The organism is Rhizobium sp. BK289, assembly GCF_014193575.1.
GTDB classification, from domain to species: domain Bacteria; phylum Pseudomonadota; class Alphaproteobacteria; order Rhizobiales; family Rhizobiaceae; genus Rhizobium; species Rhizobium tropici_C.
In genome coordinates this window covers 1-177,572 of sequence record NZ_JACHZO010000014.1, presented here as the reverse complement: position 1 = coordinate 177,572, position 177,572 = coordinate 1, and the positions used below count along the sequence as shown (strand labels likewise).

Annotated in this window: 161 protein-coding genes and 8 pseudogenes; 75 read left to right on the top strand and 94 right to left on the bottom strand. The window is 59.8% G+C overall.

Annotated elements, in window-relative coordinates; genetic code table 11:
- Window positions 1-165: 165 nt before the first annotated feature.
- Window positions 166-258, top strand: a pseudogene (locus tag FHT84_RS31540) (3'-5' exonuclease); the annotation flags it as partial.
- A gap of 41 nt (window positions 259-299) precedes the next feature.
- On the opposite strand, the gene FHT84_RS24380 reads toward FHT84_RS31540, so the two are convergent.
- Both FHT84_RS24380 and FHT84_RS24375 read right to left on the bottom strand, forming a co-directional pair.
- Complete coding sequence (locus FHT84_RS24380) at window positions 300-941, bottom strand: phospholipase (protein WP_246713302.1); 642 nt, start codon at window positions 939-941, stop codon at window positions 300-302.
- 15 nt (window positions 942-956) lie between these two features.
- Window positions 957-1,913: a VOC family protein gene (locus FHT84_RS24375; protein ID WP_145645257.1), complete on the bottom strand. Its 957-nt coding sequence runs from the start codon at window positions 1,911-1,913 to the stop codon at window positions 957-959.
- 173 nt (window positions 1,914-2,086) lie between these two features.
- On the opposite strand from FHT84_RS24375, the gene FHT84_RS24370 reads away from it, so the two are divergent.
- Window positions 2,087-3,061 carry a LysR family transcriptional regulator gene (locus FHT84_RS24370; protein WP_113248730.1) on the top strand — a complete coding sequence of 325 codons (975 nt, stop codon included), beginning with the start codon at window positions 2,087-2,089 and terminating at the stop codon, window positions 3,059-3,061.
- Between the two features lie 94 nt (window positions 3,062-3,155).
- Here FHT84_RS24370 and FHT84_RS24365 read toward each other — a convergent pair whose 3' ends face one another.
- From FHT84_RS24365 to FHT84_RS24325, 9 genes are all read right to left on the bottom strand, one after another.
- On the bottom strand, window positions 3,156-4,043 hold the full coding sequence (locus FHT84_RS24365) for an intradiol ring-cleavage dioxygenase (RefSeq protein ID WP_183764401.1): 888 nt from the start codon (window positions 4,041-4,043) through the stop codon (window positions 3,156-3,158).
- A gap of 10 nt (window positions 4,044-4,053) precedes the next feature.
- Window positions 4,054-5,808: an FAD-dependent monooxygenase gene (locus FHT84_RS24360; protein ID WP_183764404.1), complete on the bottom strand. Its 1,755-nt coding sequence runs from the start codon at window positions 5,806-5,808 to the stop codon at window positions 4,054-4,056.
- On the bottom strand, window positions 5,801-6,919 hold the full coding sequence (locus FHT84_RS24355; RefSeq protein ID WP_183764407.1) for a branched-chain amino acid ABC transporter permease: 1,119 nt from the start codon (window positions 6,917-6,919) through the stop codon (window positions 5,801-5,803). The genes FHT84_RS24360 and FHT84_RS24355 overlap by 8 nt, the downstream gene beginning before the upstream one ends.
- Before the next feature lies 1 nt (window position 6,920).
- Window positions 6,921-7,784 (bottom strand): branched-chain amino acid ABC transporter permease, encoded by an 864-nt coding sequence (locus FHT84_RS24350; protein WP_183764410.1) that lies wholly within the window; start codon window positions 7,782-7,784, stop codon window positions 6,921-6,923.
- Window positions 7,781-8,491, bottom strand: coding sequence for an ABC transporter ATP-binding protein (locus FHT84_RS24345; protein WP_113248725.1), 711 nt, complete (start codon window positions 8,489-8,491; stop codon window positions 7,781-7,783). Before FHT84_RS24345 ends, FHT84_RS24350 begins: the two co-directional genes overlap by 4 nt.
- Window positions 8,491-9,210, bottom strand: a complete 720-nt coding sequence (locus FHT84_RS24340) for an ABC transporter ATP-binding protein (RefSeq protein WP_183764412.1) — start codon at window positions 9,208-9,210, stop codon at window positions 8,491-8,493. The genes FHT84_RS24345 and FHT84_RS24340 overlap by 1 nt, the downstream gene beginning before the upstream one ends.
- A 79-nt stretch (window positions 9,211-9,289) precedes the next feature.
- The gene (locus FHT84_RS24335; RefSeq protein WP_183764415.1) at window positions 9,290-10,573 is read right to left on the bottom strand and encodes an ABC transporter substrate-binding protein; all 1,284 of its coding nucleotides are present in this window, start codon (window positions 10,571-10,573) and stop codon (window positions 9,290-9,292) included.
- 35 nt (window positions 10,574-10,608) lie between these two features.
- Complete coding sequence (locus FHT84_RS24330; protein WP_183764418.1) at window positions 10,609-11,670, bottom strand: maleylacetate reductase; 1,062 nt, start codon at window positions 11,668-11,670, stop codon at window positions 10,609-10,611.
- Complete coding sequence (locus tag FHT84_RS24325; protein ID WP_183764420.1) at window positions 11,667-12,548, bottom strand: dioxygenase; 882 nt, start codon at window positions 12,546-12,548, stop codon at window positions 11,667-11,669. Before FHT84_RS24325 ends, FHT84_RS24330 begins: the two co-directional genes overlap by 4 nt.
- 79 nt (window positions 12,549-12,627) lie before the next feature.
- On the opposite strand from FHT84_RS24325, the gene FHT84_RS24320 reads away from it, so the two are divergent.
- A complete protein-coding gene (locus FHT84_RS24320; protein ID WP_113248720.1) occupies window positions 12,628-13,578 on the top strand; it encodes a LysR family transcriptional regulator in 951 nt (316 codons plus the stop codon).
- 16 nt (window positions 13,579-13,594) lie between these two features.
- On the opposite strand, the gene FHT84_RS24315 is transcribed toward FHT84_RS24320, so the two are convergent.
- From FHT84_RS24315 to FHT84_RS24270, 10 genes are all read right to left on the bottom strand, one after another.
- On the bottom strand, window positions 13,595-14,188 hold the full coding sequence (locus FHT84_RS24315; protein WP_113248719.1) for a flavin reductase family protein: 594 nt from the start codon (window positions 14,186-14,188) through the stop codon (window positions 13,595-13,597).
- Window positions 14,188-15,414 (bottom strand): acyl-CoA dehydrogenase, encoded by a 1,227-nt coding sequence (locus FHT84_RS24310; RefSeq protein ID WP_113248718.1) that lies wholly within the window; start codon window positions 15,412-15,414, stop codon window positions 14,188-14,190. The genes FHT84_RS24315 and FHT84_RS24310 overlap by 1 nt, the downstream gene beginning before the upstream one ends.
- Window positions 15,415-15,457: 43 nt before the next feature.
- Complete coding sequence (locus FHT84_RS24305; protein WP_183764423.1) at window positions 15,458-16,237, bottom strand: alpha/beta hydrolase; 780 nt, start codon at window positions 16,235-16,237, stop codon at window positions 15,458-15,460.
- 23 nt (window positions 16,238-16,260) lie between these two features.
- A complete protein-coding gene (locus FHT84_RS24300) occupies window positions 16,261-17,274 on the bottom strand; it encodes an alcohol dehydrogenase catalytic domain-containing protein (protein ID WP_113248716.1) in 1,014 nt (337 codons plus the stop codon).
- Window positions 17,271-18,308: a branched-chain amino acid ABC transporter permease gene (locus tag FHT84_RS24295; protein WP_348647374.1), complete on the bottom strand. Its 1,038-nt coding sequence runs from the start codon at window positions 18,306-18,308 to the stop codon at window positions 17,271-17,273. Before FHT84_RS24295 ends, FHT84_RS24300 begins: the two co-directional genes overlap by 4 nt.
- A 4-nt stretch (window positions 18,309-18,312) precedes the next feature.
- Complete coding sequence (locus FHT84_RS24290) at window positions 18,313-19,170, bottom strand: branched-chain amino acid ABC transporter permease (RefSeq protein WP_113248715.1); 858 nt, start codon at window positions 19,168-19,170, stop codon at window positions 18,313-18,315.
- Window positions 19,157-19,885: an ABC transporter ATP-binding protein gene (locus tag FHT84_RS24285; protein WP_113248714.1), complete on the bottom strand. Its 729-nt coding sequence runs from the start codon at window positions 19,883-19,885 to the stop codon at window positions 19,157-19,159. Before FHT84_RS24285 ends, FHT84_RS24290 begins: the two co-directional genes overlap by 14 nt.
- Complete coding sequence (locus FHT84_RS24280) at window positions 19,882-20,610, bottom strand: ABC transporter ATP-binding protein (protein WP_113248713.1); 729 nt, start codon at window positions 20,608-20,610, stop codon at window positions 19,882-19,884. Before FHT84_RS24280 ends, FHT84_RS24285 begins: the two co-directional genes overlap by 4 nt.
- Window positions 20,611-20,742: 132 nt before the next feature.
- Window positions 20,743-22,044, bottom strand: coding sequence for an ABC transporter substrate-binding protein (locus FHT84_RS24275; RefSeq protein WP_246698613.1), 1,302 nt, complete (start codon window positions 22,042-22,044; stop codon window positions 20,743-20,745).
- Window positions 22,045-22,112: 68 nt separating this feature from the next.
- Entirely contained in the window at window positions 22,113-22,931 is an 819-nt protein-coding gene (locus tag FHT84_RS24270) for an SDR family NAD(P)-dependent oxidoreductase (protein WP_145645289.1), read from the bottom strand.
- A 250-nt stretch (window positions 22,932-23,181) separates the two neighbouring features.
- Between FHT84_RS24270 and FHT84_RS24265 the strand changes: the two genes are divergently transcribed.
- On the top strand, window positions 23,182-24,885 hold the full coding sequence (locus FHT84_RS24265; protein WP_348649338.1) for a XylR N-terminal domain-containing protein: 1,704 nt from the start codon (window positions 23,182-23,184) through the stop codon (window positions 24,883-24,885).
- Between the two features lie 247 nt (window positions 24,886-25,132).
- On the opposite strand, the gene FHT84_RS24260 is transcribed toward FHT84_RS24265, so the two are convergent.
- From FHT84_RS24260 to FHT84_RS24210, 11 genes are all read right to left on the bottom strand, one after another.
- Window positions 25,133-25,324, bottom strand: coding sequence for a hypothetical protein (locus tag FHT84_RS24260; RefSeq protein ID WP_183764431.1), 192 nt, complete (start codon window positions 25,322-25,324; stop codon window positions 25,133-25,135).
- 88 nt (window positions 25,325-25,412) lie between these two features.
- On the bottom strand, window positions 25,413-26,447 hold the full coding sequence (locus FHT84_RS24255; RefSeq protein WP_183764434.1) for a Gfo/Idh/MocA family oxidoreductase: 1,035 nt from the start codon (window positions 26,445-26,447) through the stop codon (window positions 25,413-25,415).
- 5 nt (window positions 26,448-26,452) lie between these two features.
- Window positions 26,453-26,902, bottom strand: coding sequence for a type II 3-dehydroquinate dehydratase (gene aroQ, locus FHT84_RS24250; protein ID WP_183764437.1), 450 nt, complete (start codon window positions 26,900-26,902; stop codon window positions 26,453-26,455).
- A gap of 30 nt (window positions 26,903-26,932) precedes the next feature.
- Complete coding sequence (locus tag FHT84_RS24245) at window positions 26,933-27,301, bottom strand: 5-carboxymethyl-2-hydroxymuconate Delta-isomerase (protein ID WP_069610592.1); 369 nt, start codon at window positions 27,299-27,301, stop codon at window positions 26,933-26,935.
- 16 nt (window positions 27,302-27,317) lie between these two features.
- Window positions 27,318-28,178 (bottom strand): shikimate dehydrogenase, encoded by an 861-nt coding sequence (locus FHT84_RS24240; protein WP_113248708.1) that lies wholly within the window; start codon window positions 28,176-28,178, stop codon window positions 27,318-27,320.
- Window positions 28,179-28,190: 12 nt separating this feature from the next.
- Window positions 28,191-28,964, bottom strand: coding sequence for an amino acid ABC transporter ATP-binding protein (locus tag FHT84_RS24235; RefSeq protein WP_162736913.1), 774 nt, complete (start codon window positions 28,962-28,964; stop codon window positions 28,191-28,193).
- A gap of 7 nt (window positions 28,965-28,971) precedes the next feature.
- Entirely contained in the window at window positions 28,972-29,796 is an 825-nt protein-coding gene (locus FHT84_RS24230; RefSeq protein WP_113248706.1) for a transporter substrate-binding domain-containing protein, read from the bottom strand.
- A gap of 44 nt (window positions 29,797-29,840) precedes the next feature.
- A complete protein-coding gene (locus FHT84_RS24225) occupies window positions 29,841-30,491 on the bottom strand; it encodes an amino acid ABC transporter permease (RefSeq protein ID WP_069610596.1) in 651 nt (216 codons plus the stop codon).
- A 9-nt stretch (window positions 30,492-30,500) separates the two neighbouring features.
- Window positions 30,501-31,169 carry an amino acid ABC transporter permease gene (locus FHT84_RS24220; protein ID WP_113248705.1) on the bottom strand — a complete coding sequence of 223 codons (669 nt, stop codon included), beginning with the start codon at window positions 31,167-31,169 and terminating at the stop codon, window positions 30,501-30,503.
- A 49-nt stretch (window positions 31,170-31,218) separates the two neighbouring features.
- On the bottom strand, window positions 31,219-32,040 hold the full coding sequence (locus FHT84_RS24215) for a sugar phosphate isomerase/epimerase (protein WP_113248704.1): 822 nt from the start codon (window positions 32,038-32,040) through the stop codon (window positions 31,219-31,221).
- A complete protein-coding gene (locus tag FHT84_RS24210; RefSeq protein ID WP_113248703.1) occupies window positions 32,040-32,777 on the bottom strand; it encodes a GntR family transcriptional regulator in 738 nt (245 codons plus the stop codon). Before FHT84_RS24210 ends, FHT84_RS24215 begins: the two co-directional genes overlap by 1 nt.
- A gap of 252 nt (window positions 32,778-33,029) precedes the next feature.
- Here FHT84_RS24210 and FHT84_RS24205 point away from each other — a divergent pair, with 252 nt between their 5' ends.
- The 5 genes from FHT84_RS24205 to FHT84_RS24185 all read left to right on the top strand — a co-directional run bounded on the left by FHT84_RS24205 (window position 33,030) and on the right by FHT84_RS24185 (window position 37,989).
- Window positions 33,030-33,923, top strand: coding sequence for a dioxygenase (locus FHT84_RS24205; protein WP_113248702.1), 894 nt, complete (start codon window positions 33,030-33,032; stop codon window positions 33,921-33,923).
- A gap of 20 nt (window positions 33,924-33,943) precedes the next feature.
- Window positions 33,944-34,726: a 2-oxo-hept-4-ene-1,7-dioate hydratase gene (gene hpaH, locus FHT84_RS24200; protein WP_113248701.1), complete on the top strand. Its 783-nt coding sequence runs from the start codon at window positions 33,944-33,946 to the stop codon at window positions 34,724-34,726.
- Between the two features lie 7 nt (window positions 34,727-34,733).
- Window positions 34,734-35,498 (top strand): 4-hydroxy-2-oxoheptanedioate aldolase, encoded by a 765-nt coding sequence (gene hpaI / locus FHT84_RS24195; RefSeq protein ID WP_113248700.1) that lies wholly within the window; start codon window positions 34,734-34,736, stop codon window positions 35,496-35,498.
- Window positions 35,499-35,558: 60 nt separating this feature from the next.
- Window positions 35,559-36,269, top strand: coding sequence for a transporter substrate-binding domain-containing protein (locus FHT84_RS24190; protein ID WP_113248699.1), 711 nt, complete (start codon window positions 35,559-35,561; stop codon window positions 36,267-36,269).
- A 766-nt stretch (window positions 36,270-37,035) separates the two neighbouring features.
- Window positions 37,036-37,989: a sulfonate ABC transporter substrate-binding protein gene (locus tag FHT84_RS24185; RefSeq protein ID WP_113248698.1), complete on the top strand. Its 954-nt coding sequence runs from the start codon at window positions 37,036-37,038 to the stop codon at window positions 37,987-37,989.
- 278 nt (window positions 37,990-38,267) lie between these two features.
- Here the strand turns inward: FHT84_RS24185 and FHT84_RS24180 are convergent, their stop codons facing one another.
- From FHT84_RS24180 to FHT84_RS24165, 4 genes are all read right to left on the bottom strand, one after another.
- Window positions 38,268-38,561 (bottom strand): type II toxin-antitoxin system RelE/ParE family toxin, encoded by a 294-nt coding sequence (locus tag FHT84_RS24180; protein ID WP_113248697.1) that lies wholly within the window; start codon window positions 38,559-38,561, stop codon window positions 38,268-38,270.
- Complete coding sequence (locus FHT84_RS24175; protein WP_113248696.1) at window positions 38,558-38,866, bottom strand: type II toxin-antitoxin system RelB/DinJ family antitoxin; 309 nt, start codon at window positions 38,864-38,866, stop codon at window positions 38,558-38,560. The genes FHT84_RS24180 and FHT84_RS24175 overlap by 4 nt, the downstream gene beginning before the upstream one ends.
- 170 nt (window positions 38,867-39,036) lie before the next feature.
- Entirely contained in the window at window positions 39,037-39,951 is a 915-nt protein-coding gene (locus FHT84_RS24170; protein WP_183764440.1) for a proline iminopeptidase-family hydrolase, read from the bottom strand.
- A 54-nt stretch (window positions 39,952-40,005) separates the two neighbouring features.
- Window positions 40,006-40,788, bottom strand: coding sequence for a LuxR family transcriptional regulator (locus tag FHT84_RS24165; RefSeq protein WP_169645283.1), 783 nt, complete (start codon window positions 40,786-40,788; stop codon window positions 40,006-40,008).
- Between the two features lie 128 nt (window positions 40,789-40,916).
- Here FHT84_RS24165 and FHT84_RS24160 point away from each other — a divergent pair, with 128 nt between their 5' ends.
- From FHT84_RS24160 to FHT84_RS24125, 8 genes are all read left to right on the top strand, one after another.
- Window positions 40,917-41,807 carry a proline iminopeptidase-family hydrolase gene (locus FHT84_RS24160; protein WP_113248693.1) on the top strand — a complete coding sequence of 297 codons (891 nt, stop codon included), beginning with the start codon at window positions 40,917-40,919 and terminating at the stop codon, window positions 41,805-41,807.
- A gap of 51 nt (window positions 41,808-41,858) precedes the next feature.
- Window positions 41,859-42,797 (top strand): ABC transporter permease, encoded by a 939-nt coding sequence (locus FHT84_RS24155; RefSeq protein ID WP_183764443.1) that lies wholly within the window; start codon window positions 41,859-41,861, stop codon window positions 42,795-42,797.
- The gene (locus FHT84_RS24150; RefSeq protein ID WP_113248691.1) at window positions 42,794-43,645 is read left to right on the top strand and encodes an ABC transporter permease; all 852 of its coding nucleotides are present in this window, start codon (window positions 42,794-42,796) and stop codon (window positions 43,643-43,645) included. Before FHT84_RS24155 ends, FHT84_RS24150 begins: the two co-directional genes overlap by 4 nt.
- Window positions 43,642-45,342 carry an ABC transporter ATP-binding protein gene (locus tag FHT84_RS24145; RefSeq protein WP_113248690.1) on the top strand — a complete coding sequence of 567 codons (1,701 nt, stop codon included), beginning with the start codon at window positions 43,642-43,644 and terminating at the stop codon, window positions 45,340-45,342. Before FHT84_RS24150 ends, FHT84_RS24145 begins: the two co-directional genes overlap by 4 nt.
- 19 nt (window positions 45,343-45,361) lie before the next feature.
- Window positions 45,362-46,876, top strand: coding sequence for an ABC transporter substrate-binding protein (locus FHT84_RS24140; protein ID WP_113249059.1), 1,515 nt, complete (start codon window positions 45,362-45,364; stop codon window positions 46,874-46,876).
- 338 nt (window positions 46,877-47,214) lie between these two features.
- Window positions 47,215-49,059 carry an EAL domain-containing protein gene (locus FHT84_RS24135; RefSeq protein ID WP_183764446.1) on the top strand — a complete coding sequence of 615 codons (1,845 nt, stop codon included), beginning with the start codon at window positions 47,215-47,217 and terminating at the stop codon, window positions 49,057-49,059.
- Window positions 49,060-49,364: 305 nt separating this feature from the next.
- Entirely contained in the window at window positions 49,365-51,299 is a 1,935-nt protein-coding gene (locus tag FHT84_RS24130) for a hypothetical protein (RefSeq protein ID WP_183764449.1), read from the top strand.
- 29 nt (window positions 51,300-51,328) lie between these two features.
- Entirely contained in the window at window positions 51,329-51,547 is a 219-nt protein-coding gene (locus tag FHT84_RS24125) for a hypothetical protein (protein WP_113248687.1), read from the top strand.
- 76 nt (window positions 51,548-51,623) lie between these two features.
- Here the strand turns inward: FHT84_RS24125 and FHT84_RS24120 are convergent, their stop codons facing one another.
- The 4 genes and pseudogenes from FHT84_RS24120 to FHT84_RS31535 all read right to left on the bottom strand — a co-directional run.
- Window positions 51,624-52,880: a hypothetical protein gene (locus FHT84_RS24120; RefSeq protein ID WP_183764451.1), complete on the bottom strand. Its 1,257-nt coding sequence runs from the start codon at window positions 52,878-52,880 to the stop codon at window positions 51,624-51,626.
- A gap of 37 nt (window positions 52,881-52,917) precedes the next feature.
- Window positions 52,918-54,882, bottom strand: coding sequence for a glycosyltransferase family 2 protein (locus FHT84_RS24115; RefSeq protein WP_113249058.1), 1,965 nt, complete (start codon window positions 54,880-54,882; stop codon window positions 52,918-52,920).
- 70 nt (window positions 54,883-54,952) lie between these two features.
- Window positions 54,953-56,266, bottom strand: a complete 1,314-nt coding sequence (locus FHT84_RS24110; protein ID WP_183764454.1) for an HlyD family efflux transporter periplasmic adaptor subunit — start codon at window positions 56,264-56,266, stop codon at window positions 54,953-54,955.
- A 661-nt stretch (window positions 56,267-56,927) separates the two neighbouring features.
- Window positions 56,928-57,162: pseudogene (locus FHT84_RS31535) on the bottom strand (DDE-type integrase/transposase/recombinase); the annotation flags it as partial.
- A gap of 163 nt (window positions 57,163-57,325) precedes the next feature.
- On the opposite strand from FHT84_RS31535, the gene FHT84_RS24105 reads away from it, so the two are divergent.
- Complete coding sequence (locus tag FHT84_RS24105; RefSeq protein ID WP_183764457.1) at window positions 57,326-57,691, top strand: ethanolamine utilization protein; 366 nt, start codon at window positions 57,326-57,328, stop codon at window positions 57,689-57,691.
- 151 nt (window positions 57,692-57,842) lie between these two features.
- Here the strand turns inward: FHT84_RS24105 and FHT84_RS24100 are convergent.
- The 7 genes and pseudogenes from FHT84_RS24100 to FHT84_RS24070 all read right to left on the bottom strand — a co-directional run.
- A pseudogene (locus FHT84_RS24100) lies at window positions 57,843-57,967 on the bottom strand (IS630 family transposase); the annotation flags it as partial.
- Between the two features lie 74 nt (window positions 57,968-58,041).
- Complete coding sequence (locus FHT84_RS24095) at window positions 58,042-59,397, bottom strand: LLM class flavin-dependent oxidoreductase (protein ID WP_281411499.1); 1,356 nt, start codon at window positions 59,395-59,397, stop codon at window positions 58,042-58,044.
- Between the two features lie 25 nt (window positions 59,398-59,422).
- Window positions 59,423-60,652 (bottom strand): SfnB family sulfur acquisition oxidoreductase, encoded by a 1,230-nt coding sequence (locus tag FHT84_RS24090; protein ID WP_183764463.1) that lies wholly within the window; start codon window positions 60,650-60,652, stop codon window positions 59,423-59,425.
- Window positions 60,653-60,659: 7 nt separating this feature from the next.
- Window positions 60,660-61,904, bottom strand: a complete 1,245-nt coding sequence (locus tag FHT84_RS24085) for an SfnB family sulfur acquisition oxidoreductase (protein ID WP_183764465.1) — start codon at window positions 61,902-61,904, stop codon at window positions 60,660-60,662.
- Window positions 61,905-61,923: 19 nt separating this feature from the next.
- Entirely contained in the window at window positions 61,924-62,577 is a 654-nt protein-coding gene (locus FHT84_RS24080; protein WP_183764468.1) for a methionine ABC transporter permease, read from the bottom strand.
- On the bottom strand, window positions 62,558-63,709 hold the full coding sequence (locus FHT84_RS24075; RefSeq protein WP_183764471.1) for an ATP-binding cassette domain-containing protein: 1,152 nt from the start codon (window positions 63,707-63,709) through the stop codon (window positions 62,558-62,560). Before FHT84_RS24075 ends, FHT84_RS24080 begins: the two co-directional genes overlap by 20 nt.
- Window positions 63,697-64,500 carry a MetQ/NlpA family ABC transporter substrate-binding protein gene (locus tag FHT84_RS24070; protein ID WP_113248679.1) on the bottom strand — a complete coding sequence of 268 codons (804 nt, stop codon included), beginning with the start codon at window positions 64,498-64,500 and terminating at the stop codon, window positions 63,697-63,699. The genes FHT84_RS24075 and FHT84_RS24070 overlap by 13 nt, the downstream gene beginning before the upstream one ends.
- A 698-nt stretch (window positions 64,501-65,198) precedes the next feature.
- On the opposite strand from FHT84_RS24070, the gene FHT84_RS24065 reads away from it, so the two are divergent.
- Together FHT84_RS24065 and FHT84_RS24060 are read left to right on the top strand one after the other, a co-directional pair.
- Entirely contained in the window at window positions 65,199-66,401 is a 1,203-nt protein-coding gene (locus FHT84_RS24065; protein WP_183764474.1) for an efflux RND transporter periplasmic adaptor subunit, read from the top strand.
- A gap of 3 nt (window positions 66,402-66,404) precedes the next feature.
- Window positions 66,405-69,509 carry an efflux RND transporter permease subunit gene (locus FHT84_RS24060; protein ID WP_183764477.1) on the top strand — a complete coding sequence of 1,035 codons (3,105 nt, stop codon included), beginning with the start codon at window positions 66,405-66,407 and terminating at the stop codon, window positions 69,507-69,509.
- A 171-nt stretch (window positions 69,510-69,680) separates the two neighbouring features.
- On the opposite strand, the gene FHT84_RS24055 is transcribed toward FHT84_RS24060, so the two are convergent.
- The gene (locus FHT84_RS24055; RefSeq protein WP_183764480.1) at window positions 69,681-70,352 is read right to left on the bottom strand and encodes a GntR family transcriptional regulator; all 672 of its coding nucleotides are present in this window, start codon (window positions 70,350-70,352) and stop codon (window positions 69,681-69,683) included.
- Window positions 70,353-70,689: 337 nt separating this feature from the next.
- Here FHT84_RS24055 and FHT84_RS24050 point away from each other — a divergent pair, with 337 nt between their 5' ends.
- The 13 genes from FHT84_RS24050 to FHT84_RS23990 all read left to right on the top strand — a co-directional run bounded on the left by FHT84_RS24050 (window position 70,690) and on the right by FHT84_RS23990 (window position 83,275).
- On the top strand, window positions 70,690-71,817 hold the full coding sequence (locus tag FHT84_RS24050; protein ID WP_183764499.1) for a BMP family ABC transporter substrate-binding protein: 1,128 nt from the start codon (window positions 70,690-70,692) through the stop codon (window positions 71,815-71,817).
- 19 nt (window positions 71,818-71,836) lie between these two features.
- Complete coding sequence (locus FHT84_RS24045; protein WP_113248674.1) at window positions 71,837-72,967, top strand: ABC transporter permease; 1,131 nt, start codon at window positions 71,837-71,839, stop codon at window positions 72,965-72,967.
- Complete coding sequence (locus FHT84_RS24040; protein ID WP_183764660.1) at window positions 72,967-73,893, top strand: ABC transporter permease; 927 nt, start codon at window positions 72,967-72,969, stop codon at window positions 73,891-73,893. Before FHT84_RS24045 ends, FHT84_RS24040 begins: the two co-directional genes overlap by 1 nt.
- 11 nt (window positions 73,894-73,904) lie before the next feature.
- Window positions 73,905-74,618, top strand: coding sequence for an isochorismatase family cysteine hydrolase (locus FHT84_RS24035; protein WP_113248673.1), 714 nt, complete (start codon window positions 73,905-73,907; stop codon window positions 74,616-74,618).
- Window positions 74,618-75,673 carry a ring-opening amidohydrolase gene (locus FHT84_RS24030; RefSeq protein ID WP_113248672.1) on the top strand — a complete coding sequence of 352 codons (1,056 nt, stop codon included), beginning with the start codon at window positions 74,618-74,620 and terminating at the stop codon, window positions 75,671-75,673. The genes FHT84_RS24035 and FHT84_RS24030 overlap by 1 nt, the downstream gene beginning before the upstream one ends.
- A 1-nt stretch (window position 75,674) precedes the next feature.
- Window positions 75,675-77,228, top strand: coding sequence for an ABC transporter ATP-binding protein (locus FHT84_RS24025; RefSeq protein WP_183764502.1), 1,554 nt, complete (start codon window positions 75,675-75,677; stop codon window positions 77,226-77,228).
- Window positions 77,225-77,893 (top strand): isochorismatase family cysteine hydrolase, encoded by a 669-nt coding sequence (locus FHT84_RS24020; protein ID WP_183764505.1) that lies wholly within the window; start codon window positions 77,225-77,227, stop codon window positions 77,891-77,893. The genes FHT84_RS24025 and FHT84_RS24020 overlap by 4 nt, the downstream gene beginning before the upstream one ends.
- Complete coding sequence (locus tag FHT84_RS24015; protein ID WP_113248669.1) at window positions 77,886-78,239, top strand: cupin domain-containing protein; 354 nt, start codon at window positions 77,886-77,888, stop codon at window positions 78,237-78,239. Before FHT84_RS24020 ends, FHT84_RS24015 begins: the two co-directional genes overlap by 8 nt.
- A complete protein-coding gene (atzF, locus tag FHT84_RS24010) occupies window positions 78,236-80,035 on the top strand; it encodes an allophanate hydrolase (protein WP_285165443.1) in 1,800 nt (599 codons plus the stop codon). Before FHT84_RS24015 ends, atzF begins: the two co-directional genes overlap by 4 nt.
- 600 nt (window positions 80,036-80,635) lie before the next feature.
- Entirely contained in the window at window positions 80,636-81,517 is an 882-nt protein-coding gene (locus tag FHT84_RS24005; RefSeq protein WP_183764507.1) for an NmrA family NAD(P)-binding protein, read from the top strand.
- Between the two features lie 27 nt (window positions 81,518-81,544).
- A complete protein-coding gene (locus FHT84_RS24000; RefSeq protein ID WP_183764510.1) occupies window positions 81,545-81,919 on the top strand; it encodes a hypothetical protein in 375 nt (124 codons plus the stop codon).
- A gap of 68 nt (window positions 81,920-81,987) precedes the next feature.
- Window positions 81,988-82,704, top strand: a complete 717-nt coding sequence (locus FHT84_RS23995) for an SDR family oxidoreductase (RefSeq protein ID WP_183764513.1) — start codon at window positions 81,988-81,990, stop codon at window positions 82,702-82,704.
- 109 nt (window positions 82,705-82,813) lie between these two features.
- Complete coding sequence (locus tag FHT84_RS23990) at window positions 82,814-83,275, top strand: MarR family transcriptional regulator (RefSeq protein WP_183764539.1); 462 nt, start codon at window positions 82,814-82,816, stop codon at window positions 83,273-83,275.
- A 38-nt stretch (window positions 83,276-83,313) separates the two neighbouring features.
- Here FHT84_RS23990 and FHT84_RS23985 read toward each other — a convergent pair whose 3' ends face one another.
- The 5 genes from FHT84_RS23985 to FHT84_RS23965 all read right to left on the bottom strand — a co-directional run bounded on the left by FHT84_RS23985 (window position 83,314) and on the right by FHT84_RS23965 (window position 87,790).
- A complete protein-coding gene (locus FHT84_RS23985) occupies window positions 83,314-84,063 on the bottom strand; it encodes a haloacid dehalogenase type II (RefSeq protein WP_183764542.1) in 750 nt (249 codons plus the stop codon).
- 108 nt (window positions 84,064-84,171) lie between these two features.
- Window positions 84,172-84,927 (bottom strand): AraC family transcriptional regulator, encoded by a 756-nt coding sequence (locus tag FHT84_RS23980; protein ID WP_183764545.1) that lies wholly within the window; start codon window positions 84,925-84,927, stop codon window positions 84,172-84,174.
- Between the two features lie 151 nt (window positions 84,928-85,078).
- Window positions 85,079-85,453 carry a VOC family protein gene (locus tag FHT84_RS23975; RefSeq protein ID WP_113248662.1) on the bottom strand — a complete coding sequence of 125 codons (375 nt, stop codon included), beginning with the start codon at window positions 85,451-85,453 and terminating at the stop codon, window positions 85,079-85,081.
- A gap of 45 nt (window positions 85,454-85,498) precedes the next feature.
- Window positions 85,499-86,305 carry a helix-turn-helix transcriptional regulator gene (locus tag FHT84_RS23970; protein ID WP_113248661.1) on the bottom strand — a complete coding sequence of 269 codons (807 nt, stop codon included), beginning with the start codon at window positions 86,303-86,305 and terminating at the stop codon, window positions 85,499-85,501.
- A 585-nt stretch (window positions 86,306-86,890) separates the two neighbouring features.
- Window positions 86,891-87,790, bottom strand: a complete 900-nt coding sequence (locus FHT84_RS23965) for an AraC family transcriptional regulator (protein ID WP_113248659.1) — start codon at window positions 87,788-87,790, stop codon at window positions 86,891-86,893.
- Window positions 87,791-87,960: 170 nt separating this feature from the next.
- Between FHT84_RS23965 and FHT84_RS23960 the strand changes: the two genes are divergently transcribed.
- Window positions 87,961-88,914: an aldo/keto reductase gene (locus FHT84_RS23960; protein WP_113248658.1), complete on the top strand. Its 954-nt coding sequence runs from the start codon at window positions 87,961-87,963 to the stop codon at window positions 88,912-88,914.
- 119 nt (window positions 88,915-89,033) lie between these two features.
- On the opposite strand, the gene FHT84_RS23955 is transcribed toward FHT84_RS23960, so the two are convergent.
- Window positions 89,034-90,257 (bottom strand): multidrug effflux MFS transporter, encoded by a 1,224-nt coding sequence (locus FHT84_RS23955; RefSeq protein WP_112342032.1) that lies wholly within the window; start codon window positions 90,255-90,257, stop codon window positions 89,034-89,036.
- Window positions 90,258-90,450: 193 nt separating this feature from the next.
- Between FHT84_RS23955 and FHT84_RS23950 the strand changes: the two genes are divergently transcribed.
- The 17 genes and pseudogenes from FHT84_RS23950 to FHT84_RS23870 all read left to right on the top strand — a co-directional run bounded on the left by FHT84_RS23950 (window position 90,451) and on the right by FHT84_RS23870 (window position 105,165).
- Window positions 90,451-91,101 (top strand): TetR/AcrR family transcriptional regulator C-terminal domain-containing protein, encoded by a 651-nt coding sequence (locus FHT84_RS23950; protein ID WP_112342033.1) that lies wholly within the window; start codon window positions 90,451-90,453, stop codon window positions 91,099-91,101.
- Between the two features lie 18 nt (window positions 91,102-91,119).
- Window positions 91,120-91,374, top strand: a pseudogene (locus FHT84_RS23945) (type II toxin-antitoxin system VapC family toxin); the annotation flags it as partial.
- A 265-nt stretch (window positions 91,375-91,639) separates the two neighbouring features.
- Window positions 91,640-92,224 (top strand): TetR/AcrR family transcriptional regulator, encoded by a 585-nt coding sequence (locus FHT84_RS23940; protein ID WP_183764548.1) that lies wholly within the window; start codon window positions 91,640-91,642, stop codon window positions 92,222-92,224.
- Window positions 92,221-93,051: a DMT family transporter gene (locus tag FHT84_RS23935; RefSeq protein ID WP_113248656.1), complete on the top strand. Its 831-nt coding sequence runs from the start codon at window positions 92,221-92,223 to the stop codon at window positions 93,049-93,051. The genes FHT84_RS23940 and FHT84_RS23935 overlap by 4 nt, the downstream gene beginning before the upstream one ends.
- Window positions 93,052-93,416: 365 nt before the next feature.
- The gene (locus FHT84_RS23930) at window positions 93,417-94,742 is read left to right on the top strand and encodes an ABC transporter substrate-binding protein (protein WP_112342035.1); all 1,326 of its coding nucleotides are present in this window, start codon (window positions 93,417-93,419) and stop codon (window positions 94,740-94,742) included.
- A 101-nt stretch (window positions 94,743-94,843) separates the two neighbouring features.
- Window positions 94,844-95,812 (top strand): sugar ABC transporter permease, encoded by a 969-nt coding sequence (locus tag FHT84_RS23925; RefSeq protein WP_183764551.1) that lies wholly within the window; start codon window positions 94,844-94,846, stop codon window positions 95,810-95,812.
- The gene (locus tag FHT84_RS23920; protein WP_112342037.1) at window positions 95,809-96,762 is read left to right on the top strand and encodes a carbohydrate ABC transporter permease; all 954 of its coding nucleotides are present in this window, start codon (window positions 95,809-95,811) and stop codon (window positions 96,760-96,762) included. The genes FHT84_RS23925 and FHT84_RS23920 overlap by 4 nt, the downstream gene beginning before the upstream one ends.
- On the top strand, window positions 96,759-96,971 hold the full coding sequence (locus FHT84_RS23915) for a hypothetical protein (RefSeq protein ID WP_112342038.1): 213 nt from the start codon (window positions 96,759-96,761) through the stop codon (window positions 96,969-96,971). The genes FHT84_RS23920 and FHT84_RS23915 overlap by 4 nt, the downstream gene beginning before the upstream one ends.
- 3 nt (window positions 96,972-96,974) lie before the next feature.
- Entirely contained in the window at window positions 96,975-98,072 is a 1,098-nt protein-coding gene (locus tag FHT84_RS23910) for an ABC transporter ATP-binding protein (protein ID WP_113248654.1), read from the top strand.
- Window positions 98,065-99,090: an ABC transporter ATP-binding protein gene (locus FHT84_RS23905; protein ID WP_112342040.1), complete on the top strand. Its 1,026-nt coding sequence runs from the start codon at window positions 98,065-98,067 to the stop codon at window positions 99,088-99,090. Before FHT84_RS23910 ends, FHT84_RS23905 begins: the two co-directional genes overlap by 8 nt.
- 30 nt (window positions 99,091-99,120) lie before the next feature.
- Window positions 99,121-100,761 (top strand): dihydroxyacetone kinase subunit DhaK, encoded by a 1,641-nt coding sequence (locus FHT84_RS23900; RefSeq protein WP_113248653.1) that lies wholly within the window; start codon window positions 99,121-99,123, stop codon window positions 100,759-100,761.
- Between the two features lie 22 nt (window positions 100,762-100,783).
- Complete coding sequence (dhaL, locus tag FHT84_RS23895) at window positions 100,784-101,398, top strand: dihydroxyacetone kinase subunit DhaL (protein WP_183764554.1); 615 nt, start codon at window positions 100,784-100,786, stop codon at window positions 101,396-101,398.
- Window positions 101,395-101,793, top strand: a complete 399-nt coding sequence (gene dhaM, locus FHT84_RS23890) for a dihydroxyacetone kinase phosphoryl donor subunit DhaM (RefSeq protein ID WP_183764557.1) — start codon at window positions 101,395-101,397, stop codon at window positions 101,791-101,793. Before dhaL ends, dhaM begins: the two co-directional genes overlap by 4 nt.
- Window positions 101,793-102,137, top strand: coding sequence for an HPr family phosphocarrier protein (locus FHT84_RS23885; RefSeq protein ID WP_112342044.1), 345 nt, complete (start codon window positions 101,793-101,795; stop codon window positions 102,135-102,137). Before dhaM ends, FHT84_RS23885 begins: the two co-directional genes overlap by 1 nt.
- Window positions 102,121-103,701 carry a putative PEP-binding protein gene (locus FHT84_RS23880; RefSeq protein ID WP_183764560.1) on the top strand — a complete coding sequence of 527 codons (1,581 nt, stop codon included), beginning with the start codon at window positions 102,121-102,123 and terminating at the stop codon, window positions 103,699-103,701. The genes FHT84_RS23885 and FHT84_RS23880 overlap by 17 nt, the downstream gene beginning before the upstream one ends.
- Window position 103,702: 1 nt before the next feature.
- On the top strand, window positions 103,703-104,113 hold the full coding sequence (locus tag FHT84_RS23875; RefSeq protein WP_112342046.1) for a hypothetical protein: 411 nt from the start codon (window positions 103,703-103,705) through the stop codon (window positions 104,111-104,113).
- Window positions 104,114-104,172: 59 nt separating this feature from the next.
- Window positions 104,173-105,165, top strand: coding sequence for a dihydroxyacetone kinase subunit DhaK (locus tag FHT84_RS23870; protein WP_183764563.1), 993 nt, complete (start codon window positions 104,173-104,175; stop codon window positions 105,163-105,165).
- Window positions 105,166-105,376: 211 nt separating this feature from the next.
- On the opposite strand, the pseudogene FHT84_RS23865 reads toward FHT84_RS23870, so the two are convergent.
- The 4 genes and pseudogenes from FHT84_RS23865 to FHT84_RS23850 all read right to left on the bottom strand — a co-directional run.
- Window positions 105,377-106,555 (bottom strand): annotated as a pseudogene (locus tag FHT84_RS23865) (tyramine oxidase); the annotation flags it as partial.
- Window positions 106,556-106,596: 41 nt separating this feature from the next.
- Complete coding sequence (locus tag FHT84_RS23860; protein ID WP_183764565.1) at window positions 106,597-107,502, bottom strand: SDR family NAD(P)-dependent oxidoreductase; 906 nt, start codon at window positions 107,500-107,502, stop codon at window positions 106,597-106,599.
- 12 nt (window positions 107,503-107,514) lie between these two features.
- Window positions 107,515-108,240: an SDR family oxidoreductase gene (locus FHT84_RS23855; protein ID WP_183764568.1), complete on the bottom strand. Its 726-nt coding sequence runs from the start codon at window positions 108,238-108,240 to the stop codon at window positions 107,515-107,517.
- Between the two features lie 69 nt (window positions 108,241-108,309).
- Window positions 108,310-109,245 (bottom strand): LysR family transcriptional regulator, encoded by a 936-nt coding sequence (locus FHT84_RS23850; RefSeq protein ID WP_183764570.1) that lies wholly within the window; start codon window positions 109,243-109,245, stop codon window positions 108,310-108,312.
- An 89-nt stretch (window positions 109,246-109,334) separates the two neighbouring features.
- On the opposite strand from FHT84_RS23850, the gene FHT84_RS23845 reads away from it, so the two are divergent.
- The 3 genes from FHT84_RS23845 to FHT84_RS31290 are packed head-to-tail and all read left to right on the top strand — an operon-like array spanning window position 109,335 to window position 110,996.
- Window positions 109,335-109,781 carry an ester cyclase gene (locus FHT84_RS23845; RefSeq protein ID WP_183764573.1) on the top strand — a complete coding sequence of 149 codons (447 nt, stop codon included), beginning with the start codon at window positions 109,335-109,337 and terminating at the stop codon, window positions 109,779-109,781.
- Between the two features lie 5 nt (window positions 109,782-109,786).
- Window positions 109,787-110,704 carry an NADP-dependent oxidoreductase gene (locus FHT84_RS23840; RefSeq protein ID WP_183764576.1) on the top strand — a complete coding sequence of 306 codons (918 nt, stop codon included), beginning with the start codon at window positions 109,787-109,789 and terminating at the stop codon, window positions 110,702-110,704.
- Window positions 110,691-110,996: a hypothetical protein gene (locus FHT84_RS31290; protein ID WP_183786354.1), complete on the top strand. Its 306-nt coding sequence runs from the start codon at window positions 110,691-110,693 to the stop codon at window positions 110,994-110,996. The genes FHT84_RS23840 and FHT84_RS31290 overlap by 14 nt, the downstream gene beginning before the upstream one ends.
- 66 nt (window positions 110,997-111,062) lie before the next feature.
- On the opposite strand, the gene FHT84_RS23835 is transcribed toward FHT84_RS31290, so the two are convergent.
- Window positions 111,063-111,359: a helix-turn-helix domain-containing protein gene (locus FHT84_RS23835; protein ID WP_183764579.1), complete on the bottom strand. Its 297-nt coding sequence runs from the start codon at window positions 111,357-111,359 to the stop codon at window positions 111,063-111,065.
- Window positions 111,360-111,507: 148 nt separating this feature from the next.
- Here FHT84_RS23835 and FHT84_RS23830 point away from each other — a divergent pair, with 148 nt between their 5' ends.
- The gene (locus FHT84_RS23830) at window positions 111,508-112,899 is read left to right on the top strand and encodes a gluconate:H+ symporter (RefSeq protein ID WP_183764582.1); all 1,392 of its coding nucleotides are present in this window, start codon (window positions 111,508-111,510) and stop codon (window positions 112,897-112,899) included.
- A 41-nt stretch (window positions 112,900-112,940) separates the two neighbouring features.
- Here the strand turns inward: FHT84_RS23830 and FHT84_RS23825 are convergent, their stop codons facing one another.
- The 5 genes from FHT84_RS23825 to FHT84_RS23805 are packed head-to-tail and all read right to left on the bottom strand — an operon-like array spanning window position 112,941 to window position 116,776.
- Window positions 112,941-113,414 (bottom strand): MarR family transcriptional regulator, encoded by a 474-nt coding sequence (locus tag FHT84_RS23825; protein WP_183764584.1) that lies wholly within the window; start codon window positions 113,412-113,414, stop codon window positions 112,941-112,943.
- Between the two features lie 4 nt (window positions 113,415-113,418).
- A complete protein-coding gene (locus FHT84_RS23820; RefSeq protein WP_183764587.1) occupies window positions 113,419-114,045 on the bottom strand; it encodes a cysteine hydrolase in 627 nt (208 codons plus the stop codon).
- A gap of 1 nt (window position 114,046) precedes the next feature.
- Window positions 114,047-115,090 carry an ABC transporter ATP-binding protein gene (locus tag FHT84_RS23815; RefSeq protein ID WP_183764590.1) on the bottom strand — a complete coding sequence of 348 codons (1,044 nt, stop codon included), beginning with the start codon at window positions 115,088-115,090 and terminating at the stop codon, window positions 114,047-114,049.
- Window positions 115,077-115,856, bottom strand: a complete 780-nt coding sequence (locus FHT84_RS23810; protein WP_112342071.1) for an ABC transporter permease — start codon at window positions 115,854-115,856, stop codon at window positions 115,077-115,079. The genes FHT84_RS23815 and FHT84_RS23810 overlap by 14 nt, the downstream gene beginning before the upstream one ends.
- 8 nt (window positions 115,857-115,864) lie before the next feature.
- Window positions 115,865-116,776 carry an ABC transporter permease gene (locus tag FHT84_RS23805; RefSeq protein ID WP_112342072.1) on the bottom strand — a complete coding sequence of 304 codons (912 nt, stop codon included), beginning with the start codon at window positions 116,774-116,776 and terminating at the stop codon, window positions 115,865-115,867.
- 625 nt (window positions 116,777-117,401) lie between these two features.
- Here FHT84_RS23805 and FHT84_RS23800 point away from each other — a divergent pair.
- On the top strand, window positions 117,402-118,445 hold the full coding sequence (locus FHT84_RS23800) for an extracellular solute-binding protein (RefSeq protein WP_348647376.1): 1,044 nt from the start codon (window positions 117,402-117,404) through the stop codon (window positions 118,443-118,445).
- Between the two features lie 102 nt (window positions 118,446-118,547).
- Here the strand turns inward: FHT84_RS23800 and FHT84_RS23795 are convergent, their stop codons facing one another.
- The 7 genes from FHT84_RS23795 to FHT84_RS23765 form a co-directional block, all read right to left on the bottom strand.
- Window positions 118,548-119,039, bottom strand: coding sequence for a MarR family transcriptional regulator (locus FHT84_RS23795; RefSeq protein ID WP_183764596.1), 492 nt, complete (start codon window positions 119,037-119,039; stop codon window positions 118,548-118,550).
- Window positions 119,040-119,192: 153 nt separating this feature from the next.
- Window positions 119,193-120,506, bottom strand: a complete 1,314-nt coding sequence (locus FHT84_RS23790) for an MFS transporter (protein ID WP_183764599.1) — start codon at window positions 120,504-120,506, stop codon at window positions 119,193-119,195.
- Window positions 120,507-120,669: 163 nt separating this feature from the next.
- Window positions 120,670-121,701, bottom strand: coding sequence for a leucyl aminopeptidase (locus tag FHT84_RS23785; protein ID WP_145646436.1), 1,032 nt, complete (start codon window positions 121,699-121,701; stop codon window positions 120,670-120,672).
- Window positions 121,702-121,754: 53 nt separating this feature from the next.
- Window positions 121,755-122,387, bottom strand: coding sequence for an N-carbamoylsarcosine amidohydrolase (locus tag FHT84_RS23780; protein WP_183764605.1), 633 nt, complete (start codon window positions 122,385-122,387; stop codon window positions 121,755-121,757).
- Between the two features lie 11 nt (window positions 122,388-122,398).
- Window positions 122,399-123,151: an Asp/Glu racemase gene (locus tag FHT84_RS23775; RefSeq protein ID WP_112342077.1), complete on the bottom strand. Its 753-nt coding sequence runs from the start codon at window positions 123,149-123,151 to the stop codon at window positions 122,399-122,401.
- Between the two features lie 62 nt (window positions 123,152-123,213).
- Complete coding sequence (locus tag FHT84_RS23770) at window positions 123,214-124,014, bottom strand: alpha/beta hydrolase (RefSeq protein ID WP_183764608.1); 801 nt, start codon at window positions 124,012-124,014, stop codon at window positions 123,214-123,216.
- Window positions 124,011-125,147 (bottom strand): FAD-dependent monooxygenase, encoded by a 1,137-nt coding sequence (locus FHT84_RS23765; protein ID WP_281411501.1) that lies wholly within the window; start codon window positions 125,145-125,147, stop codon window positions 124,011-124,013. The genes FHT84_RS23770 and FHT84_RS23765 overlap by 4 nt, the downstream gene beginning before the upstream one ends.
- A gap of 255 nt (window positions 125,148-125,402) precedes the next feature.
- Here FHT84_RS23765 and FHT84_RS23760 point away from each other — a divergent pair, with 255 nt between their 5' ends.
- The 7 genes and pseudogenes from FHT84_RS23760 (at window position 125,403) to FHT84_RS23735 (ending at window position 137,515) form a co-directional block, all read left to right on the top strand.
- Entirely contained in the window at window positions 125,403-126,059 is a 657-nt protein-coding gene (locus FHT84_RS23760) for a (2Fe-2S)-binding protein (protein ID WP_112342123.1), read from the top strand.
- Window positions 126,052-129,528: a molybdopterin cofactor-binding domain-containing protein gene (locus FHT84_RS23755; protein WP_183764613.1), complete on the top strand. Its 3,477-nt coding sequence runs from the start codon at window positions 126,052-126,054 to the stop codon at window positions 129,526-129,528. Before FHT84_RS23760 ends, FHT84_RS23755 begins: the two co-directional genes overlap by 8 nt.
- Window positions 129,529-129,536: 8 nt before the next feature.
- Window positions 129,537-132,209 (top strand): carbohydrate-binding protein, encoded by a 2,673-nt coding sequence (locus FHT84_RS23750; RefSeq protein WP_183764616.1) that lies wholly within the window; start codon window positions 129,537-129,539, stop codon window positions 132,207-132,209.
- A 3-nt stretch (window positions 132,210-132,212) separates the two neighbouring features.
- On the top strand, window positions 132,213-134,435 hold the full coding sequence (locus FHT84_RS23745) for a trehalase family glycosidase (protein WP_183764619.1): 2,223 nt from the start codon (window positions 132,213-132,215) through the stop codon (window positions 134,433-134,435).
- Window positions 134,436-134,563: 128 nt separating this feature from the next.
- Window positions 134,564-134,758: pseudogene (locus FHT84_RS31530) on the top strand (IS6 family transposase); the annotation flags it as partial.
- Window positions 134,759-134,995: 237 nt separating this feature from the next.
- The gene (locus FHT84_RS23740; protein WP_183764622.1) at window positions 134,996-136,828 is read left to right on the top strand and encodes a methyl-accepting chemotaxis protein; all 1,833 of its coding nucleotides are present in this window, start codon (window positions 134,996-134,998) and stop codon (window positions 136,826-136,828) included.
- Window positions 136,829-137,218: 390 nt separating this feature from the next.
- Window positions 137,219-137,515, top strand: coding sequence for a PRC-barrel domain-containing protein (locus FHT84_RS23735; RefSeq protein ID WP_112342083.1), 297 nt, complete (start codon window positions 137,219-137,221; stop codon window positions 137,513-137,515).
- Between the two features lie 217 nt (window positions 137,516-137,732).
- On the opposite strand, the gene FHT84_RS23730 is transcribed toward FHT84_RS23735, so the two are convergent.
- The gene (locus tag FHT84_RS23730) at window positions 137,733-137,936 is read right to left on the bottom strand and encodes a hypothetical protein (RefSeq protein WP_112342084.1); all 204 of its coding nucleotides are present in this window, start codon (window positions 137,934-137,936) and stop codon (window positions 137,733-137,735) included.
- Window positions 137,937-138,618: 682 nt separating this feature from the next.
- Between FHT84_RS23730 and FHT84_RS23725 the strand changes: the two genes are divergently transcribed.
- The 3 genes from FHT84_RS23725 to FHT84_RS23715 all read left to right on the top strand — a co-directional run bounded on the left by FHT84_RS23725 (window position 138,619) and on the right by FHT84_RS23715 (window position 141,148).
- Window positions 138,619-139,590, top strand: a complete 972-nt coding sequence (locus tag FHT84_RS23725) for an alpha/beta hydrolase (protein WP_183764625.1) — start codon at window positions 138,619-138,621, stop codon at window positions 139,588-139,590.
- Window positions 139,591-139,786: 196 nt separating this feature from the next.
- Complete coding sequence (locus FHT84_RS23720) at window positions 139,787-140,464, top strand: isochorismatase family protein (RefSeq protein WP_112342086.1); 678 nt, start codon at window positions 139,787-139,789, stop codon at window positions 140,462-140,464.
- A 54-nt stretch (window positions 140,465-140,518) separates the two neighbouring features.
- Window positions 140,519-141,148 carry a pyridoxamine 5'-phosphate oxidase family protein gene (locus tag FHT84_RS23715; RefSeq protein WP_183764628.1) on the top strand — a complete coding sequence of 210 codons (630 nt, stop codon included), beginning with the start codon at window positions 140,519-140,521 and terminating at the stop codon, window positions 141,146-141,148.
- A gap of 10 nt (window positions 141,149-141,158) precedes the next feature.
- Here the strand turns inward: FHT84_RS23715 and FHT84_RS23710 are convergent, their stop codons facing one another.
- Window positions 141,159-143,891: a winged helix-turn-helix domain-containing protein gene (locus FHT84_RS23710; RefSeq protein ID WP_183764631.1), complete on the bottom strand. Its 2,733-nt coding sequence runs from the start codon at window positions 143,889-143,891 to the stop codon at window positions 141,159-141,161.
- Between the two features lie 289 nt (window positions 143,892-144,180).
- Here FHT84_RS23710 and FHT84_RS23705 point away from each other — a divergent pair, with 289 nt between their 5' ends.
- Window positions 144,181-144,987, top strand: a complete 807-nt coding sequence (locus FHT84_RS23705) for a GNAT family N-acetyltransferase (protein WP_183764666.1) — start codon at window positions 144,181-144,183, stop codon at window positions 144,985-144,987.
- Here the strand turns inward: FHT84_RS23705 and FHT84_RS23700 are convergent.
- Both FHT84_RS23700 and FHT84_RS23695 read right to left on the bottom strand, forming a co-directional pair.
- A complete protein-coding gene (locus FHT84_RS23700) occupies window positions 144,977-145,144 on the bottom strand; it encodes a hypothetical protein (RefSeq protein ID WP_181592334.1) in 168 nt (55 codons plus the stop codon). The genes FHT84_RS23705 and FHT84_RS23700 overlap by 11 nt on opposite strands.
- On the bottom strand, window positions 145,141-147,987 hold the full coding sequence (locus FHT84_RS23695) for a winged helix-turn-helix domain-containing protein (RefSeq protein ID WP_183764634.1): 2,847 nt from the start codon (window positions 147,985-147,987) through the stop codon (window positions 145,141-145,143). Before FHT84_RS23695 ends, FHT84_RS23700 begins: the two co-directional genes overlap by 4 nt.
- Before the next feature lie 304 nt (window positions 147,988-148,291).
- Here FHT84_RS23695 and FHT84_RS23690 point away from each other — a divergent pair, with 304 nt between their 5' ends.
- The 4 genes and pseudogenes from FHT84_RS23690 (at window position 148,292) to FHT84_RS23675 (ending at window position 152,635) form a co-directional block, all read left to right on the top strand.
- Complete coding sequence (locus tag FHT84_RS23690; protein ID WP_112342091.1) at window positions 148,292-148,723, top strand: heme-binding protein; 432 nt, start codon at window positions 148,292-148,294, stop codon at window positions 148,721-148,723.
- Window positions 148,724-148,733: 10 nt separating this feature from the next.
- A complete protein-coding gene (locus tag FHT84_RS23685; protein WP_112342092.1) occupies window positions 148,734-149,789 on the top strand; it encodes an NAD(P)-dependent alcohol dehydrogenase in 1,056 nt (351 codons plus the stop codon).
- A 49-nt stretch (window positions 149,790-149,838) separates the two neighbouring features.
- A pseudogene (locus tag FHT84_RS23680) lies at window positions 149,839-150,284 on the top strand (DJ-1/PfpI family protein); the annotation flags it as partial.
- A gap of 206 nt (window positions 150,285-150,490) precedes the next feature.
- Complete coding sequence (locus FHT84_RS23675) at window positions 150,491-152,635, top strand: TonB-dependent receptor (RefSeq protein WP_183764636.1); 2,145 nt, start codon at window positions 150,491-150,493, stop codon at window positions 152,633-152,635.
- A gap of 27 nt (window positions 152,636-152,662) precedes the next feature.
- On the opposite strand, the gene FHT84_RS23670 is transcribed toward FHT84_RS23675, so the two are convergent.
- The 14 genes from FHT84_RS23670 to FHT84_RS23605 all read right to left on the bottom strand — a co-directional run bounded on the left by FHT84_RS23670 (window position 152,663) and on the right by FHT84_RS23605 (window position 167,543).
- Window positions 152,663-153,415, bottom strand: coding sequence for an ABC transporter ATP-binding protein (locus FHT84_RS23670; RefSeq protein ID WP_183764639.1), 753 nt, complete (start codon window positions 153,413-153,415; stop codon window positions 152,663-152,665).
- Window positions 153,409-154,464 (bottom strand): iron ABC transporter permease, encoded by a 1,056-nt coding sequence (locus tag FHT84_RS23665; RefSeq protein ID WP_113249049.1) that lies wholly within the window; start codon window positions 154,462-154,464, stop codon window positions 153,409-153,411. Before FHT84_RS23665 ends, FHT84_RS23670 begins: the two co-directional genes overlap by 7 nt.
- Window positions 154,465-154,472: 8 nt before the next feature.
- On the bottom strand, window positions 154,473-155,633 hold the full coding sequence (locus FHT84_RS23660) for an ABC transporter substrate-binding protein (RefSeq protein ID WP_183764642.1): 1,161 nt from the start codon (window positions 155,631-155,633) through the stop codon (window positions 154,473-154,475).
- Window positions 155,630-156,862 (bottom strand): MFS transporter, encoded by a 1,233-nt coding sequence (locus tag FHT84_RS23655; RefSeq protein WP_112342096.1) that lies wholly within the window; start codon window positions 156,860-156,862, stop codon window positions 155,630-155,632. Before FHT84_RS23655 ends, FHT84_RS23660 begins: the two co-directional genes overlap by 4 nt.
- Complete coding sequence (locus FHT84_RS23650; RefSeq protein WP_183764645.1) at window positions 156,859-158,733, bottom strand: IucA/IucC family protein; 1,875 nt, start codon at window positions 158,731-158,733, stop codon at window positions 156,859-156,861. Before FHT84_RS23650 ends, FHT84_RS23655 begins: the two co-directional genes overlap by 4 nt.
- Window positions 158,730-159,872, bottom strand: a complete 1,143-nt coding sequence (locus FHT84_RS23645; RefSeq protein WP_183764649.1) for an NAD/NADP octopine/nopaline dehydrogenase family protein — start codon at window positions 159,870-159,872, stop codon at window positions 158,730-158,732. The genes FHT84_RS23650 and FHT84_RS23645 overlap by 4 nt, the downstream gene beginning before the upstream one ends.
- Window positions 159,869-160,879: a cysteine synthase family protein gene (locus tag FHT84_RS23640; protein WP_112342098.1), complete on the bottom strand. Its 1,011-nt coding sequence runs from the start codon at window positions 160,877-160,879 to the stop codon at window positions 159,869-159,871. Before FHT84_RS23640 ends, FHT84_RS23645 begins: the two co-directional genes overlap by 4 nt.
- An 11-nt stretch (window positions 160,880-160,890) precedes the next feature.
- Entirely contained in the window at window positions 160,891-162,252 is a 1,362-nt protein-coding gene (locus tag FHT84_RS23635; RefSeq protein ID WP_183764652.1) for a Y4yA family PLP-dependent enzyme, read from the bottom strand.
- A complete protein-coding gene (locus tag FHT84_RS23630; protein ID WP_112342100.1) occupies window positions 162,249-162,671 on the bottom strand; it encodes a ParB N-terminal domain-containing protein in 423 nt (140 codons plus the stop codon). The genes FHT84_RS23635 and FHT84_RS23630 overlap by 4 nt, the downstream gene beginning before the upstream one ends.
- A 694-nt stretch (window positions 162,672-163,365) precedes the next feature.
- Window positions 163,366-163,896, bottom strand: coding sequence for a VOC family protein (locus tag FHT84_RS23625; RefSeq protein ID WP_112342102.1), 531 nt, complete (start codon window positions 163,894-163,896; stop codon window positions 163,366-163,368).
- A gap of 96 nt (window positions 163,897-163,992) precedes the next feature.
- Window positions 163,993-164,841 carry an alpha/beta hydrolase gene (locus FHT84_RS23620; protein ID WP_112342103.1) on the bottom strand — a complete coding sequence of 283 codons (849 nt, stop codon included), beginning with the start codon at window positions 164,839-164,841 and terminating at the stop codon, window positions 163,993-163,995.
- Window positions 164,842-164,891: 50 nt separating this feature from the next.
- Window positions 164,892-165,716 carry an oxidoreductase gene (locus tag FHT84_RS23615; RefSeq protein ID WP_112342104.1) on the bottom strand — a complete coding sequence of 275 codons (825 nt, stop codon included), beginning with the start codon at window positions 165,714-165,716 and terminating at the stop codon, window positions 164,892-164,894.
- Window positions 165,713-166,609 (bottom strand): NAD(P)-dependent oxidoreductase, encoded by an 897-nt coding sequence (locus FHT84_RS23610; protein WP_112342105.1) that lies wholly within the window; start codon window positions 166,607-166,609, stop codon window positions 165,713-165,715. Before FHT84_RS23610 ends, FHT84_RS23615 begins: the two co-directional genes overlap by 4 nt.
- A gap of 181 nt (window positions 166,610-166,790) precedes the next feature.
- A complete protein-coding gene (locus tag FHT84_RS23605; protein ID WP_112342106.1) occupies window positions 166,791-167,543 on the bottom strand; it encodes an alpha/beta hydrolase in 753 nt (250 codons plus the stop codon).
- 138 nt (window positions 167,544-167,681) lie between these two features.
- Between FHT84_RS23605 and FHT84_RS23600 the strand changes: the two genes are divergently transcribed.
- Window positions 167,682-168,542 carry a LysR family transcriptional regulator gene (locus FHT84_RS23600; protein ID WP_112342107.1) on the top strand — a complete coding sequence of 287 codons (861 nt, stop codon included), beginning with the start codon at window positions 167,682-167,684 and terminating at the stop codon, window positions 168,540-168,542.
- A 1,214-nt stretch (window positions 168,543-169,756) separates the two neighbouring features.
- Here FHT84_RS23600 and FHT84_RS23595 read toward each other — a convergent pair.
- A complete protein-coding gene (locus FHT84_RS23595; RefSeq protein ID WP_112342108.1) occupies window positions 169,757-170,083 on the bottom strand; it encodes a hypothetical protein in 327 nt (108 codons plus the stop codon).
- Complete coding sequence (locus FHT84_RS23590) at window positions 170,080-171,186, bottom strand: IS5 family transposase (RefSeq protein WP_113248612.1); 1,107 nt, start codon at window positions 171,184-171,186, stop codon at window positions 170,080-170,082. The genes FHT84_RS23595 and FHT84_RS23590 overlap by 4 nt, the downstream gene beginning before the upstream one ends.
- A gap of 587 nt (window positions 171,187-171,773) precedes the next feature.
- On the opposite strand from FHT84_RS23590, the gene FHT84_RS23585 reads away from it, so the two are divergent.
- The 3 genes and pseudogenes from FHT84_RS23585 to FHT84_RS23575 all read left to right on the top strand — a co-directional run bounded on the left by FHT84_RS23585 (window position 171,774) and on the right by FHT84_RS23575 (window position 173,511).
- The gene (locus FHT84_RS23585; protein ID WP_112343865.1) at window positions 171,774-172,382 is read left to right on the top strand and encodes a DUF2026 family protein; all 609 of its coding nucleotides are present in this window, start codon (window positions 171,774-171,776) and stop codon (window positions 172,380-172,382) included.
- Between the two features lie 140 nt (window positions 172,383-172,522).
- Window positions 172,523-172,894: pseudogene (locus tag FHT84_RS23580) on the top strand (VOC family protein).
- 131 nt (window positions 172,895-173,025) lie between these two features.
- The gene (locus FHT84_RS23575; protein WP_112343864.1) at window positions 173,026-173,511 is read left to right on the top strand and encodes a hypothetical protein; all 486 of its coding nucleotides are present in this window, start codon (window positions 173,026-173,028) and stop codon (window positions 173,509-173,511) included.
- A gap of 484 nt (window positions 173,512-173,995) precedes the next feature.
- On the opposite strand, the gene FHT84_RS23570 is transcribed toward FHT84_RS23575, so the two are convergent.
- From FHT84_RS23570 to FHT84_RS23560, 3 genes are all read right to left on the bottom strand, one after another.
- Complete coding sequence (locus FHT84_RS23570; protein ID WP_183764655.1) at window positions 173,996-174,469, bottom strand: chemotaxis protein CheW; 474 nt, start codon at window positions 174,467-174,469, stop codon at window positions 173,996-173,998.
- A complete protein-coding gene (locus FHT84_RS23565) occupies window positions 174,469-176,253 on the bottom strand; it encodes a PAS domain-containing methyl-accepting chemotaxis protein (protein WP_183764668.1) in 1,785 nt (594 codons plus the stop codon). Before FHT84_RS23565 ends, FHT84_RS23570 begins: the two co-directional genes overlap by 1 nt.
- A gap of 309 nt (window positions 176,254-176,562) precedes the next feature.
- Entirely contained in the window at window positions 176,563-177,294 is a 732-nt protein-coding gene (locus FHT84_RS23560; protein ID WP_183764658.1) for a LuxR C-terminal-related transcriptional regulator, read from the bottom strand.
- Window positions 177,295-177,572: the final 278 nt, after the last annotated feature.

The following is a 177,572-nucleotide window of genomic DNA, read 5'->3' as shown; positions in this document are numbered from 1 at the left end:
CCGAAACACCGGAAGTGTGACTGTCCCTCGATCATCACCTGCATCTCAGTCATCCGTTCTATCGGCGGAGGTGGCCTCTTTCATGTCACCTCCTTCCGATGAGGGTCACAGCATCAAAACGCTTTTTCGCCCTTGGAGTTTCCCTAAACTTGTAGTTTCCCTAAGGCCCGCAAGGCATGGGCTTGTTCCAATTCCAAGATCAATTGGAGCGCCAAGGAATATAAAGGGACCAAGCGCGGCTATCTCATCAACCAGAGTACTGAGCGAGGGGTGCTTGACGAAGATCGAAAGATCGCATTCTAAAGTATTACGCGATCACCGCCGGCAATCTGCGAGAGCATGTTTTCAAACTCACCAATTTCCTGGGCCGACACCTCGTGCGCGCGGTCGGGCACGACGTCGCAACGCAAACTCGCTCGTGCCCGCGCGAGACTTTCGGCAGCATCGGCGAAAGCGTCGACAGGGATCCAAGGATCCTTGTCGGACCCGGTCAGATAAACCGGCATGCGATCAAGGTCAGCAAAGGGTCTGTCGCACTCCGTGGTGCCGACTCGGCAGCCGGTAAGATTGACCATGGCACCCCGCCATGGCCCGTATTTCATCGCATATTCCAGAGCCAGGCACGCGCCCTGGCTGAAGCCGCCGATCAACAAAGGCGTCGCGTGGCGACGACGGGTCAATTCGTCGGCAATGCCGCGAATATAAGCCAGCGAGCCTTCCAGTTCCTCTCGCGTCGCCGGCGTCAGCCGCTCCGTCGCCCGCGCTCCGTACCAGCTTCTGCCGGCAGCACGCGGCAGCACAAAAGCCACGCCCCACGCCTTAAGCCGACCAATCACCTGCTCGTGCATGTCTTCAGGCGACTGGGTACGCCCATGAATGAAGACGCAGTGGACTTGAGCCTCCTCGGGCGTAGCGCCGAGCAGGAGAGGTTCATGATGCATCGCCATCGCTCCGGCTCAGAAGTTGGCCGGTTCCAGGCCGGCGATCAGCTCTTCGCGACGGTTCTCGAACCACGGCGGGAAGACCAGCGTGGTACCGATCCGGTCGGCCGGTTCGTCAAGCGCCCAGCCGCCCTCGACCGACCAGGCGATCTCGAACAGCGCGCCGCCCGGTGAGCGGACGTAGCAGGACTTGAAATAGTTACGATCCTTCTGGTCGGAAACGTCCGTGAACCCCAAACCCTCCAGATGCGCCTTCAGCTGCAGCTGGTTCTGTTCGTCGCCAGTGTTCAGCGCCAGATGATGAATGGTACCGCCGGCAAGCGTCCAGGTGCCCTGCGGGCTATTTGCTTCATGCAGGATTTCGACCATGCTGTTGGGACCGTTTGCGTTCGGGACGGAGAACATCAGTCCCTCATTGCTGTCAGCCTCCTTTTTCATCGACAGGCCAACTGTCAGGAAGTCATCCATGGCGGTGCGATCGAACACGGCAATCGCCGCGCCGTAAATGCCCTTGATACCGTGCTCCGCCGTGACCCCTTGCGCCTCGTTGACGATGGGCGGCCGGTTGTCTGCAGGGCTTTCGACAAGTTCATGCGGAATGCCGCAAGGGTGTTTGAAGGCCACGCGCGCGATACCGAAGCGCGATATTTTCTCAGCCTCGATACCACGGGCATTGAGCCGCTCGACCCAATAGCCGGACGCGCCGGCAGGGATCGCCTGCTGGATGATCTTCGACTGGTTCGTTCCACGGCGGCCAAAAACGGCGGGCTTGCGGAACGGAAAGGTCGTGATGATCGTCGAAGCCTCGCCGCTGCGGGATCCGTAATAGAGGTGATAGACGGGGATGGTGCCGTCGAACAGCACGGTGCGTTTGACCGAATAAAGGCCAAGCGCTTTGGTATAAAAATCGTAATCCTCTTGCACGCCATCGGTGCAAAGGGTCAAGTGATGATAGCCGCTGACAAGTGCCATCGTTCTCCTCCCGTGAAACAATCGATCGTCCCGGGGCGCGGCCCTCCTCCGCTTTCTCCCCGTCGATTGGCAATCAGGCTCTCAGCCGCTTGCCAACCACTCAACACCTGCAAATATAGCCGATCTAAAACGACTGTTGATGAGATTGTTCATAAATACTATAGCATTTTGCTATGAAGATTGTGGAACATCACCTTGTTCAGCTTGCCGCCGTCATCGAAACCGGAGGCGTGACGGAAGCCGCCGCCATGCTTGGCATGACACAGTCAGCCGTGTCGCGGACCATCTCCATCCTCGAAAAGCGTGTAGGTGAGCCGCTGTTCGTTTCCGGCCGCCGGCCGATGCAGCCGACACCACTCGGCGAACAGCTTGGCCTGCAAGGCAAGGCGATTCTCGCGTCCTCGCGCAAGGCGATGGAAATCATCCGCAGCTTCAAGTCGGGTTCGTTCGGCCGCGTGCGGATCGGCGGCGTTCCTTTCTTCATGGATGCGGTTGTCTCGCCCATGATCGCCTCGTTCCAGCACGATGAGCCGGGGATCATGGTGCACCAGTCCTACGGCAACTATTCCGACCTTGTAAGCGAGCTCGAATCCGGCCAGATCGATGTCGCGGTTACACCGACGGGCTCCACCGACCTTCGCGCTGACCAGCAGTTCGAACCACTGCTGCCTGCGCGAAACGTGCTGGCCTGCGGTGCGGGCCATCCGCTGATGCGCAAACGCAATCTGGCAACGGAGGACATCCTCAATTATCCATGGGTCGCTCCTCTGCCCGGCTCGCCGCTGGTACTGGACCTGCACAATATTCTGCTCACGCTGGGAATTGAGGAAGTTTCGATCCGTTATGCCGGAGGCTCCCTGATGAGCGTCTTGAACTATCTGGTCGGAACGGACGCCCTGGCAATCCTGCCGCTTTCCGTCGCTCACTCGTTCCGGCGTGAAAACAGGATTAGCGTCATTCCGCTTGACATCCCGCAGCCGCAGCGCGCGCTCGGGATCATGACGAGAACGAAGCCTTATTCAAATCCGGCCGCCCGCAAGCTTATTGGACATCTGCGGCGCGAATTCTCCGAGCTGCGCCGGTCGGTCGAAAAGCACGAGCAGGAAATCCGCTGGGCCCACGGCCCTTTCATGGCCGAGCGTGAATGAAAGGGTCCGGGCCGAGCGGCCGTCGCCGCAATCGGCTGCGTGAGGCCGAAGCACAGGTTGTCGCGCTCCGGCCTTTTCGCGTCGCCGGCAAAGCCTAGCCCGGTTTCGAGGGTGCCAGCACGAAATCGTATTCGACCTCCCAGAACCAGCCCGGAAACTCCAGCTCGTGAGCCCGCGCCGCATCGTCGACGCGTTTGAATTCGGCCAGCAGGCTTTCCTTGACGCCGAAGACGGCGTCGGAGTTGATATAGGGATCGTGGGGGTCGAATATATGTGTCGTCAGCGTCTCGAACCCGTCGGCCTTGAGGATGAAATGCAGGTGAGCCGGGCGATAGGGATGGCGGCCGAGTCCCGCCAGGAGCTTGCCGACCGTACCGTCATCGGGGATCGGATAGAACTTCGGCTTGACCGCCCGGAACCAGTAGCGGCCGTCCGCGCCGGTACGGAACACGCCGCGCAGATTGAAGTCGGGCTGAATGCCCTTCTGCTGGACGTCGTAGAAACCTTCGTCGTTGGCCTGCCAGACGTCGAGAACGGCATTGGCAACGGGTCGGCCGTCGATATCGAGAATGCGGCCATGAATGACCATATCCTCGCCCTTCTGATCGAGGCAGATATTGGCCCCCATCGGCAATTCGGGCGCGTCCGCAACATGGAATGGTCCAAGCACGGTCGATTCCGACGCACCCGACGGTTTGCGGTTGTTGATCGCATCGACAAGCATCGACACGCCGAGCACGTCCGAAAGCAGGATGAATTCCTGCCGCCACTCGTTGCAGAGATGACCGGTCTGGGTCAGGTACATGATCGCCTTGAACCATTCATCCTGCGTCGGCTCGATTTCCTTGACCGCCTCGTGCAGCTTGCGCGTGATGACCTCGATCACCTGCTTCAGCCGCGGGTCACGCGCGTTGGCATTGCGCCCGGTGACGACCTCGACGGAGTTCTCCTCCGTGAAAAATCCCTTTTCATGCGTTTCCATAGCGAAAATCTCACAAAGCTAGAACAAAGGACAGCGCGCGACGAAGCTCCGCCACGGGATCCTGCGCGATGGTTTCGCGACGCCAGCAGACATGTTGGTCGGGTCGCACCAGAACGATGCCGCTGTCGCGGACCTCGCGCAGATTGGCCCAGTCGCCGGTCAGATCCTGCCAATGCTGGCGCGGCCCGATGATATGGGCCTCGATGTCGAGGCGAAGCTCACGGCCGAGCAGCTTCGCTGCCTCGACCCAACCGCGGCCGCCAATGCCGGTAAGCACCGTAAAACGGCCCTTGCCGCAAAGATCGAGCGTCGAAGCCTTGGCGCCGTCATCGGCAAAGATCCAGGCATGCGGCAGCCGCGCACCCGGCCAGGTGGTCGGCTGGTAGTGCAACTCCGCATCTCTCTCGAAGGCCGGCTCGGGCTCACCGTCGGCGAGAACGGCATCCGAGCGATAGCGCTGGTTCATTTCGACGCCGTGGGCATCGAATTCATAGACCTTGGCTGCGATCGCCTGACGGATGGCAGCACGCTGCGTTTCGGCTGCCGGCGTATCGTCGCAGCGCGCATCCATGTTCTGCTGCATTTTCACGGGGTCGATGGAATCGAGCAGGCCAAGCGCCTTGAAGATCGGCCCGAACTCCTCGATCGACTTGTTGGCTCTGGTCACGATCTGCTTGGCGATCGGGGCGCGCTCATGCTGGTAGCTGTCGAGCAAAGCGGGACCAGCCTTGCCTTTCAACACATAACTGAGTTTCCACGCGAGATTGAAAGCATCCTGGATCGACGTATTGGAGCCCAGTCCGTTCGATGGCGGATGCCGATGGGTGGCATCACCCATGCAGAAGACCCGGCCGTTCTGCATCGTCGTTGCATAGAGATTATTGACGGTCCAGGTCGAAACCGACTGGATTTCCACCGCCAGCTCGTGGTCCCCGACGAGGTCGCGCACCACCTTGGTGGCGAAGGCCGTGTCTACATCCGGCGCCGGCTGGTTGATGTCGTATCCCCAGACGATCAGCCATTCATTCCATGGCCGAACCATGCGCACCAAGCCCATGCCGATGCCGCCGACGTCGGCGCCCGGCTGGACGACCCAGTAGAGCACCGAGGGGCGATGGGCGACGTATTTCGAAAGATCGGCTTTAAAGAGAATGTTCATCGATCCGCCGACGCCCATACGGCCCTCGAAGCTGAGCCCTGCATCTTCCGCCACCTTGGAGTTGCCGCCATCGGCGCCAATCAGGTATTTGGACCGGACCGTGAGCTCCGCGCCTGTGAGCCTGTCGCGGCAGGTCGTCGTTACGCCGTCGGCGTCCTGTTCGTGGCGAATATATTCGGTCGACATCCGCGCCTGCGCGCCGCGCGAACATGCCGTCTTGAAGAGCAACGGCTCCATGAAGGTCTGGGGCAGATCGTTCATGTGCGAGGGGGACGACAGCTGATGCTCGGCCCGGCTCACCGGATGCGTTCCCCAACTGCGCATACGCCCGATCTCTTCGCCAGCAAGCGAGGTGCAAAAGACGTTCTGACCCATCAAATCCTGCCCGGTGGCAAAGAGATAGGCCTCGTCCTCGACATCCCTTCCAAGATCGCGCAAAACCTCCATCGTGCGCTGGTTGGTGATATGCGCGCGCGGCGTGTTGGCCAGCCAGCGGTAGCGGTTGATGACCATAGTCTCGACGCCGTAGCTGGCAAGCAGTGCCGCTGAGGCCGAGCCGGCAGGGCCTGTCCCTATGATCAAAACGTCGGTATTGATGTCAGCCATGCGGCCCTCCCTTGATAGTCCTGGTCAATGGTCCACCGGCAAGGATGCGGCGAACGGGAAAAAGTTGAAGTCCGGTGCGCTCGGCAAATAGGCCCCACAGTCCCCGCGGGGCAAACAGCATGACGGCAATGCCGAGAAGGCCGAGAACGAGCAGATACCAAGAGCCGTACTCGGCAAAAAGCTTCTGCAGAATGAAGAAAACGATGACGCCGACGATCGGTCCCTCGATCGTGCCGATGCCGCCAATGACGACGATGAAGATCACATAGGCGGTCCAATCGGTGACCGAGAAGGCGGCATCTGGCGAGATGCGCGCTTTTTGCAGGTAGATGAGCGCGCCGGTCAGGCCCGTGACGAAGGCGGCGGCGAGATAGACGGCAAATTTAATGCGGTTTGGATCGATACCGACCGATCTTGCCGCCTCGCGGTTGTCACGCACGGCGGCAAGCCCCAATCCCTGCTTGGAACGCAATAGCCGATAGGCAAAGCCGATGGCGGCAAACGCCAGCAAAAGCGCCAGCCAATAGCACACCATATCCGCGGCCTGGGCAGGCCGCACACCGAACCATTCGGCAGCAAAGCGGGTACCCGGCAGATCGCGCGTGATACCGGAAGGCAGCGATGTTCCCGTGCCGCCGCCGAGCGCCTTCCACTGCGCCAGGGACAGCCGCGTTACCTCGGCGATCACCCAGGTACCGATCGCGAAATAGGCACCGTGTAACCGGAAGACGAAAAAGGCCGTCGGCACGGAAAGCATCATGGCGGCAAGCCCGCCGAGCACGATCGCGACAACAGGATTGAGCCCGCTGAGGATGACGGCAGCGGACATGACGTAGGCCCCGAAGCCGACGAAGGCCTGCTGGCCGACCGAAACGAGCCCGGCATAGCCGGCAAGCAGGTTCCAGCATTGCGCGAGCGTCAACATCGTCAGGATGAAGAACAGGTTCTGAAGCACCGCGCGGGGAACCAGAAAGGGAGCGGCAACGCCTGCTGCGACCATTGCAACGATGAGAATCACCGCAAACGACGAGGCGCGATTGCGCGTCGATACGGTCCAGCCGGGCAGCGGCGCGGGCGAAGCGGAATCGGAGGAAAGCCTCTCATGCACCATGTCAGTCCACCGCCCTTGGAAAAAGCCCGCGCGGGCGGACCAACAGCACAAGAAGAAATGCCACATGGCCCGCAAGGATCTGCCACTCGGGATTGACGGCTGCGCCCATCGTTTGCGCGACGCCGATGATCACGCCGCCGGCGAGCGTACCCCAAAAGGAGCCGAGCCCGCCGATGATGACCGCCTCGAAGGCGTAGATCAGCCGCGCCGGGCCCATCGTTGGGTCGAAATTGGCGCGTATGCCGAGAAAGAGGGCCGCAATCGTTACCACAACCATCGCAAGGCCCGTCGCGGTCGCGAAGATGCGGTCGGAGCGGATGCCCATCAGGCCCGCCGTGGCGCGATCGTCGGAGGTGGCGCGGAAGGCGCGGCCGAGGCTCGTCTTGTAGAAGACGAGGTTGAGCCCAACGATGACAGCAACCGCCGCCAGGAAAGTCAGGAGCGGCATAGTGCCGACACTGACCGGCCCGAATTTGAGAGACGCGGTTTCCAGCGCGCCCACCGAAACGCGGCGGCTATCGGCGGAAAAGCCTTCCAACAGCGCGTTCTGGATAACGACCGAAAGGCCGAAGGTGACAAGCAGCGGCGGCAGTATGTCGTCTCCAATGGTGCGATTGAGCACGAGGAACTGCAGGGCCCAGCCGACCGCATACATCACCGGAACGGCGACGAGCGCCGCAACGAAAGGATTGAGCCCGAGCGCGCTGACCAGCACCAGAAGCAGGAAGGCGGCCAGGACGATAAGATCGCCATGCGCGAGATTGACCAGCCGCATGATGCCGAAAACGAGGCTCAGGCCGGCCGCGAACAGCGCGTACAGACCGCCAAGCAGAATGCCTTGTATGATCGTGTCGAGCCAGTTCATCCCGTATGCACTCCGAAATAGGCAGAATGGATGTCGGCGCGGCTAATTGCGTCCGGTGTTCCGGTCAGCGTCACGCGTCCCTCCATCATGCAATAGAGACGGTCTGCCACCTTGAGTGCCTGGCCGATATCCTGCTCGACGATCACGATGGCTGCGCCCTCGGCGCGGATTTTGGGAAAGGCTGCGTAGATATCGCGGATCACCACCGGTGCCAGGCCCAGGCTGATTTCATCACAGAGCAACACCCTCGGATTGGACATCAGCGCCCGGCCGATCGCAACCATCTGCTGCTGGCCGCCCGATAGCGCGGTGCCGGAATTGCCGCGCCTCTCCTTCAAGACCGGAAAGAGCTCGTATATTGTCTCAAGCGTCCACGCCCCTTTGACGCTGCGCCCATATTTGCCGATCAGCAGATTTTCCTCCACCGTCAGCGACGGGAAGAGCCTGCGACCTTCCGGCACCATGGCGACACCGAGCGCCATGACCTCGGGGGCCGGCAGTGCGCCGATCGGCCTGCCATCGAAACTGATCTGGTCGGGCTCGTTGGCGAGCATGCCCGAAATCGAGCGCATCAGCGTGGATTTGCCAGCGCCGTTTGCGCCGATGATCGCCAAAGTCTCACCGGCATCAAGCGTGATGTCGACCCCGAAGAGCGCCTGGAAGTCGCCGTAGAAAGCCGTGAGGCCCCGTGTTTCAAGAAGAGCCATCAGACGTCAATCCCGAGATAGATCTGGCGGACCGCCTGCGATTCCATGATTTCGGCCGGCCTGCCGAGGCCGACCACCTTGCCGAAATTCAGGACGAGAAGACGGCTCACCACGGAATTGAGGGCATGCAGCACGTGCTCGACCCAGATGATGGAGACACCGGCTCCGTGGATCGTCCGGATCGTCTCCACCAGCTCGCCACATTCGCCCTCCGTGAGGCCCCCGGCGATCTCATCGAGCAGCAGCACCTTGGGCTCCGTCGCCAACGCCCGCGCAAGTTCGAGGCGTTTGCGCTGGAGGAGGCCGAGACTGCCGGCGGCCTGATTGGCGCGCGCAATCAGGCCGGTGTTCACCAAAATATCCGCGCAGCGCTCCGACACCTCGCGTTCCGTCTTTCGCGATCCGTAGGCGGCAGCGACCAGAAGGTTTTCGAAGACGGTCAGCTGCTGGAAGGGCTGCGGGATCTGGAATGTGCGGCCGATCCCTGCCAGGCATCGCGCCATCGGCGGCTGGCGCGTCACGTCTTCGTCGCGATAGATAATCCGCCCCTCATCGACGCGCAGATTGCCGCTGATGAGATTGAACAGGGAGGATTTTCCCGCACCGTTCGGCCCGATGATGCCGAGCGCCTCTCGGCTCTCCAGCGCAAACGACACTCCATCCGCGACCTTCAGGGCGCCGAAGCTCTTCGAAACGTTTTCGAGGGCAAGTATGACCATCGTCTTCCTGATTGGTGTCCGTTTCGTCCTTCGCCGAATCCGGCGCATGACCGCCTCCGGGCCGAACCCGGTCAAGGCATCACGCCGAGGCGATCGGCTCCATCTTGCCGCCTGTGGGAATATTGGGAGCAGTCCTGTTGTCGGTGATGACGAGATCGTAGCCGCCGCCGTCCTTCAATCTCCACTGGCCGCCAACGAGCGGTGTCTTGGCCACGTTCTTCGCGGCAAAAGGCGGGACATTGGCACCGTCCCAGGCGACCGGGCCAACGATCGTGTCCAGCTTGGTCGCTGCGATCGCTTTGACTACAGCCGCGCTGTCCGGCGGGTCCGCCCGCTTCATGACATCGACCGCCAATTCGAAAAGCGCGTGAACGAAGCCGATCGGCTGCGTCCAGGGCCGGCCTGTGGCTTTGGTGAAGCCTGCGGCAAGTTCCGCGGCGCTCTCTCCCGTCAGCGAAGATTTGAACGGGTGGCTGGCAGACCACCAGACCTCGCAGGACAGGTTGTGACCACTCTTGCCCAAAGCCTCAAGAGCTTGCGGGAATAGGATGGCCTTGCCGATGGAGGCGATCTTTGGATGGAAACCCTGCTGCTTGGCCTGGTTCCAGAAGGTGGTGAAATCAGGCGGGATCATGACGCCTGTGATGACCTCGCAGTTGCCGGACTTGAAGGCATTGATCTGCGCGGAAAAATCATCGGTCAGGTTCTGGTAGCGGCCGGGATCGGCAAGGGTGTAGCCGCCTTTTTCGAGAACCGGCGGGAAACCGACCACTTTATCGCCCCAGGCATTGCCGTCCCCGTCGTTCGGGAAGAGGCCGCCCACCTTCTTGTTGGTTTCCAGCTGCTGCCACATGTTGGTGTAGACAGCGATCACATCCTCCAGGCCCCAGAAGAAATGAAAAGTGCTGTTGAAGGGCTTCCATGATGAGGGGTCGCCTGGATTGGCCTGCTGACCGATGAACCAGGGCTGCCAGGGAGCGGCCGTCGAGATGCAGGGCATCTCTTCCGCCTCGCAGGTAGTGGCGACCGGATTGGTGGTTTCCGGCGTCGATGCGACGAGCACGAGATTGACCTCGTCCTTGACGATCAGTTCCTTGGCGACTTCGGCGGCGCGGTTCGGGTTGGACTGGCTGTCCTTGACTACAATTTCGTAATTGAGCCCGGCGGCCTTCGTCTTGGCCAGGAAGCCGTCAAGGATGAACTTGTCGGCCTCGGCGAAAGCGGCAAGCGGCCCGGTCTGCGGGCTGACATAACCGAGCTTGATCGCCGCTCCCTTGGCGATCGCGGGCATGGCAAGGCTGGATGTCGCCGCAAGCGCGCCGGTCGCCGCCGCGGTTTTCAGCAGGTCACGTCTCGTAAACATTTTGGTTTCCTCCTCCCAAAGTAAACACAAGCGTTTTAGAGTGGTGGGCGTTCTCCCGCCCAGGCGTCCTGAAGCAGCGTGCGGATCGAGGCTCGGTCGATCGGCCGCGGATTGGCATAAGGGTTGCGCGTGGCGATTTCGGCGGCGCGGTCGAGATCGCTCTCGGTGAGGCCGAAATCCTTCAGCGCCAGCGGCGAGCCGACGGATCTGGCGAAATCGTAGAGCCCCTGGCCCGGCGTGCCGCCGAAAATGCTCCCTATCGGCGCAAGCAGCTCCGGCACTGCGACGGCATTGAAGCCGATCGTGTGCGGCAGCATGATCGCATGCGTCTCCGCATGCGGCGTGTCGAAACTGCCGCCCAGCGTGTGGCAGATCTTGTGATGCAGCGACATGGAAATCTGCCCAAGCACGGTGCCGCAGAGCCAAGCGCCGTAGAGTGCCTTTTCCCGCGCCTCGGCATCGCGCGGCGTCTTGACGATCACCGGTAGCGCTTCGGCAAATGCGCGCATGCCCTCGATCGCCATCATGGTGGTAATGGGGTTGCGATCATCGGCATAAAGACCTTCGGCGGCATGCGCGATGGCGTTGAGGCCGCTGGTGACGCTCATGGTAACAGGCAGGCCAAGCGTCAGGTCGGGGTCATAGATGACCACCTCCGGCACGATCTTCGGGCTGCGAACCGTCGTCTTGATGCCGCCTTCCGTCTGACCGAGGATCGGCGTTACTTCCGAACCAGCATAGGTGGTCGGGATGACGATCTGATGAATGTCGGTACGGTAGGCCATCGCCTTGCCAAGACCGGTAGTCGAGCCGCCGCCAAGCGACAGGACGCAATCGGCCTGAAGTGCGGCCGCGCGCGCCAAGGCCTTCTCGGTGACATCGACCGGGGTGTGCATCGTGGCGCCTGCAAACGTGCCGACTGCAAGCGCGCCAATTCGCGCGGCCAGCGCCTCGCCGTCGGCTGCCTGCTGCGGTGTCGTCAGCACCAGCGCGCGGCGGCAGCCTAGCGTCTCGATCCATTGGGCGACGCCGGCGCTCGCTCCGGAAGCAAAGACGACGCGTGTCGAATGCGGCTGATAGGAAAAATCGAGTGTCATGCTGACCTGCGCTCCTCTCGCGCCCGCACCATTACGAAGGTGAAATCGAGCGACCAGCAATTGCCTTTGATCGGCGTCGGGCCTTCAATGCCGCCAACCGGCAGGAATGTGCCGACCAGTTCCTGTTTGACGCCGAACAATGCGTCCTGTGACAGATGCGGATCGCGCCCATCATAGACGTGGGTACTGATCGTCTCGAAGCCGGGTGCCGTGATCGTAAAATGGAGGTGCGCCGGGCGGCGCAGCGGATAGCCGATCGCATGCAGCGTCCGTCCGACCGGTCCGTCGCAAGGGACGGCATAACCGCCCGGTCGAACCGTCCTATAGGAAAAGCCGCCATCTATATCAGTGCTGAAAACACCACGCAGATTGAACTCCGGCTGGAGATCCGGCTGCTGGTTCTCGTAAAACCCTTCCGCATTGGCCTGCCATGTCTCGACCTTCGCGCCGACGACGGGATTTCCGTCGAGATCGGTCACGCGGGCATTGACCTGCAACGGCTCGCCAATGCCGTCGAGCGATATATCCGCGCCCGACACAAGCCGCGGGGCATCGGCTCGATAGAACGGGCCGCGCACGGTGTTGGGCGTAGCGCCCTTCGGGCGGCGGGTGTTGATCTCCTCCACCAGCGCCGTCACACCCAGAAGATCGGAGAGCAGCACCCATTCCTGCCGTTTGTGGTCACTTACGTGACCGACTTCGGTCAGAAATTCGATGGCGTGTCGCCAATCCGCATGGGTCGGCCGTGTTTCCTTGATGGCCTGATGGATATGTCCGACTAGCGCGGTGAGGAAGGCCGGCAGCGGGCCGGCGCACTGCGCCAGTCGCTCTGCCACAAGCGCAGCCGAATCCGCTTCTGTAAAAGACATGATCACCATGGCACCTCCTCAACCGTACGTTATCAGCTCCAAACGTAGCAGTTGATGATTTTTCTGCAGTTTAATATACCTTATTGCTATGAAGATGGATGAACGACACCTGATACAGCTTGCCGCCGTCGTGCAGGCCGGTGGAGTGACGGAGGGAGCGGCCCTGCTGGGGCTCACCCAGCCGGCGGTGTCGCGTACCCTTGGCATGCTGGAAAAGCGGCTCGGCGAACCGTTGTTCGTCAAGGGCCGCCGGCCGTTGCAGCCGACCCCACTCGGCAGGGCGCTCGCCGACCACGGTCAAGCCATGCTGGTGGCTGCGCGCAAGGCCTCGTCGCTTGTCGACGGCTTCCGACACGGACGGACGGGCGTGGTGCGCGTCGGCGGCACGCCCTTCTTCATGGATGCGCTGATCTCTGGCATGATCGCCGAGTTCCAGAATGCCACACCGGACGTGCGCATCGAACAGAGCTACGGCTACCTGCCGGATCTGCGGGCGGCGATCGACGCCGATCGCATCGACCTCGCCATTTGCCCGATCGACGTGCTGGACGAGGGCTCCGGCATGCGCTTCCAGGAACTGCTTCCTGGCCGCAACGTCGTCGCCTGCCGTGTAACGCACCCCCTTCTCCTGAGACGCAAGCTCGCGCCTGCGGAACTCCTCGACTATCCCTGGATTGCACCGCCCACCGGCAGCCCGCTGTTTGCCGATCTGCACAGTCTCGTCCTCTCGCTCGGCGCCACCGAGGCGAAGATCCGTTATTCCGGCGGCTCGCTGGTGAGCGCAATCAACTATCTGAAGGCGAGCGATGCGCTCACCATCCTGCCGCACAGCGTCGTTTTCGCCTATCGCAATGACAAGTCGATCACGGCACTGCCGGTCAATATTCCTCATCCCGAGCGCGCGCTCGGTCTCCTACGGCGCACCGAGGAAATCCGTGTCCCGGCAGTCGAGGCCTTCTGCGCCCATATTCGCAAGAGCTTCGAAGACCTCAGGCACCTGATCAAGCGCCATGAGCAGGCGGTGATCTGGAGCCTGTGACGGCTCATGACGTTCTTCAAAATGTTGCAGAATCGTCCGGCCATAGGAACAACGGCGCCAAGCCGGCATCGGCCATCGGGCGCAGTCCGTGCCAGGCGCGGTTAGCATAGACCAAGGCGTCGTCCCGGCGCTCCTCATGCGCCCCGGGAGAGGCCTCAAGGAGTTCGGCTGAGACCAGACAGGCGCCGGGGAGCGGAAACAGTCCGCGAACCGCTGCCCGGAACCAGAGGCCGACATCCGGATAATAAGGTTCGCCGCTTTCGAACCGCGCCCAGCGCACGTCAGGCCCGAAACGATCCCTGCCGCTGGTGGCGCAGAGCCGGGCAAGCTCCTTGTCGCTGCGGCGCACGAAATGCACGACCACCGTCTGCGCCCGACGCACGGCGTGCGCACTGGAGGAATTATCCGACAGGGAGAAAGCCACCATCGGCGGCGAGGCGCTGATCGAGATCAACGAGCTTACCGTCAGGGCCACCGGCCCGTCACCCGGATCGGCGGTGATGATGGCAACGCCCGCCGGATGGTGGCGGAAGGCCATCGTGAAAGCCTCCGTCACGCCGGCAGCGACCGTCGCCGGAGCTTCACGCTCCTGCTTTCCGGACTGCGCCATCATTTCTTCTCCACCAGGTCGTAGAACTGCCAGACGCGATCGCTCCACAGCCCGCCGATCTCGCGGCCGGCGGCACCGATAATGTTGGTGTTGATCGTGAAATGGTTGGCCGCCACCAGCATCTCGCGGTAGGTGCGCTGCATCACGCCGTCGCGCAGCGACGCACCACCGGCAGCGCGGTAGACGAAGTGGCAGGCATCGACGCCCGCCTCGTGCACTTCCGACTTGGCGAGATGCACGAGGGTGATCTGCCGCGTAGATACCCGGTTCCCCGCCTCGATCGAGGCCTCCACGTCGCGCCAGACCTCAAACAAAAAGGCGCGGGCGGCGCGCGCGCGAGCTTCCGCACGGCCATAATCGAACCAGAATTTATCGCTCTCGCCGAGCATGCCGGCGCGACCGGTTTTGGTCACGGCGAACTTGGCCATTTCATCGAGCATGCGGCGGGATGCGCCGATCGCCCAGCCCGAATGGCCGATGGCAGCCAGCCCGACGACGCCGAGGCTGAAGAATTCCTTCTGGCGCTGCGGCTCGGCGGTCATGATCGGGAAAACCATGTCGTCGGCGATGAAGACATCCTTGGCGTCGTAGTCGATGCTGCCGGTTCCCTGCAGGCCGAGCACGTTCCAATTGCCGAGCAGTCCATGCTCGCCGACCGGCGCATGGGCGCAGAGCACCACGACGTTACCATTCTCATCCTTAGCCGGATGACCGTTGCCGTCGTCGAGCAGGGCGGCGGTATGGGTGAATGTGGCGTGGTGAATACCGCTTGCATAGGACCATTTGCCGTTCAACAGATAGCCGCCATCGACCTTCTTCAGCATGCCGGTCGGCGTGCCCTGGCCCGAAAAGCGGTTGTCGGTGCCACCGCCGAAAAGGCGCGAGATCGCGGTATCGGGCAGGAAGGCGGCTGACATCGCCCCGATGCAGGCATGCACCATCGACACCCAGCCGGCAGCGCCGCTGTGGTAGGTGATGGCCTCGATCAACTGCAGGCCCTGCGTCGGCGACAGCTGTGCGCCGCCGAGTTCTTCAGTCGCGAAGATATGCGACATACGCAGCGGCTTCAGCGCCTCGAAAGTAGGTTCGTTCAGCTTGCCGAGCTTTTCGGTGGCGACAGCATTTTCTTCAAGCACGGGCCCGATCTTGCTGATATGCTCGAGAAGGTGGGCGAAGTTCGTTTTGGTGCCCCAATATGCGGCGCCATGTTTCAAAGGTGCGTTCATCTGTTCCTCCTGACAATCTGGTGTGTTCTCGCGGCAAGCTGTCTCAGCCAGCGAGGAAATCGCCGATGGCGGTCACCACGCGCGGGTCCTCCTGCATGGCGAAATGGCCGACCTCCGGCACTATTAGGGTGCGGGCGTTCGGAATGCGTTTTTCCCAGAGCGGCGCCTGCGACGCGGGCAGCATTCGGTCCTTCTCGCCCCAGACGATCAGTGTCTCGTTCGGGATGCGGGAAAGCCAGCGGCCGAGATTGGGATGGCCCATGCCGTGGGCCTTGACGATGTTGCCAAGCGCCCGCGCCTCCTTTTCGCGAGCGGCAAGGAAGGCGTCGAGCGGCGGGCATTCGGCTCCGCCCGGAAAATAGCGCAAGGCAACGTCGATATTATGCGCGAGATAGCCGGGTAGCGCCTCGGGCGCGATGGCCGACAGGTCGGCGCCAGGATGATCTGGATCGTTGAGGCCAGCCGGCGCATTCAGCACCAGCTTGCCGAAACGCTCGCCTGCGACGACGGCCATTTCGGCAGCCATCCAGCCGCCCATGGAATGGCCGACGAGATGCGGCCGATCGAGGCCAAGGGCGGCGACGAGGCGCAGGTTGTGAACGACGATGTCCTGCATGCCGGCGATATGCGGCGCCTCGCCGCTGTCGCCAAAGCCGGGATGGTGGGGCAAGTAGACGCGGAAGCGATCGGCGAGGCCCCGCGCCCATTCCGTGCCTTCGATGGTGGCGGCGCCGTGCAGCGCGAGCGCGGCGGGGCCTTTGCCGATGACGCGTACAGCGGTCGCAACACCTTCGATGTCGTAATGCACTGTTTCGAAATTCATTCCAATCCTCCTCCTATGCCGTTTCAGCCGACCGCGGGCGTAATCAGCACCTTGCATTGCGTGGTGCGTCGCCTGAGCGTCTCAAATGCCGCTGGCACGGCGGCAAGACCGATCCGACCAGTCACCAGCGCCTGCGGCCGATGGCGGCCAGGGCCGAGCGCCTGCAGCGCCATGTCGAACTCCGCCATGGTGAAGAACACGGCGAAGATCACCTGTATTTCCTTGGAAATCGCCGCGAACGGGTCCCATGTGTCGCCGCCGACGCAGAGGCCGACTGCGACCACCGTGCCATGCACGCGTACCAGCCGGCAGGCAGCATCGATCAATCCGCGTTTGCCGACGCATTCAAAGACGATGTCCGGTGCGCCACCGGTCAATGCGCGAAACTCCTCCGCCAGACCCTCCCCGGAGAGTGCGAAGCCCGTGGCGCCGATTTCGGCGGCACGCTCTGCCTGGTGGCGGTTCAGATCGGCGATGACGACATGGGCAGCTCCCAGCCGCCTGGCCCAGAAGGCGACGAGAAGACCGATGGGGCCTGCACCGAGAATCAGCACGCGGTTGCCCGGCTTCAGCCCCGAACGCATGACCGCATGCAGGCCGACTGCGACTGGTTCGGCCAGAGCCCCCTCCTCGGTCGGCAAATCGTCCGGCAAGCGGCGGCACTGACGGGCAGCGACGGTGACAAATTCGGCATAGCCGCCGCCGATCAGCCGCATCTCGGCGCACCACGCGGGTTCGCCGCGCGAGCAGCTGTCGCAGTGGCCGCAGCCGCGCATCGGTGCGACGGCAACCCGGTCGCCGGTTTTGAAATTCGCGACCTCAGCGCCACCGGTCACCACTTCGCCGGAAATTTCATGGCCGAGGACGCCGCCTCTTTCGAGCGCGAAGGTTTCGGGATCTTCCGTCATGTGCAGGTCGGAGCCGCAAATGCCGCAGGCGGCAACGCGGAGCAATATCTCATCGACGCCGGGCTGCGGCGTTTCGATCGTTTTGACATCGAGCGGTCGTCCGACGGCCTCGAACAGTGCCGCCCTCATCGCGGGCCCTCCAAAAGCGTGCGCCTTGTCGGGAACCAGGAGGCGTTTGTGGCCTTCTGGATCAATCCCCAGAGGCCGCCGCGGGCAAAAAGCGCCATGATGAGGGTGAGTAGCCCGAGGACGACGAGATAGGTGGCGCCGTACTGTCCGAACAGGCGGTCGGCGACAAAATAGACAAGCGCGCCGATCAGCACCCCTTCGAGCGAGCCGAGGCCGCCGACCATAACGATGAAGATCGCCACATTCGCCCAGGTCGGGCTATAGGCGGCCGGTGGCGTTATGCGCAGCTGCGCCATGAAGTAGATGGCACCGGCAAGGCCAGTGCCGACGGCGGCGGCAACCCAGATCAGGAATTTCAGGAGGCCGACATTGACGCCCTGGCTTGCCGCGGCAATCGGATTGTCTCGGACGGCGACCAGCGCCAAGCCATAGCGCGAACGCAACAGCAGATAGCTGCCGCCGACGGCGACAAGCAGCATCAGCGCCGCCAGTACCGAAATGCCGATTGCGCGTTCGGTAGGCGTATAGCCGGACATGACACGCAGGCTCATGCCGGCGCCGGCATTGACATAGCTGAAGACCGACGTGGCAAGGCGCATGACTTCCGCCACCACCCAGGTGCCGATGGCGAAATATGGGCCATCGAGCCGATGCAGCAGGCCATAGGTGAGTGCCGCCAGTATCGCCGGTGCGATGACCGACAAAGGCACGGCGAGGAAGGGGCTTAAGCCCCAAAGCTGCGCCATGATGAACATTGCATAGGCGGCCGTACCGACGAAGGCCTGCTGGCCGACGGAGACGAGGCCACCATAACCAGCGAGCAGGTTCCACATCTGCGCGACGGTGATGTAGCAGCACAGTTCAACGACATCGCGGATGAGACCTTGGCTTGCCCAGAGCGGCATCGAAGCGACAGCCGCGAGCAGCGCGACGCTGATAACGAGTGCAATCAGGCTCGAGCGCGTCTGGCGCTGTACGCGCACGGCGGGCCGAGGGACGGCATCGGTCAAACGGGCGGCGAAGGCATTGGTCACGGCTTCAACCCCTTCCTAGGAAGCCCTGGGGACGTAGGGCGAGGATGATCAGAAAAACGAGGTGGCCGGCGAGGATGCCGAAGCCGGGGTCGATGCGGAATCCCACCGACTGGCTGACCCCGAGCGCCATCGCTCCGAGGAAGGCGCCCCAGATCGAGCCCATGCCGCCGATGATGACAGCCTCGAAGGCGTAGATCAGCTGGAAGGCCCCGTCGGCAGGCGCCACGGTCGAACGCAACGACTGGAAGACCGCGGCAAATCCGAGGATCGCGACAGCGATTGCCGTTGCCCCGGTATAGACCGTCTTCGGGTTGACACCTGTCAGCGCCGCGGCTTCCACATCGGCCGAAGCTGCGCGCAGGGCACGGCCAAAGCGTGTCGAGCGCAACGCGACATCGAGGCCGCCGGTCAGCACGGTCGCCGTCAGAAGCACGATCACTGGCAAGACGCCGACGAAGAGCGGCCCGAGTTGGAAGGAGGCATGCACGATGTCGCCGCCGCCTAGCGAGCGGGTGTCGGCCGACCATATCTGCAGCATGGCGTTCTGCAGGGCGATTGAGAGCCCGAAGGTGGCGATCAGCGAGGGAAGCGGATCGGCGCCGACGACGCGGTTGAGGATGAGTCGCTGCAGGATGACGCCGATGATGGCCCCAAGCACCACGAGGATCACCAGCACCGACCACGGGCCGAGCGAGAATGTGGTAGCCAGGCTGATGCCGATCAGCGCCAGGAGGATCACCAGGTCGCCATGGGTGATGTTGACGACGCGCATGACGCCGAACATCAGCGCCATGCCGAGCGCGTATTGGGCATAAAGACCGCCGAGAAGAATGCCCTGGACAAAGCCGTCAAGCCACAGCATGGGCCCCTCCGAAATACGCTTCGCCAATCGCTTCGCGCGAGATATCAGTTGATCGGCCGGTAAGGCTGACGCGGCCTTCGAGCATGCAGTAGAGCCGGTTCGACGAGGAGCGGGCGAGCCCGACGTCCTGCTCCACCAACACGATCGCCGTACCTGTTTCACAGATCGACGGCAGCGCCTGGTAGATTTCCTTCACCACCTTCGGCGCGAGGCCCAGGCTGATTTCGTCGCAAAGAAGTACGCGCGGCTGGCTGAGCAGCGCCCTGCCGATCGCCACCATCTGCTGCTGCCCACCGGACAGGGACTGCACAGGCACGGCCTGCTTTTCCTTCAGGACCGGAAAGAGCGCGAACAGGCGCTCCAGCGTCCAGCCATTGGCGGCGGATTTGCCGGCATGGTCGATAGCGACGCGCAGATTGTCGATGACAGACATGCCGACAAAGAGGCGACGGCCCTCGGGCACGATCGCCACGCCATCGGCCACCATCCGGTGCGGCTTGGCGCCGCCGACCGGCCGTCCCTCGAGCTGCACCATGCCCGGCGCAACGCTCAGAAGGCCCATGATCGATTTCAGAAGCGTCGACTTGCCGGCACCGTTTGCCCCGATCAGGGCGACGACCTCGCCCGCGGCAATCTCGAAGTCGATACCGTAAAGAGCCTGAAAATCGCCGTAGCGGGCGACCAGTCCGTGTGTGGAAAGCAGTGCTGCGCTCATGCCTCGACCCCCATATAGACCCTTCGCACCTCCGGACTTTGGATGACTTCGGCCGGCACACCTTCTGCGATCTTTTCCCCGAAATTGAGCACCAGCATGCGGTCGGCGACGGCGAGCAGCGCGTGCAGCACATGTTCGATCCAGACGATGGTGATCCCACTGTCGCGGATGCGGCGAATAAGCGAGACGAGCGCCCTGCCCTCGTCGTCGGTGAGCCCGCCGGCAATCTCATCGAGCAACAGGAGCTTTGGCGATGAGGCAAGAGCACGCGCCAGTTCCAGCCGCTTACGGTCGAGCAGCGTCAGCGAGCCGGCCGAACGGTTCGCCTTGTCGGACAACTCGCAGGCCTTGAGGATCTCTGCGCAGCGCTGATAGCTCTCGGCATCCTTGGTGCCGCTGCCGAAAAAGGCGGCGACGAGGAGGTTTTCGAAGGTCGTCATACCGACATAGGGACGCGGGATCTGGTAGGTCCGGCCGATGCCGATTTTGCAGCGGCGATAGGGCGGCTGCCCAACGAGTTTCTGGCCGTCAAAGACCAACTCACCGCGATCGACACGCATGTCGCCGCTGATCAGGTTGAATAGGGTTGTCTTGCCGGCACCATTCGGGCCGACAATGCCCAGAACCTCGCCAGCGCCGACCGTAAAACTCACCTCGTGCAGGACCTTGAGAGCCCCGAACGATTTGCTGAGGTCGCGTGCCTCGAGTAGTACGTCGTTTTCCATGCTCCTCCACCCCGGCCTTTTAATGCCGGCGGCGCGTTTTGAGCGCGCCCTTCGATCCTCCGTCCGATCCGCCCCGGCCCGATCGCATCAAGCAGGGGCGGTATCTCGCTTTGCCTTGGCTTCACGCCTTGTTCAGGCAGTCCGCCAGGGCAGCGGCACGATCTTGCGCTCCGGCTGGAAGAGCTTGTTGACGGTATTGTCGACGATCTTCAGATCATACGGCCATTTGTCGCCCTTGACCCATTGCCCGCCGAAAATCGGCGAGGTCGCCACGTTCTGATGCGGTCCCTTGGCGAAATTGACTGGGCCGATCAACGTTTGCATGTTGGTGGCGACAACCGCCTCGAGATTGGCGATGCGGTCGAGCGGGTTCTTGGAGCGCTTGAGAACGTCGATCGCCACTTCGAGGATGGCATGGCTGTAGCCGAGCGGCTGCGTCCACTGCTTCTTCTTTTCCGCTTCCCACTGGTCGGCAAGATCGCGGCTCACCTGACCGGTCAGCGTCGACTTGAAGGGAAAGGCGGGGGTCCACCAGACTTCCGAAGACATGCCCTCGCCGAGCGAGCCCATGGCTTCCACGCCCGAGGCGAAGAGCAATGCAGCCGCGACCGTGATCGCCTTTGGCTTATAGCCCTGCTGGGCGCACTGGTTGACGAAGGTCTTCAGATCGGCCGGATAGGCAATACCGCCGATGATATCGCAGTCGGCTTGCTTGAAAGCCGTGATCTGCGCCGAAAAATCGTTGGTGCGCGGCTGGAAGAAGCCGGGAACGACGATCTCGAAGCCGGCGTTCTTGGTGGGGGCAGGCAGGCCATAATCCATGTTGCCCCATGTTTCACCATCGGCGTTCTGCGGAAATAGCATGCCGACCTTGCGGTTGCTGTCCAGCGTGTTCCAGAGGCCGACATAGGTGTTCAGCGCTTCGTCCAGGCCCCAGAAGAAGTGATAGGTCCATTTGAACGGCTTGTCCTTGCCTCCACGCGGGAAGATGACCGCCTGCCAAGGCGCGCCCGTCGAAATGCAGGGGCATTCGTTGAGTTCGGCCTGGTCGGCAGCAGGGCTTACCGTATCGGTCGTCGACGCCGGCAGCAGCAGGTGAACGCCCTCATTGAGAATGAGATCGCCGGCGACTTCCGCCGACTTGTTGGGGTCCGACTGGCTGTCGCGGATCAGGAATTCGACATCGTAGTGGCCGGCCGCCGTCTCCAGACCATTCTTGAGCTGCGCCTTGACCTTTTCCAGAGCCCAGCCGTCGGTCTCACCGAAAAGGGCAAGAGGCCCGGTCGCCGGCGTGATGAAGCCGACCTTGATCGTTCCAGCCGATTGCGCGCGGGCAATCGTCGGCGCACCGAGTGCCGAGGCGGCAAGGCCGGCGCCTATTCCCTTCAGCACCGTGCGGCGAGAAGGCATCGACAAACTGCTTTTCGATTCCATTATTTTATCCTCCCTCTGAAGCTCATTCGCCGGCTGCGATTCCTCCTCCCGCATCCGGCGAAGTTCATTTATTTGATGCGGTGCATCGAACCTCCGTCGATGACAATCTGGCTGCCCGTGACGTAGGACGAGCAAGGCGACGCGAGATAGAGAGCAAGCCCCTTGATGTCCTCGGGATCGCCAATCCGCCCGATCAGCGATTGCTGTTCGAAGGCCTTGCGATCCGCCGGTATCCGCAGCCTGCCGCCGGCGATGTTGGTCATGAAGGGACCAGGCGAGATGCAATTGATGAGAATGCCGAATTGGCCCAATTCCATCGCCATCTGGCGTACGAAATGGTCTACGCCGGCCTTGGCTGGCATGTAGGGCGTGCCGACGATCGCCTCATTGATCTGGGCAGCGATCGACGAGGTGACGATGATACGGCCGCCTCCCGTCGCTTTCATGTGCCGGGCCGCATGCTTGACGGTTGTGTAGACCGAAGAGAGATTGACCTCGATCACCCGATCCCAGTGGTGATCGTCGAGAACATCGATGGCGCCGCCTTGGAGCCGCTCACCTGTCGTCGACAGGAAGCCGGGCCCAGCATCGATGCCCGCATTTGCAAAGACGATGTCGATCCGTCCCTGACGCTCTGCTACCGCGTCGAAAGCCGCCGCCATGGCCGGCCGATCCGAGACATCGATCTCCAGACCGCAAACGTCAGCTCCATGTCGGGCGATTTCCGCCACGACACGGTCGAGATTTTCGCCATCCATATCGAAAATGCAGACACGAGCACCGTTATCCGCCATCACTTCCGCATAGGCCCGCCCTATGCCGCTCGCACCGCCGGTCACGATGACCGATTTGCGGCGAACGTCGAACATATCCTGCAAGCTCGTCATTTTTCCTCCCGTGCCGTCGAGGATGGCATGCCCGAGCCTCGGCCCGAACTTCCTCCATTCTGCCTTGCCCTCCCCGACGCAGCAGAATTGGTTCATTAGGACGAGAAATCCCGACTGCCTGTCAAACACCGCCGACGGGCAATCAGAAGAAGTTCTGCAGGCAAACTCCAACAGATTGAAACAGAACCATATTTTTTAAGGGGCCTGCCCCCGGCTTGCGGACCCACCAGGGCGATTGTTTGCTGAAATAATGAAATTGCTTTATGAAATCATCAAACGGCCATCCGTGAAGGATTGCCGAACCGCGTGCTGCGCGGAAGAGGTCTTGATGCAGGGATTGATCGAATCTTCTAAGATGCTGGATCGAGGCGGCAATCCGACCGTCCGGCAGCTTCTCTCCAGCCTGGTCTTCAATCCGAATGACGGAACGATCCAGCTGAATGGCGCGCGCATCGTCATGCAGCGCGCGTCCGCCCTTTCCGATCTGAGGCGGGAGCTGGTGGGCTTGCTCGGCGAGAAGGAGGCACGCATCTTCCTTTTGCGCCTGGGCTTCATGTCCGGCCGCTCGGACGCACGCTTCGTACGCGCCGGCTGGCCAAATCTTGACATAGGTGACGCCTTCACGGCCGGAACGCGGCTGCACACCTTCAGCGGCGTGGTGCGTGTCGAAACCGTCTTCAACTCCTACGACTTCCGCAAGAAGCGATTTTCTGCCGAGTTCCTTTGGCGCGACAGCGTCGAAGCCGCGGAGTTCAGTAAGACGCGACTGGCATCCGAACCCGTCTGCTGGACGCAGCTTGGTTACGCCTCGGGTTATGCCAGCGAGTTCTTTGATACGCTGATCGTGTACAAGGAGATCGAATGCGCGGCGCAGGGCCACAGCCATTGCCGGGTGGTCGGAAAGCCAGCCGATGGCTGGGGCCGCAACGATCCAGAGGTGATGCTTTTCCGCGAGCGTATCGATGTTGCCGACGACATCAGCCGCGCTCCCGCCTCGCGCGGCAACGCCGCGCGCGCCACCGACACGTCCTTCTCCAGCCTCGACAACCTCATCCTGTTGCCGGTCCGCGACAGGCTCGATCGCCTGGCGGCCACGACCCTGCCCGTGCTGATAACTGGTGCGCCGGGAACGGGGCGCGGTAGTGCCGCGCGCTATCTGCACCGAAGGTCTGGAGCCCCCACGGCAGATCTACGGCGCCTAGTTGGGATGCAAGTTGACCTTGCGCTTTGCGCCGAGGTCGCACGGCCGATTAAGGCAAGCCGCCAGACATCCCATCGCGAGATGATCGTCATCGACGCTGTCGAAACTATACCTCACGACGTCCAGCGCCACTTCGCCCGCGCAATCGAGGAAGGCATCGCGACAGGCGGGCCTCGCATCATCGCGGTCGCTGACCAGCGCTTTGCGACGGAGGAGCAAGGCTCTCTAAAAGAACTCTTTTCGGTTCTCTCGCCGATAACCGTTCGCATGCCGACATTGAGTGAAAGAGAAGGCGAGCGAGTGGCGCTGGCGCGATCGATGTTGCCGGTGCTTACGGCTCGAATGAACATCGAGCCTCTCCGTTTCGAAGCGGCAGCCGAGGAATTGATCGAGGCAGAACGCTGGCCAGGAAACTTGCGCCAAATGCGTAACGTACTTATCGCCGCGCTTGACACAAAGACCACCAACACAACGATTTCCGCTGCGCAGATCGAAGCTCAGCTGACACGCTTTCCTGTCAGTTCGGAGAGCGACAGCCGCGAACACGGGGGAACGCCGGCCGATCCCCATCAATTGTTAGAATCCGAAGGATTTTCTCTCAGTACTCTTGAACAGGCGCTATACACGGCGGCTATGGAACGGGCGCAGGGAAATCTTTCTGCCGCCGCTCGCATGCTTGGACTGACCCGAGCCCAGCTTGCATACCGCATAGAAAGTGGGCTGGAACGAAAACCACAGGGGAGGAAGAGCTGATAGGAATACCGGCCCGATCGCCTGAAACACAAGGTATCGAACATCTCGGACCGAGGCCCTTATACAAGATCTGGACTCGCATTTCTGTTCTTCAACCTAGAACCCGATCGGAATTACGAATCGGCAACCGGATCGATCCGGAGAATGGATTCGTCCTTCCATACAGGGCGCTTAAACAAGCGTATCATCGGCGGCCGGCGGCCGTCAACTTCCTTCCTTCTACGCCTTCCTTCCAGCCTCGACCGGCTTACACCCTGTGGCCCACCTCCCTCATGGTGCGGCGGATCGGCAGCAGGTCGATCCTGATCACGGATTTCAGCAAGCCCCGGCTTCCACCCGGCGCCAATAGCATGACCCCGATGGCGGGCAGGCTGAGGACAATGGAATAGAGCGAGCCGATATTGCCCATGGTCTCGCGAAGCAGGAAATAGATCGCCACGCCAATGATCGGGCCTTCGAGCGTGCCGATGCCTCCGAGAATGACGGCGAAGAGGATGATCGCTCTTGCCGCTTGCCTTGAGCCTTGGTTAGAGGACGACGCGCTCTCCCATCGCGGCCGACCGCTTGACGGCCTCAATGACTTTCAATGTCTCCAAGCCTTCGCGGCCGCTGACTAAAGGAGCTTCCTCGCCCCGAATGACGCTGCAGAACTGACGGATCTGCAGGACAAGCGGGTCCTCGTTTTCGAATGCGGCTCTATCGCGCTCAAATGCCTCCGTCCAGCTTCGCTTTTCGGCATTGCTCCATATTTCGAGCGACGGCACGGCCAGAGATCCGTGTGTTCCGCCGATCATGTAGCAAATCTCCTGAGTTTTCGGGTAAGCGGGATTTTCTCCCGTCGTCATCTCCCAGCTCCACGGCGCCACAACGGAATCGGACACGGAAGCAGTACCGAGAACACCACTTTTGAATTCTATGAGGATAACAGCGGTTTCCTCGACGGCATTGCTTCGCACTGCGTTGGATTCACGGGCCTGCACGGCGTGTATATCGCCGCAAAGGAAACGGAGATTGTCGATGTCGTGAATTAGGTTGAGGAAGACCGGCCCTGCCCCGCGCTCTCGCCGCCAGGGAATGTCAAAGTACTCGTCCGGCTTGAACAGCCAGAACATCGCATTCACGATCAGGATCCGACCGAGCGTCCCGCTGTCGATGATCTCTTTTGCTTTCTGCATCATCGGATTATGCCGGCGGTGATGTCCCGTCAGGAGCGCCACACCTTTTGCTTCAGCCATTCGCACAAGCTTCTCGCCTGCCGCGATATCGTCCGCGATGGGCTTTTCGATCAGCGCCGGGACGCCCGCCTCCACGGCTTCCAACCCATTTTGAACATGCACCTGGTTCGGCGTCGCGACGATGACTCCGTCGGGACGCTCGGAATTCATCATGTCGGCAAAACTGGGGAACCATCTGACACCAGCCTCGCCGGCGATCGCTTGGCCGACTGGCGTGGGATCCACAACTGCCGTCAGCTCTGCAGCCGGCTCTTCCAGCACGTGCCTGATGTGACGCTTGCCGATCAGCCCCGCCCCAAGGACTGCCAGCTTGACCCGGTTCGCCATCGCTATCAGTCCATTTTCTCAGCCTTGAGCATGGTCGCAACTCTGCGGATGCCGAGTTGATAGCCTTCGGTGCCGAGACCAGCGATGACGCCGTCGGCGCGGTGGGACACGAAGGAGTGATGGCGAAAACTCTCACGCTTGTGGACGTTGGAGATATGGATCTCGATGACGGGACCTTCAAAGGTATTCAGTGCGTCGAGGATAGCGAGCGAAGTGTGAGTGAACGCGGCCGGGTTGATGACAATGCCAGCGCCGTCCTCGCGCGCCTGGTGAATCCAGTCGATGATCTCGTATTCGCGGTTGCTTTGATGGAAACGGATCTCGTGTCCCAGCTCCGACGCCAACTTTCGGCAGTCCGCCTCGACGTCAGCCAATGTCTCGTGCCCGTAGATATGTGGCTGGCGCTTGCCGAGGAGGTTGAGGTTTGGTCCGTTGAGAACGTAGATGAGGCTCATTGCATTTGTCCTTGTTGAGCGTTGCCGGGATCAGGCGAACGCTATGTCCTGAAACGCGAAGTTTGGATCGGATTCGTAGAGATCTGCGCGAAGGCCAAGCCGGCCGGCTTCCAGTGCGGAAGCCGCGACGTCGCGCGCAGCTTCGAGCACCGATTTCAGCAGTTCTCGCTTGACCTCCGGAGGGCGGCCTGGGGCCATGCGTACGATTATCTGCACAAAGTGGTTATCGGGATGCTCGTCGCCGACGCAGGAGATGGTGGCTTCTCTGGCGAAGGTGCGGACCACGGTTGGCTTGACCAGCCCTCCGTCGCGGACCCGGCGATGAACCGCGCGGGTCAGTTCGTCGATGGCGACGCGTTCCGCTGCGCCTCGGCTGTAGTCGATGATGATATGCGGCATGGAGTAATCCCCCCGATCACGCTGTCACTCGGCACAGCTCATCGAAATGGCGCGACATTCGTTCCGTGTCGGGTGACAGGCCTGTGAAAAGCTCGAAAGCTGCGGCCGCTTGAAACACGGTCATTCCGCCGCCTGGAAGCGTCCGGCACCCCTTCTGCTTTGCCAACGCAAGGAGCTCGGTCACCAACGGCATATAGACGATATCGGCCACCCAGTGACGATGCCCTATCCAATCTGGATCTATCGGAAGCCCAGGATGGCTTGGCATACCAGTCGGCGTGGCGTGGATCAGGCCATCTGCGGTGGCGAGGGCGGCGCGCACGTCTCTGATCGGCCTTGCGACCTCTCCTGAAAACCTCTTGTTGAGCTGATCGGCGAGAGTAGAGGCCCGGCGCTCGTCTTGATCAAAAATCGAGAGGCTTTCTATGCCGAGTTTCACGGCAGCGTGCGCGACGGCCACCCCAGCGCCACCGGCGCCAAGCAGAACAGCATGAGCCTTCGCGACGTCGGGCAAGCCGCGCTCGAAATTCTTGTAAAAGCCATACCAGTCGGTGTTGTGTCCGATCCGCTCGCCATTCTGAAGCACGACCGTGTTCACGGCTCCAAGCATCTCGGCATCTTCGGACAGGCGCGTCAGGTGAGGCAGCACGGTCTGTTTGCACGGATGGGTGATGTTGGTTCCCGCAAAGCCGCGGCTTTCCAGCTCGTTCAGGAGATCCGGCAGCGCGGAAGGAGGCAATCCGCGCACTGCCAAGTCCACGAGTTCGTACTCATAATCAAGCCCCAGGTGGCGGCCTTCCGTTTCATGGAGCGCCGGCGACTTTGACATCTGGATGTCGGCGCCGATGAGGCCGACCAGGAATTTGCTGTTGTCCATGTCTTTGCCCGATCAGTGATGCGCAAGGATTTCGCCGAGAAATGCCCTTGTCCGGTCATGCTTGGGGTTCTTGAAGAAGGTTTCGGGCTCCGCCTCCTCGATGATCTCTCCGGAAGCCATGAAGATGACCCTGTCAGCGACTTGCCGGGCGAAGCCCATTTCATGGGTCACGCAGATCATCGTCATGCCGTCTCTTGCGAGGCCGATCATGGTGTCGAGAACCTCCTTGACCATTTCGGGATCCAAGGCGGAGGTGGGCTCGTCGAAAAGCATCGCCTTCGGCTCCATGCATAGGGCACGCGCGATGGCGACGCGCTGCTGCTGTCCGCCGCTGAGTTGCGCCGGATATTTTTCCGCCTGATCGAGGATGCGGACGCGCTCGAGATACTTTCGCGCCAACTTCTCTGCGTCGGCCCGGCTTGCGCCCCGCACTCTCATGGGCGCAAGCGCGCAGTTTTGCAGCACGGTCATGTGCGGGAAGAGATTGAAGTTCTGGAAAACCATTCCGACTTCGCGTCGAATGGCGTCGACCGCCTTGGTGGTGCCGTCCAGCAGTTGACCTTCCACCACGATCTTGCCGCCCTGAATCAATTCAAGCGCGTTGATGCAACGGATCAAGGTGGACTTGCCGGAACCGGACGGTCCGCAAAGGACGATCTTCTCTCCCTTGCAAACCGACAGATTGATGTTCTTCAGGGCGTGGAAGGCGCCGTACCATTTCTCCACTTTATCAAGGGATATCAAGGTCGACTGGTCGTTGGGGGAATTGAGCACGGCGCCCTCCATTTATGCTTTACTTGACCGTAAACGGGATGTTGGGGATGGATTCAGGGAACTTGGGAAGATCGATTGCCATCCACTTCTTGGTGATGGCCGCGAGTTCGCCGTTGCCTTTGATCTTGTCGAGGAAGGCATTGACGGTCTCGTTCCAGTCCTTCTCGCCGAGTCGCGTTCCCACGCCGTTGTAAGTCGTCAGGAAGTCGATCTTTCGTTCATACGTGCCGGCACTGGCCGCATCGAGCCTCTGCCCATAGAACTGATTGCCGCCCACTGCCTTTACCTGTCCGGAGATCAGGGCCTGGATGGTGGCCGCGTCATCGTCGAAGCGGCGAATGGTGGCCGTCGATCCGACCGCGTCGGTTACGGCCTTGTCCTGCGAGCTGGACTTCGGTACGCCTATTTCCCAACCAGCCAGGTCGGCCGGCGATTTCACGGTGTCGGCTTTGGCGGCATAAAGCGAAATCGTGTTGGCCGCATAAGGTTTGCTGTACTGGATCGACTTGGCGCGCTCTTCCGTCATCGCCATCGTGGCGAAGAGAATATCGACCTTGCCGGTCGTCAGCGCGGGAATACGGTTCGCTACCGCGAGCGGTTGGAACTGGACTTTCACGCCGAGTTCCTTGGCAAACAGCGTTGCCACGTCGGCGTCAAAGCCGTCCTGTTTGCCGCTCGAGTTCACAAAGCCCCAAGGCGCGTTGTCGCCCTGGATGCCGACGACCAGCGTTCCCTTCGACTTGATCTCCTCGACAGATGCCGCGGTCGCTGTCGCAGCGCCGACGACGGCGAAGGTAGCGGTCGCCAGCGCTAGACCGAGAAATTTCCTACGATTGGTATTCATTGCACTTTCCTCCTCTTGTGCTGTTTACTTCTCCCGAAGCAGGCTTAGCGGGCGGCTTTTGCCATCCGTTTCTCAAGGCCGCTTCCGACATGGGAAAGAGGCCAGCAAATTACGAAGTAGATTATTCCGACGATCCCGAAGACGAGCAGCGGGCGGTAGGTCTGGTTCGATATGATCTGGCCAGCCCGGGTCAGCTCGATGAAGCCCACGATCGCTGCGAGCGACGTCCCCTTGATGAGCTGCACAAGAAAGCCGATGGTCGCAGGCATCGAGATCTTCAAGGCCTGAGGCAGAACCACGTCCTTCATTCGGGAGACGTAATGCAGGCCAAGAGCGTTAGCGGCTTCGGTCTGCCCTTTGGGAACGGCTTCAATCGAGCCACGCCATATCTCGCCGAGGAAGGCGCTCGCGTGAAGAGTGAACGCGATCGCGACAGCGACCCAGGCGTTGACGTCGATGCCGAGAAGGGCGACGCCGTAATAGACGACAAAGAGCTGCATCAGGAGCGGCGTGCCTTGGAAGAGCGCGATGTAGCCAGATGATGCAAGCCGGGCGAACCGATGCTTCGACGTGCGCACAAGCGCAATCAAAATGCCGAACACGCCGCCGCCAATGAAACCGATAATTGCCAGCAATACGGTCCACTTCAGACCCTGCAGCATGAAGAACAGCTCGTTTTCGCCGATGGGACCCATAAGCGCCTCCTATCGAGTCGGATAATTGAAATAGGAACGGGAGATCAGGGCGAAGATTCCCATCATCAGGCTCGAGATCACCAGGTACATTCCGGTCACGGTGAAGTAGACTTCGAAGCTTCGGAACGTATCTGACTCGATGCGTTGCGCCGCGGATGTCAGCTCATATGCGGCGATCGAGGTGCACACCGACGTGGTCAAGGTCAGCATCACGAATTGGCTCGTCAAAGACGGGTAGATTGCTCGCAGTGCCGGCTTGAGAACGATGAGCCGGAAGACGTCGGCCTTGTGCAGCCCGAGCGCAAAACCAGCTTCGATCTGTCCCTTGTTGATGCTCTCAACGCCGCCGCGGATGATCTCGATGGCGTAGGCGCCTCCGTTGATCCCCAGCGCGATGATCGCGGTGACCGTCGGGTTCAGGCGGATGCCCATCAGCGGAAGGGCGAAGTAGATAAAGAAGATCTGCACAAGGAACGGCGTGTTGCGGACGACTTCGACGAACGCGATCACGGGAGCACGAACCCACGCGTCCTTCGAGGTTCTTGCTGCAACGCCCAAGATTCCGATCACGAGAGCGAGCAGCATCCCCGCGAAGGCGAGACCCAGCGTTCCAAGCGAACCCCAAAACAATTCCGGGGCGCGGTCGAAGACCGCGCCAAAATCAAACTTGTAACCCATATATTGGCCTCCTCCACTCGGCGCGGCTTTCGCCTCGCCGGCGCCGGGATCACTGATCCGGCTTAAATACTCGTAAGGCTCCTTCGAACAGGCGTTTCAAATGCTCCTCCGCGTCTGCCGAGCCTGAAAGAGGTACTTCGACCGAGATCGATGCGGCCCCGTCGGCTATTTCAACCAGTTCACCCAACGGCAATTCGCCCTCGCCGGGAGCAAGGCGCTTGCCTCGGGCCTCCGCGATCATGGCCTCGGGGGTGCTCGGAGCGGGTCCGGCGACGTCGCACAACTGGACGTGCTTGACCCTGTCGATCTCGGCGCGCAGCGACGTCAACGTTCCGCCGTTCCTGAAGAAATGCACTCCATCAACGAGTGCGCCGGCATTGGGCGCGCCGCTCGATTTCAGGAGATTGACGCTGTCAGCGAAGCTTCGGACCGTCCGCCAACCCATGTTCTCGATATCAACAGCCAATCCATAGCCGCTTGCAAGGCCGCAGAATTCGGTGAAGTTCGACTGCAGCCTGCTCTGTTCCGGATCGTCGCCACACACGCTCAGACGCTTGGCTCCGATGTTGGCAGCCACAGCCACTATGGGTTCCAGAGACGAGGCGTTGAACGAGGGATCGATGACAAAGAACTCGATATCGAAGACCTCGAGCGCTTCACCGCGCAATACGGCTTTCAACTCTTCCGCAGCGCGACCGCCGACCGGCAGCTCGTAGTAGGGCGCTCCAGGAAACGCGGGATTCAGCCTCAGTCCAATCCTGGAGAAGCCCGCCGCCGCCGCGGCCTTCGCAAAATCGCTCGGCATCAGGGAGATGGCGGAGAAGTGCGCAACGCCAATCTTCTGTTCCGATCTTGATCCAGACGCCACCATCACACGATCCCTTTCGTCGCGAGGTGGTTTCGAAGGTTCGTCCCCGTGCGGTGGATGTGCTGTCGCAGTTTCTCGCAGGCGTATTCCATATCCCGCGCGACCGCTCCTTGCGCGATCTCGCTGTGCTCCTGTCCGACGTTCCGGTCGCCGGAAGTCCTGATGAGGAAGACCCGGCGATATCGGTCGTTCAGGTTGAGCAAGAGGCCGCAGAAATGCAACAGAAGCGGCTTGCCGCAACCGGAAATGAGCGTGAGATGGAATTCCCGGTGAAGCGTTTCCCATTGCTCTAGCGTCTCCGGCCGTGAGGCATCTCGTTCCGTGCGGTTCAGGCGATGGAGCGAGCGCATTATATTGCCCTCCCACTCGACATCGCCGATGCGCATGGATTCCCGCAGCGCGAAGACTTCGAGCTCTTCGCGCAGCGTCGTGATTTCTTCCAGATTCGCCAGCGAGATCGGCGCTACGCGATAGCCACGGTTGTCCTGAAACTCCACCAGGCCGTCGGAAATCAGGCGTGCAAGCCCCTCCCTCAGAGGGCTTAAACTGACATTGAACGTACGGCGCGCCTTGTCGAGATTGATCTTGCTGCCGGCCTCCAGCTCGCCAGAGATGATCGCCTCGCGCAGCCGCGACGCCAATTGGCTTCCGATGGTGTTCTTGCCATCATCGGCAAAACCCGCGGACCCCGTCTCCTCGTCTGTCAGTGGCACAGAGGCGCTGTCGTCGCTCGAGCTCATCCCTGCTCCCTGGCAATTTCGATCAACTGTCGATGATCGATATGATAAACGATTATTTGTGTCAACGAAAAACGTAATCAGGGCCGTTATGGCAGCTGCGATCCGTATATTTAGTGAATTTAAGTAAGTATTTTCAGATATTTAATATCATGTCCAGCCAATTCCTCCTCATTCGAAGGGAAAAGCCGTCGTAACATTCATTGACAGATAATCGATTATTCTAAATAGTCAGAGCCATTGGGAGGTAGCCCTATGGCCATAAAAACCGAAAGCGAGTTGACGCCTGCCGTCCTCGCGGCGATGAACAAAACCGAGGATCCACGTCTGCGAGAAATCCTCGTCGCAATGGTAAAGCATCTCCATGCATTCGTGCGGGAGGTAAGATTGTCCGAAGTCGAGTTCCGCGAAGCTACGGCGATACTCAACGAGATCGGACAACTGCAGACGGACAGCCACAACGAGTTTGTTCTCATGGCCGGATCTCTCGGCGTATCCTCGCTGGTTTGCCTTTTGAACAACGGCGACGGTGGCCAGACGGAGACGTCGCAGTCTCTTCTCGGCCCGTTCTGGCGCCTGAACTCTCCCCGTGTCGAAAACGGCGGTACGATCATCCGCTCCGACACGCCGGGCACGCCACTCTATGTCCGCGCCAGGGTAATAGACCGGGACGGCAGGCCGATCGCGGGTGCGGAGGTCGACGTCTGGCATGCTTCTCCCGTTGGGCTCTATGAAAATCAGGATCCCGATCAGGCTGAGATGAATCTTCGGGGCAAGTTCACCACGGATGCCGACGGCCGCTTCTGGTTCAGCACCGTGAAGATGGTCGGATACCCGATCCCGGTCGACGGCGTCGTCGGCCGATTGCTAAAGGCGCAGGGACGTCACCCGTACCGACCAGCGCATCTTCACGCCCTGATCTTCAAGCAGGGATACAAGACGCTGATTTCCCAGGTCTTCGATCCAAGCGATCCGCACATCGATTCCGACGTTCAGTTTGGAGTGACGGCAGCCCTGACTGGCGACTTCGTCCGCCATGACGAACCGCATCCGTCCGAGCCGGGCGTCTACGGCCCCTGGTTCTCACTCGACTACACTTACGTCATGGAGCCCGGCGAAGCCGTGCTGCCGCGTCCACCCATCAAATGACCAACGACAGAGCCGAACCGATGATCACAGAACAGGAACGCCGAGAGGCGGCCAACGCCCTTCTGAAGGCGGAAACCGAGCGCAAGCCAATCGTTCAACCGAGCAAGACCTACCCCGGTCTGGAGCTTGAAGATGCCTATAAAATTCAAGCGCTCTGGGCGGAGGCTCGGACTGCTAGGGGTGCTCGGGTCGTCGGTCACAAGATCGGCCTTACGTCGCGCGCGATGCAGATGGCATCCAAGATGACCGAGCCCGACTATGGCGTCATCCTCGACGACGCCCTCTACAACGACGGAGCGCAGATCAAGGCGGACCTCTTTATCAAGCCCCGCCTCGAAGTCGAGCTCGCTTTTGTGATGGGCGAGGATCTCGAAGGCCCCGGTACGCGGATCTACGACGTGATGAGGGCGACTGAATTCGTCGTCCCGGCTCTCGAGATCATCGACTATCGCACCGAGGTTCCGAGGGCGATCACCGACACGATCGCCGACAATGCCGCTTTTGGGGCGATCATTGTAGGAGGTCGCATCATTCGACCGATGGACATCGACATCCGCTGGGTGGGAGCCACCCTCTCGAAGAACGGCATCATCGAGGAATCCGGTGTTTCTGCAGCGATCATGGGCCATCCGGCAGCCGGGATCGCGTGGTTGGTAAACAAGCTCCATGCGGTGGGCGCCGGTTTGAAAAAGGGGCAGATCGTGCTGGCCGGCTCCTTCACCCGCCCGGTGGATATAGCCCGAGGCGACGTGATCCAGGCCGACTACGGCCCCGTCGGCTCAATCGGCGTCTCGTTCGTGTGAGGATCTAATGGAACTCCCCGTCAACAGGTTCAAGCGAAAACTCCTGGCCGGTCAAAGTCAGATCGGATTGTGGTGTGGCCTCCCGGGCAGCTATGCAGCGGAAATCGTCGCACCATCCGGTTTCGACTGGTTGCTTTTCGATACCGAGCATTCTCCCAGCGATGTCCTCACTGTGCTTCCACAGCTGCAGGCGGTCGCGCCATACGACGTCGCCCCGGTGGTGCGCCCGGCCTTCAACGACCCCGTATTGATCAAGCGCTTTCTGGATATCGGTGCCCAGACGCTTCTCATTCCCTATGTGCAGAATGAACAGGAGGCGAAGGCGGCCGTGGCCGCCGCGCGCTACGCACCGCGAGGCATTCGCGGCGTCTCCGCCCTCACCCGCGCCACCCGTTTCGGGCGCGTGCCGAACTACGCGCAGACCGCCGAACAGGAGATCTGCCTCTTGCTGCAGATCGAGACACGAGAGGCGCTCGATCAGCTTGAAGCCATTGCAGGGGTCGACGGAGTAGACGGGATCTTCATCGGTCCGGCGGACCTCGCCGCCAGCCTCGGCTATCCCGGCCAACCGGGACATCCCGAGGTAGTTTCGGCAATCGAGAATGCGATCGAGCGCTTGAAAGCCGTCGGTAAGCCGTCGGGCATCCTGACGCCTGACGAGAAGTTTGCGGCTCGCTGCATTTCGCAGGGAACGCTGTTCACGGCAGTCGGCGTCGATGTTGCCCTCCTTGCCAGAGGATCGGAAGCACTTGCGTCCAGGTTTTCGCGCTAGAGCCGGATGTCGTGCGAAAACCGCCTACACTTTCGGCATCACGCTCTAGGGAGACATAGCATGTTCGCTTTGGAACAGGTTCGGTCGGAGATAGCGCCGACTGGAACCATTAGAGCTGCGGTTAATATGTCGAACGCAGCTTTGATTCGCTGGGATGAAAACGCAGGCGCCTTAGTAGGCCCTAGTGCGGAAATTGCGGGTAGGATCGCCCACGAACTTGATCGCGAGCTTTCGCTGATACCATACGGATCGGCCGCAGATATTCTTTCCGCCGCGGACGGCGACGAGTGGGACATCGCCTTCATCGCGTCTGACCCATCGAGAACCGATCGCTTCAGCTTCTCGCCTCCCTACATCTCGGTCGAGGCCACCTATCTGGTTCCAGTGGCGTCACCCTGCCGAACGGCGGACGAGCTCGATTCCAAGGGAATTCGCATCGCTTCCGCGCGTAGCGCAGCCTATACAAAGCAGCTTGAGCGAATACTCAAGCGAGCCACGGTACTGCATGTCGACAGCCCCGCGGCCGCCCTCGATTTTCTCGCCAACCGAGAATGCGACGCGGCGGCCGGACTGACCGAATTCCTCTTCAATGCCTCGGAGCGGACGAAAGGCTTCCGGGTGGTAGATGGGGTATTTTCGCGAATTCCCCAGACAATCGCGGTGCGCAAACGGGCCACTAGTGCCTCGCACTTCTTCGCTGACTTCGTGCGGCGGCTCGGCGGCGCGGATATCGGGGGAGAAAAAGGCAGCATCAGTGAAGGACTTCCCTGAGGCCTGCCGTAGATGCGTAACGCCAATTTCGCTCGTCCTAAGGAAAGAAGGCACCTATCCGAGCCGGCTTAAGCCGAATCCCTTCCATAAGGCCTGAGGCAGAGCAGTTCGCCAGTCTATCACTTACCAGGTAAGGAGAGGACGGGAAGAGCCATAGGAACCCGTTGCCGACCCGCTTGGTGCTAACTGGTTGTCCCGCTGGACTCTCTCTGCCCATCGCCGACGGTCGGCCGCCTTGTCTTTGGCGGGATCTGCCGACTTGCTCAAGGCCGCACGACCGGATTGCCCGCCGGTTCCGCCGATCGTCGAGCAGGAAGCACAGAAAACGGCGGGAACAATAATCATAACACCTAAGGCAACCGCCCTCGTGAACCCATAATAGATCGGCGGCATGGACATCCCTAATGCTCCCTTTGACCATCTGTAACGAAGAGAGATGTTATGCGATTTCACATCGGGCGAAAACTAGGGGCTGTTCGGACCGCCTGACGGAAGGCTCCCGTCGCCTGGCCACGCAAGTTCTCCGGCATTTGGATGACCGCGTCCGTTGGTAAGAGATAGCGCCGTCCCGATACTCCCTAGGCATTGCGCGACAGAGAGTGGCCCCACCGGCGGTCATCAAGCACGGCATGAGACGCATTTCTTTTGCCTACCATCGCGACGGAATAGAAAAGTGAATCCCAGAGAAGCGCACGCCGGAGCACACACTTTCTAGAAAAAAGATAAGGATACTCTAGTTTGGCGTAACCTTGTTTCGGAGAGCATGATGAAGATCACAAGACGAGCTTTCACTGCGGTCGTGGCCGGTGCAATCGCGGCACCGCTGGTGGATATTCGAATGGCGAACGCGGCTGACAAGGTCCTGCGTATCGGCTATCAAAAATATGGAACACTGGTGCTTCTCAAGGGCAAAGGAACGCTGGAAAAGAAACTCGGAGCGATCAACTACAAGGTTGAATGGGCAGAGTTTCCTGGCGGTCCCCAGCTCCTTGAAGCGCTGAATGCGGGTGCTGTCGATTTCGGATCGACCGGCGAAACTCCGCCGATTTTCGCCCAGGCCGCGAACGCTCCGCTCGTCTACATTGCGCATGAGCCGCCTGCCCCGCGAGGCGAAGCCATTCTTGTCCAGAAAGATAGCCCCATAAAGTCCGTTGCAGACTTGAAGGGTAAGAAAGTCGCCCTCAACAAAGGATCGAACGTGCACTATCTGCTCGTGAAAGCCCTTGAAGAAGCTGGCTTGACCTATAAGGACGTGGAGCCATCCTTTCTCGCACCAGCAGACGGCCGCGCGGCCTTCGAAAGGGGCGCAGTCGATGCATGGGTCATATGGGATCCCTTTCAAGCAGCGGCGGAAGTGGCGCTTGAGGCGCGAGAGCTTAGAAACGGTGAGGGCATCGTTCCCAATCACCAGTTCTATCTCGGCACCAACGCGCTGGTCGACAATCACGCCGGGGCCGTTGACGTCCTGATCGAGGCTATTTCCGAGATTGACGCATGGACCAAGTCCGACACCGCGGCGGCTGCCGCGGAACTATCCCCGTCGGTCGGCATCCCGCAACCTGTCCTCGTGAAAGCGCTGGAGCGTCAATCCTATGGCATCAGCAGCCTCGACGAGTCCGTCGTGGCACAACAGCAAGCCATCGCTGACGCCTTTTTCGAACTCAAGCTCATCCCCAAGAAGGTGACGGTCGCAGACGCTGTACGCAGGAACAAGGCATAGCGCCGTCTTCAAGGCCCCGATAGTCGTTCAAGCGAGAAGGTTGGTCGCCGTCTCGCTTGACGTTCAAGCAAGCCATCTCTCGCTCTGCGGCATTACGCTGTGTTGATTTCCATCTGAAAAGGACCGATTGCGCGTTTCGCACCAATTCATACGGATCCTTTTAATTTCGTGGAATCCTTTTACCCGCCGCAATCTCATTGATGGCGCCAACTGTTGTAGTTTGGGATGAAGCCGGCAATCCGCTGAGGACGTAGAGGTCAGCAAGCCTCGGTCTAAACTCAGCCACTGGGCAAAGTCTCCGGCCATTCCTGCGAGCCATGAAGGACGCGAAGGACACGAACTGCAGTCTCCGTAATGACATATGCCGCGATATAGGGCGTTCCGTTGATCACCAGTTCGCGCGTCTCTGCAATTCTTCCAATCCGGCCGCTTGCGGGAAAGTCGATCAAGCGGCGAGTGGCAGCCATCATCCTTTCGTCGATCATGACAGCGGCTGAAGGATTATCTGCCTCTATATATGTGAATATGGCGTCGCGATCCAATAGAGCGAACGCAGACCGCGTCAGCTTCACGATTTGCGGGCGTCCACTTTGAGACGCGCGGTCGATCGGCGCTCAGCGAAATGTGCCTCGACCTCATCATCCGAAATGTCACGACGAGTGTCGTTCAGCGCTTCCAGCACCTTTGTGCGAAACCAACTGTCGTGAGCTTCGCTGCCCGAAAAGAGTTCAAGTGGCAACGCACCTTCATTAGCCGTCCGGGTGAGTAGGATGCGCACCGCGTCCGATACCGTTAGCCCCATGCTCTCAAGGACGGCGGAGGCTCGATCCCGAACGTCAGCATCGATGCGTGTTTGGACAAGTGCGTTTGCAGCCATGGTTATCTCCACATTCAACAAAAATGTAATGCATTTGAATGACAAAATCCATAGCGAGGTTTGGACCCTCACGGGGCGTTGTTACGTTGTCTGCGGCCTAAACGCTTGGCGCGATAGTTGCAGGGGATGGGCAGCTCTTATTCGTCCGAGCCGCCGTGAAGATTGGATCGTCAATCATGCCGCTCCAGGAAACTTGAAACCGTCTTCAGGCAAAGATCCTTCTCTTCGACATGCGGCATATGGCTTGAATTTTCAAAGAGCACCCACTCGCAACCCCTTACGCCATCGACATAGGGCTTGACCACCAGCGGCGTCGCCTCGTCATATTTGCCCGAGATCAGCAAGGTCGGCGCCTCGATGAGGGCAAGCCTGTCTTCGATCGTCCAATCCTTCATCGTGCCGATGACGTGAAACTCCGTCGGGCCGTTCATGTTGCGGTAAACGGTATTGTCTTCGTCCATGGTGGCGAATGTGCGGGCAACCTCCTCCGGCCAGGGCACGACGCGACAGACATGGCGATCGTAGAAGACGCGGGAGGCGGCGATATATTCCGGATCGGTGATCGTGCCGGCCCGTTCGTGCCTTAGCAGCGTGTCCTGCACCTCCTGCGGCAGCTCCTCGCGAAGACGGTTCGCTTCCGCGACCCAGGTGTGCATGTTGGCCGGCGAATTGGCGATCACCAGCGCCTTCAGCCCCTTCGGTCGACGCACCGCATGTTCGGCACCCAGCATGCCGCCCCAGGACTGACCGAGAAAGGCGTAGCGATCCTGAATGCCGAGATGCTTCAGCAGTGTATCCAGCTCATCCAGGAAAAGCGCCGGCGTCCAGAAGTCGGGACCCTTGTCGAGCAGGCGCGTGGACTTGCCGTTGCCGAGTTGATCATAGTGGACGACGGCGCGGCCATCGATTTCGGCAATGCCTTTGAAGCTGTCGACATAGTCATGAGTGCAGCCCGGCCCGCCATGGGCGACGACGAGCGGCAGCCTGCCGGAATCGAGCGATCCGGTGATGCGGTACCATGTCCGGTATTCGCGAAAGGGCAGAAAGGCTTCCTGCGTCGGGGTTGCGGCCACGTGTCTCTCCATCTCCAGGCTTCGACGGAGCAGACCATAACGCGACCGAAACGGGTGCGGCAGCTATCAGAAGTTATAGGATGGTTGCGCTTCCAGCAGCCGATAATGCGTGGCGCGGACGACCGCCTGCGTGCGGTTCTTGGCGCCCAGCTTCTTTGCCGCGGCGTTCAAATGCATGACGACCGTCGGCACCGAGCGATCGATGATGCGGGAAATCTCCTTGGCGGAATAGCCCTCGGCGGAATAGCGCAAGCACTCCCTCTCGCGCTCCGTCAGCCGGATCTTGCCGACGCTCAGCGCTGCGGTATCGAAGAGCGAATAGGCCGTCTCGTGAAAGACATGCGCCAGCAGGTTGAAATCGGCAATGTAGCGCAGGGCATCGCGCTCGAACTCCTTGTTGGCACCGAAGCGAATTCCGGTGACCGTCGCATAGTCGCCGCGCGGCATGTGCACCGGCACGGTGACGCCTGTCGACATGTCGCGCTCGCTCAGGTAGCGCGCAACGGGAACCGTATCCTCGCTCATGAAACGCTTGATCAGCGTATCGGCATCGGGATCATAATTCCAGAAGAACGGCGCCGAAGTGCGTAGCGCCACCTGCTGCACGGGATCAATGCGGAAATAGCCGCGATCGAACCAGTATTCATACATGTCGTCGGAGATGTTCCTGAGCTTCAGAAGCGAAGGGATCATGATCTTGCCGTCGAGGTCATAGGGCACCGGCGAATAGTCGTAGATCAAGGCCTCGAACCCGATTGCCTTCATGCCCTCGAAGATATGGTCGATGCGGCCGTCCAGCGTCTGATGCGCCGTGAATTGGCGCCTGATGGTTCCGATTTGATCGAACATGCAGCGGTTCCCGTCTGTGCCTGCGCCCCAACCTATCACTTCTTATAGCTGGTGCCGAGCGCGGTTTAAGGTAAAAATTTAGCCATGCTCAAATATTGAGCAAGCAGAATCTTTCGCCGGAGTTGTCAATGTGGCGTGAAATTGAGCCCGAGGCGCGGCATGTCGTCGAGGTCGATGGCTACAAGGTGGTCGCCTACAGCTTTGGCAGCGGACCGGAAACGGTCTTCTGCCTGAACGGCGGCCCTGGCCTGCCCTGCGACTATCTGCGCGAGGCACACTCCTGCCTGATCGATAGGGGATACAGGGTCGTTGCCTTCGACCAGCTCGGCACCGGCGCCTCAGACCGCCCGGCCGACAAGGGTTTATGGACCATCGGCCGTTACGTGGAGGAGACTGAAACCGTCCGCAAGGCACTCGGTCTCGGTAAAGTCCACATGCTCGGTCACTCCTGGGGCGGCTGGCTGGCAATCGACTACGCGCTGACCTATCCCGAGAACCTCAAGACGCTGATCCTCGAAGATACCGTCGCCGACATGCCGCATCTGATTTCCGAACTGGAGCGGCTGCGCGCGGCACTCGGGCCGGAAACGGTCGCCATGATGCAAAAGCACGAGGCACAGGGCACCTATAATCACCCCGAATATCTCGCCGCCGTCACCATCCTCAACTACCGCCATGTCTGCCGCCTGCCGGAATGGCCGGCACCTGTCCGCCGTTCGCTCGACGATTGGAACATGGGTCCCTATGAGACCATGCAAGGGCCGAACGAATTTCTCTATATCGGCAATCTCAAGGATTGGAACCGCATTCCGGACCTTCCGCAGCTTACGATGCCGGTGCTGATCACCGCGGGCGAACATGACGAGTTGACGCCGGCCTGTGCGCTCAGGATGAAACTTGCCTTGAAGGATGCCGAACTCAAGGTCTTCGCCAACGCCAGCCACATGCCTTTCTATGAGAACCCGCAGGACTACTATCCGGCACTTCTCGACTTCCTGTCGCGGCATAGGGCAAGCTGATGCAAGCTAAGGTGATCCAATCCCATCGACGACAAGGGGGCGATCGCCGCTATGCATCGCTATAAATTCGTATTGACGCGACCGCTGCAGTTCCTGCCTGTCCTTTTCGGCATCAGCGTCATCACCTTCGTTCTGGTCCGCCTCATTCCCGGCGATCCCGCGCGCAATATCCTCGGCACGCGCGCCACCCCGGTCGCACTTGCCAGCATTCGCGCGCAATACGGCCTCGATCAGCCGATGTGGCTGCAATATTTCTATTTCATCAAGAATCTCGGCAATGGCGAGATGGGCAAATCGATCCTCTACAAGATCGACGTGCTGCCGCTGATTTCGACCCGGATCGAGCCGACCGTCGCGCTGGTCGTCTCGAGCGTCATCCTGTCGATCCTGATTGCCGTGCCGATGTCGGCGATTGCCGCGCGCAATGTCGGCCGCGCACCGGATCACATCGTGCGCGTCGTCTCGACTTTCGGCATCGGCTTTCCGCCCTTCTGGCTGGGGCTGATGCTAATCATCCTGTTCAGCGTCCAACTCGGGATGCTGCCGGTCTCGGGCTATGGCTCCACCATCGGCGAGAAGATCGCCCATCTCATCCTGCCGGCCCTGACGGTTGCGCTGTCGCTTTCGACCGTGCTCACCCGCAGCCTGCGGGCAGCAATGATCGAAGCGCTGAAATCGGATGTGGCGACGGCGGCCCGTGCCCGCGGCATGCCGGAAGGCATCGTCTTCTGGCGGCATGTCGTGCCGAACTCGCTGGTGCCGACGATCAACCTGCTCGCCGTCAATATCGGCTGGCTGATCGGCGGCACGGTCGTCGTCGAGAGCGTCTTTGCCTTGCCCGGCATGGGCCAATTGCTGGTGCGCGCCATCTTCTCGCGCGATTACATGGTCGTCGAGGGTGTTGCGATGGTATTTGCCTGCGCCACGGTGCTGGTCAACTTCCTCGCCGATATCGTCACGGTCGCCGTCGATCCGCGGGTGAAGCTATGAGCATCGACACGACAGCGACGGCCTCCCCTGGCTGGAACAGGTTTTTGGGGAAGCACCTGACGCTGACGCTCGGCGGCGGCATCCTTCTGTTTTTCCTTCTTCTGGCAATCTTGGCGCCACTTGTCGCGCCCTATGACCCGATCTTCCAGAATGCCGACATGCGCCTGCAGGCGCCGTCGTTCCTGCATCTGTTCGGCACGGATAATTTCGGACGAGACATTCTTTCGCGCGTCATCTGGGGTACGCGCATCGATCTGCAGATCGCCGTCATCGGCGTGCTCTTCCCGTTTCTGATCGGCACTACGGTCGGCACCATCGCCGGCTTCTTCGGCGGCATTGTCGACGCGCTCTTCATGCGCATCGTCGATATCATCCTCGCCTTCCCGTTCCTGGTGCTGATGCTGTCGATCATCGCCATTCTGGGGCCGGGGCTGAGCAGCTTCTATATAGCCATGGCCTTGGTCGGCTGGGTCTCCTACGCGCGCCTGATCCGCGCGCAGATGCTGGTGCTGAAAGGCAGCGATTATGCCGTCGCCGCCGTTAGCCTCGGCTTCAGCCGGCCCAGGATCATGTTCCGCCACCTGCTGCCGAACGCCATTGCAGGCTCGATCGTCTTTTCCATGTCGGATGCCGTGCTGGTGCTGCTGAGCGGTGCAGCCGTCAGCTATCTCGGCCTCGGCGTTCAGCCACCGCTTGCCGAATGGGGCGTCATGGTGGCGGAAGGCCAAAGCTTCATCACCACGGCCTGGTGGATCACGCTGTTTCCCGGCCTTTCCATCGTGTGCCTCGCCTTCGGCTTCAGTATGCTGGGCGATGCGCTCGGCGAACTGCTCGGAGTGCATGAATGAGCGAGCCCGTCCTCTCCGTCCGCGACCTCGTGGTCAAGGCCCGTCTCGACAACGGCGCCCGCACGCTGATCGACGGCGTCTCGCTCGATCTTGGCAGGGGCGAGATACTTGGCCTTGTCGGCGAGAGCGGCTCGGGCAAGAGCCTCCTGTGCCGTTCGCTGGTGCGGCTGCTGCCCTCATCGCTTCTGAAAATCGACAGCGGTTCCATCCGTCTCGAAGGACGGGAACTCACGGAAATCAGCGATGCCGAGATGCTTGGGGTGCGTGGCGGCGAGATCGGCATGATCTTCCAGAATCCGACAAGCCATCTCGATCCCGTCATGCGCATCGGCGACCAGATCGCCGAAGGCATCCGCTACCATCAAGGTCTCAAGGCACGCGAGGTGCGCACAGCCGCGACCGAGATCCTTGAGCAGGTCGGCTTTCCTGATCCCAAAAGACAGTATGACAGCTATCCGCACGAGTTTTCCGGCGGGATGCGCCAGCGTGCCATGATCGGTGTCGCACTCTCCTGCAGCCCTAATATCCTGATCGCCGACGAGCCGACGACGGCGCTCGATGTCACCATCCAGGCGCAGATCCTGCGGCTCCTGATCGACATTCGCGACAAGCGCGGGCTTTCGATCATCCTCATTACCCATGATCTCGGCATCGTCGCCCAGACGTGCGACAGGATCGCCGTCATGCGCAGCGGCCGGTTGCTCGAACAGGGTCCCAAAAGGACGATCCTCAGCCGGCCTGAAAATCCCTATACGATCGATCTGATCAACAGCCATCCTTCCCTGCCCGACGAAGCTGCAACGCAATCGGAGCCAGCCAGGCCGAAAACGTCAGCCAAGCCGCTGCTCGAAATCGATGACCTGTGTGTCGACTTCAGGGTCGGCGGCGGTTTCTATAGGGGCAGCGGCGCAAAGACGGTCAGCGCTGTTTCCGGCGTCAGCCTGCAGGTTAAGCCTGGCGAAACCATCGGCATTGTCGGCGAATCCGGCAGCGGCAAGAGCACGCTTGCCCGCGCCGTTCTCGGCCTCACCCCGATCTCCTCCGGCCATGTCACCTTCGACGGTGTCGACCTCACTCAGCAGAAGAGCGCTGGCCTCGCAAAGCTCCGGCGCGAAACCGCCATGGTCTTCCAGGACCCGTTCAACGCGCTGAACCCTCGGCTGACGATCGGCCAGACGCTTGCCGAAGTGCTGAAAGTCCATGGCAAGGTCGCGAAGGCAGACATTCCCGCACGCATCGGCGAGTTGCTCGATCTCGTCGGGCTTGAACGCGAATTCGCCGATCGAAAGCCGCGCAGCATGAGCGGTGGCCAATGCCAGCGCGCCGGCATTGCAAGGGCGCTTGCAGTCAATCCGAAGCTCATCATCGCTGACGAATGCGTCGCAGCGCTCGATGTCACCATCCAGGCGCAGATCATCGATCTCTTCCGTGAACTGACGCGCCGGATGAACCTGACCTTGATCTTCATCGCTCATGACCTCGCGATCGTCCGCGATCTCTGTGAGCGGACCGTGGTTATGTATCGCGGCGAGATCGTCGAGGAAGGCCGCTCGCAGGAGATCTTCTCTCGCCCGAAGCATGCCTATACCGCAGCGCTCATTGCAGCCATTCCCGATATCGATCCGGACAAGCCCTTGCACGGCGAACGCGATGCGGCAGCCGCAGGGCAGACCCAATCAGCCAAACGCATGCGATAACAACGAAGGGAACGAATTCATGATCAACAAATGGAAGACAATCGGGCTTGCCGCCATCCTGGCCGGCCTGACGCTGAGTGCGAGCTATGCCGAAGCCGCCGGCGTGCTGACCATCGGCCGCCGTGAGGATTCGACGACGTTCGATCCGATCAAGACGGCGCAGAATATCGACAACTGGGTGTTCTCCAACGTTTACGACGTGCTGGTGCGCGTCGACAAGACGGGCACGAAGCTGGAGCCGGGTCTTGCGGAGAGCTGGACGACCTCGGATGACGGCTTGACCTATGTCTTCAAGATTCGCGACGCGAAATTTTCCGATGGCTCGCCGCTGACGGCTGATGATGCAGCTTTCAGCCTGCTGCGTATCCGCGACGACAAGGCATCGCTCTGGAGCGACTCATACAAGGTGATCGATACCGCCGTCGCGACTGATCCGCACACGCTGACGATCAAGCTCAAGCATGCATCGGCGCCTTTCCTGTCGACGCTGGCGTTGCCGAACGCATCGGTCATCTCGAAGGCCGGGATGGAATCGATGGGGCCGGATGCCTATGCGGAAAAGCCGATCGGCTCGGGCGCCTTCTCCGTCGAGGAGTGGCGCCGCGGCGATCGCATCATCCTGAAGAAGAACCCGAATTTCTGGCAGGCCGACCGCGTCAAGCTCGACGGCGTCGAATGGATCTCGGTACCGGACGACAATACCCGCATGCTGAACGTGCAGGCCGGCCAGCTGGACGCCGCCATTTTCGTACCGTTCTCGCGCGTCGAAGAGCTGAAAAAGGATCCAAACCTCAGCGTGCTGATCGATCCTTCCACGCGTGAGGATCATCTGCTGATCAACCATGCCCATGGCGACCTCGGCAAGAAGGAAGTCCGCCAAGCCCTCGACATGGCAATCGACAAGAAGGCGATCGTCGATGCCGTTACCTTCCATCAGGGTACGGTCGCCAATTCCTACATTCCAAAGGGCGCCTTGTATTACTATGCGGATAATCCGCAACGCCCCTACGATCCGGAAAAGGCCAAGCAGATGCTTTCGGCAGCCGGCGTTTCCGACCTGACGCTGAATTACCTCATCCGCGCTGGCGATGAAGTGGATGAGCAGACGGCGGTCCTGGTGCAGCAGCAGCTCGCCAAGGCCGGCATTACAGCCAAGTTGCAGAAGGTGGATCCCAGCCAGGAATGGGACATGACCGTTGCTGGCGACTATGACATCTCGGTCAACTACTGGACCAACGATATCCTCGACCCAGACCAGAAGACGACCTTCGTCCTCGGTCACGATTCCAACAACAACTATATGACCAACTATAAGAATGATGCGGTAAAGGATCTCGTCGCCAAAGCGCGGCAGGAGCTGGACCCGAAGAAGCGCGAGCAGATGTATATCGACTTGCAGAAGATGGCGAAGGACGACGTCAACTGGATCGATCTCTACTACAGCCCTTATATCAACGTCGCGCGCAAGAACATCGATAACTTCCATCAGAATCCGCTCGGCCGCTTCTTCCTGGAGGACACCGTCAAGAATTGACATCTCAACGTCGAATCCCAAGCTCCGCTGTCGAAAGGCAGCGGAGCACTTTTTGTGCGCGATTGGTGTTGCTTCGGGGTGCCAAATACATGTTTCACCTGGTGATCCTCGACTTTTAATTCCAACAAAGTCGCGCAGAAAAGCATCTTGGCTACAGGCGCAGCAGCGTTGCCGTGTCACACCACAATGGCAATAGCACACACTCGGCCTGCATCGCTCTGCTTTGGGAAGCATTGGTAAACCGTAGTTCTCGAAAGAGATCCCATAGGCATCGATCTATTTGAATTTCATTCACAAAGCTGATTTTTGGAGAGGATGATAAATCGACGGGAACCACGATGCCGGGAAAGCTTCAGAGGGAGATTTTGGATATGTTGGCGCGTGGAGCCTCGGTCGTGGAGGCCGGAAACTACATCTGCGCTCATGCCGAACGACTCGTTCCCGGTGTGCTTTGTTCGATTGTCACCGTTGACCACCACGGCTTTTTGCATCCGCTTGCCGGGAACAGCATATCCAAGAACTACTGCGACGCTCTCGATGGAATAAAAATCGGACCAGGCGTCGGCTCGTGCGGCACGGCTGCTTTTGTGCGTCGCCCGATTGCAGTCAAGGATATTTTTTCCGATCCGCTTTGGGTTCCCTATCGAGCGCTTGCCGATATTCTTGCAAGCGAGCACGACGTCAGAGCTTGTTGGTCGAGCCCCATCCTCCAGAGCGATGGCCGCGTGCTCGGAGCCTTTGGATTTTACTATAAGCAGAATCGAGGACCCAGCCAGGAGGAACAAATGATTGTCGCTGAATGCGTCGATCTTTGTTCGCTGGTATTGGAGCGCGAGCATATAAAGGCCGAAAATCAACGTCTGGCCTATTTCGATCCGCTCACCGGACTTGGCAATCGCGCCAACTTCCTGAGAACGCTTGAGACTGTGGCGGATCGTTCCGCCGGACCCATAGCAATCCTGTTGGTGGATATCGATCATCTCGGTCGGCTGAACGACGCCTTTGGCCATGCGGCTGGAGACAAGTTGATCATTAAGGTCGCCCGTATGATCGCAGCGATCTGTGGGCCCGAGGCCGTCTTCAGAGTGGATGCGGATGAGTTCGCGATCGTCATTAAAGAAAACCCGGATGCAGAGCTCTCGAGGATTTCCGGGGAAATTTTGCGCTCGATGGAGCAGCGATCAGACTGGGCCGGAGAGCACGACACTCCGATCTCCGTGAGCTGTGGTGGTGCGGTATCGGACGCGTCCCGCCCCCCCGACGTGCCAACTTTTCTGCAACAGGCAAATCTGGCGCTGCAACATGCCAAGCAGACGGCGCGCGGAAGCTTCAGTCTGTACACAGAGGACCTCGCCGCAGCCCTTATGCAGCGGTTTCGGACCCTGCAATCCGTGAGAAGCGCATTGGCTGAAGATCGGATTGAGGCGCACTATCAGCCGATCGTCAGACTGGATACGCGAGAAATCGTAGGCCTGGAAGCTCTTTGCTGTGTTCGCACAAGAGAGGGAGACATTATCTCGGGTGGTATGTTCATGGACGCGCTGCAGGATATTTCCATGGGATATCTGTTGACGGAGCGGATGCTGGAGCAGGTTGTCGGTGACGTGAGATATTGGCTCGATGAGGCAATTCTGCCTCAACTTGTCAGCGTGAATGTCTCCATGGCGGATTTCGACCAAAGAAATCTATGCGCGCGCGTCAAAGGCATATTTTCTCCTCACAACGTCCCCCTTAAATCTATCGTGATCGAGGTTACTGAATCGGTCTACATGGATGAAAGGAACCGCTACGTCGCTCAGGCAATCGAGGAACTGCGCACTGCAGGATTACTTGTAGCTTTGGATGACTTCGGAACGGGCTACGCGTCTCTGACCCACCTCCTCGAGTTCCCCGTGGACGTGATCAAGATCGATAAAAGTTTTGTAGACCGAATATTGGATGACCGTGGCGAAACCATAATCAAGGCTCTGCTTGATATGGCGACCGGGCTCGGCGTACGGATAGTCGCGGAAGGTGTAGAGACTACAAAACAAGCACGCAATCTCGCGCGTTTGGGATGTTCATTTGCACAAGGGTATTTGTTCGGTCGCGCCGCCGACCGTCATAAAACCACGGAGCGATTACGGGCTGGGATGGCGAAGCGAGCAAGGTACATCACCGACCAACGCGCGCTCGGCAGCTGAAAGACCGCCAGCAAGTCTTCGACTTCCGCAGGCTCAAAGAGAACGGAAATAGAGCCGCACGATGCGGGCGATGATCTCGGCTGGCTATCTGCAAGCCGTGTTTCCTGCCCGCTGATCGTTTCGAGCAAATCATCCCCTGGCCGCTCATCATCCCGGTGAATGGATGAATTTTCTGCGACAGCAGCGAACGATTTGCTCTTGATGAGATTCATCCATGATATCAATCTGTGCAAACTTGGGATCGCGCAGGTTGCAATGTGGGACCCTGGGTCATTTTTCATCATGCACAGGCGGAACGGGAATCCTTGTTCAATCTTCACACATTTGGTCGCCTTCACCTCACGAACGATCTTGGCGATCTGTCGTTTCCAGACAAAGGCTTGTTGGCGATATGCTATCTGCTCGATACCAAACAGTTCGAGGCCAGCCGAACCGATATTGCGACCTTGCTATGGAGCGGTGAAGACCGCGCCGGACTGCTGGCCAATATGCGTCAAACCATCGCCCGCATCAAAAGCCGTCAGCGCGAACTTGGCGTCGACTTTCTGACCTTTACACCAACAACCGTCCGCGTTGAGGTCGAAACCCTGACCTCAGATCTGTCATTGTTCGACATCGCGGAGAACAATGAGCCCGTGCAGACACTGTATCGCTTGGCCGAGACCGTGAAGGGCGACTTTTTAGAAGGTTTCGAGCCGGTCAATACGCTGCTCGATGTCTGGGTGGAACAGAAGCGCGAAGCCATTTCCCATCAGTTTCTGCGCGTCTTCAAGCGGGCATTGGCGCCGATATCCGCGGCGGATGCGGACATGACGATCCGCAAGCTGGCCCTGCAGGTCTTCCGGCTACATCCGCACGACGAGGAGGTGCAGGCGTTTCTTCTCGAGTCGGGTGTCCACGATGGCCCACAGGATGGATCGGCTCTGCCCTTTGCCGCCAACGCACGTGCTGTCCGTTCGGATACCGAGACGGAATCGCTCTCCCTGCAACTCGCCAGTCGCATGTTCAACAAGCAGTTTGCGCAAGCCCGCGATTCGCTTCTGGCACGTCCTCCGCCCGTCGTCCCGCCCTATGGCGAGCGAAAACTGGATGCGCCGCGGTTGGCATTGCTGCCGCCGCAGAACGACAGCGAGAGTATCGTCGCAACGCTTGTCGCTGCTTCATTGATCGAGGATATCACCATCGGCTTTTGCAGCCTGAAGAGCGTTCGGGTGATTGCCCCGCACACCGCCGGACAGTTTTCCCGCGATCCAAACAAGGCGGCGGTCTTCGAGCGGCATGGTATCTCCTACATACTGGATACCCGCATCAGCTACGGCCAGGAGGTATCGCTCTTCGCGCAGCTGATCTTCTTTGCCAATGACGAAATCATCTGGGCCGAACGCTTCAGCCTTGATTCGTCGAATCTTACGCTACATAGGCGCGAACTCTCGAAGCGAATTGCGTTGATCGTTGCCTCTCACATCGAGCGCGATAGTCTGTCGCGCGCCTATTACGAAGCAAGCCCCGATGCCTATCACAGCTATCTTGTGGGACAGCGCCATCTGAAGGAACTGACCCTGCCCAATTTGCGCAGGGCGCGGCGGGAGTTCCGCGCCGCGTTACAGAAGAACCCACACTTCGCGCCGGCGCTCAGCGGCTTAGCGCGCACCTATACCAAGGAATGGCTGCTGACGATGCGAGGTGACGAGCAGCTGTTGGCCTCGGCTGCGGAGTTTTCCACCAAGGCGATTTCCGCCGGTGAGGACCTTGCGGGCGGCTACCGTGAACTGGGGATCGTAAAGTTGGCGCAAGGCGATATCGATGAGAGTGTCAACGCGCTGAATCTTGCCGAAACTCTGAGCCCTCATTACGCTGACATCATCGCGGATTATGCCGATACGCTGGTGCATGCCTCACGGCCGGCCGATGCGCTGAAAAAGATCGCCAATGCAATTGATCTCAATCCATTGGCTCCCGATACCTATCTCTGGACGGCCGCCGGCGCCAACTATTGTCTCTACCAATTCGAGACGGCATTATCCTATATCGCCATGATGCGTGATAGCGGCCTGGCCGATCGGCTGTCGGCCGCCTGCTGGGCAATGCTCGGCGATATGAAAAAAGCACGATCCTTTGTTCGCAATGTAAGAGCGACCATTCCCGATTTCGATGTGGACAAATGGCTATCCATGATCGTGCTGAAGGAACAGTGGCAGAAAGACCTGTACCGCGAAGGGCTGCGCAAGGCAGGATTTTGAAACACCAAAGCAAAAAGGAAGACAGACTTATGGCACGAATTGTTATTATCGGACTTCCAGACGAAAAGGGTTTATGGGTGGCTGACATCGATGCGGGAACGATTACCCCGTTGCAGACACCTGTCTCCGGCGCGCTCAAGGAAGCAGACGACCTCCGCGCTGGCGGCGCAGTGATCGTGAAGAATGTCAGTCTCGCAGTCGGCGTGAGCAGCACCAAAGCTGTTGCCGGCGGTTTCCTCGAGGGCTAGCCGCTACCAACATGTCGATGGCGGCGTGGTTCGCGCCATCGACAATCAATTTGCTGGCTGTGTTTTCCGGGAAACTCTAAGGGCTTGCCGACTGACCGGCCGCACTTATGAAAGGATTGCGCTTCAGCGCGGCAAGCACGGCCCATGCCGTCGCTCCGACATGGGGAAGGCGGAAATACTTGAAATCAACGGATGCGGAGTCCGGTCCAACCTTCAGGCCGGTCGACAGCTCAGCGTTGACCGTGGCATAGAGCAGCCCGTCGGGGGCAATTTGCCTGGAAATCGTTTCGAACAAAGGTTCGGCCTCTTCCGCCCTGCCGCTCAGACGAAACACGAGGGCGGCCTGGGCAGTGCCCTCAAGCCAGATGCCATCGCGGTCATTGTTGAAGTCGAAACCACCATCAACGCCATGATTGCGTTTCGTCCATTCCAGGACCCGCGCGCGCCTGAATGCGTAGGCCGGCACGGCGATGAGCGGCCACAGTTCTGCGTCGAGACCCGACATTGACGTATTCGGCGCGTCGCTGTAGGGCAGACTACCGACGAAAAAGCGGCCGTCGTCGAAATCCCACATGGCCTCCAGAAACGCGTGCGCTTTCTCGGCGTGACGCGTCCAGCCGCCCATGGGATCGAGCGCGGCAAGCCAGCGATCCGCCGCATAGACATCGAGATTATGTTCCGTGGATTTCCAGCCTATGCGTTCTGAGGGCTCCTGGCCGAAGAAGCCCCCGAAATAGCCAGGCGCCTGCGGATCTGCGGTGCTGCGATGGATCCAGTTCATGATCGTTCGGGCGGCATTCAGGTAGGGCGCTCGGCCGGTCTGCTCGTAGGCGGTCAGCAGTGCCAGCGCGCCCCAGGCCGTGCTGCCCGTCGCGCTGCCGACCTGGTAGTCGTCTTCAATCCAGGACTTGCTGACGGAGCTCCAATAGCCCGGAAGCAGCATGCTGCCGTTATCCTGAACCGGGCCGGCGCGATAGGCGTTTCGCAGCCGTCCATCGTGATAAAATCGATCCGCCTTCAGAGCGAGCACCAGGGCATCGGCGACGCGGCCCGCTTCCGGTTTTCGGCCGCAGGCATATAGCGCCATCACCGCCAGTGCGTTGTCATAGGTGAAGCCGGCATTTTCAAGCGCAGGATGGAGCGGCGAAGCATTGTCCGGCGGTTCGTAGCTGCGGAAGACGAAAGGTTGCGCCGGCTCGCCGCTCATATGCGCAACGAGACCGGCGCAAAGCCTGGCGGCGAGTTGAACATGCCGTTCCTCGCCGGCCCAGGCCGCGTGTATCCAGTATGCGAGGACGGCGGCGGTCAGAAAGGCCCTGATAGAGATTCGCATATATCACCCCGGGTCTCTCGAATTGCCCTGCGCACCCTCAAGAGAAGGCGCGCGACAAGAGCATCTGCATCGATTTGCGCAAGTCGCCCCGTTCCGCGACGTTGTCAGGCGCGCTCCTGAAAAGCAGTCGCAGGATGGCATTGTGCTGCTCCGGCGTCGGCATAAGGCAGAAGGCCGTCGACGATGGCGTCGCTCTGGCTGCGGAGGGAATCCAGCCGATTTCCGGGATGAATACCGCCTCGTCCTTTGCACCGGCCGGGCCATGCTCAGCCAACGTCGCGCCTTCTGTGGACAGGGCCATTATCGTCACGTCACCGATCTGTCCGTTGGCCCGGTGCCTCCCGCCAATCCTGACTTCGATCGGCTCTTCCTGGCCGAAACGCGGCAGCTCGATGCAGCAAAGCAGGCTCGTGAACGCAATGATCATCGCCACTGACGACCAGACGAGATTGAGGCACTCGCGTGCGGAAAATTCGACGGGCGCATCCCAACCATAGACGACCCTAACGACAGACAGCGCCGACATGGCCGCTACGAAGCCGAAAAACAGCGCCGTTGGGCGGTGAACGCGGATCGCGGACCTGTCCCCTCCCTTCTCCGTCACTTTGAAAGGGCGGCCAAACGGTTTGCGGATCGCCTGGAACAGGGTGATCGTGATCGGCACGGCCGTCAGGGCATGGGTGACCTCGGTGAAGAGCGGCAGCGTGCGCCTTTCGGAAATCCACGTCGAATAGGTCCAGAACAGGAAGAGCGAGCTGAGGCCGTATTTCATGAAAAGCAGTTCATCGGCCTGCAGCGCAGAAACGCCGGTCAGCCAATAGACGGACGGCGCCAGCAAAAGGCAGAGGATGAAAGGCTTCGACAGCCAGCAGAACAGCCCGTGCAGATAATGCAGACGCTGCACAAGCGTGAAATTGCCGCGCCAGAGCGGCCCGTTGCGCAGCAGGCCGATCTGGATTGTGCCGAGGCACCAGCGGGTCCTTTGCGTAATGTATTCGGGAATGCCTTCGGCCGACAGGCCGACGCTCAACTTCTCGTTCAGCCAGCGCGTCACATAGCCCCGCTCCAGCAGCCGGTAGGTGAGCAGCATGTCCTCGGACAACGCATCATGCGGAAAGCCGCCGATCTCGTTGACGGCGGCACGGCGCACGACGAAGCTGGTACCGACGCAGAACGCGCATCCCACGGCATCCTTGGCCGGCTGGAAGGTGTCGAAGAAGACGCGCTGGTCATCGACGAAGGAGCGCCGGATGCCGAGATTGTGCTGGATCGGATCGCTGTTGAAATAAAATTGCGGCGTCTGCACGACGGCGACCTTCCCGTCCCTGAAAAGACCGATGACGCGATTCAGGAAATTTGCCTGAGGGGCGAAATCCGCATCGAGAACCATGATGAAATCGGAAATCTCGGCGAGTGCGTTCGTATGGTTCAAGGCATTGTTCAGATTGCCGGCCTTGGCATGCTTGTTATCCGGGCGCGTCAGGTAATTCACACCGACGCGTGCGCAATAGTCGCGCACTTCCGGGCGACGGGTGTCGTCGCAGACGAAAACCCGAAGCCTGCGGTAGCTCATCGCCTGGGCGGATATGACCGATTTTTCCAGGACATTCAGCGGCTCGTTATAGGTGCAGATGAACACGTCGACGGAAGGGATGTCCGCCGTGGCCGCCAGTTCCTTTTCACCGCGATCGGCCTCCTTCGTCCAGTCGGTCGTTCTCAGAAGGATCAGGATCGAACCGATGGCGTAAAGCACCGACACCGCCTCGAAGAGGAAGTAAACATAGTTCCAGAGCACTTCGGCAGAAAGCTCGAAGGGCGGAAGCGTGTCCAGGGCGCGCCAAGAGAGGTAAAGCCCGAGCGACAAGAGCATGAGCAGACTGAATGCCGCCCGCTCGAACGGTCTCTTCGGGTTCGCGAGCATTGCGAACAGCATCGCGCAAGCGGCGATGACGAGATCGAAGATCAGAACGCTGAATAAATCGTCGTCGGAACTAAAGAACACGATCCGTTTCTCCCTGACCTCAGCCTGGATGCGATCCGTCACGGGCTACCGGGCGCCGCGGCGGCTTGCGTCAGCTTTTCACAGGCGCAGCTCTCATTCGCTCGTTGAGGAGCTCGACGGCATGCGCATCGGCGCGCCGAGGCTGGGGATAGAGGATTCCCCAGCTGACGCGCACGTCCCGAGGGCCCTTTGTAACGCGCCCCTCCGGATTGAGCGCACCGAAGCGTTCGGCCGACCGCCGGACGAGCCCGGTTAGATCCGTTTCGGCGGCGGAGGGCCATTGCGCGGCGGATGCCCGGGCTATGCCGATGAGCGAGGTCGATGCCTCGCGTATATAATGCTGCGTTTTCTGAAGCCATTCCTGGGGCATCGTCACGTCGACCCACGTGCCCACGGAGCAGAACCGGCCGTCTCGCAAGTCTGCGGTGCCAGGCTCTGTCAGCCGGATGTATGCATAGAGTTCGCGACGCTCCGTCGGCGGGAAAGGAACGGCATAATCGAGATCCACCCTGTCGGTCGTACGAGGAACCAGCCGCTCTACGACGCCGCTTGCCGCTTGCGCCCAGCCTTCAGCATTGACATCAACCCTCGATCCCACGGCGAGGGCTTGCGCCTGCCGCTCGGAAAAGATTGCGACGACAAAAGCGTCACGGCAATCGAGCGTTTCCGCGAGCGTGTCGCCGGCCGTGACCTCGCGTCCGGAAGCAGCCACCGGCTTGTAAAGCTGGCTCGTCGATGGAACGTGCAAATCGGCCCGCGCCAGTCTGTCGACCCGCAACGCCTCCGTCGCCACGAGCGAGCCGAGCTCGGTCTCCTTCGTGCGCATCGTCGCAATCTGCAACTTGAGCTGCAGGAGGTCGGCCTTGCGCGTGCGGATTTCCTGCTGCAGATTTTGCAGCGACTGCAGGTCGGCGCCGACATAGACACCCTGGCGGGCAAAATCGAGTTCCGAGGCAAGCTTGGCAACGGCGAGCTTGGCGGCTTCGAGCTTGGTGTCCTCCAGACGAACCATATCGGCGACCTCGGCTTCGCTGCCGGCGGCAATCCCCCGAGCCATGAGCCTGAGCTTGCGCGCCGCCTCGGCTTTCGCGATGCGGGACGAGTAGGTCACCATCTCCAGAGCCGCCTCGGCGGCCTTGAGATCCGCAGTGATCCTGACGAGGAGTGCCGCCTGCTGGCCTGAAAGGTCGCTTTCAAGATCGCCGATACGCTGGGCATAGTCGCTGACGATCGAATTCTTCTGTTCCATCTCGTTGCGCAGTGCGGCCAGCTGAACCTTCAGGCCGATCAAGGTCGAATTGTCGACGCGATCGTTCTCGACCGTTATTTCGCCGGCCGCGCCGAGCGAGGTCACCTTTCCACTGATCGGCGTTGTCAGCGGCACGAGCGGCGCGTTGATCACAGCGCGAGTAGAAGTCGACGTGAAGAGTGGAGGGAATGCGGATGAGGCAAATACTGTCCCCATGACACCAAGTACAGCGTAAGAAGCCAATCTTACCGATGCATCATTATTTCCGCTATCTTTGCTTTTTCGAAAGGAAAACATAGCCACAGATCCTTTGATGAATGCGCTATATTCTTCCTCCCGAAAGAATGCATGGATCGTTGCACGGTTTTTTGTGCGCCGCAATATCGCTAAGATTGTGCTACGGGGGTGGTCCGCAGGTGCCCAATAATTGACCAGCGATCCGAAGGGGTCATCTCCGAATTGGGATCAGCCTCTGCCTCCATCCCACTATAATAGCAGCCGTTATACCTACTGCGGCAAGAATCGAAGCCCGTCGCATACACGTGAAATATGTGGTATTATTTGTGCATCTTTGGCTCTCGGACCTCGGCGAAACCGGCCATTCGCAAGTTATGCGATCATTTATTTCGCTAAATGCTACCATCGTATGATCTGCAGCTTCGAAACTCATCATAAAGAGGTAGATGAAACGCAGCGCCGGCGCGGATTCCTCCCGAATCTACGCCTTCCGCTTCCGGCATTACTCCAAAAGGATGATCGGATCGGTAAGCTCCGGACCAAGAGATTCGGATAGCTGAAAAACAGAGATGCAACGTTGCAGGCTGCCAACCGATCGGAATCCCTGCATCACCCGCTGTCGTTTTCTCAGCGGCAGATGGGAATTTCCGCACGATTATTCGGGCCCTTGTGTGATCAGCGTTCGACGGTAGGCATCAAGTCCCGCCTTGCCGCTCCGGATGAGCGCAGTTTGTCGATGACGAGGCCGTCGGCGACGAGTCTTGCTTCTTCAGCAGTCTGACACGCTGTGTCGCGGCAAGTGGAACACGCTGTTCACGGCATCACCCCCCCGCGCCCTTCGCGACCGCGCGATAGCGAACAAATGACGGCTGAGTTCGTTTTGACGCCCATGTGCAAAGCTCGAAGAATCTCTATCAACCCATCTCGCGCCCGGTTCCAATCTTCAGGAGACAATCCATGACGATTTACAAATTCGCCATTGCCGATGCGGTGTTTGAACGCTCGCCGGGACAGGAAGGTGACATTTTCACCGGCAACCTGCTCGACCAACGCCACGGCGGGCCAGTCACCATCGGGTTCGGGCGCTACCGGCCAAATCAAGTTCTCGAAGAAACCATGGCCGTACACGACACGATGATTGTCCTGGAAGGAAGTATAACTGTGTCAGACACGCATCGATCGCTGACAGCTGGGCCAGGCGAGATCATTGCAATGCAGAAAGGCGACAAGGTGACCATTCGCTCGCATGAGAGCGGTGCCGTAACCGCCTATGTGACATATCCTCATTGGCAGCAGCCGGAACCCACATCGAGCCCAACATGACTTGGCCGACCGGCCGGGCGATGCCGCATGGAGGGTTTTCGGGGTCCCCGGAAGATATGGAGCCGGCGGCAGAGGTCGTCCGTTTTGTCACTGAGCGTCTGACGACATCCGTTCGCTGACGGCAAACGCCTTGGTTAGCCGGTGGAACAGCTATACCGGAAAGCCTGAGCGAGCCGGTGAAGGTTGCGGTCTTCCAATGCCGGTGCGCAATCGCTGATGGCAACGTTCTCCGCACAGAGACCGGCCGCGCAGCCGAGATATTTTCGTGCTCAGTCCGTCCGGCGGGCCATCGATTCGCTGGATCGATGGCCTCTTCGTCTCACCATCAGGAAGCCGATCGGCCGCTACGGTTATGCGCGATAGATGTTAGCGGGATGGCGGCTTGGTAGCCTGTCGCCTTCGCCGAAGATTTTTTGTCGTAAAGAGCCGTCAGCATAATGGGTCTTATAGAGGCCTCGATCCTGCAAGGCAGGCACCACATGTTCGACAAAGTCTTCATAACTCTCAGGAACGACTGTCCGGGTCAGATTGAACCCATCGATCTCCCCTTCCTCGATCCAAGCTCCCAGCTCGTCGGCGATTTTCGAACCGTCGCCGACGATCGCCGGATAGCGGCCACCGATGGCGAGTTCGGCGAGAAGCTGACGTTTCGTCCAGCCGCGCTGCTTGGCAAGCTGGGTCGCCGACTGAATGGCGTTGGACGTCCCGTAGACGATCTGCTCGTCGAGATCGTATTTAGAAAAGTCGATCCCCGTGCTCGCCGAGAAATGGGCAAGGCCAGCCTCCGGATTCGCATACCGAAGATATTCGGCGTGCCTGTCTTCGGCTTCCCTCTGCGTCGCACCCGTAACGACAGTCGCCCCGACGAAGATCTTGATATCGTCGGGGCGTCGCCCGACGTCGACGGCTTCTTGACGAAGTGCCCTGGCGGCGGTTCGGGCGGCAGCCTTGTCCGTTGCCGTGATGAAGACGCACTCGGCGTGTCGGGCTGCGAACTGGCGTCCCCTGCCCGATGTGCCTGCCTGGTAGAGAACCGGCGTCCTCTGCCGAGACGGCTCGCTCAGGTGGTAGCCATGCGATCGATAAAATGCGCCGTCATGCGCTATCGGCCGGATCTTGCCGGGATCCGCGAATATGCGGTTGTCTTTGTCGAGTAACACCGCATTGTCGTCCCAACTGCCCTCCCAAAGCTTGTAGAGCACCTCCAGATACTCGTCGGCCCTGTCGTAGCGACTGTCGTGCTCGGCCTGTGCGTCTTGGCCGAGCGCTCTTGCCGCACTGTCGAGATAGCCGGTCACGATGTTCCATCCAACCCTGCCGTCCGTCAGATGGTCGAGCGTCGACATGCGTCTGGCGAAGAGATAGGGCGCGTCGGAGTTGACGTTTACGGTGACGCCAAAGCCCAGATTCTTCGTCGCGGCGGCCATGGCCGAGACCAGCAAGAGAGGATCGTTCACCGGTAGCTGGATCGACTCCCTTACCGTCAGATCGGTCGAACCCTGGTATATGTCGTAGACGCCGATGATATCGGCGAGAAAAACGCCGTCGAACAGCCCGCGTTCCAGTGTCTGGGCAAGCGACGTCCAGTAGTCGAGCGTCTTGTAGCGGTGCGACTGATCGCGTGGATGAGCCCACAGGCCGTGATTGATGTGGCCGACAGAGTTCATGTTGAATGCATTCAGCAGGATTTGCTTTTTCCCAGGCAAGGTGTCTCTCCGCCTCAGTCTGTTTTCAGATTGCGCCGTGGCGCGGCGGTAGCTTTCCGCCCAGATAGTAGCTTCCGATCGCCTGATACTTCCAGCGAACCGGATCATGCAGGGTGTGGGTTCGCACGTTGCGCCAGTAGCGATCGAGGTTGTCTTCCGAGAGGGTAGATGACGTGCCCGAGAGTTCGAACAGCTTGGTCCCGGCCAGCAGTCCCGCCTTCGTCGACAGGATCTTCGCCTCCGCGACCGCAATCGATGCTGCTGCGACAGTCTCCTCCGTCATATCGCGTTGTGCGGCGTCGACGAGTGCTGCAGCCCGCCCAAGCAGGGCCTCAGCAGCACGAAGCCGCAACTTGACTTCGCCGGCGCCGTAGAGCGTCAGGGGGTCGTCGACGGCACGCTCGACCTTGGCGTCGATCCACGGCCGCGACCGCTCCTTGATGAACCGGAGCATCTCGCGATAGGCGCCTTGCCCGATCCCAAGATCGATCGCGGCATGCATGAGCTGTGCCTGCGGACCGATCGTCGTCGGTCGGTCGAACGACGCCTGGAACGGGACGATCCACTCAGGTTCGACCTGCACATGCTCGAATTCCACCGAACCACTGCCAGTGACGCGCTGGCCGAAGCCGTCCCAATCGTCGGTGATGGTGACGCCGGGGGCGTTCCGAGGAATGAAGACCAGATAACTCGTCCGCTTTCCGTCTTCATCCGCAACGGCCAGAGTCGGAATCCAGTGCGCATAGAGCGCACCTGTGCAGTAGAACTTGTGTCCCTCGACGACGGCGCCTCTGCCGTCACCTACCAGCCTTGTACGGCGCGTGAAGTCACGCTGTCCGACTTCCGCAAGAGCGTTGCCGAACCGGTCTCCTGCAAGAACACGGTCATAGAAGAAGCGCTTCTGCTCCTCGCTGCCGCCGACCCGAAGCACCTCGAGCGCGTAGTAATGGTTCTGCGGGATCTGCGAGAGCGAGCCGTCGGCCGCGCCGATGATGGCGATGACCTGTGCGAGGGTTCGGTTGCTGACACCCGGCCCGCCATAAGCCCGGGGCACGGTGATGCCCCAGAGACCGCTGGCGGTGAACGCCTCCAGCTCGTTCCATGGCAGCAACCGGTCGCGGTCGCGATCCGACGCGCCGACCGCGAACTCGTCAGCAAGCAGGGTTGCCACTTCGATTGCCTCTTCATCGCCGGCAATGGACGCAGGGCGTCGTGGGCTGGGCGCTACGGAAGATACAGATGCTGCGTTCGTCATCGGCGCCTCAATTCCACTGGTGTCTGGCGGGGTAAGCGCCGGTCAGCTCGTACTTGCCGATAAGGTGGTATTTCCATCGGACGGGATCGTGGAGCGTATGGACACGGGCGTTTCGCCAGTGACGACCAAGATTATGCGCCTCCCGCGTCGCGGACGAACCCGCGAGGTCGAAAAGCTGCTCGGTCGCGGCGAGCGCGATCTCTGTGGTGAGGATCTTGGCCTCGGCGACCGCGACGGACGCCATAGCGCTCGAGGCGTCCGTGACTTTGTCTCTTGCAATACGGTCGATCGTCTCAGCAGCATCGTAAAGCACCGCCTGCGCCGCGTGGAGGTCCGTGTAGAGACTGCCGACCGCGTGAATGATGGTCGGATCGTCGATCGCCGAGGAGACGCCGGAGTCGACCCATGGTCTTGCGCGATCACGCACGAAGGCAACGGCATCGCCGACGGCCGCCGCTGCGATTCCCGAATCGATGGAAGCCTGTACGAGCTGTGAGATCGGTCCGGCAAGCCCAGGACGATCGGCATAGGACCAGACGGGGAAGACGAGTTCCGGGTCGATCGGCACATCGGCGAATTCGACGGAGCCACTGGCCGTCGTGCGCTGCCCGAACGACGACCAGTCATCGATGACGGCCACTCCGGGCGCATCGTAGGAGGCCCAGACCTGGACGGCTCGTCCTTCTTCGTCGACCGCCCTCGTTGGTATCCAGTGAGCGAAGATCGCCCCTGTCGAATAAAAGCGACGGCCGGTCAGTCGAAGGCCGTCTGGCGTCGACCGCAACAATGTCGTGCTGACGGCGACCGACTTCGTCTTCTTCTCCGGCCCCGCGTTTCCGATGCGGAATCCCTTGTTGAGGACGTCGCCAAAGATTCGAGCCTTCTGGGCGTCGGAGCCCACGTCCTTCAGCAGTGCGAGCACGCCGAACTGGTTCTGCGGGATCTGGCCGAGGGCAGGATCAGCGCGACAGAGGATCTCGAACACCTTCGCCAGTGTGACGTTCGACACGTCGGCCCCGCCGAACGCCTTCGGGATGGTGATCCCACCCAAGCCGCTCGCCGTGTACTCGTCGATCTCGGCCCAAGGCAGAAGCCTCTTGGCATCACGCTCGGAGGCGCCGACCACGAAGCGCTCCGCCAAACGCGCGGCGACGTCCAAGGCCTCCTGATCGTCCCTGATGAGATGCGGCCGCGCGGGCGGCGATGGACGACGTCCGACTATGTCGGGAGCATGCGAACGCTGGTCAGTCATATCGTATCGAACTTCCACATCATCGGGCGCGCAGATAGCGGACAGCGCTGTCACCGGCAAATTGCACCAGGCAGACCAACGCGATCAGGACGACGATCACGGCCGCCATGACGGTCGTATCGAAGCGTTGGTAGCCATAACGGATGGCCATGTCCCCCAAACCACCCGCACCGACCGCGCCCGCCATGGCAGAAGCGCCAATGACGCTGACGAGCGTGATCGTAAAACCGCCGATGATGCTGGGCAGCGCTTCAGGAATCAGCACATGCCGGACGATGTGCCACCGCCGGCACCCGATCGCCTGCGCCGCTTCGATGAGGCCGGGATCGACTTCGCGAAGACTGACCTCGGCAATTCTGGCGAAGAATGGGGTGGCACTGATGGACAAGGGCACCGCAGCCGCCCAGACCCCGATGGTCGTCCCCGTGATCAGCCGGGTGAGCGGCAGCAGCGCGACGAGCAGTACGATGAACGGCGTGGCGCGAAAGCCGTTGATGATCGCTGCCAGCACGCGCTGCGTTTTCGGAGCCTCGATCAGCCCGCCGGGCTGGGCAAGCACCAGAAACACGGCAAGTGGAATGCCTGCCGCAAAGGCGATCAGCGAGGAGACACCGACCATCACAATCGTGTCGAGCAACGCCCGCCACAGGCGTTCATACATCATCGCCGACATAACCTAATATCCTGACTTGATGAGCGAGATTTTCCAGACCCTTCGGCACCGTCGTTGTCGCCCCCTTGACGGAAATGAGCAGGCGACCATTCACATGTCCCTGAATGCGGTCGAGCGCACTCTGCAGGACCCGCGTCGATGCACCGAGAGCATCGGCGATCGCTGCGACATCTGGCTCCAAGCCGCCCTGTCCGGTATAAGACAGTTCCATGATCGTCCGCCGCGTCTCCCGATCCGGCTGAGCGCGGAGTCGACTTTGGACATCTTCGGGGATGTCGCGGTTCAATGGTTGAAGCAATGCCCGCGTTGCCGGATGGGTCGGATTTCCGAAGACTTGCCAGACAGGGCCGGCTTCGGCAACGCTTCCCTCGTCGAGAACCAGAACCTGGTCACAGATCTCACGGATGACGCTCATCTCATGCGTGATGAGAATGATCGTCAGATTGAGCCGGCGGTTGATGTCCTTGAGAAGCGCAAGTATCGAAAGAGTCGTTTCCGGATCGAGTGCGGACGTGGCCTCGTCGCAGAGCAGGATCTCCGGCCGGTGAACCAGTGCCCTCGCGATGCCAACGCGCTGCTTCTGTCCGCCCGACAGCCGTGACGGGTAGGTCTTTTCCTTGCCCTCAAGCCCGACGAGCGACAGAACCTCCGCGACCCTCTCCTCGATTTGGCGCTTCGGAACGCCCGCAACGACCAGCGGGAACGCGACATTGCCCCAGACGGACTTCGACGACAGGAGATTGAAGTGCTGGAAGATCATTCCGATCCTGCGGCGAAGCCCAACAAGCCCGTTTTCGTCGAGCGACGAGACATCGACGCCATCCACCGTCACGCGTCCGCCGGTCGGCCGTTCCAGACGGTTGATCGTGCGAAGAAGGCTCGATTTGCCTGCGCCGCTCCGACCGATGATGCCGTAGATCGATCCGGCAGGCACGTCGATGGAAATGCCGCGAAGCGCGTGCACCTCGCCTGCCGACGACTTGTAGCGCTTCTCGACATCAGCAAACGAGACGGTGCCGACATTTTGTCCCGGAAGAGCTCGCTCCGCCGGGACTGTTGCGATTGCCGGAGCCTCCGGCTTGTCGCCTTCCGCTTCTGAAAAGCGTCGTGCCGTTGCGTTCAATGTACCCATGGCAGTGTATAGAGCTTGGGGTCCGAGGCGAACGCCTTGTCGATGGCACCCTTCACGGCGTCCGATTTCTGATAGAGATCAACCAGTTCCTTGATGCCGGCATCATCGACCTTCGCCGACTGCACTGCGAAGACGATTGCGAACTGCTTGTCGTCAACGCCGGAATAGAGCAATCCCGAGCTCGGATTGAACGCCTTCGACGCGACGATGAAGTGCGGGTAGCCCTGCGCGAGATCGACGTCTGCGGTCACGCGGGAGAGCTGCGGCCCTTCGACCTCTTTGAACGTGAGGTGCTTCGGATTGTCGGTGATGTCGTCAAGCGTCCCCTTGAATCCGACGCCATCCTTGAGCTTAAGGAGGCCCGCCTTCTGCAGGAGAAGAAGTCCACGTCCCTGGTTCACGGGATCGTTGGCGATCGCGACGGTACCTTTGTCCGGGATCTCGTCGAAGCTCTTATGCTTGAGGGAATAGAGGCCGATATTTGCAAGCACACCGATGCCGGCGCTCTTGAAATCATATCCTCGTTCCTTGATGGCATTGTTCAGGAATGGCTGATGCTGGAAATAGTTCACGTCGATGTCGCCTGACTGCAGGGCGATGTTCGGCGTGGTCCAGTCGGTGAATTCGACGACCTGGATGTCGAGCCCCTTCGCCTTCGCTTCGGGGACCAGTGCCTCGATGGAGTCGGCATAAACCCCTGGGACGACGCCCACCTTGATCGTTTCGGCGCTAACGCTGCCCGCCAAAGTCAATGCCGCGAGCGCGACGATTCCTGCAATATACTTTCTCATGGATGTCCTCAGTTGATTTGGCCCGAAGCTATTGTCCATGAAAGCAGTAGACAAAGCAGATTTTACCGACAGGGAACGCAGTCTGGGAATAATTTTTCAGCACAGCAACAGAACCAGACGACAAAGCGGCCAGGTTCGCTTATGCGAGCGTTCCCGCGATTGTCAGCCAAAACCTTAATCCAAGCTGTTCCGTGATGAACCGCGCGCTTGGGGCAATCTGCTGGAGCTGCGCGTTTACGCTGAAATACCTGTCGGCGCCTCGTTATTGATAGCGGTCGAAAGAACTTTCGGCTGAGCTTGGCGTCACCTATCTTGATCCCGGTTCGCATTTTGCATCATGCGCGGGGCGGCGACGTAACCTTCCACTGCCTAAGCCGGCCCATTTGCGGATTCAACTCAGGGTAAGTGTGATTCTTGTCGCGAGCCTGTCCTTGCGCGCCCATGTGTTCCCAGCGGCAATCAACACCAACCTACCAAACTGTATAGATGCGTGACGACATCTTTCACATTACCGTTTGCCTACCAAGTCGCATCGCTCCCGTTTCAGTGGACCGGAGCAAATATGGAACCAGCTGACGCATCGATCCAGGCCGAATGAACTAGCTGAGCCTTCGATTGTCGACCAACGCCGATCGGCCTTCCGGCACCAATGTCGGGAGACCCACGGCTGCGTCTCATCAAGCCGGAGAACGAGGAATATGGAAAACGAAAGACATGACAAGCGCGGCGCATTCACAGGGTTGGTCCGGCAAGCAAGAGCCGGGGCGGCGTTGGCAGCATTCATCGTCGCCGGGGCATTTCTCGCGGACACGCTTTTCACCAGTATCTCAGACGCCGCGGACCAACCGTCGTCTTCCACCTCAGCGGTCCCGGTCGAACTTGCGAAGGTCACGATCGAAGACTTTCCCGTTTATCTCAGCGGACTGGGAACGGTCCAGCCCTTCAACACCGTCGCGGTGAAGACCCGCATCGACGGCCAATTGCAGAAGGTCTTTTTCACGGAGGGCCAGACTGTCAAAGAGGGCGATCTCCTCGCTCTGATCGATCCCAGACCCTTCCAAGCGGCTGTGGACCAAGCCGCCGCGAAAATCCAACAGGATGAAGCTGATATCGAGAACGCTCAGTATCTGCTCGCCAAAGACCAAAAGCTCATCAAGCAAGGCGTATCAACCGACGAAACGGTCGAGACCCAACAAAGCCAAGTAAACCAGCTTCTTGCGCAGCTCGCCCAGGACAAGGCGGCAAAGGAGGCTGCTGACGTCTCCCTTTCCTACACGGAAATTCGCTCGCCCATCACGGGGAGAACGGGGATCCGGCTCATCGATGCCGGCAATCAGGTTCACGCCTCGGACGCGACTGGGATTGTCACGGTAACCCAGACCCAGCCCATTTCCGTTGTCTCGACGCTCCGAGAGCAGGACTTGCCTGGAGTTCTGACGGCAATGAGCCAGGGCGCCGTTCAGGTATCCGCACTCCCGAGCGACAGCTCGATGGTGCTCGATAACGGAGTGCTAGCCCTCATCGACAATCAGATTGATGCTGACAACGGCACGGTGAAGCTCAAGTCGACGTTCCCCAACGTCAACGGAACGCTGTGGCCCGGCCAGTTTGTCATCCTGCGCGTTCTCCAGAATACCCTTAAGAACGCAACCACCATCCCATCGTCTGCGCTGCAACGCGGCCCTGATGGCTTTTACGTTTACGTTGTCGGCGCGGATAACAAGGCTGAGGAACGCAAGGTGCAACCGGGGCCCATCAACGGTGGGCGCGCGGTCGTCGTCTCCGGCCTCGCAGGCACCGAGCGGGTCATCAGCGACGGCCAGTACAGGGTGAAGAACGGCTCTCTTGTCTCGGCAGCCGTGACAACGCAGCTATCAAACAACGTCGGCAAGGGGAACTGATCGATGTCGATTTCTTCCTGGTTCATAAAGAAACCGATTGCAACCTCATTGCTGATGGTTGGCCTGTTTACCCTGGGGGTCGTGGCATATCCATTGCTGCCGATCGCCCCGCTTCCGCAAGTCGACTTCCCGACGATCCAGGTATCGACCCAGCTTCCGGGAGCCGACCCCAAAACCATCGCGTCGTCCGTGACACAGCCGCTCGAACGCCAGTTCGGGCAGATACCTGGTGTCGCCCAGATGACGTCCAGCAGCACGCTGGGCAGCAGCGCGATAACGCTTCAGTTCGACCTATCGAGAAACATCGATAGCGCCGCCCAGGATGTTCAGACAGCGATCAATGCCGCATCGGGACAACTCCCATCCGGGCTCCCCTCCCCGCCGACCTACCGCAAGGTAAACCCGGCTGATCCGCCGATTATGATTCTGGCCCTTACCTCAGACACGCTTCCGCTCACCAAGGTCGACGATTTCGCCGAGAACGTGCTTGCCCAGCACATCAGCCAACTAAATGGGGTCTCGCAGGTCCTTGTCTTCGGTCAGCAAAAGCCGGCGGTGCGAATACAGGTCGATCCTGGAAAGATCGCTTCCTTGGGGATCTCCATGGAAGATGTCCGAAGCGCGGTGAGCACTATCACAACCGACGCTCCGAAAGGTAGCATCCAAGGTGCGGACCGGACTTACACCATCTACGACAACGACCAGCTATTGGACGCAGCGCCCTGGAATGACGCGATCATCGCCTACAAGAATGGCGGGCCGATACGAGTTCGCGACATCGGCGAAGCGGTCGATGGCGCTGAGAACAATCAGCTTGCGGCATGGGCCAACGGAAAACCGGCGATCATCCTGCCGATTTTCAAACTGCCCGGCGCGAACGTTATCGACACTGTCGATCATATCAAGGAAATCCTACCCCAGTTGCAGGCGATCGCTCCGGCGGCGCTGAATGTGTCGATCCTCAGCGACCGGACTGTTACCATTCGCGCGTCTGTCTTGGATGTCGAAAAAACACTTCTGATTACGATTGTGCTGGTTGTTGTCGTCATCTTTGTTTTTCTTCGCAACTTCTGGGGAACTGTCATACCCAGTGTTACCGTTCCCCTCGCGCTGATGGCAACGCTCGCGCTGATGTACGTCGCCGGGTTCAGTCTCGACAATCTGTCGCTTATGGGACTGAGTATTGCTGTCGGTTTTGTCGTCGACGACGCAATCGTCATGGTCGAGAATATTCACCGGCACATGGAGATGGGAAAAAGCCCTTTTCAGGCGGCACTAGACGGCTCGGCCGAGATTGGTTTCACAATCATTTCCATCAGCCTTTCTCTCGTCGCCGTGTTCATCCCGCTTCTATTGATGGGCGGTATCGTCGGCGAACTGTTCCGTGAATTCGCAATCACTGTAACAATGACCATTGCCGTCTCGGCAGTCGTTTCATTGACAATTACCCCAATGATGAGTTCCCGGTTCCTGAAAGCAGACAAGGCTGACGGCCATGGGCGGCTCTATCTGCTTTTCGAGGACGCATTCGACCGTATGCTGTCCGGCTACGAATACACGCTCGATAAGGCATTGCGTCATCATCGTGTGACGTTTGCTTTTTTCCTCCTGTCCCTTGCCGCGACAGGCTATGTCTTCGTAGAGATACCAAAGGGGTTCTTTCCAATCCAGGACACGGGTCTGATCACCGGGGTGCTTGAAGCCTCACAGGACATTTCGTTCGCGAAAATGTCCGCGCTCCAAGTAGAGGCTGGAAAGATCGTCCAAAGCGATCCTGCCGTCGCGAGCACCAGCATGCAGGTCGGTGGAGGTTCTGGCTCCACGGTCAACATGAGCCGGATGTTCATCACCCTGAAGCCTCTCGATCAGCGAGATGCTTCCGCGTCGCAGGTGATCGACAGGCTTCGGCCCCGGTTGCAAGAACTTGAGGGCGCTCAGCTCTTCCTGCAGTCCGCGCAGGACATCAATATTGGCGGCAGAAGTTCTGCGACACAGTTTCAATACACGCTGCAGGACGGTGATCCCGCCGAACTCAATGAGTGGGCCGGCAAGCTTCTCGCAAAGTTCCGGTCGCTACCCGAAATCACAGACGTCGCCACAGACCAGCAGAACGCCGGCACGACGGTTACCCTCGCGATCGATCGCGATAAGGCCTCCCGCTATGGGATCGCTCCGCAGCTTATCGACAACATCCTCTATGACGCTTTCGGACAGCGACAAGTCACCCAGTACTTCACCGATTTGAACAGCTATCATGTCATCTTGGAGATTGCTCCCGCTCTTGGTGGCTCGCCATCATCGATTGATGACCTATATGTCAAATCGCCATTGACTGGTGAGCAGGTCCCCCTGAATGCCCTTGTAAAGCAAACGACCGAGCCGACCGCAGTCCTGGCAGTCAACCATCAAAGTCAGTTTCCATCCGTGACCTTGTCGTTCAATCTGTCGAGTGGGATCGCTCTCAGCCAGGCCGTCTCTGCCATCCAAGCTGCAGAGAAGCAAATGGGAACGCCTGCCACATTGATTGGCTCGTTTCAAGGCAACGCCCAGGCGTTCCAGTCGTCCCTGGCGTCCGAGCCGTTGCTCGTGCTTGCAGCGATCGCCGTAATCTATCTTATCCTTGGCGTCCTGTACGAGAGCTACTTCCACCCTCTTACCATCCTGTCGACGTTGCCGTCTGCCGGCTTGGGTGCATTGTTGATGCTGTGGATTTTCGGTTTCGGATTCACCGTAATTGCCCTTATCGGGGTTATCCTTCTGATCGGTATCGTGAAGAAGAACGGCATCATGATCGTCGATTTCGCGGTGGAAGACCAAAGAAACAACGACTCATCACCCGAAGAAGCGATCCGGAAAGCTTGTCTTCTGCGCTTCCGTCCCATCATTATGACGACGAGCGCCGCCTTGCTTGCCGGTATTCCCTTGATGCTCGGCCATGGAACCGGCTCCGAGCTTCGTCAACCGCTGGGATACTCGATTGTAGGCGGTCTCGTGATCAGCCAGATCATGACGCTATACACGACACCGGTCGTTTACCTCTACCTCGAACGACTAAGCAGGATGGTCAGTGCGAAAGATCGAGCTGCAGAAGCCGCTCAATCCCACTGAGTCGAGGGACGGCATCTTGCGGTAATCGCCGGCGGGCGCGTTGTATTGCGCCCGTCGATATCTGCGTTGAGCATGGTGTCGTCGAGACACGAAGCCGGGCGACATCACTTTCGGCTTCGCCGTCATGTCCTGTGACCCCTATGGGCTGGCGGTCACCTGGACCCCAAATCGCTAACGATGTTCGACAAAAGCAACGCTGGCATCGCTGACGATGGCGACATGCGAATAGGCTGCCTGCCTGGCCGCCTGAGCGTTTGCGCGCATGATTGCTGTGACGATGATGTCGTGCTCATCGAAGGACTTGGCGAGACGTCCGGGAAGGCGGAATTGTGCGCGACGGAAGGGGGCAAGCCGGGCGCGCGTTTGCGTCACCAGCTCGAGAATATGGTCGTTATGCGCGCCGCGATAGAGCTGGTTGTGAAATTCGACATTGTATGTGGCATAATCTTCCTCGGCGCCGGCACGCACCAGCCGGGCGGAAGCGTGATGTTGGCGCTCGAGGGTGCGACGTTCATCGACGGTCATTCGTTCCGCCGATAAGCGCGCGCAAATGGCTTCGAGCTCCGCCATTGCCTCAAACATCGAATGCAGATAGGCACCACTAACGTTCGTCACAACAGCGCTACGGTTCGGTTCACGGCCAACGAGACCCATCGCGCCAAGTTCGCGTAACGCTTCGCGAACCGGGGTTCGTGATACCTCGAAGCGGGCCGCGAGTGTAATTTCGTCAAGCTTCTCGCCAGGCAAGAGCGCTCCCGTTACGATCATATCGGCCATCGCCCGCACCATCTGTTCGACGGTCGTTCCTGGCCTCACAACTTCCTTACGCTTGATCTGCTTCACAGAAATAGGCGAATCCTCAGTTCGTGCATACAGATGTATGCGCGAACGACCCAAAGTCAATCGTCAATTTAATCTGTTGTTTTTCAATGATATTTTTCAACAGAAAACCTCAATCATATCACTCGTCGCGGCGTGCCTTTCAATTTAAAGACTAAAAAAAGTGCATTGCTCATTTTAGGGCATTATTTCAAGAAAATCTGCATACACTTTTTGCTCTCGAGATCTCCATTGGATTTTAGCGCAATAATATCATTAGCTTAACATCTGGCATGGTGATTGCATACACTTTCATGTGATCCTTTCTACGAACCGGGCTCCAGCCCCAAGGAGCATTCCCATGACCAGACTCCTTCACATGAATCGCCGCAACTTTCTCCGGGCTTCGGCTGCAGGCGCACTCACCAGTGTCGCGCCGGGCCTTCTGTCATCTCGCGCCTACGCCCAGACCGCCCTCACCGTCGGCTTCATCTATGTCGGCCCAAAAGATGATTATGGCTACAACCAGGCCCATGCCGAAGGCGCTGCCGTCGTCAAGGCGCTCCCTGGCGTCACGGTAGTCGAAGAAGAAAACGTCCCCGAGACCGTCGACGTTCAAAAAACGATGGAATCGATGATCAATCTTGACGGCGCCACGCTGATCTTCCCGACGTCATTCGGCTATTTCGATCCGCATATGCTGGCCATGGCCGCGAAATATCCCAACATCCAGTTCCGCCATTGCGGCGGCCTCTGGCAGGCCGGTAAGAACCCGGACAATACCGGTTCCTATTTCGGTTACATTTTCCAGGGCCAGTATCTGAACGGCGTGACTGCCGGTTATACCACGAAGAGCAAGAAGATCGGCTTTGTTGCAGCCAAGCCGATCCCGCAGGTTCTGCAAAACATCAACGCCTTTCTGCTCGGTGCGCGCTCCGTCGATCCGGCCATCACCTGCCAGGTGATCTTCACGGGCGAATGGTCACTGGCCGTCAAGGAGGCCGAGGCCACCAACGCGCTGATCGACCAGGGGGCGGATGTCATCACCTGCCATGTTGACAGCCCGAAGGTCGTCGTCGAAACCGCCGCCGGCCGCGGTGCCTTCGTCTGCGGCTATCACGCCAACCAGAGCCCCCTTGCTCCGGCGAAGTATCTGACTGGCGCGGAGTGGGCCTGGGGGAATGTGTACTCCGACTTCGTCAAGAAGGCACAGGCCGGCGGAAAGCTCGGCAATTTCGTTCGCGGCGGCCTGAAGGATGGCTTCGTCAAGATGAGCCCGCTCGGCCCTGGTGTGTCCGATGAACCCCGCAAGAAATTCGAGGCGACGCTTGCCGAGATGATGGCGGGAAAATTCTCGGTCTTCAAAGGCCCGATCAAGGACAATAAGGGCAATGTCGTCATCACCGCGGACAAGAGCTTCGCCGAGGACGCAATCGAACTCGAAAGCATGAACTATCTCGTCGAAGGCGTTGTCGGTTCCACGGCCTGATTATCGAGGGAGAACCGTCATGACGGTTGAAGTCAACGAGCCCGCATTGTCCATCGCTCAGCTGAGGCGGGCGCAGCTACGCCCGGCCCTCGAATGGCTGGCGCGACGAGCCGAGCCTGTGGTGATCACGCTTGGCGCAATCCTGGTCGGCCTCGCACTGTTCTCCCTCTTCATCCTGGCGGTCGGCAAATCGCCGGCCGACCTCTTTCGCTTCATGTATGCCGGCGGCTTCGGCAGCTGGTTTTCCATCCAGAACAGCTTGAGCCGCGCCTCCCCCTTGCTACTCACGGCGCTTTGCGTTGCGCTGCCGGCAAGGCTTGGCCTCGTCATCATCGGTGGTGAAGGCGCCGTCGTCCTCGGCGGCGTGGCGGCCGCGGCAATCGCACTGCCGGTCGTCGGCCTGTTGTCGCCGATCATCGTTCTTGTCCTCATGGCGTTTGCTGCCATGACAATCGGCGGCATCTGGATCGGTCTTGCCGGCTTCCTTCGCCACTATCGCGGCGTCAACGAAACCATCTCCTCACTGCTGCTCGCCTATATAGCCATCGCCTTGATGAACCAGTTCGTCGAAGGGCCGCTGCGCGATCCGGCAAGCCTCAACAAGCCCTCCACCAAGCCACTGCCACACGACTACATGCTCGGCAATATTCCAGGCATGGACGTGCATTGGGGCCTCGTCATCGGCATTATCGCCTGTGTTGTCTCGTGGATATTGCTCGAGATGACCAGCTACGGTTTCGCCGCTCGCATCGCTGGCGGCAATGTTCGCGCCGCGCAGATCCAGGGCTTGCCCGTGGGGCGGCTGATTGCCGGTTTCACGGCAATTGCCGGCAGCTTCGCCGGCCTTGCCGGCATGATCGAGGTCGCCGCGGTCCAGGGCAGCGCCAATGCTTCGCTTGCCGCCGGGTATGGTTACACCGGCATCCTTGTCGCTTTTCTGGCGCGTCACAATCCGCTTGCGATCATCCCGGTCGCCATCCTTCTCGGCGGCATCGATGCGTCCGGCGGCCTGATCCAGCGCCGCATGGACCTGCCCGACGCAACCGTCCTCGTTCTGCAGGGTACGCTCTTCATCGTCATCCTCTTTGGCGAAACCTTCTATGGCCGCTTCAAGATCTTCAATCCCGACCTCTGGAAAAGGAGCGCATGATGGACGATACCGCAATCGGTCTCTGGGGCGTGCCGCTCGCCATCCTCGCCGGCGCGATCCGCGTCTCGACACCCTTCATCTTCGTCAGCCTCGGCGAGACGATCACCGAACGTTCCGGCCGCATCAATCTCGGCCTTGAAGGTACGCTCGTTTTCGGAGCCATGACCGCCTATGCCTTCGCCGTCATGAGCGGCTCCCCCTGGCTCGGCGTGCTCGCCGCGATGGCAACCGGGGCGATCTTCGGCGCTGTGCACGGCTGGATCTGCAAATGGCCGAAGGTCAACGACATTGCCATCGGCATCGCCATGATGCAGTTCGGCCTCGGTCTCGCCTTCTTTCTCGGCAAGTCTTTCATCCAGCCTGTCGCGCCACACCTGCCGGCGATCCCCTTCGGTTTCTGGTCAAACCTGCAGCCGGTACAGGCAGCCTTGAACATCAATATCCTTTTTATTCTCGGTGCAGCTCTCGCCCTCGTCCTCTGGTGGGCATTCAGGAACACCAGGATCGGCCTCATGCTGCGCGTCGTGGGCGACAGCACGGACGCGGCACGCGCCATGGGCATTGACCCTGATCGTGTCCGGCTGCTGGCAACCGCGCTCGGCGGTTCGCTGGCTGCGATCGGCGGCGCCTATCTATCGCTCTACTATCCAGGTTCCTGGAACGAGCGCATCTCCTCCGGACAGGGCCTGATGGCCGTGGCATTGGTGATCTTTGCGCGCTGGAACCCGATCGGCTGCTTTGTCGCCGCACTTCTCTTCGGCGGCGCCGGCGCGCTTGGCCCAGCTTTGCAATCCGTCGGCGTGACGCAGGGATATTATCTTTTCTACGCCGCTCCGTACGTGTTGACGCTCGTCATCATGATCATCACCTCCTCGCCCACCCGTGCGCTTAGCGGCGCTCCCGGCGCGCTTTCGCTTACCAAATAGGAAGATCAGCCATGAACAGTCTCGCAGCCGCAGCCATCGGGCAGAAACTGACTTATATCGACGCCGATCCCTATCCCTGGCCCTATAACGGCGCCCTCAGACCGGACAACACAGCGCTCATCATCATCGACATGCAGACGGATTTCTGCGGGCCCGGCGGCTATGTCGATCACATGGGCTACGACCTTTCGCTGGTCCAGGCGCCGATCGAGCCGATCAAGGCCGTCCTGTCTGCCATGCGTACAAAGGGCTATCACATCATCCACACGCGAGAGGGTCATCGACCTGACCTCGCCGACTTGCCGGCCAACAAGCGATGGCGCTCGCAACGCATCGGCGCCGGCATCGGCGACAGCGGCCCCTGCGGCCGTATCCTCGTGCGTGGAGAACCCGGCTGGGACATCATTCCCGAGCTTTATCCGATCGAAGGCGAGGCAATCATCGACAAGCCGGGCAAAGGCTCTTTCTGCGCGACCGACCTTGAGCTGATTCTCAACCAAAAGCGCATCGAAAACATCATCCTGACCGGGATTACGACCGACGTCTGCGTCTCCACCACCATGCGCGAGGCGAATGACCGGGGCTTCGAATGCCTGCTGCTGGAGGATTGCTGCGGCGCGACCGATTACGGCAATCACCTTGCCGCCATCAAGATGGTGAAGATGCAGGGCGGCGTTTTCGGCTCGGTCTCCAATTCCAAGGCCTTGATCGAGGCATTGCCCTGATGCCTTCACTACGCGCCCACGTCTATCGCGTCGCCGCGCAAGGACCGGACGATACCTCCGGCGTCGAAGCGCTTCTTGCCGACGGTCTGGCGGCCAAGAATGTCGTGGCTATACTCGGCAAGACCGAGGGCAATGGCTGCGTTAACGATTTCAGCCGCGGCTATGCTACCCGCAGCTTCGAAACACTCTTTCGACAGCACGGTGCCGATGACGTCTCGTTCGTCATGTCCGGGGGGACGGAGGGGGCGCTCTCGCCGCACTGGACGGTGTTCGCGCGACAAGTGGTCGATGCGCCGGCCGAACGCGCACTGGCGATCGGGGTTGCGCGCACGCCTTCGCTGCCATCCCAACATCTCGGGCGGCGCGAACAGGTTCTGCTTGTGGCCGAAGCTGTGCGCGTAGCGATGCGCGATGCAGGCATCGACGACCCAAGCGACGTCCATTTCGTCCAGATAAAATGCCCGCTCCTCACGCTCAGCCGCATCAGCGCGGCTGAAGCCGAGGGAAAGACACTCGCCACCCGCGATACATTGAAATCGATGAGCCTGTCGCGCGGCGCATCGGCGCTCGGCGTGGCGGTCGCGCTGGGCGAGGTTGACGAAGGAGTGCTCCGCGACACCGACATCTGTCACAGCCATGAACTCTTCTCGCGCCGCGCCTCCGCCTCGGCCGGCGTTGAATTGACGGATCACGAAATCATCGTGCTCGGCATGAGCGATCGATGGTCGGGGCCGCTGGCGATCGACCACGCGGTGATGCGTGATGCCGTCGATGTAGCGGCCGTGCGCGAGGCATATGAGCGCCTGCCTGCCAACAGCCGCCTCGCTGCCGTTCTCGCCAAGGCCGAACCGGATCCCACCGGAAAGATTCGTGGCAAGCGCCACACGATGCTGGACGACTCCGATATCTCAGGCACGCGCCATGCGCGCGCCTTCGTTGGCGGCGTGCTCGCCGGCCTCTTCGGCATCACGGATCTCTACGTCTCCGGCGGCGCCGAACATCAAGGGCCTCCCGGCGGTGGTCCCGTCGCCATCATTGTCGAAAAGGAGCATTGAGGTGAGCATAATTCGCGATACCCCTCTTCCCAAAGCCGGCAAGGCGGTCGGCATCGAGACGCACGACATGACCATGCGTTTCGGTAGCTTCACAGCACTGGACCAGGTATCCGTGAGTATTCCTGCAGGTAGCTTCCACGCGCTGCTCGGCGAAAACGGCGCGGGGAAATCGACGCTCGTCAAATGCATCATGGGTTTCTATCACCAGACCTCAGGTTCCCTGTCTGTGGACGGCCACGAGGTGGCGGTCGCCTCCCCGAAGGATGCAGCTACTTATGGTCTCGGCATGGTTTACCAGCATTTCACGTTGGTGCCGTCGCTGACAGGTGCGGAAAATCTCGTCATCAGCCGTGCCGAAGTACCCGCTATTATCAACTGGGCAAGAGAGCGTAAGGCGCTCGCCGCCTTCATGGAGCGGATGCCCTTCAAGATCCCGCTCGACCGGCGGGTCAGCGAGCTTGCCGCCGGCGAAAAGCAGAAGCTCGAAATCGTCAAGCAGCTTTATCTTGGCCGCAGCTTCCTCGTGCTTGACGAACCAACCTCCGTGCTGACGCCGGCGGAGGCAGATGAGATGCTCGGCCTGGTGAGGGGCATGACCGAACGCGGCGAGCTAACCGTTTTGATGATCAGCCACAAATTCCATGAGGTGACGAAATTCGCCGATGCGGTCTCGATCCTGCGACGTGGCAAGCTTGTCGGTGGCGGCAAGGTCGGCGAACTCTCAACGGCGGATATGGCGGCGATGATGATCGGCGACATCAAGCTTGCCGAACTCGACACGCGCGTTCCTGTCACTGATACGGCCAAGCCGGTATTGCAGGTGGACCAGGTCAGGGCGCCCGACCGCTCCGGCCTGAAGACGATCGAGATCGACAAGCTGACGGTGCGTTCCGGCGAGATTGTCGGCATCGCGGGCATTTCCGGCAATGGCCAGAAAGAACTCACGGAAATTCTCGCCGGGCAGCGGCCTACCGAGGCTGGAGCAATCAGCGTCAACGGCGAGATCTACGGTGCGACGCGGCCCGAGACACGAAAGAACAACGTCCGCTTCATTCCGGAAGAGCCGCTGCAGAATGCCTGTGCGCCACGCATGACCGTCAGTGAGAATCTCGCCTTCCGCACCTTCGACCTGACGGAGACCGGCACTGAGGCGATCTGGCTAAACAAAGGCCGGATGAAGAAGCGCGCGACATCGCTGATTTCCGACTTCAAGGTGAAGACGGCATCATCGTCCTCGCCGATCGCGGCCCTTTCCGGCGGCAATGTTCAGCGTGCCGTGCTGGCGCGGGAGCTGACGGGTTACGTTGATCTGTTGATCGTCTCCAATCCCTGCTTCGGCCTCGATTTTTCCGCCGTCGCCGAAATCCGTGCCCGTATCATGCGTGCCCGTAACGCCGGGGCGGCTGTGCTGCTTTTTTCGGAGGATCTCGACGAACTTCTGGAAATGTCGGATCGCATCATGGTGATCTCCGAAGGCAGGCTCGTCTACGAAACACCGGCGCAGACCGCCGATATCTCGGTGATTGGCGCACATATGGCAGGACATCACGGATGACGGATATCAAGGCTCAACCGTTCCCCTTTCCGCTGCAACGCGAGGTCGTGGCATTGATCGTCATCGACATGCAGCGCGATTTTGCCGAGCCCGGTGGCTTCGGCGCCAGCCTCGGCAATGATGTCAGCCGCATCACGAAGATCATCCCCGACGTCAAGCGGCTGATTGCCGGTTTCCGTTCAGCAGGCCTGCCAGTGATCCATACGATGGAATGCCACAGACCTGACCTTTCCGACCTGCCGCCTGCCAAGCGCGATCGCGGCAATCCCTCGCTCAGGATCGGCGATCTCGGACCGATGGGCCGCATCCTGATTGCCGGCGAGCCTGGTACCGCGATCCTTCCCGAGCTTACACCCATCGATGGCGAGATCGTCATCGAAAAGCCTGGCAAGGGCGCCTTTTATGCCACCGAACTCGGCGATATCCTGAAGAGCAAAGGCATCAAACAGCTCGTCTTCGCCGGCGTCACCACGGAGGTTTGCGTCCAGACCACCATGCGCGAGGCCAACGACCGCGGCTATGAATGCCTGCTCGCCGAAGAAGCAACCGAAAGCTATTTCCCCGAATTCAAGTCTGCCGCGATCGCGATGATCCGAGCACAGGGCGCTATCGTCGGCTGGACAACGCATATCGATGACATTCTGGAGGCCATCAACCATGCCTGAAACGACGCGCGAACTGTTGACGGCCGGTGGCTGGAAAGAACTGGAATTCGGCCCCTTCCGACCTGACGTGACGATCCACTGGATCCGTCCCTTCGAAGGCGACCAGCCGGGCGTGGCACTGCTGAAATACGAGCCCGGAGCTTCGGTGCCGCGCCATCGCCACGAAGGGCTCGAAACCATCCTGGTGCTCGAGGGCACCCAATCCGACGAGGCCGGCGACTACGGCAGGGGCAGCTATGTGGTGAATGCTGCCGGCACCGAACATTCAGTCTGGAGTGACACCGGTTGCGTCGTGCTCATCCAATGGGACCGGCCGGTCAGAATATTGGAAGAGGAAACTGCGTGATCAGTCCCGCCTTCGACATTTCGTCCCTACATGCCTTCTACGCAGGCGGCGGCACCGTTGCTGCGATCGTAGAGGCCGTTTTTGCTCGCATTGTCGACGTCGACGATCCCGGCATCTTCCTGCACCTTGCCGACAGAAAGAGCCTGTTTGAACAAGCGGCGGCTCTCGGAACTTTTGACCCCACGACAAAACCGCTCTGGGGCATTCCCTTTGCCGTAAAGGACAATATCGACGTGGCCGGCATGCCGACGACCGCTTCGTGCCCCGACTACGCCTATATGCCTGATACCGATGCCACCGTTGTTCGCCTATTAAAAGAGGCCGGCGCTCTGGTAATCGGCAAGACTAATCTCGATCAATTCGCAACTGGCCTCGTCGGTGTCCGCACTCCGTATCCGGTTCCGCGCAATGCCATGGATGCCGATTTGGTGCCAGGCGGATCGAGCTCCGGTTCAGCCGTGGCAACGGCGCAGGGCATCGTCAGCTTCGCGCTCGGCACGGATACTGCCGGATCCGGTCGTATTCCAGCCGGCCTCAACAATATCGTCGGCATGAAACCCAGCCTCGGCGCATTGTCGACAAGCGGTGTCATTCCCGCCTGCCGCACGCTGGATTGCGTTTCAATCTTCGCGCTGACGGTCGACGACGCCTGGCGGGTGTTCGAGGTTGCCGCATGTCACGATGCCGAGGATGCCTATTCGAAAACCATTCCGGCCAATGGTTTTGGGCAAGCGCCGCCGGTCCTGACCATCGGCGTGCCCGCCAAAGCCGACCGGCTGTTCTTCGGTGACGCCGTCATGGAAGCGGCCTATGACGATGCCTTGCGCATGTTGACGAAACTGGGGCATCGCCTGGTGGAAGTACCGTTTGGCGATTTCTACAAGGTGGCAAACCTGCTTTATGAAGGCGCCTGGGTGGCGGAGCGCTATGCGGCGGTCAAGGATTTCTTCGACGCCAGGGAGGTAAGTTTCCATCCCGTCACGCGCGGGATTTATGGCGGCGCCAAACAGCTTTCGGCCGCGGATGCCTTCAAGGGCCTCTATGCGCTGCAGGCCCTGAAACAGAAGGTTGCTCCACTGATCGCATCGGTTGATCTCTTCTGCGTACCGACCGCGCCGACACATTACACACGTGCCGACCTCGAGGCCGAACCGATCCGCGAAAATTCGCGTCTCGGCACTTACACCAACTTCGTCAATCTGCTCGACATGTGCGGCATCGCCGTGCCGGCGGGCATACGCAGCGATGGTCGTCCAGCCAGCGTGACCCTGCTGACAACTTCAGGACGCGACGGCCTCACGGCTTCGCTTGCCCGTGACATTCACGCAAGCAGCGGCTTGACGCTCGGCGCAACCGGATGGCTGCAGCCGAAGCCGAACGATACGATCAGCGTTGACGAAGCCGGGCTGATCGACATCGCGGTCGTCGGTGCCCATCTCTCCGGCATGCCGCTGAACGCACAACTCCTTGCTCTCGACAGCCGCTTTCTGCGGAAAGCACGAACATCGGATTGCTATCGGCTTTATGTCTTGCCGGGGCAGATGCCGGCAAAGCCGGGGCTTATCCGTGTTCCACAGGCGACAGGCGGTCAAATCGATGTCGAAATCTGGCAAATGACGCCGGCCGCGTTCGGCCAATTCGTTGAGGCCATCCCCTCACCCCTCAGCATCGGTACGCTTTTTTTATCGGATGGTACGTCGACCAAGGGATTTCTGGTCGAAGCCGCCGCCGTCGCCGACGCGGCGGATATCACGCATTATGGCGGATGGCGCGCTTATGTCGCTGCGACGGTGTAAGGCTTCGAAGAAGCGCTGATAGTGCGCCGCTGCGCATCTAAAGAAATCTTTACCGTGAGCGGATCACAACCAAAATCGATCAAGCGGGTTCAGCGCATGCACGATCTTTTTCTGCAGATCCATTTTTCAGATAAAGACCAAGATAGACCAGTGGCTTACGCAGAACCCCATTTATGCAAAGATACGGTGTGACAACGAGCCGCCCGATACGCTCGTTGCCATCCCTACTGGGTTTCGTCATCGTGCCGCCAGCCCTGTCTTCTAAATTTTCTTCACCTTCGCTTATGTACCGCTCGTCGGCGTTGCACTGGGATGGACATTGCTGGGAGAGCTTCCGGAGACGGCGGCTTGCCTAGGCATGGCGGAAGGCCATGCCAATTCACGGTACCTGTTCCTGGGCCGAATTCTCCTGTAAGCGGTGGCCTTGACCGGAATGGAACCCGCGACCACCGGGTCATTCGACGCCTTCAATGACGGTTCGCGGTCGCTCCAAAAACGAACCCCTCAAAAATGCAAACGCTTCCTATTGACGATAGGAGTATATGCTCCTATTTTCATGCATATAAGAGCATATGCTCTCATTAGCGAAGGAGCGAGATTATGAGTGAGGCTGAGGTACTTGTAAGCGGAGCAACCGGACGGACCGGCGGTGCCGCGATCAATGAATTACTTAAGATGGGCAAGTCGGTGCGCGCCTATGTGCGTTCGGACGATGAGCGGGCGACGGCCCTTAGGCAGCGGGGGGTTGATATCGCCATCGGCGACTTCACTCATATAGACAACATCCGTGCCGCCATGGAAGGTGTCCGATCAGCCTATTTCCTTCATCCCATCTCACCGGGCATCCTTGGCGCTGCCGCCTACTTTGCACAAGCAGCAAAAGAGGCCGGCGTGACTGGAATCGTCAACATGTCGCAGATTTCGGCGCGTCGTGAATCGACGAGCCATGCGGCGCAGGACCATTGGATTTCCGAGCGGGTCTTCGACTGGTCCGGTGTTCCGACGACGCATCTCCGCCCGACCTTCTTTGCCGACTGGCTCGTCTATCCGCATTTTGCAAAGGAGATATGGGCCAGGAAAAAGATCGAGTTTCCGTTTGCCGATGGGCGCCATGCACCGATCGCGACCGATGACCAAGGGCGGGTGATCGCGCATCTTTTGGCAAATCCGCAGGGGCATGAAGGCAAGATTTATCCCCTCCATGGACCGATCGAGATGAACCATACCGAGATCGCCGCCGCCATGAGCGAAGTGCTTGGCGCAAAGATCGACTATGCGCCGACGTCGATCGATGTGTTCAAGGACAAGATGGAAAATCTCTACAAGTTTCCGCCTTTCCTCGTGCAGCACCTGGTCGAAGTCGCCCAGAACTATCGCGATGGCATCTTTGCGGGCACGAACGATGCCGTTGAGAAAATCACCGGAACGCCAGCACTCTCGGTCCAGCAATTCATCGCCAACAATCGTGCCGCCTTTGCGTGAGCAACGTCGAGGTAAGGAGTTTGAACAATGTCGAATATTCAGGGCGAGCGTCATCCGTTTCTGGACGACCTGACTGCGGACGCGGAGCTGACCAGTTCCGTGCTGCGAGGTCCCGTCGTCGGACGCGACGAGATCAAGCTGGCCGTCAACGCGGTCGGGACCTTCTACGCTTCGCAGGACCCCACGTTCCTCGAGACCGTCGGCGCGCGCCTTTTTCTTGAATACGAGGCGGTTCTGACAAGCGGGGAGAGGCTGAACGCCACCGTCGTCGTCGATCGCAACTCGGATGGTTCGGTGCCACGCGTCAGTGTGCGGATGAGCCCGCTTGGTGCTGTGTTGTCTCTTGCCGCCAATCTTCGCGAGGCACTGTCCGGCCAGTTGCCGGAAGACCTTTTTCTTTAAACCAGACGCCCGCAGGCGGGTATCGATACCGGATGCCCTGACCCGTGGCTTTAGAGAGGTAATTTGTCATGGATGTCACCAACGCCACCGTCTTCATCACCGGAGCTAATCGCGGCCTGGGCCTCGCCTTCGCACGCGAAGCCCGTCGTCGCGGAGCAAAGAAGGTCTATGCCGGCATGCGCAATACGAACGGCTTCGGCGAACCAAGCATCATCCCCGTCCGGATCGATGTCACGGATAAGGCATCGGTCGCCGCAGCAGCGGAACTGGCGACGGATACCGATCTGCTGATCAATAACGCGGGCATCGCTACCCTTATCGACGGGCCTCTGGCAAACGATATCGAAGAGCAGTCGCAGCGTCTATTTGATACCAACTATTATGGCGTCGTCCGCGTCACGCAGGCTTTCGAGCCGATCCTGTCGGCCAAGCCGCGTGCTGCCATCATCAACGTGCTATCCGACATCGTGTGGCTCCCGCGGCCCGTTTTGACACCCTATGCTGCATCAAAGGCGGCGGCATGGAGCTTCACGAACCAGCTTCGCTTTCACCTTCAAGATCGTAACATCCAGGTTCTCGGTCTGCATGTGGGTTTCGTGGATACCGACCTGACCAATGGCATCGATGTGCCAAAAGCGAGCCCGGGGGATGTGGTGCACCAAACCTATGAAGCGCTCGCCGCCGGCAAGAGCGAGGTCATGGCTGACCAGGGAACAGTACTGCTGAAGAGCACACTCGCTGCCGAGGTACCCGGCTATATCATGCCGCCGCCAGGATTGTTCTAAGCGCTGAGATGGTGGAGAAACGCCAAGCCGCGAGCTATGTGATGCGAAGACCTTGGACTTTACGCCATACGGCCCGCGGACGACAGTTAGGATTCGAAAGGAAAGCGACATGTTGTCGGCGAACCAACCGCTTGGAATCGATCAATGCAATTGCTCCGCAATGAGAAAGGCGAGCCGACAGATCACGCGGTTCTATGATGCCCATCTTGAGCCGGTCGGGCTGCGTATCACGCAGTTCCTGACCCTGGCTGCTCTCGACGAAGCTGGCGGTGCCGCTGTCAACGCGCTCGCGGAACGGCTCGATATCGAGCGGACGGCGATGGGAAAGATGGTTGGCTTCCTGGAGCGCGACGGTTTCGTCATGATCAAGCCATCACCCGCAGACGGTCGAGTTCGTATCATTGAACTCACGGACGAAGGCCGACGCTTGCATGAGAGAGCGGCTCCTCTTTGGCAGGATGCGCAGCGAGAATTCGAGCGACTAAATGGTACCACCAAGGTTGCAACGCTCCGGCACAGCCTGAAAGAGATCGTCGTCGGTGACTTGCCGGCTGTCTCATCCGGAGACTGAGCCTTCGGAAGAGACCCGCCACCTTTCATCAGGCGCCATTATGTCGGAGGGGCAGGAGCCTCTGCGCTATCCATCGCGGCTCGATGCGCTGCAGCGAACTCCGACAGCGAACGGAAGTGACCGGCAACTTTCGGAGGATTATCAGCCTGTTTAGTCGCTCCTTGGCCTTCCATCCCAAATCGCCGATCAATCCACACGCTGTTCAGGCCCATTTGCGTGGCCGGTACATGGTCGTGGTATAAACTTTGCGCTACATGCAGGAGCTCGGCTTTTTCAACACCTAGATCTTGCTGCAGCCGCGAGAAAAGAAACCGGAAGTTCTTCGGATCCGGCTTGTAACTGCCAATATCTTCGGCCGTGTAGACGGCGTCAAAGGAAACACCGAGCTTACGTCTCGAGGCGCTGAAGCCTTGGAGATCCACATTGGAAAGCACAATCAGATAGTAGTGTTGTTTTAGATAGGCGAGCGCTTTCGCTGAATCTGGGAACGCCGGCCAATCTGGCACCGAGGCGCCGAATCGTTCGTGCAAATCGGAGTGTACAGTTAAACCCCAATGCCGAGCGAGCCTTGCATGAACCACCGCCAAGAGCGTGGCGTAGTTTAGGGATGGTGTCTCGGCTTCCTGTGCCGTCTCAATCTCCCCATAAGTTTCCAGTGCCTCCTTGCGCCCGATTTCACGGCCTCCGGTGCTCAACAATGGCTGCAGGGCGTTCCAGATGCCTGTCTCCCAGTCAATCAGCGTTCCATAGACATCGAAGGACAGGGCCTTAAAACGGGTCAAATCCATATTGTTCATCCTCTCGCGCGGGTCTTCGTAGCGCTACGATAGCGATGGATGCCGGAGAAGAGATGTGCCGGGACTCTGAAAGATCACGCCAAAACTCTGATTTTCACATCAGGAACGCTCCGCACTGCTGGCGACGCGGAATGCGCCTGGCGACATACCAAAACGTCCCTTGAATAGACGGCTGAACGCTGAGACATTCTCATAACCGGCGGCATAGGCAATTTCAGAGATGCTATCGCGCGTGAAGATCAGCCGCTCCACCGCTGCATCAAGCCGTTGGTCTATTTCATACTGTCTGGGAGAACGACCGGTCGCCGCCTTGAACAACGCATGAAAATGGCTCTGGCTAAGGCCTGCCTCGCGCGCCATGGCACCGACGACTGCCTTGCCGTTGCGAGTACCGAGATTGGCCGCAATGCACTCGATCCTGCTCGACGCCTTCGATTGCGGTTTCGGAACCGGCGTCGGACGGATAAGATGCAAGCCGCTTAATGCCAACATTGCGGCATCATACGCACAACGCCCATCCGCATCGATTTCAGCACCGATCTGACGGAAGATGCGCCAAAGCCAGGGCTGCACGTGTGAGACGAAGGGGCCATCTCCTCTCAGCAGAGCCGGCGCGTCTTGCCCTTCGTCTTCCCGAAGTTCGACATCAGCGACTAACAGGTTGCAATCACCGCTTGGTACGAAATCGTGGGAATATCCCTTAGGGATGACGGCGACTGTCCGCCCTGTGACGATGCCCGATGCCCCCTCCATTGCGACCTTCATCACCCCCTGCAGAGGGACGAGGACTTGCACGTGGTCGTGATAATGGCAGCCGCGACCATGATAACGCCTGACCTCGAGATTAATGTTCAAGACTCTCTCCATGACTCTGCCGTTACCGCGGAGGAAATAGTCAAACTAGCGGTAAGGCAAACGAATAGGCCCAATGTTCTTTCTCCACCTCCGGAGACGCATTATCCGTCGCTATCATGGCACGAGGCCCATGGCAGTACGCACGCCTATCTCATTTCGTCGGGGGAGTTCGTGCCGTCAGCTTGTTTCCGTCAGGGTCGCGAAGATACGCAACGAATGCTCCGTTCGGACGCTCCGTAGGCGGGCTCTCGATCGCCGTGCCGCCATGCTCAGTACCGGCGGCATGCCACGCGCGAACATGGTCGGGGGTCGCGGCGGCTATCCCGATCGTCCCGCCGTTGGCAGCGGTCGCCGGCTTACCGTCGATCGGTGTCGTGATCATCAGCCGGCCCCCCTCGTGCTCGTAGATCAGCCGGCCTCTCGCGTCCATTTCACCGGGCTTGCCCCCCAATGCAACGAAGGTGGCGTCGTAGAAACGTCTGGCGCGCTCCAAGTCGTTGCTGCCGATCATGACGTGCGTGAACATGCTTCATCTCCTGTGGGGGTTTTTTGTAAGGACATTCCCTGACGTTTAACGCTCGAAGTTCTTCAAATATTGGGCCGGCGATGCGCCGAGCGCTTTCTTGAACATAGTAATGAACGCAGACACGGATTCATACCCGAGGTCACCCGAAACCCGCTGCACCGTCGCCCCGGCTGCAAGGCTTCGGATTGCGATGATCAATTGCAACTGCTGTCGCCACCGGCCGAAGGTCAAGCCAGTCTCCCGCTGAACAAGACGAGCGAGGGAATTCTCGCTCATTGCCACTCGCTTTGCCCATTGTGCCATCGTACTTCGGTCAGACGGGCTATCGACCAACGCCGATGCGATGCGGTCGAGGCGAGGTTCATCTGTCAGTGGTAAGTGCAGATGTTCCACCGGCATCTGTGACAAAGCCGATAGAAGCAGCGTCGTGATTGTATCGGCATTAGCCGTCGCGATTGGGGATCCGTCAGCCATCTCGATGATGAGCTCTCTGACAAGCGGAGAAAGCGAAAGCGTGCAGCATCGGTCCGGCAGATCGGCGGCGCCTGGCTCGATGAACAGAAAGAACAGACGCGCATTGGCGGTCGCCACGTTGCTGTGCAGCATCCCTGCCGGAACCCAGACGCCGCAATGCGGCGGCACCATCCACATCCCGCTCGGAACACGACATGTCACTCCTCCCCGCGACGCCATGACGAGCTGCCCCTTTCGATGGTGATGCTCGGGTGCCTCGCGTTCGTTCTGCGACACGTCGATCCTCACGGCGTGCGCTCGCGCGGTCGACTTCTCGAGATCCTGGTCGGCGAGGGCTTCAGAAAGGGATAACCGCGCCTGGTGGGATTTAGCGATCATGTGAGAGTATATCTAAATTCATCGAACGGCTTTGTCGATAGAGTCATCCGAAAGAGTTCGGAGAATGACGATGGCAGTTCAAGAGCGCGACCCTCACTGGTGGCTTGATGTTTTACCGAGTGGAATTCGACGCCTTTGGAAGCGCTATGGCAGGCCTTCCATCTTGCCTCGACAATGTGCGCGTGTCGGATCCGGCCGCATAGTCAATGCGCGAAAGGCCATGAAAGCCTTCCTTGTGAAGGTCCGCGGGTTACTTTGCCGCTCGTCACCGGCCGCTGCCGCAGTTTCGTGTGCAGATCCGCTTGAAGCCTATATGCATGCCTGCATTGTGGCTCCGTTCTTTTGCTACGTCCCGCCTTCCATCTACGGACTGACTGCCTCCGATGATGAACGGGGCATCGCCCAGGTCGATTCTCACCCGGGAGATGATGTGAGAGCGCTCGATCGGCTGTCACCGCCGAAAACCTGATCTTTTCATTGAAGACATTTCTGGCGGCCATGCTTGCCTGAAAGCAGCGGGTTTCGTTGACGCCGGTGACAAAGGGAGAAGTGCCTTGCACCTCGACGCTCGCCGATAAGCTGAACTCAAGCGACCACTGCCAAGCCCGGGGAAGCGCGCAAGCGGGCTATGTCGCGCGCCGGCGGCTCTCCAAAGTGGCGGCGATATTCGCGAGTGAACTGCGACGGACTTTCGTAACCTACGCGGAAGGCGGCGGTCGTGGCGTCGATGTCCTGGACCAGCATCAGGCTGCGCGCGTCCTGCAGCCTGAGCTGCTTCTGGAATTGCAGCGGCGTCATCGCCGTCACGGCGCGAAAATGCTCGTGCAGGCTCGACGGGCTCATGCCTACTTCCGTGGCAAGCCGCTCGATGCTGAACCGTTCCCGGAAGTTCTGCCCGATCCAGGCAATAGCGCGGCCGACCTGGGCCACCCGACCCTGGCTGGAGGTGATGTTGCGCATCCTGGCGCCGTCCGGGCCGGCGAGCAGACGATAGAGAATTTCCTGCTCGGCAAGCGGCGCGAGCACAGGCAGCGCGGCCGGATCATCGAGCAGGCGCAGCAGGCGTAGGACCGCGTCGAGCAGATCGGTGCCAGCTTCGGACACCGTCTTGCCCATAGGCGGGGATGGCACTCCCGGCGGCGGCGGTACGCGCGACGCCAACTCGCCCAGCATGACCGGATCGAAATCGAGATACAGGCAGAGATAGGGGTTGTCGGGCGTCGCCTCGACCACATGCCCTATCACCGGCAGGTCGTAGGTCACGATTCCATAGCGTCCCGGTGCATATTGGAACACGTGGTCGCCCAGCGTGACCTCCTTGTATCCCTGCGCGACGAGGCACAGTTGCGGCCGGTAAACATTCGGCATCGGCATCGTCACCGTGGAGGATCGAACAAGTGTCACGCGTTCGATGGGGGTAGCGCGAAAGCCATCCCTCGAGATGTGTCGGGCAATTATAGTCGAGATTTCGGTCAGTATTTCCATGGATGGGACCATCGCACGCGCGCAGCGGGACGGCAATGCGAACCGCGGCTTCTGGAGGATTGGGCAGTAATTCCGGGGCATCAGGCTAACGTTTCCGCGCCACCGCGCATCACAATGTCAGGGCGTCTGGGTCACAGCATACCTGGCCGCGGAACAAGTATGGAGCAAACATGACAATCGATAATCTGAAGACCCCAACCGTCGCACTCGGCACCTGGGCCTGGGGCGACAGCGGCGAGACCGGCAACGGCTACTTCGGCAGCAGCCTCACCCAGGCTGGCCTGGAAGAGGTCGCGGACAGGGCACATGCGGCCGGGTTCACCCTATGGGACACCGCCATCGTGTACGGCATGGGCCGTTCAGAAACCGTGCTCGGGGAGGTACTGAAGCGCTACGCCCGCAGCGGCTACCAGCTCTCCACGAAATTCAACCCGCGGATCGCGGCAACCGGCGACGATCCCGTAGCGGACATGCTGGAGCGAAGCCTGGCCAACCTCGGCACCGACTACATCGACCTCTACTGGATTCACAATCCAGCCGATGTGCCGCGGTGGACTCCGCATCTGATTCCATTGCTGAAAAGCGGGAAAGTCAAACATGTCGGCGTCTCGAATCACAATCTGCGCGAAATCAAGCTCGCCGACCAGATCCTGGGCGAAGCCGGATTCCGGGTCGAAGCCATCCAGAACCACTATAGCCTCCTCTACCGCAGCTGTGAGCATACTGGCATCCTGGACTACTGCCGCGACCAGGGCATCCCGTTCTTCGCCTATATGGTGCTCGAACAGGGCGCCCTGACCGGCAAGTACAGCCTGGAGACCCCGCTGCCGGAAGGCAGTAGCCGCGCGAAGATCTACAACGGCATGCTGGCTCAGCTGAAGCCCCTGACGGACAAGCTCGCCTCGATCGGAGAGAAGCAGCGTGCGGCAGCGCCCGATATCGCGACGGCATGGGCCATCGCCAAGGGCACGACGCCGATCATCGGCGTCACCAAACCCCATCATGTCGATGGCCTGGTCCGAGCCAGCGGCATCACCCTCACCGGCGACGACATTGCAGAACTGGAAACCCTTGCTGACGCCGCTAACGTGAATACGCGCGGCTTCTGGGAACAGGAGATGTAGGTCCGCGGCTCCGCTGTCCGAAGATTTCGGAGCCGCTCCGAAAGGCGCACGTCGCTCGCGCTGAAGAGGCCTCAGTGCGAGCGGCCTGCACAAGGTGCTGCGATCGGTGGCAGCATGATCTATTCAGCCGCCACCACGTGCCTGCTCTTCAGCACTGCCACCGAAAGGAGGAACACGATGGCCGCGCAGATAGCGATGACGACCACCATCGGTCTCGCCGTACCGTCCATGAACATGCCACTGACGCCGACCACCAGCGCCGATGTCATGAACTGGACGGTCCCCATCATCGCCGAGGCCGTGCCAGCGATGCGACCATGATGTTCAAGCGCCAGTACCGCCGCATTCGGCACGATCATTCCAAGGAAAGCGTAGCCCGCAAACAGGAAGGCCGCCATGATGTCGAGGTGATCGACTCCACCGGCCATCAGGACAGCCAGCGCCACCATCGTCAGCGCATAACCAGAAACCGCGCCGCGGATTACCTTGCGCAAACCAATCCGGCGGGCAAGCCAGCCGTTCATCTGCGACATGCCGATGAAGCCAATGGCGTTCACCGAAAAGACCACGCTGTAAAAGCTCGGAGAGAGCCCGTAATGGCCGATGAGCACGAAGGAGGAGTTGGCGACATAGATCATGTAGCTCGACATGCCGAAGGAGGCCATCAGCACCAGACCGAGATAATACGGGTCCCTAAGGAGTGTTCCATAGGCTTTCAATGCCCCGCCGAGGCTGCTTTCACTGCGCGCCGCAACCGGACGGGTCTCCTCAAGGAAAAAGCGACCCGCGACGAAGCCGACAGCGCCGGCGAAGACCATGACCCAAAAGATCAGCCGCCAGTTCCCGAACACTGTCACGATGCTGCCCGCGAGCGGCGCCAGGATGGGTGAGATACTGAAGACCAGCATAAGCCGCGACATCAGTTGCGCGGCGGCGGCCCCCGTATGCAGGTCGCGCACGATGGCGCGGGCAATCACGACGCCGGCACAGGCGCCGGTGCCTTGGATGAAACGGAAGGCGACCAGCCAGCTGATATCGCTGGAGAGCGCGCAGCCGATCGCGCCGAGGATGTAGAGCGCCAGGCCGACATACAGAGGCCGCTTGCGGCCAAACATGTCCGACAGCGGCCCATAGACAATCTGCGACACGGCCATGGCGGCGAAGAAGGAAATCAGGCTCGCTTGAACTGCATGGCTGTCAGCGTGAAGATCCAGACTGATCGTCGGCAACGCAGGTAGATACATGTCGAGGGCAAAGAGACCCACGGCTGAAAGAAGGCCAAGGACGATGGCGTGGTGGGAGCCGCCGGCTCCAGGGGATGAAACGGAATCCTTGCTTTGCACGGAAAAAACCTTTCCCGCACACCATTCCCCGGACGAAGCAAAGTCTCATACAAAAAGCATGTGACGGGGATTGAGTGGGCGATTATAGATGGGACGGCGGAAAGACGGAGATGGTTCCAACGCATAGCTCGTCATTCCTGTAAAATATTTTGGACAGTATTGTCCAATTGGTCAAGTCCTATATGGTGGTGTCATGAAAACTTCGCCCGCAGTGGCTTCTTCCGAGACAGAGAGTCCGCCCGCCACCAGCAAACGTCAGGCAATCCTCAACGCGGCCGCCGACGTTTTTGCCGAGGACGGGTTTGCGGCCGCGAGCATCGATGCCATCGCGGCAAGAGCCGGCGTGTCGCGTCAGACGGTGTACAATCAACTCGGCGACAAGGATAATCTGTTCAAGGTTGTGGTTGCGGAGATCACCGAGAAATCGAGCGCAGGTTTCTTTCGGGTGTTGGACACATTTCCTGTCGCACCTGTCGATCTCGAAAAGGAACTGACTGAATTTTCAGCGCTTCTCCTGCGCAAAGCGGTTTGCGATCCGAATGGCCGCTGGCTGCGCAAGCTCGTCGAAACCGAGGGCAGCAGATTTCCCGAACTGTTTGAGACCTGGAAGGAATACGGACCCGGCAAGAAATATCCCGCCATCGCGGCTCGCCTGGCGCAGCTCGCACTGGCAGGTCATCTGGACATAGAGGATCCGGCACTTGCCGCGCGTCAGTATATGGCGCTGCTCGCAACAGATCTGCGGATCAACCAGCAGATCGGCCGCCCGACGCCAGAGGAAGAAGTCGACCGTATGGCAAGGGAGGCAACGAAGACCTTCCTGCGCGCATTCGGCAAGCGCTGACGGCATCGCGGCCGCAGTATCGTGGCATCGCAGCGCAATGTCGGAGAAGAAGTCGGCGCGCTGATTTCAGGTCTCGGCTTCGAGATCGTGTCTGTGACAGCAGCCTCCGCTCGCCGGGTCGCCGACGCTTATCGTCGATGCGGCAAAGGCTTTCATCCAGCTGCGCTGAACCATGGCGATTGCTTTTCCTATGAAGTCGCAAAAGAGCATGATTGTCCGCTGCTTTATGTTGGCGAGGATTTCGTGCGGACTGACGTGCGCCCAGCTCTTTAGCAGCTCTATCAATGGGGATGGGATTAGACTTCGTGCTGGCAAGCATCGCGATGTTGCAGATCAGCCGGCAGCGAGTCAGCCAAGGGGCGCCGCTAGGTCCGAGCGTTAATTTCGATGCAGATCCCCGAATCTGGCAAAACTCATTCCGTCAACGTGATGTAGTGGGTGTCAGAACTTCCGCGATATTTGCGCTTGCAATCTCCGTTGACCAAACCCGGCAAGCCGTATATGAGTGAGACAGGTCTGTATCATATAGAGCTTCGCCATGCCGCTCCGCGCCGACGCTGCCGAAAAGCGCCAACACATCGTTGAAACCGCCCACCGCCTTTTCAAACGCGACGGCTTCCATGCCACCGGCATAGACAAGATCATCGCCGAGGCCGAGGTCGCCAAGATGACCATGTATCGGCACTTTCCGAGCAAGGACGGGCTGATCGTCGAGGTTCTGGACTGGCGCGCGGAACGGTTCAAGCGGCAGCTCGACCGGCTGTCGGAAGCGGCGATGACGCCGCACGAAAAGATCACGGCGATTTTTGACTGGCACGAACGCTGGTTCGATAGTTCCGATTTTCACGGTTGTCTGTTCCAGCACGCCCTTGCCGAGTTCGGGGAGCCAGCCCATGTCGTGTTCGAAGCGGTCACGCGACAAAAGCACGATCTGCGACAGCGGCTCCGAGACATTCTGGCGCAATCTCTACCGCCTGATCGCGCCGAGCACGTTGCAACAACGCTGTTCATGCTGATCGAAGGTGCAACGGTGCTCGCCCATATGGGGCAAGGCAACGCCGCGATCGTCAGCGCCCGAAGGGCTGCGGCCGATGTTCTAACGTCAGCGGGACTGGCTCAATGAGCGCGGTTGTCATCGGCCTTGCCCTGTTCGCCGCGATCCTGCACGCGGCATGGAACGCCTTCTTGCGCAACGGCGGCGATCGGCTGTGGACCGTGACGGTCATGAGCTTCGCAAGCACGATTTTCGCGCTCCCGTTCCTATTCATCTACCCTATACCGGCGCCGGGCGCCTGGCTTTACATCGTTCTTTCGGCGGTTCTTCAGGTTGGATACAGCGTTTTCCTCGTTGCGGCCTATCGTAACGGCGAGTTGGGACAGGTCTATCCGATCGTGCGAGGAACCGTGCCATTGCTGGTGACATCAGGCGGCTTCATCATCACTGGCGACGAGCTCAATCTCTACCAGATTGCCGGCGTCGTCCTTGTGGCCGCGGGAATTATGAGCTTGGCGCTAGGGAAAGGGCGAGCCTCTACCTCGTCCATTTTATTCGCGCTGGCGACGGGTGCGATCATCGCCGCCTATGCGACCGTCGATTCCATCGGAGTGCGGCAAACCGGACGAAGCGGGGCCTACACGGCTTGGGTGCTTGTCCTCTATGGAGCATTTCTGCCGATGGCGTTTATCTTCCTGCGTCGGCGGCTCGTGGTCGATTTTCGTGCAGCCGACACATGGAAGGCGCTTGGGGGCGGGCTGGTCGCGATGGTCGCCTATGGCGTCGTGGTTGCGGCCTTTGGCCTCGGGCCGGCCGGCCCAATCACGGCGCTGCGGGAAACGAGTGTTGTATTTGCTGTTCTGATTGGCTGGATGTTTCTCGGTGAAGCCCTGACCGCTCGGCGTACTCTCGCCTGCATCATTGTTGCTGCCGGCGCAATCCTGCTTGGGCGTTGAATCCCGTCGCGAGATTCCCCCACACCGTCCAAAAATACCGATTGGATTTGGGAGTGGCGAACCGGCTCTTCGAGTTATCCTGTTTGGGCGCTACGCTGTCGGACAGGTCCTCCTCAGCACTTGCCGTTGCTGCCCTGCAGAAATGCCCCTCCCCGGCCACCGAAATCGTTAGTTGCCGTAACTTCGCGAACTGTCCTTTCCATATGTGCGAGACAGCAACGATTGCCACTTGCAATGTTTATAAAAATGTATTTCACTAAACATATTGCTAAACATGAGGATTGAGGAATTCATGTAGGCATTCTCTGACATTGGTGGACTTGCGTGGTCGGCGGGGAGCCGGCCTTTGGTTCTGGGAGGAACTCATGCAGAAGACATTGAAAGCCCTTCTCGGGCTGGGCTCGGCGTTTGCCATGTCGCTGGCGCTGCCCAATATTGCAAAAGCCGATCAATTGACGCTGTGCTGGGCCGCCTGGGATCCTGCAAACGCACTCGTCGAGCTGTCGAAAGACTTCACCGCCAAGACCGGAACGGAAATGAAATTCGAGTTTGTCCCATGGACGAGCTATGCGGATCGTTTCCTCAACGAATTGAATTCGCATGGAAAGCTCTGCGATCTGATCATCGGCGACAGCCAGTGGATCGGCGGATCGGCGGAAAACGGCCACTACGTCAAACTCAACGACTTCTTCGACAAGGAAGGCATCAAGATGGATGACTTCGTGCCGGCGACGGTCGTCGGTTACTCGGAATGGCCGAAGAACACCCCGAACTACTGGGCGTTGCCTGCCATGGGGGACGTGGTTGGCTGGACTTACCGCAAAGACTGGTTCGAGCGGCCGGAACTGCAGAAGGAATTCAAGGAGAAGTATGGTCGGGATCTCGCAGCCCCGAAGACTTACGATGAGCTGAAGCAGATCGCCGAATTCTTCCAAAAGCGTCAGATCGACGGCAAGACCGTCTACGGCGCTTCGATCTACACCGAGCGCGGCTCTGAAGGCATCACGATGGGCGTGACCAACGTGCTCTATGACTGGGGCTTCCAATACGACAACCCGGACAAACCCTATGAAATGAATGGCTTCGTGAATTCTCCGGATGCGGTAAAAGGCCTGGAATTTTACAAGTCGCTCTATGATTGCTGCACGCCGCCCGGCAGCTCCAACGTTTATATGGTGGAGTCCGCCGATGCCTTCAAATCCGGCCAAGTCGCGATGCAGATGAACTTCGCCTTCACCTGGCCGGGTCTCTACAAGGACGAAAAGGTCGGCGGCGACAGGATCGGTTTCTTCCCCAATCCAGCTGAAAAGAAGCATTTCGCACAGCTTGGCGGACAGGGCATCTCGGTTGTCTCCTATTCCAACAAGAGGGACGCCGCTCTGCAATACATCAAGTGGTTCGCCCAGCCTGACGTCCAGGCCAAATGGTGGAAACTCGGCGGCTACTCCTGTCTGAAATCGGTCGTGAACGCCCCGGACTTCGCGTCCAGCCAGCCCTATGCCCAGGCGTTCCTCGACTCGATGGCAATCGTGAAGGATTTCTGGGCCGAGCCGAGCTACGCAACCCTTCTCCAGGACATGCAGAAGCGTGTCCATAACTATGTCGTGGCCGGCAACGGCACCGCTAAAGAGGCGCTCGATGGCCTCGTGAAGGATTGGAGCGAGGTCTTCAAGGACGACGGCAAGATCTAGTGTCCGCCTGGACGCACAGCATCCTTACCCGAATGGCGGCCCGGATCGCCAAGACTGCCGGGCCGTCACGTGTCTCACTTACGCAAGGACCAGGTGATACCTTGAATATTTCCTCTTCCTCCATGGTCGAAAAGGCAGCGGACGCAACGGCAAGGGCGACGCCCACATCGGTCGCTCGCCGTGTCCGCGGCCTATCCGATCGAGCGATTGCCTGGGTGTTTATCGCCCCAACCATCATCCTTCTTCTTGCCATCAACATCTTCCCGCTCATCTGGGCAATCTATCTCTCATTCACGAATTATCGCGCCAACCGTCCCAATGCGCCGGTCCAGAATGTCGGATTGAGCAATTACGAGCGCGTCCTGACCGATCCTGATATCTGGCAGGCTATGCAGACGACAGCGCACTTCGTGTTCTGGACGATCCTACTGCAGACGGTGATCGGCTTTACGCTCGCTTATCTCATCGACCGCAAGTTTCGTGGTCACGCGTTCTGGACGACGCTGATCCTGATCCCGATGATGCTGTCTCCGGCCGTCGTCGGCAATTTCTGGCGCTTCCTCTATGAACCGCAGATCGGTCTCTTCGCCTACGCCGTTTCCCTCGTCACCGGCATCCCGACGGCCAATATCCAGATGCTCGGTAGCGTCTCGCTTGCTCCCTGGGCAATCATCATCGTCGATACCTGGATGTGGACGCCTTACGTCATGCTGATCTGCTTGGCAGGCCTGCGTTCCATCCCCGACTACATCTACGAGGCTGCCGAGGTCGACCGCGCCTCCGCGTGGCGGCAATTCTGGTCGATCACCGTGCCGATGGCGCTGCCCTTCATCATGCTTGCCGTGCTTTTCCGCGGCATCGAAAATTTCAAGATGTTCGACATGGTCACGCTGTTGACGGGAGGCGGTCCGGGTTCGACGACGGAGGTTGCCTCCATCACATTGAAACGCGCCGCCTTCGAGAGCTGGGCGACGGGAAGGGCATCGGCTTTCGCCATCGTCCTCTTCGTCGCCGTTTTCGGCCTCGCCAACATTTACGTCAAGGCACTGAACAAGGTGAAGCAGCGATGAGTTCTGTCACCTCAGCCCATTCGGTCGTCGAGCCGAGCCCGACCAGTAAGCGCATCGCCGGCGCCATCGTGATCCTCTATGCCCTGATCACCATGATACCCCTGGTCTGGATCTTTCTGACCAGCATCAAATCACCGCCTGATTCCATCAGCTATCCGCCAAAGATCGTCTTCTCTCCGACGCTGGAGGGTTATTGCAACCTCCTGACGACGAGAACGCGCCAAACGCCGGAATATATCTCCGCGCTGCCCGCACCAACCGGCACCTGCGACGAGGTCACCCGCAAGCGGAACATGGTGATTGCAGGGCCCTCGAATTTTCTGCCGCGCTTTGGCAATTCGCTGGTGATTGCCTTCGGCTCGACGTTCCTCGCCGTTTCGCTGGGAACGTTGGCCGCCTACGGCTTCTCGCGCTTCAGGGTTCCGCTTGCCGACGACCTTCTGTTCTTCATCCTGTCAACGCGCATGATGCCGCCTATCGCGGTCGCAATTCCAATTTATCTGATGTACCGCGAGCTCGGTCTTTCCGACACGGCAGTCGGCATGATCCTGCTTTATACCGCGGTCAACGTCTCGCTCGCGGTCTGGCTGCTCAAGGGTTTCATCGACGAGATCCCACGGGAATATGAGGAAGCCGCAATGATCGACGGCTACACTCGCCTGCAGGCCTTCTGGAAAGTCGTCTTGCCGCAGGCAACCACAGGCATTGCCGCCACGGCGATCTTCTGCCTGATCTTTGCCTGGAATGAATATGCCTTCGCGGCATTGTTGACCTCGGGCGAGGCCCAGACGGCACCGCCATTCATTCCGACCATCATCGGCGAAGGTGGCCAGGACTGGCCTGCTGTCGCGGCAGGAACGACGATCTTCCTGATCCCGATCCTCCTCTTCACGATTCTCCTGCGCAAGCAGCTCTTGCGTGGCATCACCTTTGGAGCGGTCCGCAAATGACGCATCTCATCGAAACACCGCCGCCATCCAGGCGGAAGCGTCCCCTCTTTCTGCGCCGCGGCCCGATGGAGAACATCGCGACCACGCTGATCGCGATCGGCTTCCTCATGCTATTCCAGCCATTCCTGCTGGTACTTTACAGTTACTCGCTGGTGACCCTGCTTGCCGGCACGGCCATGTTCATCATCGTCTCGAAGTTTCCGGAGTGAGCCATGGCAGAGATCAGAATAGAAAATCTGCGTAAGCAATTCGGCGGCTTCGTCGCGGTCCAGGATTCAAGCTTCACCATCCACGACGGAGAATTCCTGGCACTGCTCGGCCCGTCCGGCTGTGGCAAGACGACGACGCTTCGCATGATCGCCGGACTTGAACTGCCGACCAGCGGCAAGATCTACCTTGATGGCGAGGACGTCACTTTCAATCGTGCCAGCGCCCGCGATATTGCCTTCGTCTTCCAGCTTTTTGCGCTCTATCCGCATATGAACGTGCGCAAGAATATCGGCTTTCCGCTGCTTTCGCAGGGCATGCCGAAGGCCGAGATCCGAAAGCGCGTCGAGGAAACCGCGCGGCTGCTGCAGATCGATCATATCCTGAACCGCTCCGTCTCCGGACTTGCCGGCGGCGATCGGCAGCGCGTGGCTCTCGGTCGTGCGATCGTACGCCGTCCGAAGTGCTTCCTGATGGATGAACCGCTTGGCACGCTCGACGCGGAATTCCGCGAAGTGATGGTCCATGAGCTGCGTGAACTCCATAACCGCATCCATGCAACGACGGTCTACGTAACGCATGATCAGCACGAAGCCATGGCAATGGCCGACAAGATCGCGGTCATGAACCATGGTGTCATCGAGCAATTCGGCACGCCCCAGGAAATCTACAGCAAGCCAGCCACGATGTATGTCGCTGACTTCATCGGATCGCCGCCGATGAATTTTATGCGCTTCACCTCCGGCCTTCATAGCGGGGCGAGATCGGTCTCGGTTAACGGCGTCGATGTCAGCATTCCCGAAGTGTACCAGGACTTGGCCGAAGCCGAATTGGCGCTGGGCGTCAGGCCGGAACATATTCGCTTCAGCGATGCCTCTCCTTTGCGCGGAGCGGTCTACGGCAGCGAATATCTCGGAACCAATCAGGTCGTGGCAATCGAGACATCGAGCGGCGTCATCAAAGCGCGCGTTCCTGCGAACCGCAACTTTCGCATCGGCGAGACGGTTGGTCTTGAGTTCAACCCGGCCAAGCTCGCGCTGTTCGACTGCAAATCGGGCCGCGCAGTTGCTTCGGCACTCTACTCGGAGGTTGAACATGGCTGACGTTGTTCTCAAGGATCTTAACAAGCGTTTCGGCGATACACAGGCTCTGGTTGATTTGGACCTCTCGATCCGTGACGGTGAATTCGTCGTTCTGCTTGGGCCAACGGGCGCCGGGAAGACGACCACCCTGCGCCTTATTGCCGGCCTGGAGCGCCCTGACAGCGGACGCATCGAAATCGGCGGCCGCAACGTCGCGGGCGAAGCTCCCGCCGACAGGGACGTCGCGTTCGTCTTCCAGCAATATTCGCTCTATCCGCACATGACGGTCTACGACAATCTCGCCTTTCCGCTGCGAGCGCCGGCGCGCAAGCTTTCAAGCGAAGAGGTCGACCGCCGGGTCCGGGAAATTGCGCGCATGGTCAGGATCGACCACAAGCTCGAGAATCGTGCGACCCGTCTGTCGGGTGGCGAAATGCAGCGTGTTGCGATCGGAAGGGCGCTGGTGCGTCGTCCCGCGATCTATCTCATGGACGAGCCGCTTTCTTCGCTCGACGCAAAGCTGCGTGCGGAGCTTCGTCTGGAACTGAAGCGCATCCAGAAAGAGCTTGGCTCGACCCTCCTCTATGTAACCCATGACCAGGTCGAAGCCATGACGATGGCGGATCGGATCGGCATCGTTGCACAAGGACGGCTGCTGCAGGTCGGAACGCCGCGTGAAATTTATGGCAATCCGGCCAGTCTTCATGTCGCGGCACGTCTCGGCCAACCGCACATCAACCTCTTGCCACCTGGTCTTCTCGGTGGCGCCAATCCTCCGCCTGGAACCAAGACGATCGGCGCGCGAACCGAGCATCTCGATATCATCCCCGATCAGAACGCCAATGCCGAAATAGACTGGATCGAGCATCTGGGCGATCAGAACCACCTGCATATCAGGGTGGGCGACCACAAGCTCGTCACGCTTGCCGATCCATATCTTGCGATCCGGCCGGGTGATCGAATTAGCCTGTCGCTGCGCGATCCGCTCTATTTCGATGCCAGCGGCCAGCGGCTTGGATGGACAGCAGAACGAAACTGACATAGTGGCATAAACGACGGATCTCACTCCATGAAACATTTCTTCAATCGCCGGGAAACCATCGTCACCGAAGCCCTGGATGGCTTGCTCTTGACGAGCGACCCTGCCCGTCTGGCCCGTCTGGACACCTTTCCCGAGATCAAGGTGATTCTCCGCGCGGACTGGGATAGATCCAGGGTTGCTATCATCTCCGGCGGCGGCGCCGGGCACGAGCCCTCGCATGCAGGCTTCGTCGGCAGGGGCATGCTCACAGCAGCGGTATCGGGCGAAATCTTTGCCTCGCCGAGTGTCGATGCGGTGCTGACTGCAATCCGTGCCGTAACGGGTCCAAAGGGTGCGCTGCTCATCGTCAAAAACTACACAGGTGACCGCCTGAACTTCGGCCTTGCCGCCGAGAAGGCGCGTGCCGAAGGCTTCGACGTCGAGATGGTGATTGTCGCCGACGATATTGCAATCCCTGGCATCAACCAGCCGCGTGGCGTTGCCGGTACGCTGTTCGTGCACAAGATCGCAGGCTACCACGCCGAGGCGGGCGCTGATCTCAAAACGGTGGCGGAGCAGGCAACCGCCGCAGCGGGCGACATCGTCTCGCTTGGCATGTCCCTGTCGACCTGCAGTGCACCGGGTCAGACGCATGAGGACCGGCTTGGCGCTAACGAGGGAGAACTCGGCCTCGGAATCCACGGCGAGCCAGGGGTCGAGCGCATCGCCCTGCAGCCGGTTGCCGACCTTGTCGCCACGATGGCCGAGCGGCTGGCCGCCGAGCTGGACAGTTCGCAGAATCATGCATTGCTGGTCAACAACCTCGGCGCCGTGCCGCCGCTTGAGATGGGCGTGATAGCCAATGCCGTATTGTCGTCTCCCCTAAGGCGCTGCGTGCGGCTTATCATCGGGCCCGCGCCAATGATGACCGCGCTCAACATGAATGGCTTTTCGCTGTCGCTGATCCGGCTGGACGCTACCCGTGAAGCCGCCCTGAAGGCCGCCGTCGCTCCGCACGCCTGGCCGCCCGCGACCGAACGGCATGAGATCGCTATCATTCCTGCCCCTCAAAGGGCGCTTGCGCAGAACGAAGCGAGGGTGGCCAGCGATGACAGGCAGAGCCGTCTTCTCCTGACGACGCTTTGCGAACATCTGATTTCCCTCGAGGAAGAGCTCAATCGCCTGGATGGCCGCGTCGGTGACGGTGATACCGGCTCTACGGTCGCGCAGGGTGCCCGCAGCATTCTTTCCCGCATGGACAAGCTGCCGCTGAAGGATCCCGCCGCCACGATGGCCTCGATCGGCGAGATCCTGAGCACGAGCATGGGCGGCTCCAGCGGCGTGCTGCTATCGATCTTCTTCACCGCCGCATCCAAGGCTATGGCCGAAAAAAAAGATATCGCTGCTGCCCTGCTTGCGGGACTAAATCGGATGACGTTCTATGGAGGAGCTGGCGTCGGCGATCGCACAATGGTCGACGCGCTGGCTCCGGCTTTGGCCGCTCTGACATCGGGAGATCTCGCGGCCGCGGCAAGGGCAGCCGCAGCAGGTGCGGAGGCGACAAAGGCGATGCGGAAGGCAAAAGCCGGACGGGCTTCCTATGTCGGCGAGAAGGATCTGGAGGGAGTGCCTGATCCAGGTGCTGTAGCGGTGGCAGGTGTATTCGAAATGGTGGCATCGCTGGCATGAGCGCGCGCAGGGAGGATATTGGGTGCAGGCAGAACCGGCTGTTCTCATGGGATTGATCGAAGCTTGCCGCGCGACGATCGCGGCAAACAGCGACCATCTCTGCGGGCTCGATCGTGCGATCGGTGATGGCGATCACGGGACGAACATGCGGCGCGGCTGCGAGGCGGTGAGCGCGGAAGAAGCCTCCGTATCGCGTCTTCCCTTGCCGGACGCGCTTGAAAAAATTGGCCTGACGCTCGTAATGAACATAGGAGGAGCGGCAGGTCCTCTTTACGGAACGCTGCTGATGGAGATAGGCCGCGAGCTCCGCGCACTCGACGACAAACAGGATTTCCCCTCGGCACTGAAGCAGGCGATTGACGCAGTCGCGCGTCGCGGGCGCTCGCATGCTGGGGACAAGACCCTTCTCGATGTCCTCTATCCGGTCCAGGATGCACTCGCACGCCGCGTGCCTTTGACGGATATTGCGCGGCAGGCCGCACTTTCCGCCGAACTGACTGCTGCAATGAAGGCCATGCGCGGGCGCGCCTCCTATCTTGGAGACAGGTCAATCGGCCATGTCGATCCGGGTGCTTCGAGTTGTGCGCTTCTGACCGTGGCGATCTGCCGTTACCTTGAGGAGTACCGTCCGGCATGAATGGGAAGACACCTAACGTTGGGATTGTGATCGTTTCCCACTCGCCGCTTGTCGCGCGCGGGACCGCCGACATGGTGCGGCAGATGGTCGGCGATAGCGTGCCGCTTGCCTGGTCCGGCGGCAACCGTGATGGCGAGCTCGGTACGGATGCCGCCGGCATTCTCAAGGCCATCGAGGAAGCCTGGTCGGAAGCGGGCGTCGCCGTCTTCGTCGACCTGGGTGGGGCCGAGACGAACAGCGAGATGGCTATCGAGATGCTCGGTCTGCCACGATCGGAAAAGGTATCGATCTGCAATGCCCCCGTTGTGGAGGGGGCTGTCATCGCAGCGGCCGAGGCCTCCGGTGGCGCGCCGCTCAGCAGGGTGGTTGCAACGGCAGAGGAGCTTTCGGCTTGATGAGTGGCGGATTGCGCATAGGAAGCCGGGAGGCCGGGCAGGTGCAGACCAGTTGTCAGACTGAGGTCGAGGTGAAGCATGGTGTGGGATTGCACGCTCGGCCTTCAGTCACATTCACGCGCCTGGCAAAATCGTTCCCTTGCTCGATCGAAGTCGCGGTCAATGGCAGCGACATCTGGCTGAACGGCAAGAGCATCATCAAGATCATGGGTGCAAGGATCCGCAAGGGTTCGCTCCTCAAGATCCGCGCCGATGGAATCCTCGCTGAAGAAGCGATCCGTGCATTGAAGGAGCTCGTCGAACGCAACTTCGATGAGGAAAAGAGGCATGGCCGCACCGTTTAGATTGAAAGCCACCAGCGCTTCGCCAGGCGTTGCCACCGGGCCAGCCTATATCGCTGAGCCGCTGGCCGCCGCAGCGTCGCCGCCGTCAAGCCTTTCCGGACATGCTGAACTCGGCGATGCGATCAAGACGGCTATCCGCGAGCTGCAGAACCTTGCTGCCGGAACAGATCCCCAGAGCAGCGATATCATCGAGTTTCAGGTCGAGGTCCTTCAGGACCCGACGTTGACGGAGATGGCCGGTGCGCGGATCGATGCGGGCGAGAACGTCGCATTCGCATGGGTCGGGACACTCGACGGATACATCCGTGAACTGGAATGCTCGGAAGAGGAACAAATGCGGGCGCGCGCCGTCGACATCGTCGACATCAAGAACCGCGTCCTGTCGGTCCTAACGGGAACGCAGCTCGACGACTTTCCAGCCGGATCCATTTATGTCGGAAGGGACATGGAACCCAGCCGCTTTCTCGCCCACGACTGGTCGGCAGGTGGCGGCATCGCTCTTTATGCCGGCAGCGCCGTCGGCCATGTCGCCCTGCTTGCCAGATCCCGGTCTATCCCGATGGTAATCGGCGCCGGCCAATTCACGACAGAAGGGGGACAGCATATCGGGGTTGATGGTGATTCAGGTGTCGTCGTGCTTCAGGCAGCTCAGGAAAACGCAACGCCGGCTCAAGTCAACCATCCCGTGACGAGCACGCCATCGCCAACCGACAATGGCAGTCTGCGCACGGCAGACGGTTCGCAGGTACTATTGTCCGTCAACGTCAACGCTCCCGATGAAGTCGACTCGATCCTTGCCGCTACAACTGCCGGCATCGGGTTGATGCGCTCGGAATTCACAGTGACGTCACTTGGTGACGCTGCAAACGAAGAAAAACAATTCGCGATCTACCGCCGGCTCCTCGATTGGGCGGATGGCCGAGCGGTAACGATCCGCATGTTGGATATCGGCGGCGACAAGCCGCTCGCCGGCCTCACCGAAGCGTCTTCGTTGCGAGGCGTCCGCCTTCTCCTTGCCCGGCCGGAAATTGCGAGCGTTCAAGCCCGCGCGCTCCTGCGCGCAGCCGTCTTCGGCAATTTACGCGTCATGCTGCCGATGGTGACTTTTCCGTCTGACGTTGACGATATCAGACAAATCTTTCGCGAAGAATCCACTGAGCTCGCGCGCAGGGGCGTGCCGCACAGGATCCCGCCGATCGGGATGATGGTGGAGGTTCCGGCTGCGGCGCTCATGCTCGACCGGTTCGAAAGCGCAGACTTCTTTTCGTTCGGTACGAACGACCTTGCGCAATACCTCGTCGCTTCGGCACGCGAGGATGCCGACTTCGCTGTCTATCAAGACCGCGCCGTGCCGGCGGTGCTGCGCCTGCTGTCGCAGGCCGTGAAGCTTGCCAGGGCCAAACCAGTCAGCATCTGCGGCGACATGGCCGGCGATCCATCCCGCACTGCAGATCTTCTTGCCGCAGGCATATATCATTTTTCCGTGGCGCCCACTCGACTTCCCGCGATAAGATCGGCAATCGTCGGTCTGAATGCCGATGGGACAAAGGCAGCCGGAGAATAAGATGGCGCGCGAAGATACCGAAGACGCCATTATCGCCTACAAGTCCATTCTGGCGCAAATCATCGACAACCGACCATCCGGAACACGCCAGCGGCTGGCCACGGAACTGGGAAAACATCGAAGCTTCGTCACGCAGATCACAAGTCCGGCCTACGCGACACCACTTCCTGCCCGGCATCTCGCGACGATTTTCCGGGTATGCCATTTCAGCGGCGCCGAACAGGAGCGTTTTCTGCACGCTTACCAGGCCGCCCATCCTGGCAAACTGCCGGAGCTTAGCGCCTCGGAAAAGCTGCGGCATCTTTCGCTGATGGTCCCTGATTTCGGCGACGAGCGACGCAATCGGCTGCTGGAGGAGGCAATCGCAGATCTGGTGCTGAAGATCGCCGCGCTTTCCGGACCGCCCGAGTGAACAGGGGATTGCGCATGGGGCAAAGAGACTGAGATGATCATCGCCTTGGGAGGGGCTCGATGAAGAAATTCATGAACACGGCGGAGTCCATGGTCGCTGAAAGCATCGAAGGCTTCGTGCGTGCCCATGAAGAATTCGTTGCGTTTGGCGCCGACCGCAAATTCATACGCCGTCGCCGCTTGGTTCCCGGCAAGGTCGCAATCATCTCCGGCGGCGGGGCGGGCCACGAGCCAATGCACATCGGCTTTGTCGGTCGCGGAATGCTCGATGCCGCCTGTGTCGGGCATGTTTTCACATCTCCGACGCCGAGCCAGATCATCAGCGCGATCGAGGAAACGGACACTGGCGCCGGTTGCCTGCTGGTCGTGAAAAACTATGACGGCGACGTGATGAACTTTGAGATGGCGGCAGAGATGGCGGCCGGCCGGCACAGCATCGAAATGGTTCTTGCCTGCGACGACATCGAAACGGTGAGAGCCGGCGACGGCCGTGGACGGCGCGGCGTTGCCGGCACGGTTATCACAGAAAGGCTTCTTGGTGCCGCGGCTGAGCAGGGTGCATCGCTCGCACAGCTGAAAGCCATCGGCGACAGCCTCTCGCCGCGCATTCGGTCGATGGGCGTTGCCCTGACCGGTGTGACCGTGCCGCACACGCAGCGCAAGACGTTCACGCTCGGATCGAACGAGATAGAAATGGGCGTCGGGATTCACGGGGAGCCGGGCCATTCAAGGCAGCCCTTTGCCAAGGCCGACGCCATCGTCAGACGTCTATGCGAGGCAATCGTCGACGACATCAGGCAAGCCACGGACAAAGGACTGTTGCTCGTCAACGGACTTGGCGGCACTCCACCAGCCGAACTCTATCTCGCCTACAATATTGCTCACAACTTCATGGTCGAGCACGGCCTGCGGATCGAGCGCTCGCTTGTCGGCACTTATGCCACGTCGCTCGACATGCAGGGCCTTTCCGTCACGCTCGCTTTCCTGAGCGACGACGAGTTTTCTCTGTGGGATTCGCCCGTTTCAACCGCTGCGTTGCGCTGGGGCTGCTAAGTGCCTACACGACTGCAGAGGTATCCTGTGTGTGCAAGGCCCGCATGTTTCTGGAAAAATCGGATCGGCCAATGCCGATGCTCGAAATTGAAATCGTGATGGATCGACTCCTCTTCCTTCAGTGAAGGATCATGATATTCGATGACCTCGGAAGGGCGGGCCATCCCACAGTCAACGGCCCGCATGTCTTCCGACGGTCTGCTGCTACACTTCACGTATGGCAGCAGGAACTGTCTTTGATTTTGTCGGGCGACAGCCGATTGTCGACACTGTGCCCGTTTGCCTCCGGCGGCAGGTCCATGGCTATGTTGGAGGCGAAGAAACCGTTCGGTTTCAGCGTGAAGCCGGCATATTCCACCGGCATGATCGGAAAATCTTCGGGCTTGCAGACGTGGGTATGACCGAAGGAATGCCAGAGCACGACATCCGCATTGTCGATTTCGCGGTTCTGCTTGACATAGCTCGGCAGACCGTCGCCGCCGGCATGCACGTTCGGATAATCGCCGCTCGCATATTTCTCCCTGGCATCGAAGGCGGTGACCCAGATGTGTTTCTTGGCAAAGCCGCCGCGCTGGGCAACGGTGGACTCCGGCTGGGCAAGCATGACCGGCGACGGCATGACGACAATCTTGTAGCCCGGTGCCTTGCCGACGCTGTTTTGAATATTGGGGTTGGAAACTTTCCAATAGCGACCGGTCTCACCATTGGCGAGCGCGGGTGAATCCAGTTCACGCTTCAGCACACGCGTCCTGGTGTCGAACACATTGCCATAGGGATTGTCTTCGCCCCAGGGACGGGGCACGAAATCATGCTCCGTCACAGTATTGCCGCCGCCATCGATATCCATGTGCAGGCGCGCATTGAAGAAATGCTGGTGGGTCGGGCCGCCGAGATTATCATCGACCATGCCACCCCAGGGATAGGTCTCGCCGGTCGCCACCGCCGCCGTCTGGATGATACCCGTGAGCTTGGCCTCGAGCTGGATCGTGCCGTCCTGGTAAAGATACCAGTAGAAGCCGTAGTCGTAATTGCCGACGGTCGCGAAGAACGAAATGACCAGACGGCGCGACCGGCGCACTTCAAAAATGCCGTTGCGGAACTCATAGTGCTTCCAGAGAATGCCATAATCTTCCTCATGCATGCAGATGGCGTTCTTCATGGTGAAGGGCTGGCCGAGATCGTCTGCCGCCGGTACGTCGAAATAGTGAATATGGCCAAGGCAGTCGCAGCCGAGCTCAAGGCTATTGGCCAACCGGCCCAGGCCATATTCCCCGGCATCGAAGGCGCTTTTCCAATAGTGGTTCGCGGTCGGATCGGCATAGGGCACGACCATTTCGGTAACACTGGCCCGGAACACGACCGGTCGCAGCCTGCCCTCCATCCGCAGGCCCGCATCAATATCGATTGAGCGCGCCCGCGCGAATGGCTTGCTTACCCTGCCGTCAGGATCTTAGGCATGAGTTCGGACAAGCCGAATTGGTCGAGAAGATCGGCTTGACGCCGCTCCTGCCCGGCCAGCACCTGCTCGACGCCCTTATGCTGGCCATCGACATAGACGCGATAGGGCCGTTCATTGTGCGGCATCGCCAGAGCGTCGCGCAATGCTTCGCCGACCGCGGAAACATCGAGCGATCCGCCATGCTTCGCATCGAGCGCCTCCAGCTTGGCACCGAGCGTTGCGGCGCGTGCCGGCAGATCACCGTATTGAGCCTGGATCGACGGATAAGCGGGCTGGTTGGCATGCGCGAAATGCTCGGTTCCGGCGGTGAAGGCCCCGGGCACGAGGATGATGGTGTCGATCCCGAACGGACGCGCTTCCATTCCCATCACTTCGGCGATCGCCTCACCGGCTGCCTTGGCGGCGGCATAGGGACCGAGGAAGGGTTCGGCGAGATGGGCCGTCGTGCTGCCGGTGTAGGCCAGCGTGCCGTATCCCTGACGGCGCATGACAGGAAGGGCGGCACGGTTCATGCGCAACCAAGACGTGGCGCAAGTATCGAAAATCCGCTGCAACTGATCGGGATCGAACGCTTCGGTTATGCCCGTCATCAACATCCCGGCGTTGTTGACGACCACGTCGATGCGGCCCTGTTCGACCAGCACCAGGTCAACCGCCGCCCGGCAACTTGCCTCCGACAGCACGTCGAGATCGACCACATGAAGGTCCAGGCCGTCTCGCTTTGCAAGTTCCCGGATGGTAGCGGCGCGCTGCTCGCCTTCAGGACGCGCGAGCCGCAGGCTCGCATAGACACAATGGCCGGCGCGCGCGAGGACCACGGCGATGGCGTTGCCGATACCCGAACCGGCTCCCGTGACAAGAATGATCTGCCTATCCATGATTTCACTCTCTTACGCGATGCCGCCATTGGCGCGAAGCACCTGGCCGTTGACCCATCCCGCTTCCCTCGACGCGAGGAAAGCGACCACTTCCGCAATGTCGTCGGGCTGACCGAGCCGGTTCAGGGGAGCCATCGACGCCATGCGGTCGACCAGTTCCTGCGGTTTGCCGCGTAGGAACAGTTCCGTCTCGACAGGACCCGGCGCAACGGCGTTGACGGTGATGCCCCGCCCGCCCAGTTCTTTGGCGACGACGCGCACCATGCCTTCCACCGCGCCTTTGGTGGCATTGTAAATACTGTAGCCCGGCGCGTTGAGCGCCAGCGTCGTGCTGGAGAAACCGATCAGGCGGCCGTTATCGCGTACCCGATTGGCGGCCTCGCGAAAGGCGTTGAAGGTCCCACGCACATTGACGGTGAAATGACGATCGAAATCTTCATCCGTCACGTTCGCCAAGGGCGAAGGCGTCATCACGCCCGCGCAGGCGACCAGGACATCGATCCCGCCAAACTGCTGCTGCGCGCCGTCGAACAGCGCCTTGACCTGCTCGGCTGATGCCACATCCGCCTTGATGGCGATGGCCTCGCCGCCGATCGTCTCAATCTGTGATAAGACCACTGCCGCATCATCGGCCGAACGGGCATAGTTGACGACAACCGCGAAGCCGCGGCGCGCCAGGGCGACGGACGCCGCGCGGCCGATGCCGCGAGAGCCGCCAGTTACAATAGCAACTTGCATGATGAACTCCACTTACTTGCTTGAAAGCAGAGTTAGGGGATCGGTCGATATATTCCCAATCGATACTTGTTATATCAATACATCTGATTGGTGAATGGAGGAAGCGAGCTCGACGAGCAGATCGCGCATCCAGCGCTGCACCGGGTGAACCTCATTCCGACGGTGCCAAGACATGACGAACGAGACCGGAGGCAACGATAATGGCGGAGGCAGCAGCATAAGCTCGTTCCTGAAGCCGGAGCGGGTGACCACGCCTTCCATAATGGTCGCAATCAGGTCCGACCGGGCGACCATCAACGGTGCGGCGTACATCTGCGGGAGAGACACGGCGATGCGGCGACGCTGCCCGCTTGCCGCCAGCGCCGCGTCGACCTGTCCAAATCGCTCGCCTTCTGGTGAGATCAGCAGATGGGACAGGCTCAGAAAAGTCCGTAGGTCGAGAGGGCGACTTGCCATGGGGTGCGAGCGTCGTAGAACGCAGACAAAGCGTTCCTCGAACAGAGGACAACTGATGATGCGGCCCCCTGGCGTCTGACGGGGCGGCACGCCGATCGTCAGATCAGCTTCGCCTGCGTCAAGCAGGGAGATGGCATCGTCGCGGTGCGTAAAGGCATTGATGCGAAGCGTAATCCCCGGCGCCCGCTCTCGCAGCACATCGACAAGCTGGGGCAGCAGAACAAAAGCCGGGTGATCCGATAGTGCGAGGGTGAAGGATTGCGATGAGCTGACGGGATCGAAGGTCTGCGTATAGTCGAGCGCTCGTCCGATCTCCGCCAAGGCGCGCGAGAGTGGCTCCGCCAGTTCGGTTGCACGCTGGGTTGGCTGCAGTCCCGCCGGGCTTCGGACGAAGAGGTCGTCCTGAAACAGCGCCCGTAGGCGCGCGAGAGCCGCGCTCATGGCCGGCTGAGTTCGACCGATCCGCTTGCCAGCGCGCGTCACGCTGCGCTCGGCCATCAACGCGTCGAAGGCCACGAGCAAATTAAGGTCTGTGCCATTCAAATCCATAGAACGGATACTACCACATACAGATTATCGATTTCAATGATGGAGCCAGACCGGGTAGATGAATTCACGTCAACGAGACGGAGTTTACCATGACCCAGCAAGCAGCCACCCAAAGCACGCTGTCGGAGCAGGATCGCAAGGCGATCGAAACGCTCTACAGCGCTTTTTCCAACAACCCCGATGCACTCGACAACGCTGTTACCGAGGATTGGCAGGACATCCCGCTGGCTCCCGGTCAGGACCCGGGCCGTGAGGCGATGAAGCCAATGATCCGCGCCTTCAATGCTGCCTTCCCCGATGCCCGTATCACCATTCACGAGCTCATCGGCGTTGCCGGCAAGGCCGCGGTTCGTGCCGAGATCACTGGCACGCACAAGGGCGAGTGGTTTGGCGTCAAGCCAACCGGCAAGGCGTTCGTGCTGCCGATCCACGAATTCCATCATGTCGAGAACGGCCGTATCACCAAGACCTGGCACATGGAAGACTGGTTCGGCTGGCTGCACCAAATGGGCGCAATAGGCGCCGGACAGGAGTAAGGTCGATGAAGGCGTTTCGGATCAACAGCTACGGTGCCGACCCCGCTTTCGTGTCGGTGGACACTCCCAAGCCTAAGGCCGGCGAAGCGCTGGTCAAGGTGGTGTCGGCGAGCATCAACCCGCTCGATAACAAGCTCCAGCAGGGCTACATGGACGCGTTCTTCCCGCTGAGCTTCTCCTACACGATCGGCACCGACCTCGCCGGCACGGTGGAGAGCTTCGGTGAAGGCAATGGCGGTTTCACAATCGGTGAGCGGGTCGTGGCCCGCACGGCGCCGACTGCCGGTGGCGCGATCGCCGAATATGCGATCGTTCCAGTCGATCAGCTCGTCCGCATTCCCGCAGGCGTGTCGTTCGAAGATGCGGCCGGCGTTCCCACCGCAGCGGGCACCGCCTGGCAGGCGCTGTTCGAAGTCGCCAAACTCAAGTCTGGCCAGACCGTGCTCATCCATGCCGGCGCCGGCGGCGTTGGCAGCTTCGCCATCCAGTTCGCCCGGGCCGCTGGGGCGCGGGTTATCACCACCGCCTCGGGTGACGGCATCGCCATTGCCGAGCGGCTGGGCGCTGACCAGGTGATCGACTACACGACCGAGGATTTCACCCGCCATGTTTCCGACGTCGACGTGGTGATCGACACGATCGGCGGCGACACCCAGGCGCGTTCGTTCGACGTGCTGCGCCCGGGCGGGTTCCTCGCCACCACGGTTTCGCCGCCCGACGAGGCGCTGGCCAAGGCGCACGGCGTGTCGGCAGCCTTCGTCTTCCATTCCTCGGATGCTGGCCGCCTTGCCACCGTCATCGATAAGGTCGCCGGCGGTGTGCAGGTTCTGACCGACCGGGTGATCGATCTGAACGATGCGACGGCGGGCTTCGCCCGGCAGGCATCGGGCCGCGCCCGCGGCAAGATCATTGTCCGCGCCTGAGCTGAAGGTCGCCCGGCTCTTCCTAAAACAGAGCCGGGCGGCGACGCCGTTTCGTGAGCGGCATTTGCGATGGCGTTGCATCCATAGTCGCATCCAGGCGACCGCCCTTCATCAAGATCAGCCGGAGCAAAGAGAGATGGATTTTAAGACGATCAAGAATCCAGTCGTTCGAACAGAGCTGTATGAGCAGCAGCTTCCGGCACCGGATGGCAAGAACGAGCGCGTTCACCGTTCACCCGCCATGTCGGACTGGCGCTGGGCGCCACGTGCAGCAACTCGTTTCTGCTCCTGAAGGCGTTCCAGCGGCCCGTCCGGCCTCTGAGTAAAGCCGCGAACTGCAGCGAACTGATCCGGCACTTCATCTGAAGGGGGCGAAGAAGATGACGACCACGGCCGGAAGCGGTGCGAAGCGCCGAAATCCGTTTCTCGCCTTGCCTGCGCCCATATTCACTGGGCGACAATTCATCGCCCGCTCGAAGGCCGTGCCGAAGGACTTTTCGGACTCATAACCAAGCGCCAACCCGATCTCAGCAAGCGACTGACGCGTCGAGGTCAGCCTGTCTGCCGCCTGCATTATGCGCCAGCGAGTCAGATAGTGCATCGGCGACAGGCCAACCCTTTCCTTGAAGGTCACCGCAAAGGCGGTGCGCGACATCCCTGCCTCACTTCCGGTCCCGTCAATCTTTCAGCCCGATCTCTTGACGGGGGCGACGGCTCCGAAAGAAGAGTCAATGCCACGGGTGATGGCACCCGATCGATTCGGACCATCGTTTGCGTCAAAACAACCAAATTGAGAGCCGAGCATGAGTTCCGCCGACATCCAGTTACTTCTTACCGCAATCGGAGGCGTCATCTTTCTTGTCGCCCTTATTGTCTCGAAACTGCGTTTTCATCCGCTGCTAGCACTTATGATAACGTCGATTGCGGTTGGTCTGATCACGGGGGTGCGAGGCGAAAAGGTAGTCAAATCGATAGAAACCGGCGCGGGTAACACTTTGGGAGCAGTAGGTATAGTCGTTGCCCTCGGCGCGATGCTCGGGAAGATTCTCGCTGATTCAGGGATCACGAATAGCATTGCCGAAATAATTATAAACCGGACCTCGACCAAATATCTTCCTTGGGCGATGGCGGGTGCCGCGTTCGTTATCGGCATACCCATGTTCTTCGAAGTCGGCCTCGTGATCTTGCTTCCTTTGATTTTCAGCGTTGCCCGGAAACTTGACGGCTCGAAGAGCATCGTGGGGTCGCCTTACGTCTATATCGGCGTGCCAGTCATCGCCGCGCTCGCAGCCATGCACGGTATGGTGCCGCCACACCCCGGCCCACTGACCGCCATAGCTGCGCTGCATACCAATGTCGGTGCGACAATGCTTTATGGCTTTATCGCGGCGATTGCCGCTATCGTGCTTGGCGGCCCGGTCTATGGCGCGTTCATCACGTCGAAGCTCAAAGTTCACCCCGACGAAGCGCTAATAGACCAATTTGCGGCCACTGCGGCAGGCCAGACAACCTCCCATGATGATCCTCCGAGCATCGGGATCAGCCTACTGACCGCGTTGCTTCCCGCCATTCTGATGCTTCTGCACGCCGTCGCAGAGCTCATTTTCCCCAAGGGATCCACGCTCGAGGTGATCACGGGATTCGTTGGCGATCCAGCAATCGCCATGCTGATCGGCGTCCTGTTCGCCACCGGCGTTTTGATTTTTGCCCGCGGCGGCGACACCGAAAAACTTCGAAACGCGATGTCCGCAAGCGTAAAAGCCATCGCGAACGTGCTGCTAATCATCGCTGGTGGTGGAGCATTTCAGCGCGTGCTGACCGACGCTAAGGTTGGCGATGCAATCATGCACCTTAGTCAGCAATTTTCGCTGTCGCCCTTGGTTCTCGGTTGGATAATTTCAATGCTGTTGTCAGTCTCGACCGGATCGGCAACCGTTGGGATTGTCGGCGCGTCCGGTCTTTTGGCACCGCTTGCAGGAGCCGGAAACCTGAACGTTCCATTACTGGCGTTATCGATCGGATGCGGATCGCTGTTCTTCAATTATGCCAATCATGCAGGGTTCTGGCTCGTCAAGGAGTCCTTTGGCATGTCCATGAGCGAAGCAACGTGGACCATCTCGGTCATCCAATCGATCGTTTCAGTCGTGGGACTTTTGATGGTTCTTCTGATGAACTTCGCTCCTGCCCTCTCCTGAGGTAAGAAGGCGGGCAATGTCGGCGGCGATATTAACCCGCTTCAGGAAATCTTGCGCAGCAGCTCGGCCAGCATGGCGCGTTCGGCTGGCGACAGTGTCGAGAGCGTCTCTTCCGAAATATCGTGCGCAACGGGAAGATTGCGGGCGACGGCCGCCTCGCCTTCTTCCGTCAGCGTCAAGACAAGGCGTCTGGCGTCGGTCGTATCCGGCGCTGTGCGGATCAGGTTGCGCTTCGCCAACCGGTCGACAACGCCCTTAATAGTCGCCACATCCATCGCTGTCTCGCGCCCGAGATTGACCTGCGAGCAGGGCTGCAAATCGCGCAGCTTCACCAGCGCCGCCCACTGCGTGGTGGTCAGCTTCTCATTCATCCGACTGGTAAAGATCGCCACGTGCCGCTGGTTCGCCTGCCGCAGAAGATAGCCGATCTGCTCGGCAAGGGTATAGGTCGCTTCAGCAGCTTTGCTCGCCTGGCGCTCCGGCTGACCCGGCAGCTTCTGATCTCCGTTCTGCATCAAATTATCCTTTGGTAAGAGCGCCGCTCGCCGCGGCGCTATCCAGGGCACTCAAGATCGCCTCGGTCGACAACAACAATATCTGCTCGGGCATGCGCGGAGCGAGCTGCTCGATCACGGCACGATGCGCGGCATTGTCGCTGCTTCCCACAGCATCGGTAACGATCACGACGCGATAATTGAGATCTATGGCATGCAGAACGCTGGAATAGACGCAGACATCGGTTTCTGCCCCAGAGAAGATCAGGGTGCGAACACCCTTACTCTGCAGCCGCGCATGAATCGTCTCGTTCGAGAAGATCGAATAGCCGGGCTTGTCGAAGACTTGTGTTGCCGGAGCAATCTCCTTCAGCGGTTCCATCAACTCATGCAGGGCCGGATCGTGATGATCGCCCGTCAGAACAGACCAGCGCTCGTAATAAGGCTTCCAGCATCCCGGCGCCTCGTCCGCCGAAGCCGGCACGATGAAGCGGGCATAAAGCGTCTCGGACGGCATGCGCCGGCAGAGTGCGACGACATTCCCAAGAATGTCCTGCATCGCAGGCGCGTGCCACACGGTTGTTTCGGCGAAGAGCCGCTGCATGTCGATGACCACATGACAGAAGCCATCCAGGATCGTCTCGATCTCCATCCTATTCGACCAGCGCGACGGTGTGTTCGGGTGCCCAAGACAGCGTGACGTTCTCGCCCTCGCGCAGAAGATTGCCGTCACGATTCTGCGAGAACAGCTTCAGTTCTCGGCCCTGATTGGTCACCAAATGATAGGAGAGGACCGGACCGGCATAGATCACCGTCTTGATCTGCGCCGAGATCTGGTTCTTGCCATCGCCCGACGGCGACATCTTTTCGGGACGCACCGCGAGCGTCACTTTCTTTCCGGCGGAGGGCAGTGTGCCGGCGACCTCGACCATGCCGCCGTCTTCGAGGCGGACGCCGCCATTTTCGACGATGCCGGGGAGGAAGTTCGAGTCACCAAGGAACTCAGCCGCAAACCGTGTGCGCGGCCGCTCGTAGACGGTCGCGGGTTCGCCGATCTGAACGATCTTGCCTTTGTCCAGGATCGCCACCTTGTCCGAGAGCGTCAGCGCCTCCTCCTGATCATGCGTAACGAAGATCGTCGTCAGCCCGCTTTCGCGCTGGATGCGCAAGAGCTCGACCTGCATTTCCTGGCGCAGCCTGCGGTCGAGCGCGGAGAGCGGCTCGTCCAGCAGAAGCACGCTCGGCTTGATAACGATGGCGCGAGCAAGAGCGACGCGCTGCTGCTGCCCGCCGGACAGTTGCTTCGGATAGCGGTCGCCGAAGCCCGGCAGACGCACCATTTCAAGCGCACGCTCGACTTCCTTGCGGGCGACCTCGCCACGGATGCCGCGGCGCTCCAGACCGAAGGAGACGTTATGCGCGATCGTCATATGCGGGAAGAGCGCGTAGGACTGGAACATCATGCCGATATTGCGGTGCCAGACCGGAACATTGGTGACATCCCGATCGCCGATCACCACACTGCCCTGATCGGCGGTGATGAAGCCGGCGATAATGCGCAGCAGCGTCGTCTTGCCGGAGCCCGAGGGGCCGAGCAGACTGGTGAAGGAGCCTTCGGCGAATTCCGTCGAAATATCGGACAGGACAGGCGTCGCACCATAGCTCTTGGCAACCGACTTTACATTAACGTGGGTCACGATTTTCTCCGGGTTTTGCGAAGCGTGCAAAGATGAGGATTGCGGCCATGGAGCCGAGCAGCAGGATGGTTGAGATCGCGTTGATCTCCGGGGTGAAGCCCTTGCGGATCGCCGAATAGATCTGCACTGGCAGCGTCGTGTAACCCGGCGTCGCCAGGAAGTACGAAATCACGAACTGATCGAGCGAGACGGCGAAGGCGAAGAGCGCAGCGCCCAGAATGCTCGGGAAGAGCAGCGGCAGCGTCACCGAATAGAAAGCATGGATCGGAGTCGATCCAAGGCTCATCGCGGCCTCTTCCAAATCTGCGCGGATGGTCTTGAAGCCCGTCCCGACTACTATCACCACATAGGGGATGGCGAGCGCCACATGGCCGATAATCAGCGCATGCATGCCGCGGCCAATGCCACTCCAGTAGAAGAAGATGAGCATTGCCGTGCCGGTGATCAGCCACGGAATGGCGATCGGCGGCAGGAGCAGCAGTTGCAGCAGGCTGCGTCCGCGAAAGGTGCGGCGCGATAGGGCCACCGAGGCCACGGTTCCGAGCGTGGTTGCGACCACCGCGGTGATCACGGCTATAATGATGCTGTTCATGCCCGAGGTCAGCAGGCCGGTATTGCCCATCAGGGCCACGTACCAGCGGGTCGAGAAGCTGAAGGGCAGTTGGTAAAGCGGCGATTCATTGAAGCCCATCGCCATCATCACGATGATCGGCGTGTAGAGAAACGCCAGGATCGCAAAGAGATAGAAACGTCCGAGTGTTTTCATTCCAGCACCTATGCGACCGATCCACGCTTCAACACGCCAGAGAACGTGGCGAAGATCGCCAGAACCACGGCCAGAAGCGTGAAGGAAAGTGAGGCTCCGAGCGGCCAGTTGAATGCCTGCGTGAACTGGTCCTCAATGACCGTTCCCATCGTCACCCCAACGCGGCCGCCGAGAATGCGGGGCTCCATGAACGAACCGATGACGGGAACGAAAGTGAGGACGGCACCGGAGATCAGGCCGGGCGCAGCCATCGGAAGAAGGATCTTGTAGAGCACGACCCACCAGCGGGCGCCGAGACTGAAGGCTGCCTCGATGATCGCGTCATCGATGGTCGAAAGCGCAATGTAACAGGTCAGGATCATATAGGGCAGATAGCCGTGCACCAGACCGACCACGATCGCCGGGCGCGTGTAGAGGAAGCCGATCGAACCGGCCTCCGGCGCGATCATGTGCAATATGTAGTCGAGGAACCCGCCTTCGCGCAGCACCATGGTCCAGGAGAAGACGCGCACCAGACCGTTCGTCCAGAACGGCAGAAGGATGAGGATCAGCAGCACCTCCTTCGTCCTGCCGATCGTTGCGCGGGCAAGTGCGAGAGCAGCAAAGAAGCCGAGCACGGCGCAAAAGAACGTCGTCCAGAACCCGATCAGTAGCGAGCTGATCCCGACGCCGACCAGATAGGGCTGATCGATGAAGGCGCGATACTGCTTCAGCGTAAAGATGATCGGCTTGTTGCCGAGCGGCGTCGCCGTCATGAAGGAGAAAGTGAACATCGCCAGCAGCGGAATGAATACCGCCAGCGTCAGCCAGCCATAGGTCGGCAAAAGCAGCGCACCTGTCGTCACCCACGACGGAAGCCGTCGCGATTGTGTTGTGTTCAGCGCAGCCGCTGAGGGTTCTTGAGCGTTAAGTGTGGCCATCCAGCCGTCCCTCCGCGATCCGCAGCGGCCTTTACGTCGCTGCAGCGGTCAAATCCAAATTGAAGGTCATTTGCCGGCCGCGTCATGCCGCAGCACAGGCCTTTCGCGCCAATACAGGCACGCATTACCCGCTAAGCGGCTGCTCGCATTATTGTCCCAGCTTGCTTCATATGCTCACCCTCGAGTTATTCTTTCTTGTTTTGTGTACAAATGATTTCAGCAGTCCCGCTTGTTGTCAAGCGCACTTTTTCGCGTGGCGCTTACACACTGTTTTCCTTGCCAAATAGCCAAAGTTAGCACGGCGCAGGCGGCTAGCCTCTCGTCGCTGAATACGCTGAATATGCGAGGATGTCGGTATATCGACGCAAAAAGCGCGGAAGGCGCCAGAAAGCGGCGCTTGACAAGAAACAAAACTAGGAACACGTTATTTGTACACGAACGTTTTCGCAGAGGCCCCTAGGACCGCTGCGGCGGAAATATCGTGAGTTATAGTTCGTTGCGGATGTTCGAAGGATGCGGGGAGGCATCGCCGCAGTCGCTTGCGCAGCCGCAGACAAAAAATCCAAAAAACTATCGACAAGGGGTAACAGAAATGAACTTCACCCGCAGACAAACCCTCGGCCTAATGGGCACTGCAGCGGTTGCCGCCACAACCGGACTGTCACTTTCGCCGCGCGCGGCGCACGCCGCCGGCAAGATCACCGTTCTCAACTGGCAGGGCTACGGCACGGACGAAGCCTGGGCGCTGAAGGCCTTCAAGGAAAAGACCGGGATTGAAGTCGTTCACGACTACTTCAGCTCCGAGCCGGAAATGCTGACGAAGCTGCGCACCAATCCGGGCGCATACGACGTGGTGCTGATCAACAGCGCCCGCTCGCAGCAGGCCGCAGGCGAAGGCCTGCTGACGCCGCTCGATTTTTCGAAGATCCCGAATTCTGCCGGCCTTTCTCCGGAACTGAAGAACCATGCCAACCTGCAGCTCGACGGCAAGACCAACGGCGTCGCCTGGGTCTGGGGCATCACCTCACTCGCGATCGCCGAGGGCTCGCCGAAACCGGACAGCTATGCCGCACTCGGCGCGCCCGAGCATAAGGGTAAGGTGGCTCTGTTCGATGACGCCGTGACGGCCGTCGCCATCGGCGCGCTGCTCTCCGGCCAGGACATCAACAACCCGACCGATCTCGCCGCCGTCGGCGAAAAGCTCAAGGCCTTCAAGCAGAACGTCAAGCTTCTCTGGTCGAGCGAAGACCAGTGGAACAAGTCCTTCGCTGCGAAGGAATTCGACCTGTCTGTCTACTGGTCCGGTGCGACGGTCCGCTCGAAGCGCAACAGCCACCTCCCCGTCGATTTCGTTGTTCCGAAGGAAGGCGGCATCGGCTGGCTTGACAGCCTCTCCATCCCGGCTTCAGCTCCGGATCCACAAGCCGCGGCAACCTTCATCAACTACATGATCGACCCGGACTTCTATGTCGAATGGGCAACCAAGATCGGCGCTCCCGCCTCGGCCAATGGCGCCGCCATGGAAAAGCTGCCGACCGACGACTTGAACCGCCAGATCCACAAGCCCGAATACCTGAAGACCATGGCGATCCAATCCGCCCTCCCGGACGACCGCCGCGAAAGCTTCAACAATCTGTGGCAGGAAGTGAAGGCGTTCTACGCCAGCTAATGCAAGAAGCTACCCGGTACCGTCAGGCGCCGGGTAGCTCGTTTGATTGCGACGTGGAATAGCGGGCAAAGCCCAGCACAATGCGCGTCAAGCGCGGGCAGCTCAGCCGAGATCTGCAGCCTCCCCCGTCTCCGGATCGACATCGGCAATCTTTCGCAACAGATAGAGCAAAGCAACCTGCTCGGCCGGATTGAGTGGCCCCATGGTCTTCTCGGTAATGGAACGGGCGCGCGGATACATTTGCTCGAGGATCGCCTCGCCCGCCGGCGTGAGAGAAACGATCACCTTCCGCCCATCATGGGCATCCCGCGAGATCTCGATCATGTTCTTCGATTTGAGGCGATCGATGATGCCACGGATCGTCGCCTGATCGACGGCGGTCGCCTTGACGAGTTCGCCCTGCGAAATCGGGCCGTTGTCGCGGAGCGCGCAGAGCGTCACAAACTGGACTGAGGTCAGCGAAGGGTCAACGGCGTTGTCCTGGAAAATTGCCAAGTGGCGCTGATAGGCCTTGCGCAGCAGATGTCCCACCTGCTCGGTTACCTGATAGCCAGCCTGTGTGTCTGTTTTCGTGATGTCGTTATTGTCTGCCATGCTCTTGGCGCTCGCTTCTATTGATGCTTCTAATCCTTCAAAATGCAGCCAACCGCAAGCCGCATGGATTGTAATATAATGGAGGCAGACAGGCGATTCTTGCCGCGCAATGCATTGCGGCGGGCATGATGCCCGCCGCAGTTGGTTGTTTTCCTATTCTAGAACCATGTTCCTGGATTCTGCATTGATGAACGCCACGCAGACAGCGGCAAGCAACAGCAGAGCCGAGATGACGCCGAGTGCGAGGCCGAAGTTCGAGGTCATGATCGGAGCCACGATGGATGGCGCCAAAAGCCCGCCGAAACGCGCGACCGATCCTGAAAGGCCCATGCCGCTGGCACGCAGCGTGGTCGGATAAATTTCCGGCGTGAAGGCGTAGATAGCCCCCCAAGTACCCAGCAGCGCAAAGCTGAGCAAGAGCGTCGCGGTCACGACGATCTCGACCGATTGGCCAAGCGCGTATCCGAGAGTGCCGACGGCGCTCAGGATCAGGAAGCCGACGAGGGTCGGCTTGCGCCCCCATTTCTCGACGCCGTAGGCCGCCAGCGCATAACCCGGAAGCTGGGCGATTGCGAGAACGACCAGAAACAGCTGTCCGCGCATGAAGCCCATGCCTCCGGCGGCCAGTCGAACGGGCAGATATACGAAGACACCGTAGTAGGACACCGAGATCAGCATCCATGCCAGCATGAGGAAAACGGTTCGGCGGCGAAGCTCAGGTGACAGAAGGGCAGCAATCGACTTGTGCTGTGACTTCTGCGGCTTCAGGGGCGGGATCTCTACCGTGTTTCCATTTGAGATCGCGACGCGCTTGAGCACCTTGCGAGCCTCTTCCGAACGCCCCTGCTGATTGAGATAGAGCGGAGATTCCGGCACATAGAAGCGAAGGATGACACCGATCAGTGCCGGCAGGCCGGTCACGAAGAAGATCGTACGCCAGGCTTCGCCACCCTGCGAACCGGCAACAAGCGCAAGAAGCGCCAAAGCCACTGTGCCAACGGCCCAGAAACCTTCGAGCAGCACCAGCCAACGGCCGCGGCGGTCGGAGGGAAGGAATTCAGCCATCATGGCGTAATCCACCGGGAGAGTTCCGCCGACTCCGAGGCCTGTCAGGAAGCGCGCGACGAGCAGCCATTGCAAATCCGGCGCGAAGGCGGATGCCACGCCGCAAATCGCATCGAGAATGATTGCGATGAACAGCACGGGCCGGCGGCCGATCCGGTCCGCAAGACGCCCGAAGACAAAGGCCCCAACGAGCATGCCCAGAAAGAAGAGAGTTCCGGTCTGCAATGCCTGTGGAACGGTGATGCCGAAGCTTCCTGCGATGGATGGTGCGGTGAAGCCGATGGCCAACACCTGCATGGCGTCGGCCGCCCAGACGAGGCCGAAAATAGTGAAAAGTCGCTTCTGAAAACGCCCGACGCCAGCCGCGCGGATGCCTTCTTCCACTGTGATTGAAGTTTGCATTTTAACCCCTCATTCGTTGATTTTTATTGGATTTGCATCGAGAACGGTGATCTTCGCCACCTTGAGGCCGCGGATCGAGGCGCACGCGCTCAGTCATTCCGGTTGCGATATATGCGACCGGAATGCAAAGAACGATTTGGATTGCCGAAAACGGCGACTTCGATCAGCCGAATTTGGCCTGCATTTCCTTGACCGCGATGTCGCCGTTGAGAACCATTGGTTCGTCGTCGAGGAAGAGCGAGCAATTGCGCATGGGAATATCCAGATGGCAGGCGGTGTCGTTCGGGCCGCCGAGCTCGTTATTAGGCCCAGTAGAGAACATCACGTTGCCATAGAAGGAGCGCGCTTCCATGCCCATGCCGCCAGGGAATTCGCCCGGCGCCATGCGATGCCACTTGGCGTTCTGGTTGAGGCCCCAGCCGACATGGCTCATGCCCATGCCGCGCGGGTCGTTGAAACCGGCCATGTAGGACTTGACAAGTTCAGCATCGAGACCGCCGCGAATGTCGGTGATCCAGCCATTTTCGATCGTGTAGATGATTGGATCGCGGACATACATGTTCTGCGGCAGCAGGATATCGCCGGGAGCAACGACGATCGTACCATCGACGCCGTCATCGTCACCGCCGGTGAAGACGAAGCCCGACGGCCAGTGGTCCCAGCGGCCCGGTTCATCGGTGCAGGCATACTCGGTGATCGCGGGATAGGTGTTGAGCTTGTAGGTGACGTCGGTGCCATGCTCGGAGGTGATGCGCATCACCTTGGCCTTGGACAGAAGCTCGCCGGCGAATTCGACACGCTCGCGCAGCTCCTTCGTCGGCAGCATACGGGCGAGAACTTCCGGCGGCTCGACCGCCGTCAGGATGCGCGTGCCGGATGCCTGGATCGCCATCTGTTCCGGGCTGAAGAGCAGGAAGATGCAATCGATGACCATGTCTGCGGCCTTGAGCGCTTCCACCGCATCCGGCATCGCCGCCAGTCCGGTCTGGCCGACGGCCCAGGCACCCGCCGGCGGGACCGGCGGCAAACGCATGTGGTACATCTTTGCGCCGAGACGCATGCCCGCCGCCATGAAGGCATCGGCATAATCGAGGCGCTCGTTACCCTGGGTCAGGACGATAAGCTTTTCGCCCTCGTGAACGCCTGACATCTTCAACTGATGCAGGCAGATTTCCGTGAAGCTAAACTGATCCATGCTTGTTCCCTTATAGTGCTTGAGGACTGCTATGCGCCGTATCGTTACGGAAGTCAGACTTTGGCCTTGGCGATTTCGGCAATCGCCTCCGCCTTCACGACGACATCGCCATATTTGCTGTCGATATCGAAAAGGTTCGCATTGTGAGGATCGGGATGACGGTCGCCGACGCAGTCGCGAACGACGATGGCTCGGAAACCGTGCTGAACCGCATCCACTGCACTGGCGCGAATGCATCCGCTGGTCGAGCAGCCCGCCATGATGACGGTGTCGATCCCCAGCGCATGGAGATGCGAGGCCAGGCTGGTTCCAAAGAAGGCGCTGGCATATTGCTTGACGATCACCAGCTCGTTCTTGGCGGGCTCAACCTCGTCGCAGAACTCCGCAAGCACATTGCCTTCAACCATGGCCTTCATGACCGGGGACTTCTTCACCCACATGCCGCCATCGGCGCAATTGTCCGCAAGATAGAGGATGCGGGTGTGGATGACCGGGATGCCGGCCTTGCGGGCGGCTTCGATGAGTTCCGGCGTCTGTGCCACAGCATCGACGACGCCGGGCGCATAGAGAGGTGCGCTCTCGATCGTGTAGGCTTTCAGAAAGTCGATGACGAGCAGCGCGGGAGAACGGCCGAAGCCGATCCTGTTACCCCACACCCCTTGGTAATTCGCTTCGGCCGTCTCCATCGCAGAGCTCCCTAGTATGCGCCAGACAGAAGCGCGCCCGCACCGGGCACGACGGGTTCAAGACCTAGCGACTTTAGCATGAAGTAGGTGGTGGCAACGGCAGCCGTGACGACAGGCTTGCCCGTCATCGCCTCGACCTTGGCGATAGCCGCCAGCGACGGCATCTGCACGCAGGCCGAAAGCACGATCACGTCGACATCGGTCAGATCAAGACCGGCAACGATTTCAGGCAGGTTCTGCGGATCGTGGCGGCCAACGGCCAGATTGTCCGGAATTTCGAGTGCGCGCCAGTCGCCGACTTCGAAACCTTCGTTTCGGATGTAGTCGACGACCAGTTCGGTAAGCGGCTTCATGTAGGGCGCTACCACGGCGATCCGCTTCGCCTTCATCACTTTCAGCGCTTCGACGAGAGCACCGGCGCTGGTAACCACAGGCGTGTTGGCGCCGTTCTCGACCGTGCGTCCCCGAAGACGCGTCTCGGATTCGCGGTGATATCCGTGCCCCATCGCCATGATCGCGACCAGGCAGGCGTAACCAAGAACATCGACCTGCGCATCGGACAGCTCGATGGCGCAGCGATCGGATTCTGCGTCCATCGCCGCCAGCTCGTCCTTCTTGACCGTCTTCATCCGCATGCGGCTGGAGTGGAAGGTGAAACGCTCCGGACGGATCGACTGCCTTGCGAGCAGCATCGCAGGAATTTCCGTCTCCATCGTCGTGTTGGAGCTCGGCACGATTTGACCAATACGATAGACCTTTTGCACGGCTTGTCCTTTTGCAATGCGTTCAAGAGAGCGATGACGCGGCTGCCCGCGTCATGGAAATGTCACTGAATCAGGAAGTCGCCGAGCGCGGCGAAGAAGCCTTCAAAGTCATCCCAGGGAATCATGTGGCCGGCATTCTCGACACGGGTGATCTGTAGCGAGGGATTAAGCCCCTTGATCTCTTCTTCGTCGGCAGCCTGGATCACGCCGCCGCGGCCAGCGATCATCAGCATCGCCGGAACTGCCAGGCTGGCGAAATCGGGCAGGATGTCGATATCGTGGAAATCGTTGAACGCCTTGATGATCCCGGGCGCATAGCACGTGTGGAGCCATTCGGCGCGCAGCTGCAGCTGCTCTTCCGTCCAAGTCGGGCAAAACGCCTTCATCGCCTCGGCATCCATGCCCTTCTCGGCTATTGCGATCGAATCCGTATACCAGGGCAGCTTGCTCGGATACGGGCGGCGCCCGGGACCGGAAACCGGCGGATCGATCAACGCGAGACGGCTGAAGGCACCTGGCGCGCGGTTGGAAGCCCGCATCGCGATGCGCGCGCCCATCGAATGACCGAGGATGGCGGGCTGGGTCAGTCGAAGCTCGCTGGCGAAAGCGATCACATCATCAGCCATTGCGTCGAGGCCATAATCAAGATCGGGACCGGTCGAGGAGAGACCACGGCCGCGAACGTCGAGGACGTAAACGTCGTGGCGCAGCGCCAGGATTTCGGCAACGAAGCCCCAGGTGATCGCCGGCGACGTGATGCCGGGAACCAGCACGACCATCGGCCCTTTGCCGCCGTAGCGCAGATAGTGCTGGCGGACGCCATTGGCGAAGACGTTCGCGCCATAGAGGAACCGGCTGCTCATGCTGCATTCTCCGTACGCAGCGGTTCGGCGTAGACGTCATAACCATAGACCCAGGATGGATCCTCCTGCGTCAGCAGAAACGTGTTGGCGTTGGAGACCGACTGCACCCGCGTCGCCCGGTCGCGCCGGTTGACTTCATAGAGCTTGAAGGCAGTCGCGTAATCCGAGATCCCTGTTTCCAACAGGCAACGGGTGAGCATCGCGGCATCTTCGATCGCCATCGCCGCACCCTGCGCCATGTGCGGCTTCATCGGATGGCACGCATCGCCGAGCATAACAAGCCGGCCCTGGCTCCAGATCGGCAACGGATTGCGGTTGAAAAGCGGCCACTTGGTCACTGTCTCAGTGCTGTCGATCAGCGCCTCGATGACGGGGTGATAGCCGGGGAACGCCGCATGCATTTCCTCGCGGCTGCTGTCGACGAATGCCGTTTCAAATTCCCAAGCCTCGTGGGGAACGCCGGTCACGTAGTAATACTCGTCCTTCCGGCCGGTAGTGAAATAGACCATCATGTGACGGTCCGGCCCCCACCACTTCACACAGTCCTCGAATTCAAGATCGTACTTCTTGAGGCGCTCGGCATTGATCAGCGCGCGATGTCCGACCCATCCGCTATAATTGGGCCTTTCGAAGCCGAGCAACGTCTCGCGAACCTTCGAATTGATGCCATCCGCACCGATGACGATATCGGCGCGCGCCGAAGTCCCATCCTCGAACGTCATATAGACGTCGCTGCCGGTGTCTTCGATCGTCGCCAGCCTCTTGCCGAAGTGAAGCGTGCCTTCCTTCAGCGTGTCGCACTGCAGCGCCTGCAGGTCACCGCGGTGGACGGTGCAATAGGTGTGGCCATAACCTTCCAGCGGGATGCGGGAGAGATACTCGCCGGAGATGCCGTCGCGGCTCAGCCAGAATTTCGGCGCGCTGCTGATCGACACGACCTTTTCGGCAACGCCGATGCGCTCGAAGATCTTGAGCACGTTCGGGCCCATATGAATCCCAGCACCGAGACGCGAGAAGGTTGGCGCCTGTTCGTAGACATCGACATCAAAGCCTGAATGCTGGAGCAGGGACCCTGCGACAGCGCCGCCAAGGCCGGCACCGATAATGGCAATCTTCTGTTTTCCCATAAGCAGCAGTCCCCTTTTTCTGGCTGATATCGCATCGCCATCAGTTTCAGGCAGATTAAGCGTATACACTATTTATTGCAAGCGAGATTTCGGCGACCCGATGTTCTTCGCTATCAACGTGCGCAGCGTAACACGTAGAAACTAAGGCGGACGACCCGTTGACAGCCGACCCATCTTAAATCAGTGTATACGCTATTAAATAAAAAGGGAACGCGCTCCTTTGCGATATCGGTTGATCCCGATGCAAAGGCTGCGAATATCATGCGGGCGAAAGCTCGCTATGGAGACTGGGATGCCAGATCTGGCAGTCGTTTTTGCCACCATCGCCCTCCCCGACCGGTGTACCGATTGGCATGCCGCGGGAGTGATCCTCACGTGAGCGCATCGTCGATATCGATCCGAGTGAACAACACGCAACAAATTGTCTGTTGTGATCCGAAGACCCCATTACTGTATGTTTTGCGCAACGACCTTGCCCTGAACGGCCCGAAATTCGGTTGCGGGCTTGGCGAATGCGGCGCCTGCGCCGTGCTGATCGACGGTCGCGCCGTCCGTTCCTGCGTCGTGCCGGTCGCCGCCGTCCAGAGCCGCAGCGTCGTGACGCTCGAAGGTCTGGGGAACGGCGACGCACCGCATCCGGTGCAGCAGGCTTTTATCGACGAGAATGCTGCCCAATGCGGCTATTGCCTGAACGGAATGATCATCACGGTTGCCGCGCTCGCACTGCGCGAGCCACATGCCAACGACGACGAGATCAAGCATGCGCTTGAACACAACCTCTGCCGCTGCGGCACGCACCGTGAAATCCTTGCCGCCGCCAAGCGCGCCCTGATGCTCTCGAAAGCCGCACATTCGCCGGATAGCCAGAGCGAACAGCCAGCAGACAGGAAAGCAGATCAAGGAGAGCCGAATGCTTAGCGTTCATTTCAAGACGCAGACCGGCCCCTTGTTTCTGGTCGTCCAGGACGATGGCCATGTCGTTGCCTTCAATGGCCATGTCGACCTCGGCACCGGGATCCGCACCTCGCTTGCGCAAATTGTTGCCGAAGAACTGGATGTGGCATTCGAGCGTGTCGAGATGGTGCTCGGCAGCACCGTCGGCGGACTGGATCAGGGCGCTACGATTGCCAGCGAAACCATCCAGGTCACCGCCATTCCACTGCGTCAGGCAGCGGCGACAGCCCGGCGCTTCCTGCTGGCGCGGGCGCGCACCGTTCTCGGTCTAGAGGATGAGAACCTGACGATCGAGGACGGCGTCATCTCCTGTCACGGCGAACGGAACGCCTCGATCAGCTATGCCGAACTCGTCGACGGCCTCGACGAGCATCTGACACATGATCCCGATGCCGCTCTGAAGAGCATCGCCGAGTACCGGCTGGTCGGCAAATCGCGTTCCCGCGTCGATATCCCGCTGAAAGCGGTCGGCGCCTGGACTTTCGTGCACGACGTCCGTGTCGCCGGCATGCTACATGGCCGCGTCATCCGGCCGCCCTATGCCGGCTATGACCATGGCGTCCAAGTCGGTTCGAGCCTCGTCTCTGTGGACGAAACCTCAGTCGCCCATATCGACGGTCTCGTTGCCGTTGTCGTCGTTGGCGATTTCGTCGGCGTCGTTGCGACCCGGGAAGAAAACGCGATTGCCGCGATGAACGCGCTGAAGGTCGAATGGCTGGTGCCCGAACGACGACCGGACCTCAACCGGCCGGAGATCGCGCTGCGCGCCAACCCCTCCACGCCCCGCCAGCTGATCGACCGCGGCAATGTCGATCTGGCGCTGGAAGGCATGCCTTCCGCGATGAATCGCACCTATGTCTGGCCCTACCAGATGCATGGCTCGATCGGCCCGTCATGCGCCGTCGCGCATTTCGAGGACGATCACCTGACAGTCTGGTCGGGAACGCAGAACCCCTACCCGATGCGGCGCGATCTCGCGATGCTGATGGAAATCCCGGAAGAACAGATCATCGTCGAGCGTCTCGAGGCCGCAGGTTGCTACGGCAGAAACTGCGCCGACGACGTGACGGCGGATGCCGCTCTTCTCTCGCGCGCAGTCGGCGCACCCGTTCGCGTACAGCTGACCCGCGACCAGGAACATTCCTGGGAGCCGAAGGGAGCAGCACAGGTCATGGACGTTCGCGGCGGCCTCGATACCGAAGGCGGACCGGCAGCCTATGATTTCGAGACGCGCTACCCGTCCAATCTCTCACCGACACTTGCCCTGATCCTGACCGGCAAGGTCGCTCCGGTGGCAGATGTCGTGCAGATGGGCGATCGAACCGCAATCCCGCCCTATGCCTATGGCAACCTCCGCGTAACGGTTCACGACATGCCGCCGATTGCGCGTGCCTCATGGTTCCGCGGTGTCTCGGCGATGCCGAACACCTTCGCGCATGAATGTTATATCGACGAACTGGCCGCCGCCGCTGAGGTCGATCCGATCGAATACCGTCTTCGCTACCTGCCGGATCAGCGCGCCAGCGAACTCGTTCGCGCCGTCGCCGAACGGGCGAAATGGCAACCGCACACGACCTGGGGCACCTTAGGGGGCGAAGGCGATCTCCTTTATGGCCGCGGCTTCGCCTATGCCGTCTATGTCCACGGGAAATTCCCGGGTACGGCTGCCGCATGGGCCGCCTGGGTCGCCGATGTGGCGGTCAACAGGAAGACCGGCGAGATCGCCGTTACCAAGGTCACCTGCGGGCAGGATGCCGGCCTGATGATCAATCCGGATGGCGTGCGCCACCAGATCCATGGCAATGTCATCCAGTCGACAAGCCGCGTCCTCAAGGAAAGGGTCGAGTTCTCCGATACGGCCGTGCTCTCCAAGGAATGGGGCGGCTACCCGATCATCACCTTCCCCGAGGTGCCCGACATCGATGTGCTGATGCTCGACCGGCCGCACGATCCACCGCTCGGCGTCGGCGAGTCGGCATCGGTCCCGAGTGCGGCGGCAATTGCCAATGCCGTCTATGACGCCACGGGCGTCCGCTTCCGCGAATTGCCGCTGACACCGGAAGCTGTCCTCGCAGGACTGGGCAATGTCACCCCCAAGCAGGCCGATCCTCCCAAGCAGGCCCGCAAATGGTGGCAATTCTCGCTCGGCACGGCAGGCATTGCTGCCGTTGCCGGCGGGCTTCTCCAGTTGCTGTCGCCGTGGCAGCCCAGCATCGCAGAGATCAGTCGTCCGGATGCTGGCGTCTTCTCCGCCTCGACCATCGAGCGCGGGAGGCTTGCCGCGGCGATCGGGGCCTGCAATGTCTGCCACGTCTCGAACGACGGTCGCGCCTTTGGCGGCGGTCGGGCGCTGGAAACGCCGTTCGGTACGATCTATGCCAGCAATATCAGCCCCGATGTCACTGCGGGCATCGGCGCCTGGTCCTATCCAGCCTTCGAAAGAGTAATGCGCAACGGGGTGAGCCGCGACGGCCACCGCCTCTATCCGGCGCATCCCTACACATCCTTCGCAGGCGCCGAGGACGCGGACCTGCAGGCCCTCTATGCCTATCTCATGAGCCAGCCGCCGGTGGAGACGAAGGCACCGGAGACAAAACTCTCCTTCCCCTTCAACATCCGCCCATTGATGGCGGGCTGGAATGCGCTCTTCCATCAGCGCAGCGGGACGCAGTTTCAGCCGGACAAGGATGCTGTCTGGAACAGAGGAGCCTATCTCGTAGAAACACTGGGCCACTGTTCGGCCTGCCACTCGCCACGCAACGCGCTTGGCGCCGAAATGTCGGGCAGGTTCCACCTTGCGGGCGGTTATGCCGACGGCTGGCATGCACCGGCGCTCGATGGTTCCGGTAAGTCGCCGGTGCAATGGACCGAGGCCTCGCTCTACGACTACCTCCGCAAGGGCAATGCCGCCCACCATGGCAGCGCCCTCGGGCCGATGGGCGATGTCGTCAAGGCGCTGGAGCCGCTGCCTGATGAGGATATCCGGGCGATGGCAACCTATCTCGCCAGCCTGAACAAGCGGGAAACTCCGGCCGATCCGGCAGCTGCTGCCGCCGAAGCAATCGCCAAAGCCACCGCTGCCGAACAGACGGCCTTTGCCGCATCTCCCCGCGGCCAGCGAATCTTCGAAGGCGCCTGTGCCACCTGTCACAGCAGCAGCACCGCGCTGACCTCGCTTGCGCTGAACTCCAATCTATACGCAGGGACTCCCGATAACATCATCCAGGCCATCCTCGGCGGCGCGGAAGCGCCAGCGGAGATGAAGGCTCGGAATTCGCCGGAAACGATGTCGATGCCTGCCTTCAAGGAGACGCTGAGCGACAGCTCCATGGAAGATCTCGTCACCTACCTACGTGCCCGCTTCGCGCCCGACGAGCCCGCATGGACCGATATCACCGGCAGCCTTGCCAGAGCACGCGCTTCCGGACATTGAGAATACCGATGCCGCCACGCCAGGACATATCGACCGATCAGAGCTTCCAGTCGCCCGGCCCGGAATTCCGCCCGGCCGCCTACTGGTTTTGGCATTCGATCCCCTCCGGCGCGGTGACACGGGAACAGCTTGCGGACTTCGTCGCCAAGGGTTTCGGCCGGATCTACATTCAGGCCAGACTGGCAATGCCGAGGGAGGATTACCTCTCCAGAGCGTTCGTCGCCGCTTACCGAGATGCGGTGGAGGTAGCAAGCGAACTTGGTCTGCGCGTCGGCATCTATGACGACTATAACTGGATCAGCGGCCAGGCGGCCGGACGCACCGTGCAAGGCCGTGACGAGCTTCGCGAACGGCATCTGTTCTGGTGCGAGACGCCAGGTGCGACCGGTGAGATCAGCGGCATCGTCACGTCCTGGACAGCGGGAATGGGCCAGGACATTCTCGATTGGCAATATGACGAGGGGCGTCCCGCCTGGTGTGACTGGCAGATCGAGGCTGTTGCCCTCCACCCCTCGGAGGCTGTCGCATCCACGGGCGAAGCCTTGGTATTTTCCGGTTCCGTTGAGATTACCGGCACCAGTGACGACGATTGCGCATTCCGGATCTCAGGTGACGTCCCAGCCGGTTTCAAGGTTACGGTCTTCGTCAGCGCCCGCAGCCGCACCTCGCGCATCATCAATTATCTGCTGCCCGAGGCCGCCGAGGCCTTCATCACCCATGGTGTGGAACCATTGATATCGGCGCTCGACGGTCTCCTGCCCGATCCAGTCGATCAGATTTTCTACGACCAACCGGCTGCTGGCTTTTACAGCTGGAAACAGAAGAGCGGAAATCTGGAAAACAGCCTGCCATTTTCGGCTGCCTTTGCCAGCTCGCTCGCCAATCATACCGGCCGGCCGCTTGCCATTTCACTGCTTTCGCTGGTGGGCGATATCGGCCCGGAGACAGCGGTCATCCGCGCCAAGGCCTATGCGGCCCTGTCGCAGCAGATGAACGAAGCCTTCTTCGGCACGTTGCGCGCCTGGGCGGAGAAAAAGCACCTGCTGCTGACCGGCCACGAAATCCTGCCGCATGTCGGCAGTTTCGATCTCAACGGCACCTTCAAGGGCATCGACCCGCGCATCGCGCCAGCCGTCGATTTTTTCGGCATCGACGCTTACCGCCATCTGACGGCGGCGGACGCCAACAATTTCATACCGCAGCTTTCGCCGAAACTCGCGGATTCGGTTGCGCGCGCAAACGGGCGCGGCCGCTGCATGTTGGAGACCTACGCGACCGCCGAACGCACCACGCTTCGAGCCGCCGGCCAATGGGAGCTGACGCTCGAAACCCTGCGTGCGCACCTGATCCGCATGCATTTCATGGGCATGCGCCAGTCGATCTGGCACGGGCTCTACTTGTCGGCCGGAACCGCCGAGCCGCGCCCTTTCGTCAATCCGCGTTTCGACTTTGCGCCCGGCATCAATTTCGAGCCTTGGTGGTCGTTCCACGACCTACTCGCCGACGAGACCGCAAGGCTCTCAGCCTTCATCGAGCCCGCGCGCCCGCTGACGCGCGTTGCTATTTTCTATCCGCTCCACACTGCGCTGGCGGAAGGTCCAAGACATGAGCATGCGGATCATGTCGGCGCCTGGTGCAGAGCGCTTCTGGAAAAGCGCATCGATTTCCTCTTCGTTTCCGAGGAAGCTGTTGGTAAGGCCGCGATCGACGGTTCGCTGATCACGATCAGCGGCCAGACCTTCGATGCCGTCATCTTGCCTGCCATCACGACGATTGGCGGCCTGGAGGCCATCCACGTTCTCGAACGTTTCACCGTTGCGGGAGGTATCGTTTGGTCATCCGGTGGCAGCGACCATTTCGTGCCGCTTGACGGCGAATGTTCAATCGACAATCCTTCGTCAAGGAGCCTCGCCCGACTGCCCACCAGCAATGACGTCGAGGCGCTTCTATCGGCCTTCGCCCCGCGCGGACCGATCCTGCTGACGGATCCCGCGCCGACGTTCTGGCGCTGGATCGGCGAGGATACGGCGGGCTGGCGACTGGCGCTGTTCAACGACAGCGTCGCGCCCACAACGGAAGACTTCGCGCTGAATACGTGCTTTGACATCGCATCATGGGATTGCGCCACCGCCACGGAAACACGTCACGGCACATCATCTGATCTGTCGATCAGCCTTGAACCCCATGAACTACTCTGCTTGCGGCTTGTCCCGAGCCAGGAGCCCGCAAGCAAGCTAGTCCTCTCGCCGCAGGCACCCAATCGCACGGAGCGGGCCGGCGTTGCCCTTGCAGAGCAGTGGAAGCTGCGCTTCGAGGGAAATTCCGAACCGATCGATATCCGCGTCGATCGCGGCTGGGATGCGCAGGGGTTTGACGCAGTGTCAGGCACGGCAATCTATGTGCGGACGATTACCACAGGCGATGCCGGGCGCTACCAGCTGCAGCTGCCCATCGTCCATACCGCCGCCAGCGTCAGCATCGATGGCCGCCCGGCGGGAAGACGCGGCTGGCGCCCCTACCGCTTCGATCTGGGGCCACTTGAGCCGGGCGATCATCGTCTGGAAATTTCGGTCTCCTCCACGGCGGCAAATGCCTATTATGCCAGTACGCCGTTCAAGGGCGGCAAGGACGATCCCGCAGGGCTCGGCGCGCCTCCCATCCTTTTCTTTTCAGGACTGTAAGACATGCCTCAGCACACGACCATTCCCCTCAATCGCGCCTGGAATACCTGGAGCGACCGGCCGGCCGAGATGGTCTTCCTGCCGCTCGGCGTGCGCCTGACGCCGGTGCTCTATTCAAGCCGTAGCCGGACGACCTCCGCGATCGAGCCCCGTCACGACACGGTTCGCCTCGGGCGGCACGAGCTCGATGGTTCGGAAGTCTCGCTTGAGACCGAGCATACCGGCACCACCCTCTCCTTTCACTGGAGCAAGCCTGATCCCTTCGTGGTTACCGGCGGCTGGAGGGCACAGGCCTCCGCTGAGTGGGGGCTCCGCTTCTGGGTGACGCTGGCGATCTCCGCCGACGGCGCCACGGTCACCTACGACGCGGCAGCGGGCGCCGCCCTCATCAAGATCGGCCAGCGCTTCGTGGCCGTGGTCAGCGCCGAAAGTCCGGTGCAGGTGACCGGCCATGACAGCATTGCCGATCTGAGGCAGGATTTCGAGGCGAACGGCTATTTCTATCTCGCCAGCCGCAGCAATGCGGCGCCCGTCATCGGACTGCGTTTCAACCTCGAAATGATGCGCGACGGCAGCTATGCGGCGGCCGTTGCCGACCGCGCCGATCTTGCCATCGAGAAGGCACGGGCCGCCCTTGCCAGGAAGGCAGCGCCCGCGGCCGATCAGACAGACAGCTTCCTCGCTGCGGTTCGCGATATCGTCGGCTGGAACACGATCTGGGACGAGACCAACAACCGGCCCTACACCGCCGTCACCCGCATCTGGAACCTCGGCAAGTTCGCCGTCTGGTACAATGACCAGACCTATGCCGCGCTTCTCTCCGGCCTGTTCGACATGGACATCGCCCGCGAAAACCTCGCGGCCGCCTTTGCCGGCGTGACGCCGCAGGGCAACGTCGCCTGCATCGTCACATCGAATGACGCATGGGTCGACCGCACGCAGCCGCCGCTGGGCTCGCTCGTTCTCTGGGATCTCTATCAACGCAGCGGCGAGCGCTCGATCGTCGAGGCGAGCTACGACGTCGTCGCCCGCGCTCATCGTTGGTGGTGGGATAACCGTGATCCGGATCGCCGCGGGATGATTTCCTGCGGCACATCCGATGTCGGTGAGTCACTCTACAAGGGCACCGCCTTCGGAGCCCGCAACGAAACCGGCATGGACAATTCGGCCACCCATGATGAAGCGGTCTACGACCCGAATACGCGCTCCCTCTCAACCTTTGATCTCGGCCTGAACTGCGTCGTCGCACTCGATGCCGAAATGCTCGCCAAGCTCGCCGCCGTTCTCGGCAAGACTGTCGAAGTCGAAGAGTTCGAGGCTATCGCCGCCGGGTTGCGCCGGCGGATCAGTGAAGAACTCTGGGACGACAAGCGCAGGATCTTCGCCAACCGCCAGCGTTCCGGCGCCTTCGTCAAGTCGCTCTCGCCCACCAGCTTCTATCCGCTGCTCTGTGGCGCCGCGAGCGACGAACAGGCCCGCCACCTGATGGTTCATCTTCAGGACGACAGCCTCTTTGCCGGTGAGTTCGGTCTTCCGAACGCCACCCGCAACGATCCGGCTTACGCAGAAAATGTCTATTGGCGCGGCCGCATCTGGCCGAATGTCAACTATCTCGTCTGGCTTGGCCTGAAGCGCTACGGCCTTGAACCGCAAGCGCAGAGGCTAAGAGCACAGTCACAGGAGCTTTTCCTCAAGTCCTGGGAAGGGAAGCGGATCGCGGCCGAGAACTACAATTCGCAGACCGGCGAGGCGATGGATCAGGGGGATACCGATCCCTTCTATATCTGGGCAGGCCTGTTGCCGCTCATGGCGATGTCCGATGTCGTCGATGTCGACCCTTGGGATGGTTGGGCGATCAGCAACCGACAGCGAGATGCAAACTTGGGCACGATCGTCTCTCCGGCGGGACCGATGAGCGTTCGGATTGCAGACGGCCGCCTATTGCTCTCGATAAACGGCAAGCTTTTTCTCGAGACCAGCCTCCCCCTTCGACTTTCCGGCCTATCGATCGCGCCGGGTCACGTTCGTATGACGATTTCGCCGGTTGACCCAGGCGGTGTCCTTATCTTTCCTGCGCTCGATGCAGATGACGTCATGGGCATATATCTCGATCGCATCGCAATCCCTTCCGAGCGGGTGGATGGTCCTCTCACCATAGCCATCGCCGCCTCTTCGGAAGCACGCAAATTGGAAATTTTCGTTGGAGCCGATACAAGCCGGATTTAACACTCGATATCAAGCCCGATTGTCGTAATATCGTCCATGGTGGGTGGCTCCTCTCTTGATGCCGTCGGAGGGCGCCATCCACCACATCAACTTAACGAAACTCGGACATCGATATGCGCTGACGGGTCATAACGAACCGTACTCTGCTCTATCGTAGCCACTGCTTTCCCGCCGAAATTATCGTCCACGCCGTCTGGCTCTCTTTCCGATTCCCTCTGAGCCTGCGGATGGTTGAGGGCATGATGGCGGCATGCGGGATCATCGTTTCGCATCAGACGATCCGGTCATGGGTTGAGAAATTCGGACGTGCCTTTGCCACGAAATCCGCCGCCGTTCAGCCGGCCGGCTCAATCTACCCATCAACCGTTCAAAAACGAAAACCCCGTTTTTCTACCGTGAGTTCATCTAAGCAAGTTATTTTTTTGTTTAAATTTAGAATCTAATCTTAGCATCTGGGATGCATGTAGCGTTCGGTGATGCGCAGGAAGCGCAGGAATTGTTGCCGATGTGACGCCAGTCTTCGCGACGGACACGACAGCAACTCAGCGCGGTGGGTATCGATGAAGAACATGAAAATCTCGCTCCAGCTGTTTTTGCTGGTTGGAGCCATGATAACGACTTTCGCAGGCCTGACATTTCTCCAGATTCGGTCCTCAACGACGGCCATCTACCATGAGCGCTATGAAATGCTGCGCACGCAAGTGGAAACGGCTATCTCCGTATTGAAGGACTATCAAAGCCGGGTCGAGAAAGGCCAATTGTCGCTTGATGAAGCCAAGAAGCAGGCTTATGGCCAGCTCAACAAGATGACCTTCGAGCCGGACGGATATTTCTACGGATACGACTACAATGTCGTGCTGGTCTTTCATCCGACCTCGCCGAGTGTCGGCCAAAGCAACAAAGGCGTGAAGGACGCCAACGGCTTTGCCTATCGCGACGAACTCGTTCGGCTGGGCCGGGCCGGCGGCGGCTATGTCGAGTTCATCGGCCCGAAGCCGGGCAAGGACCCGAATGACCGAAGCTACTCCAAAGCAAGTTATGCCAAGGTCTTCGAACCTTGGCAGATCGTCATCATTACCGGGCTTTATACGGACGATCTGAAAGAAGATATTCGCAATTCGACCATCAAGATAGTCGGTGGCTCCGCGCTTGCGTTCCTGCTGGCGATTGCCGCGGCCTATTTCATCATCCGAGGTATTTCGCGTCCGCTCAATGCCATCCACGATGCGCTGAATGCCGTGGCCGATGAAGACGTCACCTTGGACATTCCCCACACCGACATGGGCAACGAAGTGGGCAAGATGGCGCGTGCGACCAAGGCTCTGCAGGAGAAAGTGCGCGAGCGCCACACTATGCTGGCACGGCAGGAAGAGCAGCAGCGCGAACTGGACGCCGAGCGCCAGCGCAATCTTGATGCTCAGCGCAAGGAAGCCGAAGAGCAAGCGCATGTGGTCGCCACCATCGGCGCCTCGCTCGAGCAGCTCTCTGTCGGCGACCTCACGGTTCGCTGCGCCGATCTGGGTCCAAAGTACGAGGGCCTGCGCCACAACTTCAACGACGCCCTTTCCCGCCTCGAACAGGCCATGAGCCGCGTCAACCTGAAAGGCACCGACATCAGTGTTTCCAAGGAAGAGATCCGTCGCGCTTCCAACGAGCTTGCGCAACGCACCGAGCGTCAGGCCGCCAATCTGGAGGAGACCTCGGCAGCTCTCGATGAGCTGACGGTGGCGGTTCGCCAGACGGCGGAAGGTGCCAGGGAAGCTGCAAGCCGCGTGGCATCCGTCAGTCAGGAAGCGCGCCAGAGTGACGGTATTGTCGAGCAGGCGATCGCCGCCATGAGCGGTATCGAGCAATCGGCCACCGAGATCACCAAGATCATTGGCGTCATCGACGAGATCGCCTTCCAGACCAACCTGCTGGCCCTCAATGCGGGCGTGGAAGCGGCGCGCGCCGGCGACAGCGGCAAGGGCTTTGCGGTCGTCGCCCAGGAGGTGCGCGAACTTGCTCAACGCTCTGCCGCGGCCGCCAAGGAAATTAAGGAGCAGATCGCCCGCTCCACCGGGCAGGTTGAACAGGGCGTGCAAATGGTCGGTAAGACCGGCGAGGCATTGAAGCGGATTTCCAGCCAGATCACCGCCGCCGACGATATCGTCTCGAAAATCGCGCACAGCGCTCAGGAGCAGGATTCGACCCTGCGCTCGATTTCCTCTGCGCTCAACCAGCTCGACACCGCCACCCAGCAGAACGCCGCCATGGCGGAAGAAACCACCGCTTCGGCAGAAGTTCTCGCCAACGATACTGGCGACCTGCTGGATCTTATCCGAGGCTTCCGCACCAACAGCTCTGCAAGCGAACTACATAGAATAGGCCATCAGATGCGACGGGCAGGCTGAACAGGCCCTACCACGCAGCTCAACCTAGTCATGACCTCCACCAGAGGTGGAGGTTTGAAACGCTGCGCTTGAACCGCTAGAAGCGGTATTGTTAGCGCTTAGTAGCTACGATTGAAGAGGTCGGCAAAGTCGGAAGCTTTGTCGGCCTTTTCCTGATTACGGATATATTGTCTGACGACCTGCTCATTGTAGCCCTTCAGCGCGTGGGGGATTGATCCCCCCGAAATTGCGGCCCGGAACAAAGCTTTCGCATGGCCGTTCGTTCTTATGATGAGCGAAAGAGGAAAGGCCAAGCCCGGTGGCGATTAATCCAAGTCCACCAAGGCACAGGAACGCAAACGCCAATCACATCGCTCGACATTACGCCCGAAATCAATGGAGGAATAGGTCATGGATCATAGCAACCACATACGACTGACCGAAGAAGAACTCACACAAGCCAATCTGGAAGGCGCATCGATCTATGATGCCGATGACCACAAGGTTGGTACGGTTGACCACGTACATGGAGCCGGCGTCGGCAGCAGCGTCGTGATCGACGTTGGCGGTTTCCTTGGTATCGGTGCAAAGCCGGTGTCCGTTCGAGGGACCGATCTCGATTTCATGCGCGACGAAAGCGGCGAGATCCATGGCGTGACTTCCTGGACCAAGGATCAGCTGAAGGCAATGCCCGAGCATCGCGATTAAACACTGGAAGGGAGCTTCCGCATGGGGAAGCTCCCCTTTGAACCGAGATTTCCATACGCGAGAAATATCCAAGCGCGCCGGACACATTTGCTGCACCGAGCAGAACGAGAATGGTGCGCGGCGATAGTAGCTCCCATTTTTCGTCACACGGTGACGTGATTTAAACGTCGATCGCGACGGCCGTGCCTCGTTCGTCCGCTTCCCTCATTCGTCGGTTTCAATGTCCGCTTTCTTCGGCCCGCAGCTGATCGATGGCATCCAATGCCTCGTCTGCCGACCATCCAGCACGTAGAGCCGCGGCGACGAGGCGGACTTCTACCTCCTGCTCCAGTTTGAGAAAAGAAATCTCAAGCGCTTCTTTTGCCGTGAGGACATGATCATCATGGGGAACGACGTCAGGAATTCTTGCAGTCTTTGCCACGGCACTCTCCGTCAAATTGAGGGACAGTTTTCAATGGTTCCAATTCCGCGCTGGGCAGAATCGTTCTGTTTCAGCGTTTGTCCGGATTAAAAGATGTCTCGCTTGAATAAATTACTCCGAAGCTCCCCAAATGTTCCCAACAGACAACTCGGCGTCTAATATAAGCTCCGAGATTGATGAAGCCTACGAGCGGGCGGCAACGAAATGGCGATCTCCGACGTTCGCAGCCTCCTTGCCGATCATCGGAAACCGATCGGTCCTATCGCGCCCTCCCCGCGTGAGGATCCGAACGCGGCCGGGTTCAACGCGAATTCAGCCATGGTGGTTTTCCTTCGATGGTAAGGCCTCGTTCTCATCCTCAAAGAGTGTAACGAACTCATCGTCCGTGCGGGGGCCGAACAAAACGCAAGGCGATCTCGGACGATGCGCAAAAACCGCGATCGGCAGAAACCCTTCCGGGATCTCCTCCTCAAACCATCGGTCACCGGCTTCGATGCACGCAATCCGCCCTCAAGACGAAGGATAGACGAGCAATCGCTTCCAGCGCTTTGACACGGGTCAGCCATGGCGCACCGTCCAACTTTTTACCTTTTTTTATCCCAGGTCCGACGACCGGCAATGCTAGTCCTTTTCCAGAGGCGCTGATGTGGATCGGCACCCATTCTTGAAGAGGGAAAGCATCATGAAAAAACATCTTCTCATTACTGTCGCACTTCTTATGGCCATCTCTCCCGTAGCTGCCGAAGCCCGCTGCGTGCCGAACGACGCTGTCATCGCCGCAAAGGCTGTTCCCCTCATTCAGTACAAAAACACGATCATCGACGGTGTGAAGGTCTTCTACCGTGAAGCCGGCCCGAAGGACGCACCGGTCCTCCTTCTCCTGCACGGATTTCCCACCTCGTCACATATGTTCCGCAACCTCATTCCACTGCTCGCGGACCGTTACCACGTGATCGCACCGGACTATCCCGGTTATGGCCAGAGTGACGCACCCGATCACACCAAGTTTTCCTACACATTCGCGAACCTGACCAACATCGTCGACAAGCTGACCGAAAAGGTCGGAGCCGATCGATACAGCATGTACGTCATGGATTACGGCGCACCGATCGGATACCGCCTGGCGCTGAAACATCCGGAGCGGGTCGAAACCCTGATCGTGCAGAACGGCAATGCCTATACCGAAGGCCTCGCCGCATTCTGGGACCCGATCAAGGCCTACTGGGCCGAAAAGACGCCGGAACGTCGGGAAGCACTCGCCGGCCTGGTTACGCTCGAAACGACAAAGTTCCAGTATACCGACGGTATGGGCGATGTGGCACATATCAGCCCCGACAACTGGGTCATCGATCAGGCCCTGCTCGATCGACCTGGCAACAAGGATATCCAACTCGATCTCCTGGGCGATTACGGCAGCAACGTACCGCTTTATCCCCAGTTCCAGGCCTTCTTCCGCGATCATCAGCCGCCGACGCTGATCGTGTGGGGCAAGAACGACAAGATCTTCCCCGAGTCCGGCGCGCATCCCTATCTTCGCGATCTTCCGAACGCCGAGATGCACATACTCGACAGCGGCCATTTCGCTCTTGAGGACAAGCTCGACGTGATGGCGCCGCTCATCCGCGACTTCCTGGACCGCAAGGTTTGCAACTGATCCCTAGCTAATTCATAGCGCGGGGCCACCGGCCCCCGCGGCATCCGCCGTCACGTCGTCGGCGCAGTTTCTGCCGTATTAGTCAGCCGCTTCCAGGCGCTCAACGATGATCCGCTCTTCCGGGATTTTTATCAGCATCGCGAGATCGCGCCCGAAACCTGACCCAGCAGCTCAATCCCAAAGAAGGATAATGATCATGTATAATAGCAAATCCAAGCCAAGCGTGCTTCCGACGGGTGGCGGCGCGGCCCTGATCGATCCCTCCGACACCCTGATCCTGCTGCTCGATCAGCAATTGGGACTTTTTCAGACAGTCAAGGACATATGCGTCTCCGACCTGCGCCGGAATGTAGAGGTGATCTCTAGGCTCGCCACGCTCCTGAGCATCCCTGTCATCACCACGGCGTCGGAACCTGCGGGCATCAATGGTCCGCTGATACCCGAAATTCACGAACTGGCTCCGCATGCGGTCTATGTGCCACGCAAGGGGGAAGTGAACGCATGGGACAATGACGATTTCGTCGCAACGGTCCGCGCGGCCGGCCGAAACACTCTCATCATGGCAGGCGTCTGGACCAGCGTCTGCGTGATGTTCCCGGCGCTCGACGCGCGCGCCGCTGGCTATGACGTCTATGCGGTGCTCGATGCGTCGGGTGATCCGAGCGAAATGGCATCGCGTATTTCCCTTGGCCGTTTCGTTCAAGGCGGTGTCAAGCCGACATCGACCAACGCATTGGTATCCGAGCTTCACCGGACCTGGGCGCGACCGGAAGCTGCCGAACTCGGCAAGCTCTATGGACTCGTCGCTCCCAACTATGCTGCTGTGGCCGAAAGCTTTGCACGTGCGCAGCAGGCCGCGAGAGGGGCAATCTAGCACCGTATGCTTCCGACGCCCTTCGAGCCGACAACACGATGAGGATTCACTGATATGACGTATGGTTTTATGGATATCGCAATCACTCCTTCAGTTCGCAGGGCGCAGGCGGAAATGGGAGCGGATCGTCTGTGGTCCGACTTCACGGGACACCGCGAATTCGACCGATTTTCCGTAAGGGAAACCGCATTCATCGCACAGCGCGACAGCTTCTACATGGCCACGGTTTCCGAGACGGGCTGGCCCTATGTCCAGCACCGCGGCGGGCCTAAAGGCTTTCTCAAAGTGCTTGACGACCGCACGCTTGCCTTCCTCGATTACCGTGGCAATCGCCAGTATATCAGCACCGGTAATCTCGCGGAAAATGACCGGACGTGCCTGTTCCTGATGGACTATCCCGCCCGCACGCGCCTGAAGATTTATGCCCGCACCGAAAAGCTGGCGCTCGAGGCGGATCCAGTGTTCACGGCGAGCATCACCGACGGTGATTACCGAGCCAAGGCCGAACGAATTTTCAAGCTCAAGCTTGAGGCGTTCGACTGGAATTGTCCGCAGCACATCGAGCCACGATATACGGAAGCCGAATTTCTCGCGGCCTCACAATATCTGATCGACAAGGTTACCCAGCTCGAGCAGGAAAATGCGTCGCTTCGCGAGCGAGTTGACGTGCGCACAAAAGATTGAGGCGCCAAGATCAGCGCACATCCATCGCGGCCATGGCAAGGCGGGTGCGTCTGGTCGCGGCGCCTGCCCCCATGGCAACGGCACTATCCAAGGACTTCTGGAAATAGCGCACTGCATGGTGTGGGCGGGCGTTTCCGGCCTCAATCATTCCCGCAACGCGCCAGAGATCAGGATGCCACCATCGTTCCTCACGTATCCCGATTTCGCCAAGTACGGCGCGCAGGCTGTTTTCGGCAAGTTGCATCTCGCCGGCGGCTATATAGGCCTCAGCCAACAGGCTGCGGTAGAATGGGACGCGAGCACGCCAGCTTCCCCGCAGCAATCCAGTAATGCTGTCCTGCATCAAGGTGAAACCTGCTTTGTCACCTCGAGCCGACTGGATGGCGCCGGCGAAAAACGTGGCTGTCCCCTCGTAAATGCCGACGCTCTCACGGCGGCTGACGTCGGCCAGCTGCAGCTGGAGCTGCGAAGCGGTTTCGAGATTGCCGTCCACGAAAGCAATCGGCAACCCCGCCAGAGAGATCGCATTGCCAAGGGAAATCATGTGGTCAAGATCGACAGCACGTTCGATCGCCAGACTGGCTAGATCGGAGGCGCGATCAGAGTCACCCCGTAACCAGGACACGAGCGCCAGAGATAGGCGTATGCCGGCCGGCAGGTCGACCTGGAACCTGGATAGCCCATAACCTTCTTTCACATGCCCCCAATCATTCATCAGCGCCTCCAGATGGGCTGATGCCGAATCCAGTTCACCTGCGTAGATCTGGATATGCGCCAACAGTCGCTTCCCGTCAGGCGCGGTCGCCCAGTCCAAACCCTTTGCCGCTGCAAAATCGTTCATGCTGCGTAGCGCCGTACGCGGCCGGCCAGAATAGGCCAGAAAGACGGCCTGTCCGCAGACCGCGCGTACCTGAAACTCGGCATCGCGCGACCCGTTCGCATGAAAAATGCTCTCGCGCCAAGCGTCGTCGGTTTGCGGGTGCATATGGCGCGCAAGTGTCATGGCCCAGGCCCGTGCGGTCGACAGCTTTGTTCGCCCCGACGATGCAAGCCCTACCAGGGCAGTGCTGTTCGAGCTTGCAAGATCGATGGCCTCCAGCATCTCTCTGAAAGCGGAAAGCTCTTGCCAAAGCGGCAATGCAGCGACCACCAGTTCGGCACCCAATGCGGCGTCGCCTGCAGGATCGAACGCCCAGCCGATCGCAGAACGCACGTCATCGATCTGCCTCCGATACTTCCCGAGCCATTCACGAGACGTCTGCGATGACCATTCCCGTTCAGCAAACTGCAGTTTGTCCCTTGTTCGAACGGCGAATTGGCGTCTTGCCTTCCCCCTATGGAGTGAACCTAACAGACGTCGCGCGGCATAGGTGCCAGTGCTTTCGGCAAGCCTATAGTACATAGTGGAACCATCATACTCCGCCGAAACAAGCGATTTGGCCACAAGCTGTGACAGTGCATCCCGCCCGGTCATAGGCTCGAGCGCGCCGGCAGAATACATGGCCTCCACGTCGTCAGTGCTAAACCGACCTGAAAACACCGAAAGCAGACCGAGCAATACAGCCTCGCGGTCAGGAAGAAGCCGATAGCTCCAGTCGAGGGTCGCCTCCAGAGATTGGTGGCGCAAGGGTGCATCCCTCGCTCCCCGATTCATGGTATCGAAGCCATCCTTGAAGAGGTCATCGAGCGCCGAGGGTGCAAGGGCACGGGCGGTGCCGGCGGCCAGTTCGATGGCTAGTGCCAACCCGTCCAGGCGTGTGCAGATCGAAACGACGCTTCGGACATAATCGTCGGAAGGCTCGAGGTTGCCTGAACCGCACGCCTTTGAAATGAACAGCTGGATCGCGGGAAACTGCAGCGCGTCGCCGGTGGAAAGCGCCGTCGTCTGGTCCGGATAAGCGAGTCCGGTGAGGAAATGGATCTGCTCGTGCCGCGTCCGTAGTGGCTCGCGGCTGGTTGCAATGATACGGGCAGCAGGAAGTTCCGCTGATATCCGCTCGACAACTGTTGCCGCCATCGCAATGACGTGCTCACAATTGTCTACAACTAGAATTAACTTGTTACTGCGAAGGACTTCGATCACACCTGCAATAGGATCGTCAAATCCGAGGGAGACACCGAAAGCGGACGCGATCGCCGGCACCACAAATCGCGGATCGCTGAGTGTAGAGAGGTCCGCAAAGGCAACGGCCTCGCCTGCCCCACCGGATTGCTGAGCAACCGCGACCGCAAGAGACGTTTTTCCGGCTCCGCCCGGCCCAACAATGGTGACATAACCCGGTTGATCCAGCTTCTCGGAGATTTGTCGGATCGCGTCTTCGCGGCCGAGAAGCTGCCGCGCTCGAGGAGCAGCGATATGGTGACTTGTGCTTGAAACGACTTGCCGTGCTGGCGCCGGGCGGTCGATTTCCAAGGCGGCGACGAACTTGTACCCCCGCCCTGTGATGGTTGTGATGTACTCCGTGACAGGATCGAGTTCAGCCAGCGAACGTCGGAGATTGCCGACATTGACCTTCAAGTTATGGTCGTGAACAATGTAGTCAGGCCACACATGCGCGAACAGATCGGCTTTGCTGACCACCTCGCCAGCCCGCGCTACGAGCAGCGTCAGTATATCGAAACCTCGCCCGCCGAGGGGAACAGGCTTCCCCTTGTGCAGGAGGGCTTGGGCCTCGGGCAGCAACCGGAAATCGCCGAACTGATAGGCGGTTTGCTTCGGCAAAGCACTGCCGTCATTCGTCACTACGACCTCACATACCCGTAAAAAGCTAGACTTTACACCGCACTAGCCTATTTGCAAGCCGTACGGAGAGATCGTCGCAAACTCGCGCAATGCGGGTCGCAACGAGATTTATGGCTTTCTCAAATCAGATATAAGAGAGACCTGCCGATGGCATAGGGTGCAATTGCTCGACACTTGCCATTTGACGATTGAGACCCATGTGCAGGAAATTGCAGCTGCTATTTCCCGTCCTGAAGCGAATGATCCCCTTATCCCGCCCCAGCGAGGTTTCTGGCTTAGGAGCACTCTCTTGAATCCTTGTTCTTCTGATCACCCCTGCCCTACGATGGAAGATGCCATTGAGGCCAAGGCGTTCATTGATCTGCATCAGGCCTCCCATGGGCGATTGCCGGATGAGGAACGATTCGAGTGCGTTTCCATCAATGGCGGATGCACGATCTCACTTCCACGCGCGCCTGCCATCGGCCTCAATCGCATCCTCGGTCTCACGGCGCCGGAAAACCTCGACGAAGCATACACTTGGATGCGCAAAAAGGAGGGGAATCGATTTTTGCAGGTCAACATCGACACTGCGTCCGACGAGTTGAGACATTGGATCCAGTCGAAAGGATTGGTCCCGCATGGTCCTGGGTGGGCAAAACTGGGGCGAAACGCACACGCTATGTCTCTTCCACCGGCAGGACCTGTAAAAACACGCAAAGTTTTGCGCGATGAAGCCGAGGCATTCGGCGCTATGATGTGCGCCGGGTTTGGTTTTCCCGAAAGCCTCACCGCGCTATGGGCCGCAATCGTTGGAAGAGACGGATGGTCGTGCTTCTTCGCGTTGGACGGAGAAACACCCGTTGGAACTGGAACAATGTTTGTTTCAGGATCTTTTGCCTGGCTCGGCGGGGGAACGACGGTTCCGAGCTTTCGAAACCGGGGTGCGCAGAAAGCCTTGATTCACGCTCGCTTACAAGAAGGCACGGTCCGTGGCGTGTCGACTTTCGTGGTCGAAACCGAGGTCCCCTCGCCTGAAAAGGCCAACATTTCGAACGCCAACCTGGCAAAAATGGGATTCGTGCATCTCTATAACCGCAGCAACTTCATTCTGTGACGATGTCTGGCGCGGGCAACGCACTCCAATTTGCAATCATTGAGGTCGGGATTATCTCCGTGGTGCCAGCTTTGCTCTTGATCGTGCGGCCGGTTTCGACGGTTTCGGTGGCGTCCGCGGCAGAAAGTTGAAGGTCTCCGGTGGTCGGATTGTTCATGTCGTTTGAGCATGAGTTGACGCGAGCGCATCATGCGCGGCGGCAATATCCGCGCTGCCGCTGCTGTCGCAGCGGTCGCAGATGTCCTTCAGCTCCGCCAGGGCCAATACAGGATCGCCGATCTCCTTCGCAAGCTTGACGCGGCTCGTTGCCGCGCGCAGAGCAAATCCGATTGCGCCACTCTCACGACCCAGGTCTATCGCATCTCGAAGGTGCCGCATCGCGCCGTTTGCATCTCCATCCCGCCAGCATACCAGACCCTGAAGGTGCAGTAATTCGGCGTCGCACCATCGGTCTCCGCGCTGCCGACTGTAGTTCACGCCCTCATCGATACTCTGGCGAGCAACCGTGACTTGATCGTGCGAAAGCGCCGCGTGAGCGAGCATCACGTACCGTAGGGGTAAATGGATGAGAAAATTGCACTCGCGAATGGCGGCTATTGCATCCCTCAACCGTTGAACCGCCTCCGCGTCTCCGCGTGCGGCATCAATCGCCGCCTGATGAAAGCGGGCGAATGGCGGCCAGGTGTCGATCTGGCGGGACTTCAGGCGCTCGGCCAGCAGCGATGCTCGTTCCTGCGCTAAATCAATTCGCCCGCACAGCAAGGCTATTGGCGTGGCCGCGACTGCAAGCGAATGCGCGCAAGACAAGTCGTGGTTCAAAGTCAGCGCGGCGTTCAATGCTTCCTCCGCAATCTCAAGTGCACGCCGATGCTGGCCGACCACCCAAGTGGACAACGAAAGATGATTTCGGAAATTGACGAACCTGTCGATCTGGAATCTCGAGGTCTGACCGCCATTGCCGAAAGTCGCATGCTCACGAGCCAGACGCTCGAGACCCGCATGCCCGGATCTGATGTTCCCTTGATAGAATTCGCACGTAAACAACTCCCGATCGGCATTGGGAGCCGCGGAATAATCGCCTACGGACGCCATGAAGCGGCGGAGATCGGCAATCGTCTCAAACGCCCTTTGATGAAAGCCCATGGCGGTCTGCACCATTGCCAGGCCCATCTTGGTTCGAAGACAGTGTTCCACGCTTCCGGCTTCCAAAGCGAGCTTGAAACCCCTCGTCCAAGTTACCTCGAGTTCATCACCGAAAGGATAGCGATAACAAAGATTCCAACCATGGGCCGCGACCAGCTTCATGCGGAGCAGAAGGTGATCACCGGGCAGGTCGTCCAGCACGGACAGCGCGCTTTCGACCCGTGACCCGCTTTCCACCATCGTCGAGAATTCTACCCAGAACGGCAAAGCGGCAACGGTTAGCCGCACCCCAAGTTCGGCCTGTCCTTCCGAGCGATAAGCCCAATCGATCATGCGACGGAGGTCCGCGCTCCAGCCGCCATAGAGCGCCATCCAGTCTTCGCGCGGCCGCCACGTCCATTCTTTTTCTGCTCTTTCGAACAACGCGAGAATGAAGCGGCCATATGCGATCATCGCGACCTGTTGCTCGCCCTGCGCAATCAGCCGTTCGTTGGCGAAAGCTCGTGTATTGTCGAGCAACCGGTATCGGCGACGCCTCCCCGTGTAGTTGACCGACACCATGGATTTGGCCGCGAGGGCTTCCAGCCACGCGGTGACATCCTGCTCATCCGCCAGATATCCGAAGGCGTCGATGGCATCATCGAGCGCAAAGGTGCCGCCAAAAAGCGAAAGATGACGGAGTAGCCGCGCCTCGCTCTCCGAAAGCAGCCGGTAACTCCAGCTGAGCGTCGCCGTCAGCGTCTTGTGTCGGGACATGCCATTTCCGCGTGATGCCAACGCTTCGAAGTCACGCTCAAGCATTTGCAGCAGCCCTGCGGGACCGCTTTCCTTGAGTTGCGGAGCCGCCAGTTCGATCGCCAGCGCAATACCGTCGAGACGCCGGCTCAAACTCGCGAGCGCCGGGACATCCGCGTCCTTCAGTCGATAGCCATGCGCCTCTGCACGCCGAACCAGCAATTCGATCGCCGAAAAGGCCATTGCCGACCCGGCATCCAGAAACGCGTCCTCGGGCGGACACAGAGGGGGAAGCCGATGGACCGTCTCGAACCTGCATCGTAATGGCTCGCGGCTTGTCGCGATGATATTCAGCCTGTGCAATGCGTGGTTCAGATGATCGGTTATGCCGGCTACGGTCGCTAAGACGTGCTCGCAATTATCGAGGACCAGAAGCTGGTTCTGGTCGCGCAACGCGTCAACGAGACCTTCCCGCGCATCGATCGGCTGGCTTTCGATGCCGAGCGCGCGGCTGATGGCCAGGACGACAAGCTGTCCATTCTCGATCGCAGCCAGGTCAACGAAGCACACGGCTTGCGCCTCGGTGTCACCGATGTTTCTTGCGGCTGCGATAGCGATGCTGGTCTTGCCGACGCCGGCAGGGCCGACGATCGTCAGCAGCCGGGTTTGGCGCAGCGCCTCGACAATTCCCGCCAGCGCATCGGCGCGTCCGACCAGCGGCTTTGACGGCGGAAGCGCCCCGTCAATCTCCTTGATCGACGCGGGAAGCGTTGCCTCCCGTGGACCCAGCACCGTCAGTGGCGCAATGAAGCGATACCCCCGCCCCGGGACGGTCGCTATGCAGGGAACATCAATGCCGTTGGCCTGCAGCGCGCGGCGCAGAGCAGCAATGTTGACCTTGAGGTTGCTTTCCTCGACGAACAGGTTGGGCCACGCCGCGTTAAGGAGTTCGTTCTTGTTGACGACCTGGCCTGGCCGGCGCACAAGCGCGTGAAGCAAATCCATGGCGCGCGATCCGAGGCGGATCGGAATATCGCCGCAAAGCAGCGATTGCCGAGCGGGCGTGAAACGGCAGTTGCCGAAGCAATAGGTCGTGGCATCGATCGCATCAGCCCCTTCCACTATCCCCCCTTCGCGGCGGCAATTGCGAGGGCGCAATGCGTCGCAGATGCGCGCTCTGACGACGACAGGCCGCCGAATGAATTTCGGGCTATTCCGAGCCTAATAGCCTTATACCAGCAAATTCACCTTTTTTAACCGACCATGTCGGTGCCGCGATGATATCAAGGTGGCGGGCCGATCAGGTGAAGGAAATCCCGCGGGGTTTGCGCAGGTCCGACTTTATTCAGCAGGTTTGAGCTTCCGGTGGTCATTGTTGGCCATGATTGTTTGTGCCTGGATCCGGATTAATCGAGGAACATAGGGCATGCCCCGCACGCTCAGCACACTGACATTATCGGACGCCAAGCAGATGCTTGAGGCGGGTGAGGCAAAGGCGGCCAACCTTGGCATTCCCTACAACATCGCCGTGGTCGATGCAGGTGGCGCGCTGATCGCATTCGCGCGTCAGGACGGCGCGCTCGAAGGGAGCATCGATCTTGCCATCGGTAAGGCGAAGACGGCACGAATGTTCAACAAGACGACTGAATTTCTCGCTGAACTGGCACAGCCCGGAGGGCCGCTGTTCGGGATAGAGCAGAGCAATGGCGGTCATGTCGTGATTTTCGGCGGCGGTTTGCCCGTCACGATCGACGACCAGATCGTCGGTGCCGTCGGGACCAGCGCCGGTTCGATCGAGCAGGACATCGCGGTCGCCGAAGCGGCGGTCGCTGCGATCACTACGAATCCAACATCGTGAAGGACCAGTGATGAAAGCTGCGCGCATTCTAGAATACAAGAGGCCCCTCGTCCTCGGGGACATCAAGGTTCCGGACATTCAGCCCGACGAGATTCTCGTGAAGGTCGCCGCCTGCGGCATGTGCCGTTCGGACGTGCTGCTGATCGATGGCTTTTTTCAGGGCTATGGCGATATTCCGCCCCCCGTTATTCCTGGCCATGAGATTACCGGCACGGTCGATAAGATCGGCGGCGTCGTGGCCAAGGCCGCAGGGCTTGAGGAAGGCGACCATGTGGTTGTGTCCCCCGGCTGGGGCGATGGCGTCTGCAAGCATTGCCAAGTCGGCAACACGCACATCTGCCCGAATGTCCGCTGGCCAGGCTTTGGTCCTTATGGCGGCTTTGCCGAGTATATCCCCGTACCGGCGCGTTATGCGATCAAGGTCGCCAAGCATCTCAAGTTCGAGCAGCTTGCACCACTGACGGACGCCGGGCTAACTCCGTACCGCGGGCTTAAGAAGATCCGCGATGCCGGCGGGCTCGGACCCGACCGAGTGATCGGCGTATTCGGCATCGGTGGCCTTGGCGCTTATGCCGTCCAATATGCCAAGCTGCTGGGCGCAGGCGGCCCTGTCGTCGCCGTCGCGAGGAACGAGGAGAAACTCCAGGTCGCGAAGAAATATGGCGCCGACCACATCATCGCGCTCGAAGGCAAGTCCTCCGACGATGTGGGAAAGGAGCTTAAGAAGGCGACCGGCCAGGACAAGTTCGACGCGATCATCGACTGCGCGGGTGCTACGGAAATGATGCAGCTCGCCTTCTCACGTCTCGCGATCGGCGGGCATTATGTCGATGTCGGCTTCATCGGCGACCGGATCAACATTCCGTTGTTCCCACGCGTCCACGGGGAGCAGACTTTTCACGGCTCTTTCTGGGGAAACAATGCTGATCTCATCGAGGTCATGGCACTCGCGGCAGAGGGCAAGATCCAGCACACGATCAAGATGATCTCCTTCAACGATATCAACGAATATATCGATCTCATGCGGGACAATAAGATCGTCGGTCGGGCGGTCGTCACATTCTGACAGCATGGATCGCGACAATAAAGTCGAGCCACATGTTTGGGAGATGATCATGACCCAGCATGTCCTGTTCATCGTTACCAACGCAGCTAATCGATCCCCAAAGTCGCAAGACCGGCTTCTTCTTTGCAGAGATCGCCCATCCTTTCGACGTGCTGGATGACGCCGGCTTCGCGATTGAACTCGCCTCGCCCGCCGACCGATGGCCCCTACGGCGCGTTTGACGATAACGACCCTGCCAAGAAGGCGTTCTTCGAGAGCAAGGCCTTTCGCCGGTTCAATCGTAGCCGCAAACTCTCCGAGGTGGATGCCGGCGACTACGATGCCATTCTAGTGCCCGGCGGCCTCGGACCTACGGTCGACATCCAGCGCAATGCGGAGGTCCAGCAGGCGATCGTGCGGGCCTGGACGACCGGAAAGCTCGTGACCACCGTTTGCCACGGCCCCTTTGCTCTGCTTGGCGTCGATCTCGGTGACGGCACGCCGTTCGTGCGCGGAGCGCGATGCTTTGCGGCTCGTTTTCGCGAAACTGTGTCCGATTCCAGGAGACAGATGTAGACGCATCGATCATCAAGGGAACGCCCGTTCAAGCACACATATGTGGCTTTATAAATCTTGACATTTTTTATCATGTTACTTAGCGGTAGTTGTGCCGATGGCCGCAGTTCGTGGGATCAGGCGCCGACTGATTAGGGGATTTTTACATGAAGTTTATGTTAGGCTGCACAGTCGCTATGAGCGCTGTGGCAAGCGGTGCCGCATATGGGCAGGATGCCACGCAATTGGCGCCAATAGTGATTACCGGGACAAAAAACGCCACGTCCACGATCGGAACTCTGCCGGAAGAGTATGCAGGCGGTCAGGTCGCGAAGGGGGCACGATTGGGGGCGCTGGGAAACCGGGATTTCATGGAAACCCCCTTTAACGTGACTGGCTATACATCCGAGTTAATCGAAGACAAGGGTGCCCAGACCGTGGGCGAGTTAATGGACAACGATCCGTCTGTCAGAAACACGCACTCCTCTGGCGGCCTGTTGGATTCGTTCTACATCCGGGGCTTTCCGGTCGGCGAAGGCAACGCCGGCGAAATCGCATTTGACGGGATTTACGGTATCGCTCCCACCTACCGTGTTTTCACCGACTATGCCGAGCGGGTCGAGGTGCTGAAGGGTCCGACAGCTTTCCTGTACGGCATTTCTCCCAACAGCGCTGTCGGCGGCACGATCAATATCGTTCCGAAGCGAGCGCTCGATAAGGATTTGACGCGGCTGACGACAGACTACGCTTCCGATTTTCAGGGCGGTACCCATGTCGACGTGTCGCGCCGGTTCGGCGATGAACGGCAATTCGGTATTCGTTTGAACGGCAGCGTCCATGGGGGTGACACGCCGATCGATGATCAGACACGGGACTTTTACATCGGAGCCTTGGCTCTCGATTATCAGGGGGAAAATCTCCGAGCCACGCTCGACGTGATCGGACAGCGCGAAACTCTCGACGCACCTCAGCGTCCCTTCCTTCAAACGACAGGACTGGTCGTGCCCGACGCACCCGACGGATCGCTCAATGTCCAGGAACCGTGGGAGTGGTCGAAGAGTGCGGACCGCTCGGTCCTGGGCAGGGTCGAATATGACCTGACCGACGATATCACCTGGTTTGGCGCTTTAGGCGGCGGCAATTCTCACGTGCATCGCCTTTTTGGCCTGCCCACCATCCTGAACTCGGCGGGCGACGTCAGCATCACGCCACAGAATGCGATTTTCGACGTCGACAGACTGACGGCAGAAACGGGTATTCGCACCAAGTTCGACACAGGGCCGATCTCCCACACGATGACCCTGCAAGCGAGCTATCTCCACCAGAGCCTTAATCGTGCGATCGTTTCAGGCACTGCTCAGCTGAGCAATATGTACGACCCTGTGCGTCGCATAGAACAATTCGTAGCCGATCCACGTTCCGTGCCGAAGGTTTCGGAGGCCAGACTGTCCGGCATCGGCCTTTCGGATACGTTGTCGATGCTGGACGAGCGTGTACAGCTCACGCTTGGTGGCCGCTTCCAGCAGATCGACTCGAAGAATTTCAATGCAGTAACAGGTGCCGTGTCGTCGTCCTCGGATGAAGACGCCGTCACGCCGCTCGTTGGCCTTGTTGTCCGCCCCTGGGAAAAGGTTTCCTTCTATGCCAATTACGCTCAGGGCCTGAGCATAGGCGATACGGCTCCCACCACGGCCATCAATGCGGGCGAAACGCTCGCTCCATACAAGACGACCCAATACGAGATCGGCACCAAGATCGACTTCGGACAGATCGCCATGACCGTAAGCGCATTCCAGATCGAGAAGCCCTTCGGCCAGTTGGAACCAGGCGGCGGCGGCCAGGTCTTCACCGCTGGTGGGGAACAGCGCAACCGCGGCGTTGAATTCAACGTCTTTGGCGAGGTGACGGATGATCTGCGCTTGCTTGGCGGTCTGGTGCTGATGGATGGCGAACTGACGAATACGTCGAGCGCTTCGACCCGTGACAAGCGCCCGGTCGGCGTACCCAAGATCCAGGCCAATATCGGAGCCGAATGGGACGCGTCTTTCCTGGAAGGCCTGACGCTGACGGCCAATGTCATTCAAACCGGCGAACAATATATCAACACGACGAACACGCTGAAGATCCCTTCCTGGACGCGGCTTGACCTCGGCGCGCGCTACAAGACGGAAATCGAAACGAGGCCCGTCACATTCCGGGCCTCCGTCGAAAACGTGTTCGATAAGGACTACTGGTCCGGTGTCGCAAGCTTCAGCACGATCGCCCAGGGTGCGCCACGCACCTTCAAGGTATCGATGACCACGGACTTCTGAGGCGGCCGACAGCAGCCAAGGCAGGCTTCACACTGCATCATCTACGATCAGGTGAAGCTTGCCTTGAGAACATCTCTCGAGACGGCTTTTCACCCGAAATGCCGTCTCGAGATTCGCGGGCGTCAGCACTTGGGCAACGGAGCCGAATGCATGCAGCGTTCCATGCGCAAGGATGGCGATCTTGTCGGCGAACTTCATCGCCAGGTTCAGGTCATGGACCGCGATGATGACGAGCAGGCCCTTTTCCTTTGCCAGCGACCTGACATGCCTCATGACATCGAACTGACGATGGAGGTCAAGGGCACTCGTCGGCTCGTCGAGAAGCAGGACGGTCGGAGCGCGGACGACGCATTGTGCAAGTGCTACGAGCTGGCGCTGACCGCCGCTCAGTTCCGAAACATATTCGGACCCAAGATCGGCGATTTGCAGGGCAGCGAGTGCCTGCTCGACCTCATGGAGATCTGCATCGGCAAGCTTCCAGCCACTCGTCTGCTTGCGTGCCAACAGCACGGCTTCGAAGACGGTCAGCGCCGCTCCGCTCACCTGATCCTGCGGCATGTAGGCGATCGCTGTTTCGCGATCGTCAACACCTGTCAGGCGACATTCTCCAGCACCCGGAAGGATGCCGGCTATACGGCGCAGAAGCGTTGATTTGCCGGCTGCATTAGATCCGATCAGCGCGATGATTTCTCCTCCGTGGCATGGAGGCAACGATACGTCGCTGAGGACGGTTCGCGCGCCGTAGACCGCTCCGAGCGCTTCAGTGCTGAGGACTACCACGTTTCGCGGCCTCCCTTCAGGATAAGATAAAAGAAGACCGGCAGGCCGATGACGGCGGTAATGACCCCGATCGGCAAGACCGCGCCCGGCACGAGAATTTTCGCGGCTGTGGAACTTGATGACATGATCAGGGCTCCGATCATGGCGCTGGCAGGCAGCAAATGCCGCTGATCCTCGCCGACGAGCATCCGCGCAATATGTGGCGCAACAAGTCCGACAAAGCCGATCGTTCCGACGAAAGCCACCGGCATGGCCGACAGAAGCGATATCAGAACGAGCGTTTCCAGCCGAAGGCGACGAACCGGGATTCCGAAGGATGCCGCTCGCGCCTCTCCAAGACGAAGAGCCGTCAATTGCCAGCGCCGATAAACAAAGATGGGAATGGTGAGAACCAGGACGGCGACCGTTACGGCGAGCTTTGGCCAGGTTGCCTTGGTCAGGCTGCCCATCGTCCAGAAGACGATAGCGGCGACCGCCTGGTCATTTGCAAAATACTGGACGATCGCCAATGCGGTATTGAAACTGAACACCAGCGCGATACCAAGCAGGACGATCGTCTGGACCGAGCTTCCCCGCCGCAATCCCACGGAATGGATGACGAGGGCGGATCCGAGCGCCATGATGAAGGCGTTGACGGCAACGATATAGTCGCCAGCGACCGGTATGAAGGACAGGCCGAAAGCAAGAGCGAGCGCCGCGCCGAAGCTTGCTGCCGATGAAATGCCAAGCGTGAACGGGCTCGCGAGCGGATTATTGAGCACCGTCTGCATCTGGACACCGGCGGTTGCAAGCGCCATTCCGACGACCACAGCCATGAGGGCTGACGGCATCCGGATGGACCAGATGACGACGCGCATCTGGGGCTGCGCATCCGCGGGCATAAGTACGGTCTTCAGCACATCATCCAGTCCATACCAGGCCGGACCGGTGGCAATATCGGCGAGAAGCACGAGGATCGCTGCGGCAAGCAGCAGACAAAGCACGACATATTTTCTGAGGCTCGCGAGGCGATAGCGGCCGACCGCATTGATGTGGCTGACGGTTGTCATGGTTTCGGTCACTGTGCTTGAGTATCGAGGCTGACGGCATAGCCGGGCTGATAGGCGATCGGCAGAAAGCGCCTATGATATTCGGCGAACGTCTTATCCGGGTCTAGATCGGCGAAGAGATCGGGATGGAGCCATTTTGCGATCCATTGGACGGCGATGAATTCATAGGGGCTGTTGTAGAATTGATGCCAGATGGCGTGGAAATTGCGTTTTGTCTGTGCCGTCGTCCCGGCATAAGCATCCCGCATCGTGAACCATTCCAGCTTCTTCCTCGAGGCATTCAGATCTGCATTCGGGCCGACAGGAATCCAGCGGCCACCGGGCACGTAAGCCTGCCAGTCGGCGCTGGTGACAATCACATGATCGGGATTGGAGACGACCACCTGCTCGGGGCTCAGCTGCCCGAATGTCGAGGGCAGAAAGTCACTGCCGATATTGTGTCCGCCGGCCAGATCGACATATTTGCCGAAATTCTCCGCGCCGAATGACAGGCAGCAGTCTTCCGTATATCCGCCGATGCGCTCGATGAAAACCTTCGGGCGCTCCGGCTTCGCCCTGGCAAGCACATCCTCGACCCGAGCCATCGCCTCCCTGCGGAATGCGATCACCTCTTCTGCCTGCGCCTCGCGTCCCATGATCTTGCCGAGCAGCCGGATAGTCGGATCGGTATTCTGAAGCGGATAGTGCCTGAAATCGATGTACAGGACCGGTATGTCGAGCGATGCAAGTTTCCCGATATATTGAGCGTCTTCATTGGCCTGTTTGGCTTCGAGGTTGAGAAGAACCACGTCGGGCTTCTTCACGATCGCCGATTCGATATCGATCAGGCTTCCTTCATTTCCCTTGAAGGTCGGCAATTTCGCAAGCTCGGGGAATTTTTCGAGATACTGGTTGTAGGTCGCGGGATCGGCTTCGATCAGATCGTTGCGCCACGCGACGATGCGCTCCAGCGGATTCTCTCGGTCAAGCGATGCGATCAGATAGAGTTGCCTGCCCTCCCCGAGCAGCATCCGGGAGACGGGCACCTTAACCTGCACGTCCCGCCCGGCGATATCCTTGACAGTCACGGTCGTTTGCGCGGCCGCGCCATTTTCGGCGCGGGCAGAAAGAGCCGTAAGCGGCGTCAATAACAGGATTATCGCAAACGCGTAGAGGCGAAGGCAGGTCACAGGGTATCTCCAACAGGTGAGCGCGAGCGTGCCGACAGCCACAGGCCGAGGGCAGTAAGGAGGGATGCCGCATAAAGCAGCGACACGAGAGGGTAAACGCTTGTAAGCCCGAATATCTGGGCAGTGCCCGTTCCGACGGCTATCCCCGCCACGGATGCGATCTGCTGCCAGGACTGGGCAGCGCCCAATACCGAACCCTGACGTCCATCGGCCGTGGCTGCAGACATGAGGGCCACGAGGACGGGGGTCGTTCCGCCGAGCAGTCCGCCCCAGAACAGATAGATCAGGGCAAAATATTCAACCGAGCGCGTGAGGCCGGCTAGACCGGTCAGCAATGCGCATCCGCCGGCAATCAGGACTATCCAGCCAAGGATGAAGCTTGCCGGACGGTCGTTGAAAAATTGCGCCCAAAGCGGCGCCGCCACGACAAACCCGAGCGCCAGAAGGCCGTAGCTGAAACCCGTGACCCAGTGAGGGGCTTGAAAGACCTCAGCCATGTACAGCGCAAAGGGCACCTGCAAAACCATTCGGCTGGCGAGCATCATTCCCGTCAGCGCCATAAGGCCCCGGACGGGTGCGGTAGCTTGCCCCGTGAATGCTTGATTCTGGCGGGCTTGGGCTCGATCGGCTCTGCTCGCCTCTGCCACGGGTCGCGGCAAGATCACATAGGCGGCGGCGGCACAGATACCGCAGATGAGACCGGCCGTCAGGTTGATCGTCGTGAAGGAGGATACGTCGAGGATGAGACCGCCGAGAAAGGCGCCACCCAGCGACCCCACATTGGTCGCCACCTGAAGCCAGGTCAAAAGCACGCCGCGATTGCGGCCGCCGGTAATCTGGATGCCATAGGCCTGGGCCGGCGCGATATAGCCGGCGCAACATCCCTGCAGAAACCGCAGGAACAGGATCAGCCAGACGTCCTGGGCGAAGGAAACGAGGATCTGGGTGATCGCAAGCCCGACAAGCGCTCTGACCATCATCAGGCGGTTGCCGTACCGATCACCCATCCTTCCCCATAGCGCGCTTGTCAGAGAGACGCCGATCATCGGGCACACATAGACGCCGATTCCAGCCAGCGCGAAGATTCCCCCTGACGATGATAGTTCCTCGATGCGCAGTGGCCAGAACGGACCGCTCATCTCCATGGCTCCCATGGAGATGAACTGCAGGCCGAAGAGAATAGCAAAGACCGGCCCGAAGCCTCGTATAACCGCAAAAGTCCCCGTCATGGCGTCTTCGTGAGCGGGTTCGGCAGTTGATGCTCCAGACGATAGTCGCGATATCGCTCGAGATGCATGCGCAAGACGGAACGGGTCGGCCAGGGGCGATCGAGAAACGCGTCCCGCTCTTCCAGCCAGAATTCTTCCGACAGCATGCGGGGTCGTACCCGGTCAAACGCTTCTTCCGTCTTCTGCCTCAGGATCGCCCATGCTTCGCTGAGCCCGAAATGTTCGTCCAGGCAAAGCGCCACTTCATGAAGATGGCAGACGAAGCAGGCATCGATAACGAACGAGCGAACAAGGGAGATGTCATCGTTGAAGGTAGTCGGCAGGATGCCGGGTCGGCTGAACGGCTTCAGCGAATATCCCCGCGCCTCGAACAGCGGGGCGAAACTGCGGCCATCGCCGAAGTCGCGAATGAGCAGGCGCCGCGGGCGTCCGGATGGATCGAAGAGGACGGTACTATTCTGCTGGTGAGCTTCGAAGGCGATGCCATACGACAGGTACATGGCGATCGTCGGCCTGAGAACGACCCCGGCATAGATGCGGAAGAACTCAGCGGCCGCTCGACCATCATCGCCCATGCGTGCGATCAGTTCGCAGATTAGCGGCCGGCCATCGACGGGACTTGCGGCAAGTAGCGCGGCCACGGTGACGGGCATCAGATCGTCTTTTCGCGCGATGCCCTCGGCCTCGCGATAGACGACGGAGAGGAAACGGCCCGGATGTTCGTCGCCCGTTTCGGGATGGTGGAGGATAGCCCCCAGCTCCTCGCGGAAGAACTCCAGTTTGCCTCCAATGGCTTCATCGGCAGCGAGAATGTCGGACATCAAGGTGCTGAGCCTCGGACCCATGTGAATGGACTTCGCCTGCAGGGTCCGCATCTCGCTCGTCATCCAGATCGCAACCGGCAGTTTGACAAACGGCCTTGCTTCTTCCAGGTCCGGCAGCATCGTGCGAAAGGACATGGAGGGGATTGTGACAATCTCCGGTCCATCGATCACAAGCACGCCGGAAGCGATCTCGTCAGCAAATTCCCGGCGGACAAAGTGATCGAGGTGCCAGGCATGGATCGGCAGGGGCAGCCAGTCCTCAGGCGTTTGCCCCCGTTCCGTTAACGCCTTGACCCAGGCATCCCATGGCTCCGGGAAATTGTGGCGGAACCAGCCGTTATAGCTGTCGACATGGGGCATCGTCTCTACATAGGCCCAATCCTGCCGCAGGGCGGCGATACGCAGATTGACGCGCGCGCCGAACTCCGGCGACAGCGCCTCGACCTCCTGCGCCGAAAGGCCGGGCTTCGATTTCCAGGTCGGGTAAAAGGGATGTCCCTCCAGGGATCCCCACTGGTCGAGCATCATGGCGGCCTGATGCACGGGACGCGTATGGCGCAGGTAGGCAATGAGACCAGTGTCGCCACCGGCCGCTATTTCCCGGCTGAGCGAGCCAATCCAGTCCTGCCGGTGACGACGGATCAGCGCATCGTTCTCGATGCTGTTGTCGATGTCGGCGAGCAGGCGCGCAATCCCGTCCGCGGCAGGTGCGACCGACCAGTCCGATGAGACTTCGGCAATCAGGTCGGCTGGTTCTTCCAGCCGCCGTCGCCTGCCGCTGTCATCGATGATTTCGATGGCACCACGGGTCAGCATCGTATTCGCCGGCAGCCGCCGCAGGTCTTCGAAATGGAGAACTTTTCTCGCAGACCATAGCGGAAGCCATGCCTGTTTGCCGTCTTCGGACCAAAGCAAGGCGTCGGGATTGAGGATGCGCTCGGCGAGCAGGCATCGCACCAGCCGTGCCAGGGCATTATGTCTTGCCTGTTGGCGGAATTGCGGGTCGATCGCATCTCTCGCATAGGACGGGACGATAGTTTCATTCATCCGATTGCCTCCGCCCACGTCACGGGAACAAAATTCAGAGGAGGTTGCGGCAGATTGCCGTGATAGGCGCGCGCCCAATGGTAGGTCGTTTCGATCGCGGGCACCGGCACATCCAGCCGCTTGGCTATTTCCAGGAGGAGCGCCTGACCGAAGGCAATGTCTTCATGAAAGGCGCGACTTTCCCGATCGATCACCAGGCCCGGTCCATCCGGATTGGCAACGAGCGGCGCGCGGATTCCTGCGTAGGCGCTGTTGGTTCTCAGCAGGGAATACATTGTGCTGTCATCGCCGATCTGGTCGCCATAGGCCTCGATCAGCTCCTGACGAAGCGGCTTTATGCTTCCCAGGTCAACCTTGAGCCGCCTTTCGGCGGCATGTTTGAGCGCCTGATTTTCGGCATCGCACGCTTCCAGCATTTCTGCGCCGGTGCGCGGGCAATCGCTCCACCAGCAGATCGGCTCTTCGAAGGGAAGCGCCTCCCATCGAGCGCCAGGACCGACAAGCCCGTAGAGGACAGCCGGATGCATCAATGCATTGCCTGGGGTCAGCGTGATCTCGAGATAGTCGTCGAGGATGCCGACCGGCGCTTCATAGAGCCGGGCGAGCAGATCCGACAACTCTTCCTTCGCGTCCGCCGCCTCGCGACGATGAAGCGCCGCATATAGCTGCGCCTTTGCGCCACCCATGCGCACTTCGCTGCCCGCAACGAGATTATAGGCGGTATGGGGAACGTCCTTCATCCCCCAGATCACGATATTCTCGCGTTCGCCGAACGCAGTCTCGGCCAGCCAGTCGAACCCGCAAAATCCCGGAATGGCTCCGACGAAGACCCGCTTACTGTCAGGCAGATGGGGCGCGATCTGCTGCAGGAGCGCCGGACGCGCCTGCGCAGGCTGCGTCACGACGACCAGATCCGCATCGGCGAGTGCCGTCCGCGGATCGGTGCCAACATGGTCGATCCGTCCCTTCAGAGCACCGCCCTCGGGCAAATTCACCCGCCAGACCTGTTCTCCGCCCGACCATTTGTCGGCAAGCTCGGCCGACGACGTCAGAACGGATACGTCCACGCCGTCGCGCTGTTTGAACAGGACGGCATTCAGATGGCCGGTTCGCCCGGCCCCGCATATCGTGACCTTCATGCCGCGCGTGCCTGCCCGGAAAGCCACGCATCGAGCTCAGCGGCAATCGACGGGTCGAACAGGCCGCGTTTTGCCATCCATTCGTCGTCGAAGACCGAACCGAGATATTTCTCCCCTCCGTCGGCTACGGTCGTCACGACGGTCCCCCGCAACTTGCCGGAAGCGATGAATTCGAGAGCCTTGTAGATCGCCCCGCCTGTCGACCCTCCGACCAGCAGTGCCTTACGGCGTGCGATATAACGGGCCGTTTCGAATGCCTGCTGATCGGTAACCTGTACGCCCTCGTCAATGCAGCTGTAGTCGAGGACCTTGCCGACTTCGTCGCCGGCCGGCGTGCCCGTTCCGGACTGATAATAAGGATGTCCGGGTTGTCCGAACACGATGGAGCCCGCGGGTTCCACCGCGATCGTGCGGATCGTGGGCAAGCGCTGCTTCAGCCGCTGCGAAATTCCCGTCATCGACCCGCCGGTGCCGACGCATCCCACAAATGCATCGATGCCGTCGGGAAGCTGCTCCATCAGTTCATCAACATACTCGGCATAACCCTCAGGATTGGCAGGATTGTCGGACTGGTTCATGAACATGGCGCCTGGCAATTGCGCGCCGAGCTGCGCTGCCAGTCTCTGCCGGGCGACGACGGCGACTTCATCTTCCCTGAAGTCCCCTTCGACATAACGGATTTCGGCGCCGATCGCCCGCATCATGCGGATTTTATCAGGCGCGGCATGATGGTCCACGACGGCAATGAAATTCAACCCGAACTCGACCGCCGCCAGCGCCAGGCCGATACCGGTATTTCCCGAGGAGGATTCGACGATTGTTCCTCCCGGAGCAAGCCGGCCGTCCTGTAAGGCGGCCACGACCATGCTGCGCGCCATACGATCCTTCATGGAACCGCCGGGATTGTTCTTTTCTATCTTCAACACGAGGATGGTATCTCGGCTCGGTATCTCGATTGACATGACCGGGGTGCGCCCGATCAATTGCGTCACATTCGTAGGAAGCATGGTGTCCTCTCCTAGTTATCGGGATAGATCGACAGTTGACCGGCTGCGCTCTTTGTTACGCACAACCGCTTGGGCATCGGGTGGCGATGAAACTCGTTTTCGAGGAGATCCATCTGATAGCCGCCGGTATTGGCCCAGACGAGAAGGTCTCCGGCCTCCGGAATCTGGGAAAAGCCGAGCCAGCGGTTGCTCAGGACGTCTTCATCGAGGCAGCTATGTCCCGCTATGTAGCCCCGGAATGGCTCATCCGCCCGAGCCCGGTCGTTCTGACGCAGCAGGACCGGATCCACCATGAATTCAGACGCAAACCAGGTCTCGCAGGCACTGAAACTGCTGCCTTCGACGAAGATGACACCATCTCCACCGCCGAGATCCTTCACGCGTGTAATACGGAAAGCTGAAATTGCCGCCTGGTCGACAAGGGACCGCCCCGGCTCCATCGCGAGCGTCAGTTCGCGCTGCTTGAGATAGTCCTCGATCGTCAGGCCCGACGACAGTTGCGCATCCAGGAAGCAGGAAAGCCACGCCGCCGCAGATTGCGGACCGCCATAGGGATAAAAGGAAGCCGGAACCTTCCCCGTACGGTAATCATCGGCGCGCTGGCGCAGCAGATGCTCTTCCCATGCCACCTCAGACACATATTGGATCGGCAATCCGCCGCCGATATCGATCATTTTGGGAGAAAGCCCGATTGCGCGTGCTTCCTCCATCAGCTTGGCAGCCTCTTCAAACGCTACCGCACGATCTTGCCAGCGATATCCGCTGAGATGGAAATGTATGCCGTCGAAGCGGAAACGATCATCGGCGGCGATGCGCGACAGGCAGGCTCGCACCGTCTCGCCAGCCATGCCAAAACGGCTTTTCTCGTGGCCTTTCGGCTGCAGTCGCAAAAGGACGGGCTGCTCGACCCCATCGGTTGGCAGGCGCTTCGATACGTCGGTCAGTTCCTCCGGACTATCCACGCAGATGAGAGCCCCGATGCGCACGAGTTCGTCATGAAATTGCGCGGTTTTCGCAGGGCCGGTCGCCACAATGCCACTGCCCCAAGCTCCGAGCTTTACGGCATCACGAAGCTCGTAAACGCTCGACACATCGATACCTGCGCCTGCTTCGAGTGCGGCCCGCATCAGGCCCGAGGATTTATTGACTTTCGCACCATAGTAGATCGCGTATCCGACGCCCCGTTCATCGAAAACGCGGCGCAGGCCTTCGACGTTTGCGTTGAGTTCCGACGGAAGCACGAGGTGAAGCGGAGACCCGTATTCTTCGGTCCATTTGTGCAGGGACGCGCTCGAGGTCAGAATGTCGGCAGCAAGAGGAGAGAGAATTGGAGACAGCTCGGGCCCCGTGATCGGGTCGATGTGGGACGTCATCCGGCAAGCCTCTCCGAATTGTCGAGGGGCTCATACCACTGTCGAAGATCCTCGAGCTTCACGTCGCACGCTGGCAGATCATCCAGGAAAATGTGGCGTGTGGTCTTGATCGGAAATTTTTGCCGGCTGCAGGCCATGTCATAAATATCGGCTGGCGTGATCGTCTCACCGGCCCGCCAGGCTTCGACGCGTACGCTCCGGTAGTCGAGGAGAAAGGTTGGCACGGCGGCCAGCCCAAGCCGGAACGCCACTTCCAGACGGTGATGGCCGTCCATCACGAAGAGCGCGTCCTTCTCCACCATGATCGGCACTGTCCAGCGGCCGATCGTGGAGATAAGGCCATGAACTTCATCGACCCTGCCTGCATCTGTCTCCTCGGTGGGAATCAACTTATGCGGGGGCAGCAGATGGAATTTCATTGTTTCACCCAGCGTTCGTTTCGTATTTGACTAAGAGCGTGTCAAAACTTGATTCTATAACTCATATTATATCGCACCCTTAACGCGATCATGACAAATCTGTCAACGAGGGGTTATTGCTCTGCCTGTCGATTTTTGCTGGGATCCACCGCAAGAGACATCCACCCCAGGACGGCATCGGCATGCACAGCCGTCGAATGCCCGACAGCTGTTTCTGTCGATCCGGACTTGCGGAGAAGCTTTGCCTTGCCTGGTAAATCGTTTGCCAATGACATCGACAGACCCGTCCGGGCCATGCCCGCCGGATTGCCCGCCAAGCGCGGCAGGCACGTGCGCAAACATGAAAAGGAATATAGCAGCGAATCTCATCGCTCTTAGATAGCATTTCATTCGCCTGCTGCGTGCGGCCGGGGGCATTCGTGCATGCAGGCTCGTCAACTCAGACATGACGCGGCGGGCATCATCGTTCTCGTTGCCCGCCCCGATACTCTCGATGGCGCACGCGCACCTAACGTCGTACGAACATCGCTGCTCGCATCGCGACATGAGACACGCCCTGACGAAAGTCACGCTCACTCGGATGGATGACGGCGGCCCATTCGATCTGGCACGACAGCCGTCGCGGCTGCGGACTGGTCGAACCGTCCGACAACGTCCGCATCGCCGCGACTTCAAGACTGCCTTTTCGCCCGCCTCAGTCATCGTCCTGCCACCTGCGCAGATCCGTCTGGCCATGATAGGCCATGCGGTCGGGCGTGGTGATGAATTCCACAGTCGTGCCCCATGGCATGCGGCAGTAGCAGACCTTGTTTCCAGGACCCTTTTCGGTTGCGTAGGGAATAGCGCGTGGCGCAGTAAGGGGCGTGCCTCCAGCCTTTTCAAAGCGCTCAACCGATCCGTCGATGTCGTCGGTGTAGACACCGAAGTGTGTAATGCCGAAGTCGCTCGCTCGAACCGGCTGGGCTTGTTCGGGGCCGTGCATTTCGAAGAGTTCGATGTCCGGTCCGTTTCCGATCTTGACCATCGCCTGCGCACGCACGACCGTTCCAGGGGAAGCGCCAGTGGCCCGCTCGAATTCGGGTCCCTGCCGCGGCGGATCCTGCGGTCCGAATGACTGATAGATCACCTGGCCGCCGAAAGCTTCCACCAGGAACGATTTTGCTGCTTCGATGTCAGGCACCGTGATGCCGATATGATTGACTCCGCGAATGACAGGTGCGGTCATGACAGTTTTCCTTTCTTATTTGATCGATCGAACGCGATCGGGCGCAACTCGCCCGCAATGTCGCGATCCGGCCCACGACGGGGTGGTCGCAGAGTTTCAACTGGTCTTGAGGAAATCGAGCAGAGCGGCCGCCACTTCATCCGGCCGCTCGTCCGCGACATAGTGGCTGCACCGCGCAATCGAGCCGCCCGTCACATTGCTGGCGAACTCCTTGAGCATCGGGACCATATGCGCACCGAAGCGCTGCTCCCCGCCGAGACCTAACACCGGTATCTCGAGTGGTTGCCTTTTGTACTCGAGCGCAGCCGCATGGTCGGCGGCGAGAGTGCGATACCATTCCATGCCGCCGCGCGTGCGGCCAGGAAGGGCCATCGCTTTCGCGTAGATCTCGATGTCCGCCGGATCGAAGGTGCTGTGATCGTAGAACCGCTCCGCCATGAAGCTCGAAACATAGTCATATTCACGGCCATGGATCAGGCGTTCGGGTAGATCCCGGTTCATATGAAAGCCGAAGTGCCAGATCCTTGCAGTCGTCGCCTCCCATTGCGTCCAGCCTGGAAGCGGAACGTCGAGGACGGCCAGGTGGGTAACAGCCTCCCGATAGATGGCGGCCAGCGGCAACGCCACCATTCCGCCAATGTCATGGCCGCACACGGCGTAGTGTTCATGCCCAAGTGCAACCATGACCTCGTGTGCGTCGCGCGCCATCGTCGCCTTGTCATAGCCGTCAAGCGGGCAGTCGGAAAAGCCCGCGCCGCGCAGATCCATGGCCACGACGCTGAAATGCTCGGCCAGCAGCGGCATCACATGGTGCCATTCCCACCACGTTTCCGGCCAGCCGTGAAGCAGAAGGATCGGCGGGCCTGAGCCCCCGGTGACGGCGTTGATCTTGATGCCATTCACCGGCATCAGCTGCTGGGTAAACCCCTTCAAAGTTGCGATCATGATCACTTTCCAATCGAGGTTGACATTCGAACAGAGCTTGCGGCCAGCGCTCAGGGCTGGTCGAAATCGGTCGCGATCGTGATGCCGCGCCAGGCATCGATATCGCGGCGGAAGGAAGCCAGCTTTCGCTCAGCGATCGAATGCGCGATCGGGCCGAGCGGCAGATGAAGCGGAGCGTTGTCGGCATCGACTGCCTGCAGGATCACCGCGATCGCCTTGTCGGGATCGCCCGCCTGATTGCCGTTGTTGGTTTCGCGATAGTGCTTGCGCGAGCTCGCGGCGTATTCCGGCATTTCGTTGGCCGCTATGGTGATCGAACGGCCAAGGAAATCGGTGCGAAACGGCCCAGGCTCGACGATCAGCACGCGGATGCCGAACGGCTTCAGCTCGCCGGCGAGCGCTTCGGAAATCCCTTCCACGGCAAACTTGGCGGCATTATAATATCCGCCACCGCCGCTGCCGGCGATGCCTGCGCCGGACGACATGTTGACGATCGTTCCGCCCGAACGTCGCAGGACGGGAAGGGCGGCTCTGGTGGTTTCGATCAGACCGAACACGTTCACCTCGAACATCGGCCGATATTCTTCGGGCGTGCCTTCCTCGATCGCGCCGAACAGTCCGTAGCCGGCATTGTTCACGAGCACGTCAAATCCGCCGAATGTCTCGACCGCCTTTGCGACCGAGGCCTTGGCTGCCGCCGCATCCGTCACGTCGAGCGGCAAAGTAATCATGCGGCCGCCAAAAGGCTCAGCCATTTCTCCGATCGTTTTGATATTGCGGGCCGTCGCGATGACCTGATCGCCACGCTGTGCCGCAGCGAGCGCGAGCCGCCGGCCGAAGCCGCTTGAGCAGCCTGTGATGAGCCAAGTTCTCATTGGTTTGTCTCCGAGTTGGTTTCAGACGACGCCATGCTGTCGCCGCCACGAACCGTCATGTCCGCCATGATCGACCAATCCTTCTCGCCAAAGCCCGCCAAGACGGCTTGGTCGAGCCCCTCCCGGACAGCTTCAAGCATCGGGAGCGTGCGTCCGATCTCGTTGCTGGCTTCAGTCGCGAGGCGCATGTCCTTGAGGGCGAGCTTGGCCTTGAAACCGGGCTCGAATGATCGTTCCGTGATCTGCGCGCTGTAGCTCTCATAGGCGCGGCCCGAGAAAAGGGTGCCTAAAATGAGTTCAAAGAAATCCGCGCGCTCGAGTCCGACGCTCTCGGTCAGCACGACACCCTCAGCCATCGCCTCGATAGCCATGGCGATCATCATGTTGCAGGCGAGCTTCGCCGCATTCGCCCGAGCGGGGTTCTCCCCCAACTTCCAGACCTTTTTGCTGAGAGGAGCGAGCAGCGGCTCGATCGCGGCCACTGCATTGGCCTTCCCGGCCGCCAGGATGTTAAGCTGGCCACGCGCCGCTACGTTCGGTCGCCCGAGCACCGGTGCGGACACATAGCCAAGGCCCGCCTCTTCGTGCAGCAGCTCCAGTTCTCGCGCAAAAGCGACCGAGATCGTCGATGTGACAATATGGGTGAGCCCAGGCGCGCTTGCGAGCAGGCCGGCATCGAGGACCACCTCGCGAATGACAGCGTCGTCGGATAGCATTGTGAAGACTGCGTCAGCCTGGAATGCATCCGCCGCGAATTCGACAAGCGTCACCCCGGGGACACTATCCTGGGCGACCTTGCTACGGTTCCAGGCCCGAACATCATGGCCTGCCTTCACCAGATTTATGGCCATTGCCGAACCCATACTGCCGAGACCGATAAATCCGATCTGCATGGTCTATCTCCTGTTGTTCGGATAAGTGCTGGGCGCCGGGTAGTACCCAGGCCGCCGGGCGATCGTCAGACGAGGCCCGCCGATGAGTTGGCCGGTCGCGATGCCGAAGCCACAGGAGTGGCTTCCGCGTATGGGTCACGAAACATCCGCAGCCCTGCGCCTGAACATCAAGGCATCGGCTTCATTTGCTCGCCGCTTCGGCGATGACGTCGGCGACTTCGCGCGGATGCGAGATATAAACCGCATGGCTGGCACCGGGCACCTCGGTGGCCTTCGCGCTTGCCCGCTTGTACATGGACCGCTCCGCCTCGGCGGCGACAGCCATGTCCAGCCCGGCCACGATGCCGTAGCTCGGCTTGGTCTTCCAGGCCGCGTGTTGCGTCTTGGTTCCAAGGATCTTCGCCGAAACCGGCACCTGCGAGTTAGCCATGAAATCCGCCTCGGCCTTGGACAGGTCAGCGGCGAATCCCACCCGGAACTTCGCTGGATCGAACAGTAGGAAGCCGTCAGACGTCGGCTTGAACGCGTCCGCGGTTGGACTCGGCCACTTCTCGAACAGATCGCCGACGCTCTCGCCAACATCCGGGACAATGGCCGCGACATAGACAAGTGCCGAAACGCTCGGGTCGACGCCGGCTTCGGTGATGATCTGACCACCATAGCTGTGACCAACGAGGACGACCGGTCCATTTTGCTGCTCGATAGCGCGGTGAACCGCCTGAACGTCATCCTCCAGCGAAGTGTTCGGTTCCTGGACGACCGTGACTTTCAAGCCCTTGGCGACCAGGCGCTCATAAACGCCCCTCCAGCCGCTGCCATCGACCAACGCGCCATGGACCAAAATTACATTCTGGGCCGGCTGCGCGAAAGCGGACGGCGCGCCGAACACCACTGCAAGAGCCGCAGCACCGAGATAGAGGGACTTGAGAGACATTTGCCGATCCTTCCGAATGACATGAGGTGGTACACGAGAGATGGTCCGATGGACCGATGGTGGGAATCTAGGTGCTTAGATTTGTTCTTTAAGTGACAAAAATGTATTCTCGGCGTTCAGTTTTGTAAGGGTATCGTGATGGAATGGAGTGATGTCAGAATTTTTCTTGCTGTTGCGCGATCCGGCACGCTCGGCGGCGCCGCGCGTTCTCTTCAGACAAGCCATCCGACCGTCGGCAGGCGCCTGCGCGCACTTGAGCAGGCGATCGGCCACACGCTCTTCCAGCGGACTGCGGACGGTCTTGTTCTGACGGAAGAGGGCCACGGGATCATCGCGCTGGCGGAGCAGATGGAAGAAGGCGCGCTGGCCATGGAGCGCCGGCTTGCGGGGCAGGAGCAGAATCTCAAAGGCAGTCTGCGCATTTCATCAGCGGACTGGTTCGGGGCCTACGTACTGCCTCCCATCCTGGCGGATTTTTCCAACGCCTACCCCAATGTCGACGTCGAGATCCTGACCGGCACGCGCCTGTTCAACCTCGCTCAGCGCGAGGCCGACATCGCTTTTCGTATCGTTCCGTTCAACACCGCCGATGTCGTTCAGCGGCGGCTCTTCAGGCTCGAATACGGCGTCTACGTCGCAGAGGAGTCGCCTGATCCCAAATATGGCGACGGGGCTGGTTTCCGGCTCATCACCCACGATACGTCGACCGGGCAGTTTCCCGATATCGCTTGGCTCATCGAGAGCTTCCCCAAAGCGAGACCGGTCCTGCGATCGAATAACCGCAACGTTCAGGGACGTATGTGTCGGCAAGGCGTCGGGATTGCCGTGCTGCCTCGCGTGGTCGGCGATCAGATCGCGGGTATCCGCAGACTGGAACTGCCGACGCAGCCACCGGCGCGAGACATCTGGATGGGATATCACCGGGATCTACGACGTCTTCAGCGGCTTCGTGCGTTCATCTCGACCGTATCGGACCATCTCGTGAATGCGACCGCATGACGAGCGGCCCGGAGATGATCAAGACTGCCCAAAAAATAGGGCGATCGCTCCCGGCTTGCGATTGAGGTATCCGCGCCTGTCGGCGAAATGGTGTGACCGACGCCCGGCTCGACCTCGAGTTCGACTTCGAAACCCGTGGCGCCAAGCTAGGCTGCAGCGAGTGTCGAAGCCATCGGGGTATCGTCGTGTCGTTCTGTCCATCCACAAGTAAGACCGGAATATCTTTGCTCACTGGAGATATCGTCTGCGGCGGAAGGAGCCCGGCAAACGAAACCACGAGGCAAGGGACCGTCATGGTGGAGGTGAAGCGAGCAGCCCGGTATCTTACAGCGACGGTCTTCGGCTCGCTACTTCCTGAGCTCTCGTCGCCACTATCTTCTGGTCTAAATATACCTCGGCTAAATTGAGTTCAAGTGAACGCATCGATGCTCTTTGGGGGGTCGAACTCTCAACCTGCAATTTCTAGCACGCAATCACTGCTTTTCATGATGTATGCCACCAAAAATGGCTTTTCATCATGAAACATGGCACATCGAAGCTTGGCGCCAGCGGAGATAGTAACGTGTTGTCGAGACTTCCAGATGTCGGCTCACGAGCCAATGAGACCGTTGGATCGCAGCGTGCAGCCGGATTCTGGACGCTGATCGGTCTGCCGTTATCTCATACGCATAGCCGGAAGAAGCGGCAGTATGTGGACGAGAGGACGGAACATACCTCGGCACATTTGCAGAAAATAGCTTTGCGGCATTGCAATAGCTGATAACGCACCGCAATATAGCTGTCACAAATCTGTGCAGTTGGGGTTCCGTGCCATGAGGATTTGTATTTATAAATCGGAAAGAGCACCTGAGCTCACCCTCTTATTGCGAGAAGGATTGCCTCTCCCGCTCGACACCAAGATAGACAAATGGACTAAAATCAAGGTGGTCACCGATCGGGAAATGAGAGCAGACCTTCTGATTGAGATTGGTGGCGCCGGATATGCATTAGTCCGGCTTGGTGCGACTAGACGACATTAGGCGGTAGCATCCATCTTGCTGTCGCGCTATCATCAAAAAACCGTGGCACCGCGGGACGTTGCCTGCTGGAAAGACGCACACTTGGCACTCACCAGCCGACCGGCAGCAAATCCGCCGGCGCAGATGCGGGAGATTGTCCGCGCACGCCTAGCCAGTTTCGAATAGCGTCGGCGATTTCAATACGTCCGTAGAGCTCTAGCAGGGTGTTAAAGAAGTCCATTTTCGGGCGGCGAAGTCAGCTTCATCACCGTTATGGAAACAGATTTGTCCGACGACGGAGCCGTCTGATTGGATTTCGGCCCATCCGTTGCCTTGGGCTTCGTCCATTTCGTCACTGCCTTGCCAGGAGAAGGCGACGTGATTGCCGTCGCGCGCACCGAAGATCTGCCCGGTGACGCAGCCAAAGGCGAATTCGCCGGAGCCGTCGGCGGCGAACTCGATGTAAGCGGGCTCCATCATGTCGGGATAGTCCTCGACATAGTCGGGCATCGCGACGATCCGCCAACGGCCGGCGAGGCTCATATCTGCACCGCCAGCAGCTTGGGCAAGCGGATCAGATTATAGGCCGCTAGGTTCAGGGTGAAGGCCGCGCCCACACGGGCGCATCCTCGTAGCTTGACCTTGGCCATGCCGGCCGATGACTTGATCCAACCAAACACTTCTTCGATCCGCTTGCGGCAGCGCTGGCTGGCTTCATAACCCGGATGGCGCTTCGTGCGGCCATCGATCGCCGTCACGCGAGGCTTGCCGGTTTTACTCAGATGGCCGTCGACGGCGATGTGCGGCGTGACCTTGTGCTCACGCAGGTCCTTGATGAACTGGCGTACGTCATAGGCCTTGTCGGCCTCCAGTGTGATGCGCCGCCGCGATGGCCGACGCTCCAACATGGCAAGCGCAGCTTCGCGCTCGGCTTTGCCCGTGGCCTGGGTGACGCCGCCATCCACGGCCAGCCCGTGACGGTTCTCCATCAGCGCATGGCCCATGTAGCACAGCTTCGCCGGCTGACCGTCGCCCTTCTTGTAGAGCCGCGCCTGCGGGTCGCTCGTGCTCTGGTGCGTATCGTTGGAGCGCTTTTCCTTGTGGAAGCCGCGCTTGGCGTTGCGGCCAGCGCCATCCGGATCATTATCGCCGCCGTCCTTGCGGCGGAAGCTCTTGATCGAAGCCCAGGCCTCGATCAGCGTCCCATCCACCGAGAAGTGATCCGACGACAACAGCCGCTTCACCCTTGGCTGCGCCAGCACCGCACGCAGAAACTTTGCCGCGATCTCACCTTCCAACAGCCGATCCCGGTTCTTGGTGAAACTCGAGTGATCCCAGGTCGGCTCGTCAACGCCGAGCCCCGCGAACCAGCGAAACAGAAGATCGAACTCCATGCGCTCCATCAACTGGCGCTCCGAGCGAATGCCGTAGAAGGCCTGCAGCAGCATCGCACGCAGCACGCGTTCCGGCGCGATCGAGGGTCGGCCGAGCCCAGCCGGATAAAGCACCGCGAAATTGCCATCCATCTCCGCAAGAGCCGCGTTCACGATCTCCCGGATCACTCGTAGCGGATGATCGCGCCGAACCCGCGCCTCAAGGTCCACATACGAAAACAGCGAGCCTGTCCGTTCGTCCAATCCGCGCATCCACCATCCCCAAATCACCCCGATACAGTGAATCACACCCAAACACGCTACGCCACAGACTTCTTCAACAGCCTGCTAGACCGCCGTATTGACCTCATGCTCCCATGCGATATCTTCGAAACGATCTCGGTCGTGTCATAGTGGCAGCATCTCTAAGCTGGACAATCGTTATTGGCGGTGTGGGATTCGAACCCATCGCATGAATCCGGTTAGCATCGGCACGGGCCGCATTCCGGGCACCATCCCTCCGGGCTTATCCCGTCTTGCCCATCCGCCCCGCCGTTGCCCTTCTAACAAGCGTGCTACCGCGATTCAATCGGAAGTCCAGAAACACCCGCCCGATCACGCTGTCCGACGCGTCCTTATTCGCAATATTCGGGCATCGATTGGCACTGGCTGAAAGGTGCGTACCGGACGATGCAGATGCGTGTGGGAAGATTTTGCGTATCACTGACGAGGCGGTCGACAATTGGATTACGGGCAAGACTGAAATCGAATTCGTCGCTGCGACCCGCCACATATGGAGTTTACACCGCCGCCGCCGTCGCTTACGGGAATGCCAACCATCGGGATTAAGGGGACCGGCGATGTTGATCACGCAAAGCGACTATAATCGGATTTACCGGGTCATCAACAGCCTGTTAATCAACGAAAACGCCGATCCGGCGACGGCTTCGATGTACTTCAGCACCTTCGGGGCCTTCATCTTGGAACACCACTTCAAGGTCAAGGCAAAGGCAAAAAGCGGATTGGCAGCTTACAATCTTGATGGAAAGTACATCCTGTTCGCAGACCAGCGCGACGATGGGTACGTCTCCGGCGCTGGGGAGAACTTCCATTGCTGGGTCGAGGCTGACGATTGGGCGATCGATTTCATGGCCCCTGCATTCTCACAGAGCATGCCGGATTTGGTGATACCACCGAAGATGTTTCAGCGGCCGCTCTCATCCATGCGCCCGTCCATCAATGATTTGAGCCAGTCCGGCGACTTCTTCTATCGTTCCGAACCTGATGCAACGAGCCGACGTTTCGCAGATTGGCGCAAGAATCCGATGATTGGAGACCTTGCCAGCCTCGCCGCGAACTGGTTTCGAAAATCTCCCAGGAAGATGCAGGCAGCGATCACGGTGCGGCATCAGGATGGCAAATCCAGCGCCGTACCGCTCATTGGCAACTCGCTTGTTGGTGCTTGGTAATCGTCGCACGACCATGTCCGCTCACAATCGGAATATACCCCCGCTCCCCTTGAATTTGCTTGCGCACGGTGGCTGCATGATCCAGTGCCCATCGCCCACATATTACGGCAGCAACGGGTTGGTTCTGGAGGCCATAGATCATGCGCTTGAATCAAGTGACGGTAACGATGTCTGACCTCGATGCGGGCTGGAACTTCTATTGCACTCTTGGCCTCAAGCCCGTCGTCGATGCACGTCCCCGCTATGCTCGTTTCTTATGCCCGGACGGCGACAGCACATTCTCACTGCATGAAAGCAAGAGCAACGGTGGTGGGACAACGGTGTATTTTGAATGTGACAATTTGGACGAAACGGTTAGCCAGCTGGAGAAGAAAGGACCTCAATTCACAAGCCCGCCGGAAGATAAAAGTTGGCTCTAGCGGGAAGCCGAGCTGTTTGATCCCGGCGGCAATCGCGTCCTGCTGTATTTTGCCGGGCAAAATCGCGTTAACCCGCCATGGCGTGTCAAATAGCTTGTTTTGGGAAGATCGACCTGATTATCCTTCATAGGAAGAGAGCATTCGAGATGACACGGCGAATTTTGGCGAAAATCAAACAAGCGGCATAACGTCAACAGATTGATGGCGCTTCCAGGCATTCGAAAATGGTCATGAAACACCGACACCAGTCTGCCTGGCAGTTCCTTTTACTGCCCCTGCGGCTCATCATCGCTGCGCTCGTCATCATCAGCGAGATCGCCCGGCCTGTTTATCGGCCACTCGTGAACTGGTTTGCTTCGCTTTCCATCGTAAAGCACTTTGGCGAGTTTGTCGGTTCATTGCCACGAGGCGTTATACTCGTTCTCTTTGTCGTTCCGCTCGCGATTGCCGAACCTCTAAAGATCTACGCATTGGTCGTGATCGCCCGGGGCCATGTGATCTCCGGACTGGTCATAATCGCACTGGCCTATCTGATGAGCTTTCTCCTGGTTGAGCGCCTGTTCCACGGGGGCCGTGACAAGCTTCTGACCTACGGCTGGCTCAAATGGATTATGGATCGCGTCGAGATCGTTCGAAACTGGATGGCTGAGGTGAAGGAGAGCGTCATGGCCTCTGTACACAATTGGCTTGGGCACCCCGGAAATCGATAGACCAAAGGTGGTGGAAGCCAGACTACGTGGAGATCGCCTTGACCGATAGTGACTGCTCAACAACGGAATGCTAGCTCGGACAGCACCGGCTGCTTCACTGCCGTGCATGAAGTAATGAGGTAACAACAAACGGATTCTAGGGCAGCTATTGCGGTCGTGGCGTCACGGAAAGACTCGGATCGTTAAGGTTTGTCTGGGTGCACTGTTGCGATGACGAAGTCTTCGCGTAAGTCATTGAGGCCGCTGCTCGCCGTCGAGCTCGCGCAAACCCAACAACTATATTAGATTTGCGGAAATGTTATAGGACGCCTCAAGTGAAGCAGATCGATATTGACGTGCCACGGGTAATTTCCTCCAGATTGGATTAGAGTCCGGCCTGATTAAGGACGGACGAATGAAGAAGAAGAAGAGATTTACGGAAGAGCAGATCATTGCGGTGCTTAAGGAGAAGGAGGCAGGCGTGAATGACGCCGCTTCGACCGGTCTACGCTGCGATAGCCTCATCTCCCGGTGCGAAGATATTCGTCAAATGAAGGAAGCAAATCATTCCCGATGGGTGCGTGATGATCCCCTCGCAACAGGATCGATCGATGGACCCGATGACGTCGGGGGGCGGCTGAAGTTGATCCGCAGTGACGGAGAGCATGTCGGTCACCCGGTCTACAACAAGTCCCATCGGCTTTCCGTGCACCTCCACCACCACGATCGCACTGCGCTCGGTCGTCTCGCCTGGCCGCATCCCAAGTTTGCGGGCCAGATCGATCGTCGGAATGACGGTCCCGCGCAAGTTGATCACGCCGAGAACTTCATCGGACGTGTGTGGCAGTGGCGTCGAGGCCGCCCATCCGCGAATTTCGCGAACGGACGTCGTCTCAATGCAGAATGTCTGCTCGCCAAGCTGGAATGCAATGATGTCCAGTGTCGTTTGACCGTTCATATTGGTGCTCAAGCCCGTCATCAGAACTCCTCCCAGCTGTCGCCGCCCTTAACGGCGGCGTTGCCTTGGAACGCATGCACGACCTTGGCCGTCATCTGACGCACCGGATTGCCAGCCGCGCGAGGTATGGCAGATGCAGCTCTCGGAGCCGAACGCTGGGATTGCGCCCCGCCGATATTGAACTGGGACAGAAGTTGGAACAGGGCGTCAGCTTCCTTGGCGAGACCGTGAGCGGCTGCAGATGTCTCCTCGACCATAGCAGCGTTCTGTTGCGTGCCCTGGTCCATCGTGTTGACGGCCGTATTGATTTCTTTCAGACCTGTCGCTTGCTCGCGGGAGGCGTCCACGATCGCCCCGACGTTGCTGTCGACATGGACAACCTGCCCGACTATCTCCTCCAGGGCCTTGCCGGTTTCGCCGACGAGAGCAACACCGTTCTTGACATGACCGTTGGACGTACCGATCAGATCCTTGATCTCCTTCGCGGCCTTGGCAGAGCGTTGGGCAAGCTCCCGAACCTCTTGTGCGACAACCGCAAAGCCCTTGCCAGCGTCGCCGGCGCGAGCGGCTTCAACACCCGCATTCAAGGCCAGCAGATTTGTCTGGAACGCGATCTCGTCGATCACACCAATAATATTGGCGATCTCCGATGCCGAGGCTTCGATCTTACCCATTGCTTCAACCGCCTGTCGAACCACGAGGCCCGAGCGTTCGGCATTCTCCTTCGTCCTGCGCACGAGCTGGCCAGCTTCCTGAGCCCGATTGCTCGAGCCAGACACGGTAGTAGTGATCTCCTCGAGAGCAGCGGCCGTCTCCTCGACGGAAGCAGCCTGCTGCTCCGTGCGGCGGGAGAGATCATCGGAAGCGGTTCGGATTTCCTGCGAGGCGGCGGCAATGGCCGCGGCATTCTGCGATACCGTTTCCATGGCCGAGCGGAGTTTGGAGGCAGCGCTGTTGAAATCCAACCGGAGCTTCTCCAGCGTCGGCAAGAAGGGCGTGCTGAGCTGCTGGGTAAGATCGCCGTCGGCAAGTCCTTGCAGAGCGGATGCGAGCTGGTCGACGTTTTCGACACGTTTCGTGACATCCGTCGCGAACTTGACGACCTTGAAGACCTTGCCGTTCATGTCAAAGATCGGATTGTACGAGGCTTGGATGTAGACCTTCTTTCCGCCCTTGCCCTGCCGCATGAACTCATCGGCAACAAACTCTCCTCCCGCCAACCGGGTCCAGAATTTGCGGTAGTCGTCGCTGTTGATGTAGGCGGATTCGCAGAAGATCGAGTGATGCTTTCCCTTGATTTCCGACAGCTGGTATCCGAGAGTGTTGAGAAAGTTCTCGTTGGCCGTCAGAATTTCGCCCGCAGGTGTGAACTCAATCACGGCCTGAGCGCGCGACAGCGCATCCAGTTTTCCAGCATCCTCGGCACTCTTCAGCTTTTGGGGGGTAATGTCAGTTGCAAACTTGACGACCTTGTAGGGCTTACCGCCCTTGAAGACCGGGTTGTAGGAGCCCTCGATCCAGATTTCCTTGCCGCCCTTGCCAATGCGCTTGTATTGACGCTGGTCAAACTTGCCAGCAGCCAGATCGCTCCAGAACTGGCGGTATTCGGCGCTCGCGGCCTCGGCTGGATCGACAAACATCCGATGATGCTGGCCCACGATTTCGCTCAGCTCATAACCGAGCGCCGCGCAAAAGTTCGCATTGGCGGACAGAATTTTTCCCGTGAGATCGAACTCGATGATCGCTTGCGACTTGCTCATTGCAGCGAGCACGGCCCCGGCGTCGGACGAGAAACCCAAAGACATAATACCCAAGATGCGCTCCATGTCTGCCGAGGGCTCGTGTCCGCCGATTAGGTTCAGTCGGACTTAGAAACCGTGGCTTTCGGTTACAGGTCAGCCGGCTGATCGATATTGTGACAACCCTTCCTCCCGGCGCCCCTATTTTTAGGGTCAAACACCCAACGAAACCTTAATTTCGGTGGCGCACATGAGCATTCGCTCGGCAAGTGTACATTTTGCTCAAGTCCAACCCCCTCAAGGTTGTAAAGCGCGTTCGAAGGCCGCCTCGCCGAGGCAGCAAACGCGATCACACCACTTTCGTCGAATCGTAAGCTAGGAAATTAGTCCGCGTCGGATCGCCTCAGCGATCGCGTGAACGCGATTGTCCGCACCGAGCTTCCGAATCGCGGCCTTCATGTAGCTATTGACGGTATCAGGTGTATAACCGCTCGCTGCGGCGATCTCGTCCGTCGTCTTGCCGAGGCTTGCAAATCTTAGGCACCTGATCTCGCCCTCGATCAGTTTCAGGGTCTGCGCCGAGAACTTGTCCATGATAGGTCGGGTCAGCACACGGTGCGTGATCTCGGCGATCTCGCCCAGGAATGCGATTTCTTCCTGTGAGAAAGGTGTTGAACGAGAGAAGGTGACAGCGCCGAACACTACATCACCGCGTCGGATAGGAAAAAGTGTACGATTGAGCACACCGAAAGTCCTGGCGAGATATTGCAGCCTCTGGGGAGGAGGTGTCTCAGCATAGACGTCCTCCTCAACGACCACATTCGCGGACGACAGCGATGCAATCACGAAAGGATCGGATTTCAGAAGGTCATCGCCATAATAGGCGTCAAGAAAGGCTGGCGGAACATCCGTGTCGATCGAGTGTCCGCTCCCGAACCGGTAGCCATCGAGGTCCAGGCCTGACACCGCAAAGAAATCAAATGGAACCGCTCCGCGCAGCTTCTCAATAAAAGGATGCGATACAACCTGCCGACGGGTGGGCAGCGACCTCAGGTCGGGTACTTCATCTAGAGGGTTGCTGAGAGCGAGGGCGCGGGAGAACGGCAATCTTCAAATCTCCAACCAAGTTCAGACATCAGGTTCTGGGGCTTAAATATTAAGAATGTGTAAGTTCGCAACCCAAAGCTTTATCCGGTGTAGCGTTTACGACTACCGCGCCACGGTTCGCAGGACTAGTCTAGCTACGCCCCGGTCTTCGAGAATGTCCGTGACTGTTGAATTGCAGGATGATTGGAGTGAACCCCTCGGGCTGGACCAGCGGGGCGCTTCAAACTAAGCCGCCTGCTGGGCGAGTTGGGTTTCAAATTCTTCTGGCGATCGATAGC

Excerpts from the sequence above, each read along its gene's own strand:
- FHT84_RS24380 (WP_246713302.1), bottom strand. The coding sequence starts at position 941 with ATGCATCATGAACCTCTCCTGCTCGGCGCTACGCCCGAGGAGGCTCAA.
- FHT84_RS24375 (WP_145645257.1), bottom strand. The coding sequence starts at position 1,913 with ATGGCACTTGTCAGCGGCTATCATCACTTGACCCTTTGCACCGATGGC.
- FHT84_RS24370 (WP_113248730.1), top strand. The coding sequence starts at position 2,087 with ATGAAGATTGTGGAACATCACCTTGTTCAGCTTGCCGCCGTCATCGAA.
- FHT84_RS24365 (WP_183764401.1), bottom strand. The coding sequence starts at position 4,043 with ATGGAAACGCATGAAAAGGGATTTTTCACGGAGGAGAACTCCGTCGAG.
- FHT84_RS24360 (WP_183764404.1), bottom strand. The coding sequence starts at position 5,808 with ATGGCTGACATCAATACCGACGTTTTGATCATAGGGACAGGCCCTGCC.
- FHT84_RS24355 (WP_183764407.1), bottom strand. The coding sequence starts at position 6,919 with ATGGTGCATGAGAGGCTTTCCTCCGATTCCGCTTCGCCCGCGCCGCTG.
- FHT84_RS24350 (WP_183764410.1), bottom strand. The coding sequence starts at position 7,784 with ATGAACTGGCTCGACACGATCATACAAGGCATTCTGCTTGGCGGTCTG.
- FHT84_RS24345 (WP_113248725.1), bottom strand. The coding sequence starts at position 8,491 with ATGGCTCTTCTTGAAACACGGGGCCTCACGGCTTTCTACGGCGACTTC.
- FHT84_RS24340 (WP_183764412.1), bottom strand. The coding sequence starts at position 9,210 with ATGGTCATACTTGCCCTCGAAAACGTTTCGAAGAGCTTCGGCGCCCTG.
- FHT84_RS24335 (WP_183764415.1), bottom strand. The coding sequence starts at position 10,573 with ATGTTTACGAGACGTGACCTGCTGAAAACCGCGGCGGCGACCGGCGCG.
- FHT84_RS24330 (WP_183764418.1), bottom strand. The coding sequence starts at position 11,670 with ATGACACTCGATTTTTCCTATCAGCCGCATTCGACACGCGTCGTCTTT.
- FHT84_RS24325 (WP_183764420.1), bottom strand. The coding sequence starts at position 12,548 with ATGGTGATCATGTCTTTTACAGAAGCGGATTCGGCTGCGCTTGTGGCA.
- FHT84_RS24320 (WP_113248720.1), top strand. The coding sequence starts at position 12,628 with ATGAAGATGGATGAACGACACCTGATACAGCTTGCCGCCGTCGTGCAG.
- FHT84_RS24315 (WP_113248719.1), bottom strand. The coding sequence starts at position 14,188 with ATGGCGCAGTCCGGAAAGCAGGAGCGTGAAGCTCCGGCGACGGTCGCT.
- FHT84_RS24310 (WP_113248718.1), bottom strand. The coding sequence starts at position 15,414 with ATGAACGCACCTTTGAAACATGGCGCCGCATATTGGGGCACCAAAACG.
- FHT84_RS24305 (WP_183764423.1), bottom strand. The coding sequence starts at position 16,237 with ATGAATTTCGAAACAGTGCATTACGACATCGAAGGTGTTGCGACCGCT.
- FHT84_RS24300 (WP_113248716.1), bottom strand. The coding sequence starts at position 17,274 with ATGAGGGCGGCACTGTTCGAGGCCGTCGGACGACCGCTCGATGTCAAA.
- FHT84_RS24290 (WP_113248715.1), bottom strand. The coding sequence starts at position 19,170 with ATGCTGTGGCTTGACGGCTTTGTCCAGGGCATTCTTCTCGGCGGTCTT.
- FHT84_RS24285 (WP_113248714.1), bottom strand. The coding sequence starts at position 19,885 with ATGAGCGCAGCACTGCTTTCCACACACGGACTGGTCGCCCGCTACGGC.
- FHT84_RS24280 (WP_113248713.1), bottom strand. The coding sequence starts at position 20,610 with ATGGAAAACGACGTACTACTCGAGGCACGCGACCTCAGCAAATCGTTC.
- FHT84_RS24275 (WP_246698613.1), bottom strand. The coding sequence starts at position 22,044 with ATGGAATCGAAAAGCAGTTTGTCGATGCCTTCTCGCCGCACGGTGCTG.
- FHT84_RS24270 (WP_145645289.1), bottom strand. The coding sequence starts at position 22,931 with ATGACGAGCTTGCAGGATATGTTCGACGTTCGCCGCAAATCGGTCATC.
- FHT84_RS24265 (WP_348649338.1), top strand. The coding sequence starts at position 23,182 with ATGAAATTGCTTTATGAAATCATCAAACGGCCATCCGTGAAGGATTGC.
- FHT84_RS24255 (WP_183764434.1), bottom strand. The coding sequence starts at position 26,447 with ATGGCGAACCGGGTCAAGCTGGCAGTCCTTGGGGCGGGGCTGATCGGC.
- aroQ (WP_183764437.1), bottom strand. The coding sequence starts at position 26,902 with ATGAGCCTCATCTACGTTCTCAACGGACCAAACCTCAACCTCCTCGGC.
- FHT84_RS24245 (WP_069610592.1), bottom strand. The coding sequence starts at position 27,301 with ATGCCGCATATCATCATCGACTACAGCCGAGGCGCAGCGGAACGCGTC.
- FHT84_RS24240 (WP_113248708.1), bottom strand. The coding sequence starts at position 28,178 with ATGGACAACAGCAAATTCCTGGTCGGCCTCATCGGCGCCGACATCCAG.
- FHT84_RS24235 (WP_162736913.1), bottom strand. The coding sequence starts at position 28,964 with ATGGAGGGCGCCGTGCTCAATTCCCCCAACGACCAGTCGACCTTGATA.
- FHT84_RS24230 (WP_113248706.1), bottom strand. The coding sequence starts at position 29,796 with ATGAATACCAATCGTAGGAAATTTCTCGGTCTAGCGCTGGCGACCGCT.
- FHT84_RS24225 (WP_069610596.1), bottom strand. The coding sequence starts at position 30,491 with ATGGGTCCCATCGGCGAAAACGAGCTGTTCTTCATGCTGCAGGGTCTG.
- FHT84_RS24220 (WP_113248705.1), bottom strand. The coding sequence starts at position 31,169 with ATGGGTTACAAGTTTGATTTTGGCGCGGTCTTCGACCGCGCCCCGGAA.
- FHT84_RS24215 (WP_113248704.1), bottom strand. The coding sequence starts at position 32,040 with ATGGTGGCGTCTGGATCAAGATCGGAACAGAAGATTGGCGTTGCGCAC.
- FHT84_RS24210 (WP_113248703.1), bottom strand. The coding sequence starts at position 32,777 with ATGAGCTCGAGCGACGACAGCGCCTCTGTGCCACTGACAGACGAGGAG.
- FHT84_RS24205 (WP_113248702.1), top strand. The coding sequence starts at position 33,030 with ATGGCCATAAAAACCGAAAGCGAGTTGACGCCTGCCGTCCTCGCGGCG.
- hpaH (WP_113248701.1), top strand. The coding sequence starts at position 33,944 with ATGATCACAGAACAGGAACGCCGAGAGGCGGCCAACGCCCTTCTGAAG.
- hpaI (WP_113248700.1), top strand. The coding sequence starts at position 34,734 with ATGGAACTCCCCGTCAACAGGTTCAAGCGAAAACTCCTGGCCGGTCAA.
- FHT84_RS24190 (WP_113248699.1), top strand. The coding sequence starts at position 35,559 with ATGTTCGCTTTGGAACAGGTTCGGTCGGAGATAGCGCCGACTGGAACC.
- FHT84_RS24185 (WP_113248698.1), top strand. The coding sequence starts at position 37,036 with ATGAAGATCACAAGACGAGCTTTCACTGCGGTCGTGGCCGGTGCAATC.
- FHT84_RS24175 (WP_113248696.1), bottom strand. The coding sequence starts at position 38,866 with ATGGCTGCAAACGCACTTGTCCAAACACGCATCGATGCTGACGTTCGG.
- FHT84_RS24170 (WP_183764440.1), bottom strand. The coding sequence starts at position 39,951 with ATGGAGAGACACGTGGCCGCAACCCCGACGCAGGAAGCCTTTCTGCCC.
- FHT84_RS24165 (WP_169645283.1), bottom strand. The coding sequence starts at position 40,788 with ATGTTCGATCAAATCGGAACCATCAGGCGCCAATTCACGGCGCATCAG.
- FHT84_RS24160 (WP_113248693.1), top strand. The coding sequence starts at position 40,917 with ATGTGGCGTGAAATTGAGCCCGAGGCGCGGCATGTCGTCGAGGTCGAT.
- FHT84_RS24155 (WP_183764443.1), top strand. The coding sequence starts at position 41,859 with ATGCATCGCTATAAATTCGTATTGACGCGACCGCTGCAGTTCCTGCCT.
- FHT84_RS24150 (WP_113248691.1), top strand. The coding sequence starts at position 42,794 with ATGAGCATCGACACGACAGCGACGGCCTCCCCTGGCTGGAACAGGTTT.
- FHT84_RS24145 (WP_113248690.1), top strand. The coding sequence starts at position 43,642 with ATGAGCGAGCCCGTCCTCTCCGTCCGCGACCTCGTGGTCAAGGCCCGT.
- FHT84_RS24140 (WP_113249059.1), top strand. The coding sequence starts at position 45,362 with ATGATCAACAAATGGAAGACAATCGGGCTTGCCGCCATCCTGGCCGGC.
- FHT84_RS24135 (WP_183764446.1), top strand. The coding sequence starts at position 47,215 with ATGCCGGGAAAGCTTCAGAGGGAGATTTTGGATATGTTGGCGCGTGGA.
- FHT84_RS24125 (WP_113248687.1), top strand. The coding sequence starts at position 51,329 with ATGGCACGAATTGTTATTATCGGACTTCCAGACGAAAAGGGTTTATGG.
- FHT84_RS24120 (WP_183764451.1), bottom strand. The coding sequence starts at position 52,880 with ATGCGAATCTCTATCAGGGCCTTTCTGACCGCCGCCGTCCTCGCATAC.
- FHT84_RS24105 (WP_183764457.1), top strand. The coding sequence starts at position 57,326 with ATGACGATTTACAAATTCGCCATTGCCGATGCGGTGTTTGAACGCTCG.
- FHT84_RS24090 (WP_183764463.1), bottom strand. The coding sequence starts at position 60,652 with ATGACGAACGCAGCATCTGTATCTTCCGTAGCGCCCAGCCCACGACGC.
- FHT84_RS24085 (WP_183764465.1), bottom strand. The coding sequence starts at position 61,904 with ATGACTGACCAGCGTTCGCATGCTCCCGACATAGTCGGACGTCGTCCA.
- FHT84_RS24080 (WP_183764468.1), bottom strand. The coding sequence starts at position 62,577 with ATGTCGGCGATGATGTATGAACGCCTGTGGCGGGCGTTGCTCGACACG.
- FHT84_RS24075 (WP_183764471.1), bottom strand. The coding sequence starts at position 63,709 with ATGGGTACATTGAACGCAACGGCACGACGCTTTTCAGAAGCGGAAGGC.
- FHT84_RS24070 (WP_113248679.1), bottom strand. The coding sequence starts at position 64,500 with ATGAGAAAGTATATTGCAGGAATCGTCGCGCTCGCGGCATTGACTTTG.
- FHT84_RS24065 (WP_183764474.1), top strand. The coding sequence starts at position 65,199 with ATGGAAAACGAAAGACATGACAAGCGCGGCGCATTCACAGGGTTGGTC.
- FHT84_RS24060 (WP_183764477.1), top strand. The coding sequence starts at position 66,405 with ATGTCGATTTCTTCCTGGTTCATAAAGAAACCGATTGCAACCTCATTG.
- FHT84_RS24050 (WP_183764499.1), top strand. The coding sequence starts at position 70,690 with ATGACCAGACTCCTTCACATGAATCGCCGCAACTTTCTCCGGGCTTCG.
- FHT84_RS24045 (WP_113248674.1), top strand. The coding sequence starts at position 71,837 with ATGACGGTTGAAGTCAACGAGCCCGCATTGTCCATCGCTCAGCTGAGG.
- FHT84_RS24040 (WP_183764660.1), top strand. The coding sequence starts at position 72,967 with ATGGACGATACCGCAATCGGTCTCTGGGGCGTGCCGCTCGCCATCCTC.
- FHT84_RS24035 (WP_113248673.1), top strand. The coding sequence starts at position 73,905 with ATGAACAGTCTCGCAGCCGCAGCCATCGGGCAGAAACTGACTTATATC.
- FHT84_RS24030 (WP_113248672.1), top strand. The coding sequence starts at position 74,618 with ATGCCTTCACTACGCGCCCACGTCTATCGCGTCGCCGCGCAAGGACCG.
- FHT84_RS24020 (WP_183764505.1), top strand. The coding sequence starts at position 77,225 with ATGACGGATATCAAGGCTCAACCGTTCCCCTTTCCGCTGCAACGCGAG.
- FHT84_RS24015 (WP_113248669.1), top strand. The coding sequence starts at position 77,886 with ATGCCTGAAACGACGCGCGAACTGTTGACGGCCGGTGGCTGGAAAGAA.
- FHT84_RS24005 (WP_183764507.1), top strand. The coding sequence starts at position 80,636 with ATGAGTGAGGCTGAGGTACTTGTAAGCGGAGCAACCGGACGGACCGGC.
- FHT84_RS24000 (WP_183764510.1), top strand. The coding sequence starts at position 81,545 with ATGTCGAATATTCAGGGCGAGCGTCATCCGTTTCTGGACGACCTGACT.
- FHT84_RS23995 (WP_183764513.1), top strand. The coding sequence starts at position 81,988 with ATGGATGTCACCAACGCCACCGTCTTCATCACCGGAGCTAATCGCGGC.
- FHT84_RS23990 (WP_183764539.1), top strand. The coding sequence starts at position 82,814 with ATGTTGTCGGCGAACCAACCGCTTGGAATCGATCAATGCAATTGCTCC.
- FHT84_RS23985 (WP_183764542.1), bottom strand. The coding sequence starts at position 84,063 with ATGGATTTGACCCGTTTTAAGGCCCTGTCCTTCGATGTCTATGGAACG.
- FHT84_RS23975 (WP_113248662.1), bottom strand. The coding sequence starts at position 85,453 with ATGTTCACGCACGTCATGATCGGCAGCAACGACTTGGAGCGCGCCAGA.
- FHT84_RS23970 (WP_113248661.1), bottom strand. The coding sequence starts at position 86,305 with ATGATCGCTAAATCCCACCAGGCGCGGTTATCCCTTTCTGAAGCCCTC.
- FHT84_RS23965 (WP_113248659.1), bottom strand. The coding sequence starts at position 87,790 with ATGGAAATACTGACCGAAATCTCGACTATAATTGCCCGACACATCTCG.
- FHT84_RS23960 (WP_113248658.1), top strand. The coding sequence starts at position 87,961 with ATGACAATCGATAATCTGAAGACCCCAACCGTCGCACTCGGCACCTGG.
- FHT84_RS23950 (WP_112342033.1), top strand. The coding sequence starts at position 90,451 with ATGAAAACTTCGCCCGCAGTGGCTTCTTCCGAGACAGAGAGTCCGCCC.
- FHT84_RS23940 (WP_183764548.1), top strand. The coding sequence starts at position 91,640 with ATGCCGCTCCGCGCCGACGCTGCCGAAAAGCGCCAACACATCGTTGAA.
- FHT84_RS23935 (WP_113248656.1), top strand. The coding sequence starts at position 92,221 with ATGAGCGCGGTTGTCATCGGCCTTGCCCTGTTCGCCGCGATCCTGCAC.
- FHT84_RS23930 (WP_112342035.1), top strand. The coding sequence starts at position 93,417 with ATGCAGAAGACATTGAAAGCCCTTCTCGGGCTGGGCTCGGCGTTTGCC.
- FHT84_RS23920 (WP_112342037.1), top strand. The coding sequence starts at position 95,809 with ATGAGTTCTGTCACCTCAGCCCATTCGGTCGTCGAGCCGAGCCCGACC.
- FHT84_RS23915 (WP_112342038.1), top strand. The coding sequence starts at position 96,759 with ATGACGCATCTCATCGAAACACCGCCGCCATCCAGGCGGAAGCGTCCC.
- FHT84_RS23910 (WP_113248654.1), top strand. The coding sequence starts at position 96,975 with ATGGCAGAGATCAGAATAGAAAATCTGCGTAAGCAATTCGGCGGCTTC.
- FHT84_RS23905 (WP_112342040.1), top strand. The coding sequence starts at position 98,065 with ATGGCTGACGTTGTTCTCAAGGATCTTAACAAGCGTTTCGGCGATACA.
- FHT84_RS23900 (WP_113248653.1), top strand. The coding sequence starts at position 99,121 with ATGAAACATTTCTTCAATCGCCGGGAAACCATCGTCACCGAAGCCCTG.
- dhaM (WP_183764557.1), top strand. The coding sequence starts at position 101,395 with ATGAATGGGAAGACACCTAACGTTGGGATTGTGATCGTTTCCCACTCG.
- FHT84_RS23885 (WP_112342044.1), top strand. The coding sequence starts at position 101,793 with ATGAGTGGCGGATTGCGCATAGGAAGCCGGGAGGCCGGGCAGGTGCAG.
- FHT84_RS23880 (WP_183764560.1), top strand. The coding sequence starts at position 102,121 with ATGGCCGCACCGTTTAGATTGAAAGCCACCAGCGCTTCGCCAGGCGTT.
- FHT84_RS23875 (WP_112342046.1), top strand. The coding sequence starts at position 103,703 with ATGGCGCGCGAAGATACCGAAGACGCCATTATCGCCTACAAGTCCATT.
- FHT84_RS23870 (WP_183764563.1), top strand. The coding sequence starts at position 104,173 with ATGAAGAAATTCATGAACACGGCGGAGTCCATGGTCGCTGAAAGCATC.
- FHT84_RS23860 (WP_183764565.1), bottom strand. The coding sequence starts at position 107,502 with ATGGATAGGCAGATCATTCTTGTCACGGGAGCCGGTTCGGGTATCGGC.
- FHT84_RS23855 (WP_183764568.1), bottom strand. The coding sequence starts at position 108,240 with ATGCAAGTTGCTATTGTAACTGGCGGCTCTCGCGGCATCGGCCGCGCG.
- FHT84_RS23850 (WP_183764570.1), bottom strand. The coding sequence starts at position 109,245 with ATGGATTTGAATGGCACAGACCTTAATTTGCTCGTGGCCTTCGACGCG.
- FHT84_RS23845 (WP_183764573.1), top strand. The coding sequence starts at position 109,335 with ATGACCCAGCAAGCAGCCACCCAAAGCACGCTGTCGGAGCAGGATCGC.
- FHT84_RS23840 (WP_183764576.1), top strand. The coding sequence starts at position 109,787 with ATGAAGGCGTTTCGGATCAACAGCTACGGTGCCGACCCCGCTTTCGTG.
- FHT84_RS23835 (WP_183764579.1), bottom strand. The coding sequence starts at position 111,359 with ATGTCGCGCACCGCCTTTGCGGTGACCTTCAAGGAAAGGGTTGGCCTG.
- FHT84_RS23830 (WP_183764582.1), top strand. The coding sequence starts at position 111,508 with ATGAGTTCCGCCGACATCCAGTTACTTCTTACCGCAATCGGAGGCGTC.
- FHT84_RS23825 (WP_183764584.1), bottom strand. The coding sequence starts at position 113,414 with ATGCAGAACGGAGATCAGAAGCTGCCGGGTCAGCCGGAGCGCCAGGCG.
- FHT84_RS23820 (WP_183764587.1), bottom strand. The coding sequence starts at position 114,045 with ATGGAGATCGAGACGATCCTGGATGGCTTCTGTCATGTGGTCATCGAC.
- FHT84_RS23810 (WP_112342071.1), bottom strand. The coding sequence starts at position 115,856 with ATGAAAACACTCGGACGTTTCTATCTCTTTGCGATCCTGGCGTTTCTC.
- FHT84_RS23805 (WP_112342072.1), bottom strand. The coding sequence starts at position 116,776 with ATGGCCACACTTAACGCTCAAGAACCCTCAGCGGCTGCGCTGAACACA.
- FHT84_RS23800 (WP_348647376.1), top strand. The coding sequence starts at position 117,402 with ATGGGCACTGCAGCGGTTGCCGCCACAACCGGACTGTCACTTTCGCCG.
- FHT84_RS23795 (WP_183764596.1), bottom strand. The coding sequence starts at position 119,039 with ATGGCAGACAATAACGACATCACGAAAACAGACACACAGGCTGGCTAT.
- FHT84_RS23790 (WP_183764599.1), bottom strand. The coding sequence starts at position 120,506 with ATGCAAACTTCAATCACAGTGGAAGAAGGCATCCGCGCGGCTGGCGTC.
- FHT84_RS23785 (WP_145646436.1), bottom strand. The coding sequence starts at position 121,701 with ATGGATCAGTTTAGCTTCACGGAAATCTGCCTGCATCAGTTGAAGATG.
- FHT84_RS23780 (WP_183764605.1), bottom strand. The coding sequence starts at position 122,387 with ATGGAGACGGCCGAAGCGAATTACCAAGGGGTGTGGGGTAACAGGATC.
- FHT84_RS23770 (WP_183764608.1), bottom strand. The coding sequence starts at position 124,014 with ATGAGCAGCCGGTTCCTCTATGGCGCGAACGTCTTCGCCAATGGCGTC.
- FHT84_RS23760 (WP_112342123.1), top strand. The coding sequence starts at position 125,403 with ATGCGGGCGAAAGCTCGCTATGGAGACTGGGATGCCAGATCTGGCAGT.
- FHT84_RS23755 (WP_183764613.1), top strand. The coding sequence starts at position 126,052 with ATGCTTAGCGTTCATTTCAAGACGCAGACCGGCCCCTTGTTTCTGGTC.
- FHT84_RS23750 (WP_183764616.1), top strand. The coding sequence starts at position 129,537 with ATGCCGCCACGCCAGGACATATCGACCGATCAGAGCTTCCAGTCGCCC.
- FHT84_RS23745 (WP_183764619.1), top strand. The coding sequence starts at position 132,213 with ATGCCTCAGCACACGACCATTCCCCTCAATCGCGCCTGGAATACCTGG.
- FHT84_RS23740 (WP_183764622.1), top strand. The coding sequence starts at position 134,996 with ATGAAGAACATGAAAATCTCGCTCCAGCTGTTTTTGCTGGTTGGAGCC.
- FHT84_RS23735 (WP_112342083.1), top strand. The coding sequence starts at position 137,219 with ATGGATCATAGCAACCACATACGACTGACCGAAGAAGAACTCACACAA.
- FHT84_RS23725 (WP_183764625.1), top strand. The coding sequence starts at position 138,619 with ATGAAAAAACATCTTCTCATTACTGTCGCACTTCTTATGGCCATCTCT.
- FHT84_RS23720 (WP_112342086.1), top strand. The coding sequence starts at position 139,787 with ATGTATAATAGCAAATCCAAGCCAAGCGTGCTTCCGACGGGTGGCGGC.
- FHT84_RS23715 (WP_183764628.1), top strand. The coding sequence starts at position 140,519 with ATGACGTATGGTTTTATGGATATCGCAATCACTCCTTCAGTTCGCAGG.
- FHT84_RS23700 (WP_181592334.1), bottom strand. The coding sequence starts at position 145,144 with ATGAACAATCCGACCACCGGAGACCTTCAACTTTCTGCCGCGGACGCC.
- FHT84_RS23690 (WP_112342091.1), top strand. The coding sequence starts at position 148,292 with ATGCCCCGCACGCTCAGCACACTGACATTATCGGACGCCAAGCAGATG.
- FHT84_RS23685 (WP_112342092.1), top strand. The coding sequence starts at position 148,734 with ATGAAAGCTGCGCGCATTCTAGAATACAAGAGGCCCCTCGTCCTCGGG.
- FHT84_RS23675 (WP_183764636.1), top strand. The coding sequence starts at position 150,491 with ATGAAGTTTATGTTAGGCTGCACAGTCGCTATGAGCGCTGTGGCAAGC.
- FHT84_RS23665 (WP_113249049.1), bottom strand. The coding sequence starts at position 154,464 with ATGACAACCGTCAGCCACATCAATGCGGTCGGCCGCTATCGCCTCGCG.
- FHT84_RS23655 (WP_112342096.1), bottom strand. The coding sequence starts at position 156,862 with ATGACGGGGACTTTTGCGGTTATACGAGGCTTCGGGCCGGTCTTTGCT.
- FHT84_RS23650 (WP_183764645.1), bottom strand. The coding sequence starts at position 158,733 with ATGAATGAAACTATCGTCCCGTCCTATGCGAGAGATGCGATCGACCCG.
- FHT84_RS23645 (WP_183764649.1), bottom strand. The coding sequence starts at position 159,872 with ATGAAGGTCACGATATGCGGGGCCGGGCGAACCGGCCATCTGAATGCC.
- FHT84_RS23640 (WP_112342098.1), bottom strand. The coding sequence starts at position 160,879 with ATGCTTCCTACGAATGTGACGCAATTGATCGGGCGCACCCCGGTCATG.
- FHT84_RS23635 (WP_183764652.1), bottom strand. The coding sequence starts at position 162,252 with ATGACGTCCCACATCGACCCGATCACGGGGCCCGAGCTGTCTCCAATT.
- FHT84_RS23630 (WP_112342100.1), bottom strand. The coding sequence starts at position 162,671 with ATGAAATTCCATCTGCTGCCCCCGCATAAGTTGATTCCCACCGAGGAG.
- FHT84_RS23625 (WP_112342102.1), bottom strand. The coding sequence starts at position 163,896 with ATGACCGCACCTGTCATTCGCGGAGTCAATCATATCGGCATCACGGTG.
- FHT84_RS23620 (WP_112342103.1), bottom strand. The coding sequence starts at position 164,841 with ATGATCGCAACTTTGAAGGGGTTTACCCAGCAGCTGATGCCGGTGAAT.
- FHT84_RS23615 (WP_112342104.1), bottom strand. The coding sequence starts at position 165,716 with ATGAGAACTTGGCTCATCACAGGCTGCTCAAGCGGCTTCGGCCGGCGG.
- FHT84_RS23610 (WP_112342105.1), bottom strand. The coding sequence starts at position 166,609 with ATGCAGATCGGATTTATCGGTCTCGGCAGTATGGGTTCGGCAATGGCC.
- FHT84_RS23605 (WP_112342106.1), bottom strand. The coding sequence starts at position 167,543 with ATGTCTCTCAAGTCCCTCTATCTCGGTGCTGCGGCTCTTGCAGTGGTG.
- FHT84_RS23600 (WP_112342107.1), top strand. The coding sequence starts at position 167,682 with ATGGAATGGAGTGATGTCAGAATTTTTCTTGCTGTTGCGCGATCCGGC.
- FHT84_RS23595 (WP_112342108.1), bottom strand. The coding sequence starts at position 170,083 with ATGAGCCTCGCCGGCCGTTGGCGGATCGTCGCGATGCCCGACTATGTC.
- FHT84_RS23590 (WP_113248612.1), bottom strand. The coding sequence starts at position 171,186 with ATGCGCGGATTGGACGAACGGACAGGCTCGCTGTTTTCGTATGTGGAC.
- FHT84_RS23585 (WP_112343865.1), top strand. The coding sequence starts at position 171,774 with ATGTTGATCACGCAAAGCGACTATAATCGGATTTACCGGGTCATCAAC.
- FHT84_RS23575 (WP_112343864.1), top strand. The coding sequence starts at position 173,026 with ATGGTCATGAAACACCGACACCAGTCTGCCTGGCAGTTCCTTTTACTG.
- FHT84_RS23570 (WP_183764655.1), bottom strand. The coding sequence starts at position 174,469 with ATGACGGGCTTGAGCACCAATATGAACGGTCAAACGACACTGGACATC.
- FHT84_RS23565 (WP_183764668.1), bottom strand. The coding sequence starts at position 176,253 with ATGTCTTTGGGTTTCTCGTCCGACGCCGGGGCCGTGCTCGCTGCAATG.